Source organism: Brevibacterium sp. LS14 (assembly GCF_012027885.1).
In the GTDB taxonomy this organism is placed as follows: Bacteria; Actinomycetota; Actinomycetes; order Actinomycetales; family Brevibacteriaceae; genus Brevibacterium; species Brevibacterium casei.
The window spans coordinates 173,015-402,707 of record NZ_SJXG01000060.1 but is presented as its reverse complement, the minus strand read 5'-3'; the positions used below and the strand labels follow the sequence as shown (position 1 = coordinate 402,707).

Sequence of the window (229,693 nt, the reverse complement as noted above, 5' to 3'; positions counted from 1 at the left end):
GTCGACCCCGTGTGGACGGCGGTGCGCGGGCCTGCGGACTTCGACCTCGGCGCGTTCTGGGAGAAGGCGAAGCGGGGCTTCGACCGGGCCATCCGCACGACTCCGGTCCGTCTCCGCCTCGCCGAGGCGGCCCTGCCCGATCTCCTCCGCGCCGTTCCCGGGCCGCTGACCGCAGAAGCGATCGCCTCGGCGCAACCGGTCGCCGACGGCGACGAGTGCGAGGTCGACATCCTCCTCGAATCCGCTGAGATCGCCGTCTCCCAGCTGCTCACGGTGCCCGGGGTCACGGTCGTCTCCCCGCCGGGGATACGCGACGAGGTCGCGAGCAGGGCTCGCGACCTCGTGCGGCGCAACGGGCGCTGAGGGGGCTCCGGGACGGGCCGGGGTTCAGAGGACGGTCCAGCTCCCCTGGATCTCGCCGGCGCTGATGCCGCCGACGGCCTGCATGGCGGCCTTCGAGAGGTCGATGCAGCGCGAGCCCGAGTAGGGTCCGCGATCGTTGATGCGCACGGTCACGGACTTGCCGTTGGCCGTGTTCGTCACCTTGACCTTCGTCCCCAGCGGAAGGCTCTTGTGGGCGGCGGTGAGCTTGCTCGCGTCGAAGGGTTCCCCGCTGGCGGTGGGGTTGCCGTCGGTGCCGTCGCCCCCGCCGTAGTAGGACATCGGGCACGATCCCGACTGGCCGCCGGACGAGCTGCCCGAGGCCTTGGCGCCGGATCCCCCGGATGCCTCCCCCCCGCTCTTCGCCTTCGATGACGTCGACGACGAGGACTCGGCCTTCGCGGGCGCGGTCTTGGGTGCCTGGGTCTTCACCTCGAGCGAGACCTTGCCCGGCTTCTCCTTCGCCTGTTCCTCGGCCTTCTGCAGGGCCTCATCGGCAGCGGGGGCGGCGGGAGCCTCGACGACGACGGGACTCTGCGCGACGACACGCGAGGAGTCCTGGGCGGCACCGGGAACCATGGCGAACGTCGAACCGACGACGGCGGCGGTCGCCGCTGCGGGGACGACGAACGCGGAGAGGACAGGGCGGGACCGGACCGCTGCCAGCACTCCCCCGGCCGACTCCGGGGTGTGGCGTCCGCTGCGCCGCTTCCGCGGCGCGAGTGCGGAGAGGAATGAGCCCTTCGTCGTCGGCGAGGAGTGTTTGCCCACTGTCCGTCCTTCGGGTGAATGCGGGCACCCAGACAGACGCTGACTGTGCCCGATGGTTATCGGATCGTTACCGAAGGACAGTCTAGTTAACGAACTGTTACATTTTCAACGCGGCGCGCGGCTGACCGCCGAACGATCACCCGCGGTCGCCGCGGCGCTGGGAGGCGCGGACGACGAGGCGGCGGACGCCGTTGGCACCGTTGGTCACGGTCTCCTGCGCCCTGTCGAAGGCGCGTTCGACCTTGCCGCTGCGCACTGCGTCATCGATCGCGTGGGACACGTTGCCGAGTGCCCTGTTCACTCCCGACTCGGTTGCCTCGATGAGGCGGGATCCCTTCGCGGCGTCGCGGACGTTGCGCACCCCGCTGCTCGCTGCGCCGTACGCGCGCTCGGCGACGGAACGGGCCCGCTGGGTCGGGGTGCGCTTGGTCGAATCGATGACGAAGTCGGGTTCGATGGGATCTTCTGCTCGGCTCATGCCTCCATCGTTGTCGACCCCGGGGCGGATTTCAACAGGCGCCTAGGATTGGGGTATGAATTCCCAGCCGGAGGTCATTGCGCATCGGGGCGGGCGCTGGCCGGAGACGAGCGAGAACACGCTGCCCGCCTTCGCGGCCTCGGCTCGGGCCGGTGTGCACTGGATGGAGACCGATGTCCACGCCTCGGCCGACGGCGTCCTCTTCGCCGCCCACGACGCAGACCTCGACCGGATCGCCGGAGTCCCGCATCTCATCCGGGACCTTCCCGCGTCGGAGGTCGACCGCATCGATCTTCTCCACGGGGGCCGACTCCCCCGCCTTAGCGACCTCCTTGACGCACTGCCGGACGTGGAGTGGAACATCGACGTCAAAGCTCCACACTCGATCGGCCCGATGGTCCGCTTCGTCCGGACCCGGCATGCCGAGGACCGGCTGCGCCTCGCCTCGTTCTCCGACGCGACCCTGACCCGGCTGCGGGAGGCGCTGCCGGGAGTGCGCACCTCGGCCGGGACGGGTGAGACCGCCCGCTTCGCCCTCGGGGCGCTGCCCTGTCTGCCCGCGCAGGGACTCCTCGGTCTGCCCCCGGGTCTCGACGCACTCCAGGTGCCGATGCGCTGGAAGGGTCTGCCCGTCGTCACCGAGGACTTCGTCGCCCGCGCCCACCGGGTCGGACTCGTCGTCCATGTCTGGACGATCGACGACCCTGCGGACATGCTCACGCTCGCCCGCCTCGGCGTCGATGGGATCGTCACCGACGAGGTGCTCCTCGCCCAGCGCACACTCGCCTCGGGGGTCGCCGACCCGGCGTCGGAGGGGAATAGCCGGAGACGGTAGACTGTTGCCTTTGTACGGTCGCCTGCAGTCGAGTCGAAGGGAAGAGAGATGAGCGAACGCAGTCTCCGCGGTACGCAGTTGGGCTCGCGCAGCCTCGAGTCGGAGGAGGGTGTCGAGCCCGCGCCCCGGCAGATGGTCGAATTCGAGTGCGAGGACGGCACCCGCTTCAAGGTTCCGTTCTCCATCGAGGCGGAAGTGCCCTCGACGTGGGATTCGGGCATCCACGGCATCGGCGTGCGAGTCGGCGTCAACGAGCCCGACGGCGAACCCGAGAAGCATGTGCGCTCGCACTGGGACATGCTCCTCGAGCGCCGCTCGTTCGACGAACTCCAGGTCCTCCTCGATGAGCGCCTGGCGATCCGCCGCGGCGAGGTTCCCGCCCAGAGCTGAGACAGCACACACCGAGCAGGACGCTCGGATGAGGGGGTGTCGGTCCGTCGACCGACACCTCCTCTGTCATGTCCGCACGGATACGGGTCAGCTGCGGCGGCCCGAGAGCATCTGCCGCAGCTGACGACCGCGCCGGGCCAGACCCCAACCGGCGACCTTGGTGAAGGCCTCGGAGATGATCGAGGAGCTCATCTTCGACTCCCCGAGTTCGCGTTCGACGAAGACGATGGGGACCTCGAGGACGCGGAAGCCGGCGTCGACGGTGCGTCCGGTCATGTCGATCTGGAAGCAGTACCCCTGCGACTGCACCCCGGTGAGGTCGAGGGCCTCGAGCACGGCCCGCCGGTAGGCCCGGAATCCGGCCGTGGCGTCGCGGACGCCGAGCCCCATCGCCGCGTCGACGTAGAGGTTGGCGCCGCGTGAGAGGAGGAAGCGCGAGTACGGCCAGTCGACGATCTCGCCGCCGCGGACCCAGCGGGAGCCGATGACGAGGTCGGCCTCGTCCGCGAGCGCCGGAGCAAGCAGCTGGCCGAGGTCGAGGGGGCGATGGGAGCCGTCGGCGTCGAACTCGCAGATGATCGCGTAGTCACGCTCGAGTGCCCACGCGAAGCCGGCGATGTAGGCCATGCCGAGACCGGCCTTCTCGCTGCGGTGGAGGACGTTGACGCGTGGGTCGACCGCTGCGAGTTCGTCGGCCCACTCCCCCGTTCCGTCGGGGGATCCGTCATCGACGATGAGGACGTCGACCTCGGGCTGGTGCTCGAAGAGCCCGGCGAGGGTGACCGGTAGGGCGAGGCGTTCGTTGTAGGTGGGGATGACCACGAGGATTTCTGAGACCACCCGCCCCACCCTACGCCCGCAGGGGCGAAACAATGAGCCGACACCCCCGCCTTCGGACCACGGTGTGCGTGCAGTCACAGCAGCGCAGTGCACCGAGTTATCTAATGACGGGAGCGTCGGCTCCACTCCACGACCGGTGGAATGTCATCGTCGAATCTAATGGCTCCGACCGCCCCAGCAAAATCCCTCTGACCTGCGGTTTTGATCAACTTCCCAGGTGAGGGCCAGGTTCGGCGGGAAGAAATTCCTCTGCGCCTCGGCGTGTCGGATTGCTCTCGGGCCCGCAGAGCGATCTCAGTCACGCGGCAGGTCCGGTCGCGCTCAGCCGATCCGGGTGGGGAGGGGGACGTCCGCGGCGAGCTCCGGCAGACCCGGGGTGCCCGAGCGCGGGTCGGTGCTCCACGCGGCCACGCGCGGATCGGCGACCTGGACGACGAGCCGCTCGACCCGCCAGCGACCGAAGTCGGCGGCGGCACCGGGACGCAGCACTCCCCCTTCGGGGTTGCCCGCCGCGCGATGGGCGAAGCGGGTGGCGGCGTTGAATGCGGCGCGCGCGCCGATGCCGTGGGTGCCGAGGACGGCCGAGCGGACTCCCGCCCAGGGAGAGTCGTCGGCGAGGACGAGGGAGACCTGGGCGCCGGCGGCGAGCAGCGGGGCGAGCGGCTGGTCGAGGCTGGGGTCGAGGGTGATCGCGATCCCGGAGCGTCCGAGCGCCTCGACGTGGGACTCCGGGACGGCGAAGTCGAGGAGGAGCCGATAGCCGAATCGCTGCGCGTGCGCCGGATGCTCTCCGAGGCGGGCGAGGACGGCGTCGAGCTCGGTGCTCGAGGCGACGGCGAGGTAGAGGGAGGTCTCGGGGAGCGTCTCGAGCTCGGCGAGGGCGGCCGCGGGCAGCCACGCCCGCTCGGTGCCCGCCGCGAGGTCGGGATAGGCGACGATGCGCAGGTCCTCGGGTGCGTCGGCGACGAAGTCCCGGATGGCGGACGAGGGGCCGAGGACGTGGACGTGGGCGATGCCGCGATCACGCAGCGCCGTCGCCGTGGGCGAGTCGGGCCCGAGGATGAGACCGGCATGGACGAACCCCGGGGCGAGGAAGTCCCCGTCGAGGTTCTCCGCCTCCGGGTCGAGGGCAAGGGCCGCCTCGTCCGAGCCGATGAAGTTCACTGTCCCGTCCGCGCTGCCGAGGGCGGTCGCGAAGGGGTCGACGCTGCTGTAGACGTCTCCGCCGTAGTACATATTCACAGCCGCCAGGCTACACCTGCCGTCCACCGCTGCGGGCATCGGCGTCAGGGGCGTCGGGTAGGGTCAGGGCTGTGAAGCCTTTGGTACTCGTCGACACCCCAGCCCTGTACTACCGCGCCTTCTACTCGGTGCCGGATTCGATCGTCAACGACGAGGGGCAGCCGGTCAACGCGATCCGCGGCGTCGTCGACACGGTCGCCCAGATGATCCGCCGCTTCTCCTCCGCCCGGGTCGTCGCGGCGATGGACGCGGACTGGCGTCCGGCCTTCCGCACCGCGATCATGCCCGAGTACAAGGCCGCGAGGATCAAGGACGAGGCTGCGGGGACGGAGATCCCGCCCGAACTCGACGCCCAGCTTCCCATCATGCGCCGTGTCCTCGCCGCCGCCGGCATCCCCATCGCCGAGGTGGACGGGACGGAGGCCGACGACGTCATCGCGACGATCGCCGCACAGTCGGCCACCCCCGTCGTCATCGTCTCCCCCGACCGCGACCTCCTCGCCCTCCTCGACACAGACCGCGACGTCAGCGTGCTCCGGCCCCGCAAGGGAGGGGAATGGGAGGCGATCACCGCCGCCGACCTGCCCGGCCTCTACGGTGTCGACTCGGGCATTCGCTACCGGGAGCTCGCCGCCCTGCGCGGGGATCCCTCCGACGGCCTTCCCGGCGCCGCCGGCATCGGGGAGAAGACAGCCGCGACCCTGCTCACGAGCTTCGGGTCGCTCGCGGGCATCGTCTCCGCCGCGAAGGCGGGGGTGAAGACCGGCGGGCTGAGTGTGAAGCGGGCGACGACGATCGTCGAGTCCGAGGAGATGCTCGCCCGCACCGTCGAGGTGATGACCTGTCTCACCGATGTCGACCACGGCATCGACCTCGATGTCCTCCCCCTGATCTTCGATGCCCAGGCCCTCGAGGCCGCGGCAGCCGGGCAGAACATCGCCCGCTCCGTCGACAACCTCGCCACCGCCCTGCGCGGTCTCGCCGACGCCCCGCCCACCGACGCACAGGCGGGCCCGGGGGTCGCCGCGGCGCAGCCGGTCCGACCCGCACCGAGATCCGAGGCCGGCGTCGCGTGGCCGCACGCCCGGCTCGTCGGCTTCGACCTCGAGACGACCGGGGTCGACCCCGACACCGCGCGCATCGTCACCGCGGCCTTCGTCGAGGACCCCGACCGGGTGGAGATGTGGCTCGCGGACCCCGGCGTCGAGATCCCCGAGGCCGCGCGCGCCGTCCACGGCATCACCACCGAGTACGCACAGGCCAACGGCATGCCCGCGGTCGAGGTCGTCACCGCTCTGTGCACGGAGCTCACGGGCCTCCGGGACGAGGGCGCCGTCGTCGTCGGCCACAACATCGTCTACGACCTCAGCGTCCTCGATGCCGAGGTCCGCAGGCACCGTCCCGACCTCGACCTGCGCTCCCTGCTCCCGGCGATCGTCGACACCTTCGTCCTCGACCGCCGCGTCGACCGCTACCGCCGGGGCAAGCGCACGCTCACGGCCACCGCCGAGGCGTGGGACGTCTCCCTCCTCGACGCCCACGACGCCGCCGCCGATGCCCGAGCGGCCCTGGACATCGCCCGAGCGTTGGCTTCGAAGTCCACGGAAATCGCCGCGTACACCCCACAGGAGATCATGGCGGCGCAGGGCGAGTGGAAGCGCGCTCAGGCCGCTGACCTCCAGGCCTTCCTCCGCCGGAAGGGCAACGCCGACGCAGTCGTCGACGGATCATGGCCCATCGCCGACGAGGCTAGAATCGAGACGCGACCAGACCGATCAGAAGGACGATGACTTGGGACTCTTCTCCCGTTTGCTCAACCGGCCCGGTGCCCAGGCCGACAAGGCCACAGGATGGTTCGAGAAGGCGACCACCGACCTCGATGCGGCAGCCGCCGAATTCGCCGATCTCAGCGATGCCGAGCTGACCGACGCCGCCAGTGAGGTGTTCGCCTCCGGCACCGCCCGCGAGACCCTCGTCCGTTATGCGGCCCTCGCGAGGGAGGCCGCCGAGCGCACCCTGGGCGAACGCGCCTACGACACGCAGCTCGTCGGACTCATCGGACTCCTCCAGGGGCACATCGTCCAGATGGCCACCGGTGAGGGCAAGACGCTCGTCGGTGCGCTCGCCGCGGCCGGATATGCGCTCCAGGGCCGCCGGGTCCACGTCGTCAGCGTCAACGACTACCTCGCCGTCCGCGACCGGACGTGGATGCAGCCGGTCTTCGATCTCCTCGGCGTCTCCTCGGCCGCGATCTCGGCCGCCCTCGACGACGACGACCGGCGCGAAGCCTACCGGTCGGAGGTCCTCTACGCCTCCGTCACCGAGGTCGGCTTCGACGTCCTCCGCGACCGCTTCGTCCTCGACGACGAGGACATCCGGGTCGCCGAACGCGATGTCGTCATCGTCGACGAGGCCGACTCCGTGCTCATCGACGAAGCCCGCGTGCCTCTCGTCCTCGCCGGGTCCTCGTCCATCGAGGACGGTGATGAGCGCATCGCCGCCCTCGTCGAGACCCTCATCCCTGGCACCGACTACGAGATCAGCCCCGACCGCCGCGCCGTCTCCCTCACCGATGCCGGCGTCACCCGGGTCGAGGACGAGCTCGGCGTCGAGCTCTTCGGCGACGGCGCCGCCGACCTCGCCGCCGTCAACCTCGCCCTCTACGCGAAGGCCCTGGTCAAGCGCGACATCGACTATCTCGTCGTCGATGGGCGGATCAAGCTCATCTCCTCCTCCCGCGGCCGCGTCGCCGAACTCCAGCGTTGGCCCGACGGGCTCCAGGCCGCCGTCGAGGCGAAGGAGAAGCTCGAGACGACCGAGAGCGGGGAGATCCTCGACCAGATGACCGTCGAGGAGCTCATCCACGGCTACGAGACCGTCTGCGGGATGACGGGCACGGCGCTTGCGGTCGGCGACGACCTCCGCGAGTTCTACTCCTTGGAGATCGTCCCCGTCGACACCCACCTGCCCGTCGTCCGCGAGGACGAACCCGACCGGCTCTACACGTACCAGGAGTCGAAGGAGCGGGCGATCGTCGAGGAGGTCGTCGAGAACCACGCGAACGACCGTCCGGTCCTCATCGGCACCTCCTCGGTCGCCGAGAGCGAGTCGCTGGCGCAGCGACTGGTCGAGCGCGGCATCGACGTCGCCGTCCTCAACGCGAAGGACGACTCCGCCGAGGCCGAGATCATCGGTGCCGCCGGACGCCCGGGAGCCGTCACCGTCTCGACGCAGATGGCCGGCCGCGGCACCGACATCAGGCTCGCCGACGACTCCGTCGCCGAAGGCGGCGGGCTGCTCGTCATCGGCGCCGGACGCTACCTGTCCTCCCGCCTCGACGATCAGCTGCGCGGACGCGCCGGGCGACAGGGTGATCCCGGCACCTCGGTGTTCTTCACCAGCCTCGAGGACGAGATGCTCACCAGGGTGCCCGAGATCCAACGGTTCGTCTCCGAAGGCGACGAGACCGGTCGGATCGACTCGAAGCGCGCGCTCACCCTCGTCGAGCACGCCCAGCGCATCGCCGAGGGCCAGAACACCGCTCTGCACCGTGACACGTGGCGGTTCAACGAGCTCATGGCCAAGCAGCGCGAACTCGTCCTCGCCCGTCGGCGCGAGCTGCGCACCGAGGATGAGGCGATCGACGAACTCAAGGACCGCCTCGGCGAGAGGGCGACGGAACTCGCAGAGAAGCACTCGGAGGAGGTCGTCGACGAGAGCCTTCGCGCGGTCCTCCTCTTCCACCTCGACGCCCGCTGGGTCGACCACCTCGCGTTCCTCAACGATCTGCGCGAGGGCATCCACCTGCGCACATTCGCGAAGGAGAAGCCCCACGAGGCCTTCAACACGGAGTCGATCCGGGTCTTCTCCTCGTTCTGGTCCGATGTCCTCGACGACTCCGTGAGCACCGTCGAGGAGGCGGAGTTCACCGACGAGGGCATCGACCTCGCCTCGCACGGGCTCAAGCGCCCCTCGTCGACGTGGACCTATCTCACGACGGAGAACGCGTTCGGCTCAGACATCGAGAACATCGTCAAACGGATCCGCCGGTAGCGCCTACGAGTCGGCGACGACTCCCCGGCGGACGGCCTCGATCGTCCGCCGGATGCGCACCGCGGTCTCCGGGGCGCTCACCTCGGCGAGCTGCCCGAGCAGGTCGAGGGTCTGCTTCGCCCAGCGGACGAAGTCACCGGCGGCGATGTCCGTGCCCCGGAGCGACTCGGCGAGGTTCTTCCCCTCCGTCCACCGGAACATCGGGGTGAACAGTCCCCGGTCGGGTTCGGGCGTCGGGGTGAGCGCGTGCTGCTCCTCGAGGCGGAAGAGCTCCCGCCACAGGTCGATCGCCGCATCGCCTGCGACCTTGAGGTCGCGGCTGGGCGCACGCTCGGCGTGGAAGCTCTCGCTGCGACGCGCCTGATAGACGAAGCACGAGGCGAAGGCGGCGAGTTCGGGTTCCGTGAGGCCGTCCCACAGGCCGGCGCGCACGGTGAGCGCCACGAGCAGGTCCCGCTCGCCGTAGATGCGGCGGAGCATGTCCGAGTGCTCGGGGTCGAACCCGAGGGTCGTGAGCACCTCCTGGACGCGTTCGAAGACGAGGGCGATCGACGTCGTCCTCCCCTCGATGCGTTTGATCAGGGACGCGTTCTCCTTCTCGAGCTTCGCCGCGCGGTTGGCCCACCGGGCGTGGATCTCCCGGTCGGGACAGTCATGGCAGGGGTGGGCGCGCATCCTGGCGGTGAGCTCGGCGACCGTCGAGCTCACCCCGCCGGGCGCGCTGTGGGGCACCCAACGCACGTCCCGATCGACGCGGCCATCGGCGATCGCCTCGGCGAGGATGCCCAGCAGCGCCCGACGGTCGGAGGCCTGACGGTGGTTGAACTTCTTCGGCACCCGGATCCGTCCCATCGGGGCCACCGGCTCGGTGACCTCGTGGGGACGCAGATGCCACACCTTGCCCTGCTCGGTGAGCACGGTCGGGAGCCGGGAGACGCCGTCGCGGTTCGTCATCGGGGCGATGATCACCGCAGTGCCCTCGACCCGCCGCGCGGGCAGGGTGATGACGTCGCCGATCTTCAGCGCGGACAGGGACTCGACGATCTCGCGCTGCTTGACCTTCGACTTCGTCCGCGTCTCCTGCTTCTCCGTCTCGGAGATCTCACGGCGCAGGGCCGCGTACTCGCCGAAGTCGCCCCGGTCGCAGTGCATCGACTTCTCGTACGCGGCGATCGTCGCCTCGTTCTTCCGGACCTTGCGGGCGAGGCCGACGACGGCCTTGTCGGCCTGGAACTGCGCGAACGAGGTCTCGAGGACCTTCGCGGCATCGGCCGGACTCATCCGGGAGAGCAGGTTCGCCGTCATGTTGTAGGTGGGTCCGAACGCGGATCCGAGCGCGTACGACCGGTTGGAGGCGAGACCGGCGATCTCGCTGATGTCCATCGTGGGGTGCCAGACGACGACGGCGTGGCCGATCCGGTCGATGCCGCGGCGGCCGGCGCGCCCGGTCAGCTGCGTGTACTCCCCCGGGGTGATCGAGACGTGGGCTTCGCCGTTGAACTTGACGAGCTTCTCGAGCACGACCGTGCGGGCGGGCATGTTGATGCCCAGCGCCAGCGTCTCCGTGGCGAAGACGACCTTGATGACCCCGGCGGAGAAGAGCTCCTCGACGAGCTCCTTGAACTGCGGGATCATGCCCGCGTGGTGGGCGGCGACGCCGCGGAGGAGGCCCTCGCGGAACGTGTGGTAGCCGAGGATCCCCAGATCCTCGGCCGGCAGCTCCTCGCGCAGCCGCTCGAGGGCCGCGTTGACGATGACGTTGTCCTCGCGGGAGTTGAGGTCGGCGCCCGTGGCGATGTACTGCTCGACGGCCTCGTCGCAGCCGTTGCGGGAGAAGATGAACATGATCGCCGGGAGCATCCCCGCCTCGGCGAGGGAGGCGACGATCTGGGTCCGGCTGGGGCGGCGGAACCGGGCGCGATTGCCGCGCTCGCGCTTCGACCGGGGTCCGCCGTACGTGCGGGTCGCGTGCGCGAGCGCCGGGTCGATGCGCTCGGAGTCGTGATGGGTGAAGAGGTCGTACATCCGGTGGCCGACGAGGGCGTGGTTGACGAGCGGGACCGGGCGGTGCGAGGTCGAGACGACGGTCGTCGGCCCCCTGACCTCGCGCAGCCACGCTCCGAACTCCTCGACGTTGGACACGGTCGCAGACAGCGAGACGACCTGGACGCGTTCGGGCAGGTGGATGATCACCTCCTCCCACACGGGACCGCGGAACCGGTCGGCGAGGTAGTGGACCTCGTCGAGGACGACGAAGCCGAGGTCGTCGAGCCCTCCCGGGTCGTTGTAGAGCATGTTGCGCAGGACCTCGGTGGTCATGACGATGATCGGCGCATCCCGGCGGATCGTCGTGTCCCCGGTGAGGAGTCCGACGTTCTCGGCGCCGTGGACGGCGACGAGATCGGCGAACTTCTGGTTGCTCAGCGCCTTGATCGGGGTGGTGTAGAACACCCGGGTGCCGGCGTCCATCGCGAGGTCGACGGCGAACTCGGCGATGATCGTCTTGCCGGCCCCGGTCGGCGCGGTGACGAGGACGTCCTTGCCCGCCTGGAGCTCCTGGCACGCCTCGATCTGGAAGTCGTCGAGTTCGAAGTCGGTGCGGGCGAGGAAGCGACCCAGCGGGGTCTGCTCGCGCTCGGCCCGTGCCCGGAACTCCGCATACGCCTGCGCCGGGCTCTTGGCTTCGGCGTCTGCGGTGGCCTCGGCACCCGCCGAGGCGGTGTCATGGTCGTTGCGGTCTCCGCGCCTGCTCATGCTGTGCCCTTCCCACTGTCCTCGTCGAGCTCGTCCGGGTCGACCCAGATGCCCTGGGCGACGAGCTTGCGCTTGCGGCGCCGGTCGTTGAGAATGCACACCACCCACGCCAGGCAGAACAGCGTGATCATGGGGATGACGAGGAAGAACATCGACATCGCATCGGGTGTCGGGGTGGCGATCGCGGCGAAGATGAAGACGATCATGACGATGATGCGCCACGACTTGCGGATCCGCGTCGCCGAGAGGATCCCGAGCATGTTGAGTCCGACCATGAGCACAGGCAGGACGAACGCGATGCCGAAGACGACGATGATGATCATGACGAACGTCAGGTAGTCCTGGGCGGGGATGATGTTCGTCGCCCCCTCAGGGGTGAACGACGTCAGCGCCTTGACCGCGTTGGGCAGGGCGAAGAACGCCATCGCCGAACCGGCGAGGAAGAGCGGAACGGCCGCGCCGAGGAACCCGAACGAGTAGCGCTTCTCCTTGCTCGTGAGCCCCGGGACGATGTACGCCCAGACCTGGTAGAGCCACACCGGACACGAGATGAAGAGGCCGATGAACAGGGAGAGCTTGATCTTCATGTCGAAGGCCGAGGCGACCCCCGCGAAGTTGATCTGCGCCACCCGGCCCGACGTGTCGTTGATCGTCCGGATGGGCTCCTGGAGGATGTCGAGGACCGGGTCGTAGAGGAACCATCCGCCGACCGCGCCGAGGACGATGGCGATGGCGGCGATGACGAACCGATTGCGCAGTTCGACGAGGTGCCCCATGACGGGCATCCTCTTCTCAGGGTTCTTCCTCCGTGAGGTCCGGCCTCTGCGCTGACTGCTGTCTTTCACTTCTCGCGTGGCTGCGGATCCTGATTCCTGTGCGCCGCCGGCTGCGCGGCGTCGGGGGCGGACGGGGGCGTCGACTGGGTGGACTGGCCCGCATCACGGCCGAGCTCTCCGGGTTCGGTCGTCTTCTCATCCTTGTCGTCGCGCAGGTCCTTGACCTCGGACTTGAAGATCTTCAGCGACTGACCGAGGCTCCTGGCGAGCATCGGCAGCTTGGGCGCACCGAAGATGAGGATGATGACGATGACCACCACGGCGATATGCATGGGGCTTAAGTTCATGAGAGCTCCTTGGCTTGTGTTTGCTCGAGGTGATTCTACTCTGTGCGGCTGAGCCTTTCATCCGACTCACCAGTGCGCTCAGCCGAGTCGGCGCCTCGCTGCGGCGACCGCATCGGCGGCATCGATGTCCGCGATGACGTCGGCGTGGCCCAGCAGGAAGCGGCTGAGCCAGTCGAGCGAGTGGACGGTGAAGCGCACCTCGACGCTGCCGTCGCCGCCTGCGTCGTAGACCCGTTCGTTCACGTCGATTTCATCGGCGAGCCACGCTCCCTCGGCGCGCAGCGTCATCGTCACCTCCTGCGGGGCCGGTGCGGGGGCGCCGGTGCCGATCGGCGGGTGGCTCGTCTCGGCGAAGCGGCGGATCCGTGAGAGCGCGAAGCGCCTGGGCGCCTGGGCCGAATAGCACCACGCATCGAGGTACCAGTCGGCGCCGGGAACGAGCCGGGTCGGGGCGATCGTCCGCGTCGTGAGTTCGTCGCGGGAGGCGACGTAGTAGTCGATCTCGACGGCCGCGCTGGCGTCGATGAAGCCCTTGAGCGCGCTCATCAGCTCCGCATCGGCGGGCACCGGGCTGACGTCGACGGGGGTGTGGAGGTTCTCACCCGCGGCGAGACGCAGCTTCGCCGCCGCCGTGCGCACCGCCTCGGCGTCGAGGCCGGGCAGGGCGTCGAGGAGTTCGAGGGCGAGGACGAGGAGGCCCGCCTCCTCGGCGCTCAGACGCACGGGGACGGAGACCTCCTCGGCGTTGGAGATGAAGATCTTCCCGCCGTCCCACGTCGCATCGATGAGGTCGTCGGGCATGTGCCCGGGTCGGCCGGTGACGAAGAGGAGCTCGAGGTCGTCGATGAGGGTCGCCGAGTCGATGCCGAAGTAGGCGGCCGTCTCCTCGAGGTCGGCGCCGGGATGGGCGTCGAGGTAGGGCACGAGGCTGAGCAGCCGGGTGAGGCGTTCACGCGCTGAGGACACTGCGACCTCCCAGCCGATCGAGGGCCTCGGCGATGACCTCGCGTCGTCGGTCGACGGCGCGCGCGAGTTCGTCGGGCCGAACGACACGCACGGCGTCACCGTAGCCGACGATCTCCGCGGCCAGGGTCTGGGCATCGGAGTACTCGACGACCTGGTGCTCCCCATCGGTGCGCACGGACCGCCGCCGCAGCGGATCGGCGCGGTGGGCGGCGATGTCGAGGACCGCCTCGGTGACGACGGCCATCTCCGTGCTCGCATTGAGCGAGACCTGGGGCACGAAGTCGGCGGGGATTGAGTAGTCGCCGGGTTCACGGCCGCCGAGTTTGGCAAGCTTCCCCTCGATCCGGGTCAGCCGGAATGTCCGCTCGGCCCCGCGGTGGAGGTCGTTGCCGACGAGGTAGACCCGGTCGCCGCGGCTGAGCAGGGCGTAGGGTTCGAGCCGCACCTTCCGCGCGCTCTGTCCGGGCTTGTGGTACTTGAACCCGATCGCCTCGCGGGCGTTGATGTGGTGGAGCGCGGTGGCGAAGTTCGCATTCCCCAGCTTGCTCGCCGCCCCGGGGCCGAAGCCGAGCCCGGGCACGTCGTCGCTGAGCTCGAGGCCGAGTGCCCGCAGCTTCGTCAGCGCCTGCGCACTCGAGGCACCGAGTTCGGTGTCGGACCAGAAGCGGGCGGCCACCGCCACCGCCGCCGCCTCGGACGGGGTGAGGTCGACGTCGCCCATCGCGTAGTCGTCGGTCGAGATGCGGTACCCGGTCTCCCCGACATCGGAGTACGCATCGTGCTCGGCGCGGGTGGCGATCGTGATGCCCATGTGCCGCAGCAGCTCCTTGTCACGGGAGAACTTGCGATCGAAGGCGACGTCGTCGAGCCCGGCGTAGCCGTCGATCGCGGTCATGAGCGTCTTCCGGGACACCCAGCCGCGGGCGGCGCGCAGGGCGATGAGCAGGTTCATCAGCCGCTCGGTCTGCTGTCGCTGCCGGTTGGGTCGTTGAGTGTTCACAGACTCCACCGTAACGCAGAACCACGGCCGGGAAGCACCGCGCGGGATAGGGTTGGGGCATGATCCATTGGCGCACAGGCATCGTCACAGCCATCCGTTCCACCCGTCCCGGCCTCACCGAGTTCACCGCCGAACTCGAGACGCCCCTGCCGGGCACCGACATCGCCGAGATCAAAGCGATCGCGTACACCGACGCCGTCGGTGAGCCCGAGGTCGGCGACACCGTCCTCCTCAACGTCTCTGCGCTCGCCAAGCGCCTGGGCACCGGCGGCTTCGGGCTCGTCGTCGCCCTCCCCGACCGTCTGCCGGCCGATCCCCCGCCGGGGCCCGGCCACCTCGTCAAGGACCGCTATTCGCCGCTCCAGACGATGGTCCTCGGCGTCGACGATCAGGAGTCCGAGCACCACGGGGTCCTCGCCGCGGCGGAATCGCTGGCAGGCATGCCCGTCCTCGTCGCCGACCTCCATTCGGCACTGCCGGCGATCGTCGCGGGCATCCGGGCGGTCGATGACGATCTCAGGGTCGCCTACGTCCTCAGCGACGGCGCCGCCCTGCCTGCGGCGTTCTCGCAGGCCGTCGCCGGGCTCAAGGAGGCAGGATGGATCGCCGGCAGCGTGAGCACGGGACAGTCGTGGGGAGCCGACCTCGAGGCAGTGACGGTCCACACCGGCCTGCTCGCGGCCAAGCACGTCCTCGGCGCCGACATCGCCGTCGTCGCCCAGGGACCGGGCAACCTCGGCACCGGGACGAAGTACGGGTTCTCCGGGCTCGTCGCCGGTGAGCACCTCAACGCCGCGGCCCTCCTCGGCGGGGTGCCGGTCGGGGTGCTGCGGATGTCGAACGCCGACGCCCGCGGCCGGCACTTCGGGATCTCCCACCACACGCTGACCTCGCTCGCCGAGGTGGCTCGGCCCGGCGTCCGCGTGCCTGTACCCGACTTCACGACGCTGACCGAGGCCGAACGCGCCGAGATGGACCCTGAGCCCGGGGTCATCGCCGAGACGGTCGCCGCGCAGCTGCCGCAGCTTCACGACCACGAGCGCATCGACGTCGACCTCACCGGTCTGTGGCCCGCGCTCCAGGCCTCTCCGGTGGGCCTGTCGACGATGGGACGCAGACTGCCCGCCGATGCGGCAGCGTTCCTCGCTGCCGCCGCGGCGGGCAGGTATGCGGCCGGGCTCGTCTAGCCCGCGCCGGTCGGCTGAGCTGAGCGCTCAGCGCAGCGTCGGTCTCAGCGCACGCCTTCGAGGTCGCACACGAAGATGAGGCTCTCACCGGGCTTGATGACGCCGCCGGCGCCCTGGTCGCCGTAGGCGAGGTGCGGCGGGATCTGCAGGGTGCGGCGACCGCCGACCTTCATCCCCTGGATGCCCTGGTCCCAGCCGGCGATGACCATGCCGGAGCCGAGCCGGAACTCGAGCGGGGTGCCGCGGTTGTACGAGGCGTCGAACTCCTCGCCGGTCGAATGGGCGACGCCGACGTAGTTGACGCTCACGGTGTCTCCGGCCTTCGCCTCGGGGCCGTCGCCGATGATGTCATCGACGATGACGAGCTCGGTCGGGGCGTCGCCGCCGGGGAAGTCGACGACGGGCTTCTGCTTGCTCATGGGTGTCTCCTTCTGGGTGGTCCTGTCAGCGATCCGGGATCGGATCGCCGGCCTCTCAGCCCTGTGCCGAGAGGATGTCGATGACGAAGACGAGGGTCGCGTTGCCGGGGATCTTCGGCGGGCTGCCCTGCTCTCCGTAGCCCTTGTCCGGCGGGATGACGAGCACGATCTGGCTGCCGACCTTGGCCCCGACGAGGCCTTCGTTCCAGCCTTGGATGACGTTGGCCTCGCCGACGGGATCGACGGCGAACGGCTGTCCGCCCCCGCCCCAGTTCGAGTCGAAGGGCTGGGAGGCGTCGTCCCACAGCCAGCCGGAGTACTTCACGGCGACCTTCTGCCCCTTCTTCACCTCGGGGCCGGTGCCCTCGATGGTCGTGAAGGACTGCATCTCGGCGGGCGGTTCGCCCTCGGGCTGGGTGATCTTCGGCGTGCCGTCGTCCTCCCAGCTCACGGTGAGCGGGTTGCCCGCCTGGTCGGCCTTCTTCCCTTCCGCCCGGGTGAGCGGCTTCGTCGTGTCCTCGACGTCGATGACGTAGACGAGCGTCTGGCTCGGCTGTCCCTGCTGGGGACTGCCGTTGAGCGTCATGAGCACGCGGGAACCGACAGGGACGCCTTCGAGGGCGTTGAACAGCTCCTCGGAGATCTGGGCCGTGTCCATCGGGAAGCCCGCCGGGGACTTCGAGTCGTAGCTCGACTCGACGACGTCTCCGGTGGTCCCGGACACGAGCGTCATCTGCGCGGTGACCTGCTCGCCGTCGGCGACGGGTTTGCCGTCGCCCTCGCTGAGCACCTTGGACTCGGTCTTCTCGACGACGAGTGGTGCCTCGAAGCTCACCGTCGGCTTCTTCCCGGGCTTGCCCTCGACGGTGATGTCGTCGAGGCTCGTCGACTTCGCGTCCTGCGCGGGCACCGATGCGGGGGCGCTGGCACCGCCGTCCTCGGGTTCGCTCTGCCCGCAGGCCGAGAGCAGCAGCACGGCTGCGGCGATGGCACTGAGCACTCTGGTGCGCACGTGGTTCCTTTCGTTCGAACTTCTCCAGCGTCGATCCTACAGGCCGGCGATGAGTGCCTCGGCCTGGGCATGCGTCGCGGAGAACGGGTCCTTGAGGGCGACCGCGCGCCCGGATTCGTCGTTGAGCCGCAGATGCACCCAGTCGACGGTGTAGTCGCGCCGGGCGTCGTGGGCGGCACGGATGAACGCGCCGCGGACCGCTGCCCGCGTCGTCTCGGGCGGTTCGTCCTTCGCCCGCGTGACCGCCTCCGCGGGGACGAGGCTCTTCGCCAGTCCCGCCGCCTCGAGTCTGGGGAAGAGTCCCGTGCCCGGGGTGATGTCGTGGTAGGCGATGTCGAGGCGCTGGATCTGCGCGTCGCCGATCCCGATCCCGCCGCGGGCCATCGCCCGGTCGATGAGCGCCTTCTTCATCACCCAGTCGATCTCCGTGTCGACGGACGAGAAGTCCTGGGTCTCGACGGCGCCGAGCATCCGCGTCCACAGGTCGATGACGTAGGCGGCGAGGTCGTCGTCGCCGAGGCTGTGGTCCCCGGTCTCAACGAGGTGGGCCGCCCGGTCACGATAGTCACCGAGGAGTCCCAAGGGCGTCGTCACCGTCCCGTCGGTGCGCTCGAGCCGGGAACGGCCGGTGAGGTCGCGGGCGATGACCCGGATGTCGCGCACAGGGTGGCGCAGACCGTGGTCGGGGATCCGCGCCCCCTGCTCGATGAGGTCGAGCATGAGAACGGCGGAGCCGAGTTTGAGCGCCGAGGTGGCCGTCGACATCGAGGAGTCGCCGACGATGACGTGGAGCCTGCGGTACTTCTCCGCATCGGCGTGGGGTTCGTCGCGGGCGTTGATGATCGGCCGCGACCGGGTCGTCGCCGAGGACAGCCCCTCCCACATGACGTCGGAGCGAGCGGAGAGGCCGAAGGTGAGCTCGCCGCGGTCGGCGTCCTCATCGGGGCTGAGACTCGAGGTCCGCGGGATGATCGCGCCCGCCCCGACGAGGAGCTGCCGGGTGACGAGGAAGGGCAGGAGGACGGTCGTGAGCCGGTTGAAGTCGAGCCCGCGGCGGATGAGGAAGTTCTCGTGGGAGCCGTAGGAGTTGCCCGCGGCGTCCGTGTTGTTCTTGACCATGTGGATCCGCCCGGACAGGCCGTCGGTGTCCATGCTCGCCTGCGCCTTCTCAAGCAGGTCGATCATGTGGGCCTCCCCCGCCCGATCCTGGGCGAGGAGATCGCCGAGGCTGTCGCATTCGGCCGTTGCGTACTCCGGGTGGGAGCCGACGTCGAGGTAGAGGCGCGACCCGTTGGGCAGGAAGACGTTCGACGAACGCCCCCATTCGACGACGGGGCGGAAGAGGTAGCGGGCGATCTCCTCGGGACCGATGCGCTTGTGGTCCTCCCCCGGCGTGTGGGCGAGGCCGTACTCGGTCTCGAGTCCGTAGATCCGCGCCATCAGGCCCTCCGGAGCTCGGCGACCGCGGCATCGGAGAGCCTGCGGAACTTCCGGTGCCCGGCGACCTCGCGGTCGAGGACGGCGGCTTCGAGGTCGTCGACGGCAAGCGGTCCCGTCGTCGTCGCGGCCAGCGCGTCGATGCCGAGCCCGAGGACGTCGGGCAGCGGCTTCCGGCTCGTGACCACTCCGCGCAGCCGCTCGGTGATCGCATCGGCCTGCCCGCCGATCGCCACGTGCTCGGTCTCGTCGATGACCGAACCGTCGTAGGTGATCCGGTAGAGCTGGTCGTCGGCCGGGGTGTGGCCGAGTTCGGCGACGACGAGTTCGACCTCGAAGGGCTTCGACTCGGTGGTGAAGACGCCGGCGAGCGTCTGCGCGTACGCGTTCGTCAGTCCCCTGGCGGTGACGTCGCTGCGGTCGTAGGAGTATCCGCGCAGGTCGGCGTAGCGGACGCCCGCCTGGCGCAGGGTCTCGAACTCGTTGTACTTGCCGACGGCGGCGAAGCCGATGCGGTCGTAGATCTCGGCGATCTTGTGCAGCGTCGGCGAGGGGTTCTCGGCGAGGAGGAGGATGCCCGTCTCGAAGCGGAGCACGACGACGGAGCGGCCGCGGGCGATGCCCTTGCGGGCGAAGTCCGCCCGATCCTTCATCAGCTGTTCGGGCGAGACGTAGAACGGGGCCTGGGTCATGACTGCGCCTTCCGCGTCCGCTCGGCGACCACCTCGGTGGCGGTGGCGAGCACCTGGGCTGCCGGGATCTGCGTGACCCCGGTGCCGAGTTCGACGGTGAAGACCGTCGGGGCGATGGCCCGGACGAAGTCGGGTCCTCCCGTCGCCGAGTCGTCGTCGGCGGCGTCGAAGAGCGCTTCGACGGCGACGGCGATCGCCGCTTCGGTCTCGAGCGCCGGTTCCCACAGCTTCTTCAGCGCTCCGCGGGCGAAGCCGGAGCCCGAGCCGATCGCATGGAAGCGGTGCTCCTCGTACTTGCCGCCGGTGACGTCGAAGCTGAAGATCTGCCCGTCGGGCCGGGACTCGTCGACGCCGGCGAACATCGGCACGACGGAGAGTCCCTGCATCGCCAGGCCGAGGTTGCCGCGCAGCATCGCGGCGAGCCGGTTGGCCTTGCCGCCGAGGGAGAGGCGCGCGTCCTCGATCTTCTCGTAGTGTTCGAGTTCGAGCTGGAAGAGCCGGATGAGGTCGAGGGCGACACCGGCGGTCCCGGCGATGCCGATGACCGAGAAGTCGTCGGCGGGCCGCACCTTCTCCATCGCATGGGAGGCGATGAGGTTGCCGATCGTCGCCCTCCGGTCACCGGCCATGAGGATGCCGGATGCGGTGCGGAAGCAGATGATCGTCGTGCCCTCGGGCACCTCCGCACCGTGGTCCGCGCCGTTCCACCGGGGCAGGGCCTCGGGGGCAAGGTCACGCAGGAGGTCGGTCAGGGAGTTGCTCGTCGAGGAGAGGTACGCAGGAGGAAACCCTGCCATCTCATTGCCCGCCCTTCTGGACGAAGTTGCGGACGAACTCCTCGGCGTTGGATTCGAGGACGCTGTCGATCTCGTCGAGGATCGAATCGACGTTCTCGGTGTTGATCTGCGCGGACACGGCCTGCGGCGGATCTTCCGGGGGCTCGTCCCCGCCGGCGGAGTGGTCCTTGTTGATCTGCTCGTTCGAACTCATCACAGCCTTCTCTCTTGCGTCTTCGCGCTCAGTCTAGTCACTCCGAGACGACGGAGCAGGGTGGGTGCGTCGTCGACTCCCGCCAGCCGCTCCTCGAGCAGCGCACGGGTGCCCTTGCGCGGTTCACTCATCGGCAGGCGCACAAGCCCGTATTCGCCAGCGTCGAGGACGAGGGAGTCCCAGCTCGCGGCGACGAGGGAGGCGGAGAACCGGGTGACCGCGAGCGAGCGGAGGTAGGCGCGGGTCCCCTCGGGCGGGGTGACGACGGCGGCTTCGACCTCGGCGTCCGTGGTCAGCCGCGTGATCCGCCCGGCCCTTTCGAGTTTGTGGAAGAGGCCCTTCTCGGGCCGGACGTCGTGGTACTGGACGTCGATGAGGCCGAGCTTCGGATGGTCCCACTCCAGGCCCTCCCGCTGCCGGTAGCCCTCGAGGAGGACCCATTTGGCGACCCAGTCGATCGAGTCGGCAAGCGACTTCGGGTCGGCGGCGAGCCCGTCGAGGAAGCGGCGCCATTCGGCGAGCACCTCGGCGGTCTCCGGGTCGTCGTCGGCGTGCTCGCTGCACGCGGCGAAGTAGAGCTCCTGGATCTCCAGGGCGCTCAGGCTGGTCCCGTCGGCAAGCGGCAGCCGTGCGCTCAGGGTGAGGTCCCTGCTGACGTCCCAGAGCGACTGGAGGGGGTCGGCGAGTTCGAGGCGGGGGGCGAGTCCCTGCTCGATGAGGCCGAGGACGAGCGCGGTGCTGCCGAAGCGGACGAGGGTGGCGGGTTCGGCCAGCGTGGCGTCGCCGATGATGACGTGGAGCCGGCGGTACTTCTCCGGGTCGGCGTGGGGTTCGTCACGGGTGTTGACGATGGGCCGGCGCAGGGTCGTCTCGAGCCCGACCTGGGCTTCGAAGAAGTCCGCGCGCGAGGAGATCTGGTAGCCCGGCGTCTCCCCTTCGCGTCCGAGCCCGACCCGGCCGGAGCCGCAGAGGATCTGGCGGGTGACGAAGAACGGGATGAGTCCGGCGACGAGGTCGTCGAAGTCGACGGCGCGGTCGACGAGGTAGTTCTCGTGTGTGCCGTACGACGCGCCCTTCGAGTCGGTGTTGTTCTTGTAGAGATTGACCGGAGCGGCCGAGCGCTCGAGCCGGCGCACCGAGTCGAGGGCGACAAGATCGCCCGCGCGGTCGTAGGTGACGAGGTCGCGCGGGGTGAGCACCTCCGGGGAGGAGTACTCGGGGTGGGCGTGGTCGACGTAGTAGCGCGCGCCGTTCTCGGTGACGACGTTGGCCAGGTATTCGGCTTCGACCGCCTCGGCGGGCAGGTGCGTGAGCTGGGAGGCGTCGGCATCGGCGACGTTCATGAGGAACCCGCGGGCGTCGGCGAGCGGTGACTCGGTCTCGAAGTCCCAGAAGCTCTGCGAGGACTTCAGTCCTCGCGGGCCCGCATAGGCGTCGACGACACGCGCCGAGTCCCGCATCGGATTGGCCCCCGGATTGCCCGGCTGGCTCAGCCCGAACTCCGTCTCCGATCCCATCACCCGGTGCACGGTGACCATGTCCACTCCTCCAAACGTCTAGACTCGCCTACGTGGCAGCGAAGAAATCCCATCTCCCCATCGCCCTCGTCGTCGACCTCGTGCTCGTCGTCCTCTTCACCATCATCGGTCATTACACGCACTCCGGGAATCTCGATCCCCAGGGGCTGCTCACGACCGCGTGGCCGTTCCTCGCCGGTCTCGGCGTCGCGTGGGTGCTCACCGCGGTCTGGGACCGCCCCCTGTCCCCGCTCCACTCGGGCACCGGCATCTGGGCGATCACCGTCCTCGTCGGCCTCCTCCTGCGCGGTCTCACCGGGGCCGGCGGGGATCCCGGGTCGGTTCCGGTGAGCTTCATGGTCGTCGCCTCCGTCCTCAACCTCATCACCCTCGTCGGCTGGAGGATCATCGCCACCGCCGTCGCCGGGGGAAGCCGCACCCGCCGCTAGAACAGGACGCCAGCGACCGGGCGACCCGGTCAGAGCAGACGAGCGGCTCAGAGCAGGTCGGAGTCCGGCGTCGCCTCGGCGATCTCGGACTCGAGCGCCGGGGCTCCCCGGGTGGTGTCGAGGTGCATCATCCGCAGGTGCGTGACCCTCTCCCCCTTGCGCCCGGAGATCCGCGCCCACTCGTCGGGGTTCGTCGTGTTGGGCAGGTCCTCGTGCTCGCTGAACTCCTCGGCGATCGCCTCGGCGAAGTGCTCCGGATGGAGTCCGCGCTCCCCCGTCTCGAGCAGCGATTTGATCGCTCCCTTCTTCGCCCGGTCGACGATGTTGTGGATCATCGCCCCGGACGCGAAGTCGGAGAAGTGGAGGACCTCTCGGGACCCGTCGGCATAGGTCGCCTCGACGAACTCGTTCTCCGGAGTCGCGGCGTACATCCGCTCGACGCAGAAGTCGATGAGCGCGGTCACCGCAGGCTCCGGGCCGCCGTGTTCGGCGACGAGCGCGGGATGCAGCGGCAGCTCCGCGGTGAGGTACTTCCCGAAGATGTCGCGGGCGGCCTCGGCGTCCGGACGTTCGATGCGGATCTTCACATCGAGGCGACCGGGACGCAGGATCGCGGGATCGATGAGGTCCTCGCGGTTGGAGGCGCCGATGACGATGACGTTGTCGAGCTGTTCGACGCCGTCGATCTCGGTGAGCAGCTGCGGAACGATCGTCGTCTCGACGTCGGAGGACTTGCCCGTGCCGCGGGTGCGGAAGAGCGACTCCATCTCGTCGAAGAAGACGACGACCGGGAACCCGGCGGAGGCCTTCTCGCGGGCGCGGGCGAAGATCAGGCGCAGCTGCCGCTCCGTCTCACCGACGTACTTGTCGAGCAGCTCGGGGCCCTTGATGTTGAGGAAGTACGTCCGTCTGGCCTGCGCGGCCGTGGTCCTCTCCGCCAGCGAGTTCGCCACGGCCTTGGCGATGAGCGTCTTGCCGCAGCCGGGAGGACCGTAGAGGAGGATCCCCTTGGGCGGCTTGAGACCGTGCTCGGTGTAGAGCTGCGGATGTTCGAAGGGCAGTTCGACGGCGTCCTGGATCTGACCGATCTGGTCGGCGAGACCGCCGATGTCGGAGTACGTGATGTCCGGGACCTCTTCGAGCAGGAGCGAGGAGACCTCGGGCTTCTCGACGACCTCGAGCGCGTAGTGGGTGCGGGAGTCGACGACGACGGCATCGCCGAGGCGCAGGCCGGAGTCGATGAGCTCCTGGGTGAGCACGTAGACCTGCTCGTCATCACCCGGAGCGCCGACGAGGATGCGGGTGTCCTCGACGAACTCACGGACGGTGACGACGCTGCCGACCGCGGCGAAGTCCCCGGTGCCGATGATGACGAGGCCTTCGGAGAGGAGGACATCGGAGCCGGGGGTCAGGTGCTTCGCCTCGACCTCGGGTCCGACGGCCAGGCGCATGCGCCGGCCGCCGACGATGACGTCGCCGGTGAGTCCGTCGGATGCCAGCGCCACGAGGGTGCCCCAGCTGTTCGGCGGCTCGGTCAGCCGCCGGGCCTCCTCCTTGATCCTCCCGAGCTCCTCCCTGGCGGTGCGCAGGGTCGTCGAGAGGGCCTCATTGCGCTTGCCCGCACTGTAAAGCTGCTGGCGCAGCGAAGCGGTGTCCTCGCGCAGCTTCCTCACCTCAGGGGTGGACGTCTCGGTCATCGCTCCTCCTCCTTGTGCTCCAGTCGCCTGCCGGCCTCGCGCATCACCCGCCGCAGCTTCTTCCCCGTGGCCACCCGGGTGCCGATGGCCGTCTCCGTCACCTCGCCGCCGGTCCAGGCGTCGACGTCGGCGGGTGAGGCCGGCGCCCCCTGCGGGCGCTTCTTCTTCTCCAGTGGCGCACTGCCCGGGGCCATCCGGCGGGCGATGACGAGGAATCCGGTGTGGGCGATCATCCGATGGTCTGGGCGCACGGCGAGTCCGTCGACGTGCCAGCCGCGGACCATCGACTCCATCGCGTTGGGCTCGCTGAAGCACCCCGATGCACGCACGGCCTCGACGAAGCGCGAGAGCTGGGGGACGGTGGCGACATAGGCGACGACAGCGCCGCCCGGTGCCAGCGCCGTGCTCACGGACTCGAGCACCGTCCACGGGGTGAGCATGTCGAGGACGACGCGGTCGACGGTGCCGGGGGCGAACTCCTCGGGCAGCCGCTCGGCGAGATCGCCGACGGACACCGCCCAGTTCTCCGGTCGGCCATCGAAGAAGTCGGCGATGTTGCCCGCCGCGATCTCCGCGAACTCCTCCCTGAGCTCGAACGAGTGGACGCGGCCCTCCGGCCCGACGGCGCGCAGCAGGGCGATCGATAGGGCGCCTGAGCCGACGCCCGCCTCGACGACGGTGGCTCCCGGGCGGATGTCGCCGAGGGTGACGATGAGACCCGAATCCTTCGGGTAGACGACTGCGGCGCCGCGGGGCATCGAGAGGACGAAGTCCTCGTAGAAGGGACGGAAGACCTGGAAGTCGACTCCGCCCGAGTTCGTCACCACGATGCCCTCGGGACGGCCGATGATCTCGTCGTGGCCGATGAGGCCCTTGTGCGTGTGGAACACCTCGCCCGCGGCGAGCACGATGGTGTGCATCCGGCCCTTGGGATCGGTGAGCTGGATCTTCTCCCCCGCCCGGAGCACGGCTGCGGCGGGGATCGTCTCTGGCTGCGTCATGATGCTTCTACTCTACGCTGGTGAGGTGTGCCTTACGCACACCGGTTCAGGCTGCGAGAAGCTCGTCGAAGAACTCCTGCAGATCGATCACGCCGATGAGCGTGTTGCCGTCCATGACCAGGCAGAACTGCGCTTTGGGACGGTGGGTGAGGGACTCGAGGAGGTGCGGGGCGGTGATGTCCTTGGGCACCCCGATCCATCCGGCAAGGGGACGTGCCACGTCGCCGGCGGGGATCCGCGCCGAGGATTCGGCCAGTCGCCCTGCCGCGGCGTGGCGGTCGACGAGGCCGTAGGGCAGGCCCTTCTGGTCGAGGACGACGATGAGTGTGCGCTCCTTCGCGTTCCCCAGCGTGTTCGCGTAGTCGAGCGTGTCGGCGAGATCGGCGTCCCACGTCGCGGCGATCGCCGGCTGGATGACCTGGGAGAGGTCATAGGTCTCCATCTTCCGCGCCCGCTTGGCATGGGTGGCGGCATCGCCTGCGGAGAACCACAGCATGATCGCGATGAGCGACATCCACGCGACATTGAGCGGATCGGGCCGCTGACCGGCGAGCAGCGGGGTGATGACCGACCAGCCGATGAACCCGGCGGCGATGATCCGTCCCACCCAGCTCGCGACGATGGTGCCGAGGTACTGGGAACCGGTGATCCGCCACATCAGCGCCTGCAGCGCCCAGCCGCCGTCGAGCGGGATGCCCGGCAGCAGATTGATCGCGCCGAGGGCGACGTTGGCGAAGGTGACGGCGATGAGGAGCAGCCACGGCACCGAGGACGGGGTGACCGCGCTCAGGCACCACCAGCCGAGCAGGGCGAGGACGATGTTGACGATGGGGCCGACGATGGAGATGACGAAGCTCGTCATCGCCGCCTTGTCCCGCGGGTTGTCGACCTGGGGTTCGAAGCGGGTGAACCCGCCCCAGATGTTCAGCTCGATCGCTGCGACCTTCTGCCCGTAGAACTGCCCGGCCACGCCGTGGGCGAGCTCGTGGAGGAACACCGAGGCGAAGAGGAGAACGGCGTAGGCGAACGCCACCGCCCACGACCAGATGCCGAGGTCGGGGCGGACGGTGAGCACCCAGGGGGCGAAGAGGATGGTGATGACGATCGCCGCGAGGAACCACGACCAGGCCAGGATCACCGGGGCACCGAGGACGGTGCCGAGGCGCAGACCGGAGGAGGCACCGGTCTGGTGGTTCTTCACGGCCATCGCAGGACATCCTCAGATCGGTTGGGGTCGGGACTACTCAGCCTAACAGCGACAGGTGGCTTCACCATGTCAGACGCGTCGTGTCCGCTCAACTCGGCGCCCATGTCAGACCCCCTGGCTAGAGTGGTCCCATGGCCGAGCTCACCAGTCTCTCACCGTCCCGCGCGAACGACTTCGTCCAGTGCCCCCTGAAGTTCCGATTCCGCACCATCGACAGACTCCCCGAACCGCCCTCACAGGCGGCATTCAAGGGCACGCTCGTCCATTCGGTGCTCGAGCAGCTCTTCGCCCTGCCCGCCGCCGACCGGACCGAGGAGGCGGCTGCGGCGATGCTCCGCCCGAGCTGGGAGGCGCTCATCGAGAAGCACCCCGACGTCCTCGAACTCTTCGCCCACGAGGGCGAGAGGGAGACGTTCCTCACATCGGCGCGTTCCCTCATCGGCGCGTACTTCACCCTCGAATTCCCCGAACACCTCGAACCGGAGTCGACGGAGAAGTACGTGACGACGACGCTCGACTCTGGGCTCGAGCTGCGCGGGTTCATCGACCGGGTCGACGTCGCCCCCGGCGGGGAGAAGCGACTCGTCGACTACAAGACGGGCAGACAGCCGAAACCGCAGTACGGACGGGAGGCGAAGTTCCAGATGGGCTTCTACGCCCTCGTCGAGTACCGGCTCACCGGCGAGCTGGTCCACACGCTCCAGCTCATGTACCTCGGTTCGCGCAGCGTCCTCAAGTCGCATCCGACGATGGCCGACATCGAGGGCAGCGAGTTCGAGATCGATGCGATCTGGAAGGACATCGTCGCCTCCGCCGAGTCCGACCGTTGGCGTCCGCGCAAGTCCCCGCTGTGCAACTGGTGCTCGTTCAAGCCGCTCTGCCCGGCGTGGGGCAATGAGGCTCCGCCGACCCCGGAGATCACGCGGATAGTCGGGATGTGACCGTGCGCAGGTCGTCGACGCCGCGTCCGGCCAGGCTCGGCCAGAGCGTCGTCCCCGGCGCCGGGTCGAGGTCGACGAGGTGCGGGATGCCGACGGCGATCGTCCCCGCCGCCTCCGCGCTGGCCAGGCCCGGACGGGAGTCCTCGAGAGCAACGCACTCGGACGGGTCGACCCCGAGCAGGGCGGCGCCTGCGAGGTAGGGCTCCGGGTCGGGTTTGCCGGCGGCCACGTCGTCGCCGGCGACGAGGCCTGCGAAGCTGCCGGGCGGGCACGCGGCGATGACCGCCTCGGCGAGGCTGCGGTAGGACATCGTCACCATCACGCACGGGATGCCCGCCTCCCGCAGCTCCTCGAGCAGCTCGAGGGCGCCGGGACGGAACGGCACGCTCCGGCGGATGCGCGCGATGACGCCGTCGAGCAGGGTCTCGACGATGACGGGGGCGGGCAGGTCGAGACCCGCGTCTCGCATCATCGATGCCGAGGTGAGGAGGTCGTTGCCGACGAACTCGAGTCCCTGCTCCTCGCTCCACGGCAGTCCGTGGGCGGCCATGAGCTCGGTCTCGGCCGCGATCCAGAAGGGCTCGGTGTCGACCAGGGTTCCGTCCATGTCCCAGAGGACTGCGGCAGGGTTCGTCATGGTTCCAGCGTAATCTGGTCGCATGACATTTCTCCCATCAGGTCACGGTGCGCTCGTCTTCATCGCGTTCGAGGGACAGGATGCCGACGCCTCGGAGGCCGCGAGCTCTCTGGTCAAGGACCTCATCGACGCCTGGGCGCTCGACGACAGCGAGATCCTCGACACCGACGGCTTCTACGAGTTCCGCTTCTCCGAGCCCGAGATCGAACGCGACGAGACGGGCAGGGCGACCATCGCGTGGCCCGGCGTCGAGGTCCACCGCGGAGAGCATGCAGGCACCCCGGTGACCGTCATCCACGGGCACGAACCCGGGCTCAAATGGCGGGAGTTCCTCTCCCTCATCCTCGCCGAGGTCGGTGAGGACGATTCCGTCGTCCTCCTCGGCGGACTCCACGCAGAGGTCCCGCACACCCGTCCCTTCCCTGTCGTCGCGAACACCGAGGACCCGGAACTCGCCGCCGAGCTCGGGATCGAGATCAACAGCTACTCCGGTCCCATCGGCATCCTCGGGCTCCTCGGGGTGGCGTGCTCATGGCGCGGGCTCAAGTCGATCAACCTCTGGGTCGGCGTGCCCGACTACTTGAGCGACTCGCCGTCGCCGAAGGCGGAACTCGCTCTCGTCCGCGCCGTCGAACGGACCACGGGAGTCGAGATCGACATCCCGATCCTCGAGGAGGAGAGCCGGGCCTGGGAGCTCGGCGCCGATGAGGTGGTCTCCGCGAATCCGCAGCTGAGCGATCTCGTCAAGGAGCTCGAGGAGCGCATCGACGCCACCGAGCTGCCCGAGGCCAGCGGCGAAGCGATCGCCGCGGAGTTCGAACGCTACCTGCGCGGACGCGGCCGGGACAGGTAGGCGGCCGGGACCGGCAGCACGCGGTCTCAGTCGCGCAGGCGGATCCCGAGGAGGGAGTCGACGGCGTCGGCGACGCGGTCGCCGCTCACCGGTCCGGCATCCCCTGCCGGCGAGTCCGCGTAGTGCTCGGCCCATTCGTCGAGGATCCCGAGCGCCCGCGGGCTGTCGAGGTCGTCGGCGAGGGCTTCGCGCAGCAGTGCGATGATGTGTCCGCGCAGGCCCTCCCGGCATTCGGCCTCGCGGTCTGCGGCATGTCGCCATGCAGCGAGCCGCTTCTCCGCCGCCTCGAGCAGCTCGGGGGTGAACATCCAGTCGCTGCGGTAGTGGTTGGACAGGAGCACCGTGCGGATGACCATGGGGTCGACGCCCTCGGCGAGCAGCTGGGAGACGAGGACGAGGTTGCCCTTCGACTTGCTCATCTTCTCGCCCTGGTAGCCGACCATGCCCGTGTGCATGTAGGTCTTCGCGAGCGGACGGTGGAGCCATGCCGCACTGTGCGCGGCCCCCATCTCGTGGTGGGGGAAGACGAGGTCGCTGCCCCCGCCCTGGACGTCGACGGGCAGTCCGGCCTTCTCCTCGGCGATGACCGTGCACTCGATGTGCCAGCCGGGTCGGCCCGGTCCGAGGCTGCCCCCGTCCCAGGACGGTTCGCCGTCACGCGCGGCCCGCCACAGCAGCGGGTCGAGCGGGTTCTCCTTGCCCGGGGTCTCCGGATCTCCGCCGCGTTCGGCCGACAGCCGCAGCATCGTCGCCTTGTCGTCGTGGCTGACGCTGCCGAAGGGCGGCTGGACCGGGGTGGCGACCCGGTAGTAGACGTCGCCGGTCTCGAGCGTGTACGCCGCTCCGGCCTCGATGAGCGCCGCGACCGCCTCGGCGATCTGCGGGATCGATTCGACGACGCCGACATAGTCCTGCGGCGGGACGACGCGCAGCGCCTCCATGTCGTCGCGGAAGAGCTGGATCTGGGAGTCGGCGAGTTCGCGCCAGTCGACGCCGGTGGCTTCCGCGCGTTCGAGGAGGGGGTCGTCGACGTCAGTGGTGTTCTGGACGTAGACGACGTCGAGTCCGGCGTCGCGCCACACCCGACCGAGCAGATCGAAGGCGACGTAGGTGGCCGCATGCCCGAGGTGGGTCGCATCGTAGGGGGTGATCCCGCAGACGTAGAGGGTCGCCGTCCCGTCCTTGCCGGTGAGCTTCCGAGGACTGCGCGCCCCCGTGTCGAAGACCGTGGGCAGGATGCCGGGGGTGGACAGAGAGGGCAGTTCGGGAGCGGACCAAGACTTCACGCAGACCAGCCTAACCGAGAGGCCGGGATTCGAGCATTTCCTAGATCGGGGGCCACGGGATGACCGTGCGATCCCCCGGAGGCTCGGGGAAGGCGCCGGCCTCGGTGAGAGCCACGGCGCGGTCAGTGAGGGCGCTGATCTCCGCGGGAGCCAGGCACTCGCCGAGGCTCTCAGCGAGCTCGTCGGGCATGGCGGAGACGGCCTGCAGGGCCGCCGTCTCCGCGGCATCGAACGCTTCGCCCGCGAAGCCCCAGAGGACGGTGCGCAGCTTCTCGTCGGTGTGGAAGCTCAGTCCGTTGTCGATGCCGTAGGTGCTCTCGGCGTCGGGGTCGCCGGGCAGGGTGCTGCCGGTGATGATGTGTCCGGCCTTGCGGTCCGCGTTGCCGACGAGGAGGTCGAAGAAGGCGATGCGCCGCAGCCCCGCGCCGAGGCTGTGGGAGAGGACGAGGTCGCGTCCCTCCTCGGTGCGCAGAGCGAACATCGGCACGTACCCGTCGGGGATCTCGGCCACCCCGGTCAGTGCCACGGGGTCGTCGTCTCCGGCGTCCTCGACGTAGGCCTGCAGCGAGCCGGGTCCCGCCGGGAGGTCGGTGCGCAGGACGGTCGGGGGGACGACGCCGAGGTCGAGATGCCGGCTCAGTCGGTAGGACGCGACCTCCCGCAGCCCGAGCGTCCCGCGGGGGAAGTCCCGCAGCGGCCGCTCCCCCGACATCGGCTTGTAGACGGCTTTGAGTGTGTGCTCCCCGGATTCGACGACGACGAGGGAGGTGGCATTGCTCGCCCGTGGGATGTCGCCCATGAGCGTCGACTCGCCCTGGGTGAGAGCGGTCTCGATGAGGTCGCGGGTCATCCTCCGCGCTTCAGGCTCGGGCCACGCCGTTGGCGCGCGGGCAGAGGTGTCCCTCCGGCTCGAGCGGCAGCGAGCAGAACGGGCAGTCGCCGCGCCCGGCGGAGACGACCTGTTCGGCGCGGCGGGCGAACTCGCGGGCTCCGGCCGCGTCGAGGACGGTGCGCAGGACGTCGCGCTCGACCGCGTCGTCGTCGGGGTCGGCCGAGGTTCCCGCCTGCGCGTCCTCCTCGGTGAGTTCGAAGCATTCGACGACGAGTTCGTGGGCGACGGTGTCCCAGCCGAGGCTCATCGTCCCGACCCGGAACTCCGGGTCGATGGGGACGTTGAGACCGGCGTTGTCGATCCGGTCATCGATCGCCGTCTGCGGGACGCGGGCGGCGGGGTCCTTGATCATCACCATGTCGAGGAGCTCGGTGATGCGGTCGGCGAGGATCTCCACCTGCTCCTTCTCGACGATCACGGTCGTCAGCGCGGACCCGGACTTCGCCTGGAGGAGGAAGGTCCGCTCCCCCGGCAGACCGACCGTGCCGACGACGAAGCGATCAGGGGTGGGGTGATCGTAGAGTGAGGCCATGCCGTCTAGGGTAATTCAAAGCCGTCCTGCTCCCTCAACCCTAGGCTTCTCTCTCCCGCCTGGGATACATTTGAGTCATGAGCACAGATCCTCGTGAGGCCCTGGACGCATTCCTCGAAGCGGTGAGGGAGCACTTCGCCGCATCCGCGCACCGCAACGGAGACCAAGACCCTCGCGTCGAAGCCGCCTACATGGCACTCGCCGACGCCTTCGAGATCTACGAAGACGCCATCTACACCGCGTATGACGAGGTCACCCCCTTCGAGCTCTTCGACGATGTCGAGGATGCGAAGGCCGACGACGTTGAGGACGAGGTCGACTCCCGGAGGTGAGCCGCTCAGGAGATCTGCTCGAGCACCTCGGCGATCTCCGGGGCGAGGGCGACGTCGCTGTCAAGGATCTGCGCGAGCTGCTCGGGGGTGCGTGCTGAGACGAGCGTCGAGGCAATCCCGCGGTCGCGGTTGAAGGCCAGGGCGATGTCGGTCGTGCTCACGCCGAGCGCCCCCGCCGCCCGACGCACCCCGGCAAGCACCTTCGCCGACCGGTCGTCGAGGTAGGCGGAGACGTAGTCGGAGAGCTCCCCGGCCAGACGGGAGTCCTGCGGGGTCGCCCGCTGATACTTGTCCGTGAGCACGCCGCGCCCGAGGCCGGCTCCAGCGATGATCCCCACTCCCGCGTAGTCGGCGGCGGGGACGAGGTCGGCGTCGGCATCGCGGTTGAGCAGCGAGTACTCGGTGAGAGCACAGGCGATCGGAATGCCCGCACCCCGCATCTCTGCGAGCTGCCAGCCCGTGTGGTGGGAGACGCCGACGTAGCGGACGGTGCCGAGGGTGAGCAGGGTGTCGATCGCCGAGGCGGTCTCGGAGCGGTCGACCTCTTCGTCGAAGACGTCGAGGACGAGGATGTCGAGGTGGTCGCGCCCCGTGGTCTCGAGCAGCCGACGCACCTGGTCGAGGATGCGGGCGCGCCCGAGGCCGAGCTCGATGTGGGAGGACTCACTGACCGAGACTCCGACCCGGCCGGCGAGCACGAGGTCATCGGGCAGGGTGAGCTGTCCGAGCACGGCGGCGGCGTGGAGGCCGGAGCTGGGGAGTTCGAGGAGATTCCCGCCCGCGGCGGCGAAGTCGTCGACGAGGCGCTGCGCCCCGTCCGCATCGACCCGGTGTCCCCATTCGAATGTGCCGAGGCCCACATCGCTGACGTCGAGACCGGTCGTGCCGAGGCGGTTGTGCTTCATGATTCTTGAGGTTACCCGATTCGCCGACTACCGTGGTCACGTTCCCCCACCCCCTTCTCAAGGAGACCCATGTACGACTGGCTCGTGGCCGCCGTGCTCGGAATCGTCCAGGCACTCACGGAATTCCTTCCGATCTCGTCGTCGGCGCACGTGCGCATCGTCGGGGAATGGCTGCTCCCGGGTCAGGACCCGGGCGCCTTCTTCACGGCGATCATCCAGATCGGCACGGAGGCCGCCGTCGTCGTCTACTTCTGGCACGACATCGTCTCCATCATCACCAAGTGGTGCAAGGCGCTGGTCGGCCGACACGATCGCAAGGACCCCGAGGTGCGGCTGGGCTGGCTCATCATCATCGGCTCGATCCCCATCGTCGTCATCGGCCTCCTCTTCGAGGACTACATCGAAGGCGCCTTCCGGAGCCTGTGGATCACGGCGACGATGCTCATCGTCTTCGGCCTCATCATCGGCTTCGCCGACTGGGTGGGCAAGAAGCAGTACACCCTCGAAGACATGACGTGGGGGCAGGGCATCGTCTACGGTCTCGCGCAGGCACTCGCCGTCATCCCCGGCGTCTCCCGCTCCGGCGGGACGATCATGGCCGGTCGCTTCATGGGCTTCGAACGCCCGGCCGCCGCCCGCTATTCGTTCCTCCTCGCGATCCCCGCCGTCCTCGGTTCGGGCTTCTACGGGATCTACAAGAGCCTCGGGGCCAACGACATGGTCCTCGGCTGGGGACCGACGATCCTCGCGACCGTCATCTCGTTCGGGCTCGGCCTCGTCGTCATCCACTGGTTCCTCGGCTACATCAAGACCCGGTCGTTCGCGATCTTCGTGTGGTACCGGGTGGCGCTCGGCATCCTTATCTACATCCTGCTCGCCACGAACGTCCTCCAGCCGCTCTGAGGCTCACGCGAGTCCACCGCCGCCGGGCACTCCTGACACGGAGAGCCCGGCGGCGGTGATCGACATCGCCGTCATCACCGGCACGCGTCCCGTGTAGTCGATGACGGTGAACGACCCGGGGGCCACCGACAGCCGCTGGAAGTCGTCGAGGGGCATGCCGAGCGCATCGGCGATGATCGCCTTGATGATGTCGCCGTGAGAGACGACCATCGCCCATTCGCGGAGGTCGCCGCCGTCCTTCCCAGCGTCTCCCCCGCCGCCGTCCTTCCCAGCCTCTTCGGCGCTCGCCTGCGCGGCCTCGCGCTTCGCCTCCTCGACAGCACGGAGTTCGGCGACGAGCCCGGCGACGCCGGCCACCGCACGATCTGCCGCCTCGGCGATCGACTCCCCACCGGGGAAGCGCATCTGCGAGGCCCGCTGCGCCACGGTCTCCCACTCGGGGGTGGTGACGAGATCCTCGAGGCGGCGCCCCGTCCAGTCGCCGTAGTCGAGTTCGATGAAGTCCTCGGCCACCTCCGTCGTCCCGAATCCGGCGAAGCGTGAGGCGATCGCCGCCGTCTCCGCGCACCGCGTGAGCGGGGAATGGAGGAGGCGGGAGAAGTCGCTGCGCGGAAGCATCCGCAGTGTGTCCTCGAGAGCGCGGACTCCGTCCTCGGTCAGTGACACGCCGGGGGCGCGTCCGGCCAGTATCCCTGCCGTGTTCGCGCTCGAGAGTCCGTGCCTGAGGAGGACGATGACGGGCATACGATCCAGACTAGCCCACATCGTCTACAGTGGGCCTATGAAACGTCAGCGCCCGAGAATGACCTACGAGTACAGGTCGGTCTCCTTCTCCAAGGACGTCCCGCGCTCCGTCACGCTGCAGGAGCTCAACGACCAGGCCGAGTACGGCCAGTGGGAGCTTGCGCGGACCAGGATCACCGCGGGCGGCACCCGCACCGTGTGGCTGCGGCGCAAGATCATGCCGCTGCCTGCCGCCGGTTGACCGCAGCCCGCGGTTCCTCGGGCTTGGCTGGGCCCGGGGCATCCTCCCTCCTCACGCTGCTCACAGCGGGGTTCGTCACGATCGTCGCCGGTGCGGCGATGTCGCTCCAGGGACGGGCGAACGGCCTGCTCGGCCCCGTCCTCGGTCACGCGGTCTTCGCCGCCCTCGTCTCCTTCGCCACCGGTCTCCTCATCGTCGGCGCCGTGCTCGTCTGCTCGCCACGGGCCCGGACCGGCACCGCCGTCCTCGTCCGTCTCGTGCGCTCCCGCAGGCAGCCGTGGTGGATGCTCCTCGGCGGACTCAGCGGGGCGCTCGTCGTCGTCGCACAGGCGACGACTGTGCCGATCATGGGCGTGGCGATGTTCACGATGGCCTTCGTCTCGGGGCAGGTCACCGGTGGACTCGTCGTCGACTCGACGAGGCTGCCGCCCGGTGGCCGACAGCGACCCACCCTGCTGCGCATCCTCGGCGTCCTCATCGTCCTGGCCGCCCTCGCCGTCGGCACCGAAGAGCGACTGGCGGGCGGAGTGCCGCTCTGGGCTCCCCTGCTGCCGTTCGCCTCGGGCACCCTCACCGCCGTCCAGCAGGCGTTCAACGGTCGGATCCGGGCCGTCTCCGGCTCGGCGCTCGTCGCGACCGCCACGAACTTCGCGACGGGGCTGCTCGCCCTCGTCCTCGCCACCGCCCTCGTCATGGCCGCAGGTGCACGGTGGACGGACTTCCCCACCGCACCGGGTCAGTGGTGGCTGCTCCTCGGCGGGGCGTTCGGGGTCGTCTTCATCGGGCTGACCTCACTCACGGTCGCCCGCCTCGGCGTGCTCCTGCTCAACCTCTTCTCGCTCTTCGGCAACCTGCTCGGGGCGATGCTCCTCGACGCCCTGCTGCCGCTGCCGGGCTCGCTCGTGAGCGTGACGACGGTGCTCAGCGCCGCAGGAGTGCTCGCGGGGATCGCGGTGACGATCACGCCTTCATCAGGAAGTCGCCGAGGACGCGGGTCCCGAACGTGAGGGCGTCGACGGGCACCCGCTCATCGACCCCGTGGAACATCGCGGGGAAGTCGAGGTCGCCGGTCAGGCGCAGCGGCGCGAAGCCGTAGCCGGCGATGCCGAGCTCGGACAGCGACTTGTTGTCGGTGCCTCCGGAGAGCGTGTACGGCAGGATCGCCGCCTCGGGGTCGGCGCTGCGCAGGCTCGCCTGCATCTGCGCGACGAGGGGAACCTCGAACGGGGCTTCGAGAGCGGGACCCTCCTCGTTGACCTCGATGTCGATGCCCTCCCCCGCGAGCTCCTTGATCGTGAGCATGACGTCCTCGTGCTGACCGGGCAGCGTGCGGCAGTCGACGTAGCCGGTCGCAGTCCCGGGGATGACGTTGTGCTTGTAGCCGGCGTCGAGGTAGGTCGGGTTCGACGTGTTCTGCAGGGTCGGGGCGACGAACTTCTCGACCGAGCCCAGTTCGGCGAGCAGTTCACCGATCGTCTCTGCGGTGAAGGGGATGCCGGTCATCTCGGAGACGCCTTCGAGCAGCTGTCGGGTCGCGATCGGGATCTCCTGCGGCCACTCGTGTTCGCCGATGCGCGCGATCGCCGCGGCGAGACGGGTGACGGGGTTGTCGTCGTTGCGCTGCGACCCGTGCCCGGCGGAGCCGTGGGCGATGAGGTTGAGCCAGGCGAGGCCCTTCTCCGCGGTCTGGATGAGGTAGACCCGCTGACCGCGGATGTCGACGGAGTAGCCGCCGACCTCGGAGACCGCCTCGGTGGCACCGCGGAAGAACTCGGGATGGTTGCGCACGACGTACCGGGCACCGTACTCACCGCCGGCCTCCTCGTCGGCGAAGAACGCGACGATGATGTCACGGCGCGGGGTCAGACCCTGGCGGACCATGTCACGCACGGAGGCGATGATCATCGCGTCCATGTCCTTCATGTCCACGGCGCCGCGGCCCCAGAGGAGCCCGTCCTTGATGGTGCCGGCGAAGGGGTCGACGCTCCAGTCCTCGGCGGCGGCCGGGACGACGTCGGTGTGACCGTGGACGACGAGCGCGGGAGCGGTCGCATCGGCACCGGGGATGCGCGTGACGAGGGACGCCCGGCCGGGAGCGGATTCGACGATCGTCGAGTCCAGCCCCACCTCGGCGAACCAGGACTCGATGAGCTCGGCGGCCGGCCGTTCGGGGTTGGCCTTGTTCCCGCCCCAGTTCTGCGTGTCGATGCGGATGAGCTGCTGGCACAGGGAGGTCACCTCGGCCTCGGCGGTGCTGAAGTCGAACACTGTCGATCCCCTTCGTTGCGGCGTGCTGGACAGGATCCACGTTATCCCACACGCGACCGGACGCGAGGACCGGGTGCCGAGGACCGGGTGCGTGAGGACCGACAGTCCTGTGAATCACGGAAGGCCCTCCCGGATCTCTCCGGAAGGGCCTTCTCTGTTGTGCGCGAAGGGGGACTTGAACCCCCACGTCCGATAAGTTGGACACTAGCACCTCAAGCTAGCGCGTCTACCAATTCCGCCACCCGCGCTGGCAACAGGAATTACTCTACACGCCATCTCCGGCGACGCAAAATCGAATCGGCACTATGTGAGCGACCCCACATGACGAGGCCCCTGACCACGGGGTTCATGCCGTCGTCAGGGGCACGTCATGGGGCGTTCACCGGCGGGCTCACCGGTGCCGGTCACCGACGGGCTCGCCGGTGCCGGTCAGCCCTCGATCGCCTCGACGGAGGAGAGGACGTGCGGCTTGCCCTTGGCCGGGTCGAAGACCGCGAACCGGGCGCTCTCGTGCCGGTGGCCTGCGGTGAAGGCGAACCCGACCGTCGAGGGCAGGAGGATCGGCTTGGCGAACGAGACGTCCCACCGGTAGGCATCGAGCCTCGGGTCGGCGACCGCGAGTGCCCGGGATGCCGTGTACATGCCGTGGGCGATGACGCGGGGGAACCCGAAGCCGCGGGCGGCGAGCCCGTTGAGGTGGATCGGGTTGTAGTCCCCGGAGGCCTTCGCGTAGCGCTGTCCGATGATCGGGTCGAGCCGCCACAGCGCGGTCGGCCGCGGAGCGACGAAGTCCTCGCGCTCGGGCTGCTCCTGGGGTTTCGCCCCGTCGAGGTGCTTGCCCTTCGCGAGGTACGTCGTCGTCTCCGTCACGGCGAGTTCGCCGTCGACCGAGGCGCGCATGACGACGTCGATCGTCGTGCCCGCCGGGTGGGTGAAGGGTCCGGCGAGGGAGACGTTGAGGTCGACGACGTCACCGATGCGCACCGGCCGGTGGACGTCCGTCCGGTTGCGCACATGGACCATGCCCACCAGCGGCAGCGGCACCGCCGGGTCGGCGAGGAGCTGCATGCTCAGCGGGAACGCGAGGATGTGGAGGTAGCCGGGGTGGACGGTGTCGGTCAGCGGCGCTTCGACGACCCGGGTGAACCCGGCGTACGCGGTCGCCTCGAGGGCGACGCTGCGCCCGATCTCCCGGTCCGGGAGTGAGGCGCCCGGCTGCGGACCGAACGGCAGGGCCTTGACGAGGGCCTTCGCATAGACGGGAAGCATGCTCATCACGCACCCACCATGTTCTGACCGCACACCCGCAGGGTCTGTCCGTTGATCCCGCGCGCCGAGGCCGAGGCGAGGAACGCGATGGTCTCGGCGACGTCGACGGGCAGTCCGCCCTGCTGGAGGCTCGAGAGGCGACGGGCGACCTGACGGGTGAGCGCGGGCATCGCCGCAGTCATGTCGGTCTCGATGAACCCGGGGGCGACCGCATTGGCCGTGCCCCCGAGTGCCGCGAAGTCCCTCGCCGAGGCGGCCGTGAGTCCGATGACCCCGGCCTTCGACGTCGCGTAGTTCGTCTGCCCGCGGTTGCCCGCGATCCCCGAGGTCGAGGCCAGGGAGACGACCTGCGCCCCCTCGGCGAAGCGGCCCTCATCGAGCAGGCGGGCGTTGATCCGCGCCTGGGAGGCGATATTGACGGCGATGACGGAATCCCACCGGGAGGCGTCCATGTTCGCCAGCAGCTTGTCCCGGGTGATCCCCGCATTGTGGACGAGGATGTCGACGCGACCCCCGGCCGCCTCGGCGATGGCGTCGGCGGCACCGTCTGCGGTGATGTCGAGCTGCAGGGACTTCCCGCCGACGGCGTTGATCACCTGCGCCAGGGCCTGCCCGGCCTGGGGCATGTCGACGCCGATGATGTGGGCGCCGTCGCGGGCGAGGACACGGGCCACCTCGGCGCCGATGCCGCGGGCGGCACCGGTGACCACGGCCGTGCGCCCCGCCAGAGGGCCGTCCGTGCCGGTGGCGAGGAACTGCGCATCGGTGGCCGCGGTACCGGCACCGGATCCGACGGTGAGGAACTGCCCATCGACGTACGCGGACTTGCCCGAGAGGAGGAACCACAGGGCGGCGGTGACCGAAGGGGCGTCGATGCCGACGCCGGGTCCGAGCAGGATGCCGTTGGCCGTCGCACCCCGGCGCATCTCATGGGCGAGCGACCGGGTGAAGCCGGTCAGCCCCTGCGCGGTCGCGGCGAGCTGCGGGTCCTGCTCGTCCGGGTCGAGGGCCGGTGAGATCGTGACGACCCGGCCGCACTTCGCCAGCGAACGCAGCGCGCCGCCGACGGCGAGGACGGTCTCCGAGAGCCCCTCGGGGGTCGCTGCCTCGTCGAGGACGGCGATGATCGCCCGCAGCGATTCGCCCGCTACCGCGTGCCTGCGGACCTCGAAGCCGTTGTCGAGGAGCAGGTCGGCGATCGTCTGTGCTCCTGAGCCCGGACCGAGCACGAGCACGGGCTTGCGCCGGTACGACTCCGGAGTGGAGTCGAAGCGCTGGAGTTCGACGGGCTGGGGCAGCCCGAGGGTCTTGGCGACCTTGCCGAGCGGTCCGCTCATGAGGTCGAGGTAGGTGTCCTTCATGCTGCCTCCACGATCGCGGTGAGTCCCTGTCCGCCTGCGGCGCAGATCGAGACGAGGGAGCGCTTCTTTCCGGTGAGCTTGAGGTACTTCGCCGTCGTCGCGATGATGCGCCCGCCGGTGGCGGCGAAGGGGTGCCCGGCGGCGAGCGACGAGCCGAGCGGGTTGAGCTTCGTCCTGTCGATCGTGCCGAAGGGTCCGTCGAGGCCGAGCTTCTCGCGGCTGAACTCCTCGGACTCCCAGGCCGCGAGGTGGCAGAGGACGGTCGAGGCGAAGGCCTCGTGGATCTCGAAGACATCGAAGTCCTCGAACGTGAGCCCGTTGCGCGCGAGCAGGCGGGGCACCGCGTAGGCCGGGGCCATGAGGAGGCCCTCGGCGCCGTCGACGAAGTCCACGGCGGCGGCCTCGGCGTCGACGATCCGGGCCAGCGGGGTGAAGCCGTGGTCGGCGGCCCACTCCTCGCTGCCGAGCAGGACGGAGGCTGCGCCGTCGGTGAGCGGCGTCGAGTTGCCTGCGGTCATCGTCGCCGGCTCCGGCAGCCGCTTGCCGAAGACCGGGGAGAGCTTCGCGAGGGACTCGAGGCTCGAGTCGGCCCGGAGGTTCGTGTCCCGGCTCACCCCGAGGTAGGGGGTGACGAGGTCGTCGAAGAAGCCCTCGTCCCACGCGCGGGCAAGTCCCTGGTGGGAGGCCAGCGCGAGTTCGTCCTGCGCTTCCCGGCTGATCCCCCAGGCGGCGGTCGTGATCGCCTGGTGCTCACCCATGCTCAGGCCCGTCCGCGGCTCACCGGTCGACGGGGCCTGCGGAGCGAGGTAGGCGGGCCGGATCTGGGCGGCGATGCGCATCCGCTGGGTGAGCGTCTTAGCGCGGGAGAGTTCGAGGAGGATCTCGCGCAGCGAGTCCCCGACGACGATCGGGGCGTCGGAGGCGGAGTCGACGCCCGCGGCGATGCCGGACTCGATCTGTCCGGCGTTGATCTTGTTCGTCAGGCTCACGACGGTCTCGAGTCCGGTCGCACAGGCCTGGCCGATGTCGAAGGCCGGAGTCGTCGGGGACAGTGCCGATCCGAGCACGGCCTCACGGGTGAGGTTGAAGTCCTTCGAGTGCTTGAGCACGGCACCGCCGGCGACTTCGCCCATCGTCTCCCCGGCGAGGCCGAAGCGGGCGACGAGGCCGTCGATCGTCGAGGTGAGCATGTCGAGGTTGCTCGCCTTCGCGTACTGCTTGTTCGAGCGGGCGAAGGGGATGCGGTTGCCGCCGAGGATGACGGCGCGGTGGGTGGGAGCGGACATTGGCACCTCCGTTGAGTGGAATTAGCTGATACCGACAGTACCTGATACCGTCTGTAACATGAAATCGCTCACAGACGGCCGCTCGACGAGGTGGCAGGAGCACCGCGACTCCCGCCGGCGCGAGCTGCTGCGCACCGTCCGCCACGTCGTCGACGAACGCGGCGACGACCTCTCGATGGAGCAGATCTCGGAGTTCTCCGGGACGACGAAAGCCGTGCTCTACCGCTACTTCACCGATCGTGCGGGTCTCCAGGAGGCGATGGGCGACTGGGCGATGCAGGTGATCGCGAACTCCCTCGACGAAGCCAGCACCACCGTCGCCGACTCCGACGACGCACGACCCGTCGACCGCCGGGACACCCTCGAGGCGATGATCCGCGCCTTCGTCGGCCTCGCCGCGGGAGCACCGAACGTCTACCGGTTCTGCGACCAGGCCGTGGGCCGCTTCGATCCCGGCGAGCAGGGCGGTTTCTTCTCCGAGGTCGCCGACCTGCTGGCCGAACGCCTCGACCTCGACGTCACCGACTCTCGGTTCGACGGCGACGACGGCAGGCTCTGGGCGGCCGGCGCCATCGGCTTCGTCCGTGCCGCGACGGAGACCTGGCTCAAGTCACCGGGCTCCCCCGACGCCTTCGCCGCCTCGGTGAGCACGTGGCTCTGGGCCTCGCTGCCGCCCGAAGCCGGGGCGGCACTCCCAGCCCCCTGACCCCCTCAGCCCATCCACTCGTCCGCACCCATCAGATCAGGAGCATCCGCATGAACGACTTCGCCCTCGACCTCGATCCGACAGCCATCCAGACCATCCTCGACGGCGACTGGGCCGACGCCCGGCACCTCGGCAGGCAGCTCGCCCTCGATGAGACCACCCATCTCGACCCGGCCGACGACCTCGAGACGACCCGGGCGACGACGCTCACCGCCGTCGGACTCATGGCCGCCACCGAACTCCCCATGGCCGCGCTTCCCGCCGCCCTCGGCGGGACGAACGAACATGCGCGCACTGTCGCCGGGTTCGAGGAGACGGTGACCGCCTCGCCGAGCCTCCAGATCAAGGCCGGCGTCCAGTTCGGCCTCTTCGGCGGGGCGATCCTTCACCTCGGCAACCCCGACCAGCACGCGCAGTGGCTTGTGCCCGCCCAGAAGGGCCAGCTGCTCGGCTCGTTCGCGATGACCGAGATCGGCCACGGCTCCGACGTCGCGGCGATCGGCACGACCGCGACCTTCGACCCGGAGACCGACGAGTTCGTCATCGACACGCCCTTCACGGCGGCGACGAAGGAGTACATCGGCAACGCCGCGCGCGACGCCCGTGCCGCCGTCGTCTTCGCCCAGCTCATCACCGCAGGCGTCAACCACGGGGTGCATGCGCTCTTCGTACCCGTGCGCACCGAGGCCGGAGAGCCGATGCCGGGCGTGAGCATCTCCGACGACGGCTTCAAGGGCGGACTCAGAGGCGTCGACAACGGACGCTTCGCCTTCGACGCGGTCCGCGTCCCGCGCACGAACCTCCTCGACCGCTACGGCGCTGTCGACGAGACCGGCGCCTACACCTCGCCGATCGACTCCCCCGGACGCCGGTTCTTCACGATGCTCGGCACCCTCGTCCAGGGCCGGGTCTCCCTCGACGGCGCCGCGGTCGTCGCGAGCAAGCTCGCCCTCGACATCGCCGTGCGCTACGGCCTCGAACGCAAGCAGTTCACGACCGTCGACGACTACACCGAGACGACCCTGCTCGACTACCAGCAGCACCAGCGCCGACTCATGCCCGCGCTCGCCGCGACCTACGCTTCGGCACTCGCCCACGAGAAGCTGCTCACCTCGTTCGAGGAGGTCTTCTCCGGGGCCGACGACAGCGAGGAGAACCGTGCCCTGCTCGAGACCCGAGCGGCGGCCTTCAAGGCCGATTCGACGTGGATGGCCCTCGACGTCATCCAGGAGTGCCGCGAGGCCTGCGGCGGGGCCGGCTTCATGGCCGAGAACCGCCTCGTCGGCCTCCGGGCGGACATGGACGTCTACGTCACCTTCGAGGGCGACAACACCGTCCTCCTCCAGCTCGTCGCCAAGCGCATCCTCGGCGACTACGCGAAGGAGTTCGCGCACATCGACGTCGGCGGCGCCGCCCGCTACATCGGCACTCAGGCCGCCGAACACACGCTCTACCGCACGGGTCTCGCCAACGCCGGACTCGCGATCTCCGACGTCTTCACCCCCAATCTCTCAGAGCGGCGGATCCGTTCGGGTCGTCTCCAGCGCACCCTCCTCGAATCCCGCCTCGAGGTCATGGTCTCCGGGCTGGCCGCTGCACTGCGCCCGGCGGCGAGGCTGTCCCCGGAGAAGGCCGCCGAGCTCTTCAACTCCCAGCAGCACGAACTCGTCGAGATGGCCCGCGCGTATGTCGAACTCGAGAAGTGGAAGGCCATCGACGAGGCGATGAAGGAGCAGAAGGACCCCGCGCAGGAGAAGATCTTCCGTCGCCTCCGCGACACCTACGGCCTCAGCCTCATCGAGAAGCACATGGGCTGGCACCTCATGTACGGTCGCCTCCCGATGTCGCGGGCCCGGCAGGTCGGCGAGACCCTCAACCGGCTGTGCGCGAAGCTCGCGGCCAACGCCCTCGACCTCGTCGACGCCTTCGGCTACGGCGATGATCACCGACGCGCGACGATCGCCACGGGCGTCGAGGCCGAACGTCAGGCCGAGGCCGCCGCCTACTACCGTCGCGCCCGCGCCCAGCGGGACTACCCGGTCCCGGAGAAGCAGCTGCGGAAGACCGGTTCCCGCACCGCCTGAACCCGGACGCACCCGCACCCCGGGCTGGGCCCGTCCCGCTGAGTCCGCCCACACTGAGCCCGCCGCACAGCGCTTCTGCGCCGCGGCGGGCTCAACTGGTGAGGAAGTCCCGCAGCGCCGCGGAGACGGCGACCGCCTCGGTGAGGAACCCATCGTGACCGACCGCCGAGTCGATGGTCCGATGCTCGACCCTTCCGGGCAGGTTGGCGGCGAGCTGCGCGACCTGGCTCGGCGGGAAGAGCCGATCGGAGGAGACGGAGATGACGAGGCTGTCGGTGCAGGCCTCGGCCAGGGCCGTCCGGAGGTCGGCGGAGCGTCCGGTGCGCACATCGTGGTCGCGCAGGGCCCGGGTGAGCAGGATGTAGCTGTGGGGGTCGAAGCGAGCGGTGAGCTTCTTCGCCTGATGGTCGAGGTAGGAGGTGACCTCGTAGTAGTCCGCCGACCGCAGCCGGCGGGAGAAGCGGTCGTTGAGGTCGGCGTCGTTGCGATAGGTGAGGTGGGCGATCTGCCGGGCGAGTCCGAGACCGGCGGCCGGGAAGCGCCCGATCGCCTGGTAGTCGCCCGAACAGTAGTCGGGATCGAGCTCGATCGCCCGCTCCTGCATCATCGCCCACGCGATCTGGTCGGCGTCGACGAAGGCCGGGGCGGCGATGATCGCGCACTTCGCGGTCTTGCGCCGATCGAGGAGACCGAACTCGAGGGCCCTGGCCCCTCCCATCGAGCCCCCGATGACGGCGTGCCAGGTCTCGATGCCGAGGATCTGGGTGAGGTTGTGCTCGAGGCGGGCCATGTCCCTGATCGTCACCGTGGGGAACCTCGACCCGTAGGGCAGACCGTCGGAGAAGGGCGACTGCGGGCCCGTCGTGCCCGAACAGCCGCCGAGAGCGTTCGCGCAGACGACGAAGTACTCATCCGTGTCGACGGCCTGACCGGGGCCGACGACCCCGGACCACCAGTCGGTGGCCCGGGTGTCGCCGGTGAGCGCATGCTCGATGAGGATCGCGTTCGACCGGTCGGCGTTGAGCGTACCGAAGGTCTCATACGCGATCTCGACGGTGCCGAACGTGTGCCCGGAGTCGGTGGTGAAGCCGAGGATCCGCTCGACGGAGGTGCTGCGAATGGTCATCTCAGGCGGCGGTGGACTGCGTCGCCGCGGCCGCGGCGAAGCCGGCGTCGAGGTCGGCGATGATGTCGTCGATGCCCTCGAGTCCCACCGACAGGCGCACAAGCGCGGGGTTGACCCCGGCCGCGGCCTGCACGGCCTCGTCGAGCTGCGAATGGGTCGTCGAGGCCGGATGGATGACGAGCGAGCGGACATCGCCGATGTTGGCCACGAGGGAATGGAGCTCGAGGGCGTCGACGAAGGCGACCGCGGCATCGAAGCCGCCGGCGATGTCGAAGGCGAGGACCGAGCCCACACCCTGGGGCAGGTAGGTCTGTGCGCGCTCGTGCCAAGGGCTCGACTCGAGGCCGGCGTAGGCGACGCGGGTGACCTGGTCGTGTCCCTCGAGGTAGGCGGCGACCTTCTCGGCGTTGGCGACGTGGCGTTCGATGCGCAGGCTCAGCGTCTCCAGGCCCTGGGCGATGAGGAAGGCGTTGAACGGGCTGATCGCCGGACCGAGGTCGCGCAGCAGCTGGACGCGCAGCTTGAGCCCGTAGGAGACGTTCGCCCCGAACGGCGAGTCCGCTCCCAGGTCGCGGGCGTAGACGAGCCCGTTGTAGGAGGCGTCCGGGGTGGTGAAGCCGGGGAACCGGTCCGGATGGGCACCGTAGTCGAAGGTGCCGCCGTCGACGACGACCCCGGCGATCGAGGTGCCGTGCCCGCCGAGGTACTTCGTCGCCGAATGGACGACGACGTCGGCGCCGTGCTCGATGGGCCGCACGAGGTACGGGGTGGCGAGCGTGTTGTCGACGACGAGGGGGACGCCTGCGGTGTGGGCGATGTCGGCGACCGCGGTGATGTCGAGGATGTCGGAGCGGGGGTTGGAGACGACCTCGGCGAAGAAGAGCTTCGTGTTCTCCTGCACCGCGTCCTGCCACGCGTCGAGGTCGTCGACGTCGACGAAGGTGGTCTCGATGCCGAGCCTGCGCAGGGTGACGTCGAGGAGGTTGTACGTGCCGCCGTAGAGGCTCTTCGAAGCGACGACGTGGTCGCCTGATTCGGCGATGTTGGCGATGGCGAGGAACTCCGCGGACTGTCCCGAGGCGGTGAGGACGGCGTGGACGCCGCCTTCGAGATCGGCGATGCGGTTCTCGACGACCTCGGTCGTCGGGTTGGTGATGCGGGTGTAGATCGGTCCGAGCTCAGCGAGGGCGAACCGGTTCTTCGCCTGGTCGTTGTCGGCGAAGACGTACGAGGTGGTCTGGTGGATGGGCAGGGCGCGCGCGCCCGTCGCAGGGTCGGGGACCTGTCCGGCGTGGATCTGGCGGGTTTCGAATGACTGGGCCATGGCTTCTCCTTCGCAGCGGGTGGTGATCCCACTCTCACCCGCTCCCGGCGCTCGCCTCGGCGAACTCGTCATGAACCCGTCACCGACCGTCATGTTTCGTCACGGTCACCTGGCTCCCCTCCCGGTCACCGGAAGTTGCGGGCCTTCGTCGGCAGCTGCACCTCGAGGGGGACGAGCTTGTGCGCGTAGAGGCTGACGACGTCTCCCCCGCGCTGGATGAGGCCGGTGACGACGAGGGCGTTGCGGGTCGTCGCCACGGACCGGAACCGCTTCATCAACCCCGCTGTGGCGACGACGTTGAGCATCCCGAACTCGTCCTCGAGATTGATGAACGTGATCCCCGAGGCGGTCGCCGGCCGCTGCCGGTGGGTGACGAGGGCGGCGACGGTGAGCCGCTTGCCGTCGGGGGCCGCCGCCGCATCGGCCGTCGAGGCGTAGCCGCGCTCGGTCAGGGCCTGCCGGAGGATCTCGGTGGGGTAGCCGTCGACGGTGATCCCCGTGGAGAAGAGCTCGGCGAGGGTCGTCTCGAACGCGTCCATCGTCGGCAGCGCGGGAGCCTGGGAGACCGTCCCCGTGCCCGGCAGCACTCCCGGGTGGGCGCCGGCGACTCCCCCGGCCAGCCACAGCGCCTGCCTGCGGTCGAGGTCGAAGCCGGCCAGGGCGCCGGCGGTCGCGAGCGATTCGAGGGCCTGCTTGCCGATCCCGGTGCGTTCGGCGAGGTCGGCCACCGAGGCGAAGGGAGCGTTCGCGCGTTCGGCGACGATCACCTCGGCGAAGGAGCCGACGTGGGAGACCTCGGTGAGCCCGAGACGGATCCCCAGCTCCCCCGTCTCGGTGCGCTCCAAGTCGCTGCCGGAGTTCGAACGCGCGACGTCGACGGGCAGGATCGGCACGCCGTGCCGGCGGGCATCGGCGATGAGCGACTGCGGGGAGTAGAAGCCCATCGGCTGGGCGCGCAGGAGACCGGCGGTGAACGCCGCATGGTGATGGAACTTGAACCACGCCGACTGGTAGACGAGGTTGGCGAAGCTGATCGCATGCGATTCGGGGAACCCGTAGTTGGCGAACGCGGCGATGGTCGAGAAGATCGCCTCCGCGGTCTCGGCTTCGACCCCCTTGGCCCGGGCGCCGGTGCGGAACTTCTCCGCGAGTTCGGCCATCCTCCTCTCCGAACGGCGTGAGCCCATCGCCTGCCGCAGCCGGTCGGCATCGGCTCCGGTGAAGCCGCCGACGTCGATGGCCATCTGCATGAGCTGCTCCTGGAACAGCGGCACCCCGCACGTCTTCTCCAGGGACTTCTCGAGCAGCGGGTGGAGGTATTCGATCGGGTCGAGGCCCTGCCGCCTGCGGATGTAGGGGTGGACGGATCCACCCTGGATGGGCCCGGGACGGATGAGCGCGACCTGGACGGCGAGGTCGTAGAAGTTCTCGGGTCTCAGCCGCGGCAGGGTCGCGAGCTGGGCGCGGGACTCGACCTGGAAGACGCCGACGGCGTCGGCGCGGCGCAGCATCGCGTAGACCTCCTCGTCCTCGTCGTCGATGAGCGCCCGGTCGATGCGCTCTCCGGTGTGCCGGGCGACGAGGTCGACCATCTCGTGGAGGGCGGTGAGCATGCCCAGGCCGAGGAGGTCGAACTTGACGAGGTCCATCGCCGCGCAGTCGTCCTTGTCCCATTGGACGACGGTGCGGTGGTCCATCGTCGCGTGCTCGATGGGCACGACCTCCCCGATGGGACGGTCGGCGAGGATCATCCCACCCGAGTGGATGCCGAGGTGGCGGGGTGAGCCGAGCAGGTCGCCTGCGACGTCGAGGACCTGGGCGGGCACCGGGGACTCGTCGGCCTCGGGCAGGGTCGACCAGCGGTTGCTCGACTTCGAGAACGCGTCCTGCTGGCCGGGGGCGAAGCCGAGGCTGAAGGCGGAGTCCCGGATCGCCGACTTCGCCCGGTAGGTGATGACGTTGGCGACCTGGGCCGCCCGGTCCCGCCCGAAGTGGTCGTAGACGTACTGGATGACCTCTTCGCGCCTGCCCGATTCGATGTCGATGTCGATGTCGGGATACCCCTTGCGGTCCGGGGAGAGGAACCGGTCGAAGAGGAGGTTGTGCTTGACGGCGTCGACGGCGGTGATGTCGAGGACGTAGCAGACCGCGGAGTTCGCCGCCGAACCCCGGCCCTGGCAGAAGATCGACTCCCGGTGGCAGAAGCTCGTGATGTCGTGGACGATGAGGAAGTACCCGCAGAAGCCGAGCCGGGCGATCATGTCCATCTCCTTCTCGAGCTGCTCCCAGGCCCGGGGGTGCTGGGCGCGGGTGCCGTAGCGGCGCAGACCGCAGTCGGTGACGAGTTCGCGCAGGTACTCCTCGGCCTCCCGGTCATCGGGCATCGGAGCGCGCGGCAGGTCGGGACGCGCGGTCTCGAGGGTGAAGGCGCAGTCCGTGCCGATCCGCGCCGCGGTCTCAAGCGACTCGGCGGGGAAGCGTGCGGCCATCTCCTCCCCTGAGTGGATGCGGTGCTCCGCGGTCGTCGGCAGCCAGCCGGCGAGGTCGTCGAGGGGACGCCGGGAGCGGATGGAGGCGCGCACCTGTGCCGAACGCCAGTGCGCCCGGGTCGCGAAGTGGACGTTGCTGCTCGCCATCGTCGGCAGGCCCGTCCGAGATGCCAGTTCGCCGAGGTGGCGCAGCCTCTCGTCGTCGTCCGGGGTGCCGTCGCGGCTGAGTTCGACGGCGAGGGAGTCGGCGCCGAAGAGTCCGATGAGCCGGCGCAGGGCGCTCAGGCCGCCGTCGGGGTCGCTCAGCGCCCGGCGCAGCGGTCCCTTGCGGCAGCCGGTGAGGATCATCCAGTCCGCACTCCTGGCCCCGAGGTCCTCGAGGTCGAAGACGGGACGGTTCTTCTCCCCGCGCAGGTTGGCCTCGGTGATCGCGGCCGAGAGGCTGCGGTAGCCCTCGACCCCGCGGGCGAGGACGAGCAGGTGGGTCGCCTCGGGGTCGGTCTGTCCGGGGATCTTCTCGGTCAGGCCGAGGGAGAGTTCGGCGCCGAAGACGGTGGGCAGCCCCACCGAGGCTGCGGCATGGGCGAAGCGGACGGCACCGTAGAGGCCGTTGTGGTCGGTCAGGGCCATCGCGCTCAGGCCGGCGGCGGCCCCGGCGGTCACGAGGTCCTCAGGGTCGGAGGCCCCGTCGAGGAAGCTGAACTGGGAGTGCACATGCAGCTCCGCCCACGGGCGGGTGCGCGAGGGCAGGAGGATCGGACCGGGGGTGCCGCTGCCGAGGGACCCCGGGTAGCGGGAGATGGAGTCGGGGCCGCGCGGGCCCACGGAGACCGGATAGCGGTCGGGGCGGGAGAAGGCCGGGGCGTCGGAGCCGTCGGCGTGCCTGTCGACCGGGCGGGTGTTCGAGCCCGCCCGGTTCCCGGCGGGGGCGTCCGCCGCGGGGCTCTCGGGCGTGCCCTCCGGCGCTGTGCCCGCAGGCGTGCCCTTCGATGCTGTTCTGCCCTCGAGGCGGCGGGCGAGTTCCGACCACGGGGTGCGCGGATTGTTGAATCCCATCAGCGGTACTCCCCTGTGAGATACCACTGGCCGGACTCCTTGCTCAGCAGCAGCGCACGCCCGGACTCGGTGACGACCTGCAGACGGGTCCGGTACGTCGCCCGCTGGGGATCCCACCACCCGGATTCGATGGGCCACGATCCGGAGAAGTCGACGATCGCCTCGGTGGTGCCGGTGGGGAACCGGATCGCGCGGGGAGGCTGCGCGAGCCCGGACGGACGGGCGTCGACCGGTCCTCCCCCGGCTGAGAACACGTCGACGGCGACATGGTCGACGGTGGTGGGCCGGGGTGCCCCGAGGGAACCCGGCCACGGCGCCTGCGGGTTGCGGGTCGGGCACGCCGTCTGCTGCCAGGGGGTCCAGAGGTTCGTCTCCGCCGGATCCCACCCGCCCTGGAGTCCGGGCACGAGCACGGAGTCAGGTCCGAAGAGTCCCTGCAGACGCTCGAGGGTGTGCGTGATCTGCCCGGTGTTCTCATCGAAGAGGCTGCGCGTCGCCCCGATCGGGGTCGTCAGCTCGGCGGCGGTGAGGCCGAGCGCGGTGATCCCCTCCTCGGAGAAGTCCTCGGGATCCGGGCCCGGGTCGTCCGCGTCTTCCCCGGTGCTCCCGCGTCCGACGGCACTGCCGCCGCCGGCGGTGCTGCCGACCCCACCGCGTCCGGGATTCCCGCGTCCGACGCTGGCCAGCCACCCCTCGGCCTGCCAGCGCAGGCGGTCGGCGATGGCGTTCTCGCTCATGTCCTCGATCCGCCAGGTCCGGCTCGAGGACTGTCCACCGGCGGCGAGGAGGTCGATCGTCACCTGCGTGCACACGAGTCCGCTGCCGCGGACGCGGCCGAGCAGGTCGGCGGCGAGCTGTCGGGCGAGGAAGCCGAGTGTGTCGCTGCGGGTCGTCGGGGTCTCCAGTGCGCTCTCGACGCACAGGTCCTCGGTCCGGGTGTGGTCGCGCAGCGGTGCTTCGTCCCGTCCCGAGGCGAGGTCGTGCGCGCGCCGTCCCTGCGGGCCGAACCGGGAGAGTACGTCGACCGCGTCGAGTGCTGCGAGCGCCCCCAGAGTGCGCAGCCCAAGGTGGGTGAAGACGTCGATGAGCTCCGCCCAGTCCCCGTCCGCTGACTCGAGGGCGGTGATCGGCTGGGCGGCGAGGAACTCGACGGTCTCCCCCGGTTCGATCCGGCTCGCCTGGGAGGCGGCGATGCGGGCGGCGAAGACAGTGTCGGCGATGCCGGGGAAGAACTCCCAGCCGGTCGCCGGCACGAGGGCGGAGACGAGGGCTTCGACGGCGGCGGCCTCATCGGGGTAGCCGTGCCGGAGCGCATCGAGGGGAATCGCCAGGGTTCCCGGGCTCAGCAGTGTGAAGCGGGCGACGAGGTCCTCGAGCGCGCCCACCCCGGCGGAGAAGTGACGGTTGTCGACGTCTTCGTCCCACGGAAGGACCCGGGCCTCAGGGCAGCGGTATCCCGCGGCCCGCTTGTTGTTGCCGATGGCGATGCCTGCGGCCCGGGCCGGGGCGTTGGCGGCGATGACCCGGCCCGCGTGGAGGACGGCGACCGGGGTGCCCGGGCTGAGTTCGTGCTCGACGGCAGCGGCGACCGCCGGCCAGTCGGGAACGGTGAGGACGAGGGTGCGCGTGGGATCAGCCGACACTGCGGATCACCGGCCTCTCCGTCTCCGACACCTCGGCGGGGGTTCCGTCGGGACCGGGCAGGAGGAAGCGGTGGACGCCGGTCTGCGAGCGGGCTTCGACGAGGCACGAGCGCAGCCGTCCGCGACCGTGATCGGTGCCCGACCAGCGCAGACCGGTGATCTCGATCTGCTCGGTGCTGCCCGACAGCGGGCTGAGGCTGATGACGCTCATCTTCCTCTCGCGCACCTTCGCGAGCAGTCGGGCACGCTCCCCCGGGCTCGGGAGGTAGGCAGGGTCGATGAGGAGGATGTCGAAGGACTCGATGAGGATCGAGGCCACCCGCAGCCAGTCCTGAGGCGGGGTCGCAAGGTTGACGAAGTGGCCGAGGTCGATGCCGAGGTCGGCGATCGAGGACACTGCGGGCTCACCGAGGCCGATCCCGGCGCACCACTTCTGCTCCTGGGTCGACGCGGCGATCGCTGCCAGAGCACAGGTCAGCGACTGTCCGCCGGTGAAGGAGACGATCTCTCCACGCGGCAGGCCACCACGCCGGAACATCGGCGCGAGCACAGGATGCACGGGTCGAGGCGGATGGCCGTCGAACAGGGACGTTGCCGTGGAGATCCCCATCTCCCGGCTGAGCTGTTCGATGAGTGGTGCTGCGGACATGACATCTATTATCGAACTGGTGTTCGAAATAGGCAAGATTCAGGCGACCTTTTCGTTCGCTCGGGCGTGTCGCGCTTCCGCTTCGAACATCCATGCCAGACAATTGCCCAGGTCAAAACCGTAGCCCCCGCCGAGGGTGCTCGGATCGGCATTCTCGGTCGCCTTCTCAACCGCCTCGACGACCTCGCCGAGCCGCGCGGTATCGAAGACCCGGTGGAAGGGGTCCTCCTCCTCGCACGCGAAGAGCTGGTGCCCGTCGGGGAGGAGGAACGCGAACGCCGGCGCCCCTTCGAGCGCTCCCGAGAACGAGGCTGTCGTCCGCACGATCCTCAGGCCGTGCTCATGGACGGCGATGTGGTGGGAGCGGCAGAGCAGGATGAGGTTGTCGAGATCGGTCGCCCCGCCCTGCGACCACGGCCGGATGTGGTGGGCCTCGCAGCCTCTCCGGGCGAGGCAGCCGGGGAACTGGCAGCCGACGTCGCGCGCGCTCAGCGCCATCCGCTGCCGTCTGCTCGCGAGCCGCTTCGATCGGCCGAGCCTGAGCACATCGCCTGACTCGTCCTTGATGATCCCGCTGACAAGTGCTTCGCAGGCCAGACGCTGGGCCGTGGCGGCGGTGATGCCGCCGAACCCGTCGATCCGACACGTCTCGTCGGCACGGCCGGGGTCGTCAGCGTCCGGATCGAACCCTTCCGACGTCCCCGCGGGGACGTCGTCGTCATCCGGCGTCCCCGCGGGGACGCTGTCAGGACAGTCGGACTCGGACGCGAGGAGGGCGGCACCGGAGCGGACGAGCACCTCGGCGGAGGTGTGGACGAGCATGCGCGCCCGATCGAGGTCGACGGCACCCGAGGGCTGCGCGTGCGGGAAAGCGCGGACGATCTCCATGAGGCACGCGGTCTGCGGGATCCGCTCGCGACGCCGGGGCGCACCGCCGCCATCAGCGGCCTCGTCCGCGCGGCGCTGCGCCTCGGCGTCTCTGCGCTCGATGATGCGCCGGGCGGCCGCGAGCATCGTGACGATCTCGGCCGCATCGTCTTCGGGAAGGTCGATGACGATGCGGGTCCGACCGGGGCCGGCCGTGCAGATGAGAACGTCGTCCTGCGGCAGGCACCGCGGAAGCTCACCTGACTCCTCGGCAGCGCTGAGCTTCCGATAGTTGCGTGAGACGACGCTGACCTGCGCGCCGGTGCCGACCTTCGCCAGGCGCGCGGCATCCTCATCGGGGATCCGGTCGACGAGGCGGGAGACCTCCCGCACCTTCGAGTAGCTGAGGTCTCCCTCGCTCAGACCCTTCTTGACGCGCGGCATCCTGCGCAGGGCGTACATCACCCTGACATACTCCCGTGCGGTGTGGGCGCTCACCGAGGCGATGTGCATGACCCAGCCGGGCAGGCTCTTCACCCCCACCCACTGCGCCCAAAGGTCTCTGCGCTCGGCCTCGTCGATGAGGGCGATGATCCGCGCCTGGCAGTGGGCGACGCAGGCGATGTTGGCCTGGATGTCGGAGACGATCTCACTGCCTGTGAGCGCATGGAGGCCGTCGTTGGACTCCGCGGGATCGGCGTCGTCGGCGACCGGTCGCGGATCGAAGGGGTTGATGACGGGCTTGCCCGGCGACGTCGATCCGCCGAATACGGTAGATACGGAATCTACGGGTTGATACGGTTCACTGCGCTTCCGACCGCGGCCTCCCTCGGGATACCCCGCACCGACTCCCCCGCCTCCCTTCCACCCCGTCCGGCCTGCATTCGGCTCTGTCGTCGACGCTGCTGTCGACTCCGCCGTCGACACCGTCTGAACCAATCCGATCGCCTCGTCCATGTCGGCACCTTCCCCTCGGCCGCTGCGGTTCATTCGCCCCCATGGCGGTCGAACCATGCATCCACGGTAGAGGTCGGCACTGACATAGAAAGCCCGATCACGGAGAGATCAGCGCACTCGAAGGAGACACTTCTTCGATTCATCTTCGTTTGTGCAGGTGAGGAGACGCGGAGTCCCCGCGGGTACGCTTTCGCATCGCGGTCGCACGTCCCCGCAGGGACGCGCCAGCCGCAGTCTTACGGCGAAACGGCCGGAGCGTCCTTCGTGGTGAAGGACACGGTGATCCACGCATGGGGATCGTCCCCGCCGAGGCGGCCTTCGACGGTGTCGCGGATGCGGTCCCAGTCCTCAAGTGCCCGCGGCGGCAGGCCCTTGGGCACGTAGAAGACGATCTCGACCGTTCGGGACCGTCCCTGTGCCGCGGCATAGACCCGGTAGTCGTCGAATCCTTCGGCGGCACTGACGTCCTCAGCGACCGCCTCGGCGTCCTTCCGCAGTCCTGGAGGGGTGACGAGCGAGACTTCGGACAGTGCCTTGCGCAGCGTCGAGAAGGGAACGGGGATGAGGACGAGGGCGACGACGGTGAGGACGGCCGGGTCGACGTAGGGCATGAACCATTCCGCCTCGGTGCCGTCGATGATCATGCCGATGACGAAGGCGATGAGCAGGGCGCCGGTGACTCCGCCGGCCATGATCCAGCCTTTGACGTCCATGGCGACGAACTCCGAGCCGATGCGCCGGTTCGCCCGGTGTTCGAGGACACCCATGACCACGGTGATGACGACGACGACCGCGGCGTAGACGACGGCGGGGCCGAAGTCGACCTCCCGTCCCCCGCTCAGCAGCGCCGAGACCGCCTGGAAGAGCGCGTACGCGGCCACCCCCATCATGAGCACGGAATTGACGAGGAGGACGATCGGCTCGAAGTGCCAGAAGCCCATCGTGAACGCGTTCTGGGTACGCACCGAGAGCCGATTCGCCACGGACCGGGAGATGAGGCCTGCGACGGTGAGGGAGACGACGGACATCACCGCGTCCATGAGTGAGAACACCCCGTCGAAGAGGATCGCGAACGACCCCGAGACGAGACCGAACCCGATGCCGAGCACGGAGACGAGGAGGATCGCTGCGAGGGAGACCTTGAGTGCCTGCTGTTCGGTGCGCATGTGACGGTTGGGTCCCTTCACCTCGGCGGATGTCCTCGAACCATCCTATCGATCTCGCCGAGGCGCTCGCCCGGTCCCACACATCACGACGCGTCCCCGCGGGGACGCATCAGGGGATCTGACGTCCCCGTCAAGACGCGTTCAGCGCGCACCGGTGCCGAAAGCATCGACTCCGGTCAGTCTCGCCGACTCACGCCACAGACGTTCCGCGGCGTGAGCATCGAGTGCGTACTCGCGCACTCCGCCGTCCTCGATCGGCGAGCCGGGGGCAGCCACAGGCGCGACATCGCAGTCTTCGCAGTAGAGCCCTCCACGGCCCTCGAGCGCGGGTGACGTCGCCGCCCACAACCCGGTTGCAGCTCCTTGCGCGGCAGATTTGAATCCCGCGCCGATGACCGTGCCGTTCTCATCGATCCATCCGCGTTCGACCTGCTCAGCACGCGTCATGTCCCTCTGCAGGCCGGTGATGATCGAACCCGGATGCAGGGAGAACGCCCGGACACCACTCGTGCGACCGAGAGCATCGAGGTGGACGGCGGTGAGCACGTTCGCGGTCTTCGCCTGACCGTAGGCGAGCCACTTGTCGTAGCCGGTCCCAAAGTACATGTCGTCCCACCGGATGTCAGAGAGGTGATGGCCGACCGAGGAATAGGTGACGACGCGCGCGTCATCGGCGTCTGCCAGAAGGGGAAAGAGACGGTTGATGAGCGCGAAATGCCCCAGGTGGTTGATCGCGAACTGGCTTTCCCAGCCCGGGCCCACCCGTCGTTCCGGCGACGCCATCACTCCGGCTGCCGTGATGAGCAGCTCCAGCCGCTCGGTCTCGGCGGCCACCCGTTCGGCGGCGCTCCGGACGCTGTCGAGGTCGGCCAGGTCCATGGGGATCACCGTCACACCACTCAGAGCGCCGACAGCCGATAGGGCTGCGTCCATACGCCGTGCAGGGACGATCACGCGGGCGCCCGCCCTGGCCAGCGACCGTGTCGTCTCCAAACCGAGACCGGAATAGCCACCGGTGACCACCGCAGTCGTTCCGCCCATATCGATACCGTCAAGCACCTCGTCGGCGGTGGAGGAGGCGCCGAATTCCACTCCGATCGGAGTCTGTTCACTGTGAGTCATGCCACGACACTACGAGCTAGAGTGAACTCGAAGTCAAGGGATGGGAGCACGACGATGAGTGACCACGGCGAAGCGACGACGTACACGATCGGCGACGTGGCCGAGCAAACGGGAATGAGTGTGCACGCCCTGCGGTACTACGAGCGGATGGATCTTCTCATCGCCCCCGTCGACAGGTCGCCGAGCGGTCGACGCATCTACACCGCTGCCGACCTCGAATGGCTGCAGGTCTGTGTCCGCCTCCGCGAATCCGGCATGCCACTGACCGAACTCCAGCGCTTCGCCTCCCTGGTCCGCCAGGGACCGGGCAACGAACACGACCGTCTCCGGATCCTCAACGACCACCGCGAACGAGTCGACGCTCAGATCCGCGCGCTCGAGGAGTGCCGAGAGGTCATTGAGTGGAAGACGAACGTCTACGCCGCGCATGTTGCCGACGGTTCTTCGGCCGGATCGTGGGACAGAGAGCCGGGCACCGTCTAGGCTCATCCCATGAGCACCGCCGACTACGAGACCCCGACCCGCGACTCCTACGATGCGATCGCGCAGGCCTACACCGATTGGGTCTCCGCCGAACTCACCGCCAAACCCCACGACCGCGCCGTCCTCGGCGCCTTCGCCGAGCTCGTCCTCGCCACCGGACACACCGAGGCGATCGACCTCGGGTGCGGCCCCGGCCGGATCACGGCCTTCCTCACCGGCCTCGGCCTCGACGCGACCGGGCTCGACCTCTCCCCGGAGATGATCGCCCAAGCCTCCCAGCTCTACTCCGACCTCAGCTTCACCACCGGATCGATGACGTGCCTGCCCTACCCGGAGAACAGCTTCTCCGGAGCACTCGCGTGGTATTCACTCATCCACATCCCCGATGACCGTCTCGACCGGGTCATCGCCGAGGCGGCGCGGGTCCTGCGCCCCGGCGGGTACTTCCAGCTGGCGTTCCAGCTCGGCGACTCGGTCGACCACTTCTCCGACCTCGCCGGCTACGACGTCGACCTCGACTTCCACCGCCGCAGCATCGACGACGTCGTCGCTGTCCTCACCGCCCACGGGTTCTCACTCGTCACCCGGATGGAGCGCGAACCCGACACAGCCGGCCGCTACCCGGAATCGACCCCGCAGGGGTACGTGCTCGTGCGCCTTGAGACGAGCGACCGCCTCGGCGAGGATCACTACTGACACACGAGGACGGAGTCGACCCGAACGGATGAGATGATGGTCGACATATGAGCATCGACATCGTCTTCCACACCCCGGAGATCCCCGGCAACACCGGCAACGCGATCCGGCTCGCCGCCGTCACCGGCGCGCACCTCCACGTCGTCGAACCCCTCGGCTTCGACCTCACGGACGCGAAGCTGCGTCGCGCCGGACTCGACTACCACGACCTCGCCCACGTCACCGTCCACCCGGACCTCGATCACCTGTGGCAGACCCTGGGTCAACGTCGGGTCATCGCGTTCACGACGCACACGACCGACTCCTTCGCCGAGGTTGCCTACGAGGACGGGGATGTCCTCCTCTTCGGGCAGGAGTCGACGGGTCTGCCCGCCGAGGTCGTCGACGACGACCATGTCGACCTGCGGGTGCGGATCCCGATGCTGCCTGGCCGCCGCTCGCTCAACCTCGCGAACTCGGCGTCGATCGCGATCTACGAGGCATGGCGCCAGCACGGATACGCGGGCGCGTAGACTTCTCGCGAGAAGTCTCCCGTGAAAGGACCACCATGACCGCCAAGCTGCTCACGATCGCCGGTTCCGACGTCTCCGGCGGTGCCGGACTCGAAGCCGACCTGAAGATGTTCGAGGAGTACGGTGCCTTCGGCACCGCCGTCGTCACCTGCATCGTCACCTTCGACCCCGACAACGAGTTCGGTCACGCGATCGACTTCATCGAGCCCGAGGTCGTCAACCGTCAGCTCGGCTCGGCGCTCGCCATCCACGAATTCGACGCGATCAAGTCGGGCATGCTCGGCTCCGTCGAGTCCGCCCTCGTCCTCGCCGAGGACCTCAAGTCCAACGAGCTCCCCTACGTCTTCGACCCCGTCCTCGTGTGCAAGGGCTCAGGGTCGATGGTCGACCTCAAGGACCTCTTCGTCGACAACCTCGTGCCTCTGGCCACGGTCATCACCCCGAACCTCGAAGAGGCGGCCGTCCTCGCAGGTCTCGAGCCCATCGACTCGGTCGAGGGCATGATCGAAGCCGCGAGGATCATCCACGGTCAGGGCGCGAAGAACGTCGTCGTCAAGGGCGGTGCGCGCCTGGCCGGTGAGGACGCGATCGACATCCTCTTCGACGGTGAGACGGTGACGACGCTGCGCTCGCGCAAGGTCAACGACAAGCTCGTCAACGGCGCAGGATGCTCGTTCGCCTCGTCGATCGCCGCCGGCATCGCCACGGGCCTGTCGATCACCGACGCCGTGGTCAAGGCGAAGGAGACCGTGGCGCATGGGATCGCTGCGAGCCTGGACAACGCCACCGGCGTCTCGTCCCTGTTCCACCCCGCCGCCCGGACGTCTCCGTCCGCCGAGGTGGTCGTCACTCTCAGCTGATCCACGCGTCCCCGCGGGGACGCGGAGACACGGTCGTCGGCCAGGCGTCCCCGCGGGGACGCCTGGCAACACACAACCGCCCCGCACACCTTTCGGTGTGCGGGGCGGTTGTCAGAGCTGTGCGGTCGGAACCGCGGGTGATCAGCGCTTGCCGAAGCCCTTGTAGCGGTCCTTGAACTTCTCGACGCGACCGGCGGAGTCGAGAATGCGCTGCTTGCCCGTGTAGAACGGGTGCGAGGCGCTCGAGATCTCGACGTCGATGACGGGATAGGTGTTGCCGTCTTCCCATTCGATGGTCTTGTCGCTCTTCGCAGTCGAGCGAGTGAGGAACTTGGTTCCGGAGGCGAGGTCGTTGAACACGATCGGCGCGTATTCCGGGTGGATGTCCTTCTTCATATTCTTACCTTTGCTGAATCCGCTCAGGCGCCTGGTATGGGTCCGACCCATCTGCCAGTGCCCGAATTCGTCTGCTGAAAACGCTTCACGCCGTAGGAACCGGACGCGAACCGACAGTCCAGTCTAACCGACGCGGGCACGCAAAGCGATTCGAGACCCGGCCCTCCGACTCACCGGTGTCTCCTAGACTGCTGTCCATGACCACTGGTTCGACCACGCGGGCGCGTCTGAGCGCCCAGTTCGATGTCCGTCCCGCCGCCTCCGCGCCCGAGCTCATGGCCGCCTCCACCGCCGCGGCCCTGCCCACCGTCACGGGTGAGGTCGAGGTCTTCGCGATCGATCCGGAGATCGCCGACACCGCGGCACTCCTCGAAGCCACGGGCCTGGGGCCGCAGACCTCGGCGAACTGCGTCCTCGTCGCCGGTGCCCGCAGCGGTGAGGAGCGGATCGCCGCCTGCCTCGTCCTCGCCGATACGCGGGCCGACGTCAACAAGCGGGTGAAGAAGCTCCTCGACGTCCGCAAGGCCTCGTTCCTGCCGATGGACCGCGCGGTCGGCGAGTCGGGCATGGAGTACGGCGGCATCGGTCCGATCGGTCTGCCGGAGGACTACCGCATCCTCATCGACTCCCGCGTCGCCGCAGCCGATGATCTCATCATCGGCTCCGGCATCCGCGGGTCGAAGCTGCTGCTCTCGGGGCCCACGCTCGCGTCCCTGCCCGGCGCCGAGGTCATCGACGGTCTCGCCGTCGAGATCGGCTGAGACGCCCCGGCTCACCCGAGGCAGCCTCGCCTCAGCCCGCACCGGGTCTCAGCGCGCGGAGGCCGCAGTTTCCCGGCTGGGCGCACTGTCGAGCCCGGCCTGCTCGAGGACGAACTCGATGAGCGGTCCGTAGAGGTAGGGGTTGACGTCGTCATCGAGGGGCACGGTCGTCTCGATCGCGCCCTGGTCCTCGGCGACGAAGAGCGCCGGATCGTTGCAGTCGGCGTAGCCGACGGTCCGCAGTCCCCGCGCCGAGGCGGCACCAGCCCACCCGTGATCGGCGACGATGAGGTCGGGGCGGGGTTCACCGCGACGGTCGAAGTCATCGAGGAGGGCGTGCATCGGCTCGGCGAGGTGGGTGTGCGGGGTGCCCCCGTGGAGGTGCCACAGCCACACCCGGTTGAGTTCGCGGCAGTCCCCGCCGATCCCGGGCACGGAGACCTGCCCCACCTGGCGGACGATGCGGGCACCGTGGGCTTCGGCCGCCTCGGCGATGGCCATATGGACCGGAAGGAGGCCTGCGGGGTGTCCGGTCGCGAAGAGGATGGTCCCTCCGGCCCGGGCGACATCGCCGATGGCGCCGGCGAGCCGGGCGAGGGCGTCGATGCAGGCCTTGGTGGAGATCGTGTCGACACCCGAGGTGAACGCAGGGTCGGGGCGGAGTCCGGCACGGTCGACCATGAGGGCGAAGACGGAGTCGTAGTCCCACTCGCGGGTGAGTTCGACGCCGAAGTCGAACTGCCTCTCCCCGGCGAGGAAGCGGCGGATGTGCTCGAGGTTGTTCTCCCTCGGTGTCGCCACCTCCCCCGTGATGCGTCCGGTCTCCAGGGCCTGGGCAAGTGTCGTGCGGTCCACTGATCTCCTCATTCGGGGCGGCTGTGCTGCCACAGCGCCGGTCTCTCCGCCATCGCCGGTGCGGTCCCGGCGACGGCTCCCCACCACTGTATACAGTCCTGGGTCTGCGCCCTCCCCCACACTGCCTGAGCGCGGCGGCGGCTGACGAGTGTTCGCACCCTGTTCACGCACCCGTCATTCCCGCCTCCGCCGTTTCGGCACTCGGCTGGGAGGATGTGAGGTCTCCCCATCGACGACGAGCGAGCGTACGCTGGGGACATGAGCTCAACGATGCGCCTCATCACCGATCCTGCGGCCTGGATCGAGCGTGCCTTCGCCGATCCCGATGAGGACGTCATTCTCGCCAGTCCGCACGTCGTCCACGCGTTCAGTCAGCGCATCGCCGAGGCGGCCGCCGGATCCGCGCGGACGTGGGCGGTGGTGACGACGATCGATCCCGTCGCCGTCGTCCGCGGGAGTCTCTCGATCGACGGCCTCCAGCTCCTCCTCGATGCCGACCTCCAGCTCCAGCACGTCGACCGGCTGCGTACCCACTGTCTCTTCGTCGGTCGGCGGGCGCTCCTCGGATCGGCGAACCTCGGCAGAGCCGACGAGAGAGCGGTCTACCTCGACGGTGAGGAAGCTGCGGCCGAGAACTTAGCATCGCCGATGGAGCTCGCCGTCGAACTCACCGAGGATGAGCTCGCCGAGGCGTGGGCGCAGATCTCCCGGCGTCGCTCCGTCGTCGTCGACGCCCAGGACCTCGACTGGCTGCGGGCTCAGGTCCGGGAAGCCTGAGGCTCACGCCCCCTGGAGGGCGAAGCACGTGACCGCCGAGGCGGCGGCGACGTTGAGGGAGTCGACTCCCCCGCTCATCGGGATCATCACCGTCGAATCGCTCGCCGCGATCGTGCCCCGCGCAAGTCCGTCTCCTTCGGTGCCGAAGACGACGGCAGTGCGCGCAGGCGCCGCGGCCGCGAACTCCTGGATCGAGACCGAGTCCTCGTCGAGGGCGAGGGCCGCGACGTGGAAGCCGAGCTGCCGCAGGGTCTCGACCCCGCCGGGCCACGGGTCGATCCTCGTCCACGGCACCTGGAACACCGTGCCCATCGACACCCGGATCGCCCGCCGGTAGAGCGGATCGGCACACCGCGGGGTGACGAGCACGGCGTCGACGCCGAACGCGGCGGCCGACCGGAAGATCGCCCCCACGTTCGTGTGATCGACGACGTCCTCGATGACGACGACGCGCTTCGCCTCGGCGAGGAGATCGGTGACGAGCGGCAGCGAGGGCCGGTGCATCGCGGCCAGCGCCCCGCGGTGGAGGTGGAAGCCGGTGAGCGCCTCGACGGCGGCATCAGAGCCGATGTGGATGGGTGCGTCGTTCGTCGCGATGAGGTCGGCTAAGTCGAAGAGCCATTTCGGGCTCGTCAGATACGACCGCGGGGTCATCCCGGCGGCATGCGCCCGGCGGATGATCTTCGAGGACTCGGCGATGAAGAGCCCCTCCGCGGGTTCGCGGACGCTGCGCAGGGCGACGTCGGTGAGCGATGTGTAGTCGGCGAGCACGCCCCCGCTCGCAGTCGCCTCGGCGAGGTCATCGGGTTCGAAGAAGCGGAGGCGATCGGCTGCGATGCCGAGCTCGACGGCGCGGGCGATGATCTGCTCACGGGTGAGCGGGGCTTTGGCGGGGGTATTCACAGGGTGAGGATCCTCACGATCGCGACGAGGCCGAGGACGACGATGACGGCGCGCAGCAGTCCGGGTGAGAACTTCCGGCCGATCCGCGCGCCGAGGTAGCCGCCGATGAGCGAGCCGACGGCGACACAGACCACCGCGGTCCAGTTGATCCGGTCGTGGCCGACGATGATGTACGTCGTCGCCGAGACCGTGTTGACGACGAGGACGAGGACGTTCTTCAGCCCGTTGAGCCGCTGCAGGTCGTCGGAGAGGACAAGGCCGAGGAGCGCAACGAGGATGATCCCCTGCGCCGCGGCGAAGTAGCCTCCGTAGATCGCGGTGAGGAAGATGATGACGAACGCGAGCACGGTCTTCCCGGCAGACAACCCGCCTCCCTCCTCGGCGGAGACTCCGTCGTCGTGGCCACCCTCGTGCCGGCGCAGCGCCCGCCGTTTGAGGTAGCGGGAGAGGGAGGGCTGGCCGACGACCATGAGGAGCGCGAGGACGAGAAGGATGGGGACGATCGTCTCGAACGCATCCTCGGGCAGGTGGAGGAGCAGGTAGGCGCCGATGAGGGAGCCCGCCAGGGAGGCGGGGATGAACCCGGCGAACCGCTTCCACTGGCCCCGCAGCTCCTCCCGGTACCCGAAGGACGAGGCGATGTTGCCGGGGACGAGGCCCACGGCGTTGCTCATCGTCGCCACCACCGGCGGCACCCCGAAGGCGACGAGCACGGGGAAGGTGATGAGGGTGCCCGATCCGACGACGGCGTTGATCCCGCCGGCCCCCACCCCGGCTGCGACGATGAGGGCGATCTGCCAGAGTTCCATGGCCTCCATGCGCTGCGGCCGGACCTAGGACTGCGAGCGGGCGTGGAAGCGCTGTCCGTCGCGGCTGAGCTTGACGTCGATGCCGAAGGTCTCAGACAGGTTCTCCGCCGTGAGCGTCTCATCGATCGGACCGGCGGCCACGGGGGTCCCCTCGCCGAGGAGGAGGGCATGGGTGATCCCGGCCGGGATCTCCTCGACGTGGTGGGTGACCATGATCGTCGCCGGCGCCCACTTCGAGGAGAGGATCTCGGTGAGTGCGCTGAGCAGCTCCTCCCGTCCGCCGAAATCGAGCCCGGAGGCCGGTTCGTCGAGGAGGAGGAGCTCGGGGTCGGTCATGAGTGCGCGGGCGATCTGGACGCGCTTGCGCTCGCCCTCGGAGAGCGTGCCGAACGTGCGGTCCGCCAGGTGCATGATGTTGAACGCGGAGAGCAGGTCCTTGGCACGGTCGATGTCCGTCGCCTCGTACTCCTCGACCCAGCGCCCGGTCACTCCGTAGGCCGCGGTGAGGACGGTGTCGAGCGCGGCCTCCGAGTTCGGGATCCGTCCGGCCAGCGCCGTCGAGGCGTAGCCGATGCGCGGGCGCAGTTCGAAGACGTCGACGCGTCCGAGGCGCTCCTCGAGGATGCCGACCTTGCCCGTCGTGGGATGCATGCGCCCGGCTGCGAGTTCGAGCAGCGTCGTCTTGCCGGCACCGTTGGGTCCGAGCACGACCCAATGCTGGCCTTCGGAGACGGTGAGGGAGAAGTCGCGGAGGAGGAAGTTCGTCCCCCGGCGCACGGACACATTATCCACAGTCAGGACATCACTCATATCTCCCAACTCTATCTCAGGGGTGGGTCTATTCTGGTCCGACATGGACGCACAACTCGACTCACTCCTGCTCGCCCTGGCGGTCAACCATCGGCTGGCCGGAACGCTCGCCCCCGACGAGGTGAGCGCAGCGTTCCTCGACGCGGGACGTGAGGTTCCCCTCATCGTCGCCGACGCCGTCCTCGGCACCGACACCCCCACCGGTCTCCTCCTCTTCGCCGCCGCGGCACAGGCCGCCGGGATCACCCACGTCCGGCTCGCCCTTCAGCATCCCTCGCTGCCGCACACGACTCCGCCGGTGGACAAGGCCGACCGTGCCCGGGTCGGTCGGCACCCCGCCCCCGTCGTCCTCTACCGCGGGGCCCATCAGACGGGGATCATGCTCATCGGCGCCGAGGAGAACGTCGAGGTCATCGCGTGCCGGGACTCGGTCTTCCGCCCCGTGAGCGTCGACACCCCCACCGAGGCGCTGCGCCGTCTGCGCCTCCTCGTCATGGAGGGGCTCACCCTCATCGAGTCGATCGAGGTGCCCGAGGAATGGCGTTCTGCCCCGTGGCGGGACTGGCAGTCCGACCTCTCCGACGACCATCCGCTCATGTCCCTGCTGCCCGTCGACGCGGACTCCCGCGCGATCTTCGCCGCACTCGACATCCACGAACGGATGCGCACCGTGCTCGCACCGGCCACCGTCGACCCACCCGTCTTCGGCGACCTCCTGTCTCGCCTCCACCCCGCTGCCGCCGCCTACGTCATGGCTGTGGCTACGATGAAGGGGTGAGAGACTCCCGCGCGCTTCCCGGTCCCGTCCAGCTGCTCGTCATGGACGTCGATTCGACGTTCATCAACGAGGAGGTCATCGACCTCATCGCCGACCACGCCGGGGTCGGTGACAGGGTCGCCGACATCACGGAGCGGGCGATGGCCGGTGAGCTCGACTTCGCCGCCTCCCTGGCCGAGCGCGTCGCCCTCCTCAAAGGGCTGCCCGAAAGCGTCATCGACGAGGTCCGTGAGCGGATCACGCTCACCGAGGGGGCACCCGAGCTCGTCGCAGCCGTCCACGAGGCAGGCGGCGTCGTCGCCCTCGTCTCCGGCGGCTTCACCTCGATCATCGGTCCCCGCGCGGAGGCGCTCGGCATCACCGAGGTCCACGCGAACGGACTCGAGGTCGATCAGGGCCGCCTGACCGGGCGGACCGCGGGCCCGGTCGTCGACCCGAGTGCGAAGGCCTCGATCCTGGCCGAGCTCACCTCCCGATACGACTGCGACCCCGAGCGGACCGTGGCGATCGGTGACGGTGCCAATGACATCGCCATGATCACCCGGGCCGGGCTCGGGGTCGCGTTCTGTGCGAAGCCCGCACTCGTCGCCGCCGCCGATGTCGCCATCGACCGGCGCGATCTGCGCGAGGTGCTCAGGTTCCTCTGATTCAGATCCCTCGGAATGAGCGGATCTCAGGGACCGGGAAGCTGCCGGGTTCGACGTTCCATGAGGGCACGTCGAAGACGGCGATCGAGGAGGGACGGAACCCATCGGGCACCCCCGCGTCCGCGGAGAGATGGCCGATCACCTCGGCGACGGTCGGCTGATGGCCGACGATGTACGCGCACTGCGCACCCGCCGGGATCGACCGGATCGCGTCCATCCAGTCCTCGACTCCTCCACCGTAGAGGGACTCGTCGACGGTGAGCTCGAGGTCGGTCCCCGACTGTCGATTGACGGCTTCGACGACGGCCTGACCGGTCTGGACGGTGCGCTTGGCCGCCGAGGCGATCGCCACCTCGGGCGTCCATCGCTCGGCGATCTCCGCGCCGGCCTCGACCGCCTGGGCGAGTCCCGTCGCATTGAGGGTCCGCTCGAAGTCGCTGGGGCCGTCAGCCTCCGCCTTCGCGTGGCGGGCGAGGATGAGCACTGGCATGGCGCGGTCCTCAGGCTCCGGTGGAGTGGAAGCCGCCGTCGACGTGGACCATCTCGCCGGTCGTGGCGGGGAACCAGTCGGAGACCAGCGCGACGATCGCCTTGCCGGCGGCCGACGTGTCCTTCTGGTCCCAGCCCAGCGGTGCGCGATCGCCCCACATGTCCTCGAGCGTCTCGAAGCCGGGGATCGAGGTCGCAGCGGTCGTCTTGAGCGGGCCGGCGGAGACGAGGTTGACGCGGATGCCCTTGTCCCCGACGTACTTCGCGAGGTAGCGGGCGGTCGACTCGAAGGCGGCCTTGGCCACTCCCATCCAGTCGTAGACCGGCCACGAGATCGTCGCGTCGAAGGTGAGGCCGACGATGCCGGCGCCCGGGTTGAGCACGGGCAGGGCAGCGACGGTGATCGCCTTGAGCGAGTAGGCGGAGACGTGGATGGCCGCCTGCACCGACTCCCACGGGGTGTCGAGGAAGACGCCGCCGAGGGCGTCCTTCGGGGCGAAGGCGATCGCGTGGACGATGCCGTCGATGTTGCCTTCGAGGCGCTCGGGCAGAGCCGCGAGGTCCTCTTCGTTCGTCGCATCGAGTTCGATGACGCGCGGGGTCACGGGCAGGCGCTCGGCGATGACCTGGGTGATCTTCATCTGCCGGCCGAAGCTCGAGAGGATGACCTCGGCTCCCTGTTCCTGCGCGATCTTCGCGGCGGCGAAGGCGATCGACGCCTCCGTGAGCACACCGGTGACGAGGATGCGCTTTCCCTCAAGAATTCCCATTGCGGTCCTTTCTCAGTTCAGTACTCCGCGAACGCGATTCGTCGCGCCGCAGAGGAGGTTGGTTGTCAGTGTCCCATGCCGAGGCCGCCGTCGACGGGGATGACGGCTCCGGAGATGTAGGACGCGTCGTCGGAGGCGACCCAGCGGACGACGCGGGCGACCTCGTCGGCTTCGGCGAAGCGCTTGGCGGGGATCGTCGCCAGGTACTCCTTCCGCTGCTTCTCGTCGAGTTCATCGGTCATGTCGGTGCGGATGAAGCCGGGAGCGACGACGTTGGCGGTGATGCCGCGGGAGCCGAGCTCACGGGTGATCGAACGGGCGAGGCCGACGAGGCCGGCCTTCGACGCCGAGTAGTTGGACTGTCCGGGCACTCCGTAGAGGCCGGAGACCGAGGAGATGAGGACGATGCGTCCCTTCTTCGCCCGGATCATGTTCGTGATCGCCCGCTTGACGGTGCGGAAGGCCCCGGCGAGGTTCGTGTCGAGGACGGCGTCGAAGTCGTCCTCGCTCATCCGCATGAGCAGGTTGTCCCGGGTGATGCCGGCGTTGGCGACGACGACCTCGACGGGTCCGAGCTTCTCCTCGACCTCGGTGAAGGCGCGGTCGAGGGATTCGGCGTCGGTGACGTCGGCGGCCACGGCGAGTGCGCCGTCGGGGGCGTCGCCGTTGCGCGAGGTCACGGCCACCGTGTCTCCGGCGGCGAGGAACTCCTCGGCGATGGTGCGGCCGATTCCGCGGTTGCCTCCGGTGACGAGGACTACTCGGGGTTCTGACACGGGACTCTCTCCTGTAGGTCGACGATACAGACCCAACCTATCGTGTTTGGTCCGACCTCGACATGCTCACACAAAGCAAGCGTATGATTTTGTAGGTAGACCCGAGTGAAGAAGGTTATGTCCAGGCACCCGCAGCAGATCACGACAGCAGACACTGCTCTCGACGACGACATGAAGTCGCGGATCATCAAGTACTCGATCACGATGACGATCCGCACCCTCTGCTTCGTAGCCGCCTATTTCGCATTCGCAGCCTCGCAGCACGTGCTCATGTGGATCTTCGTCGCCGGCGCGGTCCTTCTGCCCTACCCTGCTGTGATCTTCGCCAACGCCGGACGTGAGCGCACCCGCGACGACCGCTCGGCGCTCATCGACTCGGCCCCGCTCACCCAGTTGCCTCCCGGACGCGGGGAGACGATCAGCGAGGACGGGACGACCGTCATCGACGGCGAGACCGTCGTCGACGGTGCGACGGCGGCCGGGGACGCTGAGGCGGGTCCAGCGGCGTCGCAGCCCTTCCGCGGCGACGACGGGCGCGAGCACCTCTTCACCGCCGACATCGCCGGCGAGGTCGTCGACGAGGGCGACCTCGACGACGCGCGCGACACCGGCGACGGGCGCGGACGCGACGAGAGGCCAGGATCCGGCGACGCCACAGGTGGGCGCCGATGACGGAAGCACTGCGATGCTCGGCCAAAGGCTGCCGAGCCGATGCCGCACGGGCGATCCTGTGGAACAATCCGAGCCTGCACACGCCCGAGCGGCGGAAGGTCTGGCTCGCATGCGACGAGCACCTCGACCATCTGCGTGAGTTCCTCACCCTGCGCGGTTTCTACCGCACCGACGTGACCATCGACGAGATCCCGGAGGGCGCCGGCTGATGTCCCGCTATTCGTTCCTGCTCAGCAGCCGCTGGCTCAAGTACATCGCGATGACGATCGTCGTCGTCGTCGCCTGCGTGTTCCTCGCACTCTGGCAGAAGGACCGCCGCGCCGAACGCCAGCATGAGATCGACACGATCAATGCGAACTACTCCGCGGCCCCGGTCGACATCGGAGCGATCCTGCCGACCACCTCGGCGACTCTCGATGCCGACGACGAATGGCGTCCGGTCAGCCTCACCGGGCAGTACCTCACCGCGGACACCGTGCTCGCCCGCAACCGGACGGTGAACGACAAGGTCGGCTTCTACGTCGTCGTTCCCTTCCGGCTCACCAGCGGGGAGACGATCGCCGTCGTGCGCGGGTGGGTGCCCGAGGCCGAGTCCGTCCCCGAGGCCCCGAGCGGCGAGCAGACGATCACCGCTCGGCTCAAGATCGCCCAGGACGGATCCGAGGACACCAACCCCGCCGGGATGATCAAGGCGATCGATCCCGCCCGGATCCCCGGCATGGACGACGCGTATGCCAACGTCTACGCCGAGGAGGCCGACGTCGACGCGACCGCGGGGCTCACTCCCCTGCCCGAACCCGACGTCAACCCCGGCAACCACCTCTCCTACATGCTCCAGTGGTTCGCGTTCGGGATCATGATCATCATCGCCGTGTCGATCTCGGCCAGGCGTGAGCGCCGGGCGACCGCCGAGGCGCTCGGCACGGATGCCGGGGAGGCCGAGTACGTCGTCGTCGACAAGGCCGCCCTCGATGCGGGCGCGAAGATGACCCAGCCCGGGTCACGATACGGTCGCGGCCGCTTCGTCACCCCGAGTGCGCGCGGACGCGACGAAGCCGACGAGGACGAACTGCTCGAGGAGCGCTTCCGCAGCCGGTGAGACCGCGCAGCCGGTGAGCCGGCTCAGCCCGTGAGATCGCTCAGGTGAGGGTGACGAGGTCGAGGTAGCTGTCGTTCCACAGGTCCTCGTCGCCGTCGGGCAGGAGGAGGACCCGGTCCGGGTCGAGGGCCGCGACCGCTCCCTCATCGTGGGTGACGAGGATGATCGCCCCCTCGTACCGGCGGATCGCGGAGAGGATCTCCTCACGCGATGCCGGATCGAGGTTGTTCGTCGGCTCGTCGAGGAGGAGGACGTTGGCACTCGAGACGACGAGCGTGGCGAGTGCCAGGCGCGTCTTCTCCCCGCCGGAGAGGACCCCGGCCGGTTTGTGGACGTCGTCACCGGAGAAGAGGAACGAGCCGAGGACGTTGCGCACCGCGGTGTCGTCGAGGTGCGGGGAGTTCCGGCGCATGTTCTCGAGCACGCTGAGTTCGAGGTCGAGGGTCTCGTGCTCCTGCGCGTAATAGCCGAGCTTGAGTCCGTGACCGGGGACGACCTCACCCGAGTCGGGTTCGTCGAGACCGGCGAGGAGACGCAGCAGCGTCGTCTTGCCGGCACCGTTGAAGCCGAGGATGACCACGCGTGAGCCCTTGTCGATTGCGAGGTCGACGCCGGTGAAGACCTCCGTTGACCCGTAGCTGCGGGAGAGACCCGAGGCGGTCAGCGGCACGCGACCGCAGTCGGCGGGGGCCGGGAATCGGAGGTTCGCGACCTTCTCGGCGCTGCGTTCGTCCTCGAGGCCCGCGAGCATCCGCTCGGCGCGTTTGACCATCTGCTGGGCGGCGACGGTCTTCGTCGCCTTGGCCATCATCTTGTTCGCCTGGGCGGTGAGCGCTGCGGCCTTCTTCTCGGCGTTCGCGCGCTCCCGCCGCCGGCGCCGCTCGTCGTCCTCCCGCTGCTTGAGGTAGAGGCGGTAGCCCATCGAGTAGATGTCGATGGTCTGTCGCATCGCATCGAGGAAGAAGACCTTGTTGACGACTTCGTCGATGAGGTCGAGGTCGTGGCTGATGACGATGAGTCCGCCCGAGTACGCCTTGAGGTAGTCGCGCAGCCAGAGCACGGATTCCGCGTCGAGGTGGTTCGTCGGCTCGTCGAGGATCATCGTGTCCGGGGCGGAGAAGAGGATCCGGGCGAGTTCGACCCGCCTGCGCTGACCGCCGGAGAGCGTCCCGATCTCCTGGTTGACGAGGTCCTCGTCGAGGCCGAGGTTCGCGGCGATCGCATAGGCCTCGGATTCGGCGGCATAACCGCCGGCGGCGACGAACTCGGCTTCGATGCGCGGGTAGCGGTCGATCGCCTTCGCGGCGACATCCGCATCGGGCGAGGCCATCTGCCTCTCGGCCTTCCGCAGCCGCTTGACGAGGACGTCGAGGTCGCGGGCCCCGAGGATGCGCTCCTTGGCCGTGGCCTGCAGGTCGCCGCTGCGGGGATCCTGGGGCAGGTACCCGACGGTGCCGGAGACCGAGACGGATCCGGCATTGGCGGGGTGACCGCCCATGATCACCTTCGTCAGGGTCGTCTTCCCTGCGCCGTTGCGTCCGACGAGTCCCACCCGATCGCCCTTGTCGACGCGGAAGGAGACATCGGACATGAGGGTGCGGGCGCCGACGGCGACCTCGAGGCCGGAGGCCTGGATCATTCGCTCTCCAAACTGCGGCCGATGAGCTCGGCCAGGTATTCCTGTGGGTGGATGCCACGGGCCCGGGCCCGGGAGACGAGGGCGTCGGCGACGTGGGCGGGCACGCGGGTGGAGACGACGGTCGTCGCCTCGGCGGTGGCACCCGAGGCAGCCTCCTCGGCGCCAGCGGCGTCCTCGGCACCGACGCTCACCGGCGTCCCCGCGGGGACGTATCCCGGGCCTTCCGGGACCGGGGTGCCTCTCTGGAACGCGGTCGCAGCGGCCCGCGCGCGATCGTCGGCGGCTTCGTTCATCGCATGGTTGCTGTGGCCTTTGACCCATTCGAACTCGACCTCGCGGCCGGTCAGCGCCGCGTCGAGGGATTCGAGGAGGTCGCGGTTGAGGACCTCCCTGCCGTCGGCCTTCTTCCAGCCCTTGCGCTTCCAGCCGGGCATCCACTTCGTCAGCGCGTTGATGACGTACTGGGAGTCGCAGAAGACCTTGAGGTCCTCACCGGTGTCCGCGGTCGCGTCGAGGAGGTCGAGGACGGCCATGAGCTCACCGCGGTTGTTCGTCGCGTTCTTCCATCCGCCTGCCCGCCAGCTCTCGTCGTCGATGTACCACGCCCACCCGGCCGGTCCGGGGTTGCCGAGGGCGGAGCCGTCGGCGGCAGCGATGATCGTCACAGAGTTCTCCTCGATGTCTGAGCCCGGGCAGCAGAGTCTCGGTCCCGCCGGTCGGCGGACCCGGACCATTCTTTCATGTCCGCTCCGTGCGCGCAGACAGGACCGCTCGTGCGCTCCCCCACACGCACATCGCCGAGGTGGGACGCCCGGTTCCGGGGTCCCACCTCGGCGGTGGTCTCAGACGTCCCCGCGGGGACGCGTCCTCAGATGTTGAAGCCGAGCGCCCGCATCTGCTCGCGGCCGTCCTCGGTGATCTTCTCCGGACCCCATGGCGGCATCCACACCCAGTTGATGCGGTAGGCGGGCACGATCCCGTCGAGGCACTGGGCGGTCTGGTCCTCGATGACGTCGGTGAGCGGGCACGCCGCCGAGGTGAGCGTCATCTCGATGACGGCGGTGCCGTCGTCCTCGACGGTGAGTCCGTAGACGAGTCCGAGGTCGACGATGTTGACGCCGAGCTCGGGGTCGACGACGTCCATCATCGCTTCGCGGACCTCCTCGACGCTGGCGTTCTGCGGTGCGTCTATGACTTCGGGCATCACTTCTCCTCGTTGTCTGCTGAAGCGCTGTCAGCTGTCGCATCTGTCCCGGCCTGCGCCTGGCCGAGCGCGTCCTTGAACGCCATCCATGCCAGGAGGGCGCACTTGATCCGCGCCGGGAACTTCGACACTCCCTGGAACGCTGCGGCGTCGCCGAGTATTTCCTCGTCGGCCTCCCCGGTTCCGCGGGAGTGCATGAGCTCGTGGAAAGCGGCTTCGATCTCGAGCAGTTCGGGAATCGTCGCCGAGGCGGCGAGCTCGGTGAGCACGGACGCCGAGGCCATCGAGATCGAACACCCGTCGCCCATCCAGCGCACGCTCACGGTGCCGTCGGTGCCCAGCTCCGCTTCGAGCTCGATCTCGTCCCCGCACGTGGGGTTGACCTGGTGGGAGTACCCATGGGGTCCGGTCGCCGAGTCCCCGAGCAGGGCCGAGTTGCCGATGCGCGAGCGCGAATGGTCGAGGATGACCTGCTGGTAGAGCTGCTCCATCTGCGTAGTCATGACGCCTGCCTTCCCGCGCTCTCCTCCGTGAGCCCGAAGAACGGGCGCACCTCGGCCAGGGCCGTGAGGAAGCGGTCGACGTCGTCGGTGTTGTTGTACAGGTACGTGCTCGCCCGCGTCGAGGCGGTCACCCCGAAGCGCCGGTGGAGCGGCTGCGCGCAGTGGTGTCCCACCCGCACGGCCACACCCTTGGAGTCGAGGTACTGTCCGACGTCGTGGGCGTGGACGCCGTCGACGTCGAAGGCCACCGTCCCGATCCGCTCCTCGGCATCGCCGAGGATGCGGATCCCGGGGATCTCCCGGATCCCCTCGAGGAGGCGGCGACCGAGCTCCCGCTCATGGTCGAGAACCTTGTCGAGGCCCACCTCGGCGAGGTAGCCGATGGCCGTGGCGAAGGCCGCGACCTCGGCGACCGGCTGGGTGCCGGCCTCGAAGCGCTGGGGGGCGGACATGAACTCGGCTGAGTCCATCGTCACCGTCGTGATCATCGACCCGCCGGTGAGCACGGGCGGCAGCGCGTCGAGGAGCTCCGACTTCCCCCAGAGGACGCCGAGACCGGTGGGCCCGAGCGCCTTGTGGGCGGAGAACGCCGCGAAGTCGACGTCGAGAGCAGCGAAGTCGACGGGCATGTGCGGCACGGACTGGCACGCGTCGAGGACGACGTACGCACCGACCTCGCGGGCACGGGCGACGAGCCGGTCGACGGGGTTGATCGTGCCGAGGACGTTGGAGACATGCGTGAACGCGAGCACCTTCGTCGTCTCATCGACGATCGTCTCGAGGTCGGCCAGGTCGAGCTCTCCGGCGTCGGTCACCGGGATCCACCGCAGCTGCGCGCCGGTGGCCTCGGCGAGCTGCTGCCACGGCACGAGGTTCGCGTGGTGCTCCATCTCGGTGACGACGATCGAGTCGCCCTCGCCAAGGGAGAAACGGCTGGCGGCCTCGCCGCCGAAGCCGTGGCTCGCCCGGTCCATGCCGAGTGCGACGATGTTGAGTGCCTCGGTGGCGTTCTTCGTCCACACGACCTGGTCCGGGTCACCCCCGACGAGCCCGGCCACGGCCGCGCGCCCGTTCTCGAACGCGTCGGTGGCCATGACGGCCAGCGAATGCGCGCCCCGGTGGACGGCGGCGTTGCGCTGCGTGAAGTACTCCGTGAATGTGTCGATGACGCATTCGGGCTTCTGTGAGGTCGCCCCGGAGTCGAGGTAGGTCAGTGGTGACTCCCCGACCCTCGTCTCGAGGATCGGGAAGTCACCGCGCAGCCGGGAGAACATCAGACCGCGGCGGAGAGGAAGCGGTCGTAGCCTTCGTTCTCGAGGCGCTCGGCCAGTTCCGGTCCGCCCTCCTCGGCGACCTTGCCCTTGACGATGACGTGGACGAAGTCGGGCTTGATGTAGCGGAGGATGCGCGTGTAGTGCGTGATGAGGAGCACGCCGACGTCGGTGGTCTCGCGCACCCGGTTGACGCCTTCGGAGACGATGCGCAGGGCATCGACGTCGAGGCCGGAGTCGGTCTCGTCGAGGACGGCGAACTTCGGCTTGAGCATCTCCATCTGGAGGATCTCGTGGCGCTTCTTCTCACCGCCGGAGAAGCCCTCGTTGACGTTGCGGGTCGCGAACTCGGGGTCGACGCGCAGCTGCTCCATCGCCGACTTGAGGTCCTTCGTCCAGTTCCGCAGCTTCGGCGCTTCGCCGTCGATGGCCGTCTTGGCCGAGCGGAGGAAGTTCGTCACGGTGACGCCGGGGACCTCGACGGGGTACTGCATGGCGAGGAAGAGACCGGCCTTCGCCCGCTCGTCGACGGTCATGTCGAGGACGTCCTCACCGTCGAGGGTGACGGATCCGGAGGTGACCTCGTATTTCGGGTGACCGGCGAGGGAGTAGGCGAGGGTCGACTTGCCCGAGCCGTTGGGGCCCATGATCGCGTGGGTCTGGTTCGAGTCGATCTCGAGGTTGATGCCGTTGAGGATCGGCTTCTGGCCGGCCTCGGTGTTGACGCTGACGTGCAGGTCGGAGATCTTGAGCTTGGACATGGTTATCCTTTTCAGTTCACAGTCGTGTTCGGGTCGATGAGGATGCGGCCGGCGACCTCTTCGCAGGCATAGACCGCAACGGGTTCGAAGGCCGGGGGGCTCAGCGGGGCGCCGGTGTTGAGGTCGAACTGCGAGCCGTGGAGCCAGCATTCGATGGCGCAGCCCTCGACGTCGCCTTCGGCCAGGGACACCTCGCCGTGGGTGCAGAGATCGTCGATGGCGTGGATGACGCCGGCGGAGTCGCGGGCCAGGCAGATCTCCCGGCCCACGACGTCGACCCGCACGGCTTCTCCCGCGGCCACGTCGGCGGTGGCCGCGACGTCGATCATGCTCACAGGACGCTCCGGGCGAGTTCGTCCTCGATGCGCGCGCTGAGGACGTCCTCGATCTCGGGAACCTGGATCTTCTGGATCACCTCGTTGAAGAAGCCGCGGACGACGAGCTGACGGGCGACGTCCTCCGGGATCCCGCGCGACATGAGGTAGAAGAGGTGCTCCTCGTCGAAGCGGCCCGTCGAGGAGGCGTGGCCCGCACCCTCGATGTCGCCGGTCTCGATCTCGAGGTTGGGCACCGAGTCCGCGCGCGCCCCATCGGTGAGGATGAGGTTGCGGTTGAGTTCGTACGTGTCGATGCCGAGCGCTTCGGGGCGGATGAGGACGTCGCCGATCCACACGCTGCGCGCGTCCTTGCCCTGCAGAGCACCCTTGTACATGACGTTCGACGTCGCCTTCGCGGTGTTGTGGTCGATGTACGTGCGGTGCTCGAGGTGCTGTCCGGCATCGGCGAAGTAGAGGCCGAGGAGCTCGGCCTCCCCGCCGGTGGCGGAGTAGCGGACGTTGGCGTTGAGGCGAACGACGTCGCCGCCGAGGGTGACGACGATGTGCTTGAGCTTCGCGTCCTTGCCGACGATCGCATCGTGCTGGCCCAGGTGCTGGGAGCCGTCGTCCCACAGCTGCAGGGAGACGAAGGTGAGGTCAGCGCCGTCGCCGACGACGAGGGAGACGAGCTCGGAGTACCGGGTCAGTCCCTCGTGTTCGACGACGATCGTCGCCTTGGAGTTCGCTCCCACGGAGACGACGACATGGCCGTGGACGAGGTCCGTGCCCGCGCCGTCGGCGTGGATGATGACCGCCTCGTCGAGTTCGGTGTCGGCGGGCACAGAGTAGTGCGTCACGGTGCTCGTGCGCTCCGCGGCGACGGCTGCGGCGCGGTCCTCGGGCTCGAGGATGCCGAGCTCCCGGGCGGCGTCGAGCGAGATCTCCTCGACGGTCACGCCGGCCGGCAGGTCACCGGTGACGGTGAGCTTCGCCTCGGTAGGGGCGTCGGCGAAGAAGTCGCTCAGCCTGCGCACAGGCGAGAACCGCCACTCCTCCTCGCGGCCGGACGGGACCGGGAAGTCGGCGACAGAGAAGCTGCGCGTGCGGGCGTCGCGCTTCGCGTCGGGCACGTGGACGCCGGCACCGTGCGAGTGCTCGGAGACGCCGAGCGGATTGGTCGTATCAGTCACAAATTCTCCTTGAAGGTCAGGTCGCAGTCGGGCTCAGCCCACTGCGCCTTCCATCTGCAGTTCGATGAGGCGGTTGAGCTCGAGGGCGTACTCCATCGGCAGCTCACGGGCGATCGGCTCGACGAAGCCGCGCACGATCATCGCCATCGCCTCGGTCTCCTCGAGGCCGCGGGACATGAGGTAGAAGAGCTGGTCCTCGCTCACCTTCGACACGGTCGCCTCGTGGCCGAGCGTGACGTCGTCCTCGCGGATGTCGATGTAGGGGTACGTGTCCGAACGGGAGATGTTGTCCACGAGCAGGGCGTCGCAGAGGACGTTGTTCGACGATCCCTCGGCACCCGGGTAGACGTGGACGAGTCCGCGGTAGCCGGCCCGACCGCCGCCGCGGGCGACGGACTTCGAGACGATCGAGGACTGCGTGTGGGGGGCGGCGTGGACCATCTTCGCCCCGGTGTCCTGATGCTGTCCCTCACCGGCGAAGGCGACGGAGAGCGTCTCGCCGCGGGCGTGCTCGCCGGTCAGCCAGATCGCGGGGTACTTCATCGTCACCTTCGAGCCGATGTTGCCGTCGACCCATTCCATCGTCGCGCCCTCTTCGGCGATCGCGCGCTTGGTGACGAGGTTGTAGACGTTGTTCGACCAGTTCTGGATCGTCGTGTAGCGGACGCGGGCGTCCTTCTTCGCGATGATCTCGACGACCGCCGAGTGGAGGGAGTCCGTCTTGTAGATCGGGGCCGTGCAGCCTTCGACGTAGTGGACGTAGGAGCCCTCGTCGGCGATGATGAGCGTGCGCTCGAACTGGCCCATGTTCTCCGTGTTGATGCGGAAGTAGGCCTGCAGCGGGATCTCCACGTGGACGCCCTTGGGGACGTAGATGAAGGATCCGCCCGACCACACGGCGGTATTCAGCGCGGAGAACTTGTTGTCGCCGGCCGGGATGACCGAGCCGAAGTACTCCTCGAAGATCTCCGGGTGCTCCTTGAGACCGGTGTCGGTGTCGAGGAAGATCACGCCCTGGCTCTCGAGCTCCTCGTTGATCTTGTGGTAGACGACCTCGGACTCGTACTGCGCGGCGACGCCGGCGACGAGGCGCTGCTTCTCGGCTTCGGGGATGCCGAGGCGGTCGTAGGTGTTCTTGATGTCCTCGGGCAGGTCCTCCCACGACTGGGCCTGGCCCTCGGTGGAGCGGACGAAGTACTTGATATCGGCGAAGTCGATGCCCGAGAGGTCGGCGCCCCAGTTCGGCATCGGCTTCTTCTCGAAGAGCCCCAGCGCCTTGAGGCGGCGCTGGAGCATCCATTCCGGTTCGCCCTTGAGCGTCGAGATGTTGCGCACGACGGCTTCGGAGAGCCCGCGCTCCGCTGCGGCGCCTGCGTCGTTCTCGTCGTGCCAGCCGTACGCGTACTGCCCGAGGTCTTTGAGCTCGGGGTTCGCTTCGATGATCGGATTGCTGGTGTCAGTCATCGTGAACCTCCTTGAGGTCGATCGTTTGCGTGGATGGGTGGCCTGGTGAGTTCCGAGGTCGGGATGTGGGTGGTGCAGACATGGTCGCCGTGCGCCAGTGATGAGAGACGGCGGACGTCGACCCCCAGATACTCCGAGAACATCGCGAGCTCTGCTTCGCAGATCTCGGGGAACTCGGCCGCCACGGATTGGATCGGACAGTGCCCTTGGCACAGCTGCATCGCCTCGAGCGGGGTTCCGGCGGCCACCGGCGTCGCCGAGGCGGCGTAACCCTCCCGAGTCAGTGCTGAGGCCAGCGCGCGGGACCGGGAGGCGACGGAGCGTCCGCCCCGCTTCTCCAGCTCCCCGCCGAGCCGCTCGCGCAGCTTGGCGACGAAGTCGTCGGAGAAGGCGCCCACCGCGTCCGCTCCCATCCGGCCCTGGAAGAACCGGAGGATGTTCACCGCGAGCTCGTCGTAGGAGCGGCTGAGCTCGTCATGTCCGCGGGAGGTGACCACGTAGTGCCTGGCGGGTCGTCCCCGACCTGCCTGCTTTCCGGCGAAGCCGCGGACTTCGATGAGCCCCTCGGCTTCGAGCGCGTCGAGGTGACGACGGATCGCCGCCGGGGTGAGCTCAAGCCCTTTGGCCAGCGCCGAGGCGGTGATGGGTCCGTCGTCGAGCACGGATCGGAAGACCTTCTGCCGGGTCCGGCTGTCGTCCGCGTCGTTCGCACTCATGCTCCACCTCCTTGACTAACACAACACTATTGTTGCGTAAATTGTTTCGTAAAACTAGGTCAGCCTAACTCCCCCGCCCGTTTAGGCAGGACCATTCGACGGGTCGTAGAATGTACGGGTGGTTCAATCGGCTCTCACCATCCGTGGACTCCGCTATGCGTACGGGGCACACCAGGTCGTCGACGGCATCGACCTCGAGGCGAGCGTCGGGTCGGTGCTCGGCGTCCTCGGACCCAACGGTGCGGGCAAGTCGACGACGATCTCGCTCGCGGTGGGCACGAGGCGGCCCGATGCGGGAACCGTCGAGATCTTCGGTCTCGATCCCTACCGGCGCCACGAGGAGACGTCCCAGCTCGCCGGCGTCATGCTCCAGGACGGCGGACTGCCGATGAGCGCGAAGCCGATGGCCGTGCTGCGCCACCTCGCCTCCCTCTACGCCGATCCGCGTCCGCTGAGCGAACTCGCAGGCGTCCTCGGCATCCCGGAGTTCGCCGGGCGGTCGATCCGCCGCCTCTCGGGAGGGCAGAGGCAGCGGGTGGCACTCGCCGCAGCTCTCATCGGCCGTCCCCGCATCGTCTTCCTCGACGAGCCGAGCGCCGGTCTCGACCCGCAGGCCCGGGAGGTCGTCCACGACGTCATCAGGGATCTCGCCGCCTCCGGTGTCGCCGTCGTACTCACCACCCATGACCTCGCCGAGGCGGAGCTGCTTGCCGATGACATCGTCGTCATCGACCGCGGTCGGATCATCGCCCGCGGCGCCCCTGAGGAGCTGCGCAGCTCCTCGGGCGTCGGCCGCCGCCTCGTCATCACCGTCCCCGACGCCCCCGATCCGCTCTCCGAGGCGGGCAGGCACCTGTCCGAGTCGCTCAGCGCCGTCGCCCCGACCACCGTCCAGGGCACCCTCGTCATCGCCTCCGGCAGCCTCGACAGCACCCGCATCGCCGGCCTGTGCGCGGTCATCGCCGAGGCGGGACTGACGATCGGGGACATCGCGATGCAGTCGCAGTCGCTCTCCGACGTCTTCTTCGAACTCACCGGGAGGCCCCTGCGATGAGCACGCTCGAGATCCCCCGCGTCCGGGGCATGCGGGCACGCCGTGTGCTCTCCCAGGCCCGCTTCGAGACGGTCGCGGTGCTGCGCAACGGCGAACAGCTCCTCCTCGCCCTCATCCTTCCGCTCGGCCTGCTCGTCTTCCTCACGACGACCCCGCTGCTCGAGGCGCTCGGCGCGATCCCCGCGGGTGGGGACCGGCTGAGCATCGCCCTGCCGGGCACGCTCGGACTCTGCCTCGCCTCGACGGCGTTCACCGGGCAGGCCATCGCCACGGCCTTCGACCGCCGCTACGGAGTCCTCGCCCAGCTCGCGACGACGCCGCTGGGCACGACGGGCCTCATCCTCGGCAAGCTCGGAGCCGTCATCGTCGTCGTGCTCATCCAGTACGCCCTCGCCTTCGCCATCGCGTGCATGTTCGGCTTCACCGGCCCCGTCCACGTCCTCCCGCTCATCGTCGCCACCGTACTCGGCACGGCCACCCTGCTCGCGCTCGGACTGCTCATGGCCGGGACCCTGCGGGCGGAGGCGACGCTCGGGGCGGCCAACCTCGTGTGGGTGCTCATGGCCGGCGGCGGCGGGCTCGTCCTACCCGGGACCGGGGAATGGGGCACCGTCGTCGGCTACCTGCCCTCCGGGGCGCTCGGCGACGCGCTGCGGGCGAGCGTGGGCGGCGGCTGGGATGTCAAGGCATTGATCGTGCTCCTCGTCTGGGGCATCGTGGGAGCGCTTGCCGCACGCAGGTGGTTCCGTTTCGAATGAGGAGAGAAGTGAACAGGATCCGCATCGCCGCCTGGGCCATGCTCATCGCCCAGGCAGGCATCATCTTCACCGGCGGCATCGTCCGCCTCACCGGTTCGGGCCTCGGCTGCACCGACTGGCCGAAGTGCACCCCGGACTCGTTCGTGGCGACGAAGGCGATGGGCATCCACGGCGCCATCGAATTCGGCAACCGCACCCTCGCGGTTCTTCTCGCCCTCCTCGGCGTGGCCATCCTCGTCCTCCTCTGGAAGCACCGCAAGGCCCGCCCGGACCTCTTCTGGCTCAACATCGGACTCACTGCCATCGTCCCGGTCCAGGCGGTGATGGGCGGGATCACCGTGTGGACGAAGCTCAACCCGTGGGTCGTCGCCGGCCACTTCGTCCCCTCGGCCATCGCCGTCGGCGTCGCCGCCTACTTCGTCCGTCGCACGTACGACACCGGGGTGCGCACGGGTGAGAAGGCGCCGAACCCGCTTCCGGCGCTCGGCTGGATCATCCTCGTCCTCACCGCGGTCATCGTCCTCTTCGGCGTGCTCACCACGGGTGCCGGGCCGCACTCAGGATCGACGATCTCGACCCGCAACGGACTCGACAACGTCTGGGTCACGCGTCTGCACGCCCTGCCCGTGTGGCTGCTCGTCGCCGCGACGATCACGGCACTGCTCTATGCGCGCAGACGGTGGGCCCCGATGGTCGCCCCGCTCGTCGTCCTCCTCGTCGTCGAGATCGCCCAAGGCGTCATCGGCTATGCGCAGTACTTCCTCGGCGTCCCCATCGTCCTCGTGGCATTCCATATGATCGGACTCTCGGCTACGATCGCAGCCAGTGTCGCTGTGCTCGACAGCGCCTACCCGAGGAGAGTCCATGCCGACGCCGATCGTTCCGTGTCTCTGGTTCACTGACCGCGCCGAGGAGGCGATGGAGTTCTACTGCTCCGTCTTCCCGAACTCCCGCATCGTCTCGATCGAACGCTACCCGGACGAGAGCCTCGACGAGCACTTCGCCGGGATGCGCGGCAAGGTCATCACGGGGGTCTTCGAACTCGACGGCAACCGCTTCATCTGCCTCGACGGCGGACCCGCCTTCACCTTCAACGAGGCGATCTCGCTCACCGTCGAATGCGCGGACCAGGCGGAGATCGACCATTACTGGCAGGCGCTCTCGGCCGTCCCGGAGTCCGAGCAGTGCGGCTGGCTCAAGGATCGCTACGGGATCAGCTGGCAGATCGTGCCGAAGAACCTCGACGAGCTGATGACCGGCGACGCACAGGTGCGCGCCCTCATGGGGATGAAGAAGATCGTCATCGCCGACCTCGTCGCGGCCGGCTGAGGCCCATCACCGGAGGCTCACCCCCAGGCAGGGGTGGTCAGCGCGGCCCGCGGCCGGTCACCAGAGACTGGGCAGCAGCGGAGTGACGAACGGGTCGACGGCCACGGCGAGGAAGAGCAGCGAGAGGTACGTGATCGAGCCGTGGAAGACCTTCATCGCCCGCAGTGAGGTGCCGTAGAGGCCCTTCTTCGCCCGGGAGACGAGCGCGTAGCACGACCAGAGGAACCAGGCTCCGGCGAGGACGGCGACCGCGGCGTAGACCGGACCCATCGGGGCGACCGGGATGAGTGCGAGCGAGGTGAGGACCATCGCCCACGTGTAGAGGATCATCTGGCGGCCCACCGAGGTCGGCGGGACCTTCGAGGGCAGCATCGGCACCTCGGCGGCGTCATAGTCCGCTTTGTACTTGATCGCCAGCGGCCAGTAGTGCGGGGGCGTCCAGAAGAAGATGACGAGGAAGAGGATGAGCGGCTCCCACGACAGTCCCCCGGTGACCGCGGACCAGCCGATGAGCACGGGCATGCACCCGGCGGCACCGCCCCACACGATGTTCTGCGTGGTCCGGCGCTTGAGGATGAGTGTGTAGAAGACCGCGTAGAGGAAGATCGCACATGCGGTCAGGCCCGCGGCCATCCAGTTCGTGAAGCCGCCGAGCCAGAAGATCGAGCCGAGGCCGAGGACGACGGCGAAGATGAGCGCAGCCCTGGGTGAGATCTCCCCGGTGACGAGCGGTCGGTGCTTCGTCCGATCCATCTTCGCGTCGATGTCGCGGTCGACGTAGCAGTTGAACACCGACGCCGAGGCGGCCGCTGCGGCCCCGCCGATGAGGGTGTTGAGCACGAGCCAGAGATCCGGCATGCCGCGGGCGGCGAGGAACATCACCGGCGCGGTCGTGACGAGGAGGAGTTCGATGACCCGGGGCTTCGTCAGCGCGATGTAGGCGCCGATGATCGAGCGGGGTCGCTTCGAGTGTCGAGCTTCGTCGATGGTCCTCTGCAGGGGTCGTTCGCTCTGCGTGTCCGGGGTCTGACGAAGTTCACTCACTTGCCCGATTCTACCCTCTGTCGAACGAATTGCCAGTTGGGGTCCGGCGAGTCTCCCTGTCGTCCCGGAGGTCCCCGCGCTCGCGTCGACGACGGCGCACGCCGACGATGACTCCCATGATCAGCGCGGCGGGGAGGAGAACGGCCCACTGGTAGGCGGGCAGGAAGAAGAAGCCGAGTGCGGCGAGGGGATCGTCGAGTGTGAGCATGTCGACATCGACCCAGAGGCCGAACGCACCGGCGAGCACCGTGAAGACCACGCCCGACCACCAGATGAGCCCGGCCGGTCGGGCGAAGACGAGGACGACGAGGACGGCGACGAAGGGACTCGCCCCCGGCAGGACGACGGCGATCCAGCCGAGCACCGCGTCGGAGACGGCTACGGCATCGGACCACTCGGTGCCGAAGGGAGCGATGAACCAGCCGGCGACGACGATCTGCCCGAGCATGAAGAGCACGGGCAGTCCGGTGCCGATGATGCGGGCCGCGAGCGCAGTGCGGGGCCCGGGTCTGCGGGACCTGCGGGTATCGGGGTCGGTGGGGATGAGGTCTCCTTCTCGCCTCGCGGTGCCTCTCGTGCCGCACTGCGCATGTCGTGACCTCCAGGAATATCACAGGGTGGCGCAGGCCTGAGGACCGCGCCGGTGCGCGGTAGAGTTTGAGTGGACGCACCGCCCCGATGTGAAGGATCACTCGACGACATGACAACCCTGTCCTGGACAGACCTCGACTCCCGCGCAGTCGACACCGCCCGCCTCCTCGCCGCCGACGCCGTGCAGAAGGCCGGCAGCGGTCACCCCGGCACCGCGATGAGCCTCGCTCCCGTCGCCTACTACCTCTACCATCACGCGCTCACCCTCGATCCGGCCGATCCGTCGTGGGCCGGACGCGACCGCTTCGTCCTCTCCCTGGGACACAGCTCGCTCACCCAGTACGTCCAGCTCTACCTCGCCGGGTTCGGCCTCGAACTCGATGATCTCAAGGCGCTGCGCACATGGGGTTCGCTCACTCCCGGCCATCCCGAGGTCGGGCACACCCCGGGTGTCGAGATCACCACGGGACCGCTCGGCTCCGGTGTCGCCTCGGCGGTGGGCATGGCCATGGCCGCCCGTCGCGAACGCGGACTCTTCGACCCCGATGCGGCTCCCGGCACCTCGCCGTTCGACCACCAGATCGTCGTCCTCGCCTCAGACGGGGACATGGAGGAGGGCGTTTCCGGTGAGGCCTCGTCGCTGGCCGGCACCCAGGAGCTCTCGAACCTCCTCGTCATCTGGGACGACAACCGCATCTCCATCGAGGACGACACGGCCATCGCCTTCGGCGAGGACACCGCAGCCCGCTACGAGGCCTACGGCTGGCACGTCCAGCACGTCGACTTCACCGCCGGCGGTGAGTACACCGAGGACATCGACGCCCTCCACGCGGCCGTCGAGGCCGCGAAGGCCGATCCTCGCCCGTCCTTCATCCGCCTCTCGACGGTCATCGCGTGGCCGGCCCCGAACGCCCAGAACACTGGGGCCTCCCATGGCTCTGCCCTCGGCGAGGACGAGGTGCGGGCGACCAAGGAGGTCCTCGGCTTCGACCCCGATGAGAAGTTCGCGATCGCCCCCGAAGTGCTCGAGCACACGCGTGCCGCCCGGGAGCGCGGACGCGAGGCACACCTGGCCTGGAATAAGAAGTTCGAAGAGTGGAAGAACGCCAACGCCGAGCGCGCGCAGCTCTTCGAGCGCCTGTCCACCCGCAGCCTGCCCGAGGGCCTCGACGCGGACTTCCCCGTCTTCGACGCCGACGAGAAGGGGATCGCGACCCGCGCCGCCTCCGGCAAGGTCCTCAACGCGATCGCCGCACGGATGCCCGAACTCTGGGGCGGTTCGGCCGACCTCGCCGGATCGAACAACACCCTCATCAAGGACGATCCGAGCTTCCTGCCCGAGCACCGGTCGACCGACACCTTCACCGGCAACCCCTACGGACGCAACATCCACTTCGGCGTCCGCGAGTTCTCCGCCGGGCTCATCGGCAACGGCATCGCCCTCCACGGCGGCACCCGCCCGTACAACGGCACCTTCCTCGTCTTCAGCGACTACCAGCGACCAGCCGTGCGCCTGGCCGCGCTCCAGGAGCTGCCGAACATCTTCGTCTGGACGCACGACTCGATCGGGCTCGGCGAGGACGGGCCGACCCACCAGCCCATCGAGCACCTCTCGGCCCTGCGCGCGATCCCGGGACTCGACGTCGTCCGTCCCGCGGACGCCAACGAGACCTCCGTCGTGTGGCGGAAGATCCTCGAGCGCACCGACGGCCCCACGGGTCTCGTCCTCACCCGCCAGAACGTCCCCGTCCTCGACCGGACGAAGTACGCTCCGGCCTCCGAGGCGGCCCGCGGCGGCTACGTCCTCCACGACACCGCCGACGACCCGCAGGTCGCGATCATCGCCACCGGCTCCGAGGTCCAGCTCGCCCTCGCCGCGGCCGAGGAGCTGCAGAGCAGAGGCATCGCGACCAGGGTCGTCTCGATGCCGAGCCAGGAATGGTTCGACGCCCAGCCCGAGGACTACCGTGAGGCAGTCCTCCCCCGCGCCCTCAAGGCGCGCGTGAGCGTCGAGGCCGCCTCGGCGATGAGCTGGCACCGCTACCTCGGCGATGCCGGCCGCGCCGTGTCCATCGAGCACTTCGGAGCCTCGGCGGACTACCAGACGCTCTACGAGAAGTTCGGCATCACCGCCGACGCGGTCGTCACCGCGGCCGAGGAGTCCATCTCCGCAGCGAAGGGAGAAGCATGAGCGAGAACCTCACCCGCCTGTCCGAATCAGGGGTCTCCGTCTGGCTCGACGACCTGTCACGGACCCGGCTCGAGACCGGTGACCTCCAGGAGCTCGTCGAGACGAAGAACGTCGTCGGAGTGACGACGAACCCGACGATCTTCGCCACCGCGATCGCCGGCTCCGACTCCTACGACGGGGCGCTGCGCGAGCTCGCGGCCGCCGGAGCCGACGCCGAGGAGGCCATCGAGTCCCTGACGACCTCCGACGTCGCCGCTGCGGCCCGTCTGCTCCGCCCCGTCTATGACGCCACGGACGGCGCCGACGGCCGCGTCTCGATCGAGGTCCCTCCCCCGCTCGCCCGTGACACCGCGGGCACGGCGACGGCGGCGAAGATCATGTGGGAGCGCGTGGGCGAGCCCAACGCGATGATCAAGATCCCCGCGACCGAAGAGGGGCTGTCAGCGATCGCCGACACCATCGGTGCGGGCATCAGCGTCAACGTCACCCTCGTCTTCTCGCTCACCCGCTACCGGCACGTCGTCGAGGCCTACCTCCAGGGACTCGAGAAGGCGCGGGCGGCAGGCCACGACCTCTCGACCATCCGGTCGGTCGCCTCGATCTTCGTCTCCCGCGTCGATGCGGAGATCGATGCCCGGCTGGGCAAGCTCGACGATCCCGCCGCCGCGGAGCTCGCGGGCCGGGCGGGCATCGCCAACTGCATCCTCGCCCACGAGATCCACTCCCAGCTCTTCACCTCGGAGCGCTTCCGCGTGCTCGAACTCGCCGGAGCGAGGCCGCAGCGCCTGCTCTGGGCCTCGACCGGGGTGAAGAACCCCGACTACCCGGACACGATGTACGTCACCGGGCTCGTCGCGCCGGACACCGTGAACACGATGCCCGAGGCGACGCTGCGGGCCTTCGACGACCATGGCGAGGTCGGTGCCGCGATCTCCCCCGAGGACTACCGCGCCGCCGACGAGGTCTTCGATCAGCTCGCCCGCCTCGGCATCGACTACGCCGACGTGATGAGGGTGCTCGAGACCGAGGGGCTGGAGAAGTTCGACGTCAGCTGGAGCGAACTCCAGAACACCGTGAAGCGGGCATTGGAGCGCACATGAGAGTCGAGCTGAGCGTCCCCGTCTCCGCGGAGTTCGACGCCGAGATCGCCCGGCTGCTCGCCGATCGCGTGCCCTCGCGCATCGCCGACCGCGACGGGACGGTGTTCACCGACGCCGCCGTCGCCGGTGACCGCCTCGGCTGGGTGGATCTCCCCTCACGCGCCGAGGAGCTGCTCACCGAGATCGAGGAGCTGCGGGAGCGCCTCGCCGGTGCCGGGCTGCGTTCGATCAGCCTCACCGGCATGGGCGGGTCGTCGCTGGCCCCCGAGGTGATGGCCACGGCCGCCGGCGTCGACCTCGAGATCGTCGATTCGACCGATCCCAATCAGGTCGCCGAGGCGATCGGCACCGACCTCGACCACACCGTCCTCGTCATCGCCTCGAAGTCGGGGACGACGATCGAGACCGACGCGATCCGGCGGGCCTTCGCCGCGGCGTTCGAGGCCGTCGGCATCGACCCGGCCTCCCGGTTCATCGCGATCACGGATCCGGGCACCGAACTCGACGCCCTGGCGACCGAGCAGGGTTACCTCGCGACGTTCCACGGCGATCCTTCGGTCGGGGGCCGTTTCAGCGCCCTCTCCCCCTTCGGGCTCGTTCCCGCGGGTCTCGCCGGCGTCGATGTCCGGCAGATCGTCGCCTCCGCGGCCGCGATCTCCTCCGACCTCACCCTCGACAGCGAGGACAATCCGGCGCTGCGCTTCGGCACATGGCTCGGCATCGCCCACGCGCGGGCGACGGAGAAGCTCGTCCTCGCCGACACCTCACCTGCGCTGCGCGGGCTCGGGGCGTGGGTCGAACAGCTTGTCGCGGAGTCGCTCGGCAAGGACGGGCAGGGCATCCTCCCCGTCGTCGTCGACGGTCCCGGCGACATCGGCTTCGCCGACGCCCGTGCCGACGCGGTGCTCTGCACCCTCGGCTCGGATGCCGACTTCGGGGCGCCCTCGGGTTTCAACGCCGTCGTCGACGGCGACCTCGGTGAGCAGTTCCTCTTCTGGGAGTTCGCCACCGCGGTCGCCGGGTACAGCATCGGCGTCGACCCGTTCGACCAGCCCGACGTCGAGGCGGCGAAGGCGTTCGCCCGCGCGGCCCTCGACCAGGGTGCGCAGAATGACGAGTACCCCGTGTTCGCCGACGGCGATGTCGAGGTCTACGGCGACGTCGACGAGGCGACCGACCTCGTCGGCGCCCTGCGCGAGCTCTTCGACAGCGTCGACGAGTACGGCTACATCGGCGTCCAGGCCTACCTCGACCGTCTCGGCGACGCCGGGGCCGCCGATCTGCGCCCGCTCATCTCCCGGCACGCGGGAGTGCAGACGACGTTCGGCTTCGGCCCCCGCTACCTCCACTCGACGGGTCAGTACCACAAGGGCGGGCACCCGAACGGGGTGTTCCTCCAGATCACAGCCGACCCGCGGACGGAGCTGCTGGTACCGGGCCGAGGCTACGGCTTCGCAGAACTCCAGCGCGCCCAGGCGCTGGGGGACGCCGCGGCGCTGCGGGAGCGGGGACGTCCCGTCCTCCGGCTCCACCTCACGGACCGGGCCCGTGGCCTCGACCAGGTGCGGCAGGCGATCACAGCGATCGAGCCGCACCACCACTACGGCGTCGACTGAGCCGAACTCCCCCACCGGGGACGCAGACCCAGCGGAGACGCAGACGACGGCCCTCACCGATCACGGTGAGGGCCGTCGTCGTGACGCTGCTGATCAGCTGGAGAAGCGCGTGATGAGTCCGAGGAGGATGATCGAGGCGCCCCAGACGATCGCCATCAGCGCGGTGAAGCGGTTGAGGTTGCGCTCAGCCACACCGGAGGACCCGAGGGAGGACGACATGCCGCCGCCGAACATGTCGGACATGCCGCCGCCCTTGCCCTTGTGCATGAGGATGAGCAGGGTGAGGAAGATGCTCGTGAGGACGAGCACGCCGATGAGAACGAAGGTGAGGATTTCCACGTCGAGTTCAACCTGTGTTTCTGTCAGAGGATTTGCGGTTCAGTCTACTGGCCGACGGCGGCCTTGCACAAAGCGGCGAAGTCGGGCCCGCTCAGGCTCGCTCCCCCGACGAGGGCACCGTCGACGTCGTCGGAGACGAGGATGTCGGCGACGTTGTCGGTCTTCACGGATCCTCCGTAGAGGATCCGTGTCGATTCGGCGAGGCTGTCGCCGTAGATCTCCCGCAGCCACCCCCGGATGGCCGCAGCCATCTCTGCGGCGTCCTCGGCGGTCGCGGTCTTCCCCGTCCCGATCGCCCACACGGGTTCGTAGGCGATGACGAGTCCGGTCAGGTCCTCGGCGGAGAGTACGGCCAGCGACTCCTCGAGCTGGGCGAGCGTGAACTCGACGTGTGTGCCGTCCTCCCGCTGGTCGAGGGACTCCCCGACGCAGAGGATGGGCACGAGGTCGTGGCCGAGAGCGGCCTTGACCTTGGCAGCGACGACGTCGTTCGTCTCGTGGTTGTCGGCGCGGCGCTCACTGTGGCCGACGACGACGTAGGTGCAGCCGAGCCGGCTGAGGAACGTCGCGGCGATCTCACCGGTGTGGGCGCCCGGCTCGTGGCGGGAGACGTCCTGGGCGCCGTAGCGCAGCCACAGCTTGTCGCCCTGGACGAGGGTCTGCACGGAGCGGATGTCGGTGAAGGGCGGGATGACGACGACTTCGCACTGCGAGTCGTCGAGCTTCGCGTCCTCGAGAGCCCATGCGAGCTTCTGCACGGTCGAGATCGCCTCGAGGTGGTCGTGGTTCATCTTCCAGTTGCCGGCGAGCAGCAGGGTGCGGTCAGTCATGGTGGTCGGTCCTCACGCGAGAGCGTCGATGCCGGGCAGGGTCTTGCCTTCGAGGTATTCGAGGCTGGCCCCGCCGCCGGTGGAGATGTGGCCGAATTCGTTGTCGGAGAAGCCGAGTGCGCGGACGGCGGCCGCGGAGTCCCCACCGCCGACGACGGTGAGCCGGTCGGCCGGAGCGCCGGGAGCCGAGGCGGTGAGCGCCGCCGCGACGGTCTTCGTGCCCTCGGCGAAGGCCGGGAACTCGAAGACGCCCATGGGACCGTTCCAGAACACGGTCTCCGACTCGGCGATGACCTTCGCGTACGCGGCCGCGGTGTCGGGTCCGATGTCGAGTCCGAGTCCCGAGTCTCCTGCCGGGGTGTCGACGAGGCGGTCGATGGGGCGGACCCAGTGCTCGGCTTCGGGGGCGAAGGATGCGGCCATGACGATGTCCGTGGGCAGCATGATCCGTGCCCCGCCGGCTTCGGCGCGCTCGAGGTAGCCCTTGACGTCGTCGATCTTCTCCTCTTCGACGAGGCTCGACCCGATGTCGTGGCCGAGCGCTGCGAGGAACGTGAAGACCATGCCGCCGCCGATGAGGAGGTTGTCCGCGCGGGCGATGAGGTTGTCGATGACACCGAGCTTGTCGGAGACCTTCGACCCGCCGAGGACGACGGTGAAGGGGCGCGCCGGATCGTTGAGGAGCCGGTCGCTCACCTCGACCTCGGCCTGGACGAGCGATCCCGCGTAGTGCGGGAGGAGCTCGGCGAGTTCGTACACCGACGCCTGCTTGCGGTGGACGACGCCGAAGCCGTCGGAGACGAAGTCGTCGGCGAAGGCGGCGAGCTGCCCGGCGAACTCGCGCCGCTCGGATTCGTCCTTCGACGTCTCCCCCGGGTTGAAGCGGAGGTTCTCCAGCAGAAGCACGTCGCCGTCGCCGAGCTCGGCGACCTTCGCCTTCGCATCCTCACCGACCGTGTCCGAGGCGAAGGCGACGTCGCGGCCGATCGCCTCGGCGAGCTCACCGGCGACCGGGGCGAGCGAGAAGTGCGGGTCGGGTTCGCCCTTGGGGCGCCCGAGGTGGGAGATGACGATCACTCGGGCTCCCGCCTCGGCGAGTGACCTGATCGTCGCGGCGGACGCGAGGATGCGCCCCCTGTCCGTGATCGTCGTCCCGTCCATGGGGACGTTGAGATCGCTGCGGACGAGCACCGTGCGGTGCGCGAAGATCGACGGGTCGGTGAATGTCCTCATTGGGGCCTTTCGCTGAGCAGGTAGCTGACCATGTCCTTGAGCCGGTTCGAGTATCCCCACTCGTTGTCGTACCACGCGACGACCTTGACCTGGTCGCCGAGGACCATCGTCAGCTCCGAGTCGGCGATCGCCGAGGCGGTGGTGCCGACGATGTCGGAGGACACGAGGGCGTCGGTGGTGTAGTCGAGGTAGGGCGAGTCCTCGGCGGCCTTCTCGAGGATCGCGTTGACCTCGTCGCGGGTCACCGGCTTCTTCGGGGTGAACGTGAAGTCGATGATCGACCCGGCGGGCACGGGCACGCGGATCGCGAAGCCGTCGAGCTTGCCCTCGAGGTGGGGCATGACCTTGCCGACGGTGCGGGCGGCGCCCGTCGTCGTCGGCACGATGTTCATCGCCGCCGCACGGGCACGGCGCAGATCCCGGTGGGGTCCGTCGACGAGCTTCTGATCGCCGGTGTAGGCGTGGACGGTGTTGAGGAGTCCGGATTCGACGCCGACGGCGTCGTCGAGGGCCTTGACGACGGTGGCCATGCAGTTCGTCGTGCACGAGGCGTTGGAGACGACTTCGTGCTTCTCCGGATCGTAGGTGTCCTCGTTGACGCCCATGACGAACGTCGCGTCGACGTCCTTGCCGGGGGCGGAGAGGACGACGGTCGTCACCGTCCCGCCGAGGTGGGCCTCGGCCTGATCACGACGGGTGAAGATGCCGGTGGATTCGACGACGAGTTCGACGTCCTTCGACGACCAGTCGATGGCGGCGGGGTCCTTCTCCGAGAAGACGGCGATCTCCCGCCCGTCGACGATGAGAGAGTCCTCCTCGGCCTCCACGGTGTGGTCGAAGCGCGGCCATACGGAGTCGAACTTCAGCAGGTGGGCGAGGGTCTCGGTGTCGGTGAGGTCGTTGATGGCGACGACCTCGAAATCGGCATCGGGTTCGAGGGACAGACGGAAGAGGGCACGACCGATACGGCCGAAGCCGTTGATAGCGATTCGTCTCATGCCCCGATCCTATCGGTCCTCGAGCATGTCGGGAGTGAGACTGGCTTCAGTCCCAGGAATTCCCAATTCTTCGGCTCGCTTGTCGGCCGTCGAGAGCAGGCGGCGGATCCGACCGGCCACTGCGTCCTTCGTCATCGGGGGGTCGGCGAGCTGACCGAGCTCCTCGAGGGAGGCCTGCTTGTGGGTGACACGCAGCTGTCCGGCATAGCGCAGATGCTCGGGAACGTCCTCGCCGAGGATCTCCAGCGCCCGCTCGACACGGGCACCGGCGGCCACGGCGGCACGGGCCGAGCGCCGCAGGTTGGCATCGTCGAAGTTCGCGAGCCGGTTGGCCGTGGCCCGCACCTCCCGGCGCATCCGCCGCTCCTCCCAGACGAGGACGGCGTTGTGGGAGCCCATCCGGGTGAGCAGGGCGGCGATGTCGTCGCCGTCGCGGATGACGACGCGGTCGACTCCGCGCACCTCGCGGGCCTTCGCGCTCAGTCCCAGTCGGCGGGCGGCGCCGACGAGAGCCAGCGCGGCTTCGGGTCCGGGGCAGGTGACCTCGAGGGCCGAGGAGCGGCCGGGCTCGGTGAGCGAGCCGTGGGAGAGGAAGGCCCCCCGCCACGCGGCTTCGGCGTCGGCGACCGAGCCGTTGACGATCGCCGAGGGCAGTCCGCGCACCGGACGGCCGCGGTTGTCGACGAGGCCGGTCTGGCGGGCCAGCGCCCCGCCGTCGCGGGTCACCCGCAGCAGATAGCGGTTGGAGCGGCGCAGTCCCGCGGCGTTGATGACGACGATGTCCGCGAACTGTCCGTAGAGCTCCTTGATCTCGCTGCGCAGGCGCTTGGCGGCCTGCGCGGTGTCGAGCTCTGCCTCGAGCACGATCGAGCCGTTGACGAGGTGGAGAGCGGAGGAGAAGCGGAAGATCGAGGACACTTCGGCCTTCCGAGCCGAGGTGCGGGTGATCTTCACCCTCGCCAGCTCGTCCTTGACCTGAGCGGTCAATGCCATTGTTCGTCCTCCTGCACGGATCCGTCCTACCACTGCTCTTCGACGCCGATCCCGGCGTCGATCAACATGTCACGGTAGCATGCCGCGAGCTTGAGGCTGTCATGTTGGCCTGCCCGCCGGGAGCTGAGCGGATGCACTCGGAGTTTCGCGTCGAACATGTCCCGCGCCCGCTGTTCGAGCTCGGGTTCGATGCCGATCGTCGCTTCGTCGACGAGCACGTAGTCGAGCCTGAGCGACGGGGCGTGACGGTGGAGGGAGACGAGGTGCTCGCCGAGGCTGAGGTCCCGGGTCTCACCGTCGCTGGCCGAGAGGTTGAGGGTGAGCGATTTCACCGCTCGGGAGCGCACGATCGCATCCGAGAGCGAGGGGACGAGAAGGTGCGGCATGACGGAGGTGTACCACGATCCGGGCCCGAGGTTGAGGACGTCGGCCTCGGCGACGGCCTCGACGGTCTCGTAGCGAGCGGGCGGGTCCGCGGGGTCGAGCCGCACGGATTCGACATGGCCGCGGGTCGAGGCGAGCACCGACTGGCCGCGGACGATCTGGAAGGAGCCGGGGAACTGGACGTCGGCCTCGATCGTCAGCGGCACCGACGACATCGGCAGCACCCGGCCGTGGGCGCGCAGGAGCTTGGCCATCCAGTCGAGTCCGGCGACGTGGTCGCCGTGGATCTGCCACAGGGCGGCGATGAGGAGGTTGCCGACGGCATGGCCGTTGAGTTCGCCGTCGGAATCGAAGCGGTGCTGGATGACGTCGCGCCAGGTCCGCCCCCAGTTGCCGTCGTCGCAGAGGGCGGCCAGAGCCATCCGCAGGTCGCCGGGCGGCAGACCCCCGAGCTCGTCGCGCAGGCGTCCCGAGGAGCCGCCGTCGTCGGCGACGGTGACGACGGCGGTGAGCGACTCCGTGAGCAGGCGGAAGGCGCGCAGGGCGGCGTAGAGGCCGTGTCCGCCGCCGAACGAGACGATCTTCGGTCCCTTGTTGATCACCGTCGGGGTGATCTGCGGGAGGTCCTCGGTCTCCATCTCACTCCCTCCCCAGGTCGCGGTGACGCACGGTGACGGGGATGCCGGTGCGCGCGGTGAGGCTCTTGGCGATGCGCTCGCTGATCGCCACCGACCGGTGCTTGCCGCCGGTGCAGCCGATGCCGATGAGCGCGTAGCCGCGGCCCTCGTGGAGGTAGCCCTGGGCGATCGTGTCCAAGGTCGCGGTGTAGCGTTCGATGAACTCCTCGGCGCCGTTCTGGCCGAGGACGAAGTCGGCGACGTCGGAGTCGAGGCCGTTGTGCCCGCGCAGGTGGGGGATCCAGTACGGGTTGGGCAGGAAACGGACGTCGGCGACGTTGTCGGCGTCCTTGGGCAGACCGTATTTGAACCCGAAGCTCATCACCGTCAGACGCAGCGGCGGTGCGTCGTCGGCGCTGAAGCGCTTGCGCACCTCGGAGCCGAGCTGGTGGACGTTGAGGTCGGAGGTGTCGATGATGATGTCGGCACGGTGTTTGAGGGATTCGAGGGCTTCGCGTTCGGCTTCGATGCCGTCGAGCAGGGTGCCTTCGCCCTGGAGCGGGTGAGGCCTGCGGGTCGATTCGAAACGGCGGACGAGGACTTCGTCGGCGGCGTCGAGGAAGAGGATCCGCAGAGACAGTCCCTGGTCGAGGAAGTCGGAGATCGTGTCCTCGACCTCGGCGTACTTCGCCCGGCCCTTCGAGTCGGTGACGATGGCGATCTTCGGCACCGCACCGTCGGCGCGGGCGACGAGCTCGACGAGCGGTCGCATCATCTGCGGGGGAAGGTTGTCGACGACGTACCAGTCGAGGTCCTCAAGGACGTTGGCCACCGTTGTCCGGCCGGCCCCGGACATGCCTGTGACGAGCACGACCTCGATGGGATGCTCGGCACCGTTCGCGTCGCCGTGTGTGCTCATGCGTCCTCCTCGTGTCCGCGGCCTGACTCGACACTACTGTAGAGCACGCGGGTCCGCGCTTGCGGTCGGTGCTCTCAGTCCCTGCCCAGAGGGGGCCTCAGTCCTCGCTCAGCGCCGCGGCGATCTTCTCGGCCAGCGCGGGACCGATTCCCCTGACCTCGCAGAGCTCCTCGACACTCGCGGCGCGGGCCTTCTTCACCGACCCGAAGTGCCCCAGCAGCGCCGTGCGCTTGGCTTCGCCGAGGCCGGGGATGTCGTCGAGGACGGAGCTCGTCATCGCCTTCGCCCGCTTCGAGCGGTGGTAGGTGATGGCGAACCGGTGGGCTTCGTCGCGGAGTCGCTGCATGAGGAAGAGTCCCTCGGAGTTGCGCGGGAGGATGACGGGGAACGGATCGTCGGGCACCCACACCTCCTCGAGGCGTTTGGCGAGTCCGACGACGGAGATGTCGACGATGCCGAGGTCGGACAGCGCCCGGGTGGCGGCGGCGACCTGAGGGCCTGCCCCGTCGACGACGAGGAGGCTCGGCCGGTACCCGAACCGGTCGTCGGGCTCGTCGGAGGCCATCTGCTCGAGGTACCGGCTGAACCGGCGGGAGACGACGTCGTACATCGAGGCCGTGTCGTCGGTCGCCGCCTCCCCGTGGATCGCGAAGTGCCGGTAGTCGCGCTTCTTCGCCAGGCCGTCCTCGAAGACGACGAGGCTCGCGACGACGTTCGAGCCCTGTGTGTGCGAGATGTCGATGCATTCGATGCGCAGCGGTGCCTCGGGCAGGCCGAGGTGGTCCTGGATCTCCTTGAGCGCGGCGCTGCGGGTGGTGAGGTCCGAGGAGCGTTTGAGCTTGTGCTGGACGAGCGCTTCCTTCGCGTTCTTCGTCACGGTCTCGAGCACGGCCTTCTTCTCCCCGCGTTCGGGGACCCGCACGCTCACCTTCGAGCCGCGCTGCCGGCTCAGCCAGCTCTCGAGGGAGTCGAGGTCGGCGGGGATCGTGTCGACGAGGATCTCCTTGGGGATCGCCTCCGCGTCGAGACCCGAGTAAGCCTGCCGGAGGTAGTCGGTGGTGAGCTCGGCCGGGCCGTGGTCATCGGAGCGTTCGATGATCCACCCCCGCTGGCCGCGGATCCGGCCCCCGCGGACATGGAAGACCTGGACGGAGGCTTCGAGCTCCTCGGTGACGAGGGCGAAGACGTCGCAGTCGGCGGAGACCGAGAGGACGACGGCGGACTTGTCGAGGACCTTCTGCAGGGCCGTGAGCTCGTCGCGCAGGCGCGCGGCCTGTTCGTAGTCGAGATCGGCTGCGGCAGCGGCCATCTCCTTCTTCCGCTCGCTGATGAAGCGTCCGGTGCTGCCGGACATGAAGTCGACGACGCCGCGGGCGAGCTCACGGTGGTCCTCGATGCTGATATTGCCCACACACGGGGCTGCGCACTTGTCGATGTAGCCGAGCAGGCAGGGGCGCCCGCTGCGCTCGGCCCGCCGGTAGACGCCGGGAGTGCACGTGCGCATCGGGAAGGCCTTGAGGAGGAGGTCGAGAGTGTCCCTGATCGCCCACACCTGCCCGAAGGGGCCGAAGTAGCGGACCCCCTTGCGCCGCTTGCCCCGGGTGATGAAGGCCCGGGGCACCTCGTCGTTCATCGTGATCGCGAGGTACGGGTAGGACTTGTCGTCGCGGAACATGACGTTGAACCGCGGGTTGAACTCGTTGATCCACGTCCACTCGAGCTGGAGGGCCTCGACCTCGGTGTCGACGACGGTCCATTCCACCGAGGCGGCGGTGTGGACCATCGTCGACGTCCGCGGGTGGAGGGCTGCGGGGTTGGAGAAGTACGAGTTGAGCCGGTTGCGCAGGTTCTTCGCCTTGCCGACGTAGATGACTCGCCGGTCGGGGTCGCGGAACTTGTAGACCCCGGCCGAGGTGGGAATGCTGCCCGTGGCCGGACGATAGCTCGCCGGGTCAGCCATCGAGCATCTCTGCCAGGAAGCGCCCGGTGTGGCTCTTCGGGTTCGCAGCGACCTCCTCCGGGGTGCCCTCGGCGACGACCTGCCCGCCGCCGCGTCCGCCCTCGGGTCCGAGGTCGATGACGTAGTCGGCGTTGGCGATGACGTCGAGGTTGTGTTCGATGACGATGACCGAGTTGCCCTTCTCGACGAGGCCCTGGAGGACGTGGAGGAGCTTCGAGATGTCTTCGAAGTGGAGACCGGTCGTCGGTTCGTCGAGCACGTAGACGGTGCGTCCGCGCGAGCGCTTCTGGAGCTCCGCGGCGAGTTTGACGCGCTGCGCCTCACCGCCGGACAGCGTCGTCGCCGGCTGACCGAGGCGGACGTAGCCGAGTCCGACGTCGACGAGGGTCTTGAGGTGCCGCGAGATCGCGGGGATCGCCGCGAAGAACTCGGCGGCCTCCTCGATGGGCATGTCGAGCACCTCGGCGATCGTCTTGCCCTTGAACGTCACCTCGAGGGTCTCCCGGTTGTACCGGGCGCCCCCGCATACCTCGCAGGGGACGTAGACGTCGGGGAGGAAGTTCATCTCGATCTTGATCGTCCCGTCGCCGCTGCAGTTCTCGCAGCGTCCGCCCTTGACGTTGAAGGAGAAGCGTCCCGGCTGGTAGCCGCGGACCTTCGCCGACTCGGTCTCCGCGAAGAGGCGGCGGATGTGGTCGAAGACGCCGGTGTACGTCGCCGGGTTCGACCGCGGGGTGCGCCCGATCGGCGACTGGTCGACGTGGACGACCTTGTCGAGGTTCTCCAGGCCGGTCACCCGCTTGTGCCGACCGGGCACCCTGGAGGCGCCGTTGAGGACGTTGGCCATCTGCGTGTAGAGGATCTCGTTGACGAGCGTCGACTTGCCGGACCCGGAGACGCCGGTGACGGCGGTGAGCACTCCGAGGGGGACGGAGACGGTGATGTCGCGGAGGTTGTTCTCACTCGCCTTCTCGACGGTGACCATCCGTTCGGGGTCGACCGGGCGGCGCGTCGACGGGATGGCGATCGCCTTCCGTCCGTCGAGGTAGGCCCCGGTGATCGAGCGCTCGGCGTCCTTGAGCCCGGGCACGGGACCGGAGTAGATGACCTCTCCCCCGTGCTCGCCGGCGCCGGGACCGATGTCGACGATCCAGTCGGCGGCGGCGATCGTGTCCTCATCGTGTTCGACGACGATGAGGGTGTTGCCGAGGTCCTTGAGCTTGATGAGCGTGTCGATGAGGCGCCGGTTGTCGCGCTGGTGGAGGCCGATCGAGGGTTCGTCGAGGACGTAGAGGACGCCGACGAGCCCGGACCCGATCTGTGTGGCGAGCCGGATCCGCTGCGCCTCTCCGCCCGAGAGCGTGCCCGCCGCCCGGTTGAGGCTGAGGTATTCGAGACCGACGTCGAGGAGGAAGCCGAGGCGGGCGTTGATCTCCTTCATCACCTGCGCGGCCACGGCGGCGTCGCGGCCGCTGAGTTCGAGACCGGAGAGGAAGTCGGCCGCTTCGTCGAGGGCGAGCTCGGCGACCTCGGCGATCGAGCGGTCCGCGATCTTCACAGCCAGGGCTTCGGGCTTGAGCCGGGTGCCATGGCAGCTCGCGCACGGGATCTCGCGCATGTACGACTCGTAGCGCTCCCTCGACCAGTCGGATTCGGTCTCGTCGTGCTTGCGCTGGATGTACTGGAAGACGCCTTCGAAGCCGGTCGAGTACGTCCGCTCGCGGCCGAACCGGTTCTTGTACTTGACGTGGACCTCGTAGTCCTTGCCGGTGAGGATCGCGGTGCGCTGGGCGGACGTGAGGTCCTTCCACGGAGTCTTCAGGGTGAAGCCGAGTTCGTTCCCGAGCCCGGTGAGCAGACGGTTGAAGTACTTCGTCACCTGCTTGCCGCCCGACCACGGGGCGATCGCGCCCGCGCCGAGGCTGAGGTCCTCGTCCGGGACGACGAGGCTCTCGTCGACCTGGAGGCGGGTGCCGATGCCGTCGCAGGTCGGGCACGCGCCGAACGGCGAGTTGAAGGAGAACGTGCGGGGTTCGATCTCGTCGATCGTCAGGGGGTGCTCGTTCGGGCACGACATGTGCTCGGAGAACGTGCGCGTGACGCCGTCGTCGACGAGGTCGACGTCGATGCGGCCATCGGCGAGGCCGAGCGCCGTCTCGACGGAGTCGGTCAGGCGCGGGCGCATCCCGTCCTTGGCGACGAGGCGGTCGACGACGACGGAGATCGTGTGCTTGTACCTCTTGTCCAGGGTCGGCGGGTCGCTCAGACTGATCTGCTCTCCGTCGACGATCGCGCGGGAGAATCCCTTCGTCTGCAGGTCGGTGAAGAGGTCGACGAACTCCCCCTTGCGCAGGCGCACGACGGGGGCGAGGACGAGGAACTTCGTCCGCTCCGGCAGTTCGAGGAGTTGGTCGACGATCTGCTGCGGGGTCTGCTTCGTGATGACCTCACCGCAGATCGGGCAGTGCGGCACCCCGATGCGGGCCCAGAGCAGGCGGAGGAAGTCATAGACCTCGGTGATCGTGCCCACCGTCGAACGGGGGTTGCGCGAGGTCGACTTCTGGTCGATCGACACGGCCGGGGACAGGCCCTCGATGAAGTCGACGTCGGGCTTGTCCATCTGGCCGAGGAACATCCGGGCGTACGAGGACAGGGACTCGACGTAGCGGCGCTGCCCCTCGGCGAAGATCGTGTCGAAGGCGAGCGAGGACTTCCCCGATCCGGAGAGTCCGGTGAAGACGACCATGGAGTCGCGCGGGAGCGCGATCTCGACGTTCTTGAGGTTGTGCGCGCGGGCACCCTTGACCCACAGCGTGTCGAGATGGGACACGCCGGAGGGAGACTGAGTCGCACTGTTCGTTTTCATCACCCGTCCACTGTATTACTCGGCACTGACACACGTCTGCTCACTGTTGCCGACGTTACCCGCCGGTCCCGACATGGGAGTCGGCGATCTCGCCGACCGCGACGATCCGCAGGACGATGTCGCCGCTGTCGTCGCTGGCGGCCACGTCCACCGAGGCGTCGATGGCCCAATCCCGGTTGCCCTCGGGATCGGAGAGGATCTGACGCACCGCCCAGACAGTCGAACCGGGAACGATGTCGATAAATTCCCGTCCTCGCGCGGTCTGGTCGATGAGCAGGTCTCCGTACTCGTCGTAGAAGTCCTCGATCGCCTCCTCCCAAGCCTGCTTGTCGAACCCGGACTCCGCGTCGAGCCGGCCGAGCTCGTCGTAGTCGGCGCGCTCGGCGAGCAGCACGCGGTGGAAGAGCGCATTGCGGATCTCAGCGGTGAAGGCCTTCGTGTTCTCCGAGAACCGACGCTCGAGGTCGGGCAGCTCCGCGAAGTCGGTCTCGGTCGGGCTGAGACCCTGCAGGGTGCGCCATTCGTCGATGAGCGAGGAGTCGGTGCGCGCCACCGTCTCCCCCAGCCAGCCGATGATCTCCTGCAGCTCCTCGCCGCGACGGTCGGCGGGAACGTTGTGGGTGAGCGCCCGGTAGACGTCGGTGAGGTACCGCAGCAGGCTGCCTTCGGCACGGGCGAGCCCGTAGTAGCCGACGAACTGGGTGAAGCCCATCGCCTGCTCGAGCATGTCGCGCACGATCGACTTCGGTTCGAAGTCGCCGGCCCGCAGCCACGGATGGGTGAGCGCGAAGTGCTCGAAGGCGGGCTCGAGGACGTCCGCGAGCGGCTTCGGGCCCTCGACCTCGTCGAGGATGGCCATCCGCTCGGGATAGTCGAGTCCCTCCGCCTTGAGTTCGGCCAGGGTCTCGCGCTTGATCCGGTCGAGCTGGCCCTTGAGGATCGTGAAGGGAACGGGGATCGTCGATTCGACGAGGGAGACGACGTCGAGCGCCCAGGACTCCGACTCCGGATCGAGAAGGTCGAGACCGGCGAGGACGAATGGGGCCAGCGGCTGGTTGAGGGCGAACTGGGGACCGAGGTCCGCGGTCGGGACGAGTTCGCTCCCCCGCTTCTCGATGAGGCCTGCGTCGATGAGGGAGCGTCCGATGCGCAGCGCCGTGAGCTTGAGGTCGAGGCGGCGTTCACGGCTCTCGTGGGTCGAGTCGATGAATCGGCTGATCGTTGCGACGTCCGAGCCCGGGCGGGCTGTGAGGTTGAGGATCGTCGAATGGTCGATGCGCATGCGCGAGCGCAGCGATTCCGGCTCGGATCCGATGAGCTTGGTCAGGGTCTCCTCGGACCAGCCGACGAACCCGGCCGGGGCGGCCTTCTTCTTGATCTTCTTCCGCTTCTTGTCGGCGTTCGCCGCCTTGGCCTCGGCGCGGAGATTCTCGATGACGTGCTCGGGTGCCTGGGCGACGACGTATCCGCGGGTGTCGAAGCCGGCGCGTCCGGCGCGACCGGCGAGCTGCTGGAACTCGCGCACGCTCAGGCGCCGCATCTTCGACCCGTCGAACTTCGTCAGGCCCGTGAGCAGGACGGTGCGGATGGGGACGTTGATGCCCACGCCGAGGGTGTCGGTTCCGGAGATGACGAGGAGGATGCCCTTGAGGGCGAGTCGTTCGACGAGGCGGCGGTACTTCGGCAGCATTCCCGCGTGGTGGACCCCGACCCCGTGGAGGAGGAGGCGGCGCAGCGTCTGACCGAAGCCCTTGGAGAAGGAGAACCCCTTGATCTCCTCGGCGATGCGCGCCTTCTGGTCCTTCGTCGCGAGGTCGACCGAGAGCAGTCCGGTGGCGAGTTCGATGGCCCCGTTCTGGGAGTAGGAGACGACGTAGACGGGGGCCTTGTCATGGCGGATGAGGGCCCGCAGCGTATCGGAGAGCGGTTCCGTCGAGTATTCGAAGTCGAGCGGCACGGGGCGGGTCGCCGAGGTGATCACCGCGGTATCGCGCCCGGTCGTGTCCGCCATCGTCCGCCGGATCTCGGTGGTGTCGCCGAGGGTCGCGGACATGAGGACGAACTGTGCCTGCGGCAGTTCGAGGAGCGGGATCTGCCAGGCCCAGCCTCGGGTGGGGTCGGCGAAGTAGTGGAACTCGTCCATGACGACCATGCCGACGTCGAGGACGCCGCCTTCGCGCAGCGCCTGGTTCGCGAGGATCTCCGCGGTCGCGCAGATGACCGGGGCGTCGCCGTTGACGGTCGTGTCCCCGGTGATCATGCCGACGTTCTCGGGTCCGAAGGCGTCGACGAGGGCGAAGAACTTCTCGCTCACGAGCGCCTTGAGCGGGGCGGTGTAGTAGGCCCGGATGCCGCGGGTGAACGCGGTGTAGAGCGCGAAGAGGGCGACGAGGGACTTCCCCGAGCCGGTCGGGGTCGCGACGATCGTGTTGTCTCCGGTGAGGACGGCGAGCATCGCATCCTCCTGCGCGGGATAGGGTTCGATCCCGAGCTGCCGACAGTAGTCGGCGAAGGACTCGAAGATCGTGTCCTCATCGGCGAACTCCGCCGGAATGTCCTGCAACCTCGTCACGACTCTGCACAGACCTTTCGCTCTAGACTGATGTCCATCCTATTCACCGACCCCAGGAGTGTGAGATGCCGGTATTCGCCGTCACCTATGTCTACGGCCCCGACACGGAGACGAGGATGGAGCACAGGCCCCGCCACCGGCAGTGGCAGGCCGCGCTCAACGAGGCGGGGACCATCCTCGCCTCGGGTCCCCTCGACGACTCCCCTGTGCCGGGTGGGCTGCTCATCCTCAGTGCGGCCGACGTCGCCGAGGTCGAGGCTCATCTGCGGGATGATCCGTATGCGGAGATCGGGGTCATCGACAGTGTGACGATCCGGCAGTGGACTCCGGTGTTCGGGCCCTTCGCCGAGGCGTGAGCCCAGGCTGCGGCTGCCGGCTTCGGCCTGAGTCCGCCCCCGAACCGACGTGCGCGGGAGGCTCCCGACGGAGCCTCCCGCGCACTGTCTCAGAGCGATCGTACGACCGGGTTCACTTCTCGGTGCCCTGGGAGGCCTCGGATTCCTGCGGGCCCTGATCGCGGAAGGACTTCCCGTCCCGCTTCATCTTGATGATCGAGGCGATCGTCGCCACGGCCATGGCCACGACGATGAACGTCAGCGACAGCCACGTCGGCACCTCGGGCACGACCTTGCCCCACTGCAGCCACGAGACGTCGGTCTCGTGGAGGGCGGTGATGAAGAGCTTGACGCCGATGAACGCGAGGATCGCGGCGATGCCGTAGTGGAGGTAGACGAGCTTGTCGACGAGCCCGCCGAGGAGGAAGTAGAGCTGGCGCAGACCCATGAGGGCGAACACGTTGGCGGCGAAGACGAGGAACGGGACCTGGGTGACGCCGAAGATCGCCGGGATCGAGTCGAGCGCGAACATCACGTCCGTCGAACCGATCGCGAGGAAGACGATGAACATGGGCGTCCAGTACTTCTTCCCGTCGATGTCGACGCGCAGCTTGTTGCCGTGGTACTCGTCGATGATGTTCATCCGCTTGCGGAGGAAGCGGATGAGGAAGTTCTCGCCGTCGCCCTCGTCCTCGCTCGCGAACGCCTGCCGGTAGGCGACGAAGAGGAGGAAGATGCCGAAGATGAAGAAGACCTCGACGAAGGCGCTGATGATCGCCGCGCCGGCGAGGATGAAGAGCCCGCGGAAGATGATGGCGATGATGATGCCCACCATGAGGACTTCCTGCTGGTACTTCCTCGGCACCTGGAAGCTGCCCATGATGATGATGAAGACGAAGAGGTTGTCGATGCTCAGGGAGTACTCGAGCAGCCAGCCGGTGAGGAACTCGCTGCCGTGTTGGGCATCGCCGATCCAGAACAGGGACCCGGCGAAGAGGAGGGCGAGCGAGACGTAGAAGACGACCCACAGGGTCGCCTCCCGCATCGAGGGCACGTGCGGGCGCTTGAAGACGAGGAGCACGTCGAAGATGAGGATCGCGACGATGATGATCCCCGAAGTGATCATGAACCACGGCGGGATGACGGCCCCGCTCGACGCTGCGGTGCTGCCGCCCGCGGCGAGGGTGGAGGACAGGATATCCATGGATGCCTTTCGTGATGACGGAGTGGTGTACCCGTGCCGAAAGTCTCTCCCACGCTAGGACCACACTGAGGTGGCGGCGTGCGCTCCGCGCCCGGACCCTGAAGGCGGATCGTGGTGACGAGCACGGATGGACGGGATACTCCCTTTCGCCAGCCACACCAGTATAGTCACCTTCCCACGGCCTCATGGTCAGGCGTGTCCGACCTCCTTCATCGCCCGCAGCTCCTTCTTGAGATCCGAGAGCTCATCGCGCAGGCGAGCGGCGAGTTCGAACTGGAGTTCGGCGGCGGCGGCGTGCATCTGCGTCGTCAGGGACTCGATGAGCTCAGTGAGGTCCGCAGCCGGCGGGCGCAGCGAGCTGCCGCCGGAGGCGGCCTGACGCTGCTCGTCGCTGAGCGTCGAATTGTAGCCGCGCTTGCCTTTGCCGTAGTCGAACTCCGTGAGCAGCTCACGGGTGTCGGCGTCCTCACGCTGAAGCCGCTCGGTGATGTCGGCGATCTTCTTCACCAGCGGCGCCGGATCGATGCCGTTCTCCTCGTTGTAGGCGATCTGGATCTCCCGCCTGCGGTTCGTCTCGTCGATCGCCTCCTGCATCGAGCGGGTGATCGAGTCGGCGTACATGTGGACCTGGCCGTGGACATTGCGGGCCGCGCGGCCGATCGTCTGGATGAGCGAGGTCGTCGACCGGAGGAAGCCCTCCTTGTCGGCGTCGAGGATCGCGACGAGGGAGACCTCGGGCAGGTCGAGGCCCTCCCGGAGCAGGTTGATGCCGACGAGGACGTCGAACTCCCCGGCCCGCAGCTCGGTGAGCAGCTCGACGCGGCGCAGCGTGTCGACATCCGAGTGGAGGTACTGGACGCGGACCTCGTGGTCGAGGAGGTAGTCGGTGAGGTCCTCGGCCATCTTCTTCGTCAGGGTGGTCACGAGCACCCGCTCGTTGCGCTCGACCCGGGTCCGGATCTCGTCGAGGAGGTCGTCGATCTGGCCCTTCGTCGGTTTGACGACGACCTCGGGGTCGACGAGGCCGGTGGGCCGGATGATCTGCTGGACGGTGCCGGAGGCGCGTTCGAGCTCGAAGTCGCCCGGGGTCGCCGAGAGGTAGACGGTCTGCCCCACGCGTTCGCGGAACTCGTCGAACTTCAGCGGTCGGTTGTCCATCGCGCTCGGCAGCCGGAAGCCGTGTTCGACGAGTGTGCGCTTGCGCGACATGTCGCCTTCATACATGCCGCCGATCTGGGGCACGGTGACATGGGACTCGTCGACGACGAGGAGGAAGTCCTCGGGGAAGTAGTCGAGCAGGCAGTTCGGCGCCGAGCCCGCGGGACGACCGTCGATGTGGCGGGAGTAGTTCTCGATCCCCGAAGTGAAGCCCATCGACTCCATCATCTCGAGGTCGTAGCTCGTGCGCATCTTCAGCCGCTGCGCCTCCAAGAGCTTGTTCTGGGCTTCGAACTCGCTCAGCCGGGACTGGAGCTCGTCCTCGATCTCGCTGATCGCCCGGCCCATCCTGTCCTCACCGGCGACGTAGTGGGAGGCCGGGAAGACATGGATGGTGTCCTCGTCGCGGATGATCTCCCCGGTGAGCGGGTGGAGGGTCTGCAGCGATTCGATCTCGTCGCCGAAGAACTCGATGCGCAGGGCGAGCTCCTCGTACTGCGGGATGATCTCGACGGTGTCGCCCCGGACCCGGAACGTGCCGCGGGTGAAGGCCATGTCGTTGCGCGTGTACTGCATCGAGACGAACCGCTTGAGGAGTTCGTCCCGGTCGCACTCCTGCCCCTTGTGGAGGGTGACCATGCGGTCGACGTACTCCTCGGGGGTGCCGAGACCGTAGATGCACGAGACGGTCGAGACGACGACGACGTCGCGGCGGGTGAGCAGCGAGTTCGTCGCCGAGTGCCGCAGCCGCTCGACCTCGTCGTTGATCGACGAGTCCTTCTCGATGAAGGTGTCGGTCTGCGGGACGTACGCTTCCGGCTGGTAGTAGTCGTAGTAGGAGACGAAGTACTCGACCGCGTTGTTGGGCAGGAGCTGGCGGAACTCGTTGGCCAGCTGGGCGGCGAGGGTCTTGTTCGGCGCCATGATGAGCGTGGGCCGCTGCACCTGTTCGATGAGCCACGCCGTCGTCGCCGACTTGCCGGTGCCGGTGGCGCCGAGGAGGACGATGTCGCGCTCACCGGAGTCGAGGCGCTCGGAGATCTCACGGATCGCGGTGGGCTGGTCGCCCGAGGGCGAGTATTCGGAGACGACCTCGAACGGTGCCACCGTGCGAGTGACGTCGGGTCGGTGCCCGATCGCGGGCAGGGGACGTGATGGGCTCATGGACCCAGCGTAGACCTCGGCCCTGACACGACACTGGGCAGGACCCACCCGACCGGGCCGACGCTGCCCTCACCCGGCGGGACGCACCTCGAGGTCGGCGGGCAGTCCGGGATCGGCGCTGGCCCGCAGGAGCTCGTCGTCAGAGGCCGCCGGGGGGAACCCGAGCGTCGTCAGCCGCGGTGAGAGCGCCTCTGCCGAGCCGGCGTCGGGCACCGCGAGCGCGAGGGCGATCGGCACCCCCGACGAGCCGTCGCCGGTCACGGCGATCGGGAACTCCTCGCCCGTGCCGTGGCGCAGCTTCGCGGCGAGGCGTTCGGCATCGCCCTCGCGCCGCTCAGCCACGACCCCGGCCTCACGCGCCGCGGGACGCCCCGCGGCGAGGTTCGCGGCGAACGGCGCCAACCGCTCTGTCCAGAGACGGTCGACGACCGCCTCGGCAGCGGTGGGGGTGCCGGAGTTGTCGATGAGGACGTCGCACGCGGCCCGCCGCTCCTCGTCGCTCGCCTGCCGGGCGATGCGCGCCTGCGCATCGTCGCGGTCCATCCCCCGGGACGCGACGAGGCGATCGAGCCGGACGTCGGCGGGGACGTCGACGAGGAGGGTGAGGTGGTAGCCGGTCTCCATGTGGTTCTCGACGAGGAGGGGGACGTCGTGGACGACGACCTCGGCGGTCGATGCGGCGAAGCGCTGCGCGGTCCGATCCCGGATGACCGGGTGCATGAGCGCGCCGAGGCGGGCCGTCGACTCGGGATCGGCGAAGGCGACGGCGGCGAGACGGGCCCGGTCGAGTCCGCCGTCGGCGGAGACGATGTCACGGCCGAACGCCTCGGCGAGGGTGTCGACGAGCGGTTCCCCGGGGGCGACGACCTCGCGGGCGATGACGTCGGCGTCGATGATCTCCGCGCCATGGGCGGCGAGCAGCCCGGCCACCGTCGATTTGCCCGCGCCGATCCCTCCGGTCAGTCCGATCCTCAGCATGGGGCCAGCCTATCCCCCGGCGAGGGCGCTGTGGCGGATCAGGAGCCGGACCCGCTCACCCGAAAGACGACGACTCCCTCGTCGGCGAACACGGGCTGTCCGAGATGCGCCGTAAGCAGTGCCTCGAGCTCACCGGTTCCCCCGGTCGCCAGCGGAGCCTCGGGAGCGATGACGACGAAGTCGACGCCCGCATTCCGCAGGGAGGCGATGCCGGCGGCGACGGCGGGGTCGTCGGCTGCGGGCATAGGGGCGCCGGCGAAGATCGTCGGGCGCAGGGCCGTATCGAGTCCGTCCTCGGGGGCGGCGTAGGTGACCGGGGAGTCGGGGCTCGAGCCGATGAAGTACCCGCCGGTCTCCCGGTACCGGAAGTCGGCAACGGACTGCCACACCATCGCCTCATCGGCGTGCGGTTCGGCCCACGCGAGCGGCCGCGGCAGGGTCTTGACGACGGATCCGGCAGGGATCACCTCGGCGATGGAGCTGCGGTAGAACTCGGGGACGTAGACCTCACGGGCGGGCTGGACACCGGGGAGGACGACGATGGCCGCAACGGCGAGCAGGCCGAGCATCGCGATCCCGCGGGGACGGCGGCGGGCCGTCAGCGCCCATTGGAGACCCCAGCCGAGGATCGCGAAGAGCGCGATCGTCGAATGGAGGACGAGGCGCATGGGCAGGACGTTGTTGAGCACGGGGATCGACTCGATGAGGGCGAAGGGACCCGTGGGGACGAGGACGGACCCGCCGAGGAGGACGGGCGATCCCAGCGAGAGGACGAAGACGAGCAGGCCGGTGACCGCGGCGACGCGCACGACAACCGAGCGGCGGGCGAAGGCGAGGACGATGATCGCCGCCGCGAGGAGGGCGGGGATGCCGACGTAGGCGCCGATCTCGGCGCCGTCGATGTCCATGACCCGTGGCAGCGGTGACTCACCCGCGCCGATGAGCGTCGGGGACGCGGGGACGACGGGATCGAGGAGGTCGGTGTTCCACACGCCGTGCGGGCGGATCGCCCCGGACGGGGCGTTGGGACCGGCCATCGTCAGCAGCAGCGGGAGCGCACAGATCAGGGCGATCCCGGCGCCGAGGAGGCCGCCGGCTCCCAGGCGCAGCCAGCCGATGCGGGTGAGCAGGGAACGGCCGCAGAGGACGAGGCCGAGCATGAGGCAGAGGAAGGCGATGAACGTCCCGGCGAGCACCTCGGTGGAGACGTAGAACTGGAAGCCGAGGACGGCGCCGAGCCCGAGCCCGAGCAGCCAGGTGCGGCAGCCGAGCACGCGGGCGTCCCCGGACCGTTCAACCCCGGCGGCGTCGGTCGGCTGGGCGCCCGCGTCCTGGCCGGGTCCCGGCCGCGGTCCGGCGAGGAGGGCGAGGACGAGTGCTGCGACGAGCGGCGGGGCGATCGCGAAGGCGAGGTTGGGGTGTCCGGAGAGCTGCGCGATCGTGTAACTCGAGAACCCGACGCCTGCGGCCGCGGCGAACGCGGGGCCGCGACGGAGGAAGCGGGTGAAGAGCACTGCCGTCGCAAGCGAGTTGAGGACGGGGATGGCGAGGATGAGGACGTTGTAGGCGATGATCGGCCCGGCCACCCAGGTGAGCGGCGCCAGCACGATCGCGATCCCGGTCAGGGAGGTGTTCCACGCGCCGTTGACTCCCCCGCCGAGCGCATTCATCGCGTCGGTGAAGAGGAAGCCCTCCCCGGCGGCGACGGATCCGTCACCGAAGCCGAGGAACCCGGCGAGCACCTCGGCGCCGTGGCCGAGCCACCAGATGAAGAGCGAGGAGTCGTCGTTGCCGGCGGACACCTGGCCGCCCGGGTCGGCGGCGACACCGCCGAACACGCAGATGCTCGCGAGGATGAGGATGAGCGTGTACCACGCCCATGGTCGCAGTCGCGCATATGCAAAGGGCTCCCGGCCTGTCGACCGGGAGCCCTTCACTGCGCTGATGTCAGCTGCCTGCAAGCTTCTCACGCAGAGCTGCGAGTGCTTCGTCGCTGGCGAGCGTGCCCTCGTCGCCCGACTCCTCGGAGGAGAAGGACCCGGTGGCGGGAGCGGCGTCGGAGCCCGAGTCCGCAGCGCCGGCTTCGGCGTCCGCGGCGATGGCCTTCGCGACCTGCTTCTTGTGCTCTTCCCAACGCGCCTGGGCGGCGGCGTACTGCTGCTCCCAGATCTCGCGCTGCGCCTCGAAGCCCTCGATCCACTCGTTGGTCTCGGGGTCGAAGCCTTCGGGGTACTTGTAGTTGCCGTCCTCGTCGTACTCCTGCGGCATGCCGTAGAGAGCCGGGTCGAGGAACTCCTCGGCCTCGGGGTCGACGCCTTCGTTCGCCTGCTTGAGCGAGAGCGAGATGCGGCGACGCTCGAGGTCGATGTCGATGACCTTGACGTAGATGGTCTCGTCGACGGAGACGACCTGCTCGGGCAGGTCGACGTGGCGCACGGCGAGCTCGGAGATGTGGACGAGGCCCTCGATGCCGTCCTCGACGCGGACGAACGCGCCGAACGGAACGAGCTTGGTGACCTTGCCGGGCACGATCTGGCCGATGACGTGGGTGCGCGCGAAGTGCTGCCACGGATCTTCCTGCGTCGCCTTAAGCGAGAGCGAGACGCGCTCACGGTCCATGTCGACGTCGAGGACCTCGACGGTGACCTCGTCACCGACGGTGACGACCTCACCCGGGTGATCGATGTGCTTCCAGGACAGCTCCGAGACGTGCACGAGTCCGTCGACACCACCGAGGTCGACGAAGGCACCGAAGTTGACGATCGAGGACACGACGCCGGGACGGACCTGGCCCTTCTGCAGGGTCTGGAGGAAGTCGTGGCGGACCTCGGACTGGGTCTGCTCGAGCCAGGCGCGGCGCGAGAGGACGACGTTGTTGCGGTTCTTGTCGAGTTCGATGATCTTCGCCTCGACCTGCTGCCCGATGTAGGGGGCGAGGTCGCGGACGCGACGCATCTCGACGAGCGAGGCGGGAAGGAAGCCGCGCAGGCCGATGTCGACGATCAGGCCGCCCTTGACGACCTCGATGACGGTGCCGGTGACGACGCCGTCCTCTTCCTTGATCTTCTCGATGTCGCCCCAGGCGCGCTCGTACTGCGCACGCTTCTTCGACAGCATGAGGCGGCCCTCTTTGTCCTCCTTCTGGAGAACGAGTGCCTCGATGGGGTCCCCGACCTCGACGACTTCGCCGGGATCGACATCGTGCTTGATGGACAGTTCACGCGAAAGGACGACGCCTTCCGTCTTGTATCCGATGTCGACGAGGACCTCGTCGCGGTCGACCTTGACGACGGTGCCTTCGACGATGTCGCCATCGTTGAAGTACTTGATCGTCTCGTCGACGGCGGCAAGGAAGTCCTCAGCGGTTCCGATGTCATTGACAGCGACCTGCTTCGGCTGCACCGATTCCGGCGTGGTGGTGGTCATATAGGTAGGGACTCCGATGGAATTGTGTCCCGGATCCGATACCCTTGGGGTGCTTGCACAGCCTGTGGGAGTCGCATCCGGTCTCGATTACGATTATGGACTCGTATGCATACGCACATACGGTTGTCAATACTAGCATCATTCAGGGCATGAATGCACCCTGGGATCTGCCCCTCGATTCGCGGAGGACTCATGAGCGACGGAAGCTATTCGACCGAGGTCATCAGCGGGGGGTATCTGCCGATCGACGAAGAGGCGTCGGTGCGCGCCAACCGCAGCTATTGGGACAATTCCGCCGAGGAGTACCTCGCCGAGCACGGCAGCTTCCTCGGCGCCTCGGACTTCATGTGGTGTCCCGAAGGAATTCACGAATCGGACGTCCACCTCCTCGGCACAGTCGCCCGGAAGCAGATCCTCGAGGTCGGGTGCGGGGCCGGGCAGTGCTCCCGCTGGCTCGCCGAGGAGGGCGCCATCGCCACGGGCATCGACCTCTCCGCGGGCATGCTCGAGCAGGCCTCGCGCCTGCAGCGGGAGAATCCGCTCAGCCCCGATGCCACTCCCCCGACCTTCGTCCGCGCCGACGCCCGCTCCCTGCCGTTCGCCTCGAACAGCTTCGACATCGCGTTCTCCGCGTACGGTGCCCTGCCCTTCGTCAAGGACGCCGAGGTGGTGCTGGCCGAGGTGGCCCGCGTCGTCCGCCCCGGCGGAAAGTGGGTCTTCTCGACGACGCACCCGATGCGCTGGATGTTCCCCGACGTGCCGGGCGAATCGGGGCTGACCGTCGAGTACTCGTACTTCGACCGGACGCCGTACGTCGAGATCGATGCCGACGGCCAGCCCGTCTACGCCGAGCACCACCGGACGATGGGCGACTGGGTGAGCCTGCTAGTGGGCGCCGGCTTCACGATCGACTCGGTGACCGAGCCCGAGTGGCCGGAGACGAACACGACCGCGTGGGGCGGCTGGTCTCCCCTGCGCGGCGCGCTCATGCCCGGGACTGTGATCTTCGCGACGACGCTGCCCGACGCCTGACGCGCGCGACCCGGTTCTCACTCAAGCCGGAGCGCACATTGCAAGTGTTCCTCCCTTGGCTGAGTGCTGGGCGCCTTGAGCGAGCGCGCTGCTCTCAGTGGGCGGCGGCGTGCCAGGAGATGCCGGTGCCGACGTTGACGTCGAGGGGGACGTCGAGTTCGAAGGCCGAGCCCATCTCCTCAGTGACGATCGCCTTGACCTCGTCCGCCTCCTCGGGGTGGAGGTCGACGATGATCTCGTCGTGGACCTGGAGCAGCATGCGGGAGCGGAAGCCCTCGAGCCGGTCGGCGACCTTGAGCATCGCGATCTTCATGATGTCGGCGGCCGAGCCCTGGATCGGGGCGTTGAGCGCGGCGCGCTCGGCCATCTCGCGGAGCTGCCTTCGGTCGCTGTGGAGTGCGGGCAGGTACCGCCGGCGTCCCATGATCGTCTCCGTGAAGCCCTTGTCTCGGGCCTGCTCGACGATCTCGTCGAGGTAGTCCTTGACCGCCCCGAAGCGCTCGAAGTACTGGGCCATGAGATCCCGGGCCTCCTCGACGCCGATCGCGAGCTGCCGGGAGAGCCCGTACGCGGAGAGCCCGTAGACGAGGCCGTACGACATCGCCTTGACCTTCGAGCGCATCGTCGCGTCCACCTCGTCGATGCCGACGGAGAAGACCTTCGACCCGACGTACGAGTGGAGGTCCTCGCCGTCCTTGAACGCCTGGATGAGCGCGGCATCGCCGGAGAGGTGCGCCATGATGCGCATCTCGATCTGCGAGTAGTCGGCGGTGAGGAGGAGCCCGCCCTCGACGGACGGATCGGCGACGAAGACCTCGCGGATGCGCCGCCCGGACTCGGTGCGCACGGGGATGTTCTGCAGGTTCGGATCGAGCGAGGACAGACGTCCGGTGGCCGCAACCGTCTGCTGATAGGTCGTATGGATCCGCCCGTCCTCGGCGACGGTCTTGCCGAGCCCGACGACGGTCTGCTTGAGCTTCGTCGCATCGCGGTGGGCGAGCAGGTGCTGGAGGAACGGGTGCTCGGTCTTGACGAAGAGCTCGGCCAGCGCATCGGCGTCGGTCGTGTACCCCGTCTTCGTCCGCTTCGTCTTCGGCATGTCGAGTTCGTCGAAGAGGACCGTCTGCAGCTGCTTCGGGGACCCGAGGTTGACCTCGTGGCCGATCGCCTCGTACGCGAGCTCGGCACTCGCCTGCGCCTGCTTCGTGAAGTCCTCGACGAGCGCGGTCAGGCCGTCCTCGTCGATGGCGATGCCGGCCATCTCCATGCCCGCGAGCACCGGGACGAGCGGCAGTTCGATGTCCCGGTAGACCTGGGTCATGTTCGCTTCGTCGATCGCCGTCGCAAGCACGTCATGGACCTCGATGAGCGCTGCCGCGTTGGTTCCGTGGGTGCGTGCGGTCGCGTCGGTGTCGAGGTCGAGGGAGAGCTGGCCGTCCTTCGCCGAGGCGGCGGCGAGTTCGATGCCGGCGCGTTCGGCGGCGATGTCGCGCAGCTCGTAGCTGCGCTGGTCGGGCACGAGAAGGTACGCGGCAAGCGCCGTGTCCCCGGCGACGTCCCCGATGTCGATGCCCACCGATCGCAGGGCCTTGAGCTGGAGCTTCGAGGAGTGGAAGATGAGCGCCGAAGCGCGCAGCGCCTCCCCCAGCGCCGTGAGTTCGTCCTCGCTCGCCTCCCCGAGGTCGACGACCTGGGCGGTGCCGGCTTCGGTGGAGACAGCGAGGAAGCGGACGTCGCCGTGACCGAGCTCGTACGTCGCGTCCGAGTCGAGGGCGAGGACATCCGCCTCGGCGATGGAGTCAAGCAGGATGGGCACGTCGACGGTCGTGACCTCGACCTCACGGGCCGGGGCGACCTCAGCACCGGCCGGGGTCGCAGCGTCCCCGAAGATCGCGGCCAGACGCTTGCCGAGCGCCTGGAACTCGAGCTGGTCGAACAGGCTGCTCAGCTCCGCCGGGTCGCCCTCGCCCCAGGTGAGGTCGGCATAGGCGAGGCCTAAGTCGACGTCGTCGACGAGGCGGTTGAGCCGATAGTTGCGTTCGACGTCGCCGAGGTGGTCGCGCAGCTTCTCGCCGACCTTCCCGCCGATCTCGTCGGCGTGCTCGAGGACGCCGGGGAGGTCGCCGTGGGCGGTCAGCCACTTCGCCGCGGTCTTGTCCCCGACCCCGGGGACGCCGGGGAGGTTGTCGGCCTTCTCCCCCACCAGGGCTGCGAGGCCGCGGTAGTTGGCCGGGGTGACCCCGTACTTCTCCTCGATCGCCTCCGGCGTCATCCGCACGAGGTCGCTCACGCCGCGCTTCGGGTAGAGGATCGTCACGGTGTCGGTGGCGAGCTGGAACGAGTCCTTGTCCCCGGTCATCACCTCGACGCTCGCGCCGGCCTCCCGCCCGAGGCGGGCCATCGTCGCGAGCGCATCGTCGGCCTCATAGCCCTCCTTCGTCACGACGCGGATGCCCATGGCATTGACGATGTCCTTGATGAGGTCGATCTGCGGGTGGAACTCCGGCGGCGTCTTCGCCCGCCCGGCCTTGTACTCCGCGTACTCCTCGAGGCGGAAGGTCTCGCGTCCGAGGTCGAAGGCGACGGCGACGTGGCTCGGCGCCTCGTCGCGGAGCACATTGATGAGCATCGAGATGAACCCGAAGATCGCGTTCGTCGTCTGGCCGGTGCTCGTCGCGAAGTTCTCCGCCGGGAGGGCGTGGAAGGCCCGGTAGGCAAGGGAGTGACCGTCGATGAGCAGGAGGGATTCGTTAGCGTGACTCACATGCAATAGCCTAGCGTTCATCACGGACATGAAGGAGATCGATGGTGGTTCCGCACGCAAGCCTCACCGAGGACACGACCGAGGCCGAGGCTCTCGGCATGCTCGAGCAGATCAACTCAGGCGGCGCCGGGGGCGGCCTGGCGAACCGGATGGGCATCGAGTTCACCGGCATCGGCTTCGACTGGATGACCGCGACCGTGCCCGTCGAGGGCAACACCCAGCCGATGGGCCTCTTCCACGGCGGCGGTCACGTCGTCCTCGCCGAATCCCTGGCCTCGATGCACTCCTTCCTCACCAGCGGTGGGAAGAACGTCGTCGGCGTCGACCTCAACGCGACTCACCTGCGGGCGACGCGCGGTGGGATCGTCACCGGGCGCGCCGAGGTGCTCCACCGCGGCCGCACCCTCCTCTCCCACGAGGTGCGGATGACCGATGAGGAGGATCGCCTCCTCTCGATCGTGCGGATCACGAACATGGTCCTCGCGTCGAAGGCGTGAGCGTCCAGCAGACCTGAGCGTCAGGGCTCGCCGAGGCGGTGGGGCGGGCATGACTCCCCCGCCGAGGTGGTCCTCCCCCATGCGAAGAGCCCCGTCCCGGAATCCGGGGCGGGGCTCTCGTGTGCGGTCTCGACGCAGCTGTGTGGCAAGCCGGGCGCTCAGTCCTTCTTCGCGCCGATCTGCTTGAGGACGGTCTCGGCGACCTCGCGCATCGTCAGGCGACGGTCCATCGAGGTCTTCTGGATCCAGCGGAAGGCCTCGGGTTCGCTCAGGCCCATCGAGGTCTGGAGGAGGCTCTTGGCGCGTTCGACGAGCTTGCGGGTCTCGAAGCGCTCGGTGAGGTCGGAGATCTCCGATTCGAGCGAGCTGATCTCCGCGTGGCGCGAGAGTGCGATCTCGAGCGCGGGGATGAGGTCGGCGGAGGTGAAGGGCTTGACGACGTAGGCCATGGCACCGGCGTCGCGGGCGCGCTCGACGAGTTCCTTCTGCGAGAACGCGGTGAGGAGGACGACGGGGGCGATGCGGGCCTTGGCGATGCGCTCGGCGGCGGCGATGCCGTCGAGGATCGGCATCTTGATGTCCATGACGACGAGGTCGGGGCGCAGCTCTTCGGCGAGCCGGATGGCGGATTCGCCGTCCGCGGCTTCGCCGACGACGTCGTAGCCGACTTCGCGCAACATCTCGACGATGTCGAGTCGGATCACGGCCTCGTCTTCGGCCACGACGACGCGGCGGACGGGCACGGATTCATCTGAGGTGGGTTGTTCGCTGTTGGAAAGCACGGCACCAGTCTAGACCAGGCCCGCACCGCCGACCGCAGGATTGCGCTGTGAGGAGAGCCACCAGGGTTCGGGCCCAGGGGGTGTCACCGATTGGGCACTCACGCGCGTGCTGTCGTAGAGTTGTCGATGTCGCGAGCACTGGTCGCGGCGAGCCGGATTGGCGGAATCGGTAGACGCGGCGCACTCAAAATGCGTTGTCGAAAGACGTGTGGGTTCGAGTCCCACATCCGGTACTCATTCCCAGCGCAGCACCCGTGGTGCTGCGCTTTCTGCGTCTCGGGGTGGTTCCGACAGGGGTGCACCGGGGGTGCGCACGAGATTCAGAGAACGGGCGCCTGCCCGGGCGTCGCCCCGCTGGTCCCCGGGTGATCCGGGGCCGGGGGCTCTGAGAGCGGGTGACGGGAGTCGAACCCGCCTCTCGACCTTGGGAAGGTAGCGTTCTACCGATGAACTACACCCGCGTGGCGTACCTCACCGAATCTACACCATGACCCGGCGGTTCGGTCAATCGGCCGCGCCGGGACGGTCATCGATGAGTTCATGTCGTCCGCGAGTTCATGTCGTCCCTGAGTCCGTGGCACCTGCCTGTCCCACATGCCGACGAGCGGCTTCCGCGTCCGAACATGCGAGACGGCCGCCGGCACGAATGCCGGCGGCCGTCACTGATCTGGCTGGTTCAGCTGCCGATGCTCTCGCGAGCCGGGGCCGACTGCCCTCGGGTCGTGGAGCCGTCGGCGGGAACCGCATCAGCCGCGGCGCGGCCCTCAGCGGTGCCGCCCTCCGCGCCGGCACCCACACTGCCGTCCTCGTCGCTCGCCGTCAGCTCGGTGCCGCCCGCCGCCTCAACAGCGACCGGCACGTAGCCGTCGATGCGCTTGGCGTCGTAGCGGGGCTGATCGAGGATGCCGTGGCGCTTCGCGACGATCGCGGGGATGAGCGCCTGTCCGGAGACGTTGAGCGCGGTGCGGCCCATGTCGACGATCGGTTCGATCGCGAGCAGCAGTCCGACACCCTCGAGCGGCAGCCCGAGCGTCGACAGGGTGAGCGTGAGCATCACCGTCGCACCCGTCGTCCCAGCCGTCGCGGCGGAGCCGATGACGGAGACGAAGACGATGAGCAGGTACTGGATGGGTCCGAGCTCGATGCCGAAGAACTGCGCGACGAAGACCGCGGCGATCGCCGGGTAGATGGCCGCGCAGCCGTCCATCTTCGTCGTCGCGCCGAAGGGCACGGCGAAGGCCGCGTAGCCCTGCGGGACGCCGAAGTTGTCGGTCGCGACCTTCTGGGTCACGGGCATCGTGCCGATCGACGACCGGGAGACGAAGCCGAGCTGGGTGGCCGGCCACACGCCGGAGAAGTACTGGCGCACGGAGAGGCCGTTGAGCTTGGCGATCGTCGGGTAGACGATGAGGAAGACGGCGGCGAGACCGATGTAGACGGCGACGACGAACCACAGCAGCGAACCCATCGTCGACCAGCCGTACGAGTTGACGGCGTTGCCGATGAGGCCGAGCGTGCCGATCGGGGCGATCCGCACGATCCACCACACGACCTTCTGGACGACGGCCAGTGCCGCCTCGGCGAACTCGAGGAACGGCTCAGCGGCCTTGCCGACCTTGACGGCGGCGATGCCGAGGGCACCGGAGACGATGATGAGCTGGAGGACGTTGAAGTCGACCTCGGAGACGAGCGCCCCGGTGTCACCGGGCGCCGTCGAGACCTCGAGGCCGAGGAAGTTGACCGGGATGAGTCCGGTGAGGAACCCGATCCAGCTGCCCTCGTGTTCGGGCGCCTGGCCCTGCAGGGAGCTCGCATCGGCGTGGACGCCCGGCTGCATGATGAGGGCGATGAGCAGGCCGATGACGACGGCGATGAAGGCGGTGAGCGCGAACCACAGCAGCGTCGAGACCGCGAGGCGGGCGGCGTTGGTCACCTTCCTCAGGTTGCCGATGCTCGCGATGATCGCGGTGATGATGAGCGGAACCACCGCCGCCTTGAGGAGGGTGACGTACGAGGACCCGATGGTCTCGAGAGTCTGCCCGAGCCAGTTGTCCTGGGCCTCGCTCACCGGTCCCCACGAGCGGGCGACGAGTCCGAGGACGACGCCGGCGACGAGGGCGATCGTCACCTGCACTCCGAAGGACTTCGACCATGCCGGCAGTCTCATATGCTTCCTTTCGACGGCGGTGCCGAGGTGCGCGGATGCCCTCGGCGAAGTACGACTCCTTGCACAACTGTTGAGCAATCTGTCGAATTCCGCAAACTGAGGTGACATGGATGACATTCTGAGACAACGCAGAGGGCCCGGCCGGAGTGTCCTCCGACCGGGCCCTCACCCGCTGCTGGCGACTCAGCTCCTGTCGCCGCCCACGATGGGGATGTCCCGGGTGATCGGCGCCTCCGGGACGACCCCGTATCCGGCGAGGGGATCCTCGTCGCTGTCCGAGTCGTCCGCGTACGCGGCGGCGACACCCTTGGCCGCATCGCCCATCGTGTGGATCCGCAGTGCGTTCGTCGAGCCCGGGATTCCGGGGGGCGAGCCGGCTACGAGGATCGACTGGTCGCCCTCGCGGGCGGTTCCGTCGGCGAGGAGCACCGCGTCGACCTGACGGGCCATCTGGTCGGTGTGACGCACCGACTTCACGAGGTAGGGACGCACACCCCAGGTGAGTGCCAGCTGGTGGCGGACCTGCGCATCGGGGGTGAAGCCGAGGATCGGCCACCGCGGACGCAGCCGCGACATCCGCCGCACCGAGTCACCGGTCTGCGAGAAGGTGCAGAGGAGATCGATGTCGAGCTGCTCAGCGATCCGGACGGCCGCGGCCGTGACGGCCCCGCCCTTCGTGTGCGGGACGGTGCCGAGCGGACGGATCCGATCGAGCCCGTGCTCCTCGGTCGAGGAGATGATCCGGCTCATCGTCCGGATCGCCTCGACCCAGTGCGCGCCCACCGAGGTCTCGCCGGAGAGCATGAGCGCATCGGCACCGTCGAGGACGGCGTTCGCGCAGTCGCTCGCCTCGGCGCGGGTGGGGCGCGAGGCCTCGATCATCGTCTCGAGCATCTGCGTGGCGACGATGACGGGCTTGGCCTGCTGACGGGCGATCTCGACCGCCCGCTTCTGAACGATGGGGACCTGTTCGAGCGGGAGTTCGACGCCGAGGTCGCCGCGGGCGACCATGATCCCGTCGAAGGCGTCGATGACCGCGTCGAGCTGCTCGACGGCCTGCGGCTTCTCGAGCTTCGCGATGACCGGGGCACGGACCCCGACCTCGTCCATGACGGCGTGGACGTCGTCGATGTCCTCGGGGCTGCGGACGAAGGAGAGCGCGACCCAGTCGAAGCCGAGCCCGAGACCCCACTTGAGGTCCTCGATGTCCTTCTCCGACAGCGCCGGAACGGAGACCGGGACGCCGGGGAGGTTGATGCCCTTGTGGTTGGAGATCGGACCGCCGATCTCGACCTCGGTGACGACGTCGGTCTCGGTCACCGCGGTCGCCCGCAGCCGCAGCCGGCCGTCGTCGACGAGAAGGGGATCGCCCACCGAGACGTCGGAGGGCAGGGTTTTCAGCGTCGTGCTTACGACCTCGGATGTCCCGGGGACGTCGCGGCTGGTGATCGTGAACGTCTGCCCGTCCTCGAGGATCTCCTTGCCGTTCTCGAAGGTCCCCACGCGGATCTTGGGACCCTGGAGATCGAGGAGGACGGCGACCGCCCGACCGGTGTCGAGGGCGGCCTGTCGGACCCAGGCGAACTTCTCCTCGTGCTCTTCGCGGCGACCGTGGCTGAGGTTGAACCTCGCGACGTCGACGCCCTCATCGACGAGTGTGCGGATGTCTTCGTAGGAATTCTGATTCGGACCCAGTGTTGCGACTATCTTTGCTCGCCTCATGCATTCCACCCTACCTGCACCGCGATGGACGATCGACCCTCCGCGGGCGGTCGATTCCGCCCGCGGAGGCCGCGCACACCGATGTGCTCGTTCTCAGTCTGTGACACAGATCATTCTAGCCTTTGAAACCGGTGTCGCGGGGACGGACCGGTTCCGGCAACCGCGTCGACCCCGTGAGGAACCGGTCGACCTCGGCGGCCGCGGCCCGCCCCTCGGCGATCGCCCAGACGATGAGCGACTGCCCGCGGCCGGCGTCTCCGGCGACGAAGACACCGGGCGCCGAGGCGGCATAGGAGTCGTCGCGGGCGAAGGCTCCCGTCTCGGCGACGTCGAGCCCGAGCACCTCGGCTTCGGGTCCGGAGAAGCCGAGCGCGAGGAGTACGAGGTCGGCGTCGAGACGATGCTCGGTGCCAGGCGTCGGGATGCGGCGACCGTCGACGAACTGGGTCTCAGCGACCGCGATCCCGTTGACCCGGCCCTCGGCGTCGCCGACGAATCCCGTCGTCGAGGCGAGGTACTTCCGCTCGCCGCCCTCCTCGTGGGAGGTCTGGACCTCGAAGATCCGCGGCACCGTCGGCCACGGGTCCCGTTCGCTGCGTTCGGCCGGCGGCTTCGCCCCGATCGCCAGCGTCGTCACCGAGGCGGCCTTCTGCCGCAGCGCGGTGCCGAGGCAGTCCGCACCGGTGTCGCCGCCGCCGATGATGATGACGTGCTTGCCCTCGGCGTCGATCGGGGTCGGCTCGTCCCCGGCCTGCGCCCGGTTCGAGGGCACAAGGTAGTCCATCGCGAACTCAACGCCGTCGAGCTCACGACCCTCGACGGGCATGTCCCGGGGCACGGTCGCACCCGTGCACACGATGACCGCGTCGAAGCGGGAGCGCAGCTCCTCGAGCGTGAGGTCGACGCCGATCTCGACGCCGGTCTCGAACCGGGTGCCCTCGGCCCGCATCTGGGACAGCCTGCGGTCGATGTGCTGCTTCTCGAGCTTGAAGTCGGGGATCCCGTACCGGAGCAGCCCGCCGAGGCGGTCGTCGCGTTCGTAGACGACGACCGTGTGCCCGGCGCGGGTGAGCTGCTGGGCTGCGGCGAGTCCCGCCGGGCCCGAGCCGATGACGGCGACGGTGTGCCCGGTGATCCGGTCGGGGATCTCGGGCTGGATGAGACCGGCGGCGAAGCCCTGGTCGACGATGCTCACCTCGACCTGCTTGATCGTCACAGCGGGCTGGTTGATGCTGAGCACGCACGCGTTCTCACACGGCGCCGGACACGCCCGGCCGGTGAATTCGGGGAAGTTGTTCGTCGCGTGGAGGAGGTCGACGGCGCGCGGCAGCTCCCCGCGGTACATCGCATCGTTGAACTCCGGGATGAGGTTGCCCAGCGGGCAGCCCTGATGGCAGAACGGCACCCCGCAGTCCATGCAGCGCGAGGCCTGCCGGCGCAGCTGGTCGGGATCGCCCGCCTCGTAGACCTCGCGGTAGTCGAGGAGGCGGATGGGCACCGGGCGGCGCTCGGGCAGCTCGCGGCGGGGAACGGTGAGGAATCCGTGCGGATCAGCCATGGGTGACCTCCAGAATCTTGTGCCAGGCGGCCTCGGAGTCGGGCAGCTCGCCCTCGGCGAGCAGCTCGGATTGGATGTCGCGCACCGCCTGGTAGGCGACGGGAATGATCTTCGTGAACCGCGAGAGGACGTCCTCCCCGCGGCGCAGACCCGCAAGCAGCTCGCCGGCCAGCGGGGAGCCGGTCCATTCGAGGTGCTCGCCGAGGAGGCGCTCGAGGACCTCCATGTCGTCGACGCCGACGCCGGTGAAGCGGAAGACGCCGGCGGCGCGCTCGTCGGGGTTGAGCCGGGCCGGGTTGAAGTCGAGGACGTACGCGGTGCCCCCGGACATGCCGGCGGCGAAGTTGCGTCCGGTGCCGCCGAGGATGACGGCGATCCCTCCGGTCATGTACTCGAGTCCGTGGTCGCCGATGCCCTCGACGACCGCCTCGGCGCCGGAGTTGCGGACCATGAACCGCTCCCCCACCTGGCCGGAGATGAAGAGCTTGCCCGCGGTCGCGCCGTAGCCGATGACGTTGCCGGCGATGACGTTGTGCTCGGGCCGGGTCCGGTTCTCCGGGTCCGGGTGGACGCTCACGGTGCCCCCGGACAGACCCTTGCCGACGTAGTCGTTGGCGTCGCCGGAGAGCTCGATGCTCACGCCCTGCGGGAGGTACGCGCCGAGGGACTGCCCCGCGGTGCCGTGGAGTTCAAGGCGGATCGTGTCCTCGGGCAGTCCCCGCTCCGCCCACGTCTTCGTCACGTGGTGGCCGAGCAGGGTGCCGACGCTGCGGTCGGTGTTGACGACCGAGGCGCTGATCGTCACCGGGGCCTTCGTCGCGATGGCGTCCTCCGCCTGCTCGAGGAAGGTGAGGTCGACTTCGCCTGCGAAGGTGCGGAAGACCTGGCCTGTGCTCTTCCGGTTGACCGACACGTCTCCGGAGAGGTCGCCGGGAACGGTGAGGATCTGGTCGAGGTGGAGGTTGAGCCCCGAGGCCTCGGCCCGCTCCTCATCGATGCGCAGCCGTTCGACGGCTCCGATCGCCTCATCGAGGGACCGGAAGCCGAGCTGGGCGAGGTAGCCGCGGACCTCCTCGGCGATGAACGTGAAGAAGTTGACGACGTGGTCGGCCTGCCCCTGGTAGCGCGATCGCAGGACGGGGTTCTGGGTGGCCACCCCGACCGGGCACGTGTCCTTGTGGCACACGCGCATCATGATGCACCCGGAGACGACGAGGGCCGTCGTCGCGAAGCCGAACTCCTCGGCCCCGAGCAGGGCGGCGATGATGACGTCGCGCCCGGTCTTGAGCTGGCCGTCGACCTGAACGGCGACCTTCTCGCGCAGGCCGTTGAGGATGAGCGTCTGCTGCGCCTCGGCGAGCCCGAGCTCCCACGGGGTCCCGGCATGCTTGAGCGAGTTGAGCGGGCTCGCACCCGTCCCCCCGTCGTGGCCGGAGATGAGGACGACGTCGGCGCCGGCCTTCGCCACGCCGGCGGCGACCGTGCCCACTCCGACGGCGGAGACGAGCTTGACGTGGACCCGGGCGCGGGCGTTGGCCCGGCCGAGGTCGTAGATGAGCTGAGCGAGGTCCTCGATCGAGTAGATGTCGTGGTGCGGGGGCGGGGAGATCAGGCCCACGCCGGGCGTGGCATGGCGGGTCTTCGCGATCCACGGGTAGACCTTCTCGCCGGGCAGCTGTCCGCCCTCGCCGGGCTTTGCGCCCTGCGCCATCTTGATCTGCAGGTCGTCGGCCTCGGTGAGGTAGTGGCTGGTCACCCCGAACCGGCCCGAGGCGACCTGCTTGATCGCCGAGCGGCGCTCGGGGTCGAGGAGCCTCTCGGTGTCCTCGCCGCCCTCGCCGGTGTTCGACTTGCCCCCGATCCGGTTCATCGCGATCGCCAGGGTCTCGTGGGCCTCCTTCGAGATCGAGCCGTAGCTCATCGCTCCGGTGGAGAACCGCTTCATGATCGCCGAGGCGGGTTCGACCTCGGAGATGTCGATCGGTCCGTCGGGGCCGGGGACGAGGTCGAGGAGGCCGCGCAGGGTCATGAGCTCCCGTGACTGGTCGTCGATGGCCTTCGTGTACTCCTCGAAGATGTCGTAGCGCTTCGTCGCCGTCGCGTGCTGGAGCTTGAAGATCGTCTCCGGGTTGAACAGGTGCCCGGGACCCTCACGCCGCCACTGGTACTCCCCGCCGACGCGCAGCGGCCGGTGGGAGGGCCGCGGGTGGTCGTCGCGGTAGGAGTCGGCGTGGCGGGCGCTCGCCTCGGCGGCGATCTCCGTCATGCCCTTGCCCCCGAGCTGGTGCGGGGTCGAGGTGAAGTACCGGTCGATGAACTCCTCGGACAGGCCGATCGCCTCGAAGGTCTGCGCACCGTGGTAGGACTGCACGGTCGAGATGCCCATCTTCGACATGATCTTGAGCAGGCCCTTGTTCAGCGCCCCGAGGACGTTGGCCACGGCCGCCTCCTCGCTCACCCCGCGCAGCCGGTCGGCCCGCACGAGCGCCTCGGCGGTCTCCATGACGAGGTACGGGTTGACCGCCGAAGCTCCGAAGCTCACGAGGGTCGCGACATGGTGGACCTCGCGGACGTCACCGGCCTCGACGACGATGCTCACCCGGGTGCGGGTGCGCTGGCGCACGAGATGGTGGTGGAGGGCGGAGGTGAGCAGGAGCGAGGGGATCGGGGCGAGGTCGGCCGTCGAGTCGCGGTCGCTTAAGATGATGAACACGGCACCGGCCTCGACCGCGGCATCGGCTTCGGCGCACAGCTCCTCGATGCGCCGCTCCATCGCGTCGGGTCCGGCATTGACGGAGAAGAGGCCCGAGAGCGTCACGGTCGGCCGGGGATTGTCCACGCCGAGGTGGGCGCCCTGGACGTGGGCGATCGCCGCGAGCTCGTCGTTGTCGATGACGGGACGCGAGATCATGATGTGCGCAGAGTCCGGGCGCGAGTGCTCGAGCAGGTTGCCCTCCCGGCCAAGCCCCGCGGACATGCTTGTGACGATGTGCTCGCGGATCGAGTCGAGCGGTGGGTTCGTCACCTGCGCGAAGTTCTGGTGGAAGTAGTCGAAGAGGAGTCGGGGCCGGGTGGACAGCCCCGCGATCGCGGTGTCGGTGCCCATCGCGCCCAGCGGTTCGACCCCGGTCTCGGCCATCGGGGAGATGAGCAGGCGCAGCTCCTCCTCGGTGTAGCCGAAGGTCCGCTGACGGCGGCGCACCGAGGACTGCGGATGCCTGACGTGGACGCGGGTGGGCAGGTCCTCGAGCCGCTTCGACGAGTCCGCGACCCAGTCGGCGTACGGGTGCTGGGTGGCGAGCTGGTTCTTGATCTCCGTGTCGGAGATGATCCGCTCGGATTCCGTGTCGACGAGGAACATCCGGCCCGGGGTGAGCCGACCGCGCCCGACGATGTCGTCCTCGGGGAGGTCGACGACGCCGATCTCGCTGGCGAGTACGACCGTGTCCGAGGTCATGACGTAGCGGGCGGGGCGCAGTCCGTTGCGGTCGAGCACGGCACCGGCGATGCGTCCGTCGGTGAAGCCGACGCAGGCGGGTCCGTCCCACGGCTCCATGAGCAGCGAGTGGTACTCGTAGAAGGCCTTGCGGGACTCGCCCATGCCCGGATTGTTCTCCCACGCCTCGGGGATCATCATGAGCATGGCCTGCGGCAGAGGCCGGCCGGCGGCGACCATGAGCTCGAGCACGGCGTTGAACGATGCGGAGTCCGACGCCCCGGGCGGGACGATCGGGAAGAGCCGCTCGAGGCTCGAGTCGGTCTCGGGCACCGGGGAGGCGAGCAGGTCCGAGGCGAGGTGCGATTCACGGGCGCGCATCCAGTTGCGGTTGCCGCGCACGGTGTTGATCTCGCCGTTGTGGGCGATCGTGCCGAAGGGCTGGGCGAGCTGCCACGACGGGAACGTGTTCGTCGAGAATCGCGAGTGGACGAGTGCGATGCGCGAGGTCACCCGCTCATCGTGGAGTTCGGTGTAGTACGGGGCGAGCTGACCGGTCGCGAGCATGCCCTTGTAGGTGATCGTCGCCGGCGACAGCGACGGGAAGTAGATGCCGGCATGGTCGGTCCGCTTGCGCACGATGTAGGCCCGTCGGCGCAGGTCGTCGGCATCCCGGGCCGGGTAGCGGGGGTCGATGCCGAAGAAGACGTGGCGCATGTGCGGCTGGGTCGCCCGTGCGATGTCGCCGAGGACGGATTCGTCGCGGGGGACGTCGCGGATCGCGAGGACGGTGAGCCCCTCCTCGGCGGCGATGCGGCGCACGAGCGCCTCTTCGTCGGCGAGCGGCTCATGACCGGCGGTCGGGAAGTCCGCGTCGCTCTCGGCCATCGGTCCGCCGGTGAGGTCGCGGCGGTAGTCCTGGGAGAAGAAGCCGATGCCCACGGCGTACTCTCCCGCCTCGGGGAGGGTGATGCCGTCGGCGGCGAGCACCTCGGCGAAGTAGTCGTGCGGGATCTGCAGCGTGATGCCTGCTCCGTCGCCGGTGCCTTCGTCGGAGGCGATGCCTCCGCGGTGTTCGAGCTTGCGCAGCGCGCTCAGGGCCTGTTCGACGACGAGGTGGTCGGCCTCCCCGCGGTACCGGACGATGAGGGCGAGCCCGCAGGCGTCGTGCTCGAGCGCGGGATCGTAGAGTCCGGTGCGGTGCTGCGGGAACTCGGGGGTCGTTGAGGGGTCACGGGACATCGGCTGCCTTCACGGGGTCTAGTCAACTTCCAGCAGACGACGCTGTCTCGAACTGGCTTCATCGCGCCCTCAGAAGGTCGTCCTTCGGGCACAGGTGTGACGTGGTTCTCACGTGTGAGCTTCCAATCTACACCCCGTGACGGCGTGGGCGAAAACGTGAAAGGACCGAAAGGTGGACCAGAACGTCTCACTGACCGGACTTTTCGTCCTCCGTTCCCCGTGATCGCGAGCGGACGTCGGGGATGATCGAGATCGCCGAGGTGACTGCTCCGAAGAACCCGAATCCGGGCTTCTCGTCCTCACCGCGTCCCGTCCTCTGCCTCCGATCGGACCGCGGCGACGGTCTGTCGGCCCGCCTCGGCGACGCGTCGTCGGCCTGTCCGGGCGTCGGAGCGCTCGGGTGGTCGGATCCGTCGTCCTCGTGCCGGCCGTGCTTCGCAAGCGCTCGGGCGCCGGGAACGTAGACCGAGGTCTCGGGCTCCTTGTGCCGGGAGCGGGAGACGAGGAACCAGATGAGTCCGACGGCGAAGACGAGGATCGACGTCCAGATGTTGAGCCGCAGCCCGAGGACGAGTTCGGCATCGTCGATGCGCAGGGCCTCGATCCACACGCGGCCGAGCGTGTAGTAGCAGATGTAGAGCGCGAAGACCTGACCGTGGCCGAGGCGGAACCTGCGGGCGGCGACGATGAGGATGAAGCAGCCGGCGAGGTTCCACAGGGATTCGTAGAGGAAGGTCGGCTGGAAGAGGGTGTCGGCGGGCAGCGCGGGGTCGGGCCAGTTGGGATTGAGCTGACCGTCGACGTACTTGTCGATGCGCAGACCCCACGGCAGGGTCGTCGGGGACCCGAAGAGCTCCTGGTTGAACCAGTTGCCCCACCGGCCCACGGCCTGGGCGAGGATGAGCCCGGGGGCGGCGGCGTCGAGGAACGGCAGGATCCTGATCCCCTGGTATCGGGCGACCGCCCACGCGGCGAGCATGCCGAGGGCCACGGCACCCCAGATCCCGAGACCGCCGTTCCAGATCTTCAGCGCGTCGAGCGGGTTCCCGTTCGGCCCGAAGTACGGGTCGGGGGTGGAGAAGATGTGGTAGAGGCGTCCGCCGATGATGCCGGCGGGCACCGTGATGATCGCGATGTTCCACAGGTCGTCCTCGTGGCCGCCGCGGGCGCGCCAGCGCCTCGAGGTCAGCCACAGGGCGAGGAGGATGCCCGCGAGGATGCAGAGTGCGTAGGCGTGGATCGTCAGCGGGCCGATCGAGAAGCCGCTCCAGCTCGGGGAGGGGATCTCGGCCACGAGATCGACGTCGCTCATGCGCAGCCCTCCCGGAGTTCGCCGGCAAGTGTGCGCAGGGCGGGGACCCCGCCCTCGTCGAGGGCGCGGATGAGGGCGGAGCCGACGATGACGCCGTCGGCGTAGGCGGCCACCTCGGCTGCCTGCTCGCGGTTCGAGACGCCGAGTCCGACGCACACGTGCGGGGCACCGGCCTCGCGGAGGCGGGCGACGAGGTCGCGGGCATGGTCGTCGACGCTCGAGCGGACCCCGGTCACTCCCATCGTCGAGGCCGCGTAGACGAAGCCGCGGCTGGCGTCGACGATCGTGGCGATGCGCTCGGGCGTCGACGACGGCGCGGCGAGGAAGATCCGGTCGAGGCCGTGGTCGTCGGCCGCGGCCATCCACTCTCCGGCCTCGTCGGGGATGAGGTCGGGGGTGATGATCCCCGCTCCCCCGGCGGCGGCGAGGTCACGGGCGAACGCGGAGACCCCGTATTGGAGGACGAGGTTCCAGTAGCTCATGACGACGGCGGTGCCGCCCGCCTCGGCGACGGCGGAGACGGCGGTGAAGACGTCCTTCGTGCGCACGCCGCCCTCCAGTGCCGCCTCGGCGGCCCGTTGGATGACGGGTCCGTCCATCCCGGGGTCGGAGTAGGGCAGGCCGACTTCGACGATGTCGACGCCGGATTCGACGAGAGCGGTCATCGCCTCGATCGATCCCTCGACGGTGGGGAAGCCGACGGGCAGGTAGCCGATGAGGGCGGCACTGCGCCCCGCCTCGGCGACCGCGTCGACGGTCTCTCCGGTCGTCGTCATACCTGCACTGCTCCTTCGTCGAAGTAGTCGAACCACGTCGCTGCCGTGGTCATGTCCTTGTCGCCGCGTCCCGAGAGGCTGACCAGGATGATCGCCTCGGGTCCGAGCCGCTCACCCACCCGCATCGCCCCGGCCAGGGCGTGGGCGGATTCGATCGCGGGGATGATGCCCTCGGTGCGGGCGAGCAGCTGGAGTGCGGTCATCGCCTCGTCGTCCATGACCGGTTCGTAGACGACGCGGCCGGTGTCGTGGAGGTGCGAGTGCTCGGGCCCCACCGAGGGATAGTCGAGGCCCGCGGAGACCGAATGCGAGGGTCGGGTCTGACCGTCCTCGTCCTGGAGGATGTACGTGGCTGAGCCGTGGAGGACCCCGGGCCGTCCGCCGGAGAACCGGGCGGCGTGGCGGCCGGACTCGATGCCCTCTCCCCCGGCCTCGAAGCCGAAGATGCTCACGTCCTCATCGGGGAGGAAGGCCGCGAAGATGCCCATCGCGTTCGACCCGCCTCCCACACACGCGCACACAGCGTCGGGCAGTCGGCCGACGGTCTCGAGGAGCTGTTCGCGCGCCTCGGTGCCGATGACCTGCTGGAAGGCGCGGACCATGGCGGGGAACGGGTGGGGGCCGGCGACGGTGCCGATGACGTAGTGAGTGCTGCCGACATTGGCGACCCAGTCGCGCATCGCCTCGTTCATCGCGTCCTTGAGGGTGCGCGTGCCGTTGGCGACGGCGTTGACCTTCGCCCCGAGCAGGCGCATGCGGGCGACGTTGAGGGCCTGCCTGCGGGTGTCCTCCTCGCCCATGTAGACCTCGCACTCCATGCCGAGCAGTGCTGCGGCCGTGGCGGTGGCCACCCCGTGCTGACCGGCGCCGGTCTCGGCGATGAGCCGGGACTTGCCCATCCGCTTCGCGAGCAGCGCCTGCCCGATCGCGTTGTTGATCTTGTGGCTGCCGGTGTGGTTGAGGTCTTCGCGCTTGAGGAAGACGCGGGCTCCCCCGCAGTGAGCGGCGAACCGCGTCGCCTCAGTGAGCAGGCTGGGCCGACCGATGTAGCGCAGCTGCAGGTCACGGAGCTCTGCGGTGAACTCCGGATCGACCTGGGACTTCCGCCAGGTCTCCTCGATCTCGTCGAGCGCCGGGATGAGGGCTTCGGGAATGAACCTCCCGCCGAACGCACCGAAGTACGGTCCGGTCTCCGTGGTCTCAGTCATGGCTGTCCTTCGGTTCGTGTGCCTGCGGTCAGGGTCTCAGGCGCGCTGATGCGCGCGGCCCGCTGCGGTGTAGGAGGCCACGGCGGCCTGCGGGTCGCCGTCGCGGACGAGGGCCTCGCCGACGAGCACGGCGTCGGCACCGGCGCGGGCGTAGGCGTCGACGTCGCCGACGCCGGCGACTCCGGACTCGGCGACGAGCGTGCACCCGGCAGGGGCGAGCTCGGCGAGCGGCGCGAACCGGGCCGTGTCGACGCTGAGGTCCTTGAGGTTGCGGGTGTTGACGCCGATGAGCCGGGCCCCGATGTCGATCGCGGTCTCCATCTCGGCGACGCTGTGGGTCTCGACGAGGGCCGTCATGCCCAGGGAGGCCGCGAGGTCGTGGAAGTCGCGCAGCTGCGCCGGGGAGAGAGCGGCGACGATGAGGAGGACGAGGTCGGCCCCGTGGGCACGGGCCTCGTGGAACTGGTACTCGTCGACCATGAAGTCCTTGCGCAGCACCGGTACGTCGACGGCCGCCCGGACGGCGTCGAGGTCGACGAGGCTGCCGGAGAAGCGACGGCCCTCGGTGAGGACGCTGATCGCCCGGGCTCCGCCGGCGGCGTAGAGGCCGGCGAGAGTGCCGGGGTCCGGGATGTCGGCGAGGTCGCCGCGCGAGGGTGAGCGGCGCTTGACCTCGGCGATGACGCCGAAGTCGGCGTCGAGGTCGAAGGTGCGCACCGGAGCCGCCGCACGGGCGGACTCGACGACCGCGGACAGCGGGACCTCGCGGCGACGCGCCTCGAGGTCCTCGCGGACGCCGACGATGATGTCATCGAGGACGGTCATCGGCGCTTCGGCTTGGTTCCCAGTCCGACGGCGCGCAGGATCATGCCGACGATGAGGCCGACCACGGCGACCCCGCCGCCTGCGTAGACGATCGTCGGGTTGTGGATCGTGAAGCCCACGCAGCCGATCGACAGTCCCACGAGCATGATGATGACACCGGTCCAGCCGGCGACGGAGTTGCCGTGGCCGGGGTCGGCGATGGCGGCGTAGTCGATCGTGGACTTATCGAGATCGGTGGCGCCCGAACGGGCGACGGATTGCGACATGGCGCTCCTTACGCTGACGTGCTCAAGTACTCTCTCATTGTGTCACGTCCAACGCCCCGAGTTGGCATCGACCCGGCACCTGAGATCGGGGTCGGCGCCTCCGGGTCACGTCCGACGCCCCTCACGTCCTCCGCGGCGGATCCTCATCGTTGCCGCGTTCGACCTCTTCACCGCGGGAGAGCGCATCCCACGTCGCCGCAGAGTCGAAGTCACCGTCCTCGGCCTGCGCCGTGCGGGCGTAGCGGTTCGACCCCGACCATGTGCGCGAGGACACGACGACCCAACCGATGACGACGACGGCGAGGACCGCGCCGATGAGGGCGACGAGCGGCCACGAGGTCGCACCCTCGGCCCCCATCGCGGTGATCGCGGTCATCCCGTAGCCGAGCGCTGCGAGGAGGGCGAAGGTGAGGACGACGATGCGGCCGACCTTCCCGAACATCGCCGAGAGCAGCCCGCACACGGCGATGATCGCCACGCATGCGGTGGCGATCGGCGAGGCCTGGCTCGTCTCCGTCTGGCTGGGCAGGGCGACCCCGGAGGGGCCGAGCGTGTCGCTCGCCGCCCCGGTCTGCCAGGTGGCGAGCGTGATCGCCCAGAGGGCGGCTGCGACGACGAGGATGAGGAGGACTCCGCGGGACTTCGTCATCGTCGACCTCCCGCGGCCGTGGCGGCATCCGCCGAGGAGGCCACCCGGTGGGCGCGTCCGGCCGCGGCTGCCGCGGTGAGCACTGCGGCCGCCTTGTTCTCCGACTCCTCGTATTCGGTCTCGGGCACGGAGTCGGCGACGATGCCGCCGCCGGCGAAGACGCTCATCACTCCGTCGCGGAGGACCCCGGTGCGGATGGCGATCGCGAGGTCGAGGTCGCCGGTGAAGGAGAGGTACCCGACGACTCCCCCGTAGAGTCCGCGCCCGACGACCTCGAGTTCGTCGATGATCTGCAGGGCGCGCGGCTTCGGGGCCCCGGACAGCGTGCCGGCGGGGAAGGTCGCCGTGAGCACGTCGACGGCCCCGTGCCCGTCCTCGAGTTCGCCGCGCACGGTCGAGGAGATGTGCATGATGTGGCTGAACCGTTCGATGTCCATGAACGCGCTCACGTCGATCGTGCCGGCCCGACAGACCTTCGCGAGGTCGTTGCGGGCGAGGTCGACGAGCATGAGGTGCTCGGCGCGCTCCTTCTCATCGGCGAGGAGTTCGCGGGCGAGACGGTCGTCCTCCTCCGGGTTCGCCCCGCGGGGCCGGGAACCGGCGATGGGGTGGGTGACGACGGTGCCCTGGCGCACCGTGACGAGCGCCTCGGGCGAGGAGCCGATGATGCTCACCGGCTGTCCGTCTGAGTCGTGGAGGTCGAGGAGGTACATGAACGGCGAGGGGTTCGCCCGCCGCAGCATCCGGTAGACCATGAGCGCCTCGGCGTCGCAGTCCGTGTCGAAGCGCTGCCCGAGGACGACCTGGAAGATCTCACCGTCGACGATGTCCTGCTTGGCCCTGCGCACACCTTCGAGGTACGTCTCACGCGGGGTGCGGGTGCGCACCTGCGGGGTCACCGCTTCCGGCACGCGCACCTCGGCGGGGGCGGGGGCGGTGATGCGGGCGAGCATCGCCTCGATCCGAGCGACCCCGGAGGCGTAGGCGTCGTCGATCCCGGTCTCCGCCCCGTCGACGTTGACGACGTTGGCGACGAGGGTGAGCGTGCCCGAGTAGTGGTCGTAGACGGCGATGTCCCCGGGGATCATCAGCTGCACGGTCGGCAGCCGGTGTTCGTCGGGCTGCGGGTCGCCGAGCTTCTCGACCTCTCGGATGATGTCCCACCCGAAGTACCCGACGAGGCTCGAGACCATCGGCGGCAGGTCGCTCGACTCGATCCGGAGCAGCTCGAGGGTGGCCGCGACCGCATCGAGGACGCTGCCGGTGCGGGGCACTCCGACGGGAGGGGTGCCCTCCCAGCGGAAGCCCTCGGACGTCGAGACCAGGGTGGCCACGGGCGCGGAGCCGATGAACGAGTAGCGCGCCCACGCACCGGCCTCGGCGGATTCGAAGAGGAACGACCCGGGGGTGCCGTCGGTGAGCTTCCGGTAGAGGCTGAGCGGGGTCTCGGCGTCGGCGAGCACCTCCGCGTGGACGGGCACGAGTCGCGCCGTCGCCCCGGCGGCCCTGAAGCCGGCGAGGTCGGGGCGGATGTCGAGGCCGGACTCAGTCGTCGGGATCGTCACTGATCGTCCTTCCTGTGAAGCAGGTGTCGGTGAGGGTGTGGCATGCGGGTCCGGTCTGGTCGACGACCATGAGCAGCGCGTCGGCGTCGCAGTCGAGGGCGAGCGAGACGAGCGCCTGGGTGTTCCCGGAGGTCTCCCCTTTGACCCAGTGCTCCTGCCGTGAGCGCGACCAGTAGACGGCCCGCCGCTCGGCCAGGGTGCGTTCGATGGCTGTGCGGTCCATCCACGCGAGCATGAGGACGTCCCGTGTCGTCGCCTCCTGGACGACGACGGGGGCGAGCCCGTCGGGTCCGAACGTGATGACCTCCCGCCAGTTCTCCGGGGTCGCGTCGATCTGCCTCTCGCTCATCGGACCTCGAACCCCTCTGCCGCGAGCGCGGCCTTGACCTCGTCGATGTGGAGCGTGCCGTAGTGGAAGACGCTGGCGGCGAGCACGGCGTCTGCTCCGGCCCGCACCGCGGGGGCGAAGTGTTCGACCCTCCCCGCCCCGCCCGAGGCGATGAGCGGCACGCTCACCGCCGCCCGGGCGGCGGAGATGAGCTCGAGGTCGAAGCCCTCACGGGTGCCGTCGGCGTCGATCGAGTTGAGCAGCACCTCGCCGACCCCGCGCTCGGCCGCCTCGCGGATCCACTCGATCGCATCGCGGCCCGTGCCCTCCCGGCCGCCGCGGATGGTCACTTCGAAGCCCGACGGGGTCTCACCGCCCCGGGTGCGCCGGGCATCGAGGGAGAGGACGAGCACCTGGTTGCCGAAGTGACGGGAAATGTCGCTGATGAGCTGCGGGTCCGCGACTGCCGAGGTGTTGACGGAGACCTTGTCCGCGCCGTCGCGCAGGAGCCGGTCGACGTCGGAGACGCTGCGCACGCCGCCGCCGACGGTGAGCGGGATGAAGACCTCCTCGGCGCACGCGGCGACGATGTCGTGGACGGTCTCACGGTCGCCGCTGCTCGCGGTGACGTCGAGGAACGTGAGTTCGTCGGCTCCCGCCTCACCGTAGGCGCGGGCGAGTTCGACGGGGTCCCCGGCGTCGCGGAGCTCGGCGAAGCGCACGCCCTTGACGACGCGTCCGGCGTCGACGTCGAGGCATGGGATGACTCTCACGGCAACCATGGTCTTCTCCTAGATCCCCAGTGTCCGGTAGCGCTCCAACCGCCGTGCCCGTCTCCGGGCTGCGGGTTCGCGCATGAGTTCGATGAGTTCGTACTCGAGGGTGTCGCCGACCCGCGCGACGAAGTCGAGGGGTTCGTCGCCGGCATCGGGATGCTCGGCGATGATCCGATCGACGACGCCGGTCTCGAGGAGCTTGGGGGCGTGGACGCCCTGACTCTGCGCCATCTGCGGGGCGAACTCGGTCGTGCGGTGGACGATCGCCGAGGCGCCCTCGGGTGGGAGCGGGGACAGCCAGCCGTTCTCGGCGCTGAGCACTCTGTCGGCGGGGATGAGCGCGAGCGCGCCCCCGCCCGAGCCCTCGCCGAGGATGAGGGAGACCGTCGGCGCGTCGAGGTTGGCGAGGTCGGCGAGCGAACGGGCGATCTCTCCGGCGATGCCGCCCTCCTCGGCGGACTGGGAGAGCGCGGCACCGGGGGTGTCGATGACGGTGACGAGCGGGAGGTCGAGTTCGGCGGCGAGCTTCATTCCGCGCCTGGCCTCGCGCAGCGCCGCCGGGCCGAGCGGGGCCCGGGAGTCCTGGCGGAAGCGGTCCTGGCCGAGGACGATGCACGGGGCGGACCCGAACTTCGCGAGCGCGAGCAGGAGGCCGGGATCCTTCTCTCCCTGACCGGTGCCGTTGAGCGGCAGCACGGTGTTCGCCGCGGTCCGCAGCAGGTCGCGGACCCCGGGACGATCGCCTCGGCGCGAGCGGGTGATCGCCTGCCACGCGTCGGCGTCCGGGTCGACGGTCTCCGGGCGGGTGTCGGGGTCGGGGACGCGGGCCGGGACCTCTTTGGCGCCCATGAGGACGTCGAGGACGCGGGAGACTGTGGCGTGGATCCGTTCGGGTCCGATGACGGCGTCGATGATCCCGTGCTTGTGGAGGTTCTCCCCGGTCTGGACGTTCTCGGGGAACGGTTCGCCGTAGAGGGCCTCGAACACGCGCGGTCCGAGGAACCCGATGAGGGAACCGGGTTCGGCGACGGTGACATGGCCCATCGACCCCCACGAGGCGAAGACTCCCCCGGTCGTCGGGTGCCGGAGGTAGACGAGGTAGGGCAGGCCGGCCCGGCGGTGGGCGACCACGGCGTTGGTGATCTTGACCATCGAGAGGAACGCGACGGTGCCCTCCTGCATGCGGGTGCCGCCCGAGGCGGGGCCCGCGAGCAGGGGCAGCCCTTCGAGAGTGGCGCGTTCGATGGCGTCGGTGAGCCGTTGGGCGGCGGCGACGCCGATCGACCCGGCGAGGAACCGGAACTCTCCGGCGACGACGGCGACCCGGCGCCCGTTGATCGTCCCCTCACCGGTGATGATCGCCTCGTCGACCCCGGACTTCTCGCGTGCTGCGGCGAGTTCGGCCGCATAGTCGGCCGAGACTCCCCCAGCGGGGGTGACCGGTGGCTCGTCCCAGGAGACGAAGGAACCCTCGTCGAGGACGATGTCGACGAGCTCGGTCGCGTTCAGACGTGCCACGGTCTCACTCCTCCCGGTCGGTGCCGGGCTCCGCCGGTGCGTCGCCGGTCAGCCAGGCGGCGATCGCCTCGGCGTCCTCGTCGAGCAGCGGCGGGGCGTCGTGGCTCGTCTTCGTCGTCTCCACCTCGGCGCCGTCGACGGAGTCGAAGAACCGCAGCGGCGGGCCGGGCAGGTCGATGCCGCCGAGGACGGGGTGGTCGACGGAGATCTTGAGGCCCTGGCTGAGCGCCTGCTCCCACTCGTAGACCTCGGGCAGGGTGCGCACGGTGCCGGCCGGGATGCCGGCGGAGCTGAGCCGCTCGAGGAGGTCGGCGGAGTCGAACTCTGAGAAACGGGACTCGATGAGGTCGATGACGGCCTGCCGGTTGGCCACCCGTGCGGCATTGTCGGCCATGCCCGGGGTGGCGGGATCGATGTCGAAGACCGCGCAGAGCTTCTGCCAGAGGCTCTCGTTGCCCACGGAGATCTGCACGGCGCCGTCGCGCGAGGCGAAGAGTCCGTACGGCGAGAGCGAGGGGTGGTGGTTGCCGCCGGGCAGCGGTGTCTCGCCTGCCACCGTGGTCCGGGTGCCCTGGAAGGCGTGGACGCCGACCATGCCGGCGATGAGCGAGGTGCGCACGATCTTGCCCCTGCCGGTGCGTTCGCGCTCGAGCAGGGCTGCGAGCACACCGTAGGAGCCGTAGATCCCGGCGAGGAGGTCGGCGATCGGGACGCCGACGCGCTGCATGTCCTCGGGTCCCGAACCGGTCAGGGACATCAGTCCCGCCTCGCCCTGGGCGATCTGGTCGTATCCGGCGCGGGAGGCTTCGGGACCGTCGTGGCCGAACCCGGTGATGGAGAGGATGATCAGCCGCGGGTTGATCTCCAGGCACTGGGCCGGGGAGAAGCCGAGACGCTCGAGGACGCCGGTGCGGAAGTTCTCGATGAGGACGTCGGCGCGGGCGATGAGTGCGCGCAGGGTCTCCGCTCCGGTCTCGGACTTGAGATCGAGGGCGATCGACTCCTTGTTGCGGTTGCACGAGAGGAAGTAGGTGGCCTGCGGATCGTCGTCGGGACCGACGAAGGGCGGACCCCATGAGCGGGAGTCGTCGCCGCGACCGGGGTTCTCGACCTTGATCACGCGCGCGCCGAGGTCGCCGAGCATCATCCCGGCATGCGGGCCGGCCAGCGCCCGGGAGAGGTCGATGACGGTGCAGCCGCTCAGCGGCCCTGTCTCTGTCGCGGTCATGGCTGGTCCTCCTCGAAGTTCGTCCACTTGGTCACGAGCATACGCAGTCGGGCGACCTCCTCGTGTGCGCGGGGGCCGTCGGCATGCTGGATCGCCATCACCGCGCACGTCGAGCCGTCGGCGAGGTCGAGGATCGGCCACGGGTCGTCGCCGACGCGGGAGAAGGTCACCCCGACGATCTCCGACCACTTCACGTGCCGCGTGCGCACGATGTTGCGCACCGTCACCCCGGTGCGATCGGGTCGGGCCTGGATGTCGGCGACGCGCAGCAGCGCTCCGCCGAAGAGGATGCCGAGCAGGTTCATCCACACCATGTCGATGAGGTGCCAGGGCCGCCAGTCGACGACGAAGAGAGCGACCGAGAGGACGGCGAAGCCGACGAACAGGGCGATCGCCCCGACGATGCCGATGACCCTCACCTGGCGTGGTCGGAAGACGGCGAACTCAGATGCGGCAGGCGCCAATGCTCGTCACCAGAATCGCTCGCGCGCCGACCGCGTAGAGGCGGTCCATGACATTGTTGACGTCCTTCGCCTCGACCATGACCCGCACGGCCACCCAGCCGGTCTCCTGCAGCGGGGAGACCGTCGGCGATTCGAGGCCGGGGGTGAGCGCGATCGCCTCGGGGACGAGGCGCTCCTCGATGTTGTAGTCGACGAGGACGTACTGCCGGGCGACCATGACCGATTCGAGGCGGCGGCGGAGCACTTCGACCGAGGAGTCGGCTCCGTCACGCTGGACGAGGACGGCTTCGGAGTCGAGCAGCGGTTCGCCGAAGGTCTCGAGGCCGGCTGCCCGCAGGGTCGAGCCGGTCTCGACGACGTCGGCGACGGCATCGGCGACCCCGAGTTGGATCGAGACCTCGATGGCCCCGTCGAGCTGCACGGTCGTCGCCTCGATCCCGCGGGCCTTCAGGTCGGACTGGACGAGGTGCGGGAAGCTCGTGGCGATCCGCAGTCCGGCGAGTTCGTCGACGGAGGAGAAGCGTCCGGCCTCTCCGGCGTAGAAGAAGCGGGAGGAGCCGAAGCCGAGGCCGACGACCTCCTCGGCGGGGGCCTGGGACTCGAGGAGCAGGTCACGGCCGGTGATGCCGGCGTCGAGGATCCCGGAGCCGACGTAGACGGCGATGTCGCGGGGGCGGAGGTAGAAGAACTCGACCCCGTTGGTCTCGTCGCGGTGGACGAGGGTCTTCGACCCGCGGCGGGTCGAGTATCCGGCTTCGCTGAGCATGTCGGTGGCGGCTTCGGAGAGGATGCCCTTGTTGGGCACGGCTACACGCAGCATGGCGTCCTTTGCGGAGGTGGGACGGGAGGTCACAGGTGGGCGTTGACGTCGTCGAGGCTCACGTCCTTGGCGATCATGAGCACCTGGAGATGGTAGAGCAGCTGTGAGATCTCCCCGGCGAGTTCGTCCTTCGACTCGTACTCCGCGGCCATCCACACCTCGGCGGCCTCCTCGACGACCTTCTTGCCGATCGCATGGACTCCGGCGTCGAGTTCGGCGACGGTCTTCGACCCCGCGGGGCGGTCGAGGGACTTCTGGAGGAGTTCGGCGTAGAGAGAATCGAAGGTCTTCACCCGATCCAGGGTAGACCATAGCCGCCGTCCCGCCCTCGCGGGGTCTCAGGTCCCGGACGACTCCTCGGGGCCGCGGGTGACGTCGGTCGCGCCGAGGTGGGGCGCCGAGATCGTCTGCTTCGAGCGCTTCGCCCAGTCGATGAGTCCGAGGATGACCATGACGAGGAAGATGAGGTAGACGGCGCCGGAGAAGACGAGGCCGCCTGCCACGGCGAGCGGGATGCCGACGAGGTCGACGGCGAGCCAGACGAACCAGAACTCGACGACCGCCCGGCCCTGGGCGTACATCGCGACGAGGGAGCCGATGAAGATGTAGGCGTCGGGGTACGGGTTCCACGACCATCCGCCCACGGAGAGGATCCAGCCGAAGACCGCGGTGCCGATGACGAGGGCCGCGATGATCCCGACCCGCTCCTTCCACGTCGCCCAGCGGACGACGACCTCACCGGAGTTCTCCTGTGACTTCCGCCACTGTGTCCACCCCCAGATCGCCGCGACGATGATGACGACCTGGCGGGAGGCGTTGCCGCCGAGCCCGGCGGAGATCGAGGCGGAGAAGAGGAGGATCGAGCCGAGGATCTGCACCGGCCAGGAGAGGATGTTCCGGCGCAGGGCGAGGACGACCGTGGCGAGGGCGCAGATGTTGCCGAAGAGGTCGGAGTACGGCACCGGCTTGCCGAGCAGTTCGAACGCCGGAGTGTTGAGCCAGCTGAGGAATTCCATCGTCGTCTCGGTTCTCTCGTCGGTGCGGTCGCTAGTGGGCGTGGGCGGCGGCGAGCGTCCGCAGCTGTGCGATCGCGGCCGCGGCGTCCTCGGCGCCGTAGACCGCGGAGCCGGCGACGAGGACGTCGGCCCCGGCGTCGACGACGCGCTCGACGGTGGAGGCGGAGACACCGCCGTCGACCTGGAGGCGGATCTCGAGGTTCGCCTCCGAGATCGCCTCCCGGGTGCGGCGGATCTTCGGCAGGCACACGTCGAGGAACTTCTGCCCCCCGAAGCCGGGTTCGACGGTCATGATGAGGATCTGGTCGAACTCGCCAAGGAGGTCGACGTACGGTTCGATCGGGGTCGCCGGTTTGAGCGCGAGGCTCGCCCGCGCTCCGAGGCGGCGCAGCTCCCGGGCCAGGCGCACGGGGGCGGCGGCCGCCTCGGCGTGGAAGGTCACCGAGGCGCACCCGATCTCCGCATAGACGGGGGCATTCCGGTCGGCGTCGTCGATCATGAGGTGCGCGTCGAGCGGGATCGGGCTGACCTCGTGGATCCGCTCGACGACGGGAGGGCCGAACGTGAGGTTGGGCACGAAGTGGTTGTCCATGACGTCGATGTGCGCCATGTCGGCCGTCGCGATCCTCTCCAGCTCCCCGCGGAGGTCGGAGAAGTCGGCGGAGAGGATGCTCGGGTTGATCTCGATCACAGGGGTGCCTTTCGCAGCAGGGCCAGGAACATTCCGTCGGTGTCGTGGACGTGGGGCCAGAGTTGGGCGAAGCCTCCGGAGCCCCGGCCCACCGAGGCGAACGACTCCGCCTCTGCGCCGGTGACCTCGGCGAGGACGGCGGGGGCGTCGAGGACCTCGACCGCCTCACCGCGCGAACGCAGAACGTCGTCGACGACGAGGACGGTCTCGGCGTAGTGGGGCGAGCACGTCGAGTACGCGACGACGCCGCCCGGGGCGCACGCATCGAGCGCTGCGGTGAGGATCTCCCGCTGCAGCCCGGCCAGCGCGTTGACGTCCTCGGGGCGGCGCCGATAGCGGGCTTCGGGGCGACGGCGGAGCGCGCCGAGCCCCGTGCAGGGGACGTCGACGAGGACCTTCGCGTACGGTCCCGTCGCGTCCCTGGCGTCGGCGACGGCGACGGTGACGTTCTCCAGCGCCTGCGTGGAGGTCTCGACGAGGGAGACGCGGTGCGGGCTCGAGTCGAAGGCCGCGAGCACCTCACCCTCGGCTCGGGCGGTCGCGGCGAGCAGAGCGGCCTTGCCACCGGGTCCGGCGCAGAGGTCGGCCCACGGACCGTCCGGGGCGCTGACGTGGGCCAGGGCGAGGGCGACGAGCGCCGAGCCCTCGTCCTGGACGCGGGCGCGGCCCTCGGCGATCGCGGGCACGTCGCGGGGAACGGTGTCGTCGAGGTGGACGCCGACGGGTGAGAGCGGGGTCGGGACACCGGGCAGCTCGGCCCGGTCGAGGAGTCCGGGCAGGGCGGTGACGGCGACCTGGGCAGGGGCGTTGTCGGCGGTGAGCAGCGTGTCGATCTCCGCGGCGTCGCGGCCGTGGCCCTTGAGCGCCTGGGTGAGCGCGCGGACGACCCATTCGGGGTGGGAGTGCTCGACCGCCCGGCGCCCGGTCTCCGACAGGCCCGCGGAGACCCGCTCGAGCCACGTGCCACGGTCGGCTTCGGCGATCCGGCGGAGGACGGCGTTGACGAATCCGGCCGTGCGCGGGGCCGAGCGCTTGACGACCCCGACGGTCTCGGCGACCGCTGCGTGGTCGGGCACGCGCATCGCGAGCACCTGGTGGGCGCCCATCCGCATCGCGGCGAGCGGTTCGGGGTCGATCGCGGACACGGGTCGGCCGGCCGCCTTCTCGATGACGGCGTCGTAGAACTCCTGCCCGCGCAGGGTGCCGTACGTGAGTTCGGTCGCGAAGGCGGCGTCCTGTCCGCTCACGTGCGTGCGTGCGAGCTTCGCGGGCAGGAGCAGGTTCGCATACGCGTCCTCGGTCGCGACGTCGACGAGCACCTCCCATGCGAGGCGGCGGGGCAGGTTGGGCTTGACGGCCACTCAGGCCTCCTCGGGTTCGGTGTCGATGCGGACCTCGCCGTGCCCGCGCAGGTAGTCGGCGGCGGGCATGCGACCCTTGCCGAAGGGCTGGATCTCGCTCACGCCTGCCCAGCCGTCGCCGGCGCCGAGCACGGCCCCGGTCGTCCCCGCGCGGAGCAGTCCCGCCTCGGGCGGCGCGGTCTCGGCGGGGGCGGGGGTGAGGCCGAAGAGCTTCGTCCGGCGCCCGTCGATCTCGACCCACGGGCCGGGGGCGGGGCTGACCCCGCGGGAGCGGGCGATGACCTCGGCGACGGGACGGCTGAGGTCGAGGCGGGCGTCGGCGGCGGTGATCTTCTCGGCATGGCTCGGCTGCGCCCCGCCGGCGATGAGCTCGGCCTGCGGGGTGAAGGTCGCAGTCCCCGCCGCGAGGTCGTCGACGGCCGCGACGAGTTCGTGCGCGCCCGCCTCGGCGAAGGCGGCCAGCGCCGATGCGGCGTCGGGCTGGTCGAGCGGCAGGGTGCGGGTGCGCAGCACGTCACCGGTGTCCATGCCCGTGTCGATGCGGAAGACGCTCACCCCGCTCACGGCCTCCCCGGCGATGAGGGCGCGCTGGACGGGCGCGGCCCCGCGGTGGGAGGGAAGGAGGGAGAAGTGGAGGTTGAACCAGCCGAGGCGGGCTGTGGCCAGTGCCGCGGGCCCGGCGATCGCCCCGAAGGCGACGACGGCGACGGCATCGACGTCGAGGGAGCGCAGGCGTGCGATGACCTCCCCGCGGAGGCGGTCGGCCTCGATGACGTCGAGACCGAGCTCGAGCGCGCGGGCCTTGACCGGGGACGGGGTGAGGATGCGTTTGCGGCCGACGGGGGCGTCGGGTCGGGTGAGGACCGCGCGCACCGTGTGCTCGGAGTCGACGAGGGCCTCGAGGGCGGGGACGGCGACGTCAGGGGTGCCGGCGAAGACGATATCCACGGAAGTCGATTCTACGCCGTGCCCGGCACCTCACAAGGACCGGGGATCGTCGATGCGCACGCGCACCTGCGGCAGCTTCTTCGCCGAGCGTGCGGCGGTGATCTCGGCCAGCCGCGCACCGACGGCCGGGCCGGCAGCGATGGGGTAGGCGGCGACGACCCGCTGACCGTCCTCGTCATCGTCGCGGATGAGCTCCTCAAGGACGTCGACGTCTGCGAGCACGGCGTCGATGTCCGTGCCGGCCCCGGCGAGTTCGACGATGCGCCTATACGGCGGGAAGCCGAGCTCGCGTCGATCGTGCAGGGCCCTCGCCATCGTCACCGCGGGGTCGAACGTCGTCAGTGCCGTACGGATGACCTCATCGGTGTCGCCGAGGTAGACGACTCCCCCATCGGTGCGTGAGCGCACCAGCGACGCCGCCCGCATCCGCCGCCGCACCCCCTCATCGCTTGCGCGCATCCACGGTCCCGGCCACAGGGAGTCGAGCAGGATCCCGGCCGCATACCCGCCGATCGCATAGGGTTCGGCTCCGGTGGTGGCGACGACGACGCGGGGGGCGAAGTCGACGGCGATGGGGATGTCCTCTCCCCCGGATTCGACGATCTCGACACCCGGCAGCGCCCGGCGCAGCTCCTCGACGGTGCGTGTGCGGCCGCGCACGATCGAGCGGACCTCATGGGAGCGGCAGCGGCCGCACGTGAACGTCTCGGAGTGGTAGCCGCACGTCCGGCACGCGAAGGGGCCGACCTCGGACTGGGTGGACAGCGGGGACTCGCAGACGGGACAGCGCGCGGTCTCCTGGCAGCGGGCGCACGCGAAGACCGGGTAGTACCCGGCCCGCGGCACCTGGACGAGGACGGGTCCCGCGGTCTCGTCCCCGCGCGGCCGCAGCGCCTGGCGCATGATCTCCCAGGCGCGGCTGGGGATGCGCTGCCACGCATAGGGGTCGCGTTCCTCGTCGGGGACGAGGACGCGCGGTGAGCCCGCTCGGCGCGCGTTCGCCGCAGGGCTGACATCGCTCAGCCATCCGATCTCGACGAGGCGTTCGACCTCGGCGCTGCGATCGAACGCAACGAAGAGGAGACCGGTGTCCTCGAGGTTCGACCGGAGCAGGCACACCTCACGCGCGTGCGGGTAAGGAGCGTGCTGGTCGAGGTAGCTCTGGTCGGCGTCGTCGGTGCAGATGATGAGGCCGAGGTCGACCATCGGGGCGAAGGCGGCGGCACGCGTGCCGATGAGCAGCCGGGTGCCCCCGAGCAGCCCGGTCAGCCATGCCGTCCACCGCTGCTCAGGCGACTGGTCGGCATGGAGTTCGGTGAACTCGGTGAGCCTCCCGCGATCGATCTCGGCGCGCAGGGCCGCAGACAGCACGGCGATCTCCCGATGGTCGGGGACGAGCCAGAGCACGGACCTGCCCTGCGCGAGCGCCGCCTGGGCCGCTTCGAGTCCCGCCGTGATCCAGCCGAGTCCCGGCAGCCTGCCGGGCGTGAGCGTGAGTGCGAGGCGCGCCCGGTCGGAGCCGGCGGGCGCGGTGCCGTGGTCCTCGTCGCCGCTCTCGGCGACCCACGCGCCGAGGGCGGCGAGCACGCTGTCGGTGCCGGACTCCGGGGCGGTGTCGGCGGTCTCTGTGTCGGCGGCGTCGGTCTCCGTGCCGGCAGCGTCGGTCTCTGTGCGGGCGGCATCCTTACCGGCGGCGGCCTTGTCGGCGGCCTCCGCGCCGACAGGACCCTCCTCGTCGGCGTGCTCGAGTGCGCGCAGCACCGCCTTCTCCGCCCGAGCGTGCCGGGGCGGGATGGCGAGACGCAGCACGTCGGGCAGGGTGCCGGCGTACCGCGTGGCCACGGCTTCGCAGAGTTCGAGGAGGTCGGGCGAAAGCACCGTGATCGGACTCGTCACCCGTTCGATGACGGCGAGCGGTCCGACGTGGTCGCTCGTCGCCGTCCTGGCGAGGACGAATCCGTCGCGCAGCTTCCCGGCGAACTTCACCCGCACCCGCACCCCGGGGCGGACCGCCTCGGCGAGGGAGGCGGGCACCGCGTAGTCGAAGGTCCGTGCGAGATGCGGGACGGGATGGTCGATGAGGACCTGGGCGACGGGATCAGTCTCCGCGACGGGGACCTGGCCGAGCGCGGTGGTGGGGGTGGAGAAGAGGTGTTCGTCCACGAACTCAGTTCGCCGAGACGGCCCGGAGCAGGTCGTCCGCGCGGTCCGTGCGCTCCCACGTGAAGTCGGGCAGCTCGCGGCCGAAGTGACCGTAGGTCGAGGTCTGGGAGTAGATCGGGCGGAGGAGGTCGAGCTCCTGGATGATCATCGCGGGGCGCAGGTCGAAGACCTCGCGGATGGCCCGGGTGATCGCTGCGGGGTCGACCTTCTCGGTGCCGAAGGTCTCGACGTAGAGGCCCATCGGGTCGACCCGCCCGATCGCGTAGGAGACCTGGACCTCGGCGCGGTCGGCGAGTCCTGCGGCGACGATGTTCTTCGCCACCCAGCGCATCGCGTAGGCCGCGGAGCGGTCGACCTTCGAGGGATCCTTGCCGGAGAACGCGCCGCCGCCGTGGCGGGAGAAGCCGCCGTAGGTGTCGACGATGATCTTGCGTCCCGTCAGTCCCGCATCACCCATCGGCCCGCCGGTGACGAAGGGCCCGGCGGGGTTGATGTGGACGTTCTCGCCGCTCCGGTCGAGTCCCGAGGCATCGGCGATGGGGTCGATGACAAGTGCGCGGATGTCGGCCTTGAGCTGTTCCTGGTCGATCCCGGCGGCATGCTGGGTGGAGACGACGATGTTCTCGAGCGAGACGGCGGTGTCGCCGTCGTAGCCGAGGGTGAGCTGGGTCTTCCCGTCGGGGCGGAGGTAGTCGAGCTCACCGGACTTGCGGACCTCGCTGAGCCTCTCGGCCATCCGTGAGGCGAGGTGGATGGGCAGCGGCATGAGGACGTCGGTGGCGTTGTCGGCGTAGCCGAACATCAGCCCCTGGTCGCCGGCGCCGAGGGAGGAGCCGTGGTCGGTCTCGAGCGCCTCGCGGAAGTCGAGCGGGTTGGTCACCCCCGAGTGGATGTCCGTCGACTGGCTGCCGATCGAGACCGAGACGCCGCACGAGTGTCCGTCGAAACCAGTGTCCGAGGAGTCGTAGCCGATGCCGGTGATGAGGCTGCGGACGATCCCGGCAACGTCGGCGTAGGCGTCGGTGTTGACCTCGCCGGCGACGTGGACGAGTCCCGTGGTCACCATCGTCTCGACGGCGACCTTCGCATCGGGATCCTTGCCCAGGAGGTCGTCGAGGACGGCGTCGCTGATCTGGTCGCAGATCTTGTCGGGGTGGCCTTCGGTGACGGATTCGGAGGAGAAGTAGCGCAGTTCGGATGTACTCACGGCGTCGATTCTACTGGGGTGAGGCGTTCGGCGATGACGGCTGTGACCTTTTGCGCAACATCGTCCTTCGTGCCCGCGAGCCTCGCTGCGTCGACGACCTCGTCCCCGTCGGCGGCGAGGACGACGACCTCGGTGACGTCGTGGCCGAAGGCCCGGTCGGCGGAGACGTCGTTGAAGACGAGGAGGTCGGCTCCCTTGCGGCGGAACTTCTCGACCGCGTACTCGTGTGCGGTGTGGGTGGCGTCTCCGGTCTCGGCGGCGAAGCCGACGATGAACTGGCCGGGTCGGCGCGAGGCGACGAGCCCGGCGAGGACGTCGGGGTTCTGGACGAGGTCGATGCGCATGCCCTCGTCGCCGGACTTCTTCAGCTTCGACTCCCCCACCTCGGCGGGACGGTAGTCGGCGACCGCGGCGGCCATGATGATGACGTCGGCGGAGGCCTGCGCGGTCTCCATGGCCTCCTGGAGGTCGAGCGTCGACTCGATGGGGGTGATGGAGATGTCGGCGGGAAGGTCGCTGAGCAGACCCGTGTCGACGTGGGCGGCGACGAGCTCGACCTCCGCACCGGCGGCATGCGCGGCGCGGGCCAGGGCGATGCCCTGCTTGCCCGAGGAGCGGTTGCCGAGGAAGCGGACGGGGTCGAGGGCCTCCCGGGTGCCGCCGGCGCTGACGACGACCCGGCGTCCGGTCAGGGCTCCCCCCTGTGCAGAGGCGCTGGGCTCATCGGATCCGACCGCGGCGAGGGCGAAGGCGACGATGTCCTCCGGTTCGGGCAGACGCCCGGGTCCGGAGTCGGGGCCGGTGAGCCGACCGACGGCGGGCTCGAGGATGTGGACTCCGCGCGAGCGCAGCGTGGCGATGTTCGCGACGGTCGCCGGGTTGAGCCACATCTCCGTGTGCATGGCGGGCGCGACGACGACGGGGGCGGTCGTCGTGAGCACGGTCGCGGTGAGGAGGTCGTCGGCCATTCCGGCGGCGATCTTCGCAATCGTGTTCGCCGTCGCCGGGGCGATGATGACGAGGTCGGCGTCCTGGCCGATGCGGACGTGGTTGACCTGGTCGACGAAGTCGAAGACATCGGTGGTCACCGGCCGGCCCGAGAGCGCCTCGAAGGTCGGGGCGCCGACGAACTCCAGGGCGCTGGGGGTGGGCACGACCGTGACGGTGTGCCCGATCTCTCGGAGGCGCCGGATGACATGGGCGGCCTTGTACGCGGCGATCCCGCCGGCGACTCCGAGGACGACTCTCACTGGTCGCTGAAGTCGATCGCGCCGTCGGTGCTCACGCTCGTCTCTGCGGTCTCCTCGACCGTGACGGGGGCGAAGTCGGATTCGGAGATCTCACGGGAGACGATCTTGCCCTCGTTGATCTCGCGCAGCGAGATCGACAGCGGCTTCTCGTTCGGGCCGGGGGTGACCAGGGGGCCGACGTTCTCGAGCAGACCCTCCTGCAGCTGGGCGTAGTAGGAGTTGATCTGACGCGCTCGCTGGGCCGCGATGGAGACGAGTTCGTACTTCGAGCCGGTGACGGAGAGGAGTTCGTCGATCGGCGGATTGGTGATGCCTTCAGGCTGAGCAGGCAAGGAGTGTCCCATCTAATCGAGTGTGGATATACCCATCAATTGTATGAGTTCTTCGGCCGCAGTGCGAACGCTGTCGTTGACGATGGTGACGTCGAACTCGGATTCGGCGGCGAGTTCGGCCCGCGCCGTGGTCAGGCGCCGCTCCTGCTCCTCGGCGGACTCGGTCCCGCGACCGGTGAGGCGGCACACGAGCTCCTCCCATGTCGGCGGGGCGAGGAAGACGAAGAGGGCGTCGGGCATCTTCGCCTTGACCTGCCTGGCGCCCTGGAGGTCGATCTCGAGGAGCGAGGGCACTCCTGCCTCGAGCCTGCTCCGCACCGGGGCGGCGGGAGTGCCGTAGCGGTGCCGACCGTGGACGACGGCGTATTCGAGCATCTCGTCGCGGGCGATGAGTCCGTCGAACTCGTCGTCGGAGACGAAGTGATAGTGGACACCGTCGATCTCGCCGGGGCGGCGGGGCCGTGTGGTCGCGGAGACCGAGAACCAGATCTCGGGGTGGTGCTGTCTGATGTAGCTGCTGATGGTGCCTTTTCCGACCGCTGTGGGCCCCGCGAGCACGGTGAGTCGAGTGTTCACAGATCTGAGGTTGTCACACTCAGGAGTATTTCTCCAACAGGGCGTTCTTCTGGTGCACTCCGAGTCCCTTGATGCGGCGCGAGGAGGCGATGCCGACCTCCTCCATGGCCGCTTCGGCGCGCCTGTCGCCGACGCCGGGCAGGGAGCGCAGCAGGTCGAGCACGCGCATCTTCGCGAGCGCTTCGTCCTTCCCCGCCTTCTGGAGCACTGCCGCGAGATCCGTCTCTCCGCTCTTGAGCGCCGCCTTCACCTCGGCACGCACCTGTCGAGCCTTGAATGCCTTGTCAAGGGCGGCCGAACGCTGTTGCGGGGTCAATGGTTCGAGTGCCACATTATCTCCTCTGTCACCATGAACGGGCAGGTAGGGAAGTTGCTTCAGTCTAAAACACAAACCCGCATGACCGACACAGCGAGGAGAAGAAAAACCTCAGTCGTCGAGGGTCAGGGACGCGTTGAGCGCCTTCGCCGCCTCGCGCAGACCTGTCGGTCCGGCTGCGAGCACGGCCCGGGAGGCGGCGACGACGATCTGGCGACGGCGCAGCGCCTCCCGCCCGAAGACGGCGATGAGCTCGCCTCGGCCCGCACCCTGGGCGCCGACGCCGGGAGCGAGAATGGGACCTCCGCAGTCGCTCGGGTCGAAGCCGAGTTCGGACGCTGCCCGTCCGATCGTCGCACCGACGACGAGGCCGTAGGGACCCAGCCCCTCCCCCTGCGTCAGCTGCGCATTGGCCTGGGCGACGGCGGCGGCGACGCTGCCGGCCACGGAGTCGCCGAAGCCCTCGACCGGGTGACCCGTCCGGGCGTGCTGGACGCTCGCGCCTTCGGGATTCGAGGTGAGGGCGAGGACGAACAGGCCCCGGTCGTCGGCTGCCGCGAGGTCGAAGGCGGCGCCGAGCGCGCCGACGCCGAGGTACGGGGAGACCGTGACGGCGTCGGCGGACAGCGGCGAGTCGGGTGCGAGATGGGCCTGGGCGTAGCCGGCCATCGTCGAGCCGATGTCCCCGCGTTTGACGTCGAGGATGGTGATGAGCCCCCGCTCACGGCACGCGGCCAGCGTCTCCTCGAGGGCTGCGACCCCGGCGGAGCCGAAGCGCTCGAAGAACGCCGACTGCGGTTTGACCGCGGCCACGGTGCCGGCGAGCTCGGTGACGGTGCGCAGGGCGAACTCCCTCACCCCGGCTGCGGTCAGGGGCAGCCCCCACGCCTCGAGGAGGTGGTCGTGGGGGTCGATGCCCACGCACACGGGTCCGTGCGCGGCCATCGCCTCCGAGAGCCTCGTGCCGAACATCATGCGCTCCAGTCCTGGAGGCTGCGCACGCCGAAGGTCTTCTCCCGCACCGCGTGGAGCGAGGTGATGGCGGCTGCGAACTCCGCGATCGTCGTGATCAGCGGCACCGAGTTCGCGGTCGCGGCGGCGCGGATCTCGTAGCCGTCGGCGCGTTCCTGCCGGCCGGCAGGGACGTTGATGACCATGTCGATCGTGCCCGCTGCGAGGTAGTCGAGCACCGTGCGGTCCTCGGCGTCGGCCTCGAAGTGCTTGTGCACCTGGGAGGTCGCGATCCCGTAGCGGGAGAGGACCGCGGCGGTGCCGGTGGTGGCGACGACGTCGAAGCCCATGTCGACGAGCTCCTTGACCGGCAGCACCATGGCCCGCTTGTCGCGGTCGGCGACGGAGACGAAGACGGTGCCCGAGGTGGGGAGCTTGATCGAGGCCCCGAGCTGTCCCTTCGCGAACGCTGTCGGGAAGTCGTGGTCGATGCCCATGACCTCACCGGTCGAGCGCATCTCGGGTCCGAGCACGGAGTCGACGACCTTGCCCTCGACGGTGCGGAACCGACGGAACGGCAGCACGGCCTCCTTGACGGCGATCGGGTGGTCGAGCGGCAGCGTCGAGCCGTCACCGGTCTCCGGCAGCAGGGTCCCGCGCAGATCGGCGATCGTCCGCCCCACGGCGATGAGCGCGGCGGCCTTCGCCAGCTGCGTCGACGTCGCCTTCGAGACGAACGGGACGGTGCGCGAGGCGCGCGGGTTGGCTTCGATGACGTAGAGGACGTCGGCGGTGATGGCGAACTGGATGTTGAGCAGTCCGCGCACGCTCACGCCTTCGGCGATCGCCCGGGTGGCGGTGCGCACCCGTTCGAGGACGTCCTCGCCGAGGGTGAGCGAGGGCAGCACGCACGCGGAGTCGCCCGAGTGGATGCCGGCCTCCTCGATGTGCTCCATGATGCCGCCGATGAAGATGTCCTCACCGTCGTAGAGGGCGTCGACGTCGATCTCGATCGCGTCCTCGAGGAAGCGGTCGACGAGGACGGGCCGGTCGACGGAGACCTCGGTGGCGGTGGCCATGTAGTCGAGCAGCTGGGTGCGGTCGTAGACGATCTGCATGCCGCGCCCGCCGAGGACGTACGAGGGGCGCACGAGCACGGGATAGCCGATCTCCTCGGCGATGACGGCCGCCTCGTGGGCGGTCACCGCGGTGCCGTGCTTGGGGGCGGTGAGACCCGCCCGGGCGAGGACGGCACCGAACTCGCCGCGATCCTCGGCGAGGTCGATCGCCTCGGGCTGCGTGCCGAGCACGGGGACGCCTGCTGCCTTGAGCCGGTCGGCCAGTCCCAGCGGGGTCTGCCCGCCGAGGGTGCAGACGACGCCGAGGACGGGACCGGCGGCGAGTTCGGCGTGGTAGACCTCCATGACGTCCTCGAACGTCAGCGGTTCGAAGTAGAGGCGGTCGGCGGTGTCGTAGTCGGTCGAGACGGTCTCGGGGTTGCAGTTGACCATGACGGTCTCAAAGCCGGCCTCGCCGATGGCCATCGTCGCGTGGACGCACGAGTAGTCGAACTCGATGCCCTGGCCGATCCGGTTCGGGCCCGAACCGAGGATGAGCACGGCGGGGCGATCACGCGGCTCGACCTCGGTCTCCTCGTCGTAGCTCGAGTAGTGGTAGGGCGTGTGGGCCTCGAACTCGCCGGCGCACGTATCGACGGTCTTGAACACGGGCCGGATCCGCAGGGCGTGGCGGACCCCGGTGACGACGTCGGTGCTCAGGCTGCGCAGGTGGGCGATCTGCTCGTCGGAGAAGCCGTGGTTCTTCGCGATCCGCAGCACCTCGGCGTCGAGCTCGTCGGCGCCGGCGATGAACTCGGCGACCTCGTTGATGAGTTCGATCTGGTCGAGGAACCACGGGTCGATGCCGCTCGCCTCATGGACCTCGGCGTTCGTCAGGCCGGCCGCGAGTCCGCGCTGGACGGCGTGGATGCGGTCTGCGGTGGGGTGGCCGATCGCCTCGAGCAGGGCCTCGCGCACCTCGTCGTCGGAGATGTCCGGCAGGTCCGCCCAGGAGAACGACGAGCCCTTCTGCTCCATCGAGCGCATCGCCTTCTGCAGTGCGGTCGTGAAGTTCCGGCCCAGCGCCATGACCTCGCCGACGGACTTCATGGTCGTCGTCAGGGTCGGGTCGGCGGCGGGGAACTTCTCGAACGTGAAGCGCGGGATCTTGACGACGACGTAGTCGAGGGTGGGTTCGAAGCTCGCCGGGGTGACCTGCGTGATGTCGTTGGGGATCTCGTCGAGGGAGTAGCCGACGGCGAGTTTGGCGGCCATCTTCGCGATCGGGAAACCGGTCGCCTTCGACGCCAGCGCCGAGGACCGGGAGACGCGCGGGTTCATCTCGATGACGACGATGCGCCCGGTGACGGGATCGACGGCGAACTGGATGTTGCAGCCGCCGGTGTCGACGCCGACTGCGCGGATGACGTCGATGCCGATGTCGCGCATCCGCTGGTATTCGCGGTCGGTCAGGGTCAGCGACGGGGCCACGGTGATCGAATCGCCGGTGTGGACGCCGACGGGGTCGACGTTCTCGATCGAGCACACGACGACGACGTTGTCCTTGTGGTCGCGCATGAGCTCGAGCTCGTACTCCTTCCACCCGAGGATCGACTCCTCGAGGAGGACCTCGGTGGTGATGGAGTCGGAGAGGCCGGCACCGGCGATGCGGCGCAGATCGGTCTCGTCATACGCCATGCCCGATCCGAGTCCGCCCATCGTGAAGGAGGGGCGGACGACGAGGGGGTAGCCGAGCTCCTCGGCGCCGGCGATCGCCTCGTCGAGGGTGTGGCAGATGACGGAGCGGGCCACCTCGGCGCCGCAGTCCTCGACGATCTGCTTGAACTTCTGCCGGTCCTCGCCGCGCTGGATCGCGTCGACGTCGGCGCCGATGAGCTCGACGCCGTACTTCTCCAGCGTGCCCGCCTCGTGGAGGGCGATCGCGGCGTTGAGCGCGGTCTGCCCGCCGAGGGTCGGCAGGATCGCGTCGGGGCGCTCCTTGGCGATGATCGACTCGATGATGTCGGGGTCGATGGGCTCGACGTAGGTGGCGTCGGCGACGTCGGGGTCGGTCATGATCGTCGCGGGGTTGGAGTTGATGAGGATGACGCGCAGGCCCTCTGACCTGAGCACACGGCACGCCTGGGTGCCGGAGTAGTCGAACTCGCAGGCCTGCCCGATGACGATGGGACCGGAGCCGATGACGAGGACGGAGTCGAGATCGTTGCGAAGTGGCATGGGCGGCTCCTTAGGCGCGGGAGGACATGAGGTCGACGAACCGGTCGAACAGGTAGTCCGAGTCGTGGGGTCCCGCGGCGGCCTCGGGATGGAATTGGACGGAGAAGGCGGGGATGTCGAGGCACTGGAGTCCCTCGACGACATCGTCGTTGAGGCACACGTGCGAGACGACGACACGGCCGAAGTCGGGATCGGCAGGCGCAGTGGTCTCCCCCTCGAGGCGGGCGTCGACGGCGAAGCCGTGGTTCTGCGCGGTGATCTCGACCTTGTCCGTCGTCCGGTCGATGACGGGGACGTTGATGCCGCGGTGGCCGAAGGGCAGCTTGAACGTGCCGAAGCCGAGTGCCCGGCCGAGCAGCTGGTTGCCGAAGCAGATGCCGAAGAAGGGGATCCGAGCCCCCAGCACCTCGCGCAGCAGCGCGACCTGCTCGTCGGCGGTCGCGGGGTCGCCGGGTCCGTTGGAGAAGAAGACGCCGTCGACGCCGAGGGCGCGGATCTCCTCGAACGTCACCGAGGCGGGCACGACGTGGACGTCGATGCCGCGCTCTGCCAGGCGCTGCGGGGTCATCGCCTTGATGCCGAGGTCGACGGCGGCGACGGAGAACTTCGCCTCCCCCACGGCGGGCACGAGTTCGGGCTCGCTCACGCTCACCTCGTCGGCGAGCTGGGAACCGGCCATCGGCGGAGTCGCGAGCACGGTCTCGAGCATCGTCCCTGGGTCCGCCTCGGCGGCGGGACCGGAGAAGATGCCCATGCGCATCGCGCCCTTGTCGCGCAGATGCCGGGTGAGCGCACGGGTGTCGACGTCCTTGATCCCCACGACCCCCGCCTCGGCGAGGTGGGTCTCGAGGTCGCCCTCGGAGCGCCAGTTCGACGAGATCCGGGAGGCGTCGCGGACGACGTAGCCGGACACCCAGATCTGCCGGGACTCGTCATCGGCTGCGTTGATGCCGGTGTTGCCGATGTGCGGAGCCGTCTGGATGACGATCTGCCGGTGGTAGGAGGGGTCGGTCAGGGTCTCCTGGTAGCCGGACATCGCGGTGACGAAGACGGCTTCGCCGACGGTCTCCCCGACGGCTCCGTAGGCGGACCCGGTGAACGTGCGGCCGTCTTCGAGCACGAGGACGGCGGGAGTGGTGGACAGTCTCATGGTGCCTCTACGATCATCTCTCTGATGCGGTTGACGGTGGGCGCGGTGTCGGCGGAGTAGCGGGCGCGGAAGCCGGTGTCGACGAGCGTCTCGCCGAGCCTCCACGTGATGCGCACAATGCCGCCGCGTTCGACGAATTTGCCGATCATCCCCGAGGTGGTGTCGACGGAGACGATGTCGGCGCGCGGGATGAGGAAGTCCTCACGACCGGCGAGGTCGAGGATCACTCCCCCGTCGGTGACGACGAGCTCACCGCTGGTGCGGATGCCGAGCCCGTGGATGGCGACCCGCTCGAGCGGGTGTCCCGCGTGCGTGGTCGAGACGTACGAGCCCTCGACGGGATCGGCGATCGGGGTGATGCCGAGGTGGGGCTTGGCGGGCGCGGTGAGCGCCTCCTGACTGCGCTTGCGCCGCGTCCACCCCCATGTGAGGGCGAGGAGGATGAGGAGGAAGATGCCTGCGATGATGAGGACGCTCACGCTTCGGTCCATGATGCTCCTCCCGGGTGGGGTGTGCTCAGCGCACCGTCGGCGAGCACGCGGTGGCCGTAGAAGAAGGTGTCGGTGACCTTCGTGTTCACCTCGACCCCGGCGAAGGGGTTGTTCCGGCCCTTCGTCGCATGCTCGGCCGGGGTGATCGTGTGCGGTGCGGCGGGGTCGATGAGGACGATGTTCGCGCTCGCCCCGGTCTCGAGGCTGCCGTGGCCGGTGGCGCCGGTGATCCTCGCCGGTGCCTGCGAAATCACACGGGCGACGTCGCCGAAGTCGAAGTCGTAGTCCTTCATCGCTTCGACGACGACGGCCAGCGCCGTCTCCATCCCGACCATGCCCATGGCCGCCGCGGACCATTCGCTGCATTTGTGCTCGGCGGTGTGCGGGGCGTGGTCGGTGCCGACGACGTCGATCGTCCCATCGGCCAGGGCCTCGCGCAGGGCCTGGACGTCGCGGTCGGTGCGCAGCGGCGGGTTGACCTTGTAGACGGGGTCGAAGGTGCGCACGAGTTCGTCGGTGAGCATGAGGTGGTGAGGGGTGACCTCGGCGGTGACCCGGACCCCGCGCGACTTCGCCCAGCGGATGATGTCGACGCTGCCGGCCGTGGACACGTGGCAGACGTGGAGGCGGGAGCCGACATGTTCGGTGAGGAGGACGTCGCGGGCGATGATCGACTCCTCGGCGACCGCGGGCCAGCCGGGCAGGCCGAGTTCGGCGGAGACGACGCCCTCGTTCATCTGCGCACCCTCGGTGAGCCGGGGCTCCTGGGCGTGCTGGGCGATGACGCCGTCGAAGGTCTTGACGTATTCGAGGGCGCGGCGCATGAGGAGGGGGTCGGAGACGCAGATGCCGTCGTCGGAGAACATCCGCACCCTGGCCTCGGAGCGGGCCATGGCGCCGAGCTCGGCGAGCTGACGGCCCTCCAGCCCGATCGTCACGGCGCCGACGGGCACGACCTCGGTAAAACCGGCGGTCCGGCCCAGCCGGTGGACCTGCTCGACGACGCCGGCGGTGTCGGCGACCGGCGCGGTGTTCGCCATCGCGTGCACGCACGTGAACCCGCCGGCTGCGGCCGACCGGGAGCCGGTGAGGACGGTCTCCGCGTCCTCCTTGCCGGGCTCGCGCAGGTGCGTGTGCATGTCGACGAACCCGGGCAGGGCGATGAGCCCGGTGGCGTCGACGACCTCGTGGTCGTCTCCGAGCAGTTCGGGGTCGACGATCGTGCCCTCGGAGATCGCGATGTCGGCGATTCCGCGGCCGAGGACGTCGGCGCCGGAGATGAGATAGTCAGTCAATGGTCTCCTCCTGACCGGTCAGCAGGCGGTGGAGGACCGCCATGCGCACGCTCACCCCGTTCTCGACCTGGTCGAGGATGAGGGCGCGGGGCGAGTCCGCGGCGGCCGCCGAGATCTCGAACCCGCGGTTCATCGGGCCGGGGTGCATGATGAAGGTGTCGCCGAGGCGCTGCAGTCGCGCTTCGCTCAGGCCCCACAGCCGCGCGTACTCGCGGGCGTTGGGGAAGAACGACTCGTGCATCCGCTCGTGCTGGACGCGGAGCATCATCACCGCGTCGAAGTCGACCGCGCCGATGGCGGAGTCGAGGTCGTAGTGGATCGTCACCGGCCACGTCTCGGCACCCCACGGGAGCAGGGTCGGCGGGGCGACGAGGTGGACGTCGGCGCCGAGGCGGTCGAGGAGGTGGACGTTCGACCGTGCCACCCGGGAGTGGAGGATGTCGCCGACGATGGCGACGCTCGCACCGTCGAGGCCCTTCCCGCGGGGACCCTCGGCGACCGCGCCCGAGGCGGGGACTCCGGCGAGTGCCCGACGGAGGGTGAAGGCGTCGAGGAGGGCCTGGGTGGGGTGTTCGTGGGTGCCGTCCCCGGCATTGACGACGGGGACGTCGATCCAGCCGGTGTCGGCGAGACGCTGCGCGGTTCCGGCAGCCGAGTGGCGGACGACGATCGCATCCGCACCCATCGCGGAGATCGTCTGCACGGTGTCCTGGAGGCTCTCGCCCTTCGAGACCGATGAGCCCTTCGCGGAGAAGTTGAGCACATCGGCCGACAGACGCTTCGCGGCGGCTTCGAAGGAGAGCCGCGTGCGGGTGGAATCCTCGAAGAAGAGGTTGACGACGGTGCGCCCCCGCAGCACGGGCAGCTTCTTCACCTCGCGGGCGCTGAGCTGGGTCATCTCCTCGGCGATGTCGAGGAGACCGATCGCGTCGGCGCGGGAGAGCGAGGAGGTGTCGAGGAGGTGCTTCATCCGCGGCCTCCCGAGATCGTCACTGCGTCCTCGCCGTCGACCTCGGTCAGCGAGACATTCACCCTCTCGCTCGAGGAGGTCGGGAGGTTCTTGCCGACGTGGTCGGCGCGGATCGGCAGGTCGCGGTGGCCCCGGTCGACGAGGACGGCGAGCCGGACCCGTGCGGGCCGGCCGAGGTCGGAGAGTGCGTCGAGGGCGGCCCGGATCGTCCGCCCGGAGAAGAGCACATCGTCGACGAGGACGACGGTGCGTCCGTCGATGCCCGCATCGGGGATGCGGGTGGGCTCCGGGGCGCGGTAGGCGCCCGAACGGAGGTCGTCGCGGTACATCGTGATGTCGAGGCTGCCGACGAGCCGATCCGCGGACTCCGGTCTTCCCGAGATGTCGGCGATGAGTCCGCCGAGGCGGTTCGCCAGGGGCACTCCCCGTCGGGGGATGCCGAGGAGGACGAGGTCGTCCGTGCCCTTGTTCGATTCGATGATCTCGTGGGCGATGCGGGTCGTCGCCCTGCGCACATCGGCGCCGTCGAGCACTGTTCGCTCTGTCATGTCTGCCCTTCTCCGCCTCTCGGGACGGTGGTTAAAGGAGCGTGTCCAGCCCAAGTCTAACCGCTGACCCGGGTGGGGTGATCCGCTGGGTCCGGAGTCCGGACCCAGGGACCTAGGTGAGCGTCGGTTTGACGTCGAGGATGCGCGAGAGCAGCCCCGAGACGAAGCCGGGCGAGTCGTCCGTGGAGAACTGACGGGCCAGGGAGACGGCCTCGTCGATCGCCGCGGCGTCGGGGATGTCGTCGTTGAAGAGGATCTCCCACGTGCCGATCTCGAGCAGGGCCCGGTCGACGGCGGGCATGCGATCGATCGTCCACCCCTGCGCATAGGTGGAGATGATCTCGTCGATCTCCTCCCGGCGTGCCTTGACGCCGTCGACGATCTCGACGGCGTAGGGCTTCATCGGATAGGCGGGGTCGTTCGAGCGCATGGCCACGACCTCGTCGATGTCGAGTCCCCGCTGCCCGGCTTCGAACAGGAGTTCGAGGGCCCGGCGGCGGGCCCGGCTGCGTGCCGACACTTACTTGACGCGGCCGAGGTAGTCACCCGTGCGGGTGTCGACCTTGATCTTCGTGCCCTCTTCGAGGAAGAGGGGGACCTGGATCTCGTATCCGGTCTCGAGGGTGGCCGGCTTCGAGCCGCCGGTCGAGCGGTCGCCCTGGAGGCCGGGCTCGGTGTGGGAGATCGTCAGCTCGACGGAGGCGGGCAGTTCGACCGACAGCGGTGTCCCGTCGTGGAAGGAGACCTGCAGCTCCTGGTTCTCGAGCATGTAGTTCGCGGCGTCGCCGACGAGGCTCGAGGGGATGGTGACCTGGTCGTAGTCCTTCGCGTCCATGAAGACGTAGTCGGATCCGTCGTGGTAGAGGTACTGCATGTCGCGGCGGTCGACGTTGGCGGTCTCGACCTTGGTGCCGGCGTTGAACGTCTTGTCGATGATCTTGCCGGAGATGACGTGCTTGAGCTTCGTGCGGACGAAGGCCGGACCCTTGCCGGGCTTGACGTGCTGGAACTCCAGCACCTGCCACAGCTGGTTGTCGAGGTTGAGCACGAGACCGTTCTTGAGGTCGTTGGTTGTCGCCACTAATCCGTCCTTCTTCACATCATCGTCCCCGTCGACGAGGTCGCTACGGGTGAGGCAGTTTTGCCAATGAACGATTCTATCAAGCCCGCCCAGGGCTCGTGAAACCGCGAGCCGCGGGCGTGCGGGGCCTCACAGGGTCGGACCGAGGAGCTTCCGCGGGGACTCCTCCCCGATCTCCTGGTAGGCGGTGTGGAGGAGTGAGACGTCGGGGATCTCGACGGTGGCGGGCGCGCCGATCTCGGACAGGAGCACCATCCGCAGCATCGAGCCCCGGGTCTTCTTGTCCCGTCTCATCGTCTCGAGCAGCTGCGGCCAGACATCCGACCGGTAGCCGGTGGGCAGACCGAGCTTCGAGAGCAGCTCGCGGTGTTCGTCGACGACCTCGGCGGGCAGGTTCCTCACCATGGCCGCGACCTCGGCGGCGAAGACCATGCCCACGGACACGGCCGCCCCGTGGCGCCACTGGTAGCGCTCCTTGTGCTCGATCGCGTGGGCGAGGGTGTGACCGTAGTTGAGGATCTCACGGCGGCCCGCCTCGGTGAAGTCGCCGGAGACGACTTCGGCCTTGACGGCGATCGCCCGTTCGATGAGCTCCCGGAGGACGGGTCCGTCGACGTCGCCGATCTCCTCGCGGGTGTGGTCGCGGATGAGGTCGAGGATGGCAGGGTCGGCGATGAAGCCTGCCTTGACCACCTCGGCGAGGCCGGTGAAGAGCTCGTTCTCCGGCAGGGTGCGCAGGGTGTCGAGGTCGGCGAGGACACCGGCGGGGGCGTGGAAGGCACCGACGAGGTTCTTGCCCTCGGCCGTGTTGATCCCGGTCTTGCCTCCCACGGCCGCGTCGACCATGCCGAGGACCGTGGTCGGGATGTGGATGACGCGGATGCCGCGCAGCCAGGTGGCGGCGACGAACCCGCCGAGGTCGCTCACCGCTCCCCCGCCGACGGTGACGATGGCATCGGTGCGGGTGAAGTCGGACTGTCCGAGGACCTGCCAGCAGAACGCGGCGACCTGGACGTGCTTGGCCTCCTCGGCGTCGGGGATCTCCGCAACGATCGCGTCGAGTCCGGCGGCGGCGAGGTCGTCGCGGACGGTCTCGCCCGTCGTGCGCAGAGCGCGGGGATGGATGACGAGGACCTTCTCCGCCTGCGGGCCGAGCAGTTCGGGCAGCTGCCCGAGGAGTCCGTGTCCGACGAGCACCGGGTACCGGCCTCCTGCGTCGACGTCGATGGTGGTCACGCTCATGGGTTCTCCTTCGTCTGTTGGTACTTCGCGTACTCCTCGGCGCGCTGCAGGCCGGTGAGGACGTCGACGATCCGGTTGACCACGGTCGACGGCGGCGAGTTCGAGGCCTGGACGCGGAAGGTCGCGACCTGTTCGTAGAGGGGTTCGCGCTCGCTCACGAGCGCGAGCCAGTTCTCGACAGCGGACCCCGACCCGCGCAGCAGCGGCCGGTGCGGGGCGTTGAGTCGGGGGGCGACGGTGTCGACGTCGATGTCGATGTGGACGACCTTGATCGCCGGGTGGAGCAGCTGCGCCCGGGTCCCGGAGTTGAGGATCGCTCCCCCGCCGAGCGAGACGATTCCGGGGCGGTCGAGGAGGCGGCGCAGCGCCTTGCGCACGACTTCGCGTTCGAGTCTTCGGAAGTGGTCCTCGCCGCGGGTGACGAAGATGTCGGCGATGACCCCGTGGCGGTCGACGATGTTCGCGTCGGTGTCGGTCAGCGGCAGCCCCAGACGGTCGGCGAGCAGGCGGCCGATCGTCGACTTCCCTGCGGCTGGGGGTCCGGTGAGCACGATGCGCGAGTGCGCGGCGGGGACCGGCTCCAGGGGTGGGACCGGTTTCGGAAGCGGATGCTCGTTCATCGCCCGATGCGCAGGTTCTCCGGAATGGCGGCGAGGTAGCCCTCCAGGTTCCGCTTCGTCTCGGCCACGGAGTCGCCGCCGAACTTCTCGACGACCGCCTCGGCGAGGACAAGGGCGACCATTGCCTCGGCGACGACGCCGGCGGCGGGGACGGCACAGACATCGGAGCGCTGGTGGTTGGCCTTCGCGGGCTCTCCCGTGGCGACGTCGACGGTCGACAGGGCGCGGGGCACCGTGGCGATGGGCTTCATCGCTGCCCGCACGCGCAGGGGCTCGCCGGTGGACATGCCGCCCTCCGTCCCGCCGGCGCGGTTGGAGGCGCGACGGTAGCCGGAGCCCGCGACGAGGATCTCGTCATGGGCGGCGGAGCCGGGGCGAGCGGCGGTGAGGAAGCCGTCGCCGACCTCGACGCCCTTGATCGCCTGGACGCCCATGAGGGCGCCGGCCAGACGCGAGTCGAGGCGGCGGTCCCAGTGGACGTGGGAGCCGAGTCCCGGCGGGAGGTCGTAGGCGAGGACTTCGACGACGCCGCCGAGGGTGTCCCCGGCCTTCTTCGCCGCGTCGATCTCGGCGACCATCCGGGTGGAGAGGGCGGGGTCGAAGCTGCGGACGGGATCCCCATCGAGGGCGTCGACATCGCTCGCCCGCGGCAGCGCACCGTCCCGGGAGTCCTCGACGCCGCCGATCGCCACGGTGTGGGAGACGAGCGTGATGCCGAGTTCGCCGAGGAACTTCGCGGCCACGGTGCCCAGCGCCACGCGCATCGCCGTCTCGCGGGCCGAGGCGCGTTCGAGGACGGGCCGGGCCTCGTCGAAGCCGTACTTCTGCATGCCGACGATGTCGGCGTGGCCGGGCCGGGGTCGGGTGAGCGGGGCGCTGCGGGCCTGACCCTCGAGCTCGGACTCGTCGATGGGGTCGGCGCTCATCACCGTCTCCCATTTCGGCCATTCGGTGTTGCCGACCTCGATCGCCACCGGGGAGCCGAGGGTCTTCGCATGGCGGACGCCGCCGAGGATGCGCACTTCGTCGGCCTCGAACTTCATGCGGGCGCCACGCCCGTAGCCGAGTCGGCGCCTGGCGAGATTGACGCGGATGTCGTCCCTGGTGATCGGGATGTGGGCGGGCAGCCCCTCAATGATCCCGATCAGTGCTTCGCCGTGGGATTCGCCTGCAGTCAGCCATCTCAACATTCCACCGATTCTATAGAACGAACCTCGCCGAGACCGACCCGACCCACAATCCGGTCAGCATCGCGGGACCGAACGCGATCGTCGTCTGGTGCAGGCTGCCCGCACGCGCGCCGGCGACGATCGCCCAGGCCCCTGCGACGAGCATTGTGACAACGAGGACGAGGGCGGGCGCCCACGGGGAGATGAGGGAGGAGACGCCGGCGACGACGACGGCGAGCTTGACGTCGCCGAGTCCCATCGTCGGGCGGTGCAGGGCACGCCCGAGCAGGTGGAGTCCGCCGAAGAGGAGGAGCCCGCACACGGCTCCGACGAGCCCGAACCACCAGCTCGTCGAGCTGCCGAGACCGATGCCGAGGCCGCAGGCGAGGACGAAGAGCCCGATGAGCGGGTACATGATCCGGTCGGGGAGGCGCCGGACGACGAGGTCGGCGACGACGAGGACCGGGGTGGCACCGGCGGTGGTCCCGAGGACGAGGGCCATGAGCACGAGGTCGAGCGTGCTCAGGGAGGGCGGGACGAACTCGGTGCCGCTGCCGGGAGCGATCGCCGTCCAGTCGGGACCCACCGGGACGAGGAACGCGGCGAGTCCGGCGATGACGATGCCGGCGAGGACGAGGAGGACCGGACGGAAGGCGCGCGAGCCGGTGACCGTCTCGGCGTCGGCGGTGTCGGCGAGCCAGCGGGCGGGAGTGCCGACGAGGAGGAGTCCGGTGCCCGCGGCGACGGCCGTGCTCAGGCCGAGCAGGACTGCGCTCTCGACCGTCACGGCTCAGTCCCGTTCGGGCAGGGCCGCGTGCATCGATGCGGCGATCGCCTCGATCTGAGCCGGGCTCGGTGGGGTGCCTGCGGCTGCGGTGAGGAAGAGCACGGCCTGGGCGACGGCCTGTTCGAGGAGCATCGCGGTGCCCGGCACGGCGGTGTACCCGTGGGCGGAGGCCCCGGTGAGGACGGCGGACTCGGCGGCGTAGGCGACGTCGAGGGCGACGCCGCTTCCCGGTTCCCACGTCAGGGTGGGGGCCGCCTCGGCGGGGAGGGTGGAGACGACGACGGCGGAGGACCGGATCGTCTCGAGACCGCCGATCTCGACGGCGAGCCCGAGGCGCGTGCCGAGCTCGGCTGCGGCGGCGGCACGGGAGGCGCTGCGGACGAGGAGGTCGACCTCGGTGATGCCGAGGCGCACGAGGGCGAGCAGCGCCGACCGCGCTGTGGCTCCGGCACCGAGGATCGTCGCCCGGGTCCCGGACCCGGGGCGCAGGCGGATCGCTCCGACGATGCCGTCGACGTCGGTGTTCGCCACGGTCGTCGCGTTCGGGAACCGCACGAGCGTGTTGGCCACGCCGGTCGCCTCGGCGGTCTCGTCGAGGTCCCAGCCGCGTTCGCGGGCGAGGGCGACGAGACGCTCCTTGAGCGGCATCGTCAGGGAGAAGCCCGTCTCCGCCGGATGGGCGTCGAGGAAGGCGGCGAGGTCTTCGTCTCCGACCTCGGCGCGACCGTACTCACTGTCCTCGAGTCCGAGAGCCGCGAACGCCGCACGGTGGAGGACCGGGGAGAGCGAATGGGCGATCGGACGCCCGAGCACGGCGGCGCGGACGACCGGGCTCACCCGTCCTGCTCCCGCAGCCATGCCCGGTACTCCTCGACGTTCTTCTGGTGCTCGGCGTAGGTGTCGGCGAACTTCGTCTCACCGGTGTCCGGATTCGTCGCGACGAAGAACTGCCAGCTGCCGTCCGCCGGGTTGAGTGCGGCGTCGACGGCCCCGGCGCTCGGCGAGTTGATCGGTCCGGGCGGCAGGCCCTTCCGCTTGTACGTGTTGTACGGGCTGTCGGAGTTCCGCTCCTCCTTCGTCGTCGTCAGGTCCGCGCGGGCGCCGTGGATGTAGGCGACCGTGGCATCGGACTGAAGGAGCTGACCGGTCTTCGAGTCCTCCGAGATGCGGTTGAGGAAGACCCGGGCGACCTTCTTCCGTGTCTCCTCGTCCCCCGGGGATTCGATCTCGACGAGGCTGGCGAGGGTGAGGATGCGGTTGGCGTCCTTGTTCTCGATGCCCGCGGTCTCGAGCTCGAGCTTCGTCTTCGCGACCATCTCGGAGACGATGTCCTCCGCCGTCTTCGCCTTGTCGAGGTCGTAGGTCGCGGGATAGAGGTAGCCCTCCAAGCTGGGCGCGTCGACGTCGAGGCCGTAGTCCTTCGGAGTCCTGTCGTCGATCGCCTTGTCGACCTCTTCGGCCTTCATCCCCGATTCGATCATCGTCGCTTTGATCTGGTCGATCTTGCGTCCTTCGGCGATCGTGAGCTTCGGGGGTTTGATCGGGTTGATGAACGCGTCGACGGCGGCCTTCGAACTCATCTGCTCACGGAGGATGACCGGTCCCGCCTGGATCGTGAGATCGCGTCTCTCGACCTCCTCGAGGAAGGGCTTGGAGTCCTTGATGACGCCCTCCTCGACGAGCTGGTTGGCCACCGACCGCGCCGAGGCGCCGGGCGGAATCTCGAGCGTGACCTCGGTCGTGCCATTGCCCTCGTAGTCGCCGCCCCCGCCGAAGAGGTCGTCGACGACACCGCCGGCGGCGCGGAGGCCGAAGAAGCCGCCGAGGCCGAAGACGAGGACGCAGACGGCGACGATGACGGTGGTGCGACGTTTGCGCATCATCCGCCGGCGCTTCTTCGCTCGGATCTCGGCGCGTGAGAGCCCTTCGTCGTCCGAGAACTCACCGGGGAACGGGTTCATTGCTCACTCTCCTGTTCGGGCAGCTCCCGACCGGCGGGCCTGCCCGTGTTGCGTTCGGACTCGAGCGCGTTCTGCAGAATGATGACGGCCGCCTGTGCGTCGACGATCTCGCGGCGCTGCCGTGAGCTCTTGCCCGCAGCTGCGAGCGAGCTGTGCGCCTCGACGGTGGAGAAGCGCTCGTCGACGAGGCGGATCGGCACGTCGGTGTCGATCCGGCGGGCGAAGTCGAGGGCGGCGGCGGCCGCGGCGCGGGCGGAGCCGTCGAGGGACTTCGGGTCGCCGACGAGGATCTCGATGGGTTCGTACTCGGCGATGATCTCCCGCAGCTGCCGCAGTGCCGCCGGCTCGTCGGCCCGGCGGATGACGGCGAGCGGGGTCGCGAGGATCCCATCGGGATCGCACGCCGCGACCCCGATCCGCACCGATCCGATGTCGAGGCCGAGACGTCGGCCGCGCCGCAGTGTCACGTGAGGGCCGCCTTGACCGCGCTGATCGCGGCCGGGATCTGCGTGGTGTCGCTGCCGCCGCCCTGGGCGAGGTCGGGCTTGCCGCCTCCTCCGCCGCCGAGGGTGGAGCTCGCTGCCGACACGAGCTTGCCGGCCTGCGCTCCGGACTCGCGGGCGGCCTCGGTGGTGGCGATGACGACGACGGGCTTGCCGCCGCTCACGCCGATGCCGAGGACGACGGCGACCCGGTCGCTGACGCGGGCGCGCAGGTCGGTGACGATCGTGCGGACGTCCCCGCCGCTGGAGACCTCGCCGAGGTCGGCGACGACGAAGAGCGTGTTCCCGACGGTCTCGGCGGTCTCGAGGAACCGTCCGGCCTGGGCGAGCAGCTGCTGGGACCGGAGGCGGGAGATCTCCTTCTCCGCGTCCTTGAGCCTGACCATGAGCTCGGAGACCCGGTCGGTGACATCCGTGCCGGGCACCTTGAGCATCTCCGAGAGCGAGGACACGATCGTGCGTTCGGCAGCGAGTGAGCGGAACGCGTCCATCCCCACGGAGGCTTCGATGCGGCGCACTCCGGAGCCGACGGAGGCCTCGGAGAGGACGGAGATCGGACCGACCTGCGCGGAGGCGCCGACGTGGGTGCCGCCGCAGAGCTCGCGGGAGAACGGTCCGCCGATGTCGACGACACGGACGATGTTCGGATACTTCTCCCCGAAGAGGGCCATCGCGCCCGAGCGCTTCGCGTCCTCGAAGGGCATGTACTCGGTGCCGACCTCGTAGTTCGAGCGCACGGCGAGGTTGGCGACGTCCTCGATCTCGGCGCGCATCTGCGCGCTCGGTGCCTCCGGGTAGGAGTAGTCGAAGCGCATGTATCCGGGCTGGTTGAGCGAACCGGCCTGGACGGCGTGGGTGCCGAGGATCTCCCGCAGGGCCGCGTGGACGAGGTGGGTGGCCGTATGCGCCTGGGAACCCTGGAAGCGATGCTCGTGGTCGACCTCGGCGAGGACGTCGGCGCCGACGGGGATCTCGCCGTCGATGACCTCGATGCGGTGGGCGGCGAGGCCCTTGACCGGGTTCTGCACGTCGAGGACTTTGGCGGTGAAGCCGTCGCCCTTGATGAGGCCGACGTCGGCGCGCTGGCCACCGGATTCGGCGTAGAACGGGGTGAGGTCGAGGACGAGGTCGCCGGTCTGTCCGGTGGTGAGCACCTCGCGGGCCTCGCCGTCGACGACGATGCCGCGGATCCGGGAATCGGCCTCGAGGTCGTCATAGCCGACGAACTCGCTTCGGCCCTCCTCGAGCAGGGCGGAGTAGGCGGAGAGGTCGGTGTGTCCGCCGCCCTTCTTCGCCTTCGCATCGGCCTTCGCTCGGGTGCGCTGTTCGGCCATGAGCGCGCGGAATCCGGCCTCATCGACGTTGACGCCGTGTTCGGCGGCCATCTCGAGGGTGAGGTCGATGGGGAAGCCGTGGGTGTCGTGGAGGGCGAAGGCGACGTCGCCGGAGATCGTCTTGTCCGAGTCCTCGAGCTTCTCGTACGCGGTCTCGAAGAGCTGGGTGCCGGATTCGAGGGTCCGCAGGAAGGCCTTCTCCTCGGCGTAGGCGATGCGCGAGATCCGGTCGAAATCGGTCTCGAGCTCGGGGTACGAGTGCTTCATCGCGTTCATCGACACGGGCAGCAGCGAGGGCATGACCTCGGTGGTGACGCCGAGGAGGCGCATCGCGCGCACGGCACGGCGGATGAGGCGGCGGAGGATGTAGCCGCGTCCCTCGTTGCCGGGGCGCACGCCGTCGCCGATGATCATCAGGGCCGAGCGGACGTGGTCGGCAACGACGCGCATCTGCACGTCGGAGTGGTGGTCGGCGCCGTACTCACGGCCCGAGAGGCGACTCGCCTCGGCGATGACGGGGAAGACCTCGTCGATCTCGTACATGTTCTCGACGTCCTGGAGGAGGAAGGCGACGCGTTCGAGGCCCATGCCGGTGTCGATGTTCTTCGCGGGCAGCTCGCCGGCGATGTCGAAGTCGACCTTGGAGCGGACCTCGGAGAGTTCGAACTCCATGAAGACGAGGTTCCAGATCTCGATGTAGCGATCCTCATCGGCGATCGGTCCGCCCTCGGCGCCGTAGGCGGGACCGCGGTCGTAGTAGATCTCGGAGCAGTAGCCGCCGGGTCCGGGCTGACCGGTGTGCCAGAAGTTGTCCTCGTTGCCGCGCAGCTGGATCCGCTCACGCGGGATCGAGGTCTCCTCGAGCCAGAGGTCGATGGTCTCGAGGTCGTCCTCGTGGACGGTGGCCCAGAGCAGGTCGGGGTCGAAGCCGAGGCCGCCTTCCTCCGTCGGGGAGGTGAGCAGACCCCACGCGTAGCGGACGGCTTCGCGCTTGAAGTAGTCGCCGAAGGAGAAGTTGCCGTTCATCTGGAAGAACGTGCCGTGGCGGGTGGTCTTGCCCACCTCTTCGATGTCGGCGGTGCGCACGCACTTCTGGACGCTCGTGGCGCGGAGGAACGGCGCAGGCTCGCGACCGGTGAGGTACGGGATGAACTGGACCATGCCCGCGATGTTGAAGAGGATCGAGGGATCGGAGCTGATGACCGACGCCGAGGGCACGACCACGTGTCCGTTCGCCTCGAAGTAGTCGAGCCAGCGCTGTTTGATCTCTGCCGTCTTCATCCATGGCCTTTCAGATGGTGCGTCTGCGGTGGGCGCTGCGCGCCCGTTCCAGAATAGTTTAATTGCTCACCAGTTCAGATGGTGGTCGCCTGCGCGTCGGCGCGTGCAGGTGAATGCACGACTGCCCGGAACGCGGGACGTTCCGGGCAGTCGTGAGAGGTGGCTCAGCGCGAGTAGAACTCGACGACGAGCTGCACGTCAGCGGTGATCGGGACCTCTTCGCGCTTGGGGCGGCGCAGCAGGGTGGCCTGCAGGCCCTCAAGGTTGACGTCGAGGTAGCCCGGAACTGCCGGGAGGACGTCGCGGTGTCCGCCGGCGGCGGCGACCTGGAACGGATCCATGTCGGCGCTCTTCGGGTGGACCTGGATCGTCTGGCCTTCCTTGACGCGGAAGGACGGACGGTCGACGCGCTGGCCGTCGACGGTGATGTGGCGGTGGACGACGAACTGGCGCGCCTGGGCGATCGTGCGGGCGAAGCCGGCACGGAGGACGAGGGCGTCGAGACGCATCTCGAGGAGCTCGACGAGGTTCTCACCGGTCAGACCTTCGAGGCGCTTGGCCTCCTTGTAGGTCTTGAGCATCTGGGCCTCGCGGATGCCGTACTGGGCGCGAAGACGCTGCTTCTCCTTGAGGCGGACCGAGTAGTCGCTGTCATTGCGGCGACGGGCGCGGCCGTGCTCGCCCGGGGGGTAGGGGCGGCGCTCGAAGTACTTCTCAGCCTTCGGGGTCAGCGGCAGGCCGAGGGCGCGCGAGAGGCGAGCCATCCGGCGGTTACGTGCTGGTGCTGGCACTGGGTTACCTTTCTTGGGTGTGGGTCGTCCCGGCAGGCATGATGTCCTCGCCCTGATCGGAACCGTTGTTTCCCCGGTTGGGAAAGAGGGATTGAGCGTCGAGAACCGCTCGCACCGACCGCCTTTACATATGAGGCACAACAGCTGACCATCTTAGCTCAGTCGCCGCGTCCCCCGCAACGCGCGGGCCGGGGGCGAACGCCGACGGGCAGCCCTCACTCTCCGCGCAGGAGACGGCGGATCGTCTCGAGGCGCTCCCCCATCGTCCGCTCCATGCCGTTGCCCGACGGCGTGTAGTACTCCTTGCCGCGCAGCGCTTCGGGCAGATGCTGCTGTGGTGCCACGCTGTGCGGGAAGTTGTGGGCGTATTTGTAGCCCTTGCCGTGACCGAGCTGCTTCGCCCCCGGATAGTGGGCATCGCGCAGGTGGTCGGGGACCTCCCCCACGAGGCCGCTCCTGACATCGGCGATCGCCGCGTCGAGGGCCTTGTAGCTCGCGTTCGACTTCGGTGCCATCGCCAGGTAGGTCACCGCCTCGGCGAGCGGGATCCGCCCCTCCGGCATGCCGATGTTCTGCACGGCCGTCGAGGCGGCCACGGCGATCGGCAGGGCCTGCGGATCGGCCATGCCGATGTCCTCGGCCGCGGAGATGACGATCCGACGCGCGATGAAGCGCGGGTCCTCCCCGGCGACGATCATCCGGGCGAGATAGTGCAGCGCGGCATCGACGTCGGATCCGCGGATCGACTTGATGAACGCGGAGACGACGTCGTAGTGCTGGTCCCCGTTCTTGTCATAGCGCACCACCGCTTCGCTGCTCGCCTCGGAGGCGGCCTCGACGGTGATGCGAATCGGGCTTGCTTCGCCGTCGGCCGACTCGTCGTCGACAACGTCACCGCCACGGCTCTCAGTGCTGACCGCCTCGGCAGCCTCGTCATCCGCACTCTCAGCGTCGTCGGCGACAGCCTTGCCCGCGCCGCCGCCGCGCTCCCCCGCCTGCGCCGCGGCGATGCCGGCGGCAGCCTCGAGGATCGTCAGTGACCGGCGGGCGTCGGCCCCGGCGATGCGGACGATGAAGTCCTTCGCCTCGGCATCGAGCTCGTACTCTCCCGCCAGACCCCGCTCGCTGACCATCGCGCGATCGAGCAGGGTCGAAATATCGTCATCGCCGAGCGGACGCAGCGTGAGCATGAGGGACCGTGAGAGCAGCGGGGAGATGACGGAGAACGACGGGTTCTCCGTCGTCGCCGCGACGAGGACGACGAGGCGGTTCTCCACGGCCGGCAGCAGAGCATCCTGCTGGGCCTTCGAGAACCGGTGGATCTCATCGAGGAAGAGCACGGTCGTGCGCCCGTACATCTCGCGTTCGCGCCGGGCGTTCTCGATCACCTGTCGGACGTCCTTGACTCCGGCGGTGATCGCCGAGAGTTCGACGAAGGTGCGTCCCGGCGCATGGGAGATGACGTGTGCGAGGGTCGTCTTCCCGACCCCGGGCGGACCCCAGAGGATCACCGAGGAGGCCCCAGCCCGGTCTCCCCCGCTCGCCTCGACGAGCTGGTCGAGCGGGGAGCCGGCGAACGTCAGATGCTCCTGGCCGACCACCTCGTCGATGGTGCGCGGACGCATCCGCACGGCCAGGGGGTCGAGTGCCCTGCCTGCGGGCGCACTCGGACCCGGGCCGGGGATCTCCCGGTCCGGGTCGGAGAAGAGGTCGGGACCCTGCGTCACCGCGGCCACCGCCTCACGCCGGCACCGACGTCATCGCGACATCAGTCGTCGGTCTCGGCGTCCGGGTCGAAGTCGACTCCCGCCTCGGCGCGCTGGGCTTCGGTGATCGGGGCCGGAGCCTGGGTGAGCGGATCGTAGCCGCCGCCGGACTTCGGGAACGCGATGACCTCGCGGATCGAGTCGACCCCGGCGAGCAGGGAGACGATGCGGTCCCAGCCGAAGGCGATGCCGCCGTGCGGGGGCGCACCGAACTTGAACGCCTCGAGGAGGAAGCCGAACTTCTCCTCGGCCTCGTCCTCGCCGATGCCCATGATCTCGAACACGCGCTCCTGGACGGCGCGCTGGTGGATGCGGATCGAGCCGCCGCCGATCTCGTTGCCGTTGCACACGATGTCGTAGGCGTAGGCGAGAGCGGCCCCCGGGTCGGTCTCGAGGGTCTCGAGGTACTCGGGCTTCGGGGCGGTGAAGGCATGGTGGACGGCCGTCCACTGTCCTTCGCCCACGGCGACGTCGCCGGCGGCCTGCGCATCGGCGGCGGATTCGAAGAGCGGAGCGTCGACGACCCAGACGAAGGCCCAGTCGCCGTCCTTGATCAGGCCCACGCGCTCGGCGATCTCCCGGCGTGCGGCACCGAGGAGGGCGCGGGAGCTGTTCGCGTCTCCGGCGGCGAAGAAGATCGCGTCGCCCGGGTTCGCGCCGGCCGCCTCGACGAGACCGGCCTTCTCCGTCTCGGAGATGTTCTTGGCCACCGGGCCGGTGAGGGTGCCGTCCTCGGCGACGAGGACGTAGGCGAGTCCCTTGGCTCCGCGCTGCTTCGCCCAGTCCTGCCACGCATCGAGCTGGCGCCTCGGCAGCGATCCGCCGCCGGGGTAGACGACCGAGCCGACGTAGTCGGACTGGAAGACGCGGAACGGGGTCTCGGAGAAGAACTCCGTGAGGTTGGTGAGTTCGAGGCCGAAGCGCAGGTCGGGCTTGTCCGACCCAAAGCGCTCCATCGCCTCGTGATAGGTGATGTGCGGGATCGGCGTCTCGATGTCGTAGCCGATGAGCTTCCACAGGGCGACGAGGATCTCCTCGGCGAGGGCGATGATGTCGGCCTGCTCGACGAACGAGGCCTCGATGTCGAGCTGAGTGAACTCGGGCTGACGGTCGGCGCGGAAGTCCTCGTCGCGGTAGCAGCGGGCGATCTGGTAGTAGCGCTCCATGCCGGCGACCTGGAGGAGCTGCTTGAACAGCTGCGGCGACTGCGGCAGCGCGTACCACGACCCCGGCTGCAGGCGTGCGGGGACGAGGAAGTCGCGGGCGCCCTCGGGGGTCGACTTCGTCAGCGTCGGCGTCTCGATCTCGACGAAGCCGTGCTCGTCGAGGACCGTGCGGGCGGCCCGGTTGACCGCCGAGCGCAGACGCATCGCATGCGCGGGACCCGAACGGCGCAGGTCGAGGTACCGGTAGCGCAGACGGGTCTCCTCGCCGACGGTGCCGGAGTCCTCCGCATGGTCGGAGACCTGGAAGGGAAGGGGGGCCGCCTCGGCGAGGATCTCCACGCTCGTGTCGACGATCTCGATCTCACCGGTGGGCAGGTTGGGGTTCTGGTTGCCCTCGGGGCGCAGGGAGACCGTGCCGGTGACCTTGACGACGGTCTCGTTGCGCAGTGCGTGGGCATCGTCCTCGCGGACGACGACCTGGACGATTCCCGAAGCATCCCGCAGATCGATGAAGGCGACACCTCCGTGATCGCGGCGACGATCGACCCACCCGGCGAGGGTGACGGTCTCTCCTGCGTTTGCGGCACGCAGGCTTCCGGATTCGTGGCTTCGCAGCACAGAGGGCTCCTTTACGATGGTCATGCGGGGAGTGCGTCAACCATGATAGTCGCTCGCACGGACATTCCCGCACGCACCGGCGGGCAGCGAGAGGACGCATGGACGGACACGAATCGGACCCGGCCCCCACCTCGGCGCAGGTCGAGGTCGCGGCGGAGACGTTCCGCATGCTCTCCCAGGCCACCCGACTGCGCGTCGTGTGGACCCTGGTCCACCAGGAGCTCGATGTCTCCTCCCTCGCCGAGGCGATCGGTGCGACCGTGCCCGCCGTGAGCCAGCATCTCGCCAAGCTCCGTCTCGCCGGGCTCATCTCCTCCCGCCGGGACGGGCGGAGGATCTTCTACACCGTCGACGACCCGCACGTCGTCTCGATGGTGCGGGAGATGTTCGACCACATCGCCCCCGACGGGTCGCTCGCCCCCGACCCGGAGTGAGGCGGCAACCCTGAGTAAGGCAGGGACCCCGAGCCGTCAGCCCTGCGTCACCTGCGGCCAGCGGTCCTCGACGCTCGGCTCCCATGTCTGCGGGTCGGCAGGCGTCTGCTCGCCGGTGCGGATGTCCTTGACCTCGTGACCGGACTCACCGTCGGTGAACCACACGAAGGGGATCCCCCGGCGCTCGGCGTAGCGGATCTGGCGACCGAACTTCGCCGCACTCGGTGAGACCTCGCACGGGATGTCGCGGGCGCGCAGGGCGGTGGCGACCGTATCCGCCTCAGACCGGCGCTCCTCGTCGGTGACGGCGACGACGACGGCCGACGGGGTGCCGCGGGAGGCGGTGATGCCGGAGTCCTCGCCGAGGACGAACGCCATGAGGCGCGAGACGCCGATCGACATGCCCACACCCGGGTAGGTCTTCTTCCCCACCGTGGCCAGCGAGTCGTAGCGCCCGCCTGAGGCGACGGAGCCGAGCTCCTCGTGTCCGACGAGCTGCGTCTCGTAGACCGCTCCCGTGTAGTAGTCGAGTCCGCGGGCGATCTTCAGCTGCGCGACGAGGACGCCGGGCGCTCGCTCGGCGGCGGCGGTGAGCATCCTCGTCAGGGACTCGAGGCCCTCGTCGAGGAGGGGGTGCTCGACTCCGAGGGCGCGCACCTCCTCGGCGAAGTCGGGCGAGTCCGATTCGATCGCGGCCAGAGCGAGGCACAGCTGCTGCTGGCGCTCATCGGCTTCCGCTTCGGCGGCGAGGAGCTTCGCGACCTCCTCGGGCCCGATCTTGTCGTACTTGTCGAGGCACCGGAGCACTGCGGGGATGTCGGTGAGTCCGATGCCGCGGGCGAAGCCCTCGAGGAGGCGGCGGTCGTTGACGACGATGCGCACCGGTGGCACCCCGAGCGGGGCGAGCCTGGCGAACGCGTCGGCGATGATGAGCGGGATCTCGACCTCGACGTGGCCGGGCAGCTCGGCGTCGGCGATGACGTCGACGTCAGCCTGGATGAACTCGCGGTAGCGCCCGGCCTGCGGCCGCTCACCGCGCCACACCGGCTGGATCCGCGCGGCCCGGAACGGGAAGCTCAGCTCGTTCGCGTTCTCGGTGACGAAACGGGCCAGCGGCACAGTGAGGTCGAAGTGGAGGCCGAGCGGATTGCGCTCGGTGCCCTCGGAGTGGAGTCGGGAGACCGCGAAGATCTCCTTGTCGATCTCCCCATCCTTGGCGAGCTGGCTGATCGGTTCGACGGCACGGTGGTGGAGGGCGGAGAAGCCGTGGAGGGCGAAGGTGTGCTCGAGGATGTCGATGATGCGCTTCTCGATGACGCGCTCCGCCGGGAGCCGTTCCGGGAATCCGGACAGACGGGCTGACTTCGCCATGGTTCTCCTTGCTCGTGTGGATGCTGCCCTGGCAGGCAGTGCCGGTGCCTCGCCGAGGCGGCGCCTCGGGCGGCTGTGGATCGGATCAGAGGAACGGGTTCGTCCGGAGCTCGTGGCCCACCCGCGAACCCGGACCGTGTCCAGGATAGATGGGAACGTCGGGCAGGTCCGCAAAGGCCCGCAGTGTGCTGCCCATCGCCTCGGCGTCGCCGCCGGGCAGGTCGATGCGCCCGATGGCTCCGGCGAAGACGACGTCGCCGGTGAAGACGACCTCCTCACCGTCGGCGCTCACCCGCAGCAGGGTCGACCCTTCGGTGTGGCCGGGGGCAGCGACAGCGGTGACGGTGAGTCCGGCGACGGTGACGGCGGTGCCGTCGGTGAGGTCGACCACCTCGGCGGGGGCCTGCCAATCGGTGAGCAGCGGAGCGATCATCTGTGCGAACGCCGGCCCCAGGGTCTCCCCCGGTGCGGCCATCCGGTAGTGGTCATCGGCGCCGAGGTGGACGGGAACGTCCCAGCGCTCGAGCATTCCCGGCAGCCCGAGGATGTGGTCGGGGTGGCCGTGGGTGAGGAAGATCGCCTGCGGGGTCAGTCCCTCCTCGGCGAGGACCTCGGCGAGGCCGGGAGCGGCGTCGAAGCCGGCATCGACGAGGATGCAGTCGCTGTGCCCCTCGGCCCGCACGGCGTAGCAGTTGACGTCGAGGAATTCGGCACGGGTGGTCAAGACATCCATGGGCAGAGTCTATCCAGACGGTGGCGGATGGTTATGCTGGTGTCACGCAATGATCGAGTGATCGGCGAGACCGCCGGTTCGACCGATGAGGAAACAGGTGAGAGACATGTCGACCCCGACCCCCAAGCCGACTCCCCGCCCGTCGTCGCTGCCCCGCCCGCAGGCGGCTCAGCCGGTGACCGGGACCACCGTCGACCACGACGCCGAGGTGGCGCGCGCGGTCACGCACGGTCGCGCGGACGAGCAGGGGACGGTGTTCGTCATCACCGCCGACGGTGAGCGTGAGGTCGGCCAGTACCCCGACGCGACCGGTGAGGAAGCCGTCGAGTACTTCGCGAAGAAGTACGTCGAGCTCGTCGAGCACGCCGCTCATCTGCGCAACCGACTCTCCGCCGGAGCGCCCGGACGCGAGGTGACGACGGCGGCGACCGCGCTGCGGGACTCGCTCGCCGACGCGAACGTCGTCGGCGACCTCAAGGGTCTCGCCGCGACCCTCGACACGCTCCTCTCCGACGCCAAGGCGACGGAGTCGAAGCAGGCGGCCCGCGCCGAGGCGGCCAAGCTCGAGGCCGCGCAGAAGCGCGAGGAGATCGTCGTCGAGGCCGAGACCCTGGCCGGCAAGGATCCCGAGAAGATCCAGTGGAAGGTCTCCGGTGCCCGTTTGCGGGAGCTCTTCGCCCAGTGGAAGGACATGCAGCGCAGCGGACCGCGCCTTCCGCGGTCGGTCGATCAGGAGCTGTGGGGCCGATTCTCGCAGGCCCGGAACACCTTCGAGCGCAAGCGCAAGGACTTCTTCGCCGAGCTCGACAAGCACAACTCCGAGGGCAAGCGGATCAAGGAGAAGATCGTCGCCGAGGCGGAGTCGCTGTCCGGGTCGACCGACTTCCGCACCGTGTCCCAGAAGTACAAGGACCTGATGACCCAGTGGAAGCGCGCCCCGCGCGCCTCGCGCAAGGACGACGATGCCCTCTGGGCGCGCTTCCGTGCCGCCCAGGACGTCTTCTTCGCCGCCAGGGATGCGGAGAACGCCGCACTCGACGAGGAGTACAAGGGCAACCTCGAGGTCAAGGAAGCGCTGCTGAAGAAGGCGCAGGCGCTGCTGCCGATCACGGATCCGGTGGCAGCGAAGCGTGAGCTCCGGGTCATCCAGGACGAGTGGGAGGAGGCCGGGAAAGTGCCCCGCGCCGATGTCTCCCGGATGGAGAACGGTCTGCGCGAGGTCGAGCGGGCGCTCGCCGACGCCGAGGACGCGGCGTGGAAGCGGAGCAACCCCGAGACCAAGGCCCGCACCTCGGGGGCGCTGAGCCAGCTCGACGAGTCGATCGCCGAGCTCGAGGCGGCGCTCGAGACCGCGAAGGCCTCGGGCGATGAGAAGTCCGTCGCCGATGCGCAGGCCGCTCTCGACGCCCGGCGTGCGTGGCGCGATCAGCTCGCGCAGACGGCGGCCGAACTCGACTGACGCTCAACAGCTTCTCGTCAGGGCCGGACGGTGAACCGTCCGGCCCTGATTCTTCTCTGTCCACAGGCGCGGACCCGAGTCCGTGGTTGTCCACAGGCCGACGATTCGGTCTTGCCCTCCCAGGGTGAGACGACGATAGTGGCCTCATGGAGGACATCTTCCGACTCCGCGACTACGGCTACGAGCAGCTCACGGAGCTCACCCTCGACGGTCTGCTCGTCCCACTGACGGAGACGACGTGGGTGCGGTCGGGTGCGGTGCTCGGACCAGAGGATCGAATCAGTGCGCTGGCGGCGCAGATCCCAGCGCGGCTCGTCGTCTCGCACTCGACTGCCTGGTGGGTCCATGTCGGTCTCGGTCGGGCGCCGAGCCCGCTGACCTTCACGACGCATCCGCGCAGGCGGGTGCTCGACCAGGACGGAGCCGTCGTCCACGAACTCAACCTCGGCCGCGGCGACTGGGAGACGATCGCCGGTCTGCCGGTGACGACGCCGATGCGCACGCTCTACGATCTGCTCCTACCGCACGTCCGCCGTCCGGAGGCGGGTTCGGCCAGGGCGGTGGCCGAGATCATCGACGAGGTGCCGCCGGCGATGCGCACGCGTTTTCGGCTCTACCTCGACGGGGTCTCCCGGCGGCCGTACGCCGCGCAGATGCGGGAGGTCGTCGATCGGCGCGGACACACGTCGACCCCCTGGCCGCGCGCACCTCAGCCGCCGGAGATGCGGTAGACGTCGAAGACGCCTTCGACCTTCCGAACGGCGGAGAGCACCGTGTCGAGGTGGCTTGCGTCGCTCATCTCGAAGACGAACTTCGACTGAGCGACGCGGGCCTTCGAGGTCGCCACGGAGGCGGAGAGGATGTTGACGTGGGTGTCGGTGAGGACCTTCGTGATGTCCGAGAGCAGTCCCGAGCGGTCGAGGGCTTCGACCTGGATCTGGACGAGGTAGACGCCGCTCGTCTTCTCCCCCCAGGAGACCTCGACCATGCGCTCGGGTTCGCGTTCGAGGGAGACGACGTTGGGACAGTCGACCCGGTGGACGGAGACTCCCGAGCCGCGGGTGACGAAGCCGACGATCTCGTCCCCGGGCACCGGGGTGCAGCAGCGGGCGAGTTTGACGAGGACGTCGTCGACGCCCTTGACGACGACGCCGCCCGAGGACGAATGATGACCCGAGGACTGGCCGGTGCGATTGCGCGGTGCCGGAGGCAGGACCGCGGCCTCCTCGTCGTCGCCGACCTCCTTCGCGAGCAGGTCGACGACGTGGGCGGCCGAAGTCACCCCGTTGCCGATCGCCGCGTACAGCGCGGTGACGTCGGGCAGGCGCAACTCGGTCGAGACGACCTGAAGCGCCTCCTGGCTCATCAGGGCGTTCGCGGACAGGGAATGGCGGCGCATCGCCCGGGCGAGCTGCTCGCGGCCGTTCTCGATCGCCTCTTCGCGGCGCTCCTTGGAGAACCACTGGCGGATCTTCGACCGGGCGCGCGGGCTCTTGACGAAGCCGAGCCAGTCGCGGCTGGGACCGGCGTTCTCGTCCTTGGAGGTGAAGACCTCGACGGAGTCGCCGTTCTTGAGCTCGGTGTCGAGGGCGACGAGGCGGCCGTTGACCCGGGCGCCCATCGTCTTGTGCCCGACCTCGGTGTGCACGGCGTAGGCGAAGTCGACCGGCGTCGCCCCGGCGGGCAGGCTCATGACGTCGCCCTTGGGCGTGAAGACGTAGACCTCCTTCGAGTTGACCTCGTAGCGGAGGCTGTCGAGGAACTCGTCGGGGTCGCTGACCTCACGCTGCCAGTCGAGGAGCTGCCGCAACCACGCGGCGTCGTCGACGCCGCCGTCGTCGGAGACCTTGACGGAGCGGGCAGTGTTCGAGGTGATCGCCTTCGACGGGTTGCCGCGGTCCTTGTACTTCCAGTGCGCGGCGACGCCGAACTCGGCTCTGCGGTCCATCTCGTGGGTGCGGATCTGGATCTCGACGGGTTTGCCGTTCGGGCCGATGACCGTCGTGTGCAGGCTCTGGTACATGTTGTACTTCGGCATCGCGATGTAGTCCTTGAACCTGCCGGGAACCGGGTTCCAGCGGGCGTGGACGATGCCGAGGGTGGCGTAGCATTCGCGGACGGTCTCGACGAGGACGCGGACTCCGACGAGGTCGTAGATGTCGGCGAACTCGTGACCGCGCACGACCATCTTCTGGTAGATCGAGTAGTAGTGCTTCGGGCGGCCGGTGATGGCCGCCTCGATGCCGGATTCGGCGAGCTCGGACTGGAGTTCGGACGAGACGGTCGCAAGGTACTTCTCGCGCTCGGGCGCACGGTCGGCGACAAGGCGGACGACCTCGTCGTAGACCTTGGGGTGGAGAACCTGGAACGAGAGGTCTTCGAGCTCCCATTTGATCGTGTTCATGCCCAGCCGGTGAGCCAGCGGGGCGTAGATCTCGAGGGTCTCGCGGGCCTTCTTCGTACTCGAGGCGGCGGGGACGAACTTCCACGTGCGGGCATTGTGGAGGCGGTCGGCGAGTTTGATGACGAGGACGCGGATGTCCTTGGCCATCGCGACGATCATCTTCCGCACGGTCTCCGACTGGGCAGCCTGACCGTAGGTGAGCTTGTCGAGCTTCGTCACCCCGTCGACCATCGCGGCGACCTCGGGCCCGAAGGACTCGGTGAGCTGCTCGAGCGAGTAGTCGGTGTCCTCGACGGTGTCGTGGAGCAGAGCCGCCGCCAGGGTGACGGGAAGCATGCCGATCTCGGCGAGGATCGTCGCCACCGCCACCGGGTGGGTGATGTAGGGGTCCCCGGACTTCCTGGTCTGACCGCGGTGGGCCTCCTCGGCGACCGTGTAGGCACGGACGACGAGGTCGATGTCGGCCTTCGGATGGCTCGCCTGCAGGGCACGGATCATCGGTCCGAGCACCCTGGGGTAGTCGGCGTTGTTCTGTGCCCTGGCCGCCCACCAGGCCAGACGGGAGATGCCGCGCGGACGGCGCGATTCAGCTGATGATGCCATCACATCCCCCTCTCAGCGTCTCAGACCTCGGCGTGGATCACCGGTGGAACGTCCTCGGATCCATTCCGTAAACGCAATTCTCGCACGGCTTCTTCCTGTTCCTTCACCGCGGGTTCGTTCGCTCGCAGAAGCGCGTAGAGGGGGCTGGCGACGAAGAGGGTCGAGGCCGCGGCGACGATCGTGCCGATGAACAGCGACAGGGAGATGTCGACGAGGGTGCCGGCGCCGAGGAGGAACACGCCGATGAAGAGGATCGAGGCGATCGGGAGGACCGAGACGACCGAGGTGTTGATCGAACGCACCGTCGTCTGGTTGACGCCGAGGTTGACGAGCTCGGAGAACTTGAGGTTCCGTTTGTCCTGGAATCTCGTCGTGTTCTCTCTGATCTTGTCGAAGACGACGACCGTGTCGTAGAGCGAGAAGCTCAAGACGGTGAGGAAGCCGATGATCGCCTCGGGTGTGACCTCGAAGCCGGTGACCGAGTAGATGCCCATCGTGATGATCATGACGACGAAGAGGCCGATGATCGCTGCCAGGGACATCTTCCAGGTGCGGAAGTAGAGGGCCATGACGATCATCGCGATGGCGACGAAGATGACGAGGGCTCTGATCATCTTCGACGTCACGTCAGCACCCCATTGGGGACCGACGAAGGTCGAGGTGACGTCCTCGGCGTTGACCGAGTAGCCGGAGGCCAGGGCGTCGCGGACCTCCTGCATCTGGGGGTCGGTGAGCTGGTTCGTCTCGATCCTCACCCCGGTGTCCCCGGTGGGAGTGAGCCGGGGTTCGGAGTCGGGGACGACATCGGTGACGATCGATTCGCCTTTGGCCGCCGAGGTGTCGGTGACGTTGTCGACCTGGAACTGCGACCCGCCGCGGAAGGCGATGCCGAAGTTGAAGCCGGCGACGAGCGGGACGAGGAGGGAGAGGAGGACGAGGACGCCGGCGATGCCGAGCCACAGCTTCGCCTTCCCGACGAACGGGATCGACGACTCGCCGTTGTGGAGGCGGTTGCCCCACGCGAAGAACCGTTTCACTTCTCGTCTCCCGTCTCGTCGTCGGACTGCTGCGCCGCGCGCCTGGCGGCCGCCTTGCGTTCGGCGATGGTGCCGCCGCCCGCACTCGGCTCCGTCCGTGAGCGTCGCCGCTTGCCGGAGCGCGCGCTCGAGGTCTTCTTCTCGGCGGTCGTGCTCGACTCCGCAGTCACTTCTGTGTCTGCCGCCTCAGTCTCCTCGGCGGCTTCGCTCGACGTCGTGCGGGTGGCGGTCTTCGTCGTGCCGTGCTCCTCGGCGGTCGCCTCGGCACTGGTCGCGGAGTCGGAACCGCCCGAGTTCGCAGCGGACTCGCTCTTCGCCTTCGCGCGCCGGCCGGCGATCGTGTCGCTGTCGATTCCGGCTTTGCGGGCGCGCGCCTTCTCCCGGCGCTTGGCTTCGGGAGACTTCTCCGACTCGGGGAGGTCGATGTTGAGCGCTCCGCGGTAGGCGGCGCGTTTGACGCCGAGCAGACGCGGGTCCATGCCCGACATCGGGTGTCCCTGGCCGAAGAACTTCGTTCTCGCGAGCACCTCGAGCATCGGATGGGTGAAGAGGAAGACGACGATGATGTCGACGATCACGGTGAGTCCGAGGGTGAACGCGAATCCGCGCACCGAGCCCACGGCGAGGATGTAGAGGATCACCGCGGCGAGCATGTTCACCGACTTCGACGCCCAGATGGTGCGCTTGGCGCGGTCCCAGCCGACTTCGACAGCCGAGAGGAGGTTGCGGCCGCTGCGCAGCTCGTCCCGCACGCGTTCGAAGTAGACGATGAAGGAGTCCGCTGCCATGCCGATGCCGATGATGATACCGGCGACACCGGCCAGGGAGAGGCGGTAGCCGTATCTCCAGGAGGCGATGAGCAGCAGCAGATAGGTGAGCACACCGACGACGACGAGGCTTGCGACCGTGACGAGGCCGAGCACGCGATACTGCAGGAGCGAGTACACGACGACGAGGATGAGGCCGACGAGGCCGGTGAGCAGGCCGATGTTGAGGTAGTTCGCGCCGAGGGTCGGCGAGATCTGCTCTTCGCTCTGCACCTGGAAGCTGATCGGCAGGGAGCCGTTCTTGAGCTGGTTGGCGAGCGTCTGCGCCTCGTCGAGAGTGAAGTTTCCGGAGATCTCTGCACGGCCGTCGGAGATGACGGCGTTCGAAGTCGGGGCGGAGAGGACGAGGCCGTCGAGGGCGATGGCGAACTGGTTGTACGGCTGCTGCAGGCCCGTGATCGCCGAGGTGATCTGCTTGAAGATCTCACGGCCGGTGTCGTCGAACTCGAGGTTGACGGCGGGCTGGTTGGTCTGGACGCCGTTGGCGCCGGCCGCATAGCCGAAGCTCGCGTCCTTGAGGTGGTCGCCGGAGAGTTCGACGGGTCCGAGCACGTACTTCGCCGAACCGTCCTGGGCACATGCGACTACGGGTTCGTCGGCGGGCTGCTGCTCACCACCGGTCCGGTTCTTCGGGTCCGTGCAGTCGAGTTCCGTGTAGCGCTTGACGATGGCCTCGGTCTGCCATTCCGAGGCGTCCTTCTCCGGGTCGAAGAGGGGACGCGGTGTGGAGTCGGTGACCTTCGTGTCCTCGCCCTGACCTTCGCCGGCCGGGGTCTCGCCACCGGCGGGAGTCTCTCCGCCTGCCGGGGTCTCCTCGCCGGAGCCCGAGGCGTCCTTGCCGGCAGGGCCGGGAACGCTGCCGCCGGCGTTCGGGTCGGTCTCAGCGCCGCTGCCGGTGTCGGCTCCGGCGCCGGTTCCGGTGCCGGAGTTGACGACGGCTCCGCCGCCGGCCGGCGATTCCTGATTGCCGCCGGTGAGCTCCTCGAGGCGCTTCCGCTCTTCGTCGGAGAGTCCGTCGTCGCCATTGGCGCCGCCGTTCTCGCTGCCCTGCTGCTCCTCATTGATCTGCTCCTGGGAGCGGGGGTCGCCGACGAGGGCGACCCGCCGGAACACGAGCTGCGCCGAGGAGCGGACGAGGTTGCGGGTCTCCTCATCGGGATTGCCGGGCAGGTTGACGACGATGTTCCTGTCGCCCTGGGTGGTGATCTCCGCTTCGGAGACACCGGTCGAGTCGACTCGCTGGCGGATGATGGCGACCGCCTGATCGAGCTGCTCCTTGCTGATGGTCGTGTCCTCGGAGACCTGGGGCTCCAGGATGATCGAGGTGCCGCCTTCGAGGTCGAGGGCGAGCTTCGGTGTGGTCGTCGCATCGGACCAGATCACTCCCCCGGCGAGGACGCCGCCGAGGACGAGGGTGACGATCGCCAACCACAGGAACCGCAGACCTGGTCGCGGCTTTTCTTCGATATCGGACACGATTCAGCTTTCGATCGGGTGCGGGTGTCAGTTCTTCTTGTCGTCGGAGTCCGGCGTGCTTCCGGGCTTCTTCGACGAGTCCCCTGCTGCCGAGTCGTCCTCGAGGCCGTCGACGGCCTTCTTGTCGGTGGTGCCGCCGGTCGTGTCGGAATCGATCGTGTCGGCGGTGTCGGTCTTCCGCGCTTCCTCGGCCCGACGGGCCTCGGCGGTGTTCGCATCGGCGTCGGCCTTGGCGATCGCGTCGATGTCGTCGGCCTGCGCGGTCGTCGCCGCGTCGGCGTCCCCATTGCCCTCGGCGCGCTTGCGCTCGTTCATCGCGTCGAGTTCGGCGTCGGTGATCGCCGGGGTCTCAGCGGCGTCGTCAGTGGTGCCGTCGGCGATGGGCGCGACGTCGGTCTCGGGATTCTCGATCTGGCCGATCGCCTGGCGGTGGACCTTGAGGATGGTGCCGGGGCCCGATTCGATGGTGACCTGGTTGTCCTCGTCGTTGATCGAGAGCACGGTGCCGAAGACGCCGAACGTCGTCATCACCTTCGCCCCGGGAACCAGACCGGCCTTGATCTGCTCCGCTCGCGCCTTCTGCTTACGCCGAGAGTTGAACAGGAAGAAAATCAGCAGCGCGGCAAGCGCGAGAGGGATGAGCAAATCCACAGGTATCAACCTTCCATAAGAACGAACCAGTGCACTAGCTTAGTTCGAACTGCGCACTCAAGGCGAACCGGTGGCCCCGGTTCAGAACTCATAGTTTGCTGGGACGTGGAGGCCCAAGTGCCTCCACGCCGCCGAGGTGGCGACGCGTCCGCGCGGAGTGCGGCTGATGAGTCCCTCCCGCACGAGGTAGGGCTCGGAGACCGTCTCGACCGTGTCGGCCTCCTCGCCGACGGAGACCGAGAGGGTGCCGAGGCCGACGGGGCCCCCGCCGAAGCGCCGGCAGAGCACGTCGAGCACGGACCGGTCGAGGCGGTCGAGGCCGAGTTCGTCGACTTCGTACACGGTGAGCGCATTGAGGGCCGCCGCCTCGTCGATGACGCCGGAGCCGCGGACCTGCGCCCAGTCGCGGACGCGCCGGAGCAGGCGGTTGGCGATGCGCGGGGTGCCGCGCGAACGGGTGGAGATCTCCTCGAGACCACGCACCTGAGCATCGATGCCGAGCATGCGGGCCGAGCGTTTGAGCACGGTGAGCAGGTCTGCGCTCGAGTAGAAGTCGAGGTGGCCGGTGAAGCCGAACCGGTCGCGCAGGGGTGCGGGGAGGAGGCCCGAGCGCGTGGTCGCCCCGACGAGGGTGAAGGGCGGAAGGTCGAGCGGGATCGCCGTGGCACCGGGCCCCTTGCCGACGATGACGTCGACGCGGAAGTCCTCCATCGCGACGTAGAGCATCTCCTCGGCGGCCCTGGCCATGCGATGGATCTCGTCGATGAAGAGGACTTCGCCCTCTTCGAGGGAGGAGAGGATGGCGGCGAGGTCGCCGGCGTGCTGGACTGCCGGGCCCGAGGTCACCCGCAGACTCGCCTGCATCTCATGAGCGATGATCATCGCCAGCGTCGTCTTGCCGAGTCCGGGCGGTCCGGAGAGCAGGACGTGGTCGGGAGTCCTGCTGCGCGCCTTGGCGGCGTCGAGGACGAGGGAGAGCTGTTCGCGGACCTGGGGCTGTCCGATGAAGTCCTGGAGTCCCTTGGGACGGAGCGCGGCTTCGGCGTCGCGCTCGGCCGCTTCGGCGGTGCCGGAGACGAGGCGGTCCTGCTCGGCCGCGGTGAGTCGCTGGTCGCCGAAGTCCATTTCGTAGGAGTCGGGTTCGCGAGACAGAGGTTCTCGTCCGGTCATTTCCTCGCACCCAGGACTTTGAGGGAGGCCTTGAGGAGTGTCGAGGTGCCGGTGTCAGGACCGAGCTCGCTGACGACGTCCTGCACCGCCTCGGCGGCCTGGGGTTCCTTCCACCCGAGGCCGACGAGGGCGTCGACGACCTGCTGGTTGACTCCCCCGAAGGACAGCGCGGGCGCGGAGGCCGTCGCGGCGAACTTCGGCAGCTTGTTCTCGAGTTCGAGGATGATGCGCGAGGCACCCTTCTTCCCGATGCCCGGCACGCGGGTGAGCGCGGTCGCGTCCTGTCCGGAGATGGCGGCGGCAAGCTCGTCGGGGCCCATGACCGAGAGGATGGCCATAGCCAAGCGCGGACCGATGCCGGAGATGGTGAGGAGGACTTCGAAGGTGTGGTTCTCGTCCTCGGTGCCGAACCCGAAGAGGGTCATCGAATCCTCGCGGACGACGAGTGTGGTGACGAGCTCGATCTCGGCGCCATGGCGAGTCCCCGCGAGGGTGTCCGGTGTCACGTGCACTTTGCGTCCGACTCCATAGGTGAGGACGACGAGGTGGTCAGCTGCGATGCGATGAACCGTACCGCTGAGGAAACTGATCACGGACAGCCTTTCGGGTGGGAACACTTGTACGAATCCAGGTTAACAGGAACCCTTAACCCAACGTATCCGACATGCCCGGGCGGATTCTGCCGTTCACCCACCGCCACCGAAGCCACCAGCGTCGCTTTCGGGTTCACTCCCGGGCGCTGGCCCACTGCCCCCTGGAGGCTCACCGTCATGTGGAGGCCCACTCGTCCCCGGAGGTTCGTCAAAGAGGGTTTCGGCGGCCTCGCGGGCGATGAAGCGGGCGTGGAGGATCGGTCTGCGTTCGACATCGATCGAGGCGGGCGGAATCCACGCGGGTCTGCCGTCAAAGAGCATGTAGGCATACCAGTCCGATTTGTCGATGAGGTGGTGATGCATTCCGCATGCCAAGGTGAGGTTGTTGAGTTCGGTCTTCCCGCCCATCGCCCAGGGGACGATATGGTGCGCATCGCACCACCCCGGAGGTGTCTCGCACCCGGGGAACGTGCATCCCTGGTCGCGTGAGGCGAGGATGGCGAGCTGCTTCGCCGTCGCATGCCGATTCTCGGTGGCCAGAGACAGGGATTTCGCCTTGTCGCTCATGAGGTGAAAGAACACCGAGCCGTTGAGTCCCTCGTCGACAGCGAGATCGATGGGAAACTCCGCTTCGGCTCCGGTGACCGCTCGGCCCTTCTTCTCCGCAAGGTGCTCGGCCGTCGCGTTGACGACGAGGGCGAACGGTGCGCCCTTGCCCACTCGGTCCATCTCGATCCGGGAGATCATGGTGGCGAACCGTTCGTAGATGAGGTTCTTCACCGATCCCTGAGCGTCAGAGGTGTCGACGAAGGCTCCGTCTTCTCGCACGCCCCAACCCCGGCTGATGCCGCAGTCGGTCGCGCCCGGAGTCAGGTCGGTGGGGACACGCGCATCCGAGACGTCGCCGGAGAGGACGCTGGAGAACAGGTCGACGATCTCCTGGTCGCCTTCGCTGTGCGGCTGCCCGGTGATCGGGTCGAGATCTCCGGCACGGCCAGCCGGACTGCCGCCGACAAGGCCCTCAGAGCCCGCGCGAACGACCTCAGCGCCACTGGTGCCGTCAGCGCCTGTACCGTCAGCGCCCGCGCCGACAGCGCCGGCACCTGCCGCACCGTTGCCTGCGTCGCCGTTCTCGACAGTTCCGTCTCCGACCCTGTCGGTGGTCGCAGGGTCGTCGGCTTTGATCCGCGAGGTCAGCCAGCCGTGGAGGATGCCGCCCGAGATCGGGTCGAGCAGTCCGGACAGATCCCAGTCGCCGTCTCGTCGCTGGCGAACGTTGACCCGATACTTCGAGCGATCATGCGAGTCCGGGGGCTCCTCACCGTCAGGGTCGAGACGATCAAGCATCTCGGCGAAGATCCGTTTGAGGTCGGACACCCGCACGCTCGGTGCGCGCGAGACAAGCTTCTCCTCGACCCTGCTGCGCACATCGGAGGAGATCCAGAACGGTACGGCGTCCATGCATTCGCCGATGACCGCTGCCTGACTCGAGGAGAGCCGGCCGGATCGCAGGCCCTCGGCCACGAGAGGGTACTTGGGTGGTCGTGACTGGCCGGTGACGTCGACTCGGTTCCCGAGGTTCTTGGCCAGTTCCGTGCGCCGGCGAGCTTCTCTGCCACTGAGCTTGAGCTTGTCCTGCACAAGTGACTTGGTGGTCTTCGCGCCGTAGTCCTTGGGGGTGCCGGTGCGTTCGAACACCGAGAGGGTGACGGCGGAGAGCAGGTCGACGATGCGACTGAGCGCCTCGAGGCCCTGCATCACGGTGACAGCCTCGTCGGGTCCCATCGGACGCTGGAAGGTCTGCAGCTGTGTGGCGAGCTCGGTGAGAGCAGTGAGGCTCCCTGTGACCTCCGGCACCGACGACTGCATGTCGGCCCACTGCTCGCTGCTGAGCATCGGGTGCGGGGAGTCGGGAATCGAGGTGTCACGGTGCTCGTCGACGGCAGCCTGGAACGGGTTCGCGATATCGGACACGCACGGCCGATCCACTGCATCCGAGCCCACATCGGTCAGCTTGTCTTCTCCGCTCCGACCGGTCCCTCCCCCTGCGATGCCATCGTCTCGAACGCCGTCGTCCGAGCGCTGGGATCCATCCGAGCGCAGGGACCGTTTCGCAGCCGCGTGCTTCGAGGACTGTTTCCCCGCATCGGACCGCGCATCATCAGACCGCACTTCGCGCGACTGACTCCCAGCAGCCCCGCAATCGTCGGAAACGACTCGGCCCTCGTCTGTCTGCGGACGGGGTTCATCGAGCTTGCCGAAATCCTGGGGTGCGACCGGAGCGATCTCACCGAAGCGATCGGCGAGTTCGTGTCCGCCGAGATCCATACCGGCGTCTCTGAGCTGATCGAACAGCGACTGCGGCTGGCTTCCGCCCGCTCGTCCACCCGCGCTGCCGCCCGACGATTCGTCTCGGGTCCACGGGAGCGGCCGTCCGGCCGCGCGCCTTCCTTTTCCTTCGGAGCCTCTGCTCCGACGGCTCGGCGTGCGATCCGGTGTCAGCGTCATGATCTCAGTGATTCGTCCATCAACATCTTCGTTGTATCGTTGTCCTGATTCTACGCCTATTCACTTCATTGTGTCTATAGTTTCGTTCGAATCTTTCGAAGTTATTTCTACGTGTTTCGCCGTCGTTCTAATCGGTGTAGATTCACGTCTCTGACCAGCGCACACGTTCCGCACCCAACAAGATGCACGCACGCAGAGACCCGAACGTCGATGCTCCGAACACAGAGGCACGCGAGATAGAACGACTTCCGAGCACGAGGGAAACAGCCTGCAGGGAGCGACGCAACACGGCACTGATCCGCCCAAGGAACCGCCGTCGAAGGGCGGGGGGGGAACACACCCCAAAATGCAGGGAAACAGGACGTTGAAGCGCGAATAGGTATCGCCCGCCGTCCATTCGACCTGACACAGCGTCGGCATTCGGCGTCATCCGAACAGTACGCCCAGAACCTTCACTTCGCGTCGCGCAGGGCTCTCGCCCACTGCTCCTGGGCCTTCGTCAGCCCACTCCCCTGCCGGCCGCCGCCCTTGCGCTCGGTGAGGTCCTTGTTCGCACCCGGAGTCGACTGCGCGCTCAGCGCCCCTCTCCATGAGTGGCAGATGGCGATCGCCAGTGCGTCGGCGGCATCCGCGGGCTTGGGCGGAGCGTCGAGGCCGAGGATGCGGGTGACCATGTTCGTCACCTGTTTCTTGTCGGCTCTGCCGGAGCCGGTGATCGAGGCCTTGACCTCGGACGGGGTGTGCATCGCCACGGGGATCCCGCGGCGCGCGGCGAGCCCCATCGTCAGCCCCGAGACCTGGGCGGTGCCCATGATCGTCGAGACGTCGTTGCGCGCGAACACCCGCTCGATGGCCACCACATCGGGACGGTGCACATCGAGCCAGGTGTCGAACGCCTCGGCGAGGCTCCCCAGCCTCAGGTCCACGGAATCCGCGGACGGGGTGCGGACGACGTCGACGGCGACCATGGCGACCCGACGGGCCGACAGGGTGTCGATGACGCCGAGCCCGCACCGCGTGAGGCCGGGGTCCACGCCGAGGATGCGCATCAGGCGTCGAGTTCTGCGAGGACCTCGTCGCTGACGTCGGCGTTCGAGTAGACGTTCTGGACCTCATCGCTGTCCTCGAGGGCATCGATGAGCTTGAACACCTTGGCTGCGGTCGCAGCGTCGAGGCTGACCTTGAGTCCGGGCACGAACGACGCCTCAGCGGAGTCGTAGTCGATGCCCGCGTCGACGAGTGCGCTGCGCACGGCCACGAGGTCGGTCGCCTCGGAGATGACCTCGAAGGTCTCGCCTTCGTCGTTGACCTCTTCGGCCCCGGCTTCAAGGGTCGCTTCGACGATGGCGTCCTCGTCGGTGCCCTCGGCCGGGACGACGATGACGCCCTTGCGGTTGAAGTTGTACGACACCGAGCCGGGGTCGGCCATCGATCCGCCGTTGCGGGTCACGGCGACCCGGACTTCGGAGGCCGCACGGTTGCGGTTGTCGGTGAGGCACTCGATGAGCAGCGCCACGCCGCCGGCCGCGTAGCCTTCGTACATGATCGTCTCGTAGTTGACCGCTTCGCCGTCGAGGCCGCCGCCGCGCTTGACCGCGCGGTTGATGTTGTCGGCCGGGACGGAGTTCTTCTTCGCCTTCTGGATCGCGTCGAAGAGGGTCGGGTTGCCATCGGGATCAGGTCCACCGTTGCGTGCGGCAACCTCGATGTTCTTGATCAGCTTGGCAAAGAGCTTGCCGCGCTTGGCATCGATGGCAGCTTTCTTGTGCTTAGTCGTTGCCCATTTGGAATGACCTGACACTGGTGTTCCTTCCTATAGATACAGCCCTACGATTCTATACGCTCGCGCCCCTCCGCCCGAAAGCGCGCCGAAGGACGGAATGAGGAGCACCCCGCCGAGGCTGTTCGTCGGTCCCAGCCTTCCCCCGCCGAGGCTGTTCGTCGTCCCAGCCGACCCCGCCGGTTCTCCCCTGCGACGGTGAGCCGATCCCGGCGGAACCGCCGATCGAGCTGAGCCGGCTGCCGAGGCGTCTGCCGGCCGACCGCCCGCAGACAATCAGTCGATGACGAGCGGGACGTCGGGGACGGCTCCCCGGGAGGCGAGCTCCATGAGGCTGAGCAGGTTCCTCGGGTAGATCGTCTCCGTCGTCTCGAGCAGCTCTTCGCGGCTCCACCAGCGGAACTCGAGGAGACTGCGCTTCTCGATGTCCGTCCACACGGCGTCTTCGAGCTCGATGTCCTCGGTCGTCCGATAGGCGAAGTAGGTCTCGAGCTGCCGCAGCTCCTTCTCCGTGAAGTGGAAGACCTCGTCGCGGATGGCGAGCGGACCGATGAGGTCGCCGGGCTCGCATTCGATGCCTGTCTCCTCGGCGAGCTCCCGCGCCGCCGTCTGCGCCGGGGTCTCGCCCATCTCCGAACCGCCGCCGCACGTCATCCACCACTGGTGGGACGGAGTGAGCAGGTCCTGGGCCCTGATGAGGAGAACCTCGTCGCGCTCATTGAGCAGTACGACCCGCGAAGCTTTACGAGGTTTCATGGTTCTCCAGGAGTTGACGGCGGACAGACGAAATTCTTTGCAGGATAGTGATGCAGCAGGCGATCATCAAGACGCCCAGGGCGACCGTCAGAACGATATCGGGTAGTCCCATTCCGACCAAGCCGGTGACGACGAGTGTGACCAACAACCGATCGGCGCGCTCGGCGATCCCACCCGCGGCGTGGACGCCGAGTCCCTCCGCGCGCGCCCGGACGTAGGAGACGAGCGAACCGGTGACGAGACAGCCGAGGGCGAGCAGCGCGGTGAGCGGGTCGGAGGCGCCGAGGAAGAACCACAGGGCGAGCCCGATGAAGACCGCGGAATCAGCGATCCGGTCGAGCGTCGAGTCGAGGAAGGCCCCCCAGAGGCTGTTGCGCCCGGTCTCCCGGGCCATGATCCCGTCGAGCATGTCGCAGAAGACGAAGACCGTGATGACGATCGTCCCCCAGAGCAGCTGCCCGAGCGGGTAGAACACCAGGGCACCCGCGCACACCCCGATCGTCCCGATGTACGTCACGGCATCGGGTGTCAGTCCCAGGCGCAGGAGGAGCCTCGCCAGGGGACGGAAGAGTCGGGTGAATGCCGCGCGGGCAATGGTGTTGAGCATCGGGTCAGCGAACCACCGCGGTCGACAGTGGACGGTCGTCGGTCGCCGACTCCGCCGGTCGCCCGCCGAGGTGGGTGTCCCACCAGTCGATGATCGCGTCGAAGCGCTGCCGCCGATGGCGCGGCTGCCCCGACCGGGAGAGTTCGTGGTTCTCGCCGGGGAAGATGAGCAGCTCGGTCTCCACGCCGGCCCGCTGCAGGGCGGCATAGTACTGCTGAGCCTGCTCGAGCGGGCACCGGAAGTCGAGTTCGGAATGCATGACGAGTGCCGGGGTGCGCACCTCAGCTGCATGGGCGAGCGGCGACTGCCGTTCGATCGCGGCGGCGTCCCGGCTCGTGTACTCCTCCGAGAAGAAGCGTCCGATGTCCGAGGTGCCGACGAAGCTGTGCGGGTCGAGGTAGCCGCGTTCGACGATCGCGGCCCGGAACCGGTGGTCGGCGGCGATCGTCATCGCGGTGAGGTATCCGCCGTACGATCCGCCCTGCACGCCGAGGCGGTCCCCGTCGAGGTCCGAATCGAGCGCGAGCGCATGCTCGAGGACGGCGAGGACGTCGGCCATCGCCGGCTCCGCCATGTTCCCCTGCACTGCCGTGCCCCATGTGCGGGTGCGTCCGCCTGAACCGCGAGGGTTCGCGTACACGACCGCATACCCCGCCGAGGTGAGCACCTGGGTCTCGTCGAACCATCCGTGCGTGTACTGGGCGAAGGGACCGCCGTGGATGTTGAGGACGACTGGGAAGGGTCCCTGACCTGTGGGTTTGGCGAGCCATCCGGTGATCGTCCCGCCCTCGCCATCGACGCGCAGAAGCCGCGGGAGGACGGAGTTCGCCGGTGCCGGGTGCGCGCGCAGCACGCTCGGCCCCGTCTCCCCCGCCGAGGCGGTGGCCCCGGCTGCCTCCGCCGCATCGGCGACGCCGGCGACGGCGAGCCCGGATTCAGCGGAGGACACGGCGGCGACGTCGGAGTCGTACATGTCGTCCTCACCGGCTGCGTGCGCCTCGGCGAGCGTCGAATCGGCATGGGGGTGCTCATCGTCGACGAGGTCGGCGACGGCGTTGGCGTCCATCACCCCGCCCTCGATCGAGCTGTGGCCCGCGATCTCCGTCGCCCCAGCCGTCGGGCTCGGCCCGTCGGCGCCGGAGCCGTCGAGGCCGACCCGGATGAGCACGGCGGGACTCTCCGGGGTCACGGCAGTGGCGACGGCGGTTCCCCCGTCGACGGCGAAGCCGGTGACGACGCTGAGCGCATCGGTGAGGAAGCGGAGGTCGTCGAGGACGACCGCCTCGGCGGACAGATCGATCCTCGCCAGGCGCGTCGCACCGTCGGTGTCGACGGCGACGACCGCCGACTCCCCGAGGACGATGGGAGGCAGGGAGGCGATCGCCACGGTTTCGGGGTCGGTGAGCCGGCGGGTCGTGCCCGTGCTCAGATCATGGACGAAGAGGCCGGGCATCTGACCGACGAAGTCGAGGGCGTCGCGCGTGAGGTCGGCGCCGACGAGGAGGACGCGATCGTCGTCGATCCAACGGTGCAGACTCACGCTCATCCGCGGCAGCTCGAGTGCCTCCGGTCCGTCGGAGCCGAGCAGCCACACCGTCGAGCGCAGGTCGGGTTCTCCCCGGTCAGGAGTGACGTCGGCGATGACGCTCATCCGTGCGCCGCTCGGCGAGAACTGCGGGTCGTGGACATCGGACTCGGGGGTCTGAAGCATCGTCGACAGCGGCACCTCGGCGCTGCCGGTGATGCCCGCCTTGCCGAGGCCCGGCTCGATGAGGTCGACGAGGAAGGCCCGGGCGGGACGATCCCCCACATACCCGAGCCCGTTGGCGTGATACGCCGCCGAGGTGATCCGACGCGGTGCCTCCTCCTCGGCGGGGATGTCGTCGTCGGTGCCGTAGCGGCCGGATTCGGCGACTCGGGCGACGTAGAGGGCGCGACTGCCGGCATCGTCGATGTCGAACTCGGTGACGCCGAGGTGGTTGTCCGTGATCCGGTGCGCCGTCGCGAGCGAGGGGCCGGCGAAGAGCTGCGGTCGCTCGGACTTCTCAGCGCTGAGATATCCGGACCAGTGCTCGCCGATGTGCGGGGCCGAGTCACGCCAGCCGTGCGTGATCCGCTGCGAGGACTCCCCACGGAAGGCGAAGAGCTGCGTGAGGTAGGTGTTCGACTCGAGGTCGGGGCGGGTGATCGCGACGATCGTGTCCTCACCGGCGACGACGGGCGTGGCGTATTCGGCGAGCGAATCGAGGTCTTCGGGGTTCATCGGTTCCATTCTCTCGACAGCGCTGCCCGGGCATCGGCGTGCACTTGCGGCAGGGCTTTCGTCTGTGCGACGACGGGCAGGAAGTTCGCGTCTCCGCTCCAGCGCGGGACGACGTGCTGGTGGAGGTGGGCGGCGATCCCGGCACCGGCGACCTCGCCCTGGTTCATGCCGAGGTTGAAGCCGTCGGGCCCGGAGACCGACCGGATGACGCGCATCGCCTTCTGCGTGAAATGGGCGAGCTCGACCGTCTCCTCCTCGGTGAGCTCCGTGTAGTCGGCGACGTGCCGGTAGGGACAGATGAGGAGATGTCCCGGGTTGTACGGATAGAGGTTGAGCACGGCGTAGACGGACTCACCGCGAGCGACGATGAGCCCCTCCTCGTCGGACTTCTTCGGTGCCGCGCAGAACGGGCATTCGTCGACACCCGAGTCCTTCGGCTTGTCCTGGCCGCCGATGTAGACCATCCGGTGCGGTGTCCACAGCCGCTGGAATCCGTCGGGCTCCCCCGGGAAGCCCGAGGCCGACTCGATGTCGGCCAGGTCCATGCCGAGGTCGGGTTCGGTCCGCTTCCCCTCGCCGAGGTGGTCGGACTGTCCGTCCTCCGTGGTCATACCTGGGCCTTGGTCTCGATCGCCTCGACGATCCGCTCGATCGCCTCGGCGACGGGCACTCCGTTGTCCTGCTCACCGTCGCGGAAGCGGAAGGAGACCGCACCGGCGTCGCGGTCCTCCCCACCGGCGATGAGGACGAAGGGCACCTTCGACTTCGAGGCGTTGCGGATCTTCTTCGGGAAGCGGTCGTCGCTGTCGTCGACCTCGACGCGCACGCCCGCGGCGCGCAGCTTCACGGCGACCTCATAGAGGTAGTCGTTGAACTCGTCGGCGACGGGGATGGCGGTGACCTGGACGGGTGAGAGCCAGACCGGGAACGCTCCGGCATAGTGTTCGGTGAGGACACCGAGGAAGCGTTCGATCGAGCCGAACTTCGCCGAGTGGATCATCACCGGCTGCTTGCGGCTGCCGTCGGCGGCGACGTATTCGAGTCCGAAGCGCTCTGGCTGGTTGAAGTCGAGCTGGACGGTCGACATCTGCCACGTGCGCCCGATCGCATCCCGGGCCTGGACGGAGATCTTCGGGCCGTAGAACGCGGCTCCGCCGGGATCGGGGACGAGTTCGAGTCCGGACTCGGCAGCGACCTGCTCGAGGGTCGCGGTCGCCTCGGCCCACTGCTCGTCGGAGCCGATGAACTTGTCCTTCTTCTTCCCGTCCTCGTCGCGGGTGGAGAGTTCGAGGTAGAAGTCGTTGAGTCCGAAGTCGCGCAGGAGGCTCAAGACGAAACCGAGGAGATGGCGGATCTCGGCGGCCGCATCCTCGATCGCGACGTAGGAGTGCGAGTCGTCCTGCGTGAGCGCCCGGACGCGGGTGAGACCGTGGACGACGCCGGAGGGTTCGTCGCGGTAGACGGTGCCGAACTCGAAGAGCCGCAGCGGCAGATCCCGGTAGGAACGTCCGCGGGAGCGGTAGATGAGGTTGTGCATCGGGCAGTTCATCGCCTTGAGGCGGTAGGGCGTGCCCGCCTTGACGATCTCTCCCTCCTCGTCACGGACCTCGTCGACGAGCATCGACGGGAACATGTTCTCGCCGTAGTAGGGCAGATGGCCCGAGGTGTAGTAGAGGGTCTCCTTCGAGATGTGCGGAGTCCCGACGTACTCGAAGCCCTCCTCGATGTGGCGGGCGCGGACGTAGTCCTCCATCTCGCGCTTGATGACACCGCCCTTGGGGTGGAAGACGGGCAGACCGGAGCCGAGCTCCTCGGGGAAGGAGAAGAGGTCGAGTTCGGCACCGAGCTTGCGGTGATCACGGCGTTCGGCCTCAGCGAGGCGGTCCTGGTAGGCCTTGAGGTCGTCCTTCGAGGCCCACGCGGTGCCGTAGACGCGCTGGAGGCTCGCATTCGCCTGGTCGCCGCGCCAGTAGGCGGCAGAGGAGCGGGTGACGGCGAACCCGTTGCCGATGAGCTTCGTGTTCGGCAGGTGGGGGCCGCGGCAGAGGTCCTGCCACACGACCTCGCCCTTGCGGTCGACGTTCTCGTAGACGGTGAGTTCGCCCGCCCCGACCTCGACGGCTGCGGACTCGTCGTCGCCGGCGCCCTTGTCGCTGATGAGTTCGAGCTTGTACGGCTCGTTCGCCATGCGCTCGCGCGCCTCGTCCTCAGTGACGACGACGCGGTTGAAGGTCTGGCCCGACTTGACGATCTGCGCGGCCTTCTTCTGGATGGCCTTGAGGTCATCGGGGGTGAAGGGCTTGGCGACATCGAAGTCGAAGTAGTAGCCGTCGGTGATGTAGGGGCCGATGCCGAGCTTGGCATCGGGGAAGAGCTCCTGCACGGCCTGCGCGGTGACGTGCGCGGTCGAGTGGCGGAGGATGTCGAGACCCTCGGGGGAATCGATGAGGATCGGGGCGATGCTGTCGCCCGGGGCGAGTTCGCGGCTGAGGTCGGCCGGCTCCCCATTCAGCCACATCGCCACCACCGCGCGGTCCGTGGAGAAGATCTCCGTCCCGGTCAGACCCTGTCTCCAGGGAATGCTCTCACCCGCGCAGTCGATGCTGTCTGCCACTGAATCTCTCCGATCGTTGTGCTTGTCTCACGTTGCGGCGCCGACACGCTGACGGCTTCTGCGCGCACGCCGCTCTTAGAGTCTAGTACCAAACCGGGTCTGCGAAATCAGTTGGGTGGCAGTCATATGACTGCCACCCAACTGCCCCTGCGCGACTGCGGTGGGGAACGCTCGGACTCGCTCCGGCCCGGTCGTCAGACCTTCTTGAAGTCGAAGGTCGTGCCCTTGCCGAGGTCGTCGAAGAGCAGGAGCTGGAGCTCCATCTGATCGACCTCATCGGCGGGAACGCCGTATGCGAACTCGTAGGTCTTCTCACCGCCGGCGGGGACGGGTTCGGCGAAGGCAAGGATTCCCTGGTACTTGTTGCCGTCGAAGACGTCCGAGTAGGTCGCGCCCGAGCCGTTGGAGGCCGTGACGCTGGTCAGGGACATGTCGATCTCGGAGCTCGAATTGTTCTTGATCGTCATCGTCACGATGGCGATCTCGCCGTTCGTCGACTCCGCGCCGATCGCGGTGTTGCTCGCCGTGCCGGGCGCGACGCTGACTGCAGCCGTGATGTCGGTGCCGATCTCGACTTCTCCGCCCTCGACCGGTGCGGCCTCCGCCGTCTCCTCGGTCGCCGGCGACTCGGCACCGGGATCGGTCGGGTCGATCGGCGCACCGTAGGAGGTGGGTGCCTCCGACATCTCGTCGACGGCCTTGCCGAGCATGCCGATGCCGATGATCGTGGCGATGATGACGATGATCGAGATGAGGATCGAGACGAAGCCGAGGATGAGACCGGTGATGGTCACACCCTTGTTGCTCGCCAGGCCCTTCTTGATCGCCGAGAGGCCGATGAAGCCGAAGACGACGGCGGCGATGCCGAAGATCAGGCCGATGCCGAAGACGAAGGCGAGGACGACGCCGATGATGCCGCCGATGAGGGCGAGGATGCCCCAGATGTTCTTCGAGGTGCTGCCGCCGGATCCCGAGGAGTAGTTCCCGTAGGAGGCGTTCGGGTTCGCAGGCGTGAACTGGTCTCCCCCGCCGCCGGCTGCAGCGTAGGCCGGCTGCTGGCCGTACTGGTTGGAGTCGTAGCTCTGACCGTAGTTCTGATTCTGGTCGTAGCCCTGGGCGTTCTGGTCATAGCCCTGGCCGTAGTTCTGGTCGTAGCCGCCCTGAGAACCCTGGGCGTTCTGGTCGTAGCTCTGACCGTAGCCCTGACTCTGGCCGTAGCCTCCCTGGGAGCCGCCGTACTGACCGTCCTGACCGTACTGGGACTGAGAGCCGTAGTTCGGAGCCTGGTTGTCCGAGCCGTAGCTCGGCGCCTGGTCACCAGAGCCATAGCTCGGTGCCTGGTTGTCCGAGCCGTATGACTGCGTCGGCTGGTCGGACCCGTACGACGGCGCACGGTCACCCGAATCGTACGAACGGGTCGGCTCGTTCGATCCGTACTGGGGGGCCTGGCTGTTCGAACCGTACTCGCTGCCGTTCTCGTCTCCTGAACGGCTCTGATCGTTCGCGGAATTCTCGCCGGTGTTCTCGTTGTCCGAACGGCGGTTCGGATCGTACGGATTCTGCGGGGTAGACATATGTGCTCCGAGTCCTTGTGTGGGCTGTGCTCTGACTAGCGTACAAGCATAAGAGTAGCCTCAACATGCGCTGTGCGTGGCAGAACTGCCACACATGTCGCCTTTTCCGTCGGCGCGTCGTGACCGGCGGTGGAACGCCTCACTCCCTGTCCAACTCTGGACTTCAATCCGGGCTGCACACCAGTCAGAACCGCCGTTCTCAGGGGCGGATTCGGCGGCGGGGGTACACGTGGGGTACACGCCGCGGATGAGAAGCCGAGCTTGAGGAACGTCCTGAATGCACGAAACCCCAGGTCAGAGCCTGGGGTTCCTAGTGTGCGCGATACTGGGATCGAACCAGTGACCTCTTCCGTGTCAGGGAAGCGCGCTACCGCTGCGCCAATCGCGCTCTATTCATTTGTTGCACCGGAACCGTGAAGGCCCCTGTGCGCGATACTGGGATCGAACCAGTGACCTCTTCCGTGTGAAGGAAGCGCGCTACCGCTGCGCCAATCGCGCTAACTCACCGACAGACGAGCTGTCGGAGAATCCGAGGTGGCGACGGGATTCGAACCCGTGTATACGGCTTTGCAGGCCGCTGCCTCGCCTCTCGGCCACGCCACCGCCAAGGCAGTGCCATGACGCCTCCGAGCGGATGACGGGACTCGAACCCGCGACCCTCACCTTGGCAAGGTGATGCTCTACCAACTGAGCCACATCCGCGTTTCGCTGCCCGGTTTCCCTGGCAACGAGATATAACTCTATACGCAGCCGGGCACGGACGCAAAATCCAAACGCGGTGATCGTCGTCACAGATCCGAATCAAGCTTTCAGACTCCTCGGGTTGAATGGCTGACGTGAATGAGCGACCCCCTGACAAGCGGCCAGCGGGCTGGCTGTCGCGCCATCACAAGCACGGCCGGCCCTCCTGGCGTCGGTTCCGTCTGGGGTTCCTGCGCTGGCGGATGAGCGTGACCGCGAACCCGCACGCGGCTCGGCTCTACAGGTTCCTCGTCGGCGGAGTCGGCTCGCTCATCGTCGTCATCGGGCTCATCCTCGTCCCCCTGCCCGGCCCCGGGTGGCTCATCGTCATCATCGGCCTCTTCGTCATCTCGACCGAGTTCCACTGGGCCAGACACCTGCTCCACTTCGTCCGCGTGCGCGTCGAGGCGTGGACGCACTGGATCATGCGCCAGCCACTGTGGGTGCGCTGGGCGGTCGGCGCTCTCACCGCGGCCTTCGTCGCCTGCGTCGTCTGGCTGGTGCTGCGTCTCATCGGCATCCCCGACTGGGTGCCCCACTTCGGCGGGGTCTTCGAGGCCCTCGACCTCCGCTGAGGGAGGAATCCAGACACGGCGGTCGAGGTCGTCGACCGGAGGCGTCCGCCCTCGGACCTCCACCCAGCCCGGAATCCAACCAGAAGTGGTCGAAGAACCGAGGAGAATCGACCGATTCGGGCAGAATGCCTCGTTTCTTCGACCACTTCTGGAAGTGAGGGAAGGGAGAAGGGCCTACTCCGGGGAGGAGAGCGCAGTGAGGCGCGAGAGGCAGCGCATGTACTTCTTCCGGTACCCGCCGGACAGGGATTCCTCGGTGAAGACCCGATCAAGGCGCTCACCGGAGTTGATGATGCGCACATCCCTGTCGTAGAGGCGGTCGACGAGCGCGACGAAGCGCAGCGCCACGCTCTCATTGTCGATCGTGTGGACGTTCTTCCACACGGCGGCGTCGATGCCGTCGACCATCCTCCCGTACTTCGAAGGATGGACGGTCGCGAGATGCTCGAGCAGAGTGCTGAAGTCATCGCGGGCGACCACTCCGGGCAGCTCGGCGGCAGCCGCATCGAGTTCGGCCGGCGTCAGCGGTTCAGCCGGGGCGGTGAGCCCGCGGTGCCGGTAGTCCTGACCGTCGATCCGGTAGACCTCGAACTGGTCGGCCAGGGCCTGGATCTCCCGGAGGAAGTCCTGCGCGGCGAAGCGTCCCTCCCCGAGCGATCCCGGGAGGGTGTTCGACGTCGCGATGATCTTCACCCCGGCGTCGGTGAGCTCGCGCATGAGCCGGGACATGAGCACCGTATCGCCGGGATCGTCGAGTTCGAACTCATCGACGCACACGAGCTTCATCTGCTTGAGGTCGTCACGGGCCCGGACGAAGCCGAGCGCCCCGACGAGGTTGGTGTACTCGACGAAGGTGCCGAAGGTCGCCGGCTTCTCGTTCGCGTGCCACGCCGAGGCGAGAAGGTGGGTCTTGCCGACGCCGTAGCCGCCGTCGAGGTAGACGCCCTTGGGACCGTCCTTGCCCTTGGAGAAGAGCTTTCCGAAGAACCCCTTCGACCGGTCATCGGCGACGAACTCCTCGAGCTTGGCCCGCGCCTCGGCCTGCGACGGCTCGTTGGGGTCGGTCCGGTAGCTCGCGAACGACACGTCCTCGAACTGCGGGGGCGGGACGAGTCCGGCGATGAGTTCGTCGGGGGCGACGGTGGGATTGCGCTCGCTCAGCGAGGTGAGGGTCTGCTCGGCATTCACCCGCCCTAGTCTATTGCAGGGCACGTTCGGGCCGGCATGACCCCTGACACACCGGGCGACGGCCCGAGGCAGCGACAAGCGGCCCGCACGCCCGGCCTCAGGTGAAGTCGAAGCCGAGGCGTCCGAGCTGTTTGGGATCGCGCTGCCAGTCCTTGGCGACCTTGACGTGGAGGTCGAGGAAGACCTTCGTGCCGAGCAGCGCCTCGATGCCGCGGCGCGACTCCGAGCCGATCTCCTTGAGCCGCTTCCCGCCCTTGCCGATGATGATCGCCTTCTGACTGGGGCGTTCGACGTAGAGGTTGACGTGGACGTTCCACAGCGGGTTGTCCTCGCTGCGGCCCTCCCGAGGGTACATCTCCTCGACCTGGACGGCGAGCGAGTGCGGCAGCTCATCGCGGACGCCTTCGAGGGCGGCCTCGCGGACGAGTTCGGCGATCATCACCTCTTCGGGTTCGTCGGTGAGCTCGCCTTCGGGGTAGAGCGGCGGGGACACCGGCAGGTAGCTCGAGAGCACCTGATCGACGGTCTCGACCTGGAAGCCGTCGACGGCGGAGACGGGGATGACGTCGGCGAAGTCGGCGAGTTCGCTCACGGCCAGGAGCGCCTCGGCGACCTTGTCCTGACTCACGGTGTCGACCTTCGTCACGAGGGCGACGATCGGGGTCCGTCCGTCGAGGAGGGCGAGCTGGGAGGCGATGTAGCGGTCGCCGGGTCCGATGGGCTCGTCGGCGGGCAGGCAGAAGCCGATGACGTCGACCTCGCTCAGGGTCGCGACGACGAGGTCGTTGAGCCGGGAGCCGAGCAGGGTCCGGGGCTTATGCAGGCCCGGGGTGTCGACGATGATGAGCTGATGGTCGTCCTTGTGGACGATCCCGCGGATCGTGTGGCGCGTCGTCTGGGGCTTCGCCGAGGTGATCGCCACCTTCTCGCCCACGAGCGCGTTCGTCAGCGTCGACTTGCCCGTGTTCGGGCGGCCGACGAAGCACGCGAAGCCCGCCCGGAAGTCCTCGGGGTAGTCCGTGCGAAAGTCCATCTCAGCTCTCTTCCTCAGGTGTGTCGACCCGTGTCACCGTGACGTGGGCGATGCGGTGGCGGCGGCCCTGGCCTTCGAGCGCGGTGAGGCGCAGACCGGCGATCTCGGCGCTCGAGCCGGCGATGGGCACGCGCCCGATGAGCTTCGTGAGCAGACCGCCGACGCTGGTGACGTCGTCGACGTCGATGCGCACGTCGAAGTACTCGGCGAAGTCGGTGATCGACATCCGCGTGCTCACGAGGTAAGTGCCGTCGTCGGCCTCGACGAGGTCCTCATCGACGGCATCGTATTCGTCGTCGATCTCGCCGACGATCTCCTCGACGATGTCCTCGATCGTCACGAGTCCCGCGGTGCCGCCGTACTCGTCGATGAGGATCGCCAGATGCGTCGACTCGATCTGCATCTGCCGCAGCAGGTCGTCGGCCGGCTTCGTCTCCGGGACGAAGAGGACGCTGCGGGCGAGCGTGTTGACCGGACGCTCGGCGTCCTCCGGATGCTGATGGAGCCGCCGGGCGACGTCCTTGAGGTAGGCGACACCTTCGATGTCGTCGAGGTCCTCTCCGCTGATGGGAATCCGGGAGAACCCGGAGCGGAGGAAGAGGTTCATCACCTTGTTGAGCGGAGTGCCCGAGGTGACGGTGACGAGGTCGGTGCGCGGGACCATGACCTGCTTCGCCGAGGTCTCCGAGAGCATGAACACCGACTGGATCATGTCGCGTTCGCCGTCCTCGATGATGTCGGACTCGCTCGCCCTTTCGACGAGGTCGCGCAGCTGATCCGAGGTGACGAAGGGTCCGTCCTTGTAGACCTTGTCCGGGGTGAGCAGGTTGCCCAGCCACACGAGGACCTTCGTCAGGGGACGGAGGACGACTAGGAGGAAGGTGACGATCCCGCTCAGTCCCAGGCTCACTCCCAGCGAACGGCGACGCCCGATCGTGCGCGGGGAGACCCCGGCGACGACGAAGACGGCGATCGAGGAGGTGAGCACGGTGAGGACGACCATGAGCGGACCGACCGAGTAGAGCGAGTCGTAGGCCAGCGCGATGAACACGGTCGCGAGCGCCTCGAGGAAGAGGCGGACGAAGATGATGACGTTGATGTTCGTCGGCAGGTCGGCGAGGATCCGCTCGACCCGCACCGCCGAGGCCTTGCCCTCGTCCTTCGCGTCCTGGATCGCGTGGTGGGAGACGCTGAGCAGCGCCGCGTCGACGGCCGCCAGCGTCGCCGAGAAGATGAGGCAGAGCAGCGCCGCGAGGAAGAACCAGAGCACGGCTCAGACCTCGGTCGGCGTCGGGATGTCCGTCCGGCCGTCGTAGCGGGCGGCGAAGAACGTCAGCAGCAGGTGGCGCTGGAGGGCGAACATCGCCTCCCGCTCCTCCGGCTCCCCGTGGTCGTAGCCGAGGAGGTGGAGGAATCCGTGGACGGTGAGGAGGAGGATCTCATCCATCGCCGAATGGCCCGCCGCTGCGGCCTGCTTCGCGGCCACGGCCGGGCAGATGATGATGTCGCCCATCTGGCCCTCGGTCGGGGCGTCGGCGCGACCCTGGCTGAGCTGGTCCATCGGGAACGACATGACGTCGGTGGGCCCCTCGAGGTCCATCCATGTGACGTGGAGTTCGGACATCGCCGCCTCGTCGACCATCGTCACCGACAGTTCCGCCCCGGGGTGCATGTGCAGCGCCTCGCCGAGGTATTCGGTCAGCGCCACGACCTCGTCGAGGTCGACCTCGTCCTCGGTCTCGTTGGCGATCTCGGTGTTCACTTCGCGTTCCCCCACAGGTCGTAGGCGTCGACGATCTTCGTCACCAGCGAATGCCGCACGACGTCCTTGCTGCCGAGCTGGCAGAAGGCGAGGTCGTCGATGTCGGCGAGGATCTTCTGGACGACCTTGAGTCCGCTCTTCGTGTTCCCGGGCAGGTCGATCTGCGAGACGTCGCCGGTGACGACCATCCGGGAGCCGAAGCCGAGCCGCGTGAGGAACATCTTCATCTGCTCGCCCGTCGTGTTCTGGGCCTCGTCGAGGACGATGAAGGCGTCATTGAGGGTGCGCCCGCGCATGTAGGCGAGCGGGGCGACCTCGATCGTGCCCGTCTCGATGAGCATCGGGATCGACTCGGGGTCGACCATGTCGTGGAGGGCGTCGTAGAGGGGGCGGACGTACGGGTCGATCTTCTCCCCCAGCGTGCCCGGAAGGAATCCGAGGCGCTCCCCGGCTTCGACGGCCGGGCGGGTGAGGATGATCCGTGAGACGTCCTTGTTCTGGAGGGCGTTGACGGCCATGGCCATCGCCAGATAGGTCTTGCCCGTGCCCGCCGGGCCGATGCCGAAGGTGATCGTGTTGTTCCGGATCGCCTTGACGTAGTCGTGCTGGCCCATCGTCTTCGGGCGGATCGACTTCCCTCGGGTCGAGAGGATGTTCGTGCCCATCACCGCCGAGGCCGCCTTGCCCTCGGAGGAGAACGAGGCGACGCGGTCGATCGTCTCCTCATCGATGCGATGGCCCGACTGGTGGAGCTTCTTCAGCTCACCGATGACGGTGACGAACGAGCTCACCTGGTCGGGATCGCCGGCGGCCTGGAGCTGGTTGCCGCGCAGGTGGAGGTCGAGTCCGGAGAAGACCCTCTCGAGCGTGCGGAGGTTCGCCTCTCCGGGGCCGAAGAACTCGACGAGGTCGATCGAGTCCGGGATGACGAGGCGGACGGTCTCCGAGGACGCCGAGTCCGCTGCGGTCGATGAATCGGTGGAGGTGTCCAGAATGGTCCTTCGTTCGTAGGTCACTCAGGCGGAGCGTCGCGCGCTCACCCGAGGTGAGGACAGGTCAGCTTCTATCGTAGTCCGGTTCGTCACCAGCGGCCCAGGGAATTCTGCGCGAGGACGAGTCCGGCCGGTCCCGCCGAGGAGGACCGGAGGACGGTGTCGCCGAGGACGACGGTGCGCGCCCCGATCCCCTGCAGGGCCTCGAGCTCGGCCTCGGTGATCCCGCCTTCGGGTCCGACGATGAGGACGATGCGCTCGGTGCTGCCCGCATCGAGGTCCCGCAGCTGCGCGGTCAGGCGGGTCGCCGCGGCTTCGTGGAGGACGAAGATCGCCTCCCCACCCGGGTCGGCTGCAGCGGAATCCCCGGTCCCCTCGCCGAGGCGGTGGGCCAGTCCCGTGCCGCGTGCGAGCTCCCCGAGGACGGGGAAGCGCGAGCGCCGCGACTGGAGGGAGGCCGCGGTGAGGAGGTTCTCCCATTTCGCGGCCATCTTCGCGGCCTTCTTCGCCGGCCAATCGGCGATCGAGCGTTCGGCCGCCCATGGGATGACCTCGTCGACGCCGATCTCGGTGGCCGCCTCGATCGCCTGGAGGTCGCGGTCGCCCTTCGCAAGCGCCTGGACGAGGACGAGCCGAGGTCCGTGCTCGGGAGTCCGGGTGACCTCGGTGACGTCGAGGACGAGTGCAGTCGCCGAGGCGGTGCTCACGGTTCCGCGGGCGCGGACCCCGTGCCCGTCGACGACGTCGATCTCCTCGCCGGGGCCGATCCGGCGCACGCGCACGGCGTGCCCGGCGACGTCCTCACCGAGCGTGAGCGCGGAACCGGCGACCGCCTCGGCGGCCTGCGGGGAATGGAAGACCGGGAGGCTCACCGACCGGCGAACTTCTCACGCATGCGGGAGAACATGCCGCGGTTCTCGGTCGTGATCTGCGCGCGCGGTGTCTCCTCGCCGCGGACCGTCGCGAGTCGGGCGAGCAGCTCCCGCTGTTCGTCGTCGAGCCTGTCGGGCGTGGTGACCTCGACGGTGATGAGGAGGTCCCCGCGGGTCTCGGTCCGCAGGCGGGTCGCGCCGAGGCCCGGAAGCCTGACGACCGTGCCCGACTGAGTGCCGGGTTCGATGTCGAGGTCCTGGGTGCCGTCGAAGGTCTCGAACGGGATGCGGGCGCCGAGCGCCGCCGCCGTCATGGGCACCGAGACGGCAGCGCGGAGGTTGTCGCCGTCGCGGCGGAAGACCTCATGGCGGGTGACCATGACCTCGACGAAGAGGTCACCGGCGGGACCGCCGCCAGGCCCGACCTCGCCCTGGGCGGAAAGCTGGATGCGCGTGCCGTCGGAGACTCCGGCGGGGATGCGGATCTTCATCGTCCGCTGCTTGCGCACGCGTCCGTCGCCCTGGCAGTTGAGGCAGGGGTGCGGGATGACGGTGCCGAAGCCGTGGCACTGGTTGCACGTCTGGTTCGTCACCATCTGACCGAGCAGGGTGCGGGTCATCCGCTGGATGCTGCCGGAGCCGTGGCACAGCGAGCACGTCTCGATCGAGGTGCCGTCCTGGGTGCCGGCGCCGCTGCACGTCTCGCACACGACCGCAGTGGTGACGTCGAGGTCGACGGTGCCGCCGAAGGCCGCGGTGCGCAGGTCGATGTTGACGCCGACGAGGGCATCCTTGCCGCGCTGGGTGCGCGGGATCGGCCCGCCGGCGGAGCCGCCCCCGCCGCCGAAGAAGGTCTCGAAGATGTCGCCGAAGCCGCCGAAGCCGCCGGTCGGGAAACCCTGACCGTTCTCGCCGCCGCCCATGTCGTAGTTGCGGCGCTTCTGCGGATCGGAGAGGACCTCGTAGGCGAGTGAGATCGACTTGAATTCCTCGTCGTAGCCGGGGTTGACGTCGGGGTGGTACTTCCGGGCCAGCTTGAGGTACGACTTCTTGATCTCAGCCGCCGAAGCGTCCTTGGACACTCCGAGTGTTTCGTAGTGATCGGCCACTGAAACTTCTCTCTCCCTGATGGTGATCGTGGTGTGTGGAACTGTCTGTCAGGTGGGACTGTCTGGGGCGACGGGCGCTGCGCCCGCCGGTGAGGCCTCGCCTATCCCCGTTCGAGGGCGGAGGACACGTATTTGGCGACGGCGCGCACGGCCGAGATCGTCGTCGGATAGTCCATGCGGGTCGGACCGAGCACGGCGAGGCGGGCCGAGGATCCTGCCACATGACCATATTCGGCGGCGACGACGGATGTCGAGCTGAAGGACTCGTGAGTGTTCTCACGGCCGATGCGGACACTGATCTCGGCGTGGTCCTCGGCCATCGAGGTGAGCAGTTTGAGGAGGACGACCTGCTCCTCGAAGGCCTCGAGGATCGGGGCCATCTGCTCGCCGAACTCCTTGCCCGAGCGGGCGAGGTTCGCGGTGCCGGCCATGATGATCCGCTCTTCGCGGGTCGCGGCGACAAGGTCGATGACGGCGTCGCGGAGGCGGGCGAACGTCGCCTCTCCCCCGGGGACTTCGGCCATGCCCTCGGCAGGGGCGTGATCCGACTCCGCCGCTCCGGCGGCCTCGCCGAGGTCGATGCGTGAGAGCTTCCGGCCGGCGAACTCGGCGTTGATCCGCTCACGGATGCGGGCGAGATCCTCCTCATCGACCGCCTCGGCGAGGCCGACGATCTTCTGCTCGACCTGGCCCGCGTCGGTGATGAGGACGACGAGGATCCGGCCGGCGGCGAGACCGACGACCTCGATGTGCTTGACCCTGGCCTGCGAGACCATGGGGTACTGGATGAGCGCGACCTGGTGCGTGAGCCCGGCGAGGAGGCGGACCGTGCGGTCGAGCATCCCGTCGAGGTCGGATTCGCTTTCGACGAGCTGGATGATCGCGCGGCGCTCGGCGGCGCTGAGCGGTTTGAATTCGTCGATGCGGTCGACGAACATGCGGTAGCCGAGGTCGGTGGGGATGCGCCCCGCCGAGGTGTGCGGCTGGGCGATGTATCCCTCGGCCTCGAGCTGGGCCATGTCGTTGCGGATCGTCGCGGGCGACACCCCGAGGGTGTGCCGCTGCACGATCGCCTTCGACCCCACGGGTTCGTTCGTGGCCACGAAGTCTTCGACGATCGCACGGAGCACCTGCGCGCGCCTGCTGTCGTTCATCCGACTCCTCCCGGAATTTGGCACTCGAATAGTCCGAGTGCCAATTCTACGCCTCTTCTCCGGTGAATTCACTTTCCGCCGCCCCACCCGCGGGTCAGCGCGGATCGGCCCTGCGCATTCACTACGCTGGTGGGCTGTGAATGCCTTTGATCGCTATGGTTCGGACGTGCTCTCCGGTTCGTCGCCGTCCTCGCACCGGCCCAAGAAGTCCCGCCCCGTCGAGGTCGGCCTCGGCATGGTGCTCGAAGACGCGATGAGCGGTTTCGTCGGCGCCGTCGTCGGTGCCGAGAAGACGACGGGCGGCGTCGTCGTCAAACTCGAGGACCGCCGCGGCGCTGTCCGGTCATTTCCGCTCGGCCCCGGCTTCCTCCTCGAGGGCGAGCCTGTCGACCTTCGCCTGCCCAAGCGCAAGCCGGCTGCCCCCGGTCGTACAGCCTCGGGCTCACGTGCCGTGGTCGGCGCGAAGGCGCGGGTGGCCAGGGGGTCGCGGATCTGGGTCGAGGGCAAGCACGACGCCGAGCTCGTCGAGAAGATCTGGGGCGACGACCTGCGGATCGAAGGCGTCGTCGTCGAACCCCTCGGCGGACTCGACGACGTCGCCGACAAGCTCGCCGAGTTCGGCCCGGACCGGCAGCATCGGGTCGGGATCCTCGCCGACCATCTCGTCTCCGGGACGAAGGAGTCGAAGATCGCCGAGGCGGTCCGCTCCGATCCGCGCTACCGCGACGTCGTCCACATCATCGGCCACCCGTACGTCGACATCTGGCAGGCGGTCAAGCCGCACGTCGTCGGCATCGCCGCATGGCCGACCGTCCCGCGCGGAGAGGACTGGAAGACGGGGATACTGCGCCGCATCGGCTGGCCGCACGCCGATCACAAGGACGTCGCCGCCGGATGGGTGCGGATCCTCAGGTCCGTGAGCACGATCGCCGATGTCGAGCCGACGCTCTCGGGCCGGGTCGAGGAGCTCATCGACTTCGTCACCGTGGACTGAGGGGTCTGAGTTCGCTGCGGGGCTGCGTGGACTGAGGTCGCTGCGGGGACTGAGGTCGCTGCGGTTTCGACTCCGAGGCAGTCGCAAGGGCCCGGCTCCGAGGCAGTTGTGACGAACTTGGAACGCCGCTCCCACCCTTCGGCTGGGGCCGCTGGTCTAGGGTGGAAGTGCAGAAGCTTCTCGAAAGGACCCTCATGTCGAACTCCCCGCAGCCTCCGAACGGAGAGCCGAACCAGTCGCGTCCGATGCCTCCGAACTACACCCAGGCGTCCGGACCCCAGCAGCCCTACAGCCAGCAGCCGCAGCAGAACTCCGGTTCGCAGCAGCAGTACGACTCCCAGCAGAACTCCGGTTCGCAGCAGGGCTACGGTCAGCAGGGTTATGGCTCCCAGCAGAACCAGTATGGCAGCCAGCCGCAGAGCTACGGCGGCCAGCAGCAGCACGGTTCCCAGCAGAACTACGGCGCTCAGCAGTACGGCTCGCAGCAGGGCTATGGCCAGCAGTACGGCGGCCAGCAGAACTACGGCGGCCAGCAGTACGGCGTCCAGCCCGCGATGCACGCCAACCCCGCGATGTTCGACTCCGCCAACCTGCCCGAGTCCGCGTACGGTCCGGGCTCCGAGCGCTTCTGGAACGCCACCGACTCCGAGCGGACCACCGCGCTGTGGACGAACATCGGGTCGCTCTTCGTCGGCTTCCTCCCGCTCATCATGTTCCTCGTGAAGAAGGACGAGTCGCCCTTCGTCCGCGACTACGCCCGCCAGGGCACGAACGCGTGGATCACGAACATGATCGCCACGTTCGCCGCCTCGATCGTCCTCGGCATCATCGGCACCATCCTCGCGTTCGTGACGATGGGCTTCGGATTCCTCATCGTCTACTTCGCGTTCCTCATCCCGCTCGTCTACGCGGTCATTTACATCATCGCCGCCGTGGCTGCGAACAAGGGCGAGGGCTACAAGTTCCCGCTGACGATCAACTTCATCAAGTGATCAGCTGCGGCCATTGAGCCGCCGACTCTCGGACCCGCCGTCTGCGCATCTGCGCAGGCGGCGGTCCTGTTTCGGCTCACCGTGAGAATCGCCTGTTCCGGCGGTGGACGAACCACGCCGACGAACGCGGGAGGAAGGCGAAGACAAGACTGGCCGTCGCGAAGATCTGAAACCCTGCGGTGAGAACCGGACTGAACGGAGTGAGGACGAAGAGTGAGGCGACGAGAGCGATGAGCGCCACCCATTTGGCGTGACCGCGCCCCACGAGCACTCTCCACGCATAGATGCAGAACGCCGCGATGACCACGAGCCCCACAATGATGCCGAAGGCGACGAGGGCGTCCGCCAGGCCCGTTGAGATGTCGGCAGCGGCGTTGACCGGTTCGACGCCGGTCGTGTCCCCGATGCCGCGCAGCATCCAGCCGAACGACCTCAGTGTGCGTCCACCGGTGACTGCCATCGAGATGATCGCGAGGACGATGAACAACGGCGCGATGAGCCCGAGGACAGCAGCGGTGCGGATCTCCCACGGCCGACTCGGGCGGCCGTGCCCCTCGCCGGGAAGTCGACTCGAGACCGCATACATGTCCCTGCCGTGACGCCATGCGGTCGTCGAGGCCGCCGCAGTCGTGTGTGCCGCGGCGCGTCCTTTCGCTGCCGCCGCCCGTGAAGCGCTTCCCGCCGCCGCGCGTCCCCGCTTCCAGAGGTCGGACCGTTGCACGGACTCAGCAGCCGTCGCCGCTGCGCCCACGGCATCTCTGCCCAGACGCCTGAGGTCTGCCGTCCCCGACGGCCGCCGGGACGAGTGCCGCCGGGGTCTCGAGCGCGGAGGCGGCCCGGATGCCTGCGGCGGGAGGTAAGACGGAGGCGGTGCTGGCGACTCCGGAACAGGCGGCTGGCCTCCACGCGGATCAACGCCGGGCGGGCGGGAATCAGAACCCCGGTCCGCATTCGCTCCAGGCACAGCAGAGTCCTGTCGGCCGTGTCGGTCATCTTCGGGCTGAGGGTTCGACATCGTCCACCTCGCTTGCTCCGCACCGTCGGGGGTCCACGAAAGGTACACCACATCATCCACGATAGGTGTAGTCAGTCTAGCAGGAGCCCTCCGACGAACGCAGGCCGTTTCCGCACGTCATCGTCGGGCGTCATGGTGGGCGTCACCGTACGTAGTCGGTGAGCACCCTGACCATATGGTCGGCCATGAGCCGGCCCTGGAGCGTCGGGGAGAACCGGCCGTCGGCGACCGCCGCGGCGTCGAGAAGTCCCTGCTTGACGAAGGTGCGGATCGCCGCCTCGCTGCCGAGGCCCAGCGAATCGAGGGGCAGCTCGGAGTCGATGCGGGCGGCGAGCATGATCCGCTCGATCTCGCGCGTCGTCTCCGAGAGCACCTCCCGTCCGATCGCCGGGGAGTGACCGGCGAGGAGCCTGTCCGACCAGGCGCGGGGATGCTTGGCGTTCCAGAACCGGACTCCCCCGACGTGGGAGTGCGCACCCGGGCCGAAGCCCCACCAGTCGGCACCCCGCCAATACGCCATGTTGTGCTCACAGCGGGTGTCCGGGTTCTTCGACCAGTTGCTCACCTCGTACCAGCGCAGACCGGCAGCGGCCATGGCCGCATCGGCGATCTCGTACTTGTCGGCGAGGTCGTCCTCATCGGGCATGGGCAGCTGCCCGCGACGAACCATCGCCCCCATCTTCGTGCCCGGCTCGACGATGAGCGAGTACGCGGAGATGTGGTCGACGTCATTGGCCAGCGCCGAGTCGAGGGAGGCACGCCAGTCGTCGATCGACTCCCCCGGTGTGCCGTAGATGAGGTCGAGGCTGAGCTCGAGCCCGGCCTCCTTGACCCAACGCGCGACATCCGGGATCTTCAGCGGATCGTGCGTGCGATCGAGGGTTGCGAGCACGTGCGGGACCGCCGACTGCATGCCCACGGAGATGCGGGTGAAGCCGGCGGCGGCCAGCGTGTCGAGATAGGCGGGACTGAGGGTGTCCGGGTTCGCCTCGGTCGTCACCTCGACATCGGAGGCCAGCCGGTAGCGGGAGCGGATGTCGGAAAGGACACCGGCGAGCACCTCGGCGGGAAGGATCGTCGGGGTGCCCCCGCCGAAGAAGATCGTCCCGACCTCACGATTGCCCGCCCCCGCCTCGGCGAGGACACGGGTCGAGAGATCGAGCTCCCGGGAGATCATCTCCCGGTAGTCGTCGCGGTTGGCACCCGGTCCGAGTTCGTCGGCGGTGTAGGTGTTGAAGTCGCAGTAGCCGCAGCGCACGCGGCAGTAGGGTACGTGGACGTAGAGGCTCAGCCGCTCGCCGTTCCCGGTCCCCGCCGAGGCGGGAAGGGAGCCGTCGAGCGGTGGGATCTCACCGATCGGCTGTTCCGGCACCTACTTCTTGGCGTCCTTCTTGTCCGGTTCGTCCGAGGACAGGGCCGCGATGAAGGCCTCCTGCGGCACCTCGACGCTGCCGACCATCTTCATCCGCTTCTTGCCCTCCTTCTGCTTCTCGAGCAGCTTGCGCTTGCGGCTGATGTCGCCGCCGTAGCACTTCGAGAGCACGTCCTTGCGGATCGCGCGGATGGTCTCACGGGCGATGATGCGCGAGCCGATGGCGGCCTGGATAGGGACCTCGAACTGCTGGCGCGGGATGAGTCCGCGCAGCTTGCCGGCCATGAGCACCCCGTACGAGTACGCCTTGTCGCGGTGGACGATCGCGGAGAACGCGTCGACCTGATCGCCGTGGAGGAGGATGTCGACCTTGACGAGGTCGGCGCCGTCCATGCCGTCGTCGGCGTAGTCGAGGGAGGCGTAGCCTTTCGTCCGGGACTTGAGCTGGTCGAAGAAGTCGAAGACGATCTCGGCCAGCGGCAGGCGGTAGCGGATCTCGACGCGGTCCGAGGACAGGTAGTCCATGCCCTGGAGCTTGCCGCGGCGGTCCTGGCAGAGTTCCATGACCGCGCCGATGTAGTCGCTCGGGGTGAGGATCGTCGCCTTGACCATCGGCTCGCGGACCTCGCGGATCTTGCCGGTCGGGAACTCCGAGGGGTTCGTCACGACGACCTCGGAGCGGTCCTCGAGGGTGACGTCGTAGATGACGCTCGGGGCGGTCGAGATGAGGTCGAGGTCGAACTCGCGCTCAAGGCGCTCGCGGACGATCTCGAGGTGGAGGAGGCCAAGGAACCCGCAGCGGAAGCCGAAGCCGAGCGCCGTCGAGTTCTCCGGTTCGTAGACGAGGGCGGCGTCGTTGAGCTTGAGCTTGTCGAGCGCGTCGCGCAGCGCCGGGTAGTCGGAGCCGTCGATGGGGAAGAGCCCGGAGAAGACCATCGGCTTGGGCTCCTCGTAGCCGGCCAGGGGCTCCTCGGCCGGGGCTGCGGTCGCGGTGACCGTGTCGCCGACCTTCGACTGGCGGACGTCCTTGACACCGGTGATGAGGTAGCCGACCTCGCCGACGCCGAGTCCCTTCGTCGCGATCGGCTCCGGGGAGGACACACCGATCTCGAGGAGTTCGTGAGTCGTGCCCGTCGACATCATCGTCACCTTCTGCCTCGGCGACAGTGCGCCGTCGACGACGCGGACGTAGGTGACGACACCCCGGTAGGTGTCGTAGACGGAGTCGAAGATCATCGCCCGCGCCGGCGCATCGGCGTCGCCGACGGGCGCGGGGATGTCGGTGATGATCCGGTCGAGGACGCCTTCGACGCCCTCACCGGTCTTGCCGGAGACCCGCAGGACGTCGTCGGGGTCGACGCCGATGAGGTTCGCGAGCTCCTCGGCGTACTTGTCCGGCTGCGCGGCCGGCAGGTCGATCTTGTTGAGCACCGGGATGATCGTCAGCTCGTTCTCCATCGCGAGGTAGAGGTTCGCGAGCGTCTGGGCCTCGATGCCCTGCGCGGAGTCGACGAGGAGGAGCGCGCCCTCACAGGCGGCGAGCGACCGGGAGACCTCGTAGCTGAAGTCGACGTGGCCGGGGGTGTCGATCATGTTGAGTGCGTACGGGGTGCCGTCGGTCTCCCACGGCATGCGCACGGCCTGGGATTTGATGGTGATGCCGCGTTCGCGTTCTATGTCCATCCGGTCGAGGTACTGCGCGCGCATGTCGCGCGGCTGGACGACGCCGGTGATCTGGAGCATCCGGTCGGCGAGCGTCGACTTCCCGTGGTCGATGTGGGCGATGATGCAGAAATTGCGGATCAACTCGGGTGAGGTCGCGGACGGTGTGATCCGCTGGAGTGCTTGTGGCGACACCTGAGGTGACATGAACGCCCTTTCTTCAATTCGTGCGAACCTCCATTGTTCCACGACTCGGCCTCCCGGCCGGAATCCGCGGTCGCCCCACTCACCTGCCCGGTCGCGCTGGTCCGGCGAGGGGAAATCGCTGCGGATATCCCCGCGATCGCGGTCGAGGTCCGCGATGATGGTCTCATGAGCGACTTCACCGTTATGAGCTTCAATCTCCGCTACCCCGCGATGGACGGGCATCCCGTCGCCGAGCGTCTGCCGGTCGCCGCCGAGCTCATCTCCGCCGCCCACCCGCACCTCATCGGCACGCAGGAGGGTGAGCTCGATCAGCTCGAGAAGCTCATCGAGCTGCTGCCCGATGAGTACATCTGGCTCGGCGAGGGGCATTCGGGCGGCAATGCCGGGGAATTCACCGCGATCATCTGCGACTCCTCCCGCTTCGAAGTCGAGACCGTCGACATCAGCTGGCTCTCCGAGACCCCGGAGACCGTCGCCTCCGAATCGTGGGGCGTCTCCCATGCCCGGACCCTGACGACCGTCGACTTCACCGACCTCGAGTCCGGACGCAGGCTGCGCCTGCTCAACACCCACCTCGACCACAAGTCCGAGCGTGCGCGGCTGGAGTCGGCGAAGATCATGGCGGAGACCATCGCCGAGGTGGCCGTCCCCTGTGTCATCACCGGTGACTTCAACGTCGCCACCGGTGCCCCGGTGTATGAGTACTTCACCTCCGAGCTCGGCCTCACCGACACCGCAGTGGCAGCACCCGGGGAGGACATCGGCACCTTCCACCGCTACAGGGGACCGAAGGCCGGGGAACCGCGCATCGACTGGATCCTCACGACGAAGGGACTCGAGACCGTCTCGACCCGCATCGACACGTTCAACGTCGACGGCACCTACCCGTCCGACCATTTCCCCGTCGAGGCGACCCTCCGCTGGGCCGACGACGTCGTCGCCTGAGCGGTCCCTGCGGCCCATCGTCCACTAGGCTGGGCGGCATGAGCTGGAGATCAATCGTCAACCGTGCCGTGCAGATCGGTGTCCGCGAGGGCATGAAATACCTCAGGCAGTCGCAGAGCAGGCGGTCGCAGGGCGGCGCCGACGACAGCCGGGGGGCCGATCGCCGCCCGGGACCCCGTCCTCAGGGGCAGGGGCCGACCGGGAACGCGAGGACCACCTCGGCGAGGGATGACCGTCCGGGAACGGGCTACCCGGGTGACTACCGGGGATCGGTCACCGTCGTCTACTCCCCCGATCTCGACGGAGACGCCGATCCCGGCGAGGTCGTGTGGGGGTGGATCCCATTCGAGGAGGATCACACGAAGGGCAAGGACCGCCCGTCGCTCGTCATCGGCAAGGACGGGGCGTGGGTCCTCGTCCTCATGCTCACGAGCAAGGACCACATTCCCGGCGGGATCGGCGAGGTCCGCACGGATGGCAGCGCCCGGTGGATGAACATCGGCAGCGGCGCCTGGGATTCGCAGGGACGCCCCTCGGAGGTCCGCCTCGACCGGATCATCCGCCTCGATCCGCGCAGCATCCGGCGTGAGGGCGCGGTCATGGACCGGTCGGTCTTCGACCTCGTCGCAGCCGAATTCTCCTGACGCGGGGACCGGGTCGGGGATTTCCGCCGGGCGGAGCCAGCCTGTATCATTGTCAACTGTGTCTTCATCATGGCGTGTGTCTCGCCGAGGTCGGGTGAAGATGCCATCCGATGCGATTTCGTCAGAGTGTTTCCCCGCCGAGACGAAGGCTGTCGCGCGGATGCGCCCTCACGACCATGTAGTACGAACACGGAAGAGTGTTGAAATTGGCTAATATCAAGTCCCAGATGAAGCGGATCAAGACCAACGAGAAGGCTCGCCTGCGCAACAAGGCAGTGCGTACCGAGGTTCGTGGCCTCGTCCGCAACGTCCGTGAGAGCATCGCTGCCGGCAACAAGGACGAGGCACAGCAGGCTTATGCTGTGGCCGCCCGCAAACTCGACAAGGCTGTCTCGAAGGGTGTTCTGCACAAGAATAACGCTGCGAACCGCAAGTCGAAGCTCGCCAAGCAGATCAACGCTCTCTGAGTCGCTGACTGAGGTTTGCCTGAAGGGGCCCGATCCGCACTGCGGATCGGGCCCCTTCGTCTGTGCCGGGAGGTCCCTTCCGCAGGGCAGCGACTCGGCGCCGGACCTCCCGCGCTCGACTCAGCGCGTGCGGCGAGCTGGCGCACGACTCAGCCGGCGCGTGTGGGCGAGCTGGCGCGCGGCTCAGCGGGTGCGGGCGAGGCGGCAGACCTCGGAGACGAAGGTCTCGACGGCGTAGACGGGATCTCGGCCTCCGCCCTTGACGGCTTCGTCCGCTTCGGCGGCGGCGATGAGCGACTGGCCGAGCGCGACTTCGTTCCAGCGCCGGACCTCGCGCCGAGCGCGATCGACCTGCCAGGGGGCCATCTTCAGCTCGGCCGCGAGCTCGCCGCTCGATCCGGAGAAGCCCTGCACCTTCGCCATGCCGCGGAGCTTCATCGCCACGGCCGCGACGAGCGGGACCGGATCCGATCCTGTCGACAGCGCGTGCCGGAGGAGGCTGAGTGCGCTCTTGGCGTCGCCGGAGACGGCCGCGTCGGCGACCTTGAACCCGGTCGCTTCGACCCGCCCGCCGTAGTAGCGGTCGACGATCTCTGCGGTGATCGTGCCTTCGGTGTCCTCGATGAGCTGGTCGACACCGGCGTTGAGTTCGGCGAGGTCGGAGCCGAGGGCGGCCATGAGCGAGGCCATCCCCGCATCGTCGATCTGACGCTTCGCGGCCTTGAGCTTCGTCTGAGCGAACTTCGCGCGGTCGCTCTCGTTCTTCAGCGCCGCCGCGTCGATGCGGGGGAAGCCAGCGGAATCGAGCTTCTTCACGAGTTTCGCACCGCGGTTGCCGCCACCGTGGAGGAGAAGGACGACAGCGTCGTCATTGGGTTCGTCGAGGTAGGCGAGGGCGTCCTCGAGGAACGCCTCCGAGCACTTCTCGACGGCGTCGACGACGATGAGCTTCGCGCTGGAGAACAGCGACGGCGAGGCGGCCATCTCGAGTTCCCCGCCCTGGTATGCGGCGGCATCGAACTCGACCTCTTCGGGCGACTTCTTCCGGGCAGCGGAGACGATGCGGTCCTTGGCCATCCGGATGAGCACAGATTCGCCGCCGGAGATCATCACGACGGGCGCGGGCTTGGCCGAGCTCCACGGGATGAGGGTCTTCTTCGCTGCCATGCTCCCAAGCCTATCGTCCGCCACAGACGCGGCTGACACAGCTCACTGTCGTCCGCCGCCGACACCGTTCAGCGGCCGCCGCCGACACGGCTCAGCGGTCGCAGCTGCTTGCGGTGCTGTATCGGCCGCCTGAGTAGAGGGCGATCGTCCCGCACCGGTCGGTGCGCAGCACCGGAATCGGACCGAAGGCGCGCAGGGATTCCGTGGTCGGGTGACCGTAGCGGTTCTCACCGACGGAGACCGCGCCGAGGCGGGCGCCGGCCGCCCGATAGAACTCCGCCGAGAGATCCCCTGACCCGTGGTGCGGCGCGATGAGCACATCGACCGGACGCACGCTCTGGGCGAGGACGAACTGCTCCTCCTCGCCGATGTCGCCGGGGATGATGACGCTCAACCCATCGAGGTCGACGCGCAGGACGAGGGAGTCCTCGTTGCGCGCCGCAGTGCCCGACTCGGCGTCCGTGCCGGGCGGGTCCGCAACGGCCGAGGGATCCGGTACCCTCCCAGGACCGCTGTCCGCAGAGGCCGTGGTGCCCGCCGCCGCGGCCGGCGGCCAGAGGACCTCGATGCCGACCCCGCCGACATCGGTTCGACTCCCCCGGGAGAGTCCGACCACCTCGGCGCCGGTGTCCGCGACGATCCGGGCGACCTCCGGACCGTTCGCGACGGTCTCCGAGACCCAGAGCCGACGCACCTCACGCGACCACGTCGCCCCCGCATACCCGGCGCTGTGGTCGGCGTCGAAATGCGAGATCGCGAGGTCGAGCCGGTCGATGCCGGCATCGTCGAGGCAGGCATCGATCGGCACCGGATCCTGACCTGCGTCGACGACGAGGCCCGCCCCGTCGCCGAGGTTGATCACGGTCGCCGACCCCTGACCGACATCGCAGACGAGCACGAGCCAATCCCGCGCCGGTCCCCGGGGACTGCCGGTGACGACGACGGCCGCTCCGAGGGCGATGACGAGGACGATGACGGGGATTCCCCACAGGCGTCTGCGCACGAGTAGGACGATGCCGATACCCAGTCCGGCGAGGAGGACGAGGGCGACGATCGATCCGAGGGGAGGCTCCGGCCACGACAGAGACGCTCCGGGCAGACGGGCGCAGACGCGGGCGACAGCGACGATCCACCACGCAAACAGGGAGCCAAGCCACGCCGTGAGTCCGGTGGCGAAGCCCATGACCGGAACGCCGAGGAGGCTGAGGCCGCCGGTGACGAGGGAGAGGAATCCCGCTATGGTCGCCGGCAGGACCGCGGGGCTCGCGAGGGCGTTCGCGACGACCGCCCATCCCCCGAGGCGCGGGTCGATGGCGACGAGCACGGGCGTGCAGGCCAGCTGCGCGACGAGCGGGACGAGGAGGGCGGTGAGCACCACGCTCGGGGCGCGCGGCCAGCGCACGTTGAGGCGTCTGAGCAGGATCGGGACGGCGAACATGATCGCGGTCGTCGAGATCACAGAGAGGACGAAGCCCACCGAGGACGCGAGCATCGGCAGACCGGTGAGGAGCAGGCTGACGGTGCCGGCGATGACGGCGACCGGAGAGATCCCACCCCCGCGGAGGAAGACGACAGCGACGGCGATCGCCATCCCCGCCGCTCTGATCGCGCTCGGTTCGACGCCGACGATGAAAACGTAGCCCAGGCACGTGAGCACCCCGACGGTCACCCGCGTGCGCGGTCCCGCACGGCAGGCGCCGGCGAGGAGTCCCGCGCCGAGGCTGACGATCGTCACGTTCGTACCCGAGACGGCGGAGAGGTGCGTGAGGGAGACGATGCGCATGTCCTCGACCATCTGCGCATCCTGCGGGCCCGTGTCGCCGACGACGAGGCCGGGCAGGAGCGCTCCCCCGTCGTGGCCGACGGCCAGGGAGTCCGCTCGGAACCGTTCCCGCAGTTCGGCCCGCCACCGCCACACGCGGTTCGGGGCCCGGATGACGGCCGGCTCCGCTTCGGAGACGCGGATCCGGTCGAGGCGTTCGGTGCGCATGACGACGCGCGAGCCGGCGGCGGGGGTGCCTGGGGCGAGGACTTCGGCGAATCCGGCCGGGGTGAGCAGGGTCAGTCGTGACCATCCGGACGGGCCGGGCGTCGTCGTACCGACGACGATCCCCTCGGTGTCCGTGGGTCCGTCGGGGCCGCGCGCAGCGGCGAGCGTGAGGACCTGGACCGAGGCGAGGCACGCGAAGACGATGAGTCCGACGCCGAGGTGGTGACGCGGTCTCAGGAGCGCGAAGCCGACCGCGCCGATCACGACGGCGAACCCGAGCACCCACGGTCCCGGCGCGAGGAGGGCGAGTGCCCACAGCCCCGCCGCGCAGGCGACGAGGCGCACCGATCCCGGCCACAGGGTCGCCGTGGTCCGCGTCCAGTCGACGACGGTACGACGCAGCCCTGCCCTCGGCTCACCCGACCGTGACAAGGTCCTTGAGGCTTTCGAACGTCTTCGGACCGATGCCTTTGACGAGGAGGAGGTCCTCGACGCTGATGAACGGCGTCGCCTCGCGGTGGGCGATGATCGCCTCGGCGGTGACGGGGCCGACTCCGGGCAGGGTCTGCAGGGTCGTCGAATCCGCCGTGTTGAGATCGATCTTCGCGCCGGTCCCGCTGCCCGAGGCATCGGCGCCTCCCCCGCTGCCCGTCGAGTCTGAGCCCGAGCCGTCTGCGCCCGAAGGAGCGGGAGCCGTCGGCGCCGAGGCGGGAGGGTCCTCCCCGACTGCGGGGATCCGGATCTGCTCGCCGTCGGCGACGATACGGGCGAGGTTGACCGCCTCGGCGTCGGCATCGGCCGTCAGGCCACCGGCGGCATCGACGGCGTCGCGGACGCGCGAACCGCCGGCCAGGGTGACGACGGAGGGATTCTCCACCTCCCCGGTGACGTGGACGACGACCTCGGCCGCAGGGTCGGCTTCGGGTGACGCACCACCCGTCTCACCGGCTGCACCCTGCCCGCCCGGTGCAGCGTCGCCCGCCCCTGGTGCCGGAGCGTCCGTGGCAACAGGTGCCGGGGCGCTCGGTGCCTGCTCGGTGTCAGCGGGCCGGAGCACCCAGTACGCGAGGACGAGGACGGCGAGCGTCGCCACGGCCAGCGCGATGAGCACGGGCAGGCGGACGCGGCGGGGCTCGACGGGCTCCTCGTCGCCGGCAGTGTCGCTCGTGACGACATCGCCGGGCACCCAGCCGCCGCGTTCCGCACTCGACGTGAGGAGGCCGGCGAACCGGTCGTCGGGGGACACAGCCATGCGCGCACGCTACGGCTCGAACCCGCCAGGAGACCAGGAGGTCGACAATGCCTGTGGACGGAGGCTGAGCGTCCACAGGCCGTGAGCGCACGAGTGGGGCGAGCGTGCACAGAAAAATGCGCACGAGTGAGGAGTCAGGGCGTCGTCTGGATCGTGATGCCGAGCGCCCCGGGACCGACGTGGGCGGTGATGATCGGTGAGAGGGTGCGGAAGCTCGTCGTCAGCCCCCGCTCGGCGAGCTTCTCGGTGAGAGCGACGACGTCCGCATCATCAGGATGACCGTCGGCCTGCTGGACCTCGATCTCGAGCGGCCGGTCGTCCTCGCTCAGGGATGCGGCCGCCTCGGCGGCGATGAGACTCATCCGCTCGAGCGCCTTCGCGCGCGTGCGCACCCGGGCGATCGGGGTGACGACCCCGCCGGTCAGCCCGAGTACGGGAACGATCTGCAAAGCGCGACCGAGCAGCGAGGACGCGGCGCCGATGCGCCCGCCCCGGCGCAGATGCTCGAGGCTCTGCGGGGCGAAGACCGTCGTCGTCTCTCCGGCGCACCAGTCGGCGACGGTCCCGGCGATCGAGGCGACGTCCTCACCGCGGGCGATCCCTGCCGCGGCCACCTCGACGGCCCCGGCCAGTCCCGCCGAGGTGGTGCGGGAGTCGACGACGTCGATGAGCACGGGCTGGTCGGCCGCTGCGCTCACCGCGGAGTCCCGGGTGCCCGAGAGCTCGCCGGACATCGTGACGACGACGATCGCCTCGGCGCCGTGGTCGATGAGGTCGGAGTAGGCGGCGGCGAACTGGCCGGGGGTGGCCATCGACGTGCTCACCTCGGTGCCGGCGTCCATCTCCCGGCAGAGCACGTCGACGTCGAGGTCGCCGTCGGTGAAGGACTCGCCGCCGATGATCACGGTGAGCGGGACGATGCGGAAGAGCCCGCCGGTGGTCTCGTCGAGCCGGGCGATCTCGTCCTCACGCAGCTGCGCCGTCGAGTCGGTGACGAGACCGATCCTCATGGGCGCCCCAGCGCCCGATACGTCCACCCCGCCGCCCGCCACTGCTGCGGATCGAGGACGTTGCGCCCGTCGACGAGGACCGTGTTCGCCACCAGGCCCGCCACCTGGGCCGGATCGAGGTCACGGTACTCGCTCCACTCGGTGAGCAGGAGCACCGCGTCCGCCCCGGTGAGCGCCTCGGTGGTGTCGGTGACGAAGTTGAGCTCCGGAAACGCCCGGGAGGCGTTGTCGACAGCCTCGGGATCGGTGACGGTGACGACACCGCCCTGGGTGCCGATGAGACGGGCCACGGCCAGGGCCGGCGAGTCCCGGACATCATCGCTGTCGGGTTTGAACGCCGCCCCGAGGATCGTGATCCTCTTGCCGATGAACGACCCGCCGAGGGCATCGCGGGCAATGTCGACCATCCGCACCCGCCGACGCATGTTGATCGAGTCGATCTCCCTGAGGAACGCCACCGCCTGATCGGCCCCGAGCTCACCGGCCCGGGCCATGAACGCCCGGATGTCCTTGGGCAGGCACCCGCCGCCGAAGCCGAGACCCGCGTTGAGGAACTTCCGACCGATCCGGTCATCCATCCCGATCGCATCGGCAAGCAGCGTGACATCGGCACCGGAGGTCTCGCAGAGTTCGGCCATCGCGTTGATGAACGAGATCTTCGTGGCAAGGAACGAATTCGCCGCGGTCTTGACGAGCTCGGCGGTCGCGAAGTCGGCGACCAGGCGCGGAGTGTCGGCCTCGAGCATCGAGGCGTAGACCTCGTCGAGGGCCTCAGTGGCCGTCTGGCCGGCCTGCCCGTCGGCGACACCGTAGACGAGACGGTTCGGGTGGAGCGTGTCCTCGACGGCGTGGCCCTCGCGGAGGAACTCGGGGTTCCACATGAGGACTCCCCCGGCGGGTTCGACGAGTCCGGCGAGGCGACCGGCAGTGCCCACGGGCACCGTCGACTTGCCGACGACGACCGCCCCGGGCTGCAGGTGCGGCAGCAGCGCATCCACAGCCGCATCGACATAGGTGACGTCGGCGGCGAACTCGCCGGGCTTCTGCGGGGTGCCCACGCACACGAAGTGCACGCGCGCCTCGGCGGCATCGGCGATGTCGGTGGTGAAGTCGAGGCTGCCCTTGTCCTGGGCTTCGAGCAACAGGTCGGCGAGGCCGGGTTCGAAGAACGGGGGCCTGCCCTCGCGCAGGGCGCTGACCTTGGCCTCGTCGACATCGACGCCGACGACCTCATGGCCCAGCGACGCCATCGCGGCCGCGTGCACGGCTCCCAGGTACCCACAACCGATGACCGAAACCTTCACCCGCACACTCCCGTTCGAACCGAGCAATTTCACGCACACTATATGTCACCTGCTTGCACGATATCTGGAGGCGGAAACAGTACGCTTGGATTCGTGAAGCGTTTCCTCGATTTCCTCACCAATTCGACGGCAGCGGTGGCACTCGCGGCCATCGTCGTCGTCGGACTCGTCCTCTTCCTCATCCCCCCGCTCCACCCCTTCGCGTGGGTGATCGGCATCGTCGTCTGCCTCGGTGCGGCGGCGGCTCTGCTCATCTTCCACGGCGAATGGCGACGGGCCCAGACCCAGATCGATGGGCTGCGCCAGAGTCTGAGCACCGAACGCGGACGCCTCGACGCGGTGGGGCTCACCCCCGTCGACGAGGAGGTCGCCCAGATCCCCGACGAGACGCGGGCGCAGCGGATCCTCACCCTCCTGCCCGACGAGGGCGGCCTCGTCCAGTCCCTGCGTCTCGATGCGACCTTCGGCACGCTCGCCGTCGACGAGTTGGCCCCCCTGCACACCTTCCGCGAGGAGTTCGCGAAGTCGAGCTTCGACAATCCCCGCTCGCACACCGCGTTCATGAACCTCTACCGCGCCGCCGAGGCGCTGTCGATCTGGGTCAACGAGGAGACGCGGACGCTCAGCGACGACGACGCGAAGCGCGAGATCCGCCCCGGCGACACCCGCGAGGGCGGCTGGCGCGAGTACACCGAGGCCCGCAGCCGCGGCGAGAGCCTCGGCGACCGCTTCGTCTCCGCCCGCTGGGAGTTCAAGCAGACCGCGCTCGAACTCGGCCTCGTCGCCTGAACCCAAGGCAGACGCACAGAGACCCCGACCGGATGGTCGGGGTCTCGTCCGATCGCCGTCCCTCAGTGCCGGATCCACCAGTCGTCGGTCGGGGTGACCGGGGTGCGGCGCTTGTGCTCGGTCGCGCGGTAGCGTTCGATGATCGTTGTCGCGACCGCATCGTCGACCTCCCGGCCCTCGAGGAAGTCGTCGATCTGCTCGTAGGTGAGCCCGAGAGACGACTCATCGGTCTGACCCGGCGCCTCGTCGAGAAGGTCGGCCGTCGGGGTCTTCGTCGTCAGGTGCTCAGGCGCGCCGAGGTGGCGCAGCAGGGCCCGGCCCTGCCGTTTGCTCAGCCCGGAGAGCGGGATGACGTCGGCGGCACCGTCGCCGAACTTCGTGAAGAAACCGGTGACCGCCTCGGCGGCATGATCGGTGCCGACGACGAGGAGCCGCTTCTCCCCGGCGATCTCGAACTGAGCCGTCATCCGCATCCGCGCCTTGACGTTGCCCTTGCCGAAGTCGGAGATCGCCTCCCCCATCGCCGCACGGTACTCCTCGGCGGCGGCGTCGGTGGCGGCGCCGATGTTGAAGACGACCTCGTGGTCGGCATCGATGAACCTCAGCGCGTCCTGCGCATCGGACTCATCGGCTTGGACGCGGTACGGCAGGCGCACCGCCCAGAACTCGGCGTCGGCACCGCGCCGGCGCAGGTCCTCGACCGCGAGCTGGCACAGCCGACCGGCCAGGGTCGAGTCCTGGCCTCCGCTGATGCCGAGGACGAGGCCGCGCACTCCCGTGGTCAGCACGTAGTCGACGAGGAAGTCGACCCGCTTCTTCACTTCGGTCGCCGGGTCGATCTCCGGGCGCACGCCGAGGGTGCTGCGGATCTCGTCCTGGACGGCGTCGTGTGTGCTCATGAAGGTCTGAGCCCTTCCTGGTCAGAGGCCTGGACTCAGGCCTCGGGGACGATGTTGACGAGCTTCGGCGCCTTGACGATGACCTTGCGCACGCCGGCTCCGCCGAGCGCCCGCTGGACGTTCGACGACTCGAGAGCGAGCGCCTCGAGGTCGGCCTCGGAGATGTCGGGGGCGACGTCGAGACGGGCCCGGACCTTCCCCTTGACCTGGACGACCGCGGTGACGGTGTCGGCGACGAGGTAGGCGGGGTCCGCCTCCGGGAAGTCGACGTAGGTGATCGAGGACTCGTGGCCGAGCCGCGACCACAGCTCTTCGGCCAGGTGCGGGGCGAAGGGAGAGAGCATGATCGCCAACGGCTCGAGGACGTCGGCCGTGGCGGCACCCTGCTTCGTCAGGTGGTTCGTGAGCACGATGAGCTTCGAGATCGCCGTGTTGAACCGCAGATGGTCCATGTCGTCGCGGACTCCGGCGATGACCTGGTGGGCGACCTTGAGGGTCTCCGGGTCGGCGGTGCCCTCGGCGATCACGGACTCTCCGGTCGTCTCGTCGACGAAGAGGCGCCACACCCGCTGGAGGAAGCGCTGGGCGCCGACGACGGCGCGGGTCTCCCACGGACGGTCCTGCTCGATGGGACCCATCGACATCTCGTAGACGCGGAACGTGTCGGCGCCGTAGGCGTCGTACATCTCGTCGGGCATGACGGAGTTCTTCAGCGACTTGCCGATCTTCCCGTACTCGCGGTTGACCTGCTCCCCCTGGTACCAGAATGTCAGCTCGCCGTCGTCGCCGGCCCGCTCCTCCACCTCGGCGGCGGGGACGTAGACGCCGCGGGAGTCCGTGTAGGCATACGCCTGGATGTAGCCCTGGTTGACGAGCCGGTGGAAGGGCTCCGAGGACGTGAGGTAGCCGAGGTCGTGGAGGACCTTGTGCCAGAAGCGGGCGTAGAGGAGGTGGAGCACGGCATGCTCCTGACCGCCGACGTAGAGGTCGGCGCCGCCGCGCGGCTTCGCGTCCCGCGGCCCCAGCCAGTACTCCTCGTTGACGGGGTCGACGACGGCCGAGGAGTTGTGCGGGTCAGCGTAGCGCAGCTGGTACCACGAGGAGCCGGCCCAGTTGGGCATCGTGTTCGTCTCCCGGAAGTACGTCCGCGGTCCGTCGCCGAGGTCGAGTTCGACCTCGACCCAGTCGCGGTTGCGGCCGAGCGCCGGCTCCGGCTGGGAGTCGGCGTCGTCGGGGGCGAAGGTGCGCGGGGCGAAGTTGTCGACCTCGGGCAGCTCGACGGGCAGCATCTCGTCGGGCAGGGCGATCGGGGTCCCCGTCTCGTCGTAGACGATGGGGAACGGCTCACCCCAGTAGCGCTGCCGGGAGAACAGCCAGTCCCGCAGGCGGTACTGGGTCGACCCCTCGGCCAGGCCCTTCTCCGCCAGCCACGCGGTGACCCTCGCCTTCGCCTCGTCGACGGCGAGCCCGTTGACGTCGACCTCGGCGTTGGCGGAGTTGATCATCACTCCGGGGCCCGTGTACGGGGTGTCCTCGTCGTGGTCGGCAGGCGGCTGGACCGTCCGGACGTAGGGCAGACCGAACTCCTTCGCGAACTCCCAGTCGCGGGCGTCCTCGGCGGGCACAGCCATGATCGCGCCGGTGCCGTAGCCCATGAGGACGTAGTCGGCGACGAAGATCGGAATCTGCTGCCCGGTGGCCGGGTTCTCGGCGTACGACCCGGTGAAGATGCCGGTCTTCTCCCGGCTCTGCTGCCGGTCGGCGTCGGTCTTGGCCGCCGCTGCCCGCTGGTAGGCGGCGATCGCCTCGGCGGGGCTGGCCGCTCCCCCACGCCACTGCTCGGGGGTCTGCGGATCCCACTCTGCTGCGGTCAGCTCGGCGACCTGCGGATGCTCGGGGCTGAGCACGAGGTAGGTGGCGCCGAAGAGCGTGTCCGGTCGGGTGGTGTAGACCTCGACGGAGGACTCGGAGCCGGTCAGCGGCAGGCGCAGCAGGGCGCCTTTCGAACGGCCGATCCAGTTGACCTGCATCCGGTGGACCGCGCTCGGCCAGTCGAGGGCGTCGAGGTCGTCGATGAGACGGTCGGCATAGGCGGTGATGCGCATGTTCCACTGGCGGAGAGTGCGCGTGTAGACGGGGAAGTTCCCGCGTTCGGACAGCCCGTCGGCGGTGACCTCCTCGTTCGCGAGCACGGTGCCCAGGCCCGGAGCCCAGTTGACCGGGGACTCCGAGACATAGGCGAGCCGAAAGTCCTGGAGGACGGTCTCCTGCTCGGCGTGGCTGAGCTCCTGCCACGGACGGCCGTCGGGGGTGGGGCGCTGACCGGTGGCGAACTGCTCGATGAGCGTGGAGATCGGCCGGGCTGCACCCGTGCCGTCCTCGCCGGGGGTCTGCGCTTCGGGGTCGTACCACGAGTTGAAGATCTGGAGGAAGATCCACTGCGTCCACTTGACGAAGTCGTCGTCAGTCGTCGCGAAGCTGCGGCGCTCGTCGTGGGCGAGGCCGAGCCGGCGCAGCTGTGCCTTCATGTTCGCCATGTTCGCGTCCGTCGTGATCCGCGGATGCTGCCCGGTCTGGACCGCGTAGAGGTCGGCAGGCAGGCCGAAGGCGTCGTAGGACAGCGCGTGCATGACATTGCGCCCGCGCATGCGCTGGTAGCGGCCGTAGACGTCGGTGCCGAGGTAGCCCAGGGGATGTCCGACGTGGAGTCCCGCGCCCGAGGGGTAGGGGAACATGTCCATGATGTAGAGGGATTCCCGCTCGCCGAGGTCGGACGGCGGTCCGTACGCGGACGCTGAGGAGGCGTCGAGGTCCTGGCTGAGGTCACCGGTCGGGTTGGGCGTGTGGAACGTGCCCGCCTGCTCCCATGTGCGCTGCCAAGTCGACTCGATCTTCTCCGCCAGCTCCGCGTCGTAGCGGAAGCCGGTCTCCTCAGGGTTCGTCGTCATTACCAACCTTCACCAGACTTCACGTTTGATCCATCGTAGCCTGAGCGTTCGGCCCTCTCATGTGGCTAGACTGCAGATGAGACCTCGCAGGACGGAAAAGGTGAGCGATTTCACTACTGAACGATCGCACACTAAGCTTACTGGGCAGTCACCCATGTCCCGAAGGAGTACACATGAGCCCATCGACAATGCCCCAGTCATCCACTCCGGTCGTCGGGTTCGACGTGGACACGACGTCCTCGACGACCGATGTCCTCCTCTCCCGCCTGGAGTCCCACCCCGACCACGGCGCCCTCGCGAAGTTCTCCGACGGGGAGTGGGTCGAGGTGACGACCGCGGACTTCGTCGCGCAGGTGCGTGCGGCCGCCAAGGGGCTCATCGCCTCGGGCGTCGGGTTCGAGGACAAGGTCGCGATCTTCGGCCCCACTTCCTTCGACTGGACTCTCAGTGACTACGCCGTGTGGTTCGCCGGGGCGATCTCCGTGCCCTTCTACGACACGTCCTCTCAGGACCAGCTCGCCTGGATGCTCGAGAACGCCGAGGTCACCAGCGGCCTCGTCGCGACCCGGGAGCACGCTGAGCGGGTCCGCGATGCCGCGGCGATCGCCGGTCTGCCCGCCCCGCGCCTGTGGATCTGGGACGAAGGCGCGTTCCTCGACCTCGCCGCCGCCGGCGAGAGCGTGAGCGACGCCGATCTCGAGGCCCGGCGCGCGCAGGTCGGCAGCGAGTCGATCGCGACGATCATCTTCACCTCGGGCACCACCGGACGCCCGAAGGGCTGTGTGCTCACCCATGCGAACTTCGTCCAGACCGCGCAGGCCGCCGAGCAGCAGATCCCCGAGGTGACCGGAGAGGACGGCCGCTGCCTCCTCTTCCTCCCCCAGGCCCATGTCTTCGCCCGGTTCATCGAGGTCCTCTGCGTATCCACGGGCGCCCTGCTCGCCCATCAGTCCGATCTTACGAAGCTCACCGACGCCCTCGGCAGCTTCAAGCCGACGTTCATCCTCGGCGTCCCCCGGGTCTTCGAGAAGGTCTTCAACTCGGCGCTGGCGAAGGCGCAGGCCGGGGGGAAGGAGAAGATCTTCCGGCGTGCGGAGAAGGTCGCCGTCGCCTATTCGAAGGCCCAGGACGCCGGCAGGGTCCCGGCGTCGCTTAAGCTCCAGCACGCCCTCTTCGACAAGCTCGTCTACAGCAAGCTGCGCGAGATCATGGGCAACAACGTCAAATGGGCGGTCTCGGGCGGCGGACCGCTGGGCACCCACCTCGGCCACTTCTACCGCGGCATCGGCCTCATCGTCCTCGAGGGCTACGGCCTGACCGAGACGACGGCGCCGATCACGGTCAACATCGTCAAGAAGTCGAAGATCGGCACGGTCGGCGTGCCCCTGCCCGGCGCCACCGTCGCCATCGCCCCCGACGGCGAGGTGCTCGCCAAGGGCGTCCCGGTCTTCCGTGAGTACTGGAAGAACCCCGAGGCCACGGCCAAGGAGTTCCACGACGGCTGGTTCGCCACCGGTGACCTCGGCTCCCTCGACGAGGACGGCTATCTGAGCATCGTCGGACGCAAGAAGGAGCTCATCGTCACCTCGAGCGGGAAGAACATCGCGCCGGCTCCGCTCGAGGACGCCCTGCGCCGCCACCCGATCATCGGCCAGCCCGTGCTCGTCGGCGACAACCGGAAGTTCATCACCGCGCTCATCTTCCTCGACCCCGAGATGCTGCCGACGTGGCTGAAGAACCACGGCCTTCCCGAGATGACACTCGAGGAGGCCGCGGAGGACGACACCGTGCGGCAGACGATCGAGGCGGCCGTCGAGCGTGTCAACCGCACAGTCTCCCGCGCCGAGGGGATCAAGAAGTTCCGCATCGTCCCCGTCGAGCTCAGCGAGGCCAACGGCTACCTCTCGGCCAAGCAGTCGGTCAAACGCCACATGCTCGGCAAGGACTTCGCCGACGAGATCGAGGCCCTCTATGCGGAGTGAGTAGTATAGATTTCAACCACCGTGTCGGCCGCGGCCGTCGGGACGCCGTCAGGCGACCGCGGCCAACAGGGGGTCCACCATCGCCAGAGAGGAGATCCCATGTCGAACGACACCGCCGCCTACGTCAACGTCGGCGAGGAGTACAACCGGGACACGAACTACATCGAGGACCGCATCCTCGATGATCCCGACGCCCGCTGGCCCGTCGAACCCGGTCGCTACCGGCTCATCGCCGCCCGTGCGTGTCCGTGGGCGAACCGCACCGTCATCGTCCGCCGCCTCCTCGGCCTCGAGGACGTCATCTCGCTCGGCATGCCCGGGCCCACCCACGACCAACGGTCGTGGACCTTCGACCTCGATCCCGGCGGCGTCGATCCGGTGCTCGGAATCGAGCGCCTCCAGCAGGCGTTCTTCACCCGGTTCCCCGACTATCCGCGGGGCATCACCGTGCCGGCGATCGTCGACATCCCCACCGGCGCCGTGGTGACGAACGACTTCCCTCAGATCACCGAGGACTTCGCGACGCAGTGGCGCTCCTACCACCGGGAGGGTGCGCCCGATCTCTGGCCCGAGGAGTCTCGGGACGAGATGGAGTCGCTCATGAAGCTCATCTACACGGAGATCAACAACGGCGTCTACCGCTGCGGATTCGCCGGGTCCCAGGAAGCCTACGACAAGGCCTTCGATCGCCTCTTCACCGCGCTCGACACGATCGAGGAGCGGCTGGCGACCCGCCGGTTCCTCATGGGCGAATCGATCACCGAGGCGGACGTCCGGCTCTTCACGACGCTCGCACGCTTCGACCCGGTCTACTACGGGCACTTCAAGACCAACCGCACGGCGCTGCGCGACTTCCCCAATCTGTGGGGGTACGCCCGTGACCTCTATCAGACGCCCGGGTTCGGCGACACGATCGACTTCACGCAGATCAAACAGCACTACTACATCGTCCACAAGGACATCAATCCCACCGGCGTCGTTCCCGACGGACCGGATCTCTCCGGCTGGCTCACCCCGCATGGTCGTGAGGAGCTCGGTGGCCGTCCGTTCGGCGACGGCACGCCGCCGGGACCCGTGGCCGCCGGCGAGGAGGTTCCCGTCGAGCACACCGCCGCCGCCTGGATGAGCTGAGACCCTGATGGCGTGACTCGCCGAGGCGATCGCCGATGGAGGCCTGGACCCGCGGGGTTCAGGCCTCCGTCGTCTCCGCTCGGCTGCGGCGACGGCGACTGCGGACCTTGAGGACGATCCAGACGACGACGGCGTTGACGACGACGGCGATGACGAGTGTCTGGAAGTACCCGGCGTAGGTCTCGACGATCGACCAGTTCTCGCCGAGGAGGAAGCCCGCGACGATGAGGACGGTGTTCCAGATCGTGCTGCCGGCGGCGGTGAGGAGGATGAACTTGACCATGGGCATCGCACGCATGCCCGCTGGAATCGAGATGAGCGAGCGGAAGATGGGGATCATCCGCCCGAAGAAGACGGCCTTGTCGCCGTGACGGTCGAACCACGAGACCGTCTTGTGCACGTCGGCGACGTCGACGAGCGGCATCTTCACCGCGACCCGCACGATGCGGTCGAGACCGATCCACCGGCCGATCGCGTAGAGCAGGACGGCCCCGACGACCGAGCCGATCGTCGCGAAGACGATCGCCAGGACCAGGCTGAGCTGACCGCGGCTGGCGGTGAAGCCGGCCAAGGGCAGGACGAGTTCGCTGGGGATCGGGGGGAAGATGTTGTCGAGGAAGACAAGGAACCCGACGCCGATGGGACCGAGGGTCTCCATGATGCGCACTGTCCAGGCGGAGAAGCCGCTGAGGTTCTCCGCGGCGCCGGAGGCGACGGTGTCCATGAGCAGTCCGGGCGCGGCGAGAGCTGCGGTGTGCGACATGCGCAACAGTCTAGGCAACGGCCTTGTCTGCCGCTCACAGAGCGCTCCCAGCGGTTAGTGTGGGAGCAGACACCGCACCGAACGAGCACTCAGTGACATGAAGGAGCACTCAGTGACACCAGCGAAGATTCTGGCCTCACGCAGTCCGGTCGCCGAAGCCGGACACCACGCCATCACCCAGCCCGGGCCCGCACATCTCATCCGCGCAGTGCAGCGCTTCATCCAGCGGCTCGGCAACCAGTTCGGGGCGGCGATCACCTATTTCCTCGTCCTCGCCATCGTCCCCATCGCGATGTTCACCTTCGCCGGGCTCGGTTTCGTCCTCGACGTCCTTCGGCCCGACCTCGTTCCCGTCATCACCGAGCAGATCGAGGCCTTCTCCCCCGGCAACTCAGCGATGACCGACCAGCTCGAGGGCTTCCTCAACGACTGGCAGGCAGTCGGCATCTTCGGTATCCTCGCGGGGCTCTACACCGGGCAGGGATTCATCGGCAACCTCGGAGCGGCAGTGCGCGCTCAGCTCCACGACGACTTCGACGACGAGGTCAACCAGCCGTTCGTCAAGAAGTTCGTCGGCAACACCGTGACCCTCCTCGGGCTCATCGTCGGTCTGCTGCTCACCGTCGCCCTCACGGTCGTCGGCACCGGCCTGCGGTCGTTCATCACCGACCTCTTCAACCTCTCCGGCTGGATGTCCGGGCTTCTCGTCGCCGTGCCGATGCTCATCACGTTCGGGGCGTCGTGGCTGATCTTCATGTTCCTCTTCACGATGCTGCCCGAACATCCGGTGGACAAGCAGGCGAAGGTGCGGGGCTCGCTCATCGGAGCGGTCTGCTTCGTCATCCTCCTCAACCTCGCCACCGTCCTCGTCGACCTCTTCTCCGCGGGCAAGGCCGCGGGTGTGTTCGGGTCGATCATCGCGATCATGCTCACGCTCAACATCTTCGCCCGCATCATCCTCTTCGTCGCCGCCTGGATCGGCACCGCGCAGGCTCCGCGGCCGAAGGAGGACGACAGCGCTGATCACGCGTTCATCGAACCGAAGCTCCAGGCGCAGACTCTCGGTGCTCTCATGGCCGGTGCCGGGATCGTCGCGCTCACCCTGCTCGGCTTCAAGCGCTTCGACGAGAGGCGGTCGGAGAGCGCATCGGCGACACGGTAGAATGGAGCGGGAACTAGTCAATTGAATAAAGGGGACTCGACCTTTGACTGAAGCAACCACAGCTCGTCTCGACGAGTGGGCGAAGAAGCAGACTGCGGCTGAAGACCTCATCCCGCTCGTCGGCCGCCTCTACCGCAACAACGACGTGCTCCTCACCCTCTTCGGGCGTTCGCTGCAGGGCAAGTCCGTGACCGGCATGATCAAGGCTCACCGCTATGCCCGTCACTTCCTCGGCGAGGAGCTCGACATCGAGACCACGCTCGAGGTCGTCCGCGCTCTCGCCGACCTCGACCTCGGCCCTGCCCGGATCGATCTCGGTCGCCTCATCGTCAAGCTCAACGAGCAGTCGGCCTCGACCGCCGATTTCCTCGCCGCTGAGCTCGACCAGGTCATCGGTGCGCAGTCCTCCGACGATGAGGGCGTCCGCGACGTCGTCCTCTACGGCTTCGGACGCATCGGGCGCCTGCTCGCCCGCATCCTCATCGACCGCGCCGGCGGGACCGGGATGCGTCTGCGTGCGATCGTCGTCCGCCGTGGCGGGGAGAACGACATCGTCAAGCGCGCCTCGCTGCTGCGCCGCGACTCCGTGCACGGGAAGTTCGACGGCAGCATCGTCGTCGATGAGGAGAACAACACGATCCTCGCCAACGGCACCCTCATCCAGGTCATCTACTCCGATGACCCCTCCCAGGTCGACTACACCGCGTACGGCATCAACGACGCGATCATCGTCGACAACACCGGCAAGTGGCGCGATGAGGAGGGTCTGTCGAAGCACCTGCAGAGCAAAGGCGCATCGAAGGTCCTGCTCACCGCTCCGGGCAAGGGTGACATCAAGAACATCGTCTTCGGCGTCAACGACTCCGACATCACCGACGCGGACACGATCCTCTCCGCCGCGTCGTGCACGACGAACGCGATCACCCCGGTGCTCAAGGCGCTCAACGACCGCTTCGGTGTGCGCAACGGCCACGTCGAGACGGTCCACTCGTTCACGAAC

General features: G+C 68.7%; 209 protein-coding genes and 7 tRNA genes (2 of these 216 cut by a window edge). 52 read left to right on the top strand and 164 right to left on the bottom strand.

Annotated features, from left to right (window positions below):
* On the top strand, positions 1-363 hold the 3' portion of the coding sequence (locus tag EZE58_RS16325) for a WYL domain-containing protein (RefSeq protein WP_009375768.1). It extends 588 nt beyond the left edge of the window; the window shows 363 of its 951 coding nt (coding positions 589-951); the start codon falls outside the window, past its left edge; the stop codon is at positions 361-363.
* A gap of 24 nt (positions 364-387) precedes the next feature.
* Here the strand turns inward: EZE58_RS16325 and EZE58_RS16320 are convergent, their stop codons facing one another.
* Together EZE58_RS16320 and EZE58_RS16315 are read right to left on the bottom strand one after the other, a co-directional pair.
* A complete protein-coding gene (locus EZE58_RS16320; RefSeq protein ID WP_009375770.1) occupies positions 388-1,152 on the bottom strand; it encodes a septal ring lytic transglycosylase RlpA family protein in 765 nt (254 codons plus the stop codon).
* 136 nt (positions 1,153-1,288) lie between these two features.
* Complete coding sequence (locus EZE58_RS16315) at positions 1,289-1,630, bottom strand: hypothetical protein (RefSeq protein WP_009375772.1); 342 nt, start codon at positions 1,628-1,630, stop codon at positions 1,289-1,291.
* Positions 1,631-1,685: 55 nt separating this feature from the next.
* On the opposite strand from EZE58_RS16315, the gene EZE58_RS16310 reads away from it, so the two are divergent.
* Both EZE58_RS16310 and EZE58_RS16305 read left to right on the top strand, forming a co-directional pair.
* On the top strand, positions 1,686-2,465 hold the full coding sequence (locus tag EZE58_RS16310; protein WP_009375777.1) for a glycerophosphodiester phosphodiesterase family protein: 780 nt from the start codon (positions 1,686-1,688) through the stop codon (positions 2,463-2,465).
* A 48-nt stretch (positions 2,466-2,513) separates the two neighbouring features.
* On the top strand, positions 2,514-2,855 hold the full coding sequence (locus EZE58_RS16305) for an RNA polymerase-binding protein RbpA (protein WP_009375781.1): 342 nt from the start codon (positions 2,514-2,516) through the stop codon (positions 2,853-2,855).
* Between the two features lie 87 nt (positions 2,856-2,942).
* On the opposite strand, the gene EZE58_RS16300 is transcribed toward EZE58_RS16305, so the two are convergent.
* Both EZE58_RS16300 and EZE58_RS16295 read right to left on the bottom strand, forming a co-directional pair.
* Positions 2,943-3,695, bottom strand: coding sequence for a polyprenol monophosphomannose synthase (locus tag EZE58_RS16300; protein WP_009375783.1), 753 nt, complete (start codon positions 3,693-3,695; stop codon positions 2,943-2,945).
* Positions 3,696-4,016: 321 nt separating this feature from the next.
* Positions 4,017-4,931, bottom strand: a complete 915-nt coding sequence (locus EZE58_RS16295; protein WP_009375785.1) for a metal-dependent hydrolase — start codon at positions 4,929-4,931, stop codon at positions 4,017-4,019.
* A gap of 77 nt (positions 4,932-5,008) precedes the next feature.
* Between EZE58_RS16295 and EZE58_RS16290 the strand changes: the two genes are divergently transcribed.
* Complete coding sequence (locus EZE58_RS16290; protein WP_231882277.1) at positions 5,009-6,727, top strand: 5'-3' exonuclease H3TH domain-containing protein; 1,719 nt, start codon at positions 5,009-5,011, stop codon at positions 6,725-6,727.
* A gap of 1 nt (position 6,728) precedes the next feature.
* Positions 6,729-8,990 carry an accessory Sec system translocase SecA2 gene (gene secA2, locus EZE58_RS16285; protein WP_009375788.1) on the top strand — a complete coding sequence of 754 codons (2,262 nt, stop codon included), beginning with the start codon at positions 6,729-6,731 and terminating at the stop codon, positions 8,988-8,990.
* A 3-nt stretch (positions 8,991-8,993) separates the two neighbouring features.
* Here secA2 and EZE58_RS16280 read toward each other — a convergent pair whose 3' ends face one another.
* The 5 genes from EZE58_RS16280 to EZE58_RS16260 all read right to left on the bottom strand — a co-directional run bounded on the left by EZE58_RS16280 (position 8,994) and on the right by EZE58_RS16260 (position 14,833).
* Positions 8,994-11,744 carry a DEAD/DEAH box helicase gene (locus EZE58_RS16280; RefSeq protein ID WP_167560924.1) on the bottom strand — a complete coding sequence of 917 codons (2,751 nt, stop codon included), beginning with the start codon at positions 11,742-11,744 and terminating at the stop codon, positions 8,994-8,996.
* Positions 11,741-12,529 (bottom strand): twin-arginine translocase subunit TatC, encoded by a 789-nt coding sequence (gene tatC, locus EZE58_RS16275; protein ID WP_040341022.1) that lies wholly within the window; start codon positions 12,527-12,529, stop codon positions 11,741-11,743. Before tatC ends, EZE58_RS16280 begins: the two co-directional genes overlap by 4 nt.
* Before the next feature lie 56 nt (positions 12,530-12,585).
* A complete protein-coding gene (gene tatA, locus EZE58_RS16270; protein ID WP_040341024.1) occupies positions 12,586-12,867 on the bottom strand; it encodes a Sec-independent protein translocase subunit TatA in 282 nt (93 codons plus the stop codon).
* A gap of 78 nt (positions 12,868-12,945) precedes the next feature.
* Positions 12,946-13,833: a WYL domain-containing protein gene (locus EZE58_RS17760; protein ID WP_063250917.1), complete on the bottom strand. Its 888-nt coding sequence runs from the start codon at positions 13,831-13,833 to the stop codon at positions 12,946-12,948.
* Positions 13,817-14,833 (bottom strand): WYL domain-containing protein, encoded by a 1,017-nt coding sequence (locus EZE58_RS16260; RefSeq protein ID WP_346773193.1) that lies wholly within the window; start codon positions 14,831-14,833, stop codon positions 13,817-13,819. The genes EZE58_RS17760 and EZE58_RS16260 overlap by 17 nt, the downstream gene beginning before the upstream one ends.
* A 59-nt stretch (positions 14,834-14,892) precedes the next feature.
* Between EZE58_RS16260 and EZE58_RS16255 the strand changes: the two genes are divergently transcribed.
* A complete protein-coding gene (locus tag EZE58_RS16255) occupies positions 14,893-16,020 on the top strand; it encodes a DUF3866 family protein (RefSeq protein WP_063250915.1) in 1,128 nt (375 codons plus the stop codon).
* A 44-nt stretch (positions 16,021-16,064) separates the two neighbouring features.
* Here the strand turns inward: EZE58_RS16255 and EZE58_RS16250 are convergent, their stop codons facing one another.
* From EZE58_RS16250 to dop, 7 genes are read right to left on the bottom strand one after another with little or no spacing between them, the layout of a single operon-like run.
* Positions 16,065-16,439: an FKBP-type peptidyl-prolyl cis-trans isomerase gene (locus tag EZE58_RS16250; protein WP_009375802.1), complete on the bottom strand. Its 375-nt coding sequence runs from the start codon at positions 16,437-16,439 to the stop codon at positions 16,065-16,067.
* 55 nt (positions 16,440-16,494) lie between these two features.
* The gene (locus EZE58_RS16245; protein WP_231882275.1) at positions 16,495-17,451 is read right to left on the bottom strand and encodes an FKBP-type peptidyl-prolyl cis-trans isomerase; all 957 of its coding nucleotides are present in this window, start codon (positions 17,449-17,451) and stop codon (positions 16,495-16,497) included.
* A 36-nt stretch (positions 17,452-17,487) separates the two neighbouring features.
* Positions 17,488-18,891: a Pup--protein ligase gene (pafA, locus tag EZE58_RS16240; RefSeq protein ID WP_063250913.1), complete on the bottom strand. Its 1,404-nt coding sequence runs from the start codon at positions 18,889-18,891 to the stop codon at positions 17,488-17,490.
* Positions 18,891-19,580: a proteasome subunit alpha gene (prcA, locus tag EZE58_RS16235; protein ID WP_063250912.1), complete on the bottom strand. Its 690-nt coding sequence runs from the start codon at positions 19,578-19,580 to the stop codon at positions 18,891-18,893. The genes pafA and prcA overlap by 1 nt, the downstream gene beginning before the upstream one ends.
* The gene (gene prcB / locus EZE58_RS16230) at positions 19,577-20,377 is read right to left on the bottom strand and encodes a proteasome subunit beta (RefSeq protein WP_009375810.1); all 801 of its coding nucleotides are present in this window, start codon (positions 20,375-20,377) and stop codon (positions 19,577-19,579) included. Before prcB ends, prcA begins: the two co-directional genes overlap by 4 nt.
* A 1-nt stretch (position 20,378) precedes the next feature.
* The gene (locus EZE58_RS16225) at positions 20,379-20,570 is read right to left on the bottom strand and encodes a ubiquitin-like protein Pup (protein ID WP_009375812.1); all 192 of its coding nucleotides are present in this window, start codon (positions 20,568-20,570) and stop codon (positions 20,379-20,381) included.
* On the bottom strand, positions 20,570-22,108 hold the full coding sequence (dop, locus tag EZE58_RS16220; protein WP_009375816.1) for a depupylase/deamidase Dop: 1,539 nt from the start codon (positions 22,106-22,108) through the stop codon (positions 20,570-20,572). Before dop ends, EZE58_RS16225 begins: the two co-directional genes overlap by 1 nt.
* Positions 22,109-22,140: 32 nt before the next feature.
* Here dop and EZE58_RS16215 point away from each other — a divergent pair, with 32 nt between their 5' ends.
* A complete protein-coding gene (locus tag EZE58_RS16215; RefSeq protein ID WP_009375819.1) occupies positions 22,141-22,536 on the top strand; it encodes a DUF3054 domain-containing protein in 396 nt (131 codons plus the stop codon).
* A gap of 47 nt (positions 22,537-22,583) precedes the next feature.
* On the opposite strand, the gene arc is transcribed toward EZE58_RS16215, so the two are convergent.
* Genes arc through EZE58_RS16200 form a run of 3 tightly spaced genes read right to left on the bottom strand, consistent with a single transcriptional unit; the run spans position 22,584 to position 26,441 of the window.
* Positions 22,584-24,233 (bottom strand): proteasome ATPase, encoded by a 1,650-nt coding sequence (gene arc, locus EZE58_RS16210; protein WP_167560922.1) that lies wholly within the window; start codon positions 24,231-24,233, stop codon positions 22,584-22,586.
* Positions 24,230-25,234 carry a tRNA (adenine-N1)-methyltransferase gene (locus EZE58_RS16205; protein WP_009375823.1) on the bottom strand — a complete coding sequence of 335 codons (1,005 nt, stop codon included), beginning with the start codon at positions 25,232-25,234 and terminating at the stop codon, positions 24,230-24,232. The genes arc and EZE58_RS16205 overlap by 4 nt, the downstream gene beginning before the upstream one ends.
* Positions 25,235-25,280: 46 nt before the next feature.
* Positions 25,281-26,441, bottom strand: coding sequence for a site-2 protease family protein (locus EZE58_RS16200; RefSeq protein ID WP_009375825.1), 1,161 nt, complete (start codon positions 26,439-26,441; stop codon positions 25,281-25,283).
* A 131-nt stretch (positions 26,442-26,572) separates the two neighbouring features.
* Here EZE58_RS16200 and EZE58_RS16195 point away from each other — a divergent pair, with 131 nt between their 5' ends.
* Positions 26,573-27,382 carry a PD-(D/E)XK nuclease family protein gene (locus tag EZE58_RS16195; protein WP_167560918.1) on the top strand — a complete coding sequence of 270 codons (810 nt, stop codon included), beginning with the start codon at positions 26,573-26,575 and terminating at the stop codon, positions 27,380-27,382.
* Here EZE58_RS16195 and EZE58_RS16190 read toward each other — a convergent pair.
* Complete coding sequence (locus EZE58_RS16190; RefSeq protein WP_009375829.1) at positions 27,360-28,019, bottom strand: HAD family phosphatase; 660 nt, start codon at positions 28,017-28,019, stop codon at positions 27,360-27,362. The two genes, EZE58_RS16195 and EZE58_RS16190, sit on opposite strands and share 23 nt — an antisense overlap.
* A gap of 22 nt (positions 28,020-28,041) precedes the next feature.
* Here EZE58_RS16190 and EZE58_RS16185 point away from each other — a divergent pair, with 22 nt between their 5' ends.
* The gene (locus EZE58_RS16185; protein ID WP_009375831.1) at positions 28,042-28,872 is read left to right on the top strand and encodes a PAC2 family protein; all 831 of its coding nucleotides are present in this window, start codon (positions 28,042-28,044) and stop codon (positions 28,870-28,872) included.
* Between the two features lie 26 nt (positions 28,873-28,898).
* On the opposite strand, the gene mshC is transcribed toward EZE58_RS16185, so the two are convergent.
* The 3 genes from mshC to EZE58_RS16170 are packed head-to-tail and all read right to left on the bottom strand — an operon-like array spanning position 28,899 to position 31,582.
* Positions 28,899-30,158 (bottom strand): cysteine--1-D-myo-inosityl 2-amino-2-deoxy-alpha-D-glucopyranoside ligase, encoded by a 1,260-nt coding sequence (mshC, locus tag EZE58_RS16180; RefSeq protein WP_009375833.1) that lies wholly within the window; start codon positions 30,156-30,158, stop codon positions 28,899-28,901.
* Between the two features lie 40 nt (positions 30,159-30,198).
* Positions 30,199-31,008 carry an SCO1664 family protein gene (locus EZE58_RS16175; RefSeq protein WP_009375835.1) on the bottom strand — a complete coding sequence of 270 codons (810 nt, stop codon included), beginning with the start codon at positions 31,006-31,008 and terminating at the stop codon, positions 30,199-30,201.
* 10 nt (positions 31,009-31,018) lie between these two features.
* A complete protein-coding gene (locus EZE58_RS16170) occupies positions 31,019-31,582 on the bottom strand; it encodes a DUF3090 domain-containing protein (protein WP_009375837.1) in 564 nt (187 codons plus the stop codon).
* 77 nt (positions 31,583-31,659) lie between these two features.
* Here EZE58_RS16170 and EZE58_RS16165 point away from each other — a divergent pair, with 77 nt between their 5' ends.
* A complete protein-coding gene (locus EZE58_RS16165; protein ID WP_063250909.1) occupies positions 31,660-31,914 on the top strand; it encodes a hypothetical protein in 255 nt (84 codons plus the stop codon).
* A 5-nt stretch (positions 31,915-31,919) separates the two neighbouring features.
* Here the strand turns inward: EZE58_RS16165 and EZE58_RS16160 are convergent, their stop codons facing one another.
* Entirely contained in the window at positions 31,920-32,819 is a 900-nt protein-coding gene (locus EZE58_RS16160) for an aldo/keto reductase (protein ID WP_009375843.1), read from the bottom strand.
* Between the two features lie 69 nt (positions 32,820-32,888).
* On the opposite strand from EZE58_RS16160, the gene EZE58_RS16155 reads away from it, so the two are divergent.
* On the top strand, positions 32,889-33,722 hold the full coding sequence (locus EZE58_RS16155) for an undecaprenyl-diphosphate phosphatase (RefSeq protein WP_063250908.1): 834 nt from the start codon (positions 32,889-32,891) through the stop codon (positions 33,720-33,722).
* Between the two features lie 3 nt (positions 33,723-33,725).
* Here the strand turns inward: EZE58_RS16155 and EZE58_RS16150 are convergent, their stop codons facing one another.
* Complete coding sequence (locus tag EZE58_RS16150; RefSeq protein WP_063250907.1) at positions 33,726-34,466, bottom strand: histidine phosphatase family protein; 741 nt, start codon at positions 34,464-34,466, stop codon at positions 33,726-33,728.
* 37 nt (positions 34,467-34,503) lie between these two features.
* Here EZE58_RS16150 and EZE58_RS16145 point away from each other — a divergent pair, with 37 nt between their 5' ends.
* Positions 34,504-34,707 carry a DUF5703 family protein gene (locus EZE58_RS16145; RefSeq protein WP_176472425.1) on the top strand — a complete coding sequence of 68 codons (204 nt, stop codon included), beginning with the start codon at positions 34,504-34,506 and terminating at the stop codon, positions 34,705-34,707.
* A 23-nt stretch (positions 34,708-34,730) separates the two neighbouring features.
* Positions 34,731-35,714 (top strand): DMT family transporter, encoded by a 984-nt coding sequence (locus tag EZE58_RS16140; RefSeq protein ID WP_231882274.1) that lies wholly within the window; start codon positions 34,731-34,733, stop codon positions 35,712-35,714.
* Here the strand turns inward: EZE58_RS16140 and EZE58_RS16135 are convergent.
* From EZE58_RS16135 to EZE58_RS16115, 5 genes are all read right to left on the bottom strand, one after another.
* Positions 35,668-36,975 carry a M20/M25/M40 family metallo-hydrolase gene (locus EZE58_RS16135; protein WP_009375853.1) on the bottom strand — a complete coding sequence of 436 codons (1,308 nt, stop codon included), beginning with the start codon at positions 36,973-36,975 and terminating at the stop codon, positions 35,668-35,670. The two genes, EZE58_RS16140 and EZE58_RS16135, sit on opposite strands and share 47 nt — an antisense overlap.
* 160 nt (positions 36,976-37,135) lie before the next feature.
* Positions 37,136-37,223, bottom strand: a tRNA-Leu gene (locus EZE58_RS16130).
* 181 nt (positions 37,224-37,404) lie between these two features.
* Positions 37,405-38,250 (bottom strand): MaoC/PaaZ C-terminal domain-containing protein, encoded by an 846-nt coding sequence (locus EZE58_RS16125; protein WP_167560916.1) that lies wholly within the window; start codon positions 38,248-38,250, stop codon positions 37,405-37,407.
* Positions 38,250-39,605 (bottom strand): 3-oxoacyl-ACP reductase, encoded by a 1,356-nt coding sequence (locus tag EZE58_RS16120; RefSeq protein ID WP_009375858.1) that lies wholly within the window; start codon positions 39,603-39,605, stop codon positions 38,250-38,252. Before EZE58_RS16120 ends, EZE58_RS16125 begins: the two co-directional genes overlap by 1 nt.
* Positions 39,602-40,891 (bottom strand): acetyl-CoA C-acetyltransferase, encoded by a 1,290-nt coding sequence (locus EZE58_RS16115; protein WP_009375861.1) that lies wholly within the window; start codon positions 40,889-40,891, stop codon positions 39,602-39,604. The genes EZE58_RS16120 and EZE58_RS16115 overlap by 4 nt, the downstream gene beginning before the upstream one ends.
* A 58-nt stretch (positions 40,892-40,949) precedes the next feature.
* Between EZE58_RS16115 and EZE58_RS16110 the strand changes: the two genes are divergently transcribed.
* Together EZE58_RS16110 and EZE58_RS16105 are read left to right on the top strand one after the other, a co-directional pair.
* The gene (locus EZE58_RS16110) at positions 40,950-41,597 is read left to right on the top strand and encodes a TetR/AcrR family transcriptional regulator (RefSeq protein WP_101623749.1); all 648 of its coding nucleotides are present in this window, start codon (positions 40,950-40,952) and stop codon (positions 41,595-41,597) included.
* A 50-nt stretch (positions 41,598-41,647) separates the two neighbouring features.
* Entirely contained in the window at positions 41,648-43,681 is a 2,034-nt protein-coding gene (locus tag EZE58_RS16105; protein ID WP_131247655.1) for an acyl-CoA dehydrogenase, read from the top strand.
* A gap of 91 nt (positions 43,682-43,772) precedes the next feature.
* Here EZE58_RS16105 and EZE58_RS16100 read toward each other — a convergent pair whose 3' ends face one another.
* From EZE58_RS16100 to EZE58_RS16065, 8 genes are all read right to left on the bottom strand, one after another.
* The gene (locus tag EZE58_RS16100) at positions 43,773-44,807 is read right to left on the bottom strand and encodes a homoserine O-acetyltransferase (protein WP_009375871.1); all 1,035 of its coding nucleotides are present in this window, start codon (positions 44,805-44,807) and stop codon (positions 43,773-43,775) included.
* A gap of 1 nt (position 44,808) precedes the next feature.
* Positions 44,809-46,131 carry a bifunctional o-acetylhomoserine/o-acetylserine sulfhydrylase gene (locus EZE58_RS16095; protein ID WP_009375873.1) on the bottom strand — a complete coding sequence of 441 codons (1,323 nt, stop codon included), beginning with the start codon at positions 46,129-46,131 and terminating at the stop codon, positions 44,809-44,811.
* 125 nt (positions 46,132-46,256) lie between these two features.
* Positions 46,257-49,676 (bottom strand): error-prone DNA polymerase, encoded by a 3,420-nt coding sequence (locus EZE58_RS16090; RefSeq protein ID WP_205772312.1) that lies wholly within the window; start codon positions 49,674-49,676, stop codon positions 46,257-46,259.
* Complete coding sequence (locus EZE58_RS16085; RefSeq protein ID WP_009375877.1) at positions 49,676-51,319, bottom strand: DNA polymerase Y family protein; 1,644 nt, start codon at positions 51,317-51,319, stop codon at positions 49,676-49,678. Before EZE58_RS16085 ends, EZE58_RS16090 begins: the two co-directional genes overlap by 1 nt.
* Positions 51,309-51,968: a hypothetical protein gene (locus EZE58_RS16080; protein WP_009375879.1), complete on the bottom strand. Its 660-nt coding sequence runs from the start codon at positions 51,966-51,968 to the stop codon at positions 51,309-51,311. The genes EZE58_RS16085 and EZE58_RS16080 overlap by 11 nt, the downstream gene beginning before the upstream one ends.
* Before the next feature lie 39 nt (positions 51,969-52,007).
* Positions 52,008-53,792 (bottom strand): HNH endonuclease signature motif containing protein, encoded by a 1,785-nt coding sequence (locus tag EZE58_RS16075; RefSeq protein ID WP_009375881.1) that lies wholly within the window; start codon positions 53,790-53,792, stop codon positions 52,008-52,010.
* Positions 53,793-54,028: 236 nt separating this feature from the next.
* Entirely contained in the window at positions 54,029-54,958 is a 930-nt protein-coding gene (locus EZE58_RS16070) for a cation transporter (RefSeq protein ID WP_040341026.1), read from the bottom strand.
* Positions 54,959-55,099: 141 nt separating this feature from the next.
* Positions 55,100-56,080 (bottom strand): SDR family NAD(P)-dependent oxidoreductase, encoded by a 981-nt coding sequence (locus EZE58_RS16065; protein WP_040341027.1) that lies wholly within the window; start codon positions 56,078-56,080, stop codon positions 55,100-55,102.
* A 54-nt stretch (positions 56,081-56,134) separates the two neighbouring features.
* Between EZE58_RS16065 and EZE58_RS16060 the strand changes: the two genes are divergently transcribed.
* From EZE58_RS16060 to EZE58_RS16045, 4 genes are read left to right on the top strand one after another with little or no spacing between them, the layout of a single operon-like run.
* A complete protein-coding gene (locus EZE58_RS16060; protein WP_009375887.1) occupies positions 56,135-56,563 on the top strand; it encodes a MerR family transcriptional regulator in 429 nt (142 codons plus the stop codon).
* 9 nt (positions 56,564-56,572) lie between these two features.
* The gene (locus EZE58_RS16055; protein WP_009375889.1) at positions 56,573-57,259 is read left to right on the top strand and encodes a class I SAM-dependent methyltransferase; all 687 of its coding nucleotides are present in this window, start codon (positions 56,573-56,575) and stop codon (positions 57,257-57,259) included.
* A 47-nt stretch (positions 57,260-57,306) separates the two neighbouring features.
* Positions 57,307-57,771 carry a tRNA (cytidine(34)-2'-O)-methyltransferase gene (locus tag EZE58_RS16050; protein WP_063250289.1) on the top strand — a complete coding sequence of 155 codons (465 nt, stop codon included), beginning with the start codon at positions 57,307-57,309 and terminating at the stop codon, positions 57,769-57,771.
* 35 nt (positions 57,772-57,806) lie between these two features.
* Positions 57,807-58,631 (top strand): PfkB family carbohydrate kinase, encoded by an 825-nt coding sequence (locus EZE58_RS16045; protein WP_009375891.1) that lies wholly within the window; start codon positions 57,807-57,809, stop codon positions 58,629-58,631.
* Positions 58,632-58,772: 141 nt separating this feature from the next.
* Here the strand turns inward: EZE58_RS16045 and EZE58_RS16040 are convergent, their stop codons facing one another.
* Positions 58,773-59,027, bottom strand: coding sequence for a type B 50S ribosomal protein L31 (locus EZE58_RS16040; RefSeq protein ID WP_009375892.1), 255 nt, complete (start codon positions 59,025-59,027; stop codon positions 58,773-58,775).
* Between the two features lie 275 nt (positions 59,028-59,302).
* On the opposite strand from EZE58_RS16040, the gene EZE58_RS16035 reads away from it, so the two are divergent.
* Positions 59,303-59,788 carry a YbaK/EbsC family protein gene (locus EZE58_RS16035; protein ID WP_303621270.1) on the top strand — a complete coding sequence of 162 codons (486 nt, stop codon included), beginning with the start codon at positions 59,303-59,305 and terminating at the stop codon, positions 59,786-59,788.
* 48 nt (positions 59,789-59,836) lie between these two features.
* Here the strand turns inward: EZE58_RS16035 and EZE58_RS16030 are convergent, their stop codons facing one another.
* Positions 59,837-60,643, bottom strand: coding sequence for a phosphatase (locus EZE58_RS16030; RefSeq protein WP_009375896.1), 807 nt, complete (start codon positions 60,641-60,643; stop codon positions 59,837-59,839).
* 258 nt (positions 60,644-60,901) lie between these two features.
* Here EZE58_RS16030 and EZE58_RS16025 point away from each other — a divergent pair, with 258 nt between their 5' ends.
* Entirely contained in the window at positions 60,902-61,420 is a 519-nt protein-coding gene (locus EZE58_RS16025; RefSeq protein WP_144587561.1) for a hypothetical protein, read from the top strand.
* 3 nt (positions 61,421-61,423) lie between these two features.
* On the opposite strand, the gene EZE58_RS16020 is transcribed toward EZE58_RS16025, so the two are convergent.
* From EZE58_RS16020 to EZE58_RS16010, 3 genes are all read right to left on the bottom strand, one after another.
* On the bottom strand, positions 61,424-62,191 hold the full coding sequence (locus EZE58_RS16020; protein ID WP_040341203.1) for an RNA methyltransferase: 768 nt from the start codon (positions 62,189-62,191) through the stop codon (positions 61,424-61,426).
* Between the two features lie 128 nt (positions 62,192-62,319).
* Positions 62,320-63,132 carry a sulfite exporter TauE/SafE family protein gene (locus EZE58_RS16015; protein ID WP_009375901.1) on the bottom strand — a complete coding sequence of 271 codons (813 nt, stop codon included), beginning with the start codon at positions 63,130-63,132 and terminating at the stop codon, positions 62,320-62,322.
* Between the two features lie 24 nt (positions 63,133-63,156).
* Positions 63,157-63,942: an ABC transporter ATP-binding protein gene (locus EZE58_RS16010; RefSeq protein ID WP_009375902.1), complete on the bottom strand. Its 786-nt coding sequence runs from the start codon at positions 63,940-63,942 to the stop codon at positions 63,157-63,159.
* A 43-nt stretch (positions 63,943-63,985) separates the two neighbouring features.
* Between EZE58_RS16010 and EZE58_RS16005 the strand changes: the two genes are divergently transcribed.
* Both EZE58_RS16005 and serB read left to right on the top strand, forming a co-directional pair.
* Entirely contained in the window at positions 63,986-64,720 is a 735-nt protein-coding gene (locus EZE58_RS16005) for a hypothetical protein (protein WP_167560914.1), read from the top strand.
* Complete coding sequence (gene serB / locus EZE58_RS16000) at positions 64,717-65,367, top strand: phosphoserine phosphatase SerB (protein WP_167560912.1); 651 nt, start codon at positions 64,717-64,719, stop codon at positions 65,365-65,367. Before EZE58_RS16005 ends, serB begins: the two co-directional genes overlap by 4 nt.
* A 1-nt stretch (position 65,368) precedes the next feature.
* On the opposite strand, the gene EZE58_RS15995 is transcribed toward serB, so the two are convergent.
* The 3 genes from EZE58_RS15995 to EZE58_RS15985 all read right to left on the bottom strand — a co-directional run bounded on the left by EZE58_RS15995 (position 65,369) and on the right by EZE58_RS15985 (position 67,402).
* A complete protein-coding gene (locus EZE58_RS15995; protein ID WP_009375907.1) occupies positions 65,369-65,857 on the bottom strand; it encodes a histidine phosphatase family protein in 489 nt (162 codons plus the stop codon).
* A gap of 10 nt (positions 65,858-65,867) precedes the next feature.
* Entirely contained in the window at positions 65,868-66,626 is a 759-nt protein-coding gene (fabI, locus tag EZE58_RS15990; RefSeq protein ID WP_009375909.1) for an enoyl-ACP reductase FabI, read from the bottom strand.
* Positions 66,627-66,691: 65 nt separating this feature from the next.
* Positions 66,692-67,402 carry a beta-ketoacyl-ACP reductase gene (locus EZE58_RS15985; RefSeq protein WP_009375911.1) on the bottom strand — a complete coding sequence of 237 codons (711 nt, stop codon included), beginning with the start codon at positions 67,400-67,402 and terminating at the stop codon, positions 66,692-66,694.
* Positions 67,403-67,519: 117 nt separating this feature from the next.
* Between EZE58_RS15985 and EZE58_RS15980 the strand changes: the two genes are divergently transcribed.
* From EZE58_RS15980 to EZE58_RS15970, 3 genes are read left to right on the top strand one after another with little or no spacing between them, the layout of a single operon-like run.
* Positions 67,520-68,074, top strand: a complete 555-nt coding sequence (locus tag EZE58_RS15980; RefSeq protein ID WP_009375913.1) for a DUF3099 domain-containing protein — start codon at positions 67,520-67,522, stop codon at positions 68,072-68,074.
* Positions 68,071-68,283 (top strand): hypothetical protein, encoded by a 213-nt coding sequence (locus EZE58_RS15975; protein WP_009375915.1) that lies wholly within the window; start codon positions 68,071-68,073, stop codon positions 68,281-68,283. The genes EZE58_RS15980 and EZE58_RS15975 overlap by 4 nt, the downstream gene beginning before the upstream one ends.
* Positions 68,283-69,173 (top strand): SURF1 family protein, encoded by an 891-nt coding sequence (locus tag EZE58_RS15970; RefSeq protein WP_009375917.1) that lies wholly within the window; start codon positions 68,283-68,285, stop codon positions 69,171-69,173. Before EZE58_RS15975 ends, EZE58_RS15970 begins: the two co-directional genes overlap by 1 nt.
* Before the next feature lie 40 nt (positions 69,174-69,213).
* On the opposite strand, the gene EZE58_RS15965 is transcribed toward EZE58_RS15970, so the two are convergent.
* From EZE58_RS15965 to EZE58_RS15920, 10 genes are all read right to left on the bottom strand, one after another.
* Entirely contained in the window at positions 69,214-70,812 is a 1,599-nt protein-coding gene (locus EZE58_RS15965; RefSeq protein WP_009375919.1) for an ABC-F family ATP-binding cassette domain-containing protein, read from the bottom strand.
* On the bottom strand, positions 70,809-71,477 hold the full coding sequence (locus EZE58_RS17525; RefSeq protein WP_176472424.1) for a ribonuclease H: 669 nt from the start codon (positions 71,475-71,477) through the stop codon (positions 70,809-70,811). The genes EZE58_RS15965 and EZE58_RS17525 overlap by 4 nt, the downstream gene beginning before the upstream one ends.
* A 203-nt stretch (positions 71,478-71,680) precedes the next feature.
* A complete protein-coding gene (locus EZE58_RS15955) occupies positions 71,681-72,016 on the bottom strand; it encodes a metal-sulfur cluster assembly factor (RefSeq protein ID WP_063250279.1) in 336 nt (111 codons plus the stop codon).
* Positions 72,016-72,519, bottom strand: a complete 504-nt coding sequence (sufU, locus tag EZE58_RS15950; RefSeq protein WP_100227421.1) for a Fe-S cluster assembly sulfur transfer protein SufU — start codon at positions 72,517-72,519, stop codon at positions 72,016-72,018. The genes EZE58_RS15955 and sufU overlap by 1 nt, the downstream gene beginning before the upstream one ends.
* Complete coding sequence (locus tag EZE58_RS15945) at positions 72,516-73,793, bottom strand: SufS family cysteine desulfurase (RefSeq protein WP_009377234.1); 1,278 nt, start codon at positions 73,791-73,793, stop codon at positions 72,516-72,518. The genes sufU and EZE58_RS15945 overlap by 4 nt, the downstream gene beginning before the upstream one ends.
* Positions 73,793-74,551: a Fe-S cluster assembly ATPase SufC gene (gene sufC / locus EZE58_RS15940; protein WP_009377232.1), complete on the bottom strand. Its 759-nt coding sequence runs from the start codon at positions 74,549-74,551 to the stop codon at positions 73,793-73,795. Before sufC ends, EZE58_RS15945 begins: the two co-directional genes overlap by 1 nt.
* A gap of 11 nt (positions 74,552-74,562) precedes the next feature.
* The gene (locus tag EZE58_RS15935; protein WP_040341499.1) at positions 74,563-74,880 is read right to left on the bottom strand and encodes a non-heme iron oxygenase ferredoxin subunit; all 318 of its coding nucleotides are present in this window, start codon (positions 74,878-74,880) and stop codon (positions 74,563-74,565) included.
* 2 nt (positions 74,881-74,882) lie between these two features.
* On the bottom strand, positions 74,883-76,058 hold the full coding sequence (gene sufD, locus EZE58_RS15930) for a Fe-S cluster assembly protein SufD (protein WP_167560910.1): 1,176 nt from the start codon (positions 76,056-76,058) through the stop codon (positions 74,883-74,885).
* Positions 76,059-76,091: 33 nt separating this feature from the next.
* Complete coding sequence (gene sufB, locus EZE58_RS15925) at positions 76,092-77,522, bottom strand: Fe-S cluster assembly protein SufB (protein ID WP_009377226.1); 1,431 nt, start codon at positions 77,520-77,522, stop codon at positions 76,092-76,094.
* Positions 77,519-78,238 carry a helix-turn-helix domain-containing protein gene (locus EZE58_RS15920; RefSeq protein ID WP_009377224.1) on the bottom strand — a complete coding sequence of 240 codons (720 nt, stop codon included), beginning with the start codon at positions 78,236-78,238 and terminating at the stop codon, positions 77,519-77,521. Before EZE58_RS15920 ends, sufB begins: the two co-directional genes overlap by 4 nt.
* A 118-nt stretch (positions 78,239-78,356) precedes the next feature.
* Here EZE58_RS15920 and EZE58_RS15915 point away from each other — a divergent pair, with 118 nt between their 5' ends.
* Genes EZE58_RS15915 through EZE58_RS15900 form a run of 4 tightly spaced genes read left to right on the top strand, consistent with a single transcriptional unit; the run spans position 78,357 to position 81,379 of the window.
* Complete coding sequence (locus EZE58_RS15915; protein ID WP_009377222.1) at positions 78,357-79,292, top strand: ABC transporter ATP-binding protein; 936 nt, start codon at positions 78,357-78,359, stop codon at positions 79,290-79,292.
* Positions 79,289-80,050 (top strand): ABC transporter permease, encoded by a 762-nt coding sequence (locus tag EZE58_RS15910; protein WP_009377220.1) that lies wholly within the window; start codon positions 79,289-79,291, stop codon positions 80,048-80,050. Before EZE58_RS15915 ends, EZE58_RS15910 begins: the two co-directional genes overlap by 4 nt.
* Positions 80,051-80,058: 8 nt before the next feature.
* A complete protein-coding gene (locus EZE58_RS15905) occupies positions 80,059-80,952 on the top strand; it encodes a COX15/CtaA family protein (RefSeq protein ID WP_009377218.1) in 894 nt (297 codons plus the stop codon).
* Positions 80,915-81,379, top strand: coding sequence for a VOC family protein (locus tag EZE58_RS15900; protein ID WP_009377217.1), 465 nt, complete (start codon positions 80,915-80,917; stop codon positions 81,377-81,379). The genes EZE58_RS15905 and EZE58_RS15900 overlap by 38 nt, the downstream gene beginning before the upstream one ends.
* A 57-nt stretch (positions 81,380-81,436) precedes the next feature.
* Here the strand turns inward: EZE58_RS15900 and EZE58_RS15895 are convergent, their stop codons facing one another.
* Together EZE58_RS15895 and EZE58_RS15890 are read right to left on the bottom strand one after the other, a co-directional pair.
* Positions 81,437-82,423, bottom strand: a complete 987-nt coding sequence (locus tag EZE58_RS15895; RefSeq protein WP_009377215.1) for a heme o synthase — start codon at positions 82,421-82,423, stop codon at positions 81,437-81,439.
* Between the two features lie 10 nt (positions 82,424-82,433).
* Positions 82,434-82,880, bottom strand: coding sequence for a hypothetical protein (locus EZE58_RS15890; RefSeq protein ID WP_009377213.1), 447 nt, complete (start codon positions 82,878-82,880; stop codon positions 82,434-82,436).
* Between the two features lie 243 nt (positions 82,881-83,123).
* Between EZE58_RS15890 and tkt the strand changes: the two genes are divergently transcribed.
* The 3 genes from tkt to EZE58_RS15875 are packed head-to-tail and all read left to right on the top strand — an operon-like array spanning position 83,124 to position 87,921.
* Positions 83,124-85,205 carry a transketolase gene (gene tkt, locus EZE58_RS15885; RefSeq protein WP_009377211.1) on the top strand — a complete coding sequence of 694 codons (2,082 nt, stop codon included), beginning with the start codon at positions 83,124-83,126 and terminating at the stop codon, positions 85,203-85,205.
* On the top strand, positions 85,202-86,305 hold the full coding sequence (tal, locus tag EZE58_RS15880; RefSeq protein WP_063250273.1) for a transaldolase: 1,104 nt from the start codon (positions 85,202-85,204) through the stop codon (positions 86,303-86,305). Before tkt ends, tal begins: the two co-directional genes overlap by 4 nt.
* Positions 86,302-87,921, top strand: coding sequence for a glucose-6-phosphate isomerase (locus EZE58_RS15875; protein WP_009377209.1), 1,620 nt, complete (start codon positions 86,302-86,304; stop codon positions 87,919-87,921). Before tal ends, EZE58_RS15875 begins: the two co-directional genes overlap by 4 nt.
* Before the next feature lie 93 nt (positions 87,922-88,014).
* Here EZE58_RS15875 and secG read toward each other — a convergent pair whose 3' ends face one another.
* The 10 genes from secG to EZE58_RS15825 form a co-directional block, all read right to left on the bottom strand.
* Positions 88,015-88,260 carry a preprotein translocase subunit SecG gene (gene secG / locus EZE58_RS17615; RefSeq protein WP_009377208.1) on the bottom strand — a complete coding sequence of 82 codons (246 nt, stop codon included), beginning with the start codon at positions 88,258-88,260 and terminating at the stop codon, positions 88,015-88,017.
* 44 nt (positions 88,261-88,304) lie between these two features.
* Positions 88,305-89,090 carry a triose-phosphate isomerase gene (tpiA, locus tag EZE58_RS15865; protein WP_167560908.1) on the bottom strand — a complete coding sequence of 262 codons (786 nt, stop codon included), beginning with the start codon at positions 89,088-89,090 and terminating at the stop codon, positions 88,305-88,307.
* Positions 89,091-89,102: 12 nt separating this feature from the next.
* Positions 89,103-90,323 carry a phosphoglycerate kinase gene (locus tag EZE58_RS15860; RefSeq protein WP_009377206.1) on the bottom strand — a complete coding sequence of 407 codons (1,221 nt, stop codon included), beginning with the start codon at positions 90,321-90,323 and terminating at the stop codon, positions 89,103-89,105.
* On the bottom strand, positions 90,320-91,321 hold the full coding sequence (gene gap, locus EZE58_RS15855; RefSeq protein WP_009377205.1) for a type I glyceraldehyde-3-phosphate dehydrogenase: 1,002 nt from the start codon (positions 91,319-91,321) through the stop codon (positions 90,320-90,322). Before gap ends, EZE58_RS15860 begins: the two co-directional genes overlap by 4 nt.
* A 9-nt stretch (positions 91,322-91,330) precedes the next feature.
* Complete coding sequence (whiA, locus tag EZE58_RS15850) at positions 91,331-92,314, bottom strand: DNA-binding protein WhiA (RefSeq protein ID WP_009377204.1); 984 nt, start codon at positions 92,312-92,314, stop codon at positions 91,331-91,333.
* Positions 92,315-92,340: 26 nt separating this feature from the next.
* Positions 92,341-93,336: a uridine diphosphate-N-acetylglucosamine-binding protein YvcK gene (gene yvcK, locus EZE58_RS15845; RefSeq protein ID WP_009377203.1), complete on the bottom strand. Its 996-nt coding sequence runs from the start codon at positions 93,334-93,336 to the stop codon at positions 92,341-92,343.
* A gap of 1 nt (position 93,337) precedes the next feature.
* The gene (rapZ, locus tag EZE58_RS15840) at positions 93,338-94,234 is read right to left on the bottom strand and encodes an RNase adapter RapZ (RefSeq protein WP_009377202.1); all 897 of its coding nucleotides are present in this window, start codon (positions 94,232-94,234) and stop codon (positions 93,338-93,340) included.
* 97 nt (positions 94,235-94,331) lie between these two features.
* Entirely contained in the window at positions 94,332-96,194 is a 1,863-nt protein-coding gene (gene uvrC, locus EZE58_RS15835) for an excinuclease ABC subunit UvrC (RefSeq protein ID WP_063250271.1), read from the bottom strand.
* The gene (gene uvrA / locus EZE58_RS15830) at positions 96,187-99,060 is read right to left on the bottom strand and encodes an excinuclease ABC subunit UvrA (protein ID WP_063250270.1); all 2,874 of its coding nucleotides are present in this window, start codon (positions 99,058-99,060) and stop codon (positions 96,187-96,189) included. Before uvrA ends, uvrC begins: the two co-directional genes overlap by 8 nt.
* Positions 99,061-99,115: 55 nt before the next feature.
* Positions 99,116-101,632 (bottom strand): DUF3516 domain-containing protein, encoded by a 2,517-nt coding sequence (locus tag EZE58_RS15825; protein ID WP_167560906.1) that lies wholly within the window; start codon positions 101,630-101,632, stop codon positions 99,116-99,118.
* 65 nt (positions 101,633-101,697) lie between these two features.
* Here EZE58_RS15825 and EZE58_RS15820 point away from each other — a divergent pair, with 65 nt between their 5' ends.
* Positions 101,698-101,988 (top strand): YciI family protein, encoded by a 291-nt coding sequence (locus EZE58_RS15820; protein ID WP_009377198.1) that lies wholly within the window; start codon positions 101,698-101,700, stop codon positions 101,986-101,988.
* 112 nt (positions 101,989-102,100) lie between these two features.
* Here EZE58_RS15820 and EZE58_RS15815 read toward each other — a convergent pair whose 3' ends face one another.
* From EZE58_RS15815 to rpsA, 5 genes are all read right to left on the bottom strand, one after another.
* The gene (locus EZE58_RS15815; RefSeq protein WP_009377197.1) at positions 102,101-103,171 is read right to left on the bottom strand and encodes a TerC/Alx family metal homeostasis membrane protein; all 1,071 of its coding nucleotides are present in this window, start codon (positions 103,169-103,171) and stop codon (positions 102,101-102,103) included.
* Between the two features lie 189 nt (positions 103,172-103,360).
* On the bottom strand, positions 103,361-105,493 hold the full coding sequence (gene uvrB, locus EZE58_RS15810; RefSeq protein WP_009377196.1) for an excinuclease ABC subunit UvrB: 2,133 nt from the start codon (positions 105,491-105,493) through the stop codon (positions 103,361-103,363).
* Positions 105,494-105,562: 69 nt separating this feature from the next.
* Complete coding sequence (coaE, locus tag EZE58_RS15805) at positions 105,563-106,471, bottom strand: dephospho-CoA kinase (protein WP_009377195.1); 909 nt, start codon at positions 106,469-106,471, stop codon at positions 105,563-105,565.
* A gap of 38 nt (positions 106,472-106,509) precedes the next feature.
* A complete protein-coding gene (locus tag EZE58_RS15800; protein ID WP_146001396.1) occupies positions 106,510-108,441 on the bottom strand; it encodes a hypothetical protein in 1,932 nt (643 codons plus the stop codon).
* A complete protein-coding gene (gene rpsA / locus EZE58_RS15795; RefSeq protein WP_009377192.1) occupies positions 108,419-109,897 on the bottom strand; it encodes a 30S ribosomal protein S1 in 1,479 nt (492 codons plus the stop codon). Before rpsA ends, EZE58_RS15800 begins: the two co-directional genes overlap by 23 nt.
* Before the next feature lie 192 nt (positions 109,898-110,089).
* Here rpsA and EZE58_RS15790 point away from each other — a divergent pair, with 192 nt between their 5' ends.
* On the top strand, positions 110,090-110,929 hold the full coding sequence (locus tag EZE58_RS15790; RefSeq protein WP_009377191.1) for a class I SAM-dependent methyltransferase: 840 nt from the start codon (positions 110,090-110,092) through the stop codon (positions 110,927-110,929).
* A gap of 94 nt (positions 110,930-111,023) precedes the next feature.
* Here the strand turns inward: EZE58_RS15790 and polA are convergent, their stop codons facing one another.
* A complete protein-coding gene (polA, locus tag EZE58_RS15785) occupies positions 111,024-113,693 on the bottom strand; it encodes a DNA polymerase I (RefSeq protein WP_131247719.1) in 2,670 nt (889 codons plus the stop codon).
* A 41-nt stretch (positions 113,694-113,734) separates the two neighbouring features.
* Here polA and EZE58_RS15780 point away from each other — a divergent pair, with 41 nt between their 5' ends.
* Positions 113,735-114,190, top strand: coding sequence for a hotdog fold thioesterase (locus tag EZE58_RS15780; RefSeq protein ID WP_009377189.1), 456 nt, complete (start codon positions 113,735-113,737; stop codon positions 114,188-114,190).
* Positions 114,191-114,348: 158 nt separating this feature from the next.
* Here the strand turns inward: EZE58_RS15780 and EZE58_RS15775 are convergent, their stop codons facing one another.
* Positions 114,349-114,972: a response regulator gene (locus tag EZE58_RS15775; RefSeq protein ID WP_051995515.1), complete on the bottom strand. Its 624-nt coding sequence runs from the start codon at positions 114,970-114,972 to the stop codon at positions 114,349-114,351.
* A gap of 151 nt (positions 114,973-115,123) precedes the next feature.
* Between EZE58_RS15775 and EZE58_RS15770 the strand changes: the two genes are divergently transcribed.
* A tRNA-Leu gene (locus tag EZE58_RS15770) sits at positions 115,124-115,205 on the top strand.
* A 157-nt stretch (positions 115,206-115,362) separates the two neighbouring features.
* Here EZE58_RS15770 and EZE58_RS15765 read toward each other — a convergent pair.
* The 49 genes from EZE58_RS15765 to aspS form a co-directional block, all read right to left on the bottom strand.
* Positions 115,363-115,433 (bottom strand) — tRNA-Gly (locus EZE58_RS15765).
* Between the two features lie 215 nt (positions 115,434-115,648).
* On the bottom strand, positions 115,649-117,139 hold the full coding sequence (locus tag EZE58_RS15760; protein WP_009377187.1) for a dicarboxylate/amino acid:cation symporter: 1,491 nt from the start codon (positions 117,137-117,139) through the stop codon (positions 115,649-115,651).
* Positions 117,140-117,322: 183 nt separating this feature from the next.
* Positions 117,323-118,861: a pyruvate kinase gene (gene pyk / locus EZE58_RS15755; RefSeq protein WP_009377186.1), complete on the bottom strand. Its 1,539-nt coding sequence runs from the start codon at positions 118,859-118,861 to the stop codon at positions 117,323-117,325.
* A 115-nt stretch (positions 118,862-118,976) separates the two neighbouring features.
* Entirely contained in the window at positions 118,977-120,419 is a 1,443-nt protein-coding gene (locus tag EZE58_RS15750; RefSeq protein ID WP_009377185.1) for a glutamate synthase subunit beta, read from the bottom strand.
* Positions 120,412-125,097, bottom strand: coding sequence for a glutamate synthase large subunit (gene gltB, locus EZE58_RS15745; protein ID WP_009377184.1), 4,686 nt, complete (start codon positions 125,095-125,097; stop codon positions 120,412-120,414). Before gltB ends, EZE58_RS15750 begins: the two co-directional genes overlap by 8 nt.
* A gap of 187 nt (positions 125,098-125,284) precedes the next feature.
* Positions 125,285-126,409, bottom strand: coding sequence for a prolipoprotein diacylglyceryl transferase (gene lgt, locus EZE58_RS15740; protein ID WP_009377183.1), 1,125 nt, complete (start codon positions 126,407-126,409; stop codon positions 125,285-125,287).
* Positions 126,406-127,185: a tryptophan synthase subunit alpha gene (trpA, locus tag EZE58_RS15735; RefSeq protein WP_167560902.1), complete on the bottom strand. Its 780-nt coding sequence runs from the start codon at positions 127,183-127,185 to the stop codon at positions 126,406-126,408. The genes lgt and trpA overlap by 4 nt, the downstream gene beginning before the upstream one ends.
* Positions 127,182-128,393, bottom strand: a complete 1,212-nt coding sequence (gene trpB, locus EZE58_RS15730; protein WP_167560900.1) for a tryptophan synthase subunit beta — start codon at positions 128,391-128,393, stop codon at positions 127,182-127,184. Before trpB ends, trpA begins: the two co-directional genes overlap by 4 nt.
* Positions 128,394-128,429: 36 nt before the next feature.
* The gene (trpC, locus tag EZE58_RS15725; RefSeq protein ID WP_167560898.1) at positions 128,430-129,218 is read right to left on the bottom strand and encodes an indole-3-glycerol phosphate synthase TrpC; all 789 of its coding nucleotides are present in this window, start codon (positions 129,216-129,218) and stop codon (positions 128,430-128,432) included.
* Complete coding sequence (locus EZE58_RS15720; protein ID WP_009377179.1) at positions 129,215-129,484, bottom strand: HGxxPAAW family protein; 270 nt, start codon at positions 129,482-129,484, stop codon at positions 129,215-129,217. Before EZE58_RS15720 ends, trpC begins: the two co-directional genes overlap by 4 nt.
* Before the next feature lie 121 nt (positions 129,485-129,605).
* A complete protein-coding gene (locus EZE58_RS15715) occupies positions 129,606-130,133 on the bottom strand; it encodes a Trp biosynthesis-associated membrane protein (RefSeq protein WP_167560896.1) in 528 nt (175 codons plus the stop codon).
* A complete protein-coding gene (gene trpE, locus EZE58_RS15710; RefSeq protein WP_167560894.1) occupies positions 130,130-131,698 on the bottom strand; it encodes an anthranilate synthase component I in 1,569 nt (522 codons plus the stop codon). The genes EZE58_RS15715 and trpE overlap by 4 nt, the downstream gene beginning before the upstream one ends.
* Positions 131,679-132,047, bottom strand: coding sequence for a phosphoribosyl-AMP cyclohydrolase (hisI, locus tag EZE58_RS15705; protein ID WP_063250258.1), 369 nt, complete (start codon positions 132,045-132,047; stop codon positions 131,679-131,681). Before hisI ends, trpE begins: the two co-directional genes overlap by 20 nt.
* Positions 132,044-132,808, bottom strand: a complete 765-nt coding sequence (gene hisF / locus EZE58_RS15700) for an imidazole glycerol phosphate synthase subunit HisF (RefSeq protein ID WP_063250257.1) — start codon at positions 132,806-132,808, stop codon at positions 132,044-132,046. The genes hisI and hisF overlap by 4 nt, the downstream gene beginning before the upstream one ends.
* Positions 132,809-132,817: 9 nt before the next feature.
* On the bottom strand, positions 132,818-134,320 hold the full coding sequence (locus EZE58_RS15695) for a carboxyl transferase domain-containing protein (RefSeq protein ID WP_144587544.1): 1,503 nt from the start codon (positions 134,318-134,320) through the stop codon (positions 132,818-132,820).
* Positions 134,321-134,324: 4 nt separating this feature from the next.
* On the bottom strand, positions 134,325-135,548 hold the full coding sequence (locus tag EZE58_RS15690; protein WP_131247723.1) for a CoA transferase: 1,224 nt from the start codon (positions 135,546-135,548) through the stop codon (positions 134,325-134,327).
* Positions 135,545-136,012 carry a PH domain-containing protein gene (locus tag EZE58_RS15685; RefSeq protein WP_131247725.1) on the bottom strand — a complete coding sequence of 156 codons (468 nt, stop codon included), beginning with the start codon at positions 136,010-136,012 and terminating at the stop codon, positions 135,545-135,547. The genes EZE58_RS15690 and EZE58_RS15685 overlap by 4 nt, the downstream gene beginning before the upstream one ends.
* On the bottom strand, positions 135,993-136,832 hold the full coding sequence (gene hisG, locus EZE58_RS15680) for an ATP phosphoribosyltransferase (protein WP_009377171.1): 840 nt from the start codon (positions 136,830-136,832) through the stop codon (positions 135,993-135,995). The genes EZE58_RS15685 and hisG overlap by 20 nt, the downstream gene beginning before the upstream one ends.
* A gap of 29 nt (positions 136,833-136,861) precedes the next feature.
* On the bottom strand, positions 136,862-137,125 hold the full coding sequence (locus tag EZE58_RS15675) for a phosphoribosyl-ATP diphosphatase (RefSeq protein ID WP_063250254.1): 264 nt from the start codon (positions 137,123-137,125) through the stop codon (positions 136,862-136,864).
* 45 nt (positions 137,126-137,170) lie between these two features.
* The gene (locus EZE58_RS15670; protein WP_009377169.1) at positions 137,171-137,848 is read right to left on the bottom strand and encodes a nicotinamide mononucleotide transporter family protein; all 678 of its coding nucleotides are present in this window, start codon (positions 137,846-137,848) and stop codon (positions 137,171-137,173) included.
* 31 nt (positions 137,849-137,879) lie between these two features.
* Positions 137,880-138,539, bottom strand: a complete 660-nt coding sequence (gene rpe, locus EZE58_RS15665) for a ribulose-phosphate 3-epimerase (RefSeq protein ID WP_167560893.1) — start codon at positions 138,537-138,539, stop codon at positions 137,880-137,882.
* Positions 138,536-139,900, bottom strand: coding sequence for a transcription antitermination factor NusB (locus tag EZE58_RS15660; RefSeq protein WP_131247729.1), 1,365 nt, complete (start codon positions 139,898-139,900; stop codon positions 138,536-138,538). The genes rpe and EZE58_RS15660 overlap by 4 nt, the downstream gene beginning before the upstream one ends.
* Positions 139,901-140,848, bottom strand: a complete 948-nt coding sequence (locus tag EZE58_RS15655; protein ID WP_131247730.1) for a formyltransferase family protein — start codon at positions 140,846-140,848, stop codon at positions 139,901-139,903.
* A 30-nt stretch (positions 140,849-140,878) separates the two neighbouring features.
* Entirely contained in the window at positions 140,879-143,011 is a 2,133-nt protein-coding gene (locus tag EZE58_RS15650; protein ID WP_167560891.1) for a primosomal protein N', read from the bottom strand.
* A 4-nt stretch (positions 143,012-143,015) separates the two neighbouring features.
* Positions 143,016-144,218, bottom strand: coding sequence for a methionine adenosyltransferase (gene metK, locus EZE58_RS15645; protein WP_009377164.1), 1,203 nt, complete (start codon positions 144,216-144,218; stop codon positions 143,016-143,018).
* Entirely contained in the window at positions 144,215-145,468 is a 1,254-nt protein-coding gene (coaBC, locus tag EZE58_RS15640) for a bifunctional phosphopantothenoylcysteine decarboxylase/phosphopantothenate--cysteine ligase CoaBC (RefSeq protein ID WP_009377163.1), read from the bottom strand. Before coaBC ends, metK begins: the two co-directional genes overlap by 4 nt.
* Entirely contained in the window at positions 145,465-145,812 is a 348-nt protein-coding gene (gene rpoZ, locus EZE58_RS15635; RefSeq protein ID WP_009377162.1) for a DNA-directed RNA polymerase subunit omega, read from the bottom strand. The genes coaBC and rpoZ overlap by 4 nt, the downstream gene beginning before the upstream one ends.
* On the bottom strand, positions 145,813-146,376 hold the full coding sequence (gene gmk, locus EZE58_RS15630; RefSeq protein ID WP_009377161.1) for a guanylate kinase: 564 nt from the start codon (positions 146,374-146,376) through the stop codon (positions 145,813-145,815). It abuts the gene before it with no gap.
* A gap of 19 nt (positions 146,377-146,395) precedes the next feature.
* Positions 146,396-146,707 carry an integration host factor, actinobacterial type gene (gene mihF / locus EZE58_RS15625; protein ID WP_040341490.1) on the bottom strand — a complete coding sequence of 104 codons (312 nt, stop codon included), beginning with the start codon at positions 146,705-146,707 and terminating at the stop codon, positions 146,396-146,398.
* 96 nt (positions 146,708-146,803) lie between these two features.
* Complete coding sequence (gene pyrF / locus EZE58_RS15620) at positions 146,804-147,664, bottom strand: orotidine-5'-phosphate decarboxylase (protein WP_100227420.1); 861 nt, start codon at positions 147,662-147,664, stop codon at positions 146,804-146,806.
* A complete protein-coding gene (carB, locus tag EZE58_RS15615; RefSeq protein WP_167560889.1) occupies positions 147,664-150,939 on the bottom strand; it encodes a carbamoyl-phosphate synthase large subunit in 3,276 nt (1,091 codons plus the stop codon). Before carB ends, pyrF begins: the two co-directional genes overlap by 1 nt.
* 10 nt (positions 150,940-150,949) lie before the next feature.
* The gene (gene carA / locus EZE58_RS15610; protein WP_167560888.1) at positions 150,950-152,089 is read right to left on the bottom strand and encodes a glutamine-hydrolyzing carbamoyl-phosphate synthase small subunit; all 1,140 of its coding nucleotides are present in this window, start codon (positions 152,087-152,089) and stop codon (positions 150,950-150,952) included.
* Positions 152,086-152,580, bottom strand: a complete 495-nt coding sequence (locus EZE58_RS15605; RefSeq protein WP_009377156.1) for a hypothetical protein — start codon at positions 152,578-152,580, stop codon at positions 152,086-152,088. Before EZE58_RS15605 ends, carA begins: the two co-directional genes overlap by 4 nt.
* A complete protein-coding gene (locus EZE58_RS15600) occupies positions 152,565-153,875 on the bottom strand; it encodes a dihydroorotase (RefSeq protein ID WP_009377155.1) in 1,311 nt (436 codons plus the stop codon). The genes EZE58_RS15605 and EZE58_RS15600 overlap by 16 nt, the downstream gene beginning before the upstream one ends.
* Positions 153,868-154,845, bottom strand: coding sequence for an aspartate carbamoyltransferase catalytic subunit (locus tag EZE58_RS15595; RefSeq protein ID WP_009377154.1), 978 nt, complete (start codon positions 154,843-154,845; stop codon positions 153,868-153,870). The genes EZE58_RS15600 and EZE58_RS15595 overlap by 8 nt, the downstream gene beginning before the upstream one ends.
* Positions 154,842-155,393, bottom strand: a complete 552-nt coding sequence (gene pyrR, locus EZE58_RS15590; RefSeq protein ID WP_009377153.1) for a bifunctional pyr operon transcriptional regulator/uracil phosphoribosyltransferase PyrR — start codon at positions 155,391-155,393, stop codon at positions 154,842-154,844. Before pyrR ends, EZE58_RS15595 begins: the two co-directional genes overlap by 4 nt.
* Before the next feature lie 112 nt (positions 155,394-155,505).
* On the bottom strand, positions 155,506-155,913 hold the full coding sequence (gene nusB, locus EZE58_RS15585) for a transcription antitermination factor NusB (protein WP_009377152.1): 408 nt from the start codon (positions 155,911-155,913) through the stop codon (positions 155,506-155,508).
* Complete coding sequence (efp, locus tag EZE58_RS15580; RefSeq protein ID WP_009377151.1) at positions 155,914-156,474, bottom strand: elongation factor P; 561 nt, start codon at positions 156,472-156,474, stop codon at positions 155,914-155,916. It lies immediately after the preceding gene.
* Between the two features lie 129 nt (positions 156,475-156,603).
* A complete protein-coding gene (gene aroB, locus EZE58_RS15575) occupies positions 156,604-157,716 on the bottom strand; it encodes a 3-dehydroquinate synthase (RefSeq protein WP_063250253.1) in 1,113 nt (370 codons plus the stop codon).
* The gene (locus EZE58_RS15570) at positions 157,713-158,336 is read right to left on the bottom strand and encodes a shikimate kinase (RefSeq protein WP_009377149.1); all 624 of its coding nucleotides are present in this window, start codon (positions 158,334-158,336) and stop codon (positions 157,713-157,715) included. Before EZE58_RS15570 ends, aroB begins: the two co-directional genes overlap by 4 nt.
* Complete coding sequence (gene aroC, locus EZE58_RS15565) at positions 158,333-159,526, bottom strand: chorismate synthase (protein ID WP_063250252.1); 1,194 nt, start codon at positions 159,524-159,526, stop codon at positions 158,333-158,335. Before aroC ends, EZE58_RS15570 begins: the two co-directional genes overlap by 4 nt.
* 10 nt (positions 159,527-159,536) lie before the next feature.
* Positions 159,537-160,292, bottom strand: a complete 756-nt coding sequence (locus EZE58_RS17755) for an A24 family peptidase (protein WP_144587538.1) — start codon at positions 160,290-160,292, stop codon at positions 159,537-159,539.
* A gap of 3 nt (positions 160,293-160,295) precedes the next feature.
* Positions 160,296-161,150, bottom strand: a complete 855-nt coding sequence (locus EZE58_RS15555) for a shikimate dehydrogenase (RefSeq protein WP_167560886.1) — start codon at positions 161,148-161,150, stop codon at positions 160,296-160,298.
* Positions 161,126-162,253, bottom strand: a complete 1,128-nt coding sequence (mltG, locus tag EZE58_RS15550) for an endolytic transglycosylase MltG (RefSeq protein ID WP_009377145.1) — start codon at positions 162,251-162,253, stop codon at positions 161,126-161,128. Before mltG ends, EZE58_RS15555 begins: the two co-directional genes overlap by 25 nt.
* Positions 162,250-162,720: a Holliday junction resolvase RuvX gene (ruvX, locus tag EZE58_RS15545; protein ID WP_009377144.1), complete on the bottom strand. Its 471-nt coding sequence runs from the start codon at positions 162,718-162,720 to the stop codon at positions 162,250-162,252. The genes mltG and ruvX overlap by 4 nt, the downstream gene beginning before the upstream one ends.
* Positions 162,717-165,371 carry an alanine--tRNA ligase gene (alaS, locus tag EZE58_RS15540; RefSeq protein WP_009377143.1) on the bottom strand — a complete coding sequence of 885 codons (2,655 nt, stop codon included), beginning with the start codon at positions 165,369-165,371 and terminating at the stop codon, positions 162,717-162,719. Before alaS ends, ruvX begins: the two co-directional genes overlap by 4 nt.
* 164 nt (positions 165,372-165,535) lie before the next feature.
* Positions 165,536-166,135, bottom strand: coding sequence for a 30S ribosomal protein S4 (gene rpsD / locus EZE58_RS15535; RefSeq protein WP_009377142.1), 600 nt, complete (start codon positions 166,133-166,135; stop codon positions 165,536-165,538).
* A 242-nt stretch (positions 166,136-166,377) separates the two neighbouring features.
* A complete protein-coding gene (locus tag EZE58_RS15530) occupies positions 166,378-167,787 on the bottom strand; it encodes a replication-associated recombination protein A (RefSeq protein ID WP_081590980.1) in 1,410 nt (469 codons plus the stop codon).
* A 143-nt stretch (positions 167,788-167,930) separates the two neighbouring features.
* Positions 167,931-169,712 (bottom strand): aspartate--tRNA ligase, encoded by a 1,782-nt coding sequence (aspS, locus tag EZE58_RS15525; protein ID WP_009377140.1) that lies wholly within the window; start codon positions 169,710-169,712, stop codon positions 167,931-167,933.
* 98 nt (positions 169,713-169,810) lie between these two features.
* Here aspS and EZE58_RS15520 point away from each other — a divergent pair, with 98 nt between their 5' ends.
* Positions 169,811-170,146 carry a metalloregulator ArsR/SmtB family transcription factor gene (locus EZE58_RS15520; protein WP_009377139.1) on the top strand — a complete coding sequence of 112 codons (336 nt, stop codon included), beginning with the start codon at positions 169,811-169,813 and terminating at the stop codon, positions 170,144-170,146.
* Between the two features lie 36 nt (positions 170,147-170,182).
* On the opposite strand, the gene hisS is transcribed toward EZE58_RS15520, so the two are convergent.
* Positions 170,183-171,517, bottom strand: a complete 1,335-nt coding sequence (gene hisS, locus EZE58_RS15515; protein WP_009377138.1) for a histidine--tRNA ligase — start codon at positions 171,515-171,517, stop codon at positions 170,183-170,185.
* Between the two features lie 85 nt (positions 171,518-171,602).
* Positions 171,603-172,250, bottom strand: coding sequence for an MBL fold metallo-hydrolase (locus EZE58_RS15510; protein ID WP_009377137.1), 648 nt, complete (start codon positions 172,248-172,250; stop codon positions 171,603-171,605).
* Between the two features lie 106 nt (positions 172,251-172,356).
* On the opposite strand from EZE58_RS15510, the gene EZE58_RS15505 reads away from it, so the two are divergent.
* Positions 172,357-173,709, top strand: a complete 1,353-nt coding sequence (locus EZE58_RS15505; protein ID WP_009377136.1) for a DUF349 domain-containing protein — start codon at positions 172,357-172,359, stop codon at positions 173,707-173,709.
* 146 nt (positions 173,710-173,855) lie between these two features.
* Positions 173,856-174,440, top strand: coding sequence for a hypothetical protein (locus EZE58_RS15500; RefSeq protein WP_009377135.1), 585 nt, complete (start codon positions 173,856-173,858; stop codon positions 174,438-174,440).
* Here the strand turns inward: EZE58_RS15500 and EZE58_RS15495 are convergent.
* The 7 genes from EZE58_RS15495 to EZE58_RS15465 form a co-directional block, all read right to left on the bottom strand.
* Complete coding sequence (locus EZE58_RS15495; protein ID WP_095375515.1) at positions 174,419-176,716, bottom strand: bifunctional (p)ppGpp synthetase/guanosine-3',5'-bis(diphosphate) 3'-pyrophosphohydrolase; 2,298 nt, start codon at positions 176,714-176,716, stop codon at positions 174,419-174,421. The genes EZE58_RS15500 and EZE58_RS15495 overlap by 22 nt on opposite strands.
* 20 nt (positions 176,717-176,736) lie before the next feature.
* Positions 176,737-177,753: a protein translocase subunit SecF gene (gene secF, locus EZE58_RS15490; protein ID WP_009377133.1), complete on the bottom strand. Its 1,017-nt coding sequence runs from the start codon at positions 177,751-177,753 to the stop codon at positions 176,737-176,739.
* Positions 177,750-180,056, bottom strand: coding sequence for a protein translocase subunit SecD (gene secD / locus EZE58_RS15485; protein WP_231882242.1), 2,307 nt, complete (start codon positions 180,054-180,056; stop codon positions 177,750-177,752). Before secD ends, secF begins: the two co-directional genes overlap by 4 nt.
* A 27-nt stretch (positions 180,057-180,083) precedes the next feature.
* Positions 180,084-180,707: a preprotein translocase subunit YajC gene (gene yajC / locus EZE58_RS15480; RefSeq protein ID WP_231882241.1), complete on the bottom strand. Its 624-nt coding sequence runs from the start codon at positions 180,705-180,707 to the stop codon at positions 180,084-180,086.
* Positions 180,708-180,788: 81 nt separating this feature from the next.
* Positions 180,789-181,832, bottom strand: a complete 1,044-nt coding sequence (gene ruvB / locus EZE58_RS15475) for a Holliday junction branch migration DNA helicase RuvB (RefSeq protein WP_009377130.1) — start codon at positions 181,830-181,832, stop codon at positions 180,789-180,791.
* A gap of 41 nt (positions 181,833-181,873) precedes the next feature.
* A complete protein-coding gene (gene ruvA / locus EZE58_RS15470) occupies positions 181,874-182,470 on the bottom strand; it encodes a Holliday junction branch migration protein RuvA (protein WP_009377129.1) in 597 nt (198 codons plus the stop codon).
* A gap of 93 nt (positions 182,471-182,563) precedes the next feature.
* Complete coding sequence (locus EZE58_RS15465; protein WP_051995514.1) at positions 182,564-184,444, bottom strand: HNH endonuclease signature motif containing protein; 1,881 nt, start codon at positions 184,442-184,444, stop codon at positions 182,564-182,566.
* Here EZE58_RS15465 and EZE58_RS15460 point away from each other — a divergent pair.
* A complete protein-coding gene (locus EZE58_RS15460; protein ID WP_051995513.1) occupies positions 184,400-185,026 on the top strand; it encodes a hypothetical protein in 627 nt (208 codons plus the stop codon). The two genes, EZE58_RS15465 and EZE58_RS15460, sit on opposite strands and share 45 nt — an antisense overlap.
* Positions 185,027-185,430: 404 nt before the next feature.
* Here EZE58_RS15460 and ruvC read toward each other — a convergent pair whose 3' ends face one another.
* The 12 genes from ruvC to EZE58_RS15400 form a co-directional block, all read right to left on the bottom strand.
* A complete protein-coding gene (gene ruvC / locus EZE58_RS15455) occupies positions 185,431-186,027 on the bottom strand; it encodes a crossover junction endodeoxyribonuclease RuvC (RefSeq protein ID WP_009377127.1) in 597 nt (198 codons plus the stop codon).
* Positions 186,027-186,779, bottom strand: a complete 753-nt coding sequence (locus EZE58_RS15450) for a YebC/PmpR family DNA-binding transcriptional regulator (RefSeq protein WP_009377126.1) — start codon at positions 186,777-186,779, stop codon at positions 186,027-186,029. Before EZE58_RS15450 ends, ruvC begins: the two co-directional genes overlap by 1 nt.
* A gap of 255 nt (positions 186,780-187,034) precedes the next feature.
* Positions 187,035-187,514 carry an NUDIX domain-containing protein gene (locus EZE58_RS15445; RefSeq protein WP_040341488.1) on the bottom strand — a complete coding sequence of 160 codons (480 nt, stop codon included), beginning with the start codon at positions 187,512-187,514 and terminating at the stop codon, positions 187,035-187,037.
* Positions 187,501-188,121, bottom strand: a complete 621-nt coding sequence (gene pgsA, locus EZE58_RS15440) for a phosphatidylinositol phosphate synthase (protein WP_009377124.1) — start codon at positions 188,119-188,121, stop codon at positions 187,501-187,503. Before pgsA ends, EZE58_RS15445 begins: the two co-directional genes overlap by 14 nt.
* 4 nt (positions 188,122-188,125) lie before the next feature.
* Entirely contained in the window at positions 188,126-190,384 is a 2,259-nt protein-coding gene (locus tag EZE58_RS15435) for a prolyl oligopeptidase family serine peptidase (protein WP_167560884.1), read from the bottom strand.
* Positions 190,381-190,929, bottom strand: coding sequence for an HIT domain-containing protein (locus tag EZE58_RS15430; RefSeq protein WP_040341521.1), 549 nt, complete (start codon positions 190,927-190,929; stop codon positions 190,381-190,383). Before EZE58_RS15430 ends, EZE58_RS15435 begins: the two co-directional genes overlap by 4 nt.
* A gap of 62 nt (positions 190,930-190,991) precedes the next feature.
* The gene (thrS, locus tag EZE58_RS15425) at positions 190,992-192,998 is read right to left on the bottom strand and encodes a threonine--tRNA ligase (RefSeq protein ID WP_167560882.1); all 2,007 of its coding nucleotides are present in this window, start codon (positions 192,996-192,998) and stop codon (positions 190,992-190,994) included.
* A gap of 194 nt (positions 192,999-193,192) precedes the next feature.
* Positions 193,193-194,572 carry a DUF4190 domain-containing protein gene (locus tag EZE58_RS15420; RefSeq protein WP_119296212.1) on the bottom strand — a complete coding sequence of 460 codons (1,380 nt, stop codon included), beginning with the start codon at positions 194,570-194,572 and terminating at the stop codon, positions 193,193-193,195.
* Positions 194,573-194,888: 316 nt separating this feature from the next.
* Positions 194,889-194,960: transfer RNA gene (locus EZE58_RS15415), tRNA-Val, on the bottom strand.
* A 38-nt stretch (positions 194,961-194,998) separates the two neighbouring features.
* Positions 194,999-195,070, bottom strand: a tRNA-Val gene (locus EZE58_RS15410).
* A gap of 34 nt (positions 195,071-195,104) precedes the next feature.
* Positions 195,105-195,175: transfer RNA gene (locus EZE58_RS15405), tRNA-Cys, on the bottom strand.
* 26 nt (positions 195,176-195,201) lie between these two features.
* Positions 195,202-195,274, bottom strand: a tRNA-Gly gene (locus EZE58_RS15400).
* 125 nt (positions 195,275-195,399) lie between these two features.
* On the opposite strand from EZE58_RS15400, the gene EZE58_RS15395 reads away from it, so the two are divergent.
* Complete coding sequence (locus EZE58_RS15395) at positions 195,400-195,888, top strand: PGPGW domain-containing protein (protein WP_240941347.1); 489 nt, start codon at positions 195,400-195,402, stop codon at positions 195,886-195,888.
* A gap of 174 nt (positions 195,889-196,062) precedes the next feature.
* Here EZE58_RS15395 and zapE read toward each other — a convergent pair whose 3' ends face one another.
* The 8 genes from zapE to hrcA all read right to left on the bottom strand — a co-directional run bounded on the left by zapE (position 196,063) and on the right by hrcA (position 203,998).
* The gene (gene zapE / locus EZE58_RS15390) at positions 196,063-197,076 is read right to left on the bottom strand and encodes a cell division protein ZapE (RefSeq protein ID WP_095375507.1); all 1,014 of its coding nucleotides are present in this window, start codon (positions 197,074-197,076) and stop codon (positions 196,063-196,065) included.
* A gap of 97 nt (positions 197,077-197,173) precedes the next feature.
* A complete protein-coding gene (gene era, locus EZE58_RS15385; protein WP_095375506.1) occupies positions 197,174-198,109 on the bottom strand; it encodes a GTPase Era in 936 nt (311 codons plus the stop codon).
* Between the two features lies 1 nt (position 198,110).
* Positions 198,111-199,379, bottom strand: coding sequence for a hemolysin family protein (locus tag EZE58_RS15380; protein ID WP_009377116.1), 1,269 nt, complete (start codon positions 199,377-199,379; stop codon positions 198,111-198,113).
* A gap of 3 nt (positions 199,380-199,382) precedes the next feature.
* On the bottom strand, positions 199,383-199,871 hold the full coding sequence (gene ybeY, locus EZE58_RS15375; protein WP_095375505.1) for an rRNA maturation RNase YbeY: 489 nt from the start codon (positions 199,869-199,871) through the stop codon (positions 199,383-199,385).
* A complete protein-coding gene (locus EZE58_RS15370) occupies positions 199,868-200,887 on the bottom strand; it encodes a PhoH family protein (RefSeq protein WP_009377114.1) in 1,020 nt (339 codons plus the stop codon). Before EZE58_RS15370 ends, ybeY begins: the two co-directional genes overlap by 4 nt.
* Positions 200,888-200,952: 65 nt before the next feature.
* Positions 200,953-201,735, bottom strand: coding sequence for a 16S rRNA (uracil(1498)-N(3))-methyltransferase (locus tag EZE58_RS15365; protein WP_009377113.1), 783 nt, complete (start codon positions 201,733-201,735; stop codon positions 200,953-200,955).
* Entirely contained in the window at positions 201,732-202,844 is a 1,113-nt protein-coding gene (gene dnaJ, locus EZE58_RS15360) for a molecular chaperone DnaJ (protein WP_009377112.1), read from the bottom strand. Before dnaJ ends, EZE58_RS15365 begins: the two co-directional genes overlap by 4 nt.
* 101 nt (positions 202,845-202,945) lie before the next feature.
* Complete coding sequence (hrcA, locus tag EZE58_RS15355) at positions 202,946-203,998, bottom strand: heat-inducible transcriptional repressor HrcA (protein ID WP_009377111.1); 1,053 nt, start codon at positions 203,996-203,998, stop codon at positions 202,946-202,948.
* A gap of 136 nt (positions 203,999-204,134) precedes the next feature.
* Here hrcA and EZE58_RS15350 point away from each other — a divergent pair, with 136 nt between their 5' ends.
* On the top strand, positions 204,135-204,992 hold the full coding sequence (locus EZE58_RS15350) for a DUF3097 domain-containing protein (RefSeq protein WP_040341487.1): 858 nt from the start codon (positions 204,135-204,137) through the stop codon (positions 204,990-204,992).
* A gap of 194 nt (positions 204,993-205,186) precedes the next feature.
* Entirely contained in the window at positions 205,187-205,984 is a 798-nt protein-coding gene (locus EZE58_RS15345; RefSeq protein WP_009377109.1) for a DUF4870 domain-containing protein, read from the top strand.
* Between the two features lie 76 nt (positions 205,985-206,060).
* Here EZE58_RS15345 and EZE58_RS15340 read toward each other — a convergent pair whose 3' ends face one another.
* From EZE58_RS15340 to lepA, 3 genes are all read right to left on the bottom strand, one after another.
* Complete coding sequence (locus EZE58_RS15340) at positions 206,061-206,705, bottom strand: hypothetical protein (RefSeq protein ID WP_131247771.1); 645 nt, start codon at positions 206,703-206,705, stop codon at positions 206,061-206,063.
* Between the two features lie 436 nt (positions 206,706-207,141).
* Positions 207,142-208,371, bottom strand: a complete 1,230-nt coding sequence (gene hemW, locus EZE58_RS15335; protein WP_009377107.1) for a radical SAM family heme chaperone HemW — start codon at positions 208,369-208,371, stop codon at positions 207,142-207,144.
* Positions 208,372-210,240, bottom strand: a complete 1,869-nt coding sequence (lepA, locus tag EZE58_RS15330; RefSeq protein WP_081590978.1) for a translation elongation factor 4 — start codon at positions 210,238-210,240, stop codon at positions 208,372-208,374. It abuts the gene before it with no gap.
* 165 nt (positions 210,241-210,405) lie between these two features.
* Here lepA and EZE58_RS15325 point away from each other — a divergent pair, with 165 nt between their 5' ends.
* The 3 genes from EZE58_RS15325 (at position 210,406) to rpsT (ending at position 212,296) form a co-directional block, all read left to right on the top strand.
* Positions 210,406-211,185 carry an endonuclease/exonuclease/phosphatase family protein gene (locus EZE58_RS15325; RefSeq protein ID WP_009377105.1) on the top strand — a complete coding sequence of 260 codons (780 nt, stop codon included), beginning with the start codon at positions 210,406-210,408 and terminating at the stop codon, positions 211,183-211,185.
* A 38-nt stretch (positions 211,186-211,223) separates the two neighbouring features.
* A complete protein-coding gene (locus EZE58_RS15320) occupies positions 211,224-211,829 on the top strand; it encodes a type II toxin-antitoxin system PemK/MazF family toxin (RefSeq protein ID WP_009377104.1) in 606 nt (201 codons plus the stop codon).
* A gap of 206 nt (positions 211,830-212,035) precedes the next feature.
* Positions 212,036-212,296 carry a 30S ribosomal protein S20 gene (rpsT, locus tag EZE58_RS15315; protein ID WP_009377103.1) on the top strand — a complete coding sequence of 87 codons (261 nt, stop codon included), beginning with the start codon at positions 212,036-212,038 and terminating at the stop codon, positions 212,294-212,296.
* A 183-nt stretch (positions 212,297-212,479) separates the two neighbouring features.
* On the opposite strand, the gene holA is transcribed toward rpsT, so the two are convergent.
* From holA to EZE58_RS15290, 5 genes are all read right to left on the bottom strand, one after another.
* Positions 212,480-213,463: a DNA polymerase III subunit delta gene (holA, locus tag EZE58_RS15310; protein ID WP_009377102.1), complete on the bottom strand. Its 984-nt coding sequence runs from the start codon at positions 213,461-213,463 to the stop codon at positions 212,480-212,482.
* Positions 213,464-213,554: 91 nt separating this feature from the next.
* Positions 213,555-215,885 (bottom strand): ComEC/Rec2 family competence protein, encoded by a 2,331-nt coding sequence (locus tag EZE58_RS15305; protein ID WP_095375500.1) that lies wholly within the window; start codon positions 215,883-215,885, stop codon positions 213,555-213,557.
* Positions 215,869-216,705 (bottom strand): ComEA family DNA-binding protein, encoded by an 837-nt coding sequence (locus EZE58_RS15300; protein ID WP_167560880.1) that lies wholly within the window; start codon positions 216,703-216,705, stop codon positions 215,869-215,871. The genes EZE58_RS15305 and EZE58_RS15300 overlap by 17 nt, the downstream gene beginning before the upstream one ends.
* A gap of 134 nt (positions 216,706-216,839) precedes the next feature.
* Positions 216,840-217,715, bottom strand: coding sequence for a DegV family protein (locus tag EZE58_RS15295; protein ID WP_101623713.1), 876 nt, complete (start codon positions 217,713-217,715; stop codon positions 216,840-216,842).
* Complete coding sequence (locus tag EZE58_RS15290; RefSeq protein WP_040341484.1) at positions 217,712-219,019, bottom strand: UDP-glucose/GDP-mannose dehydrogenase family protein; 1,308 nt, start codon at positions 219,017-219,019, stop codon at positions 217,712-217,714. Before EZE58_RS15290 ends, EZE58_RS15295 begins: the two co-directional genes overlap by 4 nt.
* A gap of 93 nt (positions 219,020-219,112) precedes the next feature.
* Here EZE58_RS15290 and EZE58_RS15285 point away from each other — a divergent pair, with 93 nt between their 5' ends.
* Complete coding sequence (locus tag EZE58_RS15285; RefSeq protein WP_009377097.1) at positions 219,113-219,808, top strand: hypothetical protein; 696 nt, start codon at positions 219,113-219,115, stop codon at positions 219,806-219,808.
* Positions 219,809-219,870: 62 nt separating this feature from the next.
* Here the strand turns inward: EZE58_RS15285 and nadE are convergent, their stop codons facing one another.
* Together nadE and leuS are read right to left on the bottom strand one after the other, a co-directional pair.
* Positions 219,871-220,707 (bottom strand): ammonia-dependent NAD(+) synthetase, encoded by an 837-nt coding sequence (nadE, locus tag EZE58_RS15280; RefSeq protein ID WP_009377096.1) that lies wholly within the window; start codon positions 220,705-220,707, stop codon positions 219,871-219,873.
* Positions 220,708-220,742: 35 nt separating this feature from the next.
* Positions 220,743-223,655: a leucine--tRNA ligase gene (leuS, locus tag EZE58_RS15275; RefSeq protein ID WP_063250139.1), complete on the bottom strand. Its 2,913-nt coding sequence runs from the start codon at positions 223,653-223,655 to the stop codon at positions 220,743-220,745.
* A 173-nt stretch (positions 223,656-223,828) separates the two neighbouring features.
* Between leuS and EZE58_RS15270 the strand changes: the two genes are divergently transcribed.
* Positions 223,829-225,637: a long-chain fatty acid--CoA ligase gene (locus EZE58_RS15270; RefSeq protein WP_223289879.1), complete on the top strand. Its 1,809-nt coding sequence runs from the start codon at positions 223,829-223,831 to the stop codon at positions 225,635-225,637.
* 99 nt (positions 225,638-225,736) lie between these two features.
* Positions 225,737-226,768, top strand: a complete 1,032-nt coding sequence (locus EZE58_RS15265) for a glutathione S-transferase C-terminal domain-containing protein (protein WP_167560878.1) — start codon at positions 225,737-225,739, stop codon at positions 226,766-226,768.
* 58 nt (positions 226,769-226,826) lie between these two features.
* Here EZE58_RS15265 and EZE58_RS15260 read toward each other — a convergent pair whose 3' ends face one another.
* The gene (locus EZE58_RS15260) at positions 226,827-227,531 is read right to left on the bottom strand and encodes a DedA family protein (protein ID WP_167560876.1); all 705 of its coding nucleotides are present in this window, start codon (positions 227,529-227,531) and stop codon (positions 226,827-226,829) included.
* A 112-nt stretch (positions 227,532-227,643) separates the two neighbouring features.
* Between EZE58_RS15260 and EZE58_RS15255 the strand changes: the two genes are divergently transcribed.
* Positions 227,644-228,693, top strand: coding sequence for a YhjD/YihY/BrkB family envelope integrity protein (locus tag EZE58_RS15255; protein WP_131247775.1), 1,050 nt, complete (start codon positions 227,644-227,646; stop codon positions 228,691-228,693).
* A gap of 43 nt (positions 228,694-228,736) precedes the next feature.
* A protein-coding gene (locus EZE58_RS15250) for a glyceraldehyde-3-phosphate dehydrogenase (protein WP_063250142.1) crosses the window boundary here: on the top strand, positions 228,737-229,693 show its 5' portion. 528 nt of this gene lie beyond the right edge of the window; only the first 957 of its 1,485 coding nucleotides appear in the window; its start codon is at positions 228,737-228,739; its stop codon lies beyond the right edge, outside the window.

Bases quoted from the DNA above. Each gene is read 5' to 3' on its own strand.
- EZE58_RS16315 (WP_009375772.1), bottom strand. From the start codon at position 1,630: ATGAGCCGAGCAGAAGATCCCATCGAACCCGACTTCGTCATCGATTCG.
- EZE58_RS16310 (WP_009375777.1), top strand. From the start codon at position 1,686: ATGAATTCCCAGCCGGAGGTCATTGCGCATCGGGGCGGGCGCTGGCCG.
- EZE58_RS16305 (WP_009375781.1), top strand. From the start codon at position 2,514: ATGAGCGAACGCAGTCTCCGCGGTACGCAGTTGGGCTCGCGCAGCCTC.
- EZE58_RS16295 (WP_009375785.1), bottom strand. From the start codon at position 4,931: ATGTACTACGGCGGAGACGTCTACAGCAGCGTCGACCCCTTCGCGACC.
- EZE58_RS16280 (WP_167560924.1), bottom strand. From the start codon at position 11,744: ATGAGCAGGCGCGGAGACCGCAACGACCATGACACCGCCTCGGCGGGT.
- tatC (WP_040341022.1), bottom strand. From the start codon at position 12,529: ATGCCCGTCATGGGGCACCTCGTCGAACTGCGCAATCGGTTCGTCATC.
- tatA (WP_040341024.1), bottom strand. From the start codon at position 12,867: ATGAACTTAAGCCCCATGCATATCGCCGTGGTGGTCATCGTCATCATC.
- EZE58_RS16255 (WP_063250915.1), top strand. From the start codon at position 14,893: ATGATCCATTGGCGCACAGGCATCGTCACAGCCATCCGTTCCACCCGT.
- EZE58_RS16250 (WP_009375802.1), bottom strand. From the start codon at position 16,439: ATGAGCAAGCAGAAGCCCGTCGTCGACTTCCCCGGCGGCGACGCCCCG.
- pafA (WP_063250913.1), bottom strand. From the start codon at position 18,891: ATGGCGCGGATCTACGGACTCGAGACCGAGTACGGCCTCGCCCACACG.
- prcA (WP_063250912.1), bottom strand. From the start codon at position 19,580: ATGACCCAGGCCCCGTTCTACGTCTCGCCCGAACAGCTGATGAAGGAT.
- prcB (WP_009375810.1), bottom strand. From the start codon at position 20,377: ATGGCAGGGTTTCCTCCTGCGTACCTCTCCTCGACGAGCAACTCCCTG.
- EZE58_RS16225 (WP_009375812.1), bottom strand. From the start codon at position 20,570: ATGAGTTCGAACGAGCAGATCAACAAGGACCACTCCGCCGGCGGGGAC.
- dop (WP_009375816.1), bottom strand. From the start codon at position 22,108: ATGGTCACCGTGCACCGGGTGATGGGATCGGAGACGGAGTTCGGGCTG.
- arc (WP_167560922.1), bottom strand. From the start codon at position 24,233: ATGACCGAGACGTCCACCCCTGAGGTGAGGAAGCTGCGCGAGGACACC.
- EZE58_RS16205 (WP_009375823.1), bottom strand. From the start codon at position 25,234: ATGACGCAGCCAGAGACGATCCCCGCCGCAGCCGTGCTCCGGGCGGGG.
- EZE58_RS16200 (WP_009375825.1), bottom strand. From the start codon at position 26,441: ATGGCCGTGAAGAACCACCAGACCGGTGCCTCCTCCGGTCTGCGCCTC.
- EZE58_RS16195 (WP_167560918.1), top strand. From the start codon at position 26,573: ATGGCCGAGCTCACCAGTCTCTCACCGTCCCGCGCGAACGACTTCGTC.
- EZE58_RS16190 (WP_009375829.1), bottom strand. From the start codon at position 28,019: ATGACGAACCCTGCCGCAGTCCTCTGGGACATGGACGGAACCCTGGTC.
- EZE58_RS16185 (WP_009375831.1), top strand. From the start codon at position 28,042: ATGACATTTCTCCCATCAGGTCACGGTGCGCTCGTCTTCATCGCGTTC.
- EZE58_RS16175 (WP_009375835.1), bottom strand. From the start codon at position 31,008: ATGACCCGCGACCTCATCGAGACCGCTCTCACCCAGGGCGAGTCGACG.
- EZE58_RS16170 (WP_009375837.1), bottom strand. From the start codon at position 31,582: ATGGCCTCACTCTACGATCACCCCACCCCTGATCGCTTCGTCGTCGGC.
- EZE58_RS16165 (WP_063250909.1), top strand. From the start codon at position 31,660: ATGAGCACAGATCCTCGTGAGGCCCTGGACGCATTCCTCGAAGCGGTG.
- EZE58_RS16160 (WP_009375843.1), bottom strand. From the start codon at position 32,819: ATGAAGCACAACCGCCTCGGCACGACCGGTCTCGACGTCAGCGATGTG.
- EZE58_RS16155 (WP_063250908.1), top strand. From the start codon at position 32,889: ATGTACGACTGGCTCGTGGCCGCCGTGCTCGGAATCGTCCAGGCACTC.
- EZE58_RS16150 (WP_063250907.1), bottom strand. From the start codon at position 34,466: ATGCCCGTCATCGTCCTCCTCAGGCACGGACTCTCGAGCGCGAACACG.
- EZE58_RS16145 (WP_176472425.1), top strand. From the start codon at position 34,504: ATGAAACGTCAGCGCCCGAGAATGACCTACGAGTACAGGTCGGTCTCC.
- EZE58_RS16125 (WP_167560916.1), bottom strand. From the start codon at position 38,250: ATGAGCATGCTTCCCGTCTATGCGAAGGCCCTCGTCAAGGCCCTGCCG.
- EZE58_RS16120 (WP_009375858.1), bottom strand. From the start codon at position 39,605: ATGAAGGACACCTACCTCGACCTCATGAGCGGACCGCTCGGCAAGGTC.
- EZE58_RS16115 (WP_009375861.1), bottom strand. From the start codon at position 40,891: ATGTCCGCTCCCACCCACCGCGCCGTCATCCTCGGCGGCAACCGCATC.
- EZE58_RS16110 (WP_101623749.1), top strand. From the start codon at position 40,950: ATGAAATCGCTCACAGACGGCCGCTCGACGAGGTGGCAGGAGCACCGC.
- EZE58_RS16105 (WP_131247655.1), top strand. From the start codon at position 41,648: ATGAACGACTTCGCCCTCGACCTCGATCCGACAGCCATCCAGACCATC.
- EZE58_RS16100 (WP_009375871.1), bottom strand. From the start codon at position 44,807: ATGACCATTCGCAGCACCTCCGTCGAGCGGATCCTCGGCTTCACCACC.
- EZE58_RS16095 (WP_009375873.1), bottom strand. From the start codon at position 46,131: ATGGCCCAGTCATTCGAAACCCGCCAGATCCACGCCGGACAGGTCCCC.
- EZE58_RS16090 (WP_205772312.1), bottom strand. From the start codon at position 49,676: ATGGGATTCAACAATCCGCGCACCCCGTGGTCGGAACTCGCCCGCCGC.
- EZE58_RS16080 (WP_009375879.1), bottom strand. From the start codon at position 51,968: ATGTCCGCAGCACCACTCATCGAACAGCTCAGCCGGGAGATGGGGATC.
- EZE58_RS16075 (WP_009375881.1), bottom strand. From the start codon at position 53,792: ATGGACGAGGCGATCGGATTGGTTCAGACGGTGTCGACGGCGGAGTCG.
- EZE58_RS16070 (WP_040341026.1), bottom strand. From the start codon at position 54,958: ATGCGCACCGAACAGCAGGCACTCAAGGTCTCCCTCGCAGCGATCCTC.
- EZE58_RS16065 (WP_040341027.1), bottom strand. From the start codon at position 56,080: ATGACTCACAGTGAACAGACTCCGATCGGAGTGGAATTCGGCGCCTCC.
- EZE58_RS16060 (WP_009375887.1), top strand. From the start codon at position 56,135: ATGAGTGACCACGGCGAAGCGACGACGTACACGATCGGCGACGTGGCC.
- EZE58_RS16055 (WP_009375889.1), top strand. From the start codon at position 56,573: ATGAGCACCGCCGACTACGAGACCCCGACCCGCGACTCCTACGATGCG.
- EZE58_RS16050 (WP_063250289.1), top strand. From the start codon at position 57,307: ATGAGCATCGACATCGTCTTCCACACCCCGGAGATCCCCGGCAACACC.
- EZE58_RS16045 (WP_009375891.1), top strand. From the start codon at position 57,807: ATGACCGCCAAGCTGCTCACGATCGCCGGTTCCGACGTCTCCGGCGGT.
- EZE58_RS16040 (WP_009375892.1), bottom strand. From the start codon at position 59,027: ATGAAGAAGGACATCCACCCGGAATACGCGCCGATCGTGTTCAACGAC.
- EZE58_RS16035 (WP_303621270.1), top strand. From the start codon at position 59,303: ATGGCCGCCTCCACCGCCGCGGCCCTGCCCACCGTCACGGGTGAGGTC.
- EZE58_RS16025 (WP_144587561.1), top strand. From the start codon at position 60,902: ATGAGCTCAACGATGCGCCTCATCACCGATCCTGCGGCCTGGATCGAG.
- EZE58_RS16015 (WP_009375901.1), bottom strand. From the start codon at position 63,132: ATGGAACTCTGGCAGATCGCCCTCATCGTCGCAGCCGGGGTGGGGGCC.
- EZE58_RS16010 (WP_009375902.1), bottom strand. From the start codon at position 63,942: ATGAGTGATGTCCTGACTGTGGATAATGTGTCCGTGCGCCGGGGGACG.
- EZE58_RS16005 (WP_167560914.1), top strand. From the start codon at position 63,986: ATGGACGCACAACTCGACTCACTCCTGCTCGCCCTGGCGGTCAACCAT.
- EZE58_RS15995 (WP_009375907.1), bottom strand. From the start codon at position 65,857: ATGCCAGTGCTCATCCTCGCCCGCCACGCGAAGGCGGAGGCTGACGGC.
- fabI (WP_009375909.1), bottom strand. From the start codon at position 66,626: ATGGGAATTCTTGAGGGAAAGCGCATCCTCGTCACCGGTGTGCTCACG.
- EZE58_RS15980 (WP_009375913.1), top strand. From the start codon at position 67,520: ATGTCCAGGCACCCGCAGCAGATCACGACAGCAGACACTGCTCTCGAC.
- EZE58_RS15975 (WP_009375915.1), top strand. From the start codon at position 68,071: ATGACGGAAGCACTGCGATGCTCGGCCAAAGGCTGCCGAGCCGATGCC.
- EZE58_RS15970 (WP_009375917.1), top strand. From the start codon at position 68,283: ATGTCCCGCTATTCGTTCCTGCTCAGCAGCCGCTGGCTCAAGTACATC.
- EZE58_RS15965 (WP_009375919.1), bottom strand. From the start codon at position 70,812: ATGATCCAGGCCTCCGGCCTCGAGGTCGCCGTCGGCGCCCGCACCCTC.
- EZE58_RS15955 (WP_063250279.1), bottom strand. From the start codon at position 72,016: ATGCCCGAAGTCATAGACGCACCGCAGAACGCCAGCGTCGAGGAGGTC.
- sufU (WP_100227421.1), bottom strand. From the start codon at position 72,519: ATGACTACGCAGATGGAGCAGCTCTACCAGCAGGTCATCCTCGACCAT.
- EZE58_RS15945 (WP_009377234.1), bottom strand. From the start codon at position 73,793: ATGTTCTCCCGGCTGCGCGGTGACTTCCCGATCCTCGAGACGAGGGTC.
- sufC (WP_009377232.1), bottom strand. From the start codon at position 74,551: ATGTCCAAGCTCAAGATCTCCGACCTGCACGTCAGCGTCAACACCGAG.
- EZE58_RS15935 (WP_040341499.1), bottom strand. From the start codon at position 74,880: ATGATCGACGTCGCGGCCACCGCCGACGTGGCCGCGGGAGAAGCCGTG.
- sufB (WP_009377226.1), bottom strand. From the start codon at position 77,522: ATGACTGACACCAGCAATCCGATCATCGAAGCGAACCCCGAGCTCAAA.
- EZE58_RS15920 (WP_009377224.1), bottom strand. From the start codon at position 78,238: ATGAGTGCGAACGACGCGGACGACAGCCGGACCCGGCAGAAGGTCTTC.
- EZE58_RS15910 (WP_009377220.1), top strand. From the start codon at position 79,289: ATGAGCACGCTCGAGATCCCCCGCGTCCGGGGCATGCGGGCACGCCGT.
- EZE58_RS15900 (WP_009377217.1), top strand. From the start codon at position 80,915: ATGCCGACGCCGATCGTTCCGTGTCTCTGGTTCACTGACCGCGCCGAG.
- tkt (WP_009377211.1), top strand. From the start codon at position 83,124: ATGACAACCCTGTCCTGGACAGACCTCGACTCCCGCGCAGTCGACACC.
- tal (WP_063250273.1), top strand. From the start codon at position 85,202: ATGAGCGAGAACCTCACCCGCCTGTCCGAATCAGGGGTCTCCGTCTGG.
- EZE58_RS15875 (WP_009377209.1), top strand. From the start codon at position 86,302: ATGAGAGTCGAGCTGAGCGTCCCCGTCTCCGCGGAGTTCGACGCCGAG.
- tpiA (WP_167560908.1), bottom strand. From the start codon at position 89,090: ATGACTGACCGCACCCTGCTGCTCGCCGGCAACTGGAAGATGAACCAC.
- EZE58_RS15860 (WP_009377206.1), bottom strand. From the start codon at position 90,323: ATGAGGACATTCACCGACCCGTCGATCTTCGCGCACCGCACGGTGCTC.
- gap (WP_009377205.1), bottom strand. From the start codon at position 91,321: ATGAGACGAATCGCTATCAACGGCTTCGGCCGTATCGGTCGTGCCCTC.
- whiA (WP_009377204.1), bottom strand. From the start codon at position 92,314: ATGGCATTGACCGCTCAGGTCAAGGACGAGCTGGCGAGGGTGAAGATC.
- yvcK (WP_009377203.1), bottom strand. From the start codon at position 93,336: ATGGAGACCGAGGACCTCCCGCAGATCACCCCGACGGTGATCAACAAG.
- rapZ (WP_009377202.1), bottom strand. From the start codon at position 94,234: ATGAGCACACACGGCGACGCGAACGGTGCCGAGCATCCCATCGAGGTC.
- uvrC (WP_063250271.1), bottom strand. From the start codon at position 96,194: ATGGCTGACCCGGCGAGCTATCGTCCGGCCACGGGCAGCATTCCCACC.
- uvrA (WP_063250270.1), bottom strand. From the start codon at position 99,060: ATGAAAACGAACAGTGCGACTCAGTCTCCCTCCGGCGTGTCCCATCTC.
- EZE58_RS15820 (WP_009377198.1), top strand. From the start codon at position 101,698: ATGCCGGTATTCGCCGTCACCTATGTCTACGGCCCCGACACGGAGACG.
- EZE58_RS15815 (WP_009377197.1), bottom strand. From the start codon at position 103,171: ATGGATATCCTGTCCTCCACCCTCGCCGCGGGCGGCAGCACCGCAGCG.
- uvrB (WP_009377196.1), bottom strand. From the start codon at position 105,493: ATGAGCCCATCACGTCCCCTGCCCGCGATCGGGCACCGACCCGACGTC.
- coaE (WP_009377195.1), bottom strand. From the start codon at position 106,471: ATGCTGAGGATCGGACTGACCGGAGGGATCGGCGCGGGCAAATCGACG.
- rpsA (WP_009377192.1), bottom strand. From the start codon at position 109,897: ATGACCACCACCACGCCGGAATCGGTGCAGCCGAAGCAGGTCGCTGTC.
- EZE58_RS15790 (WP_009377191.1), top strand. From the start codon at position 110,090: ATGAGCGACGGAAGCTATTCGACCGAGGTCATCAGCGGGGGGTATCTG.
- EZE58_RS15780 (WP_009377189.1), top strand. From the start codon at position 113,735: ATGGTGGTTCCGCACGCAAGCCTCACCGAGGACACGACCGAGGCCGAG.
- EZE58_RS15760 (WP_009377187.1), bottom strand. From the start codon at position 117,139: ATGAGACTGCCGGCATGGTCGAAGTCCTTCGGAGTGCAGGTGACGATC.
- pyk (WP_009377186.1), bottom strand. From the start codon at position 118,861: ATGAGGCGAGCAAAGATAGTCGCAACACTGGGTCCGAATCAGAATTCC.
- EZE58_RS15750 (WP_009377185.1), bottom strand. From the start codon at position 120,419: ATGGCTGATCCGCACGGATTCCTCACCGTTCCCCGCCGCGAGCTGCCC.
- gltB (WP_009377184.1), bottom strand. From the start codon at position 125,097: ATGTCCCGTGACCCCTCAACGACCCCCGAGTTCCCGCAGCACCGCACC.
- lgt (WP_009377183.1), bottom strand. From the start codon at position 126,409: ATGAGCGACGTCGATCTCGTGGCCGAGATCCCCTCCCCGAGCTGGAGC.
- trpA (WP_167560902.1), bottom strand. From the start codon at position 127,185: ATGACGACGACCGGAGAGACCGTCGACGCGGTCGCCGAGGCGGGGCGC.
- trpB (WP_167560900.1), bottom strand. From the start codon at position 128,393: ATGACTGAGACCACGGAGACCGGACCGTACTTCGGTGCGTTCGGCGGG.
- trpC (WP_167560898.1), bottom strand. From the start codon at position 129,218: ATGACCGTCCTCGATGACATCATCGTCGGCGTCCGCGAGGACCTCGAG.
- EZE58_RS15720 (WP_009377179.1), bottom strand. From the start codon at position 129,484: ATGTCGCAATCCGTCGCCCGTTCGGGCGCCACCGATCTCGATAAGTCC.
- EZE58_RS15715 (WP_167560896.1), bottom strand. From the start codon at position 130,133: ATGACGAAGTCCCGCGGAGTCCTCCTCATCCTCGTCGTCGCAGCCGCC.
- hisI (WP_063250258.1), bottom strand. From the start codon at position 132,047: ATGAGCGAGAGGCAGATCGACGCGACCCCGGAGAACTGGCGGGAGGTC.
- hisF (WP_063250257.1), bottom strand. From the start codon at position 132,808: ATGGTTGCCGTGAGAGTCATCCCATGCCTCGACGTCGACGCCGGACGC.
- EZE58_RS15690 (WP_131247723.1), bottom strand. From the start codon at position 135,548: ATGACCGCGACAGAGACAGGGCCGCTGAGCGGCTGCACCGTCATCGAC.
- hisG (WP_009377171.1), bottom strand. From the start codon at position 136,832: ATGCTGCGTGTAGCCGTGCCCAACAAGGGCATCCTCTCCGAAGCCGCC.
- EZE58_RS15670 (WP_009377169.1), bottom strand. From the start codon at position 137,848: ATGGAATTCCTCAGCTGGCTCAACACTCCGGCGTTCGAACTGCTCGGC.
- rpoZ (WP_009377162.1), bottom strand. From the start codon at position 145,812: ATGGGACACTCCTTGCCTGCTCAGCCTGAAGGCATCACCAATCCGCCG.
- pyrF (WP_100227420.1), bottom strand. From the start codon at position 147,664: ATGTTCGGCACGAGGCTCTCGGAGGCGATGGCCGCGCACGGACCCGTG.
- carB (WP_167560889.1), bottom strand. From the start codon at position 150,939: ATGCCACTTCGCAACGATCTCGACTCCGTCCTCGTCATCGGCTCCGGT.
- carA (WP_167560888.1), bottom strand. From the start codon at position 152,089: ATGAGACTGTCCACCACTCCCGCCGTCCTCGTGCTCGAAGACGGCCGC.
- EZE58_RS15605 (WP_009377156.1), bottom strand. From the start codon at position 152,580: ATGGACCGAAGCGTGAGCGTCCTCATCATCGCAGGCATCTTCCTCCTC.
- EZE58_RS15595 (WP_009377154.1), bottom strand. From the start codon at position 154,845: ATGAAGCACCTCCTCGACACCTCCTCGCTCTCCCGCGCCGACGCGATC.
- pyrR (WP_009377153.1), bottom strand. From the start codon at position 155,393: ATGACAGAGCGAACAGTGCTCGACGGCGCCGATGTGCGCAGGGCGACG.
- aroB (WP_063250253.1), bottom strand. From the start codon at position 157,716: ATGAGCGTGACCACCATCGACGTCGACGCAGGAGGCCGGTACCCGGTG.
- EZE58_RS15570 (WP_009377149.1), bottom strand. From the start codon at position 158,336: ATGAACGAGCATCCGCTTCCGAAACCGGTCCCACCCCTGGAGCCGGTC.
- aroC (WP_063250252.1), bottom strand. From the start codon at position 159,526: ATGTTGAGATGGCTGACTGCAGGCGAATCCCACGGCGAAGCACTGATC.
- EZE58_RS15555 (WP_167560886.1), bottom strand. From the start codon at position 161,150: ATGGCTGCGGGAGCAGGACGGGTGAGCCCGGTCGTCCGCGCCGCCGTG.
- mltG (WP_009377145.1), bottom strand. From the start codon at position 162,253: ATGAACCCGTTCCCCGGTGAGTTCTCGGACGACGAAGGGCTCTCACGC.
- alaS (WP_009377143.1), bottom strand. From the start codon at position 165,371: ATGAAGACGGCAGAGATCAAACAGCGCTGGCTCGACTACTTCGAGGCG.
- rpsD (WP_009377142.1), bottom strand. From the start codon at position 166,135: ATGGCTCGCCTCTCGCGCGCCCTCGGCCTGCCGCTGACCCCGAAGGCT.
- EZE58_RS15530 (WP_081590980.1), bottom strand. From the start codon at position 167,787: ATGCGTCCGCGCACCATCGACGAGGTGGTCGGCCAGGAGCATCTGACG.
- EZE58_RS15520 (WP_009377139.1), top strand. From the start codon at position 169,811: ATGGACGGACACGAATCGGACCCGGCCCCCACCTCGGCGCAGGTCGAG.
- hisS (WP_009377138.1), bottom strand. From the start codon at position 171,517: ATGGCGAAGTCAGCCCGTCTGTCCGGATTCCCGGAACGGCTCCCGGCG.
- EZE58_RS15510 (WP_009377137.1), bottom strand. From the start codon at position 172,250: ATGGATGTCTTGACCACCCGTGCCGAATTCCTCGACGTCAACTGCTAC.
- EZE58_RS15505 (WP_009377136.1), top strand. From the start codon at position 172,357: ATGTCGACCCCGACCCCCAAGCCGACTCCCCGCCCGTCGTCGCTGCCC.
- EZE58_RS15500 (WP_009377135.1), top strand. From the start codon at position 173,856: ATGGAGGACATCTTCCGACTCCGCGACTACGGCTACGAGCAGCTCACG.
- EZE58_RS15495 (WP_095375515.1), bottom strand. From the start codon at position 176,716: ATGGCATCATCAGCTGAATCGCGCCGTCCGCGCGGCATCTCCCGTCTG.
- ruvB (WP_009377130.1), bottom strand. From the start codon at position 181,832: ATGGACTTCGGCGACCAGCGACTCACCGCGGCCGAGCAGGACCGCCTC.
- ruvC (WP_009377127.1), bottom strand. From the start codon at position 186,027: ATGCGCATCCTCGGCGTGGACCCCGGCCTCACGCGGTGCGGGCTCGGC.
- EZE58_RS15445 (WP_040341488.1), bottom strand. From the start codon at position 187,514: ATGAAACCTCGTAAAGCTTCGCGGGTCGTACTGCTCAATGAGCGCGAC.
- pgsA (WP_009377124.1), bottom strand. From the start codon at position 188,121: ATGCTCAACACCATTGCCCGCGCGGCATTCACCCGACTCTTCCGTCCC.
- EZE58_RS15435 (WP_167560884.1), bottom strand. From the start codon at position 190,384: ATGAACCCCGAAGACCTCGATTCGCTCGCCGAATACGCCACGCCCGTC.
- EZE58_RS15430 (WP_040341521.1), bottom strand. From the start codon at position 190,929: ATGGACCTGGCCGACATCGAGTCGGCCTCGGGCTTCCCGGGGGAGCCC.
- EZE58_RS15420 (WP_119296212.1), bottom strand. From the start codon at position 194,572: ATGTCTACCCCGCAGAATCCGTACGATCCGAACCGCCGTTCGGACAAC.
- EZE58_RS15395 (WP_240941347.1), top strand. From the start codon at position 195,400: ATGGCTGACGTGAATGAGCGACCCCCTGACAAGCGGCCAGCGGGCTGG.
- era (WP_095375506.1), bottom strand. From the start codon at position 198,109: ATGGACTTTCGCACGGACTACCCCGAGGACTTCCGGGCGGGCTTCGCG.
- hrcA (WP_009377111.1), bottom strand. From the start codon at position 203,998: ATGAACGACAGCAGGCGCGCGCAGGTGCTCCGTGCGATCGTCGAAGAC.
- EZE58_RS15345 (WP_009377109.1), top strand. From the start codon at position 205,187: ATGTCGAACTCCCCGCAGCCTCCGAACGGAGAGCCGAACCAGTCGCGT.
- lepA (WP_081590978.1), bottom strand. From the start codon at position 210,240: ATGTCACCTCAGGTGTCGCCACAAGCACTCCAGCGGATCACACCGTCC.
- EZE58_RS15325 (WP_009377105.1), top strand. From the start codon at position 210,406: ATGAGCGACTTCACCGTTATGAGCTTCAATCTCCGCTACCCCGCGATG.
- EZE58_RS15320 (WP_009377104.1), top strand. From the start codon at position 211,224: ATGAGCTGGAGATCAATCGTCAACCGTGCCGTGCAGATCGGTGTCCGC.
- holA (WP_009377102.1), bottom strand. From the start codon at position 213,463: ATGGCAGCGAAGAAGACCCTCATCCCGTGGAGCTCGGCCAAGCCCGCG.
- EZE58_RS15300 (WP_167560880.1), bottom strand. From the start codon at position 216,705: ATGGCTGTGTCCCCCGACGACCGGTTCGCCGGCCTCCTCACGTCGAGT.
- EZE58_RS15295 (WP_101623713.1), bottom strand. From the start codon at position 217,715: ATGAGGATCGGTCTCGTCACCGACTCGACGGCGCAGCTGCGTGAGGAC.
- nadE (WP_009377096.1), bottom strand. From the start codon at position 220,707: ATGAGCACACACGACGCCGTCCAGGACGAGATCCGCAGCACCCTCGGC.
- leuS (WP_063250139.1), bottom strand. From the start codon at position 223,655: ATGACGACGAACCCTGAGGAGACCGGCTTCCGCTACGACGCGGAGCTG.
- EZE58_RS15270 (WP_223289879.1), top strand. From the start codon at position 223,829: ATGAGCCCATCGACAATGCCCCAGTCATCCACTCCGGTCGTCGGGTTC.
- EZE58_RS15265 (WP_167560878.1), top strand. From the start codon at position 225,737: ATGTCGAACGACACCGCCGCCTACGTCAACGTCGGCGAGGAGTACAAC.
- EZE58_RS15260 (WP_167560876.1), bottom strand. From the start codon at position 227,531: ATGTCGCACACCGCAGCTCTCGCCGCGCCCGGACTGCTCATGGACACC.